Below are 230,686 nucleotides of genomic sequence, written 5' to 3' on the forward strand. Positions count from 1 at the left end.
TCGCCGGCTATGCCGAACGGCTTGGCCAGCCGGTTGAGGAGACCGATTTTCCGATGCGGATGATCGGCCGGCGGATGACCGAAATTCACAATAGCAATTGGCATGAAGATCCGGTGCAGCGAAAACGCGTACCCCATCATCCGGCATTTATGAATCCGGCCGATATGGAGGCGCTTGGCTTCAGCGAAGACCAACCCATGCAAGTGGAATCCGCCAGGGCCTTTATCAGTTGCGTGGCCAAAGCGGATAAAACGGTCAAGCCGGGCTGTGTTTCGCTTCCCCATAGCTGGGGGACCAATCCGGATGAGGAAGAAGATCCGCTCGGCGCGGGTGGCAATACCGGCCGCCTGTCTTTTAACGACCGCGACTATGACAAGCGCACCGGCATTCCCTTGATGAGCAGCATTCCGATCCGCGTGCGGGCCAAACAGGACAAGCTGGAAGCCGCTGAATGACCCATGAGGCGCAAGCCAATAACAGGAGAATGATATGACCAAGGCCCTTTTCGATCTAACCGGAGAAGTGGCTGTCATTACAGGCGCCGGCAGAGGCATTGGCGAAGGCATGGCAAAAACATTGGCCGATGCCGGGTGCAATGTCGTCTGCGCGGCGCGCAGCGTTGATGAAATCCAGTCGGTCGCGGATGAGATTAACGCCAGCAATATTGGTGGCCGCGCAATCGCTCAAGTCACGGATGTAACCAGCCGCGAAGATATGGAGGCGCTGGCCAAACGCGCGGTTGATAGCTTTGGGCGGCTCGATATTTGGGTCAATAATGCCGGCGGCTCGCTTGTCTCAGCGCCGCTGACCGAATTGGATGAAGCCGAATGGGACAAGACCATGGCCGTCAACCTAACCTCTGTCTTTCACGGGGTGCGGGCCGCCTGCAAATATTTTGGCGCAGGCAGCCGGATCGTCAACACCAGTTCAATGGCCGGCCAAGACCCGTTTCCCGGCAGCGGCCACTATAGCGCCGCCAAAGCGGGCGTGCTCATGCTGACCAAAACGCTGGCCCACGAACTGGGCCCCAAAACCCGCGTCAATGCCATCCTGCCCGGCTTTGTCCCAACCGAAACGGTGAAAAAAGCACTGAGCATGACGGACGAGGATTTTATCGGCTTTGAAGACACGCTGGGCCTTCCGGCCGGTCGTTTGGGCACGCCGCAAGATATTGGCGCGCTCACGCTCTATCTCTGCGCGCCGGCATCGGAATGGGTCACCGGCCAATGTATAAGAATTGCCGGAACCCCCTAAACCCCAGCCAAAAAATTGTTGCTTATAGTGGACATTTCGAAAAGCTCCGGTGCGCGCGGCCACAGAAATATATCCGGGTGACCGTGAAATCGCGAAAGCGGACCCAAGCTGTCCAGGTTAGTCGCTGCCAATATCAAACAGGTATACCGAACCCGATTCATTGCCTTTATCGTCATCACGAGTGGCGGCTATCAGTGCCGTGTCGTCGGACATTGCAACGCTCCAACCGAATAAATCCCCCTTCGCACCATCGGCAGCCATTAGCGTAGTCTGATGGTTCCAGATGCTACCGGAGCGTGCGAACACATAGGCACTACCAGAATTATCGCCCCGGTCGTCCTGATGCATAGCGCCTATTAATGCCATGTCATCGATAAGCGCCACGCTGCGTCCAAATCTGTCATCCGTGTCGCCATCCGGAGCAGTCAGTTTCGCCTGTTGCCGCCATACCGTCCCCTCCCGGGCGAATATATAAGCTGAACCGGCATCCACGCCCATTAGTTCATCGTCATCTCGGCGGGCCGAAATCAGGGCTGTATCGCCGGATAGAGCCACCCGAACACCGAATATATCAGTTTCTGCGCCATCTTCAGCCGTAAGTTTGGCTTGTTGAATCCAGCCTTCTTTAGACCGCGTGAACACATAGGCAGCACCAGCATTCATAGCTCTTTCATCATTCAAATCGGCACCAACCAAGATGGTGTCGTTTGAAAGCGCAACGCTAATTCCAAACAGGTCGCCTTCTGCGCCGTCGGCCGCGGTAAGTTTGGCCCGTTGTCTCCATGACTTCCCGGTGCGGGTGAAGACGTAGACCGAACCCGAGCCATCGCCCTTGTCGTCGTCATGCGGTGCTCCGATCACGATCGTATCACCTTGAATTGCTATGCTCTGACCGAAGGCGTCTCCCTCAGCGGCATCGGACGCGGTAAGTTTGGCTTGTTGTCTCCAAATTACTCCGGAGCGGGTGAACACATAGGTAGCACCAGAATTATCGCCGTTCTCATCATGACCAATTGCTCCGGCTACAGCAGTTTTTCCGGAAAGCGCAACATTACCGCCAAGCGTATCATTCGCTGTACCATCACTGGCGGTGAGCTTGGCTTGCTGTCGCCAGATACGTCCGCAACGCACGAAAATATATGCAGAACCCGCATCAACACCCTTAGTTTCATCATCAGTTTTATATGATCCAACAATTGCAATATCGCCAGAGATCGCGACGCTGAAACCAAAAAAGTCCTCTTGAGCACCATCGTCAGCAACAATCTTTTGTTGCTCAACGGGTGTAGACGCATCTGTCGGAGCAAGTATCAACAAAAGCATGCTCGCTGAGGAAACCATGCCACGATATATATAAGGGTGCAGGTTTAGGCTGGTCACCATATTAATCCCCTCGATCGCTGAACTATCTTATCGATAAGTGAAAAAATTTCTTACTTTTCAGCTGCGATAACCGTCCTGTATTTTAGGTAAGGTTGCAGAAAATGCTTGTTGTAATTGATCGATCAAATACCAACGATCCTCGATGAACGACATTAACTGGGAGATTATCAATACTTCCGACAGTCCCGAGCAGAATGTCCGCTTTTGCGCCCTTAGCGGATACCGGTGTTTACCCTTCAAATCAATTGCACAGTGTTCCGCCTTCGTTTGTTAGAAGTTGAAAATTCTTATGCCTTGGTTCGGCCAAAACTAGGGTAGTAGACGCTGGCAATTTTGATGCAGCAGAGCAGGATTAACCGATCACTTCGTCAAGCATATCGGCTAGCGCGAGGACCAGCTTGTCTGAATGATAATAGAATAAAAGCTCGCCTGCATCCGGGATCAGATCAAGTTTCATATTGGGTTTGCCGTCAATTGTCGCGATGAGTTTTTCGACCGGAATGGCGGCATCGGCCGTGCCATGGAGAAAGCGGGTTGGGGTTTCGCATTGCATGAAATCATCATACCATAATGCGGCAATCATCCGCATATCGTTGGTCAATGCTTTATGCTTTTGTGCAGTGAGCATAGCCGCGGCGGTTCGAATAAGCGCAACACACTCTGGATCATTAGCAGCTTTTTTATCCGCTTCACAGGCACTGTACATGGTTTGCCAAATATGCTCGGGTCCTTTTACGCGCATCATCCGATAGGTGACCATGACCGCCAGTTCGGTCAGCGTAGGCGATGTCCGCGCGAAGCGATTAGCAATCCGCCGCGCGGGGGAAAAATGATCAAAGCTCTCATCAGCTGAAAACGGGATATAGGTAGACGAACCGATTATGCCTTTGATCCGTGAATCGGGATTTTGGACGGCCCGGAATAACGGTATCGCGCCAACCGCGAGGCCGACAGCAACCCATTGATCGATGTGCAGATGTTGCGCGAGCGCGATGATCGCATCGGCGGCGCCCTGAGAGGCATCTTTGCGCGGGGAAGGATCGCTGTCGCCAAAGCTGGGCCGGCTGATGCAGTAAAGCTTGATGTTGCGTTCATGCAATAAGGCAACCCCATCGGGATGCAGCAGATAGCCGGTGGCCATGCCATGCGACAGGATCGCCGGGCGGCCATCAGGCGCCCCCATCCAGCTATAGGCAATATCCCGTCCGTAGCTGTCCTGAAAAATTTTCTGATTCCCCAGCGGGTCCTGCCATTTCCCGCTGTCGAGATTATCTCGGCGGGCGAGATGCGCACTGACCAGACCGAGCAAGCGAATTAAGTCGACCTGATTGGCGGTTTGGGTTTTGGCAAAAATTGTTCGCAATTGGGTTCTTATCGTGTGCACCGATGTCGACCGGATTTCAGCAATTTCATCCGTTCCGCACACATCAAGCAGTAGCCGGCACACATCGGTTTCTGCTTCGGTAAGATCGAATGACTGCATTAATAGAGCAGAGAGATTTTCGGTCCAGCCAAAGTCCAGCTCCCGAATGGCAAGCAGTCCGGGATGCTGTTCTTCATCGAGAATAAAGGCCTCCGCGAGACTGATCCGACCATCGTCGGACACCGTGCGCACAATGCTATGCAGATGATTACCGCGCTTGATCGTGCTGCGTCGAACCTGGTCCAGATTATCGTGAGACAAGGGATCAAGCCAATGCATTGATGTCGGAGCGCCGCGCCGGACGCCCCACTTGTCAAAAGCCAGGTCATTGAGCGCGACCACCAGATTATTGGGGCTCAATATCAAGGCAGCGCCGGCAACAGAGGACACGGCATCTTCAACCAGATCTTTGGGATCGGTATCCTCCAACGCGATTTTTTTGATCATGGCCGAAAGCGAACCGAGGTGGCGGTTGATCAGAAAATCATCGACCCGGTTTCCGCCATGTTGATCAATCCATTCGAGGCGCTCCGTCCAAACATCTATAAACTTATCATAAGCCGTGGCATCAGCGATGAAACGATAGCTCGTTTCGAGCAATTTCAGTTCTTCTTCACCCAGTTCAGATTCTTGCGCCATGCCGGTATATTATCTACCTCCTGAAATGGTGCATACTCCATATGGTGTATGACGAACAGTTTTTGTCCAGCAATATCTATTGCCGCAGACCAATCGGGCGCGTCGTGTAACTATAGGATTTGCGATGAAGACTAAAAAATCAGGGAAACCAAGCTGGTCGATCATGCTGGCGTTGATAACAATGCTGTGGGCAACCGTCCCTGTCTCCAGCGGCCCATTACAATTTGTTGCTGCGGCTCAAACGGACAAAGCCGCTCTTGCGGGACCGGGAGTGAGACGGGTCCAAAGAAATTTTGAAAAGCGCACAGCTGACGCGATCAAAAGCTGTCGCTTGGCGGCACAAAGGATATTGGTAAAAGAACTCGACGACGAAGCCGCGCTCCTGCTTAAGCAACGCTCTTTATTGCTCGACCGCATGATAAAGCTGAAAGATAAAGATGCCATAGCTGCAGCCAAGCAGCGCAATAATGATCTTGAAGATGCGTTTCACATCACCGCAAATTACAAGCTCCGATTGTTTCGCGCTTGTTCGCCGTTCAGCATCAGCAACGAAATCATCTCGCTCAAAAAACAGTGTAAGATGAAACGAGCAGACATATTGCTTGCCAAATTAAAGCGTTTGGTGGGGGAATATAACAAAGAATTGGAGGCAATTAAGGCCGCTGGTACAAGAAGCACAATGTCGCGCGCAAAAGCGGAAGTTCAATTGCAGCGCACAACCGAAGCCTATAATCGCGCGCAGACATTCAAAACGCCGGAATGCAAAGATCAAAAGAATAAGGGCGATTCGGACACCGGCGGAGAAACGGTCGAACTGGGTGACATTAGCGGGCCAGCATCAGAGCCCAACTTGTCGTCCTCCGATCAAGCCGCATTAGCCGAACGCAACCGATTGGAAGAGAAGTCGGCTTGGCTCTTGGGGGACTGGAAATATAAAGCCTGGAGAGGCGGAACAACCGATGCCGTGTTGCGCTTCACACTGGACAATGGCGGCACCATATCTGGCACCTTGGTATCGACGACGCCAGAAATGGCGCAAAAAGGATATCAGGTTGGCATGACATTGTTGCGCGGATTGCGGGACACCAGTGATCAGCTCAACCAACCCGCAGCCATTTGGAGCCACAGGGCTGATGTCGCCGAGATATTTTCTCCGCGAGACCCGAGCAGAAAGACGGGGCAAATTTATGGCCAAGCCCAATGGGTCAAGGGCGGCGTGATTTTTCTGGAGAAAAAAACATCCGAATTGGGTGGTTCCACTGGCTTTGGTAACCGATTGAACTTCCATCGCGGAAAATTGTTGCGGCCGGATTTAACGTCTTTGGAAAATGTAATCCAGCAGATGACACAGCGGGTTAACCGGCTCGATGAAAGGGCCGTGTTGGATGCGCGGCTAGAGGCATTGCCAGAAATTGTCGCGCAATTGCGCCGCGCCGGCCAAGATAGTCAGGAAGCTCAAGATGTCGCCAATATCTTGCAAATGATGCTAAATCGCGAAGAGTTTAGAGACAATTTTCGATTAAATGATGTTTTTGCGACGCTGGAAACATCAGACGATCCTGGTGATCAGCGCAGCGCACTGCAAACATTAGCCAGTTATGTGATTGCCCAGGGCACTCATCTGGCGCAGCCGGTTGCGGGCAATGACTATGATGAAAATATTGCGGCTAACATGTTTCTAATCGGACGCTATGGTTCAGCATTGCTCGATGACATTCGCAATCCGGCAGGCGCCTATACCAATAGTAATATCTCGCGATCAACGGCGGCACTCGCCACATTACAAGGCATAGCGTCTCTCGCGCGAAACCCAAAAGGCCGGAACGGTCGGGCGTTGATGGATGGATTGCGTAACCTGACCACAATACCTGCGGCTCGGGCCGGACTGACCCCGGCTCTCGGCATTCCTGCCGAATCCGCGGCTGCGGTACTGCAAAATACGGTCAAGGGCTTTACGCATACGACAGATGCGTTGAAAGAATTGCCTAAGGCGTTTCGCGGTGATCGATCAGCAATTGCCAGAGCAATGGGCCATGCCAGACAGGTTCAGCGGGTCATTTCTTCTCGTGGCTATGGTGAAGCGATCAAAGGCGCTATTACCAATCGCTTGATAAATCGCATTCCCTTTGTCCGAACCATGGTAAACTGGTTTAACTAGTTTCGATATCGCCGCTTCGCGAAAAGGGAAATGTGCGATCATCGCAAATGCGCACAGCCATTTTCAGGATTAAATCGGTCTCGCCAAGCGCAAAATTTTTTTATATCTGGTCCTATGGGCCAGATTACGTCGCTATATGTCTATAAAGTCATCGGGCAAGCCAGTGCTGGTGTTGCCACACGCGATTTGGTTGAATCTTTGGGTTTGGCGCCTGACGGCCCCATTGATCCGACCCAGATGGTCTCTTCTGCCGACTATTATCAGTTTTTCGCGGCCCTGGCGGAACGCGATCCGAGCGGCCTTGCATTGCCTTTGCGCATCGGGGCGGCGATGCGCAGTGACGAATATGGTGCCTTTGGACTGGCCTGGAAAGCCGCACCTGATCTGCGCGGCTCCTATGTCAGATCCACGCGCTATGGGCGCGTATTGGGCAATGCGGAAACCTATTCGCTCGAACAATGTCCAGATGGCTGGTTCTACAATCTTGAAAAAGCAGGAGATGGCAGTCTTGGTATGTTGCTGTCCAATGAGGCTAGCCTGTCAGCCGTTGTCGCGATTAGCCAAGAAGTTAGCACAGCGAAATTTGTCCCCGAGGCCGTGTTTTTCAAACATGCCCCCAGAGGTGACATAGCGGTTTACGCCGATCATTTTGGTTGCCCAGTGCATTTTGAGTCGAACCGCAATGCCTTGCTCGTCAGCGAAGAAACTCTGGCCGTGTCCAACAGGCTAGGCGATGAAACAATAGCAACATTTTTTGATCGCCATTTGGAAAAGGAACTGGCGGAGCTTGCCGACGCCAATAGTTTGGAAAAGCGCGTCCGGCTCACTGTGGCGCAATTGCTCAGCGAAGGCGTGCCGACGCTTTCAGTCATCGCGTCAAAATTGGGGATGAGCTCGCGAACGCTGCAACGACGGCTATCCGATCAAGGGCATTCCTTTCAGAATTTGGTTGATCTCGCGCGTCAGGAACTCGCGCAGCAATTGCTGCGCGATACAAAATATAGTCTCGCAGAGATTGCATTTCTGACCGGCTTTGCGGAACAGAGCGGTTTCACACGGGCCTTCAAGCGTTGGGCTGGACAGACGCCGCGTTCCTATCGCATCGGATCCGCGATCAGTTGATTTTGGCGCGAACTGTCAAAAGACTGGCATTATCGGACAAGAATAGGCCCCAGCTGCCGTTTATGAATTGACTTGCACAAACCAGTTGAGGAGCAAGTTCATGAATGTCCTGCGCGATAAGAAAAGCGTCACCCTTATTCTGGGGGGTACAGGAAAAACCGGCAAACGCATTGCAGAACGCCTGATTCAAAAAGGCCATGCTGTTCGCATAGGCTCAAGATCAGCCCTGCCATCTTTTGATTGGGACAATGAAAAAACCTGGGATGCCTGCCTGAACGGCGTGACGGCTGTATATATAAGCTACACCCCTGATCTTGCTATCCCGGGCGCAGCCGATGCCATCCAGGCCTTTGTCGACAAAGCGAAAGGCGAAGCTGTTGAGCGGGTGGTTCTCTTGTCCGGCCGCGGTGAAGAAGAGGCGCAAGCCTGTGAGCGTATCGTCGCCGGATCCGGCCTGGAATGGACTGTTGTTCGAGCAAGCTGGTTCAATCAGAATTTCTCAGAAGGCGCCTTTATTGACATGGTGTTGAACGGCACCATCACTTTACCAGCCGGAGACATGCTGGAGCCTTTTGTCGATGCCGATGATATCGCCGATGTCGCGGTTGCGGCGCTGATCGAAGACGGCCATGCGGGCGAAATCTATGAAGTCACGGGCCCGAGACTCCTGGCCTTCGATGATATCGCACATGCTCTTTCCAAAGCGCTCGGCAGGCAAATTAGCTATGTCGATATCCCGCATGAGACTTTTGTCGACAGCATCCGTAAATCTGGTGCGCCTGATGATGTTGTCTGGATGCTCGACTATCTTTTTGCAACGGTATTGGATGGCCGCAATGCCCATCTTTCAGACGGCGTAGAACGCGCTCTGGGCCGCCCGGCAAAAGACTTTACGAATTATGCCCGCGATGCTGCGGCGACGAATTGTTGGGAGTTGGTATGATGGCCTCTCTTTTTACCTCCATTTTTATTGGCGTTGCTGGTGGATTACTGATCATGGTCGGTACCGGCCTGTTGTTTCAACCGCACGAATTTTCAGCCGCCCATGGGATCATCCTTGCGGACAATCCCAGCCAGCTTTCAGAAGTCCGCGCACCCGGCGCTTTTCTGATGATCAGCGCCTTATTCCTGCTTTTCAGTGTCGGCCGAACCCGGTTCTTACAGCCAGCAGTGGCGTTGATTATAGCCATTTATGGATCTTATGGTTTCGCTCGGTTGTTTAGCTTGATGCACGATGGCCTGCCATCCCAAGCGTTGGTCCAAGCGATGGCCTTGGAATTGGCCGTCGCCTTTCTCGGCGCGATCTTATGGCTGCGATTGCGGTTTACTCAATCCCAATAATCCCGCGCTGCATTGCGCAAAACCTCACCAAAAGGAATTTCTTATGTCTCATCTATGGTCTGTCTATATCTGCCTTGCGCTGGGTCTCTGGTGCGCTTTTGAAGGCGGTGTGTTCAAGGCATTTTCCGAATTTATCATGAAAGGCTTGCAGCGCGCTGCCCCAGCTAGCGCCATTGAAGCGATGCAGCAAATCAACAAGACAGTGATCCGCACTGAATTTGTGGCGGCCCTGTTTGCGATCACAGCCTTCTCACTGGCCTTTGCCCTTTATGGTTTGATCGCGCTGGATGGCGTGGTCCGCCTGATCCTCATCGCCGCGGCCTTGCTATATCTTTGCGGCGTGTTCCTGATGACGCTGTTTGGCAATGTTCCGATGAACAACCGGCTAGCCGCGCTGGACCATAGATCAGCCGATGCACAGGCTTATTGGGAGGTTTATGGAAAAAAATGGACCCGCCTCAATCATTTCCGGACCGGCGGATCCTTTTTGGCGGCCGGATTATATTTGGTCGCAGCCCTCAGTTTGATGGTCGGCAAATCTGTCTGACAATCCCCAATATAGGAGCAGATTATGAAACAATATTTTCTCATTGCCCTCGGCACCATCCTCGCAATTGTCGGTTGGACCATATTGGTTTTTCTGAACAGCAGTGAAGGATGGCTGCAGGAACCTCTCACCACCTCCCGGTCATCGGATGCCTTTATGACCGCTGCTGAAAAAATCATCGATGAACAAGCGCGTGGCAATATTGCCATGATAATGGTCGAAAAAGGCAAGGTTGTGGAGAGCCACTATCGATCATCCGGCGCACCGGTTGATCAGGACAGTGTTTTTCAAGTCGCGTCACTAAGTAAATGGCTCACTGCTTGGGGTGTCATGGTCCTCGTCGACGATGGCTTGATCGACATTGATGCGCCGGTTGAGCAATATCTCACACGGTGGCAACTTCCCAATAGCGAATTTGATCATTCCGGCGTGACCATTGGCAGATTGCTCAGTCATACGGGCGGTCTTGATGACGGTCTGGGCTATAACGGGTTCGACACTGCTAGTGCCGTGCAAACACTGGAAGCGTCGCTGACGCGCGCCAAGGATGCTTCACCCGGCAAGAACGGGATTGTGAAGGTTGGCCAAGAGCCGGGCGAAGAATGGAATTATTCTGGCGGCGGATATACGCTGTTGCAACTGGTGATTGAGGAAGTCTCGGGCCTTGCCTTTGCCGACCATATGAAAAAACGGGTTTTCGAGCCGCTCGGCATGACACGCACGACCTTTGATCATGGCGAGGCAATGGCAATGGGCTTGGCCGAAAATTTCACACCCGATGGCCACACCGAACCGTTTCGCTGGTATAGCGCTCTGGGCGCCACCTCGCTTTTTACCTCGGCGGCCGACATGGCGCGATTTGTAGAGAGCCAGGGTCCCAGCGCGGTTCAATCCCTATTGTCCGACGAGACACGGCACAAAATGGCCACGGCTCATGCATCATCGCTCGGCGCAGATGTCTGGGGATTGGGTGTGATGCTATATGCCCCGAACAACCAAGGCGGCTTTATCATCGGCCATGACGGGAATAATGAACCCGCAATCAACAGCGCCGTCCGACTTGATCCCGCCACCGGCAATGGCATCATTATTCTAGAGACCGGCAACGCCCTGCTCGCAACAGAAATTGCAGGCCATTGGATATTCTGGAAAACCGGCAATATCGATAATCTGGCCTTCGCGATGAAGGTGGATAATATGGTCCAGTGGATATTAATCGGCAGCATCCTGATCTTGATCTTCGGAATCGGCGCCGGGTGGCGAACGCGGCGCAGTCGGCAAGCCCGAGCCGATTGATCATGAGGCGAGCAATCTATCGATATAGACTGCGCGGCAGAAAAATAATCCGTCATACTTCATATGGCGTATGACGGTTTTTTGCATGTAGCTATTGTCTGTGCATGACCAAAACCGGACTCGGACCGTTTCTTTCCGGATCCACCAAGAGGCTTTGGCTTCAACAGGAGAATTAATGTGAAAACGGAAAATTTTGTGAAGAATAATATTAGGTTGTTCGGGTCCGCAATCGCCCTGGCTCTGGCCAGCGTTTCGATGCCAGCTGCCGCTGCCACGCTGATCGGTGATACGGTCACAATCGAACTAGGCAAAAACGGTGGAAGCTTCGGAGTCCAGAATGTAGTTGTCGGTGCTGGCGAAGAGGGGCAATATTTTGGCAACCAGTTTTTCGATTTCGGTGCAAACAGCTTTGCGTTCCGGTCGACCGGCACCTTTACCAGTTACAGCGGTGGTCCCGGCGGTTCGATCATTTTGGCTTTGTCCAGTTTGGATTTGGGCACGCCGATAACCAGCGTCGACTTCACGACCTCTTTGACCGGTGTTTCCACCGCGTTTACATCAGATTCCGTATCGTTTTTCTTCACCGATCAAGCCTTACCGGCAGAGACCTATTTAACGGCCACCTTCAACACAGCGGCTGTCCCGGAACCTGCGACCTGGGCCATGATGCTCATCGGCTTTGGCCTGATCGGCGGTGCCATACGTCGCCGTAAAGCGGTGCACCATATGCCGCAACTCACTCCAACCGGACCTATTTCCAACGGGGTATGAGGCATCGCCGAACGGCTCAGCGAAGGAAGCGCTATACAGAGCTACTTGGGTAAAATTGAAATTTGATCGCCGGGCAGATCAGTAAAAGCGCCGCCATCGCCGTCGGCCTTGAACTTAACCAATATCTCGACAGTCTGATCACATATTTCGATAGGCCATATTTCGGCCCAATGCCCGGCATAACGGACACCAAATATGTCGGGACCCAATCCATCGGTCTCAGATTTTATCCGGGTAACGCCCAGTTTGAACTTGTCTTTGGCATCGCAACCAATGCCTTTGCGCTGGAGAGCGCCGGTTGCGGCCAACAGGGCTAACGGAAGCGTGTCGCTAATCAGGGAGTCGTGCGCATAAGATTTGCCGCGATTGACCCGGATGGTTTTCAAGCTGTTATCGTTATTTTGCATCACCATGTAGCGGACCGGCACAGTATCGCATCCGGGCAAACGAGCGGTCACCGTCCAAGCGTTGCGCATTTGTTGGCGCAGCACGGCTCGGAAGACGAATCGATTGGCGGTTGCCGGATGAACCCTATCGAGGGTAACCGCAGACTCAGCGCAAGCCTTGCTCGCCGGATAAATCTGTTTTGCCGTGCTATGAACTGCTTCCTGAAGCTCCTCATTGCTCAACACAGGTGCAGCGTTGTTCCATTGATTTAGCTTTTCAAGAACCAGCTGATGTTGGGTCATGCCGGGACTGGCATAACCCGTCAGCAACAGAGCCAAAACGAGATACTTCTTCTTCAAGGCGAACATCCTTCTTTGGGATTATCGGTCATTGCTGCTCATCAATATCCAACGGATAAGCGCGAATACAAAAAAAGATGGTAAGGAATAAGCTGACAATTGTTTCGAACATCTGATGTTAATCCTAAGGCACATCTCTTCCTTTCGCAATTTTGTCGTTAACGGATCAATTGTTTTCACATTGCCGATGACCGCTTTTCCAACCAAAGTGGTGATGTCCGCTTTATCCCGAAAGCGGACGCTAGTTTCAAAGTGCTATCGAACAGCTTTTGTAGTGAATGCGGATAAGAGGTGGGCTTCAATATCGCGCATCATGGCGAACAGAACTATCCCCCGCTGCGTTGTCACCACACGCCCAAAGGTCCAAATCGTCATTGGCCACGTGATAAGTCGCAAAGGCAATAAAATACGACCTATCATCAAATGAAAATGACTTCGGTTGTCCCTTGACAAATATTCCGGCTGGAAGACCATCCCAGTCAGCTTCTTGAACCTTGATGTCGATCAATTCTCGCACTTCCTCGCTGTCACGCATGCTATAACGATACTCTCTTCGCATCGTTGCGATTTCGTTCAGGCAAGGGTCATCCGACAACCGCTTTTCGATGTCCAAGACTAGCGCAACATCAGGTCCATCTGAGGTTTCGAGGGTTACCTGATAGTTAGGCTCCTGTGAGCACCCAGAAACAAGAATGCTGCAAAGTAAAGCTATAAGGCGGTTTCGCATAGCTCACTAGGCTAGTCTGCTAGAGCAATGCTTGCAAGCGGGTCGGATCGGATCGTTAGCTATAGTTTTCCTAATGTCCGCTTTTGCGCCCGAAGCGGACACTCTCTTCTCGCCTCTTTAGCTCTTTTTTTCGCGATTCAGATTCTCATACAAAACCTGCAAAATATCCCCCCCCCCCCCCCCGCGGCATACTCCATTTGGTGTATGACAGCGTGTTTCTTGTCACATTATGTAAATTCCCTGAGGAAAACTGGTTTTGCTTTGACGGGGAAATTGAATATGAAACAGATACAAGCGCAGTTGCCGGAACCGGCACTGAAGCGGATCAAGCCGTCTTCACTTGTTGTTAAATTTGGGAAGAAGATACGCAGACATGTGGACCGCGTGTTGGCCAAAAACTCCAAAGTCGGAAATTTACCGGTTTTCGAAAGTTCGGCTTTTTCATTTACAAAATTGCTCGAGGACAATGCAGATATAATTGCGCAGGAGGCCCGCGCCGTTCTTGCTCAGCATGATGGCGTTCACCCTATTCATGAAGTATCGCCCGATCACAGCCGTATTGCGCATGACAAAAAGTGGAAATCGTTATTTTTAATTGGTTACGGCTATCGGTTTAATCATAATTGTGCACGCTGCCCGGAGACGACAAAGATATTGGAAAAGATTCCAGGTTTGAACTCTGGCTTTTTCTCCATAATGGAGGCCGGCGCTGATATTCCCAGTCATTGCGGTGTGACAAAAGCCTTACTTACTTGCCATCTTGGATTGGTGATCCCCGATAATTTTTATTCTTGCGGTATAAAAATTTGCGACAAAGTTTGTCATTGGCAACAGGGAAAGACATTAGTCTTTGACGATACATTTCGGCATGAAGCTTGGAACCGGGCAAGCGGTGACCGGGTTGTTCTGCTCCTGCAATTTGATCGTCCGATGACCCTGCTGGGACGGCTTGTGGGCGGTTTGTTTTTGTCAGGCATCCGCGGCAGTAGTTTTGTGCAGGACGGCAGGCGTAATGTTGTAGAGAGAGATAAAGCCCTCGGATTGAAAGCATCGTCAAGTCCATTCTATCCGCTTTAAAATATCACCAAGGCTGACTTTTACAGTCCATCTAACGCAAGATAAGCGTCATTGGATTCTTGATGTGAAATATGGCTTGAGCAAGCATTGTAAAAACGGCCGCTTTTGCGCTCGCAGCAAACAGGGATGAGGCACAAAAAGGGCCCCGGAATCGATCCGAGGCCCGTTTTCAATTCGCTATTGTTTTGCTTATCCGACCACGATCATCGCAAGGGATCGCGCAATCAGAGCTGGCGTTTCAATGCCATCTATTTCCACCGTGACGTCATAAGTCATCAGCCAGCGGCCGGGTTGTTTTTCGACCGCATCCACCAGCACATGGCGCGCGCGGACTTTCGAGCCGGCGCGGACGGGGTTGAGGAACCGAACCTTATCATAGCCATAGTTAATCCCCATCACCGTGCCTTCCAGACCTAGTGTGCAGCCATAAGACATGGCCGGCATCAAGGAGAGCGTCAGCAAGCCATGCGCAATCGTTCCACCAAATGGCGTTGCCTTGGCTTTTTCCTCATCAATATGAATGAATTGATGGTCTTCGGTGCAGTCAGCAAATTTGTTGATCCGGTCCTGACTGGCTTCAAACCAATCCGACACGCCCACTTCTTTGCCTTTCCAGCTATCCAGTTCGCTTGCATTAATTACCGGCATAATATCTCTCCTCTAATCTCTTTTCGTTTCCTGTTGCAGCGGTCGATCGACCCCATTTGAAAATCGACACCGACGTCTCAACATGCCTGACTTGCAGGCTTAACCCTTCATCACTTCCTGCATACGGCGGAAAAATTTGCCGCCCTGTCCGCCGCCATTGGCATATTCCTGCATGCCGGTTTCATCGAGAATTTGATCGATATTGGCGGCGATGGCTTCTGCGCTGCGCTCTGCTTCGGGCAACCAAATGCCTTCGGTCTCGAGAATTTTTGCAGCAGCATAGCCACCGGCACCAGCGGTCAATATCGTCTTCGAAGGGGCGCCATCGCTGCACAGATAAACCACAGCCGGTGTAACCGCTTCCGGTACCAGCGCTTTCAACGCTTCTTCCGGCATGATATCTTCAGTCATCCGCGTCGCGGCCACCGGGGAAATACAATTGGTATGAATGCCCTTGCCCGCGCCTTCTTGGTGCAGAGTGTTCATAAAACCAACCAGGGCGAGTTTCGCCGCACCATAATTGGCTTGACCAAAATTGCCGTACAGACCGGTCGAAGACGTGGTCATAACGATCCGGCCAAATTGGCGTTCGCGCATGTGATCCCACACCGCCTTGGTGCAATTGGCGCTGCCCATAAGATGGACATCCATGACAAAATCAAAATCTTCCATGGTCATTTTGTGAAAACTCTTGTCCCGCAAAACGCCCGCATTGTTGACCAATATATCGACATGGCCCCATTTTTCGATCGCCTCTGCGACCATTTTTTCGACGGCCGGCATGTCCGTAACGCTGCAACCGGCAGCCATGGCTTCGCCACCTTCGGCTTCAATTTCAGCAACCACGCCTTCGGCGACAGTGGCCGATCCGCCTGTACCATCGCGCGCGCCGCCAAAATCATTGACGACCACTTTGACGCCGCGCCGGGCCAATTCCATTGCATGCTGTTTACCAAGACCAGCACCGGCGCCGGTGACAATCGCTACGCGATCATTAAATTCTACTGTGCTCATGGGATTTTCGCCTCTCGCTTGTTCATGAAGAATATGTTGCGCTGTGGGATGCGCAATCCTCTTCATCGAGTCAAGCAATGGCTCTGTTCACATTGGTGAAGAAACCGCGCCTATTTCTTGCGCCCCTTGCCTGCCGTAGCGGAACGCGTGGTCAGCCGTTTTTTCGGTTTTTTCGCAGCTGCCTTTTTCGCCTTGGATTTTTTCGCTGTAGCCGCTGTCGCTTTTTTCGCAGCAGCCAGCAGCGCCTTGAAGCTTTTTTCGGCCATCGCCACATAGGCGGCAGGGTCAGGCAGCATTTCGCGATCGGCAGTAATCGTCAGCATGACTTCGCCGTGATAGCTGGTCACAATATGAAAGACCCCCATGCCATCAGTCGGCAGCCCCATGCCGAAGCTGCGCTTGAGTTCCGCGCCGGAGAAAAACATCGACACGGGCGGACCAGGCACATTGGTGACCACCGTGTTCATTTGCGGTGCCACGGTTTGGCCTAGGCCCATGCGAGCAGCCAATTTAGTTGCCGCAGCGGTCAGACCGGCCGGCATGGCTCCGCTTAACTCCATCAGCGTCCGCGCGCCGACAGCTTCGACCATTTCCTTGGATCGCGCGGTTTCCTTTGCGACAAATTCCAGCCGCTTGGCGGTATCAGCAATATGCGTGCCGAGCCCGACCGTCATCATCGAAACCTGATTACCGCCCGCCGCTTCACCATTGTCATCGCGAACGGAAATGGGCGCACCGGCTTTAAGCGTATGGTCGGGCAATTCCCCTTTGCTGTCGAGATAAGCGCGCATCGTCCCGCCGACGACGGTCAACATCACATCATTTACCGTCACACCGGGGAAAGCGCTCCGAATGGCTTTAATATCCGACAGCGGAAATATTTTTCCGTCAAAGACCCGGTGCGGGGTCAACCGATTGCCAAAGCGGGTTTTGGGAATACCGGTTGCGGCGTCCCTTTGCTGTTTGTTTTCCTTTGCGAAATCAAACATGCGCTTGGGCACGGGGAGCAATTTACCCAGCGATTGCAGCCCGCGGACCGGATTGGCAATATTGTTGACCTGCGCGCGCATCAAGAGACCCAGATCATTCGGCTTGTTCTCTGGCTTCCATTGGCGATCCCATTGCCGTGGTTTCATTTTCGCATCCAAATCATGCAAAGCCAAAGTCATCTGCAGACCAGATTGTCCATCCATCGCGGCATGATGAAATTTGTGCAAAACAGCAAAACTGCCTTTGGGAATGCCTTCGACATTATCGAGACCCTCAATGACCGTAAACTCCCATAGCGGGCGGTTCATATCAAGCGGGCGCGCATAGATGCGCGCCGCCTGGATGCACAATTGGCGCCAATCTCCTGGCTGCGGCAATGCGATATGGCGGACATGATATTCGAGATCGAAATTTTCATCCTCGATCCAATAGGGATGATCGAGGTCAAGCGGCACCCGAACCAATTTCTGGCGGAAGATCCGCGCGCCATCCAAGCGGCCTTCAATATAGTGCAAAATATCTTTAAAGCCTACTTTACCGCCCGGCGCTGTCGACGGATCATAGATAAGCAATTGGCCGATATGCATCGGCGTGTTGCGTGTCTCGGTATAGGCAAACATCGCGTCGAGCGCGCCCAATTGTTCCATGATCGTCCCCTCATGATTCTTGTTGCCACAACCATAAGTCAGATTGGTTAAAGAAGCGAATCGGATAGACCGTCTGGTTAAATCACCAATAGCTTAATTGCTGAGCGAAGCCTCGCTGCGGAACAGGCGCGTTAGCTTGTCGAGCATGTTACCAGCGAGCGAACGACCGGCAGCCGAGATTTCCACGCGCCCCGGTGTCAGTTGCAAGGCCGCACCGTCCCGATAGGTCTTTTTGGAGGCCACTAATCGGACCCGATATAAAGCCGCGCGGGGACGCAAAATATTTTCATCCTTGTCAGCAGCGATAGGACCACCATGGACCGAGGCCAGAATAGGCTGGTCGATGCGTTCAACGGCATTGGTCGATTTCTCGACCAATTTTGCAGCGCGCGAGGCCTGCACCGGATCATCAGGGACAAAACGCCCGCGCGCATCTTTGGTGATCCGCCAGATATCATCTTCGCTGACATAGGCTTGAATATCATAATCGTCCGATGTCACCACATAAGCAATGGCCTCTGCACCGCCCAGCCAGCGCCCTTCGTGCATGTCAGGCGATAAATCAGTAACAATCCCAGCCAAAGGCGCGCGCAGAATAAGCCGTTCGCTGCGCAGTTCGAGACCGCTCAACTGGTCCTGTTCTTGTTTCAATTCCCGTTGCAAGACCATGCGGTTGGACAAGTCTATGTCATCGGCGGCGCCGCGACCAAATTGCAATTGGAGATTGGCGATACGCACTTTAGCGGCCGCTGTGGCTTGTTCTAACTCAGGGGCAGATAGCTGAACAAGCGGTGCGCCCGCCGCAACCCGTTCACCATTTTTAACGAAAATCTTGTCTATTTTTCCGGGGTCTCCGGCAATGATCGGAGAGGCACCAATAGGCGTCAGGACTGCCGGCGCGCTGATGTTCCGGTCCAGTGGTAAGAAACATAAAAACAAGGCTATGCCGGAACCGATAAGCAGCAATCTTGTCCGGGATGTCGCCAATATTCGATCCTTCATGCTGGCCCAGATTTTCAGTTCCGCGACAACCGGCCGGGCAATGAACACGGCAATTTCGACAAAGAATAAAATCACGCCAAGCAATTTGAAGAATAATGTATAAACCAGCAACGCGATGCCGATAAACAAGAACAGACGATATAGCCACGTCATCCACGCATAAACAATCATGCCACGCCGCAAGCGATCGGGAACCTGTTCCGGTGCGGGATCCACGAGCCCGAACAGCAAGCCGCGCAATCGCCAGCGCCCCAGGGCAAAGGCCCGGGGCTGCAAATTGGGTACTCCCAGCCAGTCGGACAAGACATAATAGCCATCAAAACGCATGAATGGATTGAGATTAATCGCGAGGCTCATCACCCAGCTGGTTGTGGCCAAAATAAAGGCAACGCTGCGCAACATGCCATCGGGCAGCAGCACCCACGCCATGGTTGCCAAGCCCGCGATCATCAATTCTACGGTGACGCCAGCACAGTCGATCATCAATCTTTGCTTGCGCGAAGTTAGCCGCCATGCCCCTGATGTGTCGGTATAGAGCACCGGCATCATCACCAGAAAGCTAACCCCCATGCTGGGAATACGGCAGCCAAATCGCGTCGCCGTATAGGCGTGCCCCAGTTCATGAAGAATCTTGATGACAAACAAACCAAGACCATAAGCGGCTAGCCCTTGCCAACTGAAGAAATAGAGGAACGAGGCCAGAAAGCTATCCCATTGGCGCGACACCAAGAAGAGACCGGTCAGCGCCAATAGGCCAAAAAAGATCAACGCCGGATAGGACCATAAGGGCGCCACTTTGTCGATCGTTCGCTCGAGAAAGGCGGCCGGCTTGACGATCGGGATGCGGATGAAAAGATAATTGTCCAACATCCATTTCCACCAAGCCTTTTTGGCCATTTTGCGCTGTTCTGAAAAACTCGCCACGCTATCGCCCATCGGCGTCACCGTGAGGCTGTTGGATAGTGAAAATTCAACCACTTGGCCAAAAGCATCATTGATCTGGTCTTCATCCAGTCCCTCGTTCACGAGATCCTCATTCACCTTGGCAAGATCGCCCGATGCCCAGCGCGACAGGATCCGATATTCAATTTTTCCCAGTTGGAAAAACAAATGACGGACCGGATCAAACAAGGTCCAGCTCGGGGCACCGGTGACCAACGCGGCGCCTGGTTCAATGCGCAGCTCTTGGCGCAAGGGCGGCAACAAGGGCCGGTCGGATTCGGCAGAGGCTTCGGCTGTCATAGGCCGATGGTTTGCCTGAAGCTCGCAATCGGGCGTTTGAGCAATGAATAAAGGAGCGGCACCCACTCGCCATATAATTTCGCCGTCCCGCGCGAACCAATACGCGGGTTACCGGATACCGGTTTGGCGGTGACCGCAAATGCTAAGATGCCTTCAGCCGTCTGGCGGGCCTGATAGCTGGCATGTTCCACTTTGCCCTCAATCGCCCAAAGGGGCTGTGCATCTAACCAGACTTTCACCCGGGAACCGCTATCCAGCGCCATTTGCTCGGCCGCGGGCAAATCTATGCGCAAGGCAATTTGCCCTGGATCAGCGACCTGCAAAATGGGATCACCGACATTTACCGCGCGCCCTTCCCAATCCCGGCGATCACTATAAATGGCCATGCCGGCACGTGGCGCCTTGATCTGCGACAGTCCCATAACATCATTGGCGAAATCATAATCCGCCTGCGCCAATTCATATTCCGCGCGCAAAGTTGCAATTTCCCGGGTTTCGTCCTCTTCGCCAAAGGCCGAGCTAGTGGAACGATCCACCCGGGCTTTCGCGACCGCCAATTTTTCCTGCGCCAATTTTAGTTCATTGGACAGCTTCACATCATCAAAGGAAACCAGCAACGCCCCCTCTTCAACTGCTGCATTAGGCGCCACATGAATTCGGTCAATCACACCGGAAAACGGGGCCGCAACCATGAATGGGCGAGCCGCAACCACTTCAACCGGGGCCAAGGCCGTCATTCGCACGGGAAAGAGCGCGATCACCAGACAGGCCACGGCGACGCCAATTTTCTCTTTGCGGCCAAATCGCCCCAGTCGCCGGACCGGTTGATCCCCAGTCAACGCCCGCCAGCTATGGGCGATGGTTTCCGACAAGCGCGTCAGACGAAAATTTTCACTTTCGCGAAACAGCGTTTCCCGCATGACGAGCAGGCCGCCAAATATTTTACCCTCTCCGTCCAGCAAAGGCTGCCAGCGACATTGGCGATAGGGATATTCATCCACAGCCAAATCATCACTCATCGCATCTATGGTAAAATCATGCGGGCGATCCAACCCTTGGTCATCAGCCAATTTGGCGATAATTTTTTCCATGGCCTGAATCAGCGGAGCATTGCGGTCGACAGAAGCAATGCTGGATGCGCAAACAATGTGAAAATCGTCTCCTAGACGGGGTTGGCGAGCGATAAACATTTGCTCATAAGGCAATATCCGGCGCATTTCATTGGCGACATGATAGTGCAGTTCCGCCACCCCCGGTTGGCGCCGCAGCTCGGCTTCAAATTGTAACAGGCTCGCCAACATATTGGCATCACCCGATAGCGGTGCTCCCCCGGCTGCCACCGGTAAAATCGCTATGGGCGCAGGATCAGAATCAGGAGGGCTGGCGGCCATCGGCTTTTACCGCTTTTGCTTTGGGCGATACGGCTTTTTCCTCTTTATCCGCCACCGTAGTGGCCACGGGTTGCGCCGAGGGTTTTTCGAATATTCCGGTGCCGCTCATACCCGGCAAAACCAAACTTTCGGTCTTGTCGACATTGCCGGTCACGCGAATGGTCTTGCTCACCGGGTCCACCGAAGCCCCCAGACGGGTTATCTTTCCAGTGACATCTGCACCGGTCTCATCAATGGTGAAGGTGAAATCCACACCGGGGCGCAGCCAGGTCAGCCAGTTACTGGGAACAATAAGCTCCACCTCGAGATCGCCGCCGCTCTGTATGGTCAGCAAGGGTTGACCGCTAGCCGCAATTTCACCGCGCCCGGCAATTTCTTCCACAACCGTCCCGGAAAATGGCGCATAGACAGCGCAATCGGTTAAATTGGCTTTGATCGCGCTGGCTTCGGCATTGGCTTTGCCGAGATTGGCCTTGGCCACCGCTACTTCATTTTTGCCAATGGCTTCATATTGGTCGAGTTCGACATTGGTTTTATACGTGACATTATAAGCATTGGCCGCCGCCTGCGCGGCTTTTAATTCTGCCCGAATGGCGGAACAATCAAATTTTGCCAATAATGCCCCTCTGCGAAAACTTTGGCCTTTGCCAAAAGGCATGGACGTAATCCGCGCGGTCATCCGCGAGGCAATGGTCGATTCCTGCTTGGGTTTAATCACCCCGCGAATATCCGGTTCCGGTTCCGGTTCCGGTTTTTTCGCCGGCTTCGCTGCGGCGCCTTCAGCCGCGGCTTCGGTTGCACTGAGCGCCGCTTCATTGTCAGACCAATTGGGACCATCTCCGCTATTGGCAAGCGCGATGCCAATAATGGCAGCCAGCGCAATACCACCGCCCCATAACCAGGGCGTCACTGCCTTTTTTTCCGTTTCCGGAGTGTTGTCCCCGGCTTCTTCATCCATTGATCAGGCTTCCTATCATCCCGTTATTTATCGAGCTTCATCGCCGCTTCACGCTCTTGCCAAAGCGTCGTCAATGCGCTGGACAAGGTGCTTACATCTTCTCGGCCGGTCAAGTCTGGCGCGAAATCATCAATGCCCATGGACGCAAATAAATTGGCGTAAGCATTTTGTGCCTCGGCATAGGCTATATCATATTTTACTTCCGCAACGAGCGTATTCATTTCCTCGCGCAGCAAGGTTTGCTGACTCATCGCACCGGCTTTGTGGCCCGCCCTGATTTGATAGAGGATTTTATCCTGCACCCGGTGTTGATGCTCAGCGGTTTGCAATTCTTGCTGCAGATGACCAAAGCGCGCCCGCGAGACGTGAACTTGGGTCATAACAGCCATTGTCAGCGCCAATTCGCGCTGCCGGAGCAAATCATCCTGCGCCCGGACCGCTTTTTTCTTGGGGCCCAATTTGAACAGGTTGAGCACATTCCAGCTCGCCCGCGCACCATATTGGAACCAATTATTGTTGAACAAAAAGTCATTGGAATCGACATTCACGCCCAATATACCGCGAAAACTGGGCAAAGCGGACAAGAGCGCTGCGTCAAGTTCCTTGCTGTTGATCCGCTGACGATAGCTGACTTCCCGCAATTCAGCGCGGTTTTTCAGCGCGGTCATCATCATGTCTTCGCCCGAATATTGTACCGCCGGCAGGGTCTGGGTGCGATCCGGCAATACCAGTGAAAATTTCGTCCCCGGACGCAGATTCATCAGCGCAGCCAATTGGGCTTTCGCGACCACCAACTCGCGCTGCAGCTTCCGAATCTCGGCCTGTATCTGAACCAGCTCACGTTGATAGGTCAAAGCCGTAAGGGGCGCGGACAGACGACGCTCCGCCAAGCGCTCGCTATTGCTAAGCGTTGTGCTGACATTGCCTTCCAATTGCTTGAGCTTGGTCAGCAGCCGCTCTGCGCTCACGGCGCGCCAATAAGAGGTGCGGACATCTTCAATAATCCGATTGGCCACTTTGCGCCGGCGCTCCTGGGAAATGAGAAATTCATCCGCCTTTTGCTGCGAACGTACATAGGATAGGCCAAAGTCGAGCACGTCCCAGCTTAACGACAAATCGCCGGTAAAAATATCCCGTTCCGCCGATGTTGAGGGCTCCAGCGATTGCCGCCGGGTGATGAGAGACAGTGAACTGGCACCGGAAAAATTATTCCGTCCGGCATAGCCTGCATTGGCAACCAGTTGCGGCAACATGTCATAGCGCGAGAGGTTCAACTCTCTGTTCTTCAGCGCTTCTTCCATCAGCTCGACTTTATAATCGAGATTATATTTCAACGCCCGCGCCATGGCTTCATACAGGTTGATCGGTGCTGTGACCGGTTCCTGATCGGCATCCACCGCGACAATATTTTCCCGCGCTGTGCTATCAATTTGCGATGGCGTGAGCGGTTTGGGATTAACCGCACAGCCACCCAATAGAGCGAGAACCGAACATCCGAGAGCTAGTTTCTTCACCATAGTCTTTCCCTTAATCATGCCTTAAACGCAGCAAGGAGCTGCGCAGTTTCATCTGCAGCACTGGCATCTGCCATTGCCATGGTGCTTCCCAAGGGAGCGGCACCGCTTGTGTTCTGAGACAGCGAAAGCTGCTCATCAATTTGAATTTCACCGGTCGCACCTTGAACAACAACCGGGATTTCCGTGACTTGACCATCCGCACGAATAGCCCGAACGATCAGTCTGATGGTTTCTGCATCGACCGGCCGTTCAATAATTGCGAGACCGCGCGCATCCATCCGGATCCAGCTTGGTAACGGGCTACCATCGCGGGTCCGCAATTGATATTCGATCATCCGGGGATCGCTATCTTTGCCAATATCCCGGATTTCCATATAAACCACACGATCCCGCACAACCGACTCGATCATCACTTGCTCGCTGCCGGTTGACAATTGCCGGACCGAAAAGCCGGTGAGCCCCTCAACCAGGAAGTCGCCGAAACGCGGATCAAACAAGCGGTCAGCTCCGAAACGCAAATCACGCACCGCATCGATATGGTGGACGAGATCATCAATCGGATTGCCATCGACATCAAAGGCACCCAAGCCACCCAGCGAACGCAAGCCGTTCACAGCTGTCAATAATGGACGATCTCCACCCAGATCCGGCGTGTTGTTGAGCGAACGGAAGCTGTTCGCCATATCGTCGATAATCAGTGGGGTGGTGATAAATGCATTGACCGGGTCAACGCGCGTGCTTGGCGGATCACTATCGGGGAATCCAAGACCTGTATTACCGATCAGATCGTTCACATTGGCATTGGCCTGGGTGACGATAACCGTGGCAATGGATTCAACAAAGCCGCCATTGCCGTCGCTGACAATATAGGTGATTGTTGCAACGCCTTGAAATTCCGCCGGAGCAAAATGCGATATCGTCCCATCCGGGTTGATGACCACAGTACCAACGTCGACCTTAGCGGTGAAAACGCTGAGCGGGTCTCCTTCCGGATCGGTAGCATTGGCCAGCACATCAATAATGGTTTCCGCACCGCCAATACCAAAGACTTGCTCATCCCCATCGACGGGCACTTCATTGGTATTACGCACCATGACCGTAACTGTCGCAGTCGACGTCCCACCATTGCCATCGCTAATCGTATAGGTGATCGTATCGGTTCCGAAAAAGTCGAGATTCGGGGTATAGGTAATGGTGCCGTCCGGGTTGATCACCACCGTGCCATTTTGCGCATTGGCCGCCGTCACCGTGAGCGGATCGCCATCGAGATCCACGTCATTGGCAAGCACCGGAATAACCACCGGCACTTCTTCATCGGTGCTGGTTATATCATTGGCAGCAACCGGTGGATCATTGACCGGACTAACCGTGACCGTAATGGTCGCTGTAGTGAACCCGCCATTGCCATCGCTGACTTGATAAGTAATCACATCAGTCCCGTTGAAATTCGGATCCGGTGTGTAGGTGATGGTGCCATCGGGGTTGATGACCACCGTGCCATTGGGCGAAGAAGCGCTGGTAATGACGAGCGGATCACCATCGGCATCCGAAGCATTGTCTAGCGGTGACAGCGTAACCGGAGTGTCTTCCGGCGTCGCCGCGACATCGGGCGGAACCACAGGGGCATCATTGACCGGCGTCACATCAACCATGACAGTCGCGGTTGTCGTGCCTCCCTGGCCATCTGAGACCGTATAGGTGATTGTCGTCGGACCATTAAAATCAGGATCAGGCGTGAAGGTCACCGTGCCATCGGGGTTGATCACCACTGTGCCATTGGGCGAGCTTGCATCGGTGACCGTCAATGGATCGCCATCGGCATCGCTGTCATTGCCCAGAACCGGAATCGTCACGGGAGCATCTTCCGGCGTGGTAATCATATCGTCCAAAGCCACCGGCACATCATTGACCGGATTGACCGTGATCGTTGCGGTTGTCGTAGCAAAACCGCCATTGCCGTCTGATACCGTATAGGTAATGATATCCGTGCCGTTAAAGTCCGGATCGGGCGTATAAGTCAATGTGCCGTCGGGATTAATCACAACCGTACCATTGGGCGCTGTTGCTGCCGTCACCGTGAGCGGATCGCCATCGACATCACTATCATTGTCGAGCACCGAAACCGTAACCGGCGTATCTTCATCCGTCTGGTCGACATCGGGCGTCGCCACAGGGGCATCATTGACCGGATCCACCGTCAAAGTCACGGTTGCCGTGGACGTACCGCCATTGCCATCACTAATCGTGTAGGTCACTGTGGTCGTGCCATTAAAGTCCGGATCGGGCGTGAAGGTCACTGTGCCGTCTGGATTGATTGTCACTTGGCCATCGGGTGAGGTGGCCCCGGTGACGGTCAACGGATCGCCGTCGACATCCGTATCATTGCTGAGCACGTTCAGTGTGATCGGTGTATCTTCATCTGTCGTCGCAACATCATCATTGGCCACCGGCGGATCATTGACCGGGTTAACCGTTACGGTGACGATGGCTGTCGCAGTGCCGCCTTGGCCGTCACTAATCGTATACGCAATCGTATCCGTACCGTTAAAATCCGGATCTGGTGTGTAGGTAACCGTACCATCTGGGTTGATCACCACCGTGCCATTGGGCGCCGTTGCCGCCGTCACTGTCAGCGGATCACCATCCACATCACTGTCATTTGCCAGTACCGGAATAGTCACCGGTGTTTCTTCATCCGTTACCGTCGCATCATCGACCGCTACTGGCGGATCATTGACCGCTCCGACGGTTACGGTCACAGTGGCTGTCGATGTGCCGCCTTGGCCGTCGCTAATGGTATAGGTAATCGTATCAATGCCATTGAAATCCGGGTCGGGCGTATAGTCAATTGTACCATCCGGCAAAATGACCACGCTTCCATTGGCTGCGCTGGCGGTCGATATGGTCAGACTGTCGCCATCCGGATCGCTATCATTTGCCAATACTGGAATATTGACCGGCAAATCTTCCGAAGTAGAGGCGCTGTCATTGACCGCTATCGGGGCCGGATTGGTAATAGTCCAGGTAAAGGTCTGATCAACAGTGCCGCCATTGCCATCATCGGCGGTGATCGTGACCATATAAATCCCGACACCGGTCTGACTGGCATCACTCGCGATCGTGCCGGTAATCAGACCATTGGCATCAATGGACAGACCTGCTGGCAGACCGTTGGCGGTAAAGGTCAAAGGATCACCATCAATATCGGAGAAATTGGCGGCGACCGAAACCGAAACCGTCGTATTGTCGACATTGGCGCGCGGCGCAATTGGATTGGCGATCGGCGCATCGTTGGCTGCAGCGACATTAATTTCCACGGTAGCCGTGGACGTGCCGCCATTGCCGTCGCTAATGGTATAGGTAATTGTATCCGGGCCGTTATAGTCCGGATCTGGAACATAGTTGAGCGTGCCATCGGGATTGATTGTGACGTCACCATGGCCTGCAGTGGCCAAGGTCACGGTCAACATATCGCCATCCGGATCCGTGTCGTTGGTCAAGACATCAATATCCAGCGGTGTATCTTCGGTCACCGCAATCGGTCCGTCATCATTGGCCACGGGCGGTGGGTTGGTTACCGTCCAGCTAAAGATACTCGATACCGTACCGCCATTGCCATCATCGGCAGTGACTGTAACCGAATAGATGCCATCGCCTGCTGGTCCCCCTTGCGAAGCCGAAGGATCAATCGTGCCGGTAATATTACCATTGGCATCAATGGACAGTCCTGGCGGCAGACCAGTTGCGCTAAACATAAGCGTATCGCCGTCTAGGTCATCAAAATTACCGCTGACATCCAACGCGATCAGATCAGCATCTTCATTGCCCAGTGAGGGCAGAGGGATGGCTGTAGGGTCGTCATTTTCAGCGCCAACAGTCACCGTGACCGTGGACGTTGCGGTGCCGCCTTGCCCATCGCTAATCGTATAGGTGATCGTATCCGTGCCATTGAAATTTGGATCGGGCGTATAAGTCAACGTCCCATCGGCATTGATCACAACATTGCCATTGGGAGCAGAGGCATTTGTGACGGTCAGATCATCGCCATCGGGATCATTGTCATTGGCCAGCACATTGATCGGCGTCGATGGCGTGTCTTCAGTGGTCGCCGCCATGTCAGAAGCGGCGGAAGGACCAGGGTTGGCAATCGTCCAAATGAAGCTTTGGGTAGTGGCCAATCCTTGATCATCTGTCGCGGTTATTTCCACTTGATAGACACCGCCATTAACCTGGCTGGCATCGGGATCAATCACACCGCTGATGACACCGGTCATCATATCGATAGTCAAACCAGCCGGTAAATTGGCTGCGCTAAAGGTCAATGGGTCACCTTCCGGATCGCTATAGAGCGCTCCGAAATCCTCGCTGATCATATCCCCGTCGAGACTATCGCGGTTGGGCAATAATGTTCCCACCGGCGCATCGTTCACCGGATCGATGACAATGGTCGCCACCGCCGTGGCAAACTCGCCATTGGCATCCTGAATTGTATAGGTCACGGTGGCCGTGCCATTGAAATCCGGGTCCGGTGTGAAATCAATTGTACCATCCGGGAGGATAGTGGCAGTCCCATTAGTGGCTACTGCCGCTGTGATCACAATTGGCGTTGTCGGATCAGCGTCGGGATCGACATCATTGGCCAGAACATCAAGATTGATCAGCGTATCTTCGGTTCCAACGAAATTATCGTTGACAGCCCTTGGCGGTTCATTGGTGATCGTCCAGGTGAAAACTGTGCTCACCATCAGGCCGGCCGCATCTGTTGCGGTCACCGTGACCGTATATTCCCCATTGGGGACATCGGAAGACGCGGTGGCCCCGGTTGTTCCGGTCACCAGACCGGTCGCAGGATCAAAGGTAAGTCCGGTTGGCAATCCTGTTACATTGAAGGTCAGGCTTGCATCATCAACATCACTAAATGCCGGGCCTAACGGGACGTTGATCATCTCGTTATTGGAATCAAACAGATCCGGCAAACCAACTGTCACCGGTGCATCATTATCTGCGGTCACGGTGACTTCAACAGAAGCTGTTGCCGTGCCGCCATTGCCATCGCTAATCGTATAGACAATCGTATCGATGCCATTGAAATTCGCATCAGGCTGATAGGTCAAGCTGCCATCGGCTTCGATTACAACCGTACCATTGGCGCTATTTGCCGAAATGACCGTCAAGCTATCGCCATCAGGATCATTATCATTCGTCAGCACCACGATGTTGACCGGCGTATCTTCCGGCGTTGTCGCTGTATCGTTATTGGCCACTGGCGGCGGGTTGTTGACCGTCCATGTAAAGACAGAATCCACCGTCCCGCCATTGCCGTCATCCGCCGTAATCGTCACTGTGTAGCTGCCGCCATTAACCTGGCTGGCCTGATTATCAATCGTACCAGTAATCAGACCATTGGCGTCAATGGTCAATCCGGCTGGCAAGCCGCTCGCCGTGAAGGTGAGCGTATCGCCATCCAGATCTTCAAAGCTTCCGCTAACATCGACCGACACCATGTCGGCATCCGCATTGGTCTGGTTGTTTAGCGGTGGATCAGCGGTCGGCGCATCATTGACCGGTACAACCGTGACTTCAACCGTTGCGGTCGCGGTACCACCATTCCCATCACTAATCTGATAAGTAATGATGTCGGTGCCATTGAAATTGGCATCTGGTGTGTAAACCAAAGTGCCATCCGGATTAATGACCACCGTGCCATTGGGCGCCGTTGCACTGGTGACGGTCAACATATCGCCATCGGGATCGCTGTCATTGGCCAGCACCGCTATCGGCGCGCTCGGTGTATCTTCGTTGGTTGTCGCGGCATCATTGACCGCCGTGGGCACAGGATTGGTGACGACCCAGGTAAAGGTTCCATCTACAGTGCCACCATTGCCGTCATCAGCAGTAATCGTGACCATATAAACGCCGCCATTAACCTGACTGGCATCCGAATCTATCGTTCCGGTGATCATCCCATTGGCATCAATCGAGAGGCCCGCGGGCAGACCCGTAGCGGTGAAGGTCAGTATATCACCGTCCAGATCGCTAAACTTGTCGCTGACATCAACTGCGATCACATCCGCATCTTCATTGGCGAGATCGGAAATGGGAATATCAACTTCCGGCGCATCATTGACCGGGGCGACGGTAACCTCGACAGTCGCTGTCGACGTGCCGCCATTGCCGTCGCTAATCGTATAGGTGATCGTATCCGTACCGTTAAAATCCTGATTGGGCGTATAGGTCACCGTGCCATCGGCATTAATGACCACCATGCCATTGGGCGCCGAGGCCGAAATTACGGTGAGGTCATCGCCATCCTGATCTGTGTCATTGGCGAGAACCGGAATGGTGACCGGCGTATCTTCATCGGTCATCGCCACATCATCGGTGGCAACCGGCGGCGGGTTGGTAATCGTATAGGTAAAGCTGCTGGATACCGTTCCGCCATTGCCGTCATCAACCGTAACGGTGACAGTATAGACGCCGCCATTAACTTGGCTGGCCTGATTATCAATCGTGCCGGTGATAAGCCCACTATCGGGATCAATGGATAGTCCGGCCGGCAGTCCCGTCGCGGAAAAGCTCAGCATATCGCCGTCAATATCGCTGAAATTACCCGCTGTGGGTATTGAAGGATTGGTGCCGTCCACGCCCGTCACATTGGGCAAGGGACTATCGACCACTGGGGCATCGTTGACCGGCGTAACCGTGACGGTCACCATCGCAGTAGATGTGCCGCCATTGCCATCGCTAATCGTGTAGGTGATCGTGTCGGTGCCGTTAAAATCGGTGTTGGGCGTATAGGTCACCGTCCCATCAGGATTGATCGTTACCAAGCCATTGGCGGCAGTGGCTGAGGTCACCGAAAGCGCATCGCCGTCGGGATCGTTATCATTGGCCAATACCGGGATAATCACCGGCATATCTTCATCGGTGGTAGCGACATCATCGCTTGCAATCGGAGCAGGGTTATTGACTTCCCAGACGAAAGTCTGGCTGACCGTACCGCCATTGCCATCATCGGCTGTTACCGTGACGGAATAAATTCCATCCCCTGCCGGGCCACCTTGTGAAGCATCGGGATCGATGGTCCCGGTGATATTGCCAGCAGCATCTATCATCAAACCAGGCGGCAGACCGGTTGCCGTAAAGCTCAGCATATCGCCATCAATATCGGTAAAGCTGCTCGCAACCGACAATGCGATAACATCCGCGTCATTGTCGATTTGCGGCGCTATAGGCGTTGCCACCGGCGCATCATTGACCGCATTGACGGTCACTTCAACCGTTGTGGTGGAGAAGCCACCTTGGCCATCGCTGATCGTATAGGTGATCGTGTCGACGCCATTAAAATCCGGGTCAGGCAGATAGGTGACGGTGCCGTCCGCATTGATCGTAACCGTGCCATTGGGGGCGTCAGCGGCGGTTACCGTCAGCGGATCGCCATCAACATCCGTATCATTGGTCAAAACCGCAATATCAACCGGCGTGTCTTCATCGGTGGTCGCGCTGTCCATATTGGCCACCGGCGGATCATTGACCGCATCGACAGTCACCGCAACGGTAGCGGTTGAGGTTCCGCCATTGCCGTCACTAATCGTATACGTAATTGTCGTGGGTCCGTTGAAATCCGGATTGGGCGTGAAGGTAATTGTCCCATCCGGATTAATCACCACTGTCCCATCAGGCGAAGTGGCTGCGGTGACCGTGAGCGGATCGCCGTCAATATCCGTGTCATTGCCGAGCACACCAATGGTTACGGGCGTGTCTTCGTTGGTCGTGGCCACATCATCGACCGCAACGGGAGGATCATTGACGGCATTCACGGTCACGTCCACCGCTGCTGTAGAACTGCCACCATTGCCATCGCTGATCACATAAGTGATGGTATCGACACCATTGAAATCGGGATCTGGCGTATAGGTCAATGTGCCATCCGGGGCGATGGTCACTGTACCGTTCAGCGCGGTTGCCATTGTGACTATCAATGGATCTCCATCAGGATCGCTATCATTGGCCAGGACATTAATATCAACCGGCGTGTCTTCGTTGGTCACCGCACTGTCATTGACTGCAGTGGGTGCCGGATTGGTCACCGTCCAGGTAAAAGTCTGACTGGTGGTCAGGCCATCGGGATCGGTCCCGGTTACGGTCACCGAATAGATGCCGCCATTAGGCTGGCTCGCATCACGATCAATGGTTCCGCTGATAATCCCGCTATTGGGGTCAATGCTCAATCCGGCTGGCAAGCCGGTGGCATCAAAGGTCAAGACATCGCCATCAACATCACTGAAGAAGCCGCTGGTATCGACCGATACGGATTGATTATCCTCATTGATAACATCAGGGATCGGCAAGGAATCAGGTCCATCATTCACGGCCACCACATCGACGGTCAATGTGGCAGTGGCAATACCGCCCTGGCCATCAGAAATAGTGTAGCTGACCACCGCTTGTCCGTTGAAATCTTCAGCTGGTGTGAAGGTCAAAGTCCCGTCGGGATTGACCACAACCATGCCATCAGGTGTGCTGGCTGCCGTAATCGTCAGCGGATCTCCATCGGGATCGCTGTCATTGGTCAGAACGGCAACCGTGACCGGCGTGTCTTCCGGTGTCGTTGCCACATCATTGACCGCAATGGGGGGAATATTTTGAATCGAGTAGACAAAAGTTGTCGACACTGATTCACCCGATGGATCGGTCGCTGTGATCGTGACCACAAACGGGCCATTGACCGAACTGTCTGAATCCAGCGTTCCGGTGATCAACCCCGTGTCAGGATCAATTGTCAATGTCGGCGGCAAACCGGATGCCGAGAAGGTCAGGTCATCGCCATCCACATCTTCAAAGCCTTGCGCCGTGGGAATAGATACATCCGCGCCATCTTCGCCATTTTGATTGGCGAGACCAACAGTGGTTGGCCCGTCATTGACCGGAGTGACCGTCACCGTCACCGTAGCGGTTGAAAACCCACCTTCGCCATCGCTGATCGTGTAGACAATTGTGTCTTCGCCATTGAAATTGGCATTGGGTGTATATGCCAGCGTGCCGTCGGCATTAATTGTCACCATACCATTGCCGGCATCCGCTGCTGTTACAGTCAGCGGATCACCATCGCTATCAACATCATTGTCGAGGACAGGAATATTCACCGCCGTATCTTCGTCGGTGGTTACGCTGTCATTGCTGGCCACTGGAGCAGGATTGGTTACCGTCCATGTAAAGTCTGAGGATATTGTCCCACCGCGGCCGTCATCTGCGGTTACAGTAATCATATACACGCCGCCATTAACTTGGCTCGCGCTGCGATCAATTGTTCCGGAAATAACGCCGGTTGCCGGATCAATCGTCAAGCCTGCTGGCAAGCCGGTGGCGGAAAAAGATAGTCCGTCACCATCTGGATCACTGAAGGCGCCAGCAACTGGCAAGCTGATGACCTGGCTATCAAGATTGGTTTGATCCCCAATGCTGCCATTGGTTGTCGGCGTGTCGTTGACATCGGCAACCACCACCGTGATTTCCGCGGTAGACGTTCCCCCTTCTCCATCAGAAATTTCATAGGTGATGATGTCTGTGCCGTTAAAGTCAGGATTGGGCGTATAAGTGACTGTGCCGTCGGGATTGATTACGACCATACCATTGGCCGCGCTGGCCGCAGTGATCGTCAAATCATCACCATCTGGGTCGCTGTCATTGGCCAAAGGCGCTATGATAACAGGCGTATCTTCATCCGTAGTGGCACTGTCATCAACCGCGTCCGGACCAGGATTGGTGATGTTGAAAGTAATCGTTTCAGTCGTTGTTCCGCCATTCCCATCGGAAACGGTGATCGTTGCTGTATAGACACCGCCATTGGTTTGGCTCGCGCTGTTGTCAATCGTGCCGGAAATAACCCCGCTATCCGGATCAATAGACAGACCAGGCGGCAAATCTGCGGCAGCAAAAGTGAGCGTATCCCCGTCCACATCACTGAAATTACCGGCGATGGGAACCGAAATTACGGCACCGTCCTGCGTGTCTTGCGGCGGCAAGGCCGTGCTCACCGGCGCATCATTTTCGGCCGTTACGGTAACGGTAATTGTGGCCGTAGCGGTGCCGCCTTCGCCGTCACTAATCGTATATGTAATCGTCGCTGTGCCATTGAAATTGGCTGGCGGTACATAGTTGACCTGATTGCCAACCACTGTTGCTTGTCCAACAGACGCGGCGGCGGCAATGAGCGTCAACGGATCACCGTCCGGATCGCTATCATTGGGCAAAACATCAATCAGAACCGGTGTATCTTCGGCGGTTGACGCGGTGTCATCGACTGCAATCGGCGCCGGATTGGTCACGGTCCAGCTAAAGCTCTGGGTTGCTTGTAATCCACCGGAATCCGTCGCGGTGACGGTTACCGAATAGACGCCATTGGCCCCACCCTGGCTAGCCGACCGGTCAATTGTACCGGTAATCTCGCCGCTATTGGCATCTATGCTCAGTCCAGCGGGCAAGCCCGTCACACTATAGGTTAAAGTCGGATCATCGCTGTCGGTAAAGCCGCCCGCTGTCGCTACGCTAATTCCGCTATCGGAATCCACATTGGTCTGTGGCGGCAAAGACCCCATAGGCGTCGGAGCATCGTTAACCGCAGCAACAGTCACTTCAACCATTGCCGTGGATGTTCCGCCCTCTCCATCACTCATCGTATAAGTGATAGTGTCGGTACCGTTAAACCCAGCATTGGGTGTATATGTGACGCTGCCATCGGGATTGATCACGACTGTTCCGTTCGCCGCACTGGCCGCGGTGACGCTGAGATCATCGCCATCGGGATCACTGTCATTGGCCAATATGTTGACGGTCACCGCTGTGTCTTCATCGGTCGAAGCGGTATCATCAACCGCTGTCGGGCCTGGGTTGGTCACGGTCCAAGTAAAGGTCTGGGTGGCTGGTGTCGATTGAAAGTCGGTTGCTGATATGGTGACCATATACACGCCGCCCATGCCGCCTTGGCTGGCGCTATTGTCAATCGTACCGGTAATTTCCCCGGTATTGGCATTAATCGACAGTCCCGGCGGTAATCCGGTTGCGCTATAATTGGTCGTCGGCCCATCGACATCAATAAAGCCACCGGCCGTTGCAACGCTGACCCCGCTATCCGCATCGATATTGGTCTGTGGCGGCAAAGAGCCGAAAGGCTCCGGCGCGTCGTTGGTCGCCCCAACGGTCATCCGGAAAACGGCCGTGTCAGTTCCACCTTCTCCGTCGCTGATCATATAGGTGATAACGTCATCACCGCTAAAATCGGCATTGGGTGTGTAGGTCAACGTGCCATCGGCATTGATCACCACTGCGCCATTGGGGGCACTGGCCGAAACCACCGTGAGATCATCACCGTCTGGATCCTGATCATTGGCCAGAACATCAACCGTTATCGGCGTGTCTTCATTGGTAAAGCCGCCGTCATCATTGGCTTGCGGAGCCGGGTTGGTAATCGTCCAAGCAAAATTCTGTGTGGCCGAAGCGCCATCCGGGTCAGTCGCCGTCACCACAATATTATAGACGCCGCCCGTACCGCCTTGGCTAGCGCTATTGTCAATCGTGCCGGTTATCGCTCCGGTATTGGCGTCGATAGAAAGTCCTGGCGGCAATCCCGTTGCCGAATAGCTCAACTCTCCAAACCCATTGTCCGGGTCGTTAAAGCCTTGCGATGTCCCAACAAAAATTCCTTGCGCGGCATCAACATTGGTTTGCGGTGGCAGATTACCGACAGGAACGGGCGGATCATTGACCGCTGCCACGGTCACGTCAAATGTTGCGGTAGACGTCCCGCCCCGCCCATCACTGATCGTATAGGTGACGGTGTCCGTGCCTGAAAACCCGTTATTGGGCGTATAGCTCAGCAATCCCGTAGGCCCGATAGTCACCGTGCCATTATTGGCGTTGGCCGCGGTAACGGTGAGCGCATCTCCATCACCATCAAAATCATTCGCCAAGACATTGATTCCAGAGATCGCGGTATTTTCATCGGTTGTCTGCGTCGCATCATCGACGGCCGTCGGCGGGTCATTAATCTCAACGACACTGATCGTCGATGTCGCAACATTGGAACTCAAAGCGGCGTTAGCGAAACTGATGGTGATGTTCCGATCGGTCTCGGAAGGCCGCTCGGTGGTATTTTCAAATGTAATCGCCCGCAGCGCATTTTCATAATCCGCTGCACTGGCCCCGCCGGTTAGCGACACACCGGCATCAGTGCGCGTATAGCTTATCCCACCGGCCAGATTACCGGACGCCGCAGCGCTACCATTCACCAGCAAACGGTCACCGGCCTGCGCATTGGTCAATGTAATTGTAGCCGTTTCAACCGTACCATTCGGGTTGGTGATGGCAACATCACTGTCCACAATGCCAACGCTGGCAGCATTTTCGACATAAGTACCCGCATAAGCAGAACCACCAGCCGTGCTGTCATTCCCATCCAAGTCCAGTCGCGGAATGGAAACTGTCGTCCCGCCCGCGCCCAAATTAAAATCGAGATCGCCATCATGGCCAAAACCTGCAGCCGTAAATCCGGAGGCCGGATCCAGATTATAAGTGATGGTAAAACTGCTGGTATCTAGCCAATTGAAGCGCGCAGCAGAAGAGGCGTCTCCAAATTCATTTTGCGTACCCGACGCTGTCACCTCTCCCGGAATACTAATGTCAAAATCAATATCCGAGGATCCAGCATTTTCAAAAGAGGATAATGTGTCTGTATCGACCGTTACAAATTCACGGCTTCGCGGCTGACCCGCGGTTCCATCAATATCTGCTACGGTGAAAGAGACATCAATATTCACCGGCGCCCCGCTCGCGGCAAAAAATACATCCCAACGAATTTCGGTAGTGGCCACGCCTGGGGCACCCCGTTCCCGCAAAAGAAGCCTCGGATCATCACCCGATGTGCTGAACCGAATATCATCGCCTGCAGTCAGAGAAACAACCGTAGCCCGCAAGCTAATTTGCTGGCCATTAACGGTCCCGACATTTGTCCAGGTAGCGGTTGCCCCTTCGCCAACTCGCGTATTGCTGTTTACCGCAACGCCCGCGCCATTGACGACATTAGGGTTTCCCGATTGCACCGAGATGGCCGTCGAAGCCAACAAGCCATCCCAATTGCGGGCAACAAGAGAGGCGGCGTCAACTTGGCCCAATCGACTTTCTAGCGTCCAGTCCCCGCCGCGCAAAATGCTGCCCGTATCATCGATAGAGGCCGCAATATCTGCACCGGTTACCGCCGCCAAGGCGTTCATCAATTGTTGCCCGGCTTCATCCGCCCCCACGTCGCAACCATAGATTAAAATATCGCCGTTGGGGGCCAGTTTGGCTCCGATAGAAGCCAGCGATGCCGCCAAGGCACCAGATACCGACGCACTATCAATTCGCGTAGTGCCCAGCCAGAACACGCCATTATCCCCATGGCTGACAAGATGGATCGCCCCAATATTATCCGCGCCGGCCAAGGCGGCCATGATTTGATCAATGCCGTCGCTATTGCCGTCGATCAGGACGATAATTCCTTTGCCCGCCCATGTGTCGGCCAGCTCTTGATAATTTTCGACATTGGTATCGATGAAAATATAATCCTGGCCAGACGCGGCCGCATCTTGGACAAGCAGAAGATCTTCCGGCGCAAAGGACGGTTGGTCTGGCAGAACCGGCGCGGTGACAAACCGGGAGTCATTATCATCGATAATGAAATAATCCCGAAAGCCATCCGGCTCCATGTCGGGGACACGCAAGCTCTGGGCGATATTGTCTGCGGAAATATCCGCTTGAGAACCGCTGACCAGCGCGGGGTCGTCGACATCATCGAGAAAGTCTTGACCCGCTATTGCCTCTTTCAAGACACCCGTTTCATTTACAGTAATCGTGTCAGATATATTTATATCCGCATCATGCGATGCACTGGGTACGAGCACCGGATCTGTTACGATATTATCAGTTAGAGGGGCGCTGTCATCCGCGGCGTTTAAGCTGGCCGGGACAGCGGCAAAGGCCAGATCCCGAACGGGGTTCATTTGGTCCAGATCGTCAGTGGAGCCGGCTGCGTGCAGATCTTCTCCGATCACACTTTGCGCTAATGCACTGGGATCTTGTTCATGCGCAAGAGCAATGGGGGACAGGCGCACCGATTCTACCCCAGAATCCTGATCTGCCGGCACAAACCGGGTCGGTGGGGCTAGGCCAATATTGGGCACGGATTGCGCGTTAAACTGACTATTTTCAGCGCCAAATCCTAGGCCATCGATGGCGCTATTGGCAAAAGCGTCGGAAGACAATACCGTCGCTGCGGCGGTGACCACAGCCGCGCCATCAAACATCATGCGCGGCTCAAGTGCGATTAAATGACTTTGTGGAATCCGGGTGTGCTTGACCATCTAACTCTCCGAATGGACACTGTGTTTTTTATCTCGTGATTGTGCCGTAACGCCCTAAAACAAAACAAATAGTCAACGCCCCAGACCGATTTGTTAGGAAATATGGTTAACAGAGTTGTGCAACCCTCTACAACCCCCAAAAATCTAGGAAATTTGAGAATATTGTAAATTCTCCTCTCCATTGGTCCGAAATTATGCACACCGAGCCCTCATGGATTAAAAATTTTTCAATTCCGTAAAAAGCTGAATAGATCGCACCGTCGATTGGCTTCATTTATCGAAAGAGATGTTCTTGCAATAATGATTTTCCTATATTTACTTCAGTCACACGAACGGGGAAAGTTCGGACAATCCCGTTGTGCCACCCGATGGAATTTGGTTGCAGATTTAAACCAACATCATAATATAGAGGCATGAGCCAGCCCCATAAACAAACCTGTCCGGTCGCGGCGTCACTCAATATAATGGGGGATAGCTGGACATTGTTGATCGTTCGGGAGGCCTTTAATGGGGCGACCCGATTTACCGAATTTCAGTCTCAAACCGGCATTGCCAAAAACCTTCTGGCCAGTCGGCTGACCACAATGATTAACGCAGGCTTGTTGGAAAAACAGGATATCGGTACCCATGGAGCAAGGCATGCCTATCAGCTCACGGAAAAAGGCCGCGCGCTGGCGCCGATCATGGTTGCCTTAAGTCAATGGGGCAATGAATGGGTCTATGGCAAAGGCAAGGAACCCGTAAATTTTGTCGATCGCCTCAGCGACGAACCAATCGCCCCACTCGCCCCAACACGAGCCGATGGCAAACCACTCGCGTGGAAAAATGTCATGATGACAGTAGGCCCCGGGGCAAATGATGCCATGCGCAAACAGTTTGAGCAAATTGCGCAAAAAACGTCACCAGATAATCCGTAAGATTCTTGATTAATTCGGATTATTCTATCCTGCAGCGATGTAGAGATAAGTGTATCTGGTGCCCAGAAGAGGACTCGAACCTCCACATCCTTGCGAATACTAGCACCTGAAGCTAGCGCGTCTACCAATTCCGCCATCTGGGCTCGCTGACTCTCTGTCAGCATAGGAGCGGGCGCTTAGCGCTTTGGGGTTGATATTGTCAATGACTCATCTGGTGATAGGCAAGAAGCCGCGTGCAAATCAATGCGCCGGTCGCATAATGTCCGCCAAACATGCAAATAATCGATATTCGGATATTGCACCCTGCAGTCTTGTCATGCAAAAGCGCGCCTAGGACATGGCCTTTAATGAGCCGGATGAAGTGGATAATATTATGGCGCTCGATGGACAATTAATTTGCATTTTTGGCGGTGGCGGTTTTCTTGGCCGCTATATCGCACAGCAGCTTTTGTCTCGTGGTGCGCGGGTGCGCATTGCCGAACGCGATCCTAAAAATGCCATGCATATCAAACCATTGGGTAATTTGGGGCAAACACAATTTGCCAGCGCTGATGTTACCAATGCCGATAGTGTTGCCCACGCCGTTCAGGGCTGTACAGCGGTGATCAACTTGGTTGGCTTGCTTAAAGGTGATTTTGATGTTGTCCATGTCGAAGGCGCGCGGAATGTAGCGAAAGCGGCAGCCGCGGCGAAATGCCAGGCGCTCGTACAAATGTCCGCCATTGGCGCCGATCCGCAATCACCTTCGCATTATGGGCGCACCAAGGGAGAAGCTGAAGATGCGGTACGCGCCGCCTTTCCGCGCGCGATTATCATGCGGCCCTCGATCATATTTGGACGCGAGGATCAGTTTATCAATCGCTTTGCTGCGATGATACAGATGTTGCCGATTATACCGGTTATTGGAGCTGAAACCAAATTTCAGCCCGTTTTCGTGGGAGATGTCGCGCAAGCCGTGGCTATAGCCCTCGATGATCCAGATGCCTTTGCAAGCGAGACTTTCTCACTGGGCGGCCCAGAAGTGATCACCATGGAAGAGTTAAATCGCCGCATAGCTGAATTGACCAAGCGCGAGCGCGGCTTTGTACCGGTTCCTGATTTTGCGGCCAAGATTTTGGCCACATGTACCGGCTTCTTGCCGGGTGCGCCGATCACCTTGGATCAGTTTAAGATGCTGCAAAAAGACAATATAGTGACAGAGGGCCAAGCTGGACTGGATCGCTTTGGAATCAAACCGACACCGCTTGCCAGCGTAGCCCGTGGCTGGATGGATAAATACCGCGTCCAGGGGCGTTTTGGGGCGCGTGCAAAAGCCGGCTAAGTATTGATTGTTTAAAACCAGATCAACAATGCTGCGCCCATGGCAACCCGATAGACAACAAAGATCATCATCGATGCCTTGCGTAGAAACTGCATCAAAAAGGTCATGGTTGCAAAGGCGGCGATGAAGGTCAGCGCGCCGGTAATCAGGGCTTCTTTCAGCAGATCATTGCTCGCGTCCATCAAATCTGGAACGATTAAAATGCCCGCGCCAGCAACCGCTGGGATTGACAATAGAAACGAAAAGCGTGCGGATTCAACCCGGCTATAGCCCAAAAAGCGCGCGGCCGTCATGGTCACGCCAGACCGACTGGTTCCTGGAATAAGCGCTAGGGCCTGCGCGAGGCCTACGATAATCCCGTCTTTCAAACTCATATCTTCAAAGGATTTCACCTGTTGCCCCACGCGATCGGCAATCCCCAATAAGAGGCCGTAAATGATCAGGTTAATTCCGACCAAAGTGGTACTGCGAAACCCTTCCAGATAGCCGCCGGTTTTGAGGAATAGGCCGACTATGACCGCCGGGATGGTGCCAATGATAATCCACCAGAATAACCGGCGTTCCGCGTCCGCTCGGCCGAGCCCAATTGTTGCAAAGCCACCTTTCGCCAAAGACAGCACATCTTTGAAAAAATAGGTGATTATCGCGAGTAGGGAACCAACATGCACAGCAATATCAATCATTGGCCCCTGATCCGCATAGCCGGTAAAGACCGGAAGCAAGATCAAATGGCCCGAGGAAGAAATGGGCAAGAATTCGGTAACACCTTGCACGATAGCGAGGAGAAGCATTTGCATGAATGTCATGATGGAGCCCGAAGAAAGTGAAGACGCTCTGCTTATAGAAGCGCCTTTCCGATTTGTCGTTGATGAATTTAGGTCCGATATGATACTTTATTGCCCGCATCACCCTTCGTTTTAACGAGAAACCGTCCTTTTTCACCCTTATAGGTCAGTATCATTGTCCTATAAGGGTGATTTTTGCGTGACTCTTGGCGTTGATTGGCCTATCGCGCCCTCAACATCTGCCGCAGCAGACCGGGTGATCCCCATAAAAACACAAGAAACGAGTGACCGCCATGCCAAAAGGCACAAAAAAACTGGATATGTTGAAATTTGTCGATACCGGGCAAACTTACCCTGACAAACGGGAACCGACCTTGCGGGCGGAAGATTTTCAAGAAATAGCGGATCGCTATGCGCCGGAAAAGGCAGCTGAACAGGCCGCGCGTTGCTCACAATGCGGTGTGCCTTATTGTTCGACTCATTGTCCTTTGCACAACCATATTCCAGACTGGTTGCGTCTCACGGCCGAAGGGCGTGTGCGCGAAGCCTATGAAATGTCCAATCTGACCTCCACCATGCCAGAGATTTGCGGCCGAATCTGTCCGCAGGATCGTCTATGTGAAGGCAATTGTGTGATTGAATTTTCCGGTCATGGAGCCGTAACCATCGGATCTGTAGAAAAATACATCACCGATACCGCTTGGGAAGAAGGATGGGTTGAACCTTTGGTCGCAGGCAAATCACGGGGCCAATCTGTCGGTATTATCGGCGCTGGGCCGGCGGGGTTGACGGCTGGCGAATATCTGCGCGTTGCTGGCTATGATGTCCATATCTATGACCGTCATGATCGGGCGGGCGGCTTGCTTACTTATGGCATTCCTGGCTTCAAGCTGGAAAAAAATATCATCATGCGGCGCATAGAGCGGCTCAAAGATGGTGGCATTCATTTCCATGAAAATTTTGAAGTCGGCAAAGACGCGACATTGGAAGAGCTTCGCGGCAAACATGATGCCATTCTTATCGCTACCGGCGTGTACAAAGCCCGCGAGATAAAAATGCCCGGCGTCGGCGCCCCTGGCGTCGAAGAAGCTCTGGATTTTCTCACTGCTTCCAATCGCAAAAGTTTTGGCGATAGCGTCCCCGATTTTGACAATGGCCGCTTTGATGCGGCAGGCAAAAATGTTGTCGTAATCGGCGGAGGTGATACCGCTATGGACTGTGTCCGGACCTCGATCCGTCAGGGGGCCAAGTCGGTAAAATGCCTTTATCGCCGCGATCGCGCGAATATGCCCGGCTCTCAAAATGAAGTGAAAAATGCTGAAGAAGAGGGCGTTGAATTTGTCTGGCTGTCCGCGCCCAAAGCGGTCGAAGGCACCGACCATGTGCGTGCCGTCAAAGCCACTAAAATGCGTCTCGGCGCCCCCGATGCCAGCGGCCGGCGTGCACCGGAAGAGCAACCGAATAGTGAGTTTACGCTGGACGCCGATCTTGTGATCAAAGCCCTGGGCTTTGATGCCGAAGAACTGCCCAGCCTGTTTGACTGTCCCGATCTCAGCGTAACGCGCTGGGGAACAGTGAGAGTCGATCACAAATCAATGATGACCAATTTGGATGGTGTGTTTGCCGCTGGTGATATTGTCCGCGGTGCCAGCCTTGTGGTATGGGGAATACGCGACGGCCGCGATGTGACCGAGCATATGCATAAATTTTTGCGCGACAAAGCTCGAGCAGAAAAACAGGCCGCGTAAACGCCCTTTATTTTGAACCCTATTTCGGAGTTTTACATGAAAAAATTCATCGCTATGACTGTGAGTTCAATCGCTCTCACCATCAGCATGCCCGCCGCTGCCCAAGAAATAGGCCAAGATTCGGGCCAAGATGGGGATGCCGCTACACAGACCAGCGCACCCGAAATCGCCACCATTGATCCCGCGCGGCTCTCGGCTGCCCAAAACACCGTCAACTATTTGTTCCCGCTCGGCACTTATGAGCGGATGATGAGGGGCACTATGGACCAAATGATGGATCAGATGATGATGGGCATGGGTAATATGCGCATGGGCGATCTGGCTGGAGCGGGTGGTGTTGCACGGGAAGATGTGCCCGGCGAATTCGGCGACAAAACACTGGCTGAATTGGCCACGGAAATGGACCCGCATTACGAAGAGCGGACGAAAATTTCGACCAAAGTCATCATGGATGAAATGGTCAATATGATGATTACAATGGAGCCTGCAGTTCGCTCGGCCCTGACCAATATTTACGCGCGCAAGTTCACTGTGGGCCAACTCGATGAGATGAACAGTTTTTTTGCAACCGATACCGGCAGTGCATTTGCACGCGACTATATGATGGTCTTTGTCGATCCGGAAATGATGCAATCAATGATGAGCATGGTGCCGGAAATGATGCAGGCCATGCCGGCAATCATGAAAAAGGTTGAAGATGCCACCGCCCATTTGCCTGCCGTGAAAATATCAGATGAGAGTTTGATTGATTCTGTTGAGGAGGATGTGAACAGCGCTGAAAATGGAGATGGCGCGATTGACTTCGAAGACCCGGATAACTGGTCAGCAGAAGATCGGGCCCTGGTCAATAAACTGAGCACCGAATCCGATACGGCCTTTGAAAAATATTATGACGCGCTCGAAAAAGCGCAATCCAACGCCAAAGCCAAAGTGGTGAAAACGCAATAGGCTCTGCCTGCGCAACAAACCATTTTTTGAACATCGAAATGAACATATCATGACCCATTATCCAACGCCCGAACATCAACGACTTGCCGAAAGCGGCATGTACCGGCCTGAATTTGAATCCGACGCATGCGGCGTTGGATTGGTCGCAGCCACGGATGGGAAGCCTTCGCGCCGGGTTGTTGCTTCGGCAATTGACGCGCTGAAAGCGGTTTGGCACCGCGGCGCTGTCGATGCGGACGGGATGACCGGTGATGGTGCGGGCCTGCATGTTGATTTACCCGCGCGCTTTTTTGATGATGCCATTGCCGATAGCGGGCATAAGGTTCTCCCCAACCGGCTCGCGGTTGGAATGATTTTTCTTCCGCGCACCGATTTGAGCGCTCAGGAAACATGCCGGACCATTGTCGAGGCGGAAATTATCGAAGCAGGCTATAAAATTTATGGCTGGCGGCAGGTGCCCGTCAATGTTTCGGTCATTGGCGTTAAAGCGCAAAATACCCGTCCGGAAATTGAGCAAATCATGATCTCCGGGCCACTGCCAGATCGTCAAAGCGCCGAAGAATTTGAAAAAAATCTCTATCTCATCCGTCGCCGGATCGAGAAAAAAGTCATTGCTGCACAGATTCAAGATTTCTACATTTGTAGCCTATCTTGCCGTTCGATCATTTATAAAGGCTTGTTTCTCGCTGAATCGCTTTCGGTCTTTTATCCGGACCTAACCGATGAACGGTTTGAAAGCCGCATCGCGATTTTTCATCAACGCTATTCAACCAATACATTTCCGCAATGGTGGTTGGCACAGCCGTTTCGCACGCTCGCGCATAATGGGGAAGTCAACACGATCCGCGGCAATAAAAACTGGATGAAGAGCCATGAAATTAAAATGGCCAGCCTCGCTTTTGGTGATCATTCAGAAGATATCAAACCGGTAATCCCAGCCGGAGCATCAGACACGGCCGCATTGGATGCGGTTTTTGAAACGATTTGCCGATCTGGCCGCGATGCCCCGACCGCCAAATTAATGCTGGTGCCGGAAGCCTGGCAACATCAAGCAGATATCGATCCCGCGCATAAGGCGATGTACGAATATATGGCCAGCGTGATGGAGCCTTGGGATGGTCCTGCGGCTCTCGCCATGACCGATGGACGCTGGGCTGTGGCCGGTGTGGACCGCAATGCATTGCGGCCATTGCGCTATAGCATAACGTCAGACAATCTCCTGATCATTGGGTCGGAAACCGGCATGGTGGTTGTTCCCGAAAGCCAGATAATCGAAAAAGGGCGCCTCGGGCCGGGACAAATGATTGCGGTCGATCTGCAGGATGGTCTGGTTTTCACAGACAAAGAAATCAAAGACAAAATCGCTGGCGAAGAACCCTATCCCCAGCGAGTCAAAGGCTTCCAAACGATGGAAGATCTGCCCCCTGCTCCAGCAGATGCGGGTATGAATTTCTCCAAGGAAGAATTGATCCGCCGGCAAACGGCTGCCGGACACACATTGGAAGATATGGAGGTCATCCTCGCGCCGATGGTCGAAGATGCCAAAGAAGCCATTGGTTCCATGGGCGATGATACGCCGCTTGCAGTGATCAGTCTCAAACCGCGCCAGGTCAGTCATTTCTTCCGGCAGAATTTCAGTCAGGTGACCAATCCACCGATCGACAGTTTGCGCGAACGCCATGTCATGAGCTTGCGCACGCGGTTTTCAAATCTGGCCAATATTCTGGAAAAAGACAGCCAGAATGAAAATGTTCTGGTGCTCGACAGCCCTGTTTTGAGCTGTGGTGCTTGGGAGCGTTTAAAAGCCAGCTTCGGCGACGCTGTAGCCGAAATTGATTGCACCATGTCCAATACGGGCGGTGCTATAGAATTGCGCGATGCGATTGCCCGTATCCGGGATGAAGCCGAACAAGCTGTCCGCCAAGGCAAGACCGAAATATTCCTGACCGACGAGAATATTGATGAAGACCATATGTGCATTTCCATGGTCATCGCCACGGCGGCCGTGCACACCCATTTGGTCCGTAAAGGCTTGCGCGCTTATGCTTCGGTCAATGTTCGGGCCGCGGAATGTTTGGACACCCATTGCTATGCGGTTTTGATCGGCGTTGGGGCGACGACGGTCAACGCCTATCTGTCAGAAGCCGCCATTTCCGATCGCCATAAACGCGGTCTGTTTGATGGCCTGACCCTGGAAGAATGCATTGCGCGCCACAAGATCGCCGTCGATGAAGGTCTTCTCAAAATCATGTCCAAAATGGGCATCGCGGTTATTTCGAGCTATCGCGGCGGCTATAATTTTGAAGCCGTCGGCCTGTCTCGTGCTTTGTGCAACGATCTTTTCCCGGGCATGCCCACCAAAATTTCAGGCGAAGGCTATGCCTCCTTGTTCATCAACGCGCAGGAAAAACATGAAGCGGCTTTTGAGCCTGCAATAGTACGACTTCCTGTGGGCGGCTTTTACAAGCAGCGTGATGGCGGAGAGGCCCATGCCTATAGCGCGCATCTCATGCACTTGCTGCAAAGCGCTGTCGCCCATGACAGCTATTCCTCTTACCTGCAATTTTCACAAGGGGTGCGGGAATTGGAGCCCGTCTATTTACGCGATTTGATGGAATTTAACTATGCGCCGGAACCGATTCCCATTGATGAAGTGGAAGCCATAACCGAAATTCGCAAACGCTTTAACACGCCCGGCATGTCCTTGGGTGCGTTGAGTCCGGAAGCCCATGAAACGCTTGCGATCGCGATGAATCGCATTGGCGCAAAATCCGTATCTGGAGAAGGTGGAGAAGAAAAACGCCGCTACACGCCTTTTGAAAATGGCGACAATGCTTCCAGCCCGATCAAGCAAGTAGCCTCGGGCCGCTTTGGGGTTACTGCGGAATATCTCGGCGCTTGCGAAGAAGTGGAAATCAAAGTCGCACAAGGGGCAAAGCCTGGAGAAGGCGGACAATTGCCAGGGTTTAAAGTCACCGAGTTTATTGCCAAGTTGCGGCACTCGACACCGGGTGTCACCTTGATCAGCCCGCCGCCGCATCACGATATTTATTCGATCGAGGATTTGGCGCAGCTAATTTATGATCTCAAGCAAATTAATCCGCGCGCCAGAGTCTGTGTCAAGCTGGTGTCTGCCGCAGGCATTGGAACCATAGCCGCTGGCGTGGCCAAGGCGCATGCCGATGTTATTTTAATTTCGGGCAATACCGGCGGCACCGGCGCGTCGCCGCAAACATCGATTAAATTTGCCGGCACGCCATGGGAAATGGGACTGACAGAAGCCAATCAGGTGCTGACACTCAACAATTTGCGCCACCGCGTTAAACTGCGCACTGATGGCGGTTTGAAAACGGGTCGCGATATTGTCATTGCAGCGATATTGGGTGCAGAAGAATTTGGTCTGGGCACATTAAGCCTGGTCGCCATGGGTTGTATCATGGTGCGGCAATGCCACAGCAATACCTGTCCGGTCGGCGTCTGTGTGCAAGACGAGAAACTGCGCGAGAAATTTACCGGTACACCAGAAAAGGTGATCAATTTGATGACCTATATGGCCGAAGAGGTGCGCGAGATTCTAGCGCGGCTTGGATATCGTTCGCTCGATGAAATAATCGGGCGCACGGAATTGTTGCGCCAAGTCAGCCGCGGTGCAGAGCACCTCGATGATCTCGACTTAAATCCGATCTTGGCCAAGGTCGACGCACCAGATACAGAGCGCACGTTCAATCTCGACACCCATCGCAACGAAGTCCCCGACAGCCTCGATGCGCAGATGATTGCTGATGCCAAACCGGTGTTTGAACGGCGCGAAAAAATGCAGCTGACTTATACTGTTCGGAACACACACCGCGCGGTCGGGACTCGTTTTTCAGCGGAAGTTACAGCAAAATATGGCATGAAGGCCTTGAATGACAATCATGTTCATGTCCGTCTGCGTGGTTCCGCCGGCCAGTCGCTTGGCGCATTTTTATGCCAGGGCATAACGCTGGAAGTCTTTGGTGATGCCAATGACTATGTCGGCAAAGGCCTTTCGGGCGGAAAAATCATCGTACGGCCCATGGTCAGTTCGCCGCTCGATAGCAAGTATAACACGATTATTGGCAATACTGTGCTCTACGGCGCAACGGCGGGAGCGCTTTATGCGGCTGGACAGGCCGGGGAACGTTTTGGCGTGCGCAATTCCGGCGCGGATGTTGTGGTCGAAGGCTGCGGTGCCAATGGCTGTGAATATATGACCGGAGGCAATGCCGTAATCTTGGGCGCAGTCGGCAATAATTTTGGTGCTGGCATGACCGGCGGCATGGCATTCATCCTCGATCTCGATCGCGATTTTGAACAACATGCCAATCCCGAAAGCATTATCTGGCAGAGGTTGGAAAGTGACTATTGGGAAGAACATCTCAAGGCGCTAATCGAAGCGCATCACCAAAGCACAGACAGCAGTTGGTCCGAGACAATTCTGCGCGATTGGGATCGCTGGCGGACACGGTTCTGGCAAGTCTGTCCAAAAGAAATGGTAGATCGGCTGGATCATCCGTTATCGGACAGCGAGGCTATTGAGGCGGCGGAATAACATTTCTCTGATCAAGCGAAGGAAGCGCAAGGCACTAGTCTTCGCCGCTGGCATCGCCCTGCTCGGAGCCTTATTTTATATATATAGCCCGCTACCATTTTTCACAGATCCAAAGCCCGGAGACAAGATCAAGGCTTCTATTATCTCAATCCATAACGGTCATTCTATTGTTCGGTACAACGATATGAAAAAGCTCTCTATCCGCTTGCCGAACCAGGAAATAGCCTCAGCCTTTGGACTTCAAAAACACCTGTCAAACTGTTCTCCTGGGGATAGGGTATCGGTTCAAAAACTTGATTTGAAAAGCGAGGCTAATTCTTTCTATCATATTGTTTCAAAATCTTGCGTGCAGCCAGATTGGTAGGATCAGCACATTTTGTTCTTGTTATGTACTCATCTTTAACTATGCTCGACCAAATCGCGTAGCACCCTTTGATTCGCCATCATGAGGAACCCAGATAATGCACAAAATCACTCCCAATTATCTCGAAATGAAGGCAACCAACTTGGGTGCCAGCAAAGATTTTTATGAAAAAGCCTTTGGCTTTGCTTTTACCGACTATGGTCCGGCCTATGCTGCCGTTGAAGGCGGGCCGGTACAAATTGGACTGGCCGCAGGAACAGAGCCACCAGCCCCCATGCCAACCTTTGAAACAGACGATTTGGAAACCGCTTTGGCGCAAGTCAAAGCGGCCAATGGTGAGATTGTTCAGGATATTTTCGCTTATCCTGGTGGCAAGCGGTTTGAATGTCTCGATCCTTCAGGAAATCGACTGGCCATCTACAAACCGGACTAAATACCCCACATTCTCCTTGCGATACAATTGTTTACACTGAAATACGGCCTTTCCGTCTGGGGTTCAGCTTTGACTCAGTTCGATGCGTCTAGACAGGGGCTAACAACAATCAACTCGGAGGTTCTTATGCGACATTTTCTTGCTCTTCCCCTTTTGGCGGTATCCTTGAGCCTTGCGATGCCCGCAGCCGCGCAGGACCGTGCCCCCGATTCCGAAGTGATTGAAAAGCTCAATGATCCGGTTTTTCAAGAAGGCATGGTTTCCGTCATGTCCGGCTTCATGACCGCGATGATGGACTTGCCGATTGGCCAATTTGCCGCGGCGATGGAAAAGGCCGTACCCAAAAATAGCGACGGCCGCGAACCATTTTCTCGCATCCGGCCCGACGATACACTGGGTGATCTGGCAGCCCGAGACAATCCAAATTTTAATACAGAAATGGAAGATAAGATGCGTGAGGGCACAGCGATCATGGGTATCATGGCCAGTGAATTTGGAGCCTTATTGCCCCAACTCAAGGCCATGGGCGAACGCATGAAGCGCCGTATGGATGATCTTGAATAGACAGAAATGTTCATAGGTTTGATCGCCGCAAAGCCTCTAATTACAACAAGAGGCATCAAGCCCCTTCCCCCGGGGCACAAACCCGATTAACAGCAATGCTATGTGGCAATTATTCCAATTTCCTCTTTGTCCTTTTTCCCGCAAAGTCCGGCTCCTCATGGGCGAAAAATCCGTGGGCTATGAGCTGGTGCGCGAATCACCCTGGGCACAGCGCGACCAATTTCTTGATATGAATCCGGCCGGCCGGACACCGGTTATGCGGCATGACCAGCGCGATATTCTACTGGTCGATAGCATGGCCATCTGTGAATATATTGAAGAGACGGTTGAAAAAGCACCGATGATCAATGGCACCGCTACAAATCGAGCAGAAATTCGCCGGCTGGTCGCCTGGTTTGATGAGCAATTTTATGGCGATGTCACAGCGCCTTTGCTCTATGAAAGAATGCACAAACGGATCGTGCATCGCCAGCCGCCTGATGCCAAATTGCTCCGCGAAGCCATGCGCCGCGCCAATGTCCATCTCGACTATATTGATTATCTGATCGATCATCGCAGCTGGCTCGCTGGCGCTACCATGAGCCTCGCAGATCTGGCCGCGGCAGCGCAAATTTCAGTTGCGGATTATCTCGGCGGCATTGACTGGACGGGTCATGATCAAACCAAAGCCTGGTATGCCATGTTCAAGTCGCGGCCTTCCTTCCGGCCGCTTTTATCTGAACGCATGGAAGTAATCACCCCTCCCGATCACTACGAAAAAGTCGATTTCTAGCCGCCTATTCGGCTTTGTCAGGCAAAGTATAGATCATCTGAACCCGGTCCATATTCGGTGCAAAACCGTCTTTTTCCACGGCGATTGTGGCAAATCCAAATTTGGCAAAAAACGGCGCCACCAAATATGTTGTGAACAATTCGGCTTCCTTGAATTGACCCGATTGAACAATGGCTTCGAGGCGATATTCGGTCAGCATGCGTCCCAAGCCGGAACCATGTCGGACATTGTCGACCATCCCCCATGTGAAGCGCGCCTGCCCGCGATCTTCTGTAACATAACCACCGCAACCACAAATGGTGCCAGCGGTTTCGATGACAAAATAGTCACCTGATGGTTGATCAAGAAAGTCGGCAAAACCCGCGCGCTCTGTCGGATCGAAAAACCGCGGCACATTGCTGTCAAACAGCTGCAAACATGCCGGTTTGTCCGCAACGGCATAGCGCCGAAAATTGGCGCTCATCGTTTAACCACGGTCATCAGATAGTTGAGCGCTAGATCATCTGACAAAGCAAACCCGCGCGCTGGACTATAGGCTAAGCCGGTAATATCGATCACCTGCAAGCCCGCTTGTTCGAGCAGGGTTTGCAATTCATCGGGTGTCAAAAATTGCTCATGATGGTGAGTCCCTTTTGGAATCTGTCCCATCATCTCAGCCAGCTCGACCAACATTAATTTGGATTTAGCGGTTCTGTTCGGAGTTGAAAGGATCATCAATCCATCATCGGCCAATGCCCGCGCCAACCCCTGGACAAAGGCTTTCGGGTCATCGACATGTTCAATGACTTCCAGCGAGGTCACCAGGTCAAAATTGATCTGGTCCAATAACTCGACCGCGACATTTTGATAGTCTATTTTGAGTTTCTGCGGTTTTGCATGGGCTTGCGCCGCTGCAATATTTTCCGGGGCGGCATCCAGACCGGTCACCGCAGCGCCCATACGCGCCAGAGGTTCGCAAACCAAACCAGCACCACAGCCCACATCCAACGCGCGCTTGCCCTTTAAGGGTTTCAAATGGGCCGCATCCGATCCGAAATGCAGATTAATCGCGTCTCTGATATAACCGAGCCGCACCGGGTTGAGCCGGTGTAGCATCGCTGAAGATCCGTTCGGATCCCACCATTCCGCCGCTAAAGCGCCAAAATGTGCCGCTTCCTCAGGATTGATCGTGCTTTTGATCGCGGCTGCAACCGGTTGCGATTCTTCTGTCTTGCTGATGCTTGCCTTTGTCATAACGCGTCTTTATCACAGCGCGAGCGTCTCGTTCAGACCCTTTTTCAACAGAAAGACAGATAACAGGCATCATGGCACGGATAGTGATGAAATTTGGCGGTACGTCGATGGCGGGCATTGAACGCATCCGCCGGGTTGCGCAAATTGTCAAACAGCAGGCCGATGCCGGACATGAAGTCGCGGTCATTGTGTCTGCTATGGCTGGCGATACCGATCGGCTAGTGAATTTTTGCCGCGAAGCGAGCTCTCTATACGATGCGGCAGAATATGATGTCGTGGTAGCATCAGGAGAGCAGGTCACATCAGGGCTGCTCGCTATCGCGCTGCAATCCTTAGGTGCCAAAGCGCGCAGCTGGCTGGGCTGGCAAATGCCCATTCGGACTATTGAAGCGCATAGCAAAGCACGCATTGAAACCATCGATGCCGATGATCTAACGCAATCCATGCAAAGCGGTGAAATTGCAATTATTCCAGGCTTTCAAGGCATAAGCAGAGACGGCCGGATCACGACATTGGGGCGCGGCGGATCGGATACCAGCGCCGTTGCCATTGCCGCTGCGGTTAAAGCAGATCGCTGCGATATCTACACGGATGTCGACGGCGTCTATACGACCGATCCGCGCATTGTGACGCGGGCACGCAAATTGAAAACCGTGACATTTGAAGAAATGCTCGAGCTGGCCAGCGTGGGTGCCAAAGTTTTACAGACCCGTTCGGTTGGTCTTGCGATGAAAGAAAATGTGCGCATTCAAGTCTTGTCTTCTTTTACCGAAGACGGTGCGCCCAGTGCTGATGATCTGCCTGGAACGATGATTGTCAGTGAAAGTGAAATGGAGAGAGACGATATGGAGCGTCAGCTTATAACCGGCATTGCCCATGACAAAAATGAATCCAAAATCACCTTGACCCGGGTGCCCGATAAACCCGGCGCCGTGGCTCATATCTTTGAGCCGCTGGCCGAAGCGGCGATTAATGTTGATATGATCATTCAGAATGTCGGCCGCGAAAAAGGCGAAACCGATGTCACCTTCACCGCGCCGACCAGTGATCTCGACCGGACCATGCAGGTGCTCGAAAAAGCACAGGAAGATATTGGCTATAACCGTCTGATCTCGGATACGAATGTCGCGAAAATTTCAGTGGTTGGCGTGGGCATGAAAAGCCATGCCGGTGTCGCATCAACCATGTTCAAATCTCTCGCCGATCGCGGCGTGAACATTCAGGCCATCACGACGTCAGAAATCAAGGTCAGCGTGTTGATCGAAGAAGACTATACCGAACTCGCCTTGCGGGTATTGCACACCGCTTATGGGCTGGATGCAGAGGACGCGGCTTAACTTATGATGCAAGCAAAACTTTCCACGCTGATGCAGCGCGGCACCGACCTGTTGGGCAGCGAAACCGCGATTATGTGCGGCGCGATGAGCTGGGTCTCAGAACGCAATTTGGTCAGCGCCATTTCGAATGCGGGCGGCTTTGGTGTGATTGCCTGCGGTGCGATGACTCCGGATTTGCTGGATACGGAAATTGCCGAAACCAAGAAACGCACCAGCAAACCCTTTGGCGTCAATTTGATCACCATGCATCCTGACCTGATGAAGCTGATCGCAGTGTGCGGCAATCATGGCGTCAGCCATGTAGTGCTCGCTGGCGGTCTCCCGCCCAAAGGCAGCTTGGAAGCGATCAAGGATATCGGCGCGAAAGTCATCTGCTTCGCCCCGGCCATGGCACTGGCCAAGAAGTTTATCCGCTCTGGCGTTGACGCCATTGTTATCGAAGGCATGGAAGCGGGCGGGCATATCGGTCCGGTCTCAACTTCCGTCTTGGCACAGGAAATCTTGCCGCAAATTGCCGACCAATTGCCGGTCTTTGTCGCAGGCGGGATTGGCACGGGTGATATGATTGGCGCTTATTTGGAAATGGGCGCCAGCGGTGTTCAGCTCGGCACGCGCTTTGTATGTGCGCATGAATCCATTGCTCATCCCGATTTCAAAAAAGCCTTTATGCGCGGCAACGCCCGCGATGCCGTCACCAGTGTCCAGGTCGACCCGCGCTTACCGGTCATTCCTGTGCGCGCACTGAAAAATAAAGGCACAGAAGAATTTACCCGCAAACAGATTGAAGTGGCCAAGCTGCTCGATGCGGGAGAGATTGAAATGGGCGAGGCGCAATTGCAGATCGAACATTTCTGGGCCGGGGCCCTCCGCAAAGCGGTAATTGATGGAGATGTCGAAAATGGCAGCGTCATGGCCGGGCAATCGGTCGGCATGGTCAAAGCCGAAGAGAGCGTTGCGGAGATTATCAAGACGTTGATCGACGAAGCCGAAACGGCTTTGTCCCGATAAACCCTGTACAGACGGACCATTTGCGAAAAATTGCAAACCTATCTGTCTTGCCTTCATAACACAGCTGCGGCATAGTGGTGAGATGACCGATGCCCCAACTGCCGCTCCCTTGCCTACAGATAGTCCCGCCTATGATCCGATCGCTGCTATGGCTGATGATCGCGCGCGCTCCTATAACCAGGGCTTGACGCCGCTGCACCCTCCGCAAAAATCACTAATCCGGTTCATGGCTTCGCTGTTTATTGGTCTCGCCCTTTTGGCGGCAATCGGCGCAGAAATTGCGATAGCCGATAATCTGCCTATGTTTCGGGGGGCTGTTATCGGGCCTGTGATCATTCTCGCCTTATTCGTCTTGGTGATGCTGCCCGACCGGATCTATCGGCGCTGGGGCTATGATATGGCGGCGGAACAATTGCGAATATTGCGCGGCTTTATGTGGAGGACGGACACGATTGTTCCGTTTAACCGCATTCAACATATTGATGTTGCACAAGGCCCGTTTCAGCGCTTTTTTGATTTGTCGACATTGATTGTGCACACCGCCGGGACTCATAATAGCATTGTCACCTTGCCGGGATTGCGCACAGAAGATGCAGAGAATATGCGCGACACGATCAAGGACCATATTCGCCAAGATATGATATGACGCCGGCGCCTTCTCTCGCCATGAACGGCCAACACGAAGCCGTGGACAGCCCTGATTTTCAGCGCTTGCATCCGCTCAGCATCGTCTTGAAATCGGCCGCAGCAATCGGTCAAAACCTGATTGCCATGGGCGTGCTCTATTTCAGTATATTCGATCAAAATATCCTCTACACCAGCCTCGCGGCTTTGGGATTATTGGTGCTTATCGTCGGCGTGACGGCATTAATCTGGTCGCGCTTCACTTACCAAATCCAGGCCAAAGAAATCCGCATCAAAAGCGGTTTGATTAGCCGAAATAATCGCTCAATCCCCTTTGATCGCATTCAAGATGTGAGTCTGGAACAAAAGCTTGTGAGCCGCTTATTGGGATTGGCCACAGTGAAGCTGGAAACCGGCGCATCGGCGGGTGAAGATGGGAAATTGGACGCCTTGGCTTTGCGCGATGCCCAGGCCTTGCGCGACCGCGTGCGCGATTATAAGTCCGGCAAAACCGCCGAGAATAGCAATGCAGAAGAGACTGTGGGGGAACGCCCAGAGACAGCGGAACGCACGCCGATATTTGCGATGGATAACCGTCGCATATTCATTGCCGGCTTGTTTAATTTTTCCTTTGTCTTGCTGGCCATTCTCGCCGCCATTGCGCAAAATCTCGATTTTCTATTGCCGGATGATTTTTTCAATCCCTGGTATTGGGCTGAACAATTATCCGAACAGCAAGTGGTCAACGGGCTCAGCCTCGCTGCACAAATTGCCGGTGCGGTCGGCGCGCTTATCTCGCTTATTGCGGTTGGTATCGGCAGCGGCATTATCCGCACGTTCATCCGGGAATATGGCTTTCGTCTAGACCGCGTCGACACCGGTCAGCCAGGATTTCGGCGGCGACGCGGATTATTCACCTTGACCGATATGGTTATGCCCATTCACCGAGTGCAAGCCGCGCTGCTGAGGACAGGTCCCGTGCGCCAGCATTTCGGATGGTATCATTTGAAGTTTCAATCGCTCGCAAGCGATGGCAGCGGCGAAAGCGATCACAGCGCTGCGCCTTGTGCGCAATTGGAAGAAATCGCACCGATTCTATCTGAATCCGGCATTGCCAATATCTCCGCTGAACTGGAATTTCACGCCGTCAATCCTGCGCTGTGGTGGCGCGGCGCCATCATTGTCACTCTGGGTTTGGCCGCGATTGCGCTTGGCAATGGCCTGTTCGTCCATTCCGGGCTGTTCGGATTGATCTTTCTGACTGTGCCGATCAGCTTTTATCTTTATCTCAATTGGCGCTATCATCGATATGCCTTGTCAGACACCCAGCTGTTTGTGCGTAGCGGATGGTGGCGGCGAAAGCTCACAATATTGCCGCTACGGAAGGTCCAAACAGTTGATATTGGGCAATCTCCGCTCGACCATCCGCTGGATCTGGCGACGGTCACCATCGGCGTGGCTGGCGGTTCAATTTTGGGGCCGCTTACAATTAATGCCATCCCGATCGCTACCGCCAAGACGTTGCGCCAAAATCTCATCGCCGCCGTCCACACAATTGTACAGCGCAAGGTGATTGGCGCTTGACAGCAGGCCCTGAATATCCACGATAGTATCAATAGATATTTTCAGGGAGTTCAGGATGAAGAAGGCATATTGGAAAACATTGGCATCGCTCACGGCCCTTAGCTTGAGCTTGCCAGCACTCGGCCAAAATTCTGCCCCGCCAGAAATCGCGCAACCCGCCGAGCAAAAATCGCAGGCGCTGCATGAGATTATTGATGCGTTCTGGGCCTATAATTTGGGGCAATATCCCGAATTTGCTTCGTCGCTAGGTGTCGCGGATCCCGATGGACGGGTTACGGATCGCAGCTTGAAGGCGGCCGACAAACGCGTTGAAAAAGCCAAAGGCTGGTTAGCACAATTGGATCAGATCGACCAAGCAAGCCTATCCGAAGATGACAAGACCAATTTTGGTATCTTACGGCGCAGCTTAGCGGAACAGGTTGAAGCCAGTACCTACGGCCAACGCACAATCAATTTTACCAACCGCAGCGGTTGGCATCAGAATTTTGCGAGCATGCAAAATAACCTGCCTTTCCGCAACGCAGCGGATTATCAAACCTATATCAACCGGTTAAAAAAATATGACAATGTCCACCGGCAATCCATCGCTGTGGCCAATCAGGCGCTACAAGGTGGCTATGTCCAACCCTGCGTTTCGATGGTTGGCTACGAAACCAGCATTTCCGGTTTGATCAAAGAAGACCCCAAAGAATCTCGTTTTTTTGAACCTTTTAAGCGGCCCAAGCCAGATGGCATCGCACAACCGACTTTTGACCGGCTGACCGCAGATGCTGCAACCACTATAAATGACATCATCACCCCGGCGCTGCGCGAGCATCTCAATTGGTACACCCAAAGCTATGGACCCAATTGTGCCAAAGAACCGGGTGTTTCAGCCCAGCCCGGCGGGGATAAATATTACGATTTCCGGGTCAGACAGATGACCACTACGGAGAAATCCGCCGATGAAATTCATAAAATTGGATTGTCGGAAGTCGCCCGTATTCGAGCCGAGATGGTGGACGTGTCCAAGCAGGCGGGCTTTGAATCACGGGAAGCGTTTATCGCTGACTTGCGGACCAACCCGAAATATTACGCGAAGACGCCAGAAGAATTGATGGAAAAAGTCGCGCGCGTGACCAAGATTATCGATGGAAAAATGCCGTCCATTATCGGCAAGCTAGCGCGCTTGCCTTATGGCTTGAAGGAGATTCCGGCGGAAACCGCAGAAGGCACCACCACCGCCTATTATAATCCAGGATCACCGGATGTGGGCATTGCCGGCTTTTACTATGTCAATACATCCAAACTTGACCAGCGCCCATTCTGGGAAATCCCAGCGCTCAGCGTTCATGAAGCGGTGCCGGGCCATCATATGCAAATAGCCTTGCAGCAAGAATTGGACATGCCGGACTTTCGTAAATATGGGGCTTTTTTCACCGCTTTTGTTGAAGGCTGGGGTCTATATTCAGAACGGCTCGGGATTGAAATGGGGCTTTATGATACGCCCGCCAAAGATATGGGCCGACTATCCTATGAAATGTGGCGCGCCACACGGTTGGTCGTCGATACCGGTATTCATTCCAAAGGGTGGAGCAAACAACGTGCGATTGATTTTATGACCGATAATACCGCGCTCAGTCCGGCCAATATCGAAGCCGAAGTCAACCGCTACATCAGCTGGCCGGGACAGGCTTTGGCTTATAAAATGGGGGAATTGAAAATTCGCGAATTGCGGCGCAGGGCAACCGAAACATTGGGTTCCAAATTTGATTTGCGCGAATTTCACGACGTTGTGCTCGGACAAGGCGCCGTACCGCTCGACATATTAGAAGCCCAGGTTCAGCGCTGGATAGACGGGAAATCATCGACCGCGAGCCGAACCAATCGGTAACAAAATATAGACCGGAGTCATAGCGCTGATCGTGCCATGCTCGGATCATATCTGAGCGATATGGCTTACCTTATGCGATATTACGTTGCTTATTCGTCTTGAGCTGGAGCGGGCGGCGGAGCTTCTTCGGCAACCGGAGGCCGCGTCAAATCATTGCTGGCGCGCTCGGCCTGCAAGGCTGCAGCATCTTGCGCTTCCAATCGCGCGCGCGCTTCCGCAGCACCCGCTTCGCGTGCTTCACGCTGGGCTTCAATCTCGCGCAAACGTTCTTCCACCGCTTCCGCTTCACCATCAATCCGAGCGAGACGCTTTTGCCGCTCTTCTTCGATCAACTTGCCCCAATTGACCGTGTCATCCTGGCCTTTTTCGGCATAGGCTTGTTGCAACAAACGTTGGGTACAGCCGGTAAACCCGCCAGCACCATCAGCTGAACAGCTCTGGGTGCCGCCTTTGCCGACATATTCATAAGACCGCACGCGTTCAGACCAAGCTTCATTTTTCGCATCATTGGGATTGGCCCGCAATGTTTCGGGAATACGATAGCGTTCCGATTCATCTTTGCGGGCGCACACCACAATTTCACCATCCGAGCTTTGCGGACATGGGTCATCCCCATAGATGACCAACTGATTGACTCGGTCGCCCGCCGCATCTTGAGCCAGTGCGGGGGCAGAAATCAGGCCACCTGCCAAGAACAGGGATGCGGATAGAATAGCGGTTTTTTTCATGATGTTCCTATATTATCGCCTGAATGAACCGATGCTGAAGCGGTGCATCCGATGATCGCTTCTACTTAAATGCGTTTAGACAGTCCAATGGCAAGCTTGCACCCCAGTCGTATCGCCCCACTCAAAACGGGATAGCCTGGCGTATCCTCCGCTCCTGATTCGATCGCCGTTTGCTTGTGTTCCAGCTCTTCTTCCCGAAATTGCGCGATTTTTTCCGACAATTCCGGATCATTTTCGCTTTCAAGCTGTTCTAGCTGCTCTTGATAATGCAGGTCGATCTCGGTCTCGACCGCGGCGGTGCAGGCCATGGCCGCGCGCGGCCCCATCATGGCCGTCCCAGCGCCCAGCGCATAGCCCGCCGCTTTCCAAAACGGTTGCAATATGGTCGGTCGGACATGGCGATCGACGATCATCTGGTCAAAAGCATCCAGATGACGCTGTTCCTGTTCGGCCATATGGTGGATCGCGCCGCTATCGGGTGCATCGTCACCCATGACCGCCAATTGGCCTTTGTAAATTTGTGCGGCGCCATATTCACCCGCTTGATTGACGCGGATCATGGAGGCGATATCCGCTTTTGCTTTGCCCAGTTGTTCAGCCATGGCGTGCTTCCTTCCAGCCCTTTGCGATCAGCCCCAAGATGAGCATCGCGCCGCCAACCGACAAGAGAAAATTAAAACCGGCCAGAGAAATACCCATTAGCGACCAAGGCGCAACGTCGCATCGGACCAGCGGCGCATTCATGATCGATTCGAGCATATCACCGCCAGCAGGCACCGTTGATGCACAGGCCGTAATACCGTCCCACCAACCATATTCAACACCAGCGTGAAACCCGCCAATCAGGCCACTGATCAGGATTGCAAGTGCCGCGTCGATCACAATAAATTTGGCTATTTTATGCTTGCGCAAAGCCAATGCACCCAGCGCCAATATAATCGCCGCAAGATGCGGCCATCGTTGCCACATACACATTTCACAAGGATAAAGACCAAAAACATATTCGCTGATCAATGCACCGCCAAGCAATGCAATCGGGAGGATCAACGCCAGCCAAGAGGCAGCTCGGGAAAAGGCCATATCCCCTATCCTAGTTTTTAGCGATGGTCGGTTTTGCCGATTTCTTCGCTGCTGCCTTGTTCATCGCGACTTTCAATCCTTCAGGACCGAGGCGGCCGATGGTTTGCAATGCATAATGCAATTGAAAATCTTCAATGCCTTCTTCTTTTAGCTCTTCCGCTGTTGCAGTAAACCGCGGATCATCCTTGGCATCTTCTTCCAACACATCATCTTCCAGCTTCACCTCATTGATAAGATGTCTGCGCAAATCAGACTCGCGGAAACGCGGCCGTGTTTTATAATCGGGGTCGGACAGTTGCGGAACCATGATATCGGGCTCAATGCCCCCTTCCTGCACCGATTTGCCCGATGGCGTATAATAGCGAGCCGTCGTTAGCCGCAGCGCAGAAGTATTGGATAGCGGAAGCAAGGTTTGCACCGATCCTTTCCCAAAGCTGCGCTCGCCCATCACCAAACCGCGATGATGGTCCTGTAACGCGCCAGCAACAATTTCAGATGCCGATGCTGAACCCGCGTCAATCAAGACGATGACCGGCAGGCCATTGGCAGAATCACCAGTTTTCGCAAAATAGCGTTCAATATCGGATTTCCCCCGGCCGCGTTGCGAAACAATTTCTCCGCGCGACAGGAAGACATCCGAAACATTCACCGCTTCATCGAGCAGTCCGCCGGGATTGGACCGCATATCGAGAACATAGCCCAAAGGCTTTCTACCCAAGGCTTTATCAATCCCGCTAATCGCGGCTTTCACATCCGCGCCCGTGTCATTGGAAAAGCTGTTGATGCTGATCACGCCAATTTTGTCTTTCACTTCCCAAGTCACCGGCTTCAAATCAATGATGGCGCGTTTCATCGAAACATCAAAAGGCTTGTCCCGGCCCGGCCGCACTATCGTCAAGCTAATCGGCGATCCTGGCTTGCCGCGCATTTCTTCTACCGCTTCGTCGAGGGAACCGCCGTAGATCAAAGATCCATCAATATGGGTAATATAGTCGCCCGCCTTCACCCCGGCTTTATCGGCTGGCGTGTCTTTAAAGGGCGCAATTACTTTCACCGCACCGTCTTCAAGGGTGACTGAAAGACCCAATCCGCCATAATTGCCGTCGGTCTGGGTCCGTAAATTTTCAAAATCACGCGCATCCAAAAAGCTGCTATGCGGGTCAAGGCTGCCCAACATGCCATTAATCGCTCCCTTGATCAGATCTGTATCATCCACTTGATCAACATAGTCGGTGCGCACCCGGTCAAACACGCTCATAAACTGCTCCATCTCGCGATAGGTACTAGCATCGACGGCAGAAATGGCCGATGTGGTGGCGGGGAGCAGAGCGACGGTCAAAACCAGAGCGGTTGCTTGCAGAAACGGCTTTTTCATAACGGGCTTCCTGTGAGTCTCTTCAATATCTGAATATAGGCGCGCATTAGCGATAATGCCAAGCACCTTAACCAACTATGACAGCCAAATGAAAAAAGTTTGAAATCCTGCGCTTTTATCGGTCGTAACGGTCCGGATCTGCTGTCTCAGCTCAGCCAATCAACGCCGCGATATCGATCGGACGGCCATTGCGGCGCAATTCCACGGTAACATTAGGATCATCATTGCCAGACCGGCCGACAGGAGCGCCTTGAACAACCCGGTCGCCAACTTCTTTGCTGGTGGTCGCCATATTGGTGATCAAACTGGTCCAATTGGCGTCATGTTCAATGATCAATATATTGCCATAGCCGCGATATTCGCCGGAAAAGGCGATGCGGCCCGCAGCAGGCGCGACAATTTGCGCGCCCGGCGCCACCGCCAATGTCAATCCCCGCGACCGATACCCGCTGTCCGATACTTCTCCCAGTCCGGTAACAATATCGCCAATAACCGGCAATCTATAGGCATTGGCAACATCGGTTTTCTGGACGGTGCCAGCGGCCGCACCATCGCCATTTTGATTGGGTCGTAATAACGGTCCATCAAGCTGCGCTAACGATGCGCGCACGGTCCCGCTCTCTCGAATCTGATCCATCAAATCAAGTATATCGCGGGCCTCTTCGCCCAGCGCCAGCGCGCGATCTTGCTCCAAGCCGGCATCATCGGAAAATTGCTGCGCTTCAACCCGTTCATTGGCCTCCAGCCCAGCCAATTGCTTGCGCCGCAGAGCCAATCGCTTTTGGCTCTTGTTAAGCGAGGCAATGGCTCTGGCTGCTTGAATCCGCAATTTTTCGCCTTGCGCCACTTCGTTGCGCAAACTGGCTGTGCGCTGCTCAATTTCGGGCACGACCGTGGCCATTATGGACCGGATATAAATAAGCTCATCCAAGGACCGCGGCTCAACCAGTGTCAGTGCCGTTGGCTTGCGCGTCATCATCTGCAACGCCGCGGTTAAGCGCACCACTGGACCTTGTTTTTCGGCCAGCCGTGCACGCTGCCGCTGCTGCAGCTGCTCCACAATAGCGATGCGCGAACGGGCCGCTCGGATATCAGCCTCGGCCGCTTGAATACGGGCCGCCAGGGCTGCAGCTTCGCTGGCAATCCGGTCCGCTTCGTCAGTTGCCGCGTCAGCTTGTCGGCGCAAAGCGCTACTGCGTTGCCGCGCTTTGTCAGATTGTTCCCGAGCCGACAGCAAGGCGCGCTGCTCTTCGGCCAGTGACGGTGCGCGGGTTTGCGCGGGAAGCGTGGCTGCGCAAAACGCTGCCACAAAAGCCAGACCAAGGGTGAAGACAAACCAACGCACTTGCTTATCCTTCCCGATGATAAGGGTGATTGGCGATAATCGCCGTGGCTCTGAACAATTGTTCGGCGAGCATCGCCCGCGCCATTAAATGCGGCCAAGTGGCCTTGCCAAAGGAGAAAAAATGATCGGCACTGCCGCGTTCTTCGGCAGAAAGCCCATCGGCTGCCCCGATCAAGAAACGGGTTTCGCGTATACCATTGTCCCGCCAGCCGTTCAGCCTTGTGGCGAAAGCTTTGCTGGTCCAGTTTTCACCGGTTTCATCCAGGGCGATAATTTTCGTTTGGTCCGACAATTTCGGGGTTTTTCCGCCTTGTTCGGGCAATTCACTCAATTGTACGTCCCATTTTATCCGTTGGACATAGCGCTCAACCAATTGCTGTTCCGGGCCCCGGCCTATTTTGCCCCGTGCAACGATATGAAGCCTCATACTGGTCGCGCCCCGTAATGTTACGCTTCTGCTGCCGCGGCTTCATCCTCTTCGCCAACCGCCCACATACGTTCGAGATTGTAGAAGCTGCGCACTTCGGGACGGAACAGGTGAATGATGACATCGCCGGCATCGATCAGCACCCAATCGGCATTGGCCAATCCTTCTATGCGCGCTTCGCCGCCCGCTTGTTTAACCCGTTCCGCAAGCTTTTGCGCCATCGACGCGACCTGGCGCGTCGAACGGCCTTCGGCAATGACCATATGATCGGCAATATTGCTTTTGCCCTCAAGAGGGATGGTGACAATATCCTGGGCCTGATCATCGTCGAGCGACTGCATCACCAAGGCATAGAGCGCATCTGATTCGGCTTTTCCTTCTTTGGAAGTCGCTGATTTCAGTGTTCTGCTTTTCGATTTCGTCAATTCAAATCCAATCAATCTGTTTGGCAAAGCAATTTACGGGTCACGGCGTCACGGACGCAGCGATTCGCATATTGTTTGTGCCAATGGGGCTGAGCCATCCGGATCGCGGTGGCCGAGCGAGGGTCGGGACGATAGCGCAAAAATGTCAGCGCTGGCGTACTCCAATTAGTCCAGTTCATCCGCTGGCTCGCGGGTCGGACGGAACGCCGGAGCCACGCCATTGCGGGGGCCGCAATAGCATCATCGTTATAGCTGGGCCGAGCAATAACTGCAATCGGCAATAATCGGGCAATTTTCCGCCAGTCTTTCCAGCGATGAAATTGCGCGAGATTGTCAGCGCCCATGATCCAGATAAATTGTCTTTTCGGGTAGCGACGAATGAGCGCGCGCAGCGTGTCATAAGTATAGCGGGTGCCCAATGTCTGCTCGATTGCTGTGGGCCGAATGGCGCTGCGCCGCGCCATTTTCCGCGCTGATGCCAGACGGGCGTGAAGCGGCGCCATGTCCTTGGCCCCTTCTTTTAGCGGATTACCCGGCGACACCAGCCACCACAGTTCATCCAGTGCCAATTCCTCCATCGCAAACAAACTGATCGAGCGATGCGCGCCATGCGCGGGGTTAAATGAACCACCCAAAAGGCCCGTGGTTTTCATGAGAGGCTGGCCCAAGATTTCCACGTACCGAAACTATAGAAAAAACCGTAAATCAGCACGATCAACGAACTCCAGATAGCGAAAGCGTTGATTTTATCGGGTGTGACAAAAAACATCGGCACCAGCACAAGGCCGCGCAGCAAATAAACTGCGCTAATTGCGAATAATCCGGTCCGCAAGAGCGGTGGCCGCCACAGCAACCCTGCGCCGGCAAACGCAAACCAAGCCCAAATTGCCAGAATGGCGGCAATGGCAAGAGTGATTATCACCGGATAAGCCGATCCTTTCTCCGCCATTTGTGCCATGGCCTCACCGGCTCCGAAAAACCGATACCAATCCGGTCCACCCACGATGATCGCGATATGCATAGCGCTGGCAAGCAGACTCAATATGCCGCCGATAACCAGCATTTTCTGACCCATGTCCAAAGCCGCAAACATCAAGGACGGATCTGCCCGGTTCCGCGCACCACCCATTTATAGGTTGTCAATCCTTCCAACGCGACCGGGCCGCGCGCGTGCAGACGGCCTGTAGAAATTCCGATCTCCGCACCCAGACCAAATTCGCCGCCATCGGCAAACTGACTGGAGGCATTCCACATGACTATGGCGCTATCAGCGCGCTGGATGAATTGATTGGCCACCGCCTCGTCTTCTGTCACCACAACATCCGTATGATGCGATCCATGGTCTGCAATATGGGCCAATGCATCCTCGACGCCGCCGACCATCCGAGCCGCCACGATCGGAGCCAGATATTCGGTGTCCCAATCTTCCGCTTCGGCCGATACCGTGCGCGGATCAAGTTCCATAATCGCATCGTCTCCGCGCACTTCACAGCCGGCCTCGAGAAGCGCCCTTAATAGTGGCCCCGGCGCGGGATAATCCTGATCAATCAGCAATGTTTCCATCGCTCCGCACACGCCCGTGCGGCGCATTTTTGCGTTAACCGCAATTGCGATAGCTTTGTCCTGATCAGCCGAACGGCCAATATAGGTATGGCAAATCCCATCAAGATGCGCGAGCACGGGAACCCGCGCTTCATCCTGCACGCGGGCTACCAGGGATTTTCCGCCGCGCGGGATGATAATGTCGATCAGGCCCGCTGCTTTCAGCATTGCGCCAACCGCTTCCCGGTCCGTGGTTTGGATCATTTGAAGAGCATCTTCTGGCAAGCCAGCAGAAATGATGCCAGCGGTCATGGCAGCATGAATAGCCCGATTGCTTTCAACCGCCTCTGACCCCCCGCGCAATATAACCGCATTGCCAGATCGCAATCCCAGAGCCGCTGCGTCGGCTGTGACATTTGGACGGCTTTCATAGATGATCCCGATCACGCCAAGCGGCACCCGAATCCGCTCCATAACCAGGCCATTAGCCTGATTGCTCCGGTCAATAATTTGCCCGACGGGATCCGCCAATTGGGCAACTTGTTCCACCGCTGACGCTATGGCGTCAAGTCGCTGTTCGTCGATCATCAAACGGTCCAGCATGGCTTCACTCAGGCCCTTGTCTCGTCCTTGATCCATATCGCGAAAATTGGCCGCTAATATATCAGATTGACCGTCGCGCAATGCGGTCGCCGCAGCCGACAAAGCGGCGCTTTTTTGCGCATCCGATGCGCAGGACATGACCGCAAAAGCAGCGCGGGCCCGCTCACCCATTGCGGTCATTGCTTGAATATGATCAGTCATTTGGGCGTGCTAGCATGGCTGATAGTTTCATATAAACGAAAATCGGACCTCATCTGACGCCAGTCTCGTTTTTTAGAGACCGGAGGTTTTGTGCAGACGACTCGAAAATCACGACTACCGTCGGTTAATTTTACATTAATTTTGCAATTCACCGCATAGTTGGTTCGACTCGTCACGAGTCTTGCCGGGAGGATTCGCCGGACACCTACCCCTCTGCTACCGGCGTATCGGGGATTAGTAAGAGTAATTGGGTCATGCATCATAACAACACCAAGCCGGGGCTAATGGCTCGATTGGATCGTCTGTTTACAGATCGCGAATTTTTCATGCGTGCAAACGGGCAGGTTCGTTTCCTGACCATTTCTGGCACCTTGCAAAAGCGGGTCGCTATCGGTCTTGGCTCGGTCATCGGTCTTTGGCTGCTGATCACCTTGGCCATGACCGTCAATCAATTCACTGTTTCCAGCGAACGGTTGGCATTGGCTGAGAAAGAGGCCGCCGTAAATAGCAGCGAAAGCCGAATCGACGAATATAAAAGGTCGATTGATGGCGTCGCGCAAGATTTGATCCAGCGCCAAAATGCCATGGAGCAAATCACCGAACAATTTATCGGTGAAGAAACTGATGGTGAAGCACAAAGTCTTTCCGAGACTGAGAAAAAATTATCTGAAAACACCAAGAAAATTAGCGCGGCCTTTCCGGAAGCAGCGGCATTGGCCCGGTTTGAAGCCCGGCAGATTGCTTTTGCGCAGCGGTTGACGCGGGCCGCCCAGAAACGCAGCGCCCAGGCAGAAGCCGCCATTCGCGAATTTGGGCTCAATCCCGCAACATTAACCGCCACCGACAATCAATCGGTTGGGGGGCCCTATATTCCGTTTTTTGGTGACGAAAAGAAAGCGCTGCACCCGACTTTGGAGCGACTCAACAATGCGTTGCTGCGGATGGATCAACTGGAACGTACTTTATTGACCATCCCGTCTGCGATGCCCGCTGACATTAACATGATGTCGAGCGGCTATGGCTATCGCCGAGACCCGTTTACCGGCGGCGGCGCCATGCATAGCGGGATAGATTTTAAGGGCCCGCACGGTCAGCCAATTCTATCGGCCGCTGCTGGGGAAATTACCCATGCCGGATGGAAATCCGGCTATGGCAAAACCGTCGAAATCGCGCATGGCAATGGGCTGATGACCCGCTATGCGCATCTTTCAAAAATTCACGTGACCACTGGTCAAAAAGTGAAACAAGGCTTACAAGTGGGGGCAATGGGAAGTACCGGTCGGTCCACCGGCACGCATCTTCATTTTGAAGTGCGGCTGAATGGCAAAGCGGTCAATCCTCGACCATTTCTGGAGGCGAATACAGATGTTCTCAAAGTCCAAGCCGTCGCAAGACAGCGAACCAATGCACCAGCGAAGCGCACCAAAAAGTCAGGCTCCAGCCGTGGCTAGAAGCAACGCCAGCAACGGATCAAGTTTCTCGATCATCGGTGACGGCATTACCATTACCGGTAATATTGATGCCAAAGTAGATCTTCACATTGATGGCGAAGTGATCGGTGATATTCGCTGCCTGTCGCTTGTCCAAGGGCCGTCTAGCAAAATTCAAGGCGCGATTATCGCCCAAAATGCAAGCCTGTCGGGCGCGGTTGAAGGTTCTATTGAAGCCGGTGATTTGGTCATCAGCTCTAGTGCCCGCATCGGCGGTGACGTCTCCTATGAGAATGTCACGATTGAACAAGGCGGTCATGTCGATGGCAAGTTCAAGCATAAGAGCGCCAAATCGCCTAATATCGCCAAGACTACCGTCGATATGGCAAAAAAATCACCGCCGCTGGAACTAACGCCTGACGACAAGGCGGCCTAACCAAAAAATAGGTTGATGCGGCCTTTCCCTGTCAATTGCGCGGCGATTGGCGGCGATAGCTAAGCGCTTCGGCGACGTGAATTCGGCCCACTTGATCCGCTTGCGCCATATCGGCAATCGTCCGAGACAGACGCATTACCCGGGTATAGGCGCGCGCCGATAGCCGCAGCTTTTCGGTTGCCTGAGTCAATAGGCGTCGTCCGGCTTCGTCGGGCCCGGCAAATTTTTCCAGCGCGTCTCCATCAATCTCGGCATTGGTCCGCACCGCCATATTTATATAGCGCTCGCTTTGCACCAAACGCGTGCGCGCCACCCGAGCAGCAACCTGCTGCGATGGCTCCGCTGATGCCGGCATGGTCAAATCGGCGGCCGAAAGCGCACCCACTTCAATATGAATATCAATGCGGTCCAATAATGGTCCGGAAATTTTGGCTTGATAGTCCGCAGCACATTTGGGCGCGCGCGAACAAGCCAAGGTCGCATCACCAATATGCCCGCAGCGGCAAGGGTTCATCGCCGCGACCATTTGAACCCGGGCCGGAAAGGTCACATGGGCATTGGCGCGCGCTACGCTGATTTCACCGGTTTCCAGTGGCTGCCTCAGCGAATCAAGGACTGGGCGCTGAAATTCCGGCAATTCATCGAGAAACAAAACCCCCAGATGCGCTAAGCTGACTTCTCCGGGACGCACTTTTAGCCCGCCGCCAACCAAAGCCGCCATTGAAGCGCTGTGGTGGGGATGCCGAAACGGCCGGGTGCGACTCATTTGACCGCCTTCGAGAATTCCCGCCACGCTGGCGACCATGGACACTTCCAATGCCTCTGCTGGAGATAATGGCGGTAATATCCCGCGCAGACAGGCAGCGAGCAGAGATTTGCCGGACCCGGGCGGGCCATTCATCAATAGATTATGCCCGCCCGCAGCGGCAATTTCGAGCGCCCGTTTGGCCACTTCCTGGCCTTTTACGTCTTTCATATCCGGGCCCTGCTCGGGTTCTGCCGCGATCCCAGGGACCGGCGGCGATAGAACGGACTGGCCCTTAAAATGGTTGAGCAAAGCGAGCAAGTCGCGCGGCGCCAGAATTTCAATTTTGCCCGCCCAGGCGGCCTCGGCCCCTTGTTCTGCCGGGCAAATTAAACCCCGATCTTGTGCAGACGCATGCAGCGCTGCAAGCAACACGCCGGGTGTTGCCGCCAATCGCCCATCCAGCGACAATTCACCAACCACCAGGAAGCTCGCGAGCGTTTCCGCATCAATCATACCCATCGCTCCCAATAGAGCCAAAGCTATCGGCAGGTCATAATGCGACCCTTCTTTGGGCAAATCGGCGGGGGAGAGGTTAATTGTAATCCGTTTGGGCGGAAGAGAGAGACCCAAGGCAGCAATAGCCGCGCGGACCCGTTCTCGGCTTTCTGCAACAGCCTTGTCCGGCAGACCGACAATATTAAAGGCTGGAACACCCGCTGCGACCTGACATTGCACCTCCACCGCGCGCGCTTCCAATCCCAGATAGGCCGCGGTGGATACCAATGCTACCATGTCGCACCGCCTTGTTCCGAGCAATATTGGCTTTTTGACAATCTGCTCGCCAATAGTCGAGCGCTTCGCGCGCTGTTGACCGGAACCGTCAAAATTCACACTTCTTGCCGCTTATCCGAGCCTTTTCTTGGTTAATTTCCTGCAAACCAACCGTTTCCATAGTTTAGCAAGCGCTGTCTGGCAGAAGCGCTGCATGGACATGGTGATGAAACAAAAGACAAACGGTGCAGAACAGACCGCAGTCGCAGAAAGACAGCATTTTGGCCTGAGCTTGTGGGTCACGGTATTTGCAGCTTTTGCACTTTTACTGTCACCTGCGCAGCAAGCCAAAGCCGCGGATAGCAGCTATGTCGTCACCGAAATTGTTGAAACGTTCGAATATGATATTGTCGAACCGGAATATGGTGTTGAAACGCCATCGCAATGGTCGGCAGCACCTGCTCAAGCGGTCTATGGCCCGTTTCGCGTCATTTCCGCTGACACGGTGGAAATGTCGGGGACGGTCGATAGTTACAGCCCGGCTCAATTTCAGAAAATGCTCCAACATTTCCCCAAGATTAAACGGATAAACATGATCGATTGCGATGGTTCGATTGACGAAGAAGCCAATCTCAATCTGGCCCGTCAAATCCGGCGTGCGGGCATTAGCACCCATGTTCCGGCACGCGGTTCCATCCGTTCCGGGGCGGTCGAACTGTTCCTAGCGGGAGTACGCCATACCGCCGACAAAGGGGCCGAATTTGTCGTCCATAGCTGGATGGATGAAGATGGCCGAGAAGCCAATGACTATCCGCCCCATGATCCCGTCCATGCCGAATATCTCAACTATTATACGGAAATGGGCATACCCGCTGACAAGGCCCGGGCTTTTTATAGGCTGACCAACAGCGTGCCTTTTGCAGAACAATTGAAATTGTCTCGCAACGACCTCGCGCGCTTTCAACTGCTGCACTAGCAGCCGGTTCGGCCGCTCGCTGTGGCCGCATAGACTTTTTCTTTGCCATTCATCTCATATCCATAAGAAAACGGGATAATCGACCAGCAGCCTGATTTCTTCGACAGTGTGGCTTGCGAGCCGCGCTGCGATCTCCCACATTATGGGTATGAAAATAACAATGGACGATAAACTGAGTAAAAAGCGATGGCGTTATACGTCCGGTGCGCGATTCGCACTGACTGTGCTCGGCTTTGCGCTGATGCTATTATCCCCGATTGTAGGGGCTATTCCGGGCCCTGGCTTTATCATCATGTTCCCGATTGGACTAGCGCTGGTCCTGCAAAATTCCCGCTGGGCCAAGAAACGATATGTCGATTTCAAACGCCGTTTTCCGCAATATGGGCAATGGACGGATTGGGCTATGCGTCGCAAACGCCACAAAGACTTGCCAGACGATTTTGAATTGCCGCTTGTTGGCAAGGTGAAAATCAAGTCGGAAAGTTGATTTTTTACCGGAACGGGCGGGCTAATGCTTGACTTTCTGCGGCTGCCCACTTATCCGCAGCGTCAACACAGAGGCCGCAGCTTATGGCGGCCTTTTTTATCGAAATTTTAGACGTAGGACAAATGCGATGAAGCGCACATTTCAACCGAGCCGCCTGGTCCGTAAACGGCGCCATGGTTTCCGCGCCCGCAAAGCGACTGTAGGAGGCCGTAAAGTGCTGGCAGCCCGCCGTTCCCGTGGCCGCAAGAAGCTCTCTGCCTGAACCGGATAAATTCCCGCAGCCCAAAAGTGGCGAACGGGTTGGTGAACGGGTTTCTGGAGATTGTCTATCTGCCATAGACGTCCCTCCCCCTATATTTGCAAGTGCACGGCAATCGATTGCGGTGATTCGCAATCGACCTGATTTTCTTGCCGCGAATCGCGGTAAAAGATTTGTCGCATCCAGTTTCGTTCTGCTCGCGTATAAACGCCCCCCGGCCCATAGCGTTGACCCGCAAATGATGCGCTATGGCATTACCGTGACCAAGAAAATTGGCAATGCTGTGGCCCGCAATCGGATGAAACGTCGCTTTCGCGCGCTGTTGATGGACATATTGCCGCAACATGGCATCGCCGGTGTGGATCATATTTTGATCGGCCGCAAAAAAAATGATGAACAGGATTTCGCAGCAATGAAAACAGATGTTACGAAAGCCCTCAACCATCTCGCAAACAAGGTCTAAAACCCATGTTCAAGGCGATTTTCATCTTCTTTATACGGTGCTGGCAATGGGGGCCATCTCGCATTCTGCCACCCACATGTCGATTCAGCCCAACTTGTTCCGCTTACGCGATTCAAGCCATCACCAAACACGGTGCAATTAAGGGTAGCTGGCTGGGCATGAAACGGCTATTGCGCTGTCATCCATGGGGTGGCTCGGGTTACGACCCGGTTCCCTGACCCCATGCACCACTGTCGCACAGCGGTGTAAAATCAACCTTTAAGCCAGAATTTAGGAATTAGTGTGGACGACAAGCGCAACATCATCATGGCGGTATTGCTGACTGGAATTATTCTGTTCGGATGGCCGGTATTGATGGAGACATTTTTCCCGGACATGGTGAATAAAAACGAAGCTGTCGAACAGTCCAGCGAAGCTGGTGCGAATCCGGCATCGACTGCCAATGGCTCTGCCCCTGCCGTCTCCACCACCACCGGTTCGGCAGCGATTGGCGCCGATGCTGCGGCTGGTATCATCCGCAAATTGCCTGTCGTTCTAGCGGAAAGCCCGCGCGTCAAAATTGAAACGCCCCGCCTAATGGGTTCGATCAACCTGCAAGGGGCACGGATTGATGATCTCACGCTGACTGATCACACAACCGCATTGGACAAAGACAGTCCGCCGGTTCGGTTATTCTCACCATCCGGCACGGAAAATGCTTATTTTAGTCGCTTTGGTTGGGCAGGTGACAATATTGCCGTACCCGATGACACAACCCTCTGGCGTGCCGACAAACCTCGTCTGACGCCGCAGACTCCTATCACATTAAGCTGGTCCAATACGACCGGACAAACCTATGCCATCACCTTGTCAGTGGATGAAAATTACCTGATCACTGCGGAACAGACCGTTACCAATCGAGGTGAAAATGCCATCGCTCTCAACCCTTTTGGAATCATCAGCCGGGTGCGCGATCTCGACAATGTTCCGCCCGGAGAAGCGGATAGCTGGACTATTCATATTGGCCCGATGGGCGTGTTTGACGGCATTGCCAATTTCGACACTGATTATGAAGATGTCGATGAAGCCGGCGCCAATGGGATTGCCGCCAATGCTTCTGATGGCTGGGTGGGCTTCACCGATAAATATTGGCTCGGTGCGCTTATTCCTGTGAGCAAAGCAAAAGTCGAAGCCAAGTTTCGTGCGGGCAAAGGCGATGTGTATCAAGCGCAAATTGCTCGAGAAAATGCGCAAGTCATCGGTCCGGACAAAATGCTCAAGACCACTACACGGCTATTTGCCGGCGCGAAGGAAACGGCTCTTCTCGATACGTATAAAGACCAATATAATATCACGCTGCTCGACCGAGCGGTCGATTGGGGATGGTTCTATTGGTTCGAGAAGCCGCTTTTCTATCTGCTCGATTGGTTGTTCAAATTTTCAGGCAATTTCGGCGTTGCGATCATCTTGATGACCTTTGTGGTTCGCGGGATCATGTTCCCCATCGCCCAGAAACAATTTGCGTCCATGGCACAAATGCGGGCCGTGCAACCCAAGATGAAGAAAATTCAGGAAAAGTTTAAGGACGACAAACAAAAGCAACAGCAAGAAATCATGAAGCTGTACAAGGATGAGAAGGTCAATCCACTGGCTGGTTGCCTCCCGATCTTTTTGCAAATTCCGATTTTCTTTGCGCTGTATAAAGTCCTCATGCTTTCGATTGAAATGCGGCATCAGCCCTTTGCGCTGTGGATCAAGGATCTGTCCGCACCCGATCCGATGACTCCGGTCAATCTATTCGGTTTAATCCCATTTGATCCGCCAAGCTTCCTGGCGGTTGGCATATTGCCGATTTTGATGGGCATCACGATGCACTATCAATTTAAACTCAACCCACAGCAAATGGACCCGATGCAACAGCAAATCTTCGGTCTGATGCCTTGGATCTTAGTCTTTATCATGGCGCCTTTTGCAGCCGGGTTGCAGCTCTATTGGACGGTTTCAAATATATTGACCATTGCCCAACAGAAATGGCTATATTCGCGCCATCCCCAGTTGAAGGAACAAATGGCCAAGGATGCCGAAGAAAAAGCCAAAAAGGCAGAGGAAGAAAAGGCCGCCAAATCAAATTAGAAAAATCTCGCACTCTGGGTTCGTCATGCTGGATCCGGGTCGGCATGATGAGTGTTAATTTATGAAACCTTTGCATCCTAAAATTTTCTCGGGGCCCATTTCCTTTTTGAAATCGGCGCCCCAATTGCAGTTTCTGCCCGACCCGGTTGCGCCCGAAATTGCCTTTGCCGGCCGCTCCAATGTCGGCAAATCTTCGCTGATTAATGCTTTGACAGGACGCAATGGACTTGCGCGCACGTCCAATACGCCCGGCCGCACGCAAGAGCTTAATTTTTTCGATATTGGCGATACGCAAAACGGGCCGCCGCTCTTTCGCATATGCGACATGCCCGGCTATGGCTTTGCCAAAGCCCCCCCGAAAGTGGTCCAGAAATGGCGCTATCTGATCAATGATTATCTGCGCGGGCGGCAAGTGCTCAAGCGCACTTTTGTGCTGATCGATTCGCGCCACGGTATTAAAAATACCGATGAAGATGTACTGGAAATGCTAGACAAGGCGGCTGTCAGCTATCGCATTGTCATGACCAAGGCCGACAAAGTGAAAACCGCCGCCCTGGAGGCGACCAAGGAAGAGGTTATCGCAGCAGCCAAAAAACATCCCGCCGCTCACCCCGATTTGATCATCACCTCGTCCGAGAAAAAACAGGGGATTGATGAACTGCGCCGAGCGGTGCTGGAGGCGGTAGAAATTTAGACAGGTTTCTTGCTTTTTGGAACCGATCCGACAAAACTGGATTCTGTTACAGACTGGCGCTATCTCGATACCCATCCGGATCGCTCCGACAAGACCCTCAAATGAAGGCGGAACATGAAACTGATTATCGGAAATAAGGCTTATTCCAGCTGGTCTATGCGCGGATGGCTGGCTTGCAAACAATCCGGCCTCTCCTTTGAAGAACTGACCGTTCCGCTCTTCGGAGAAGATTGGGACGACGTGCGGCAAACGGAGAATTTTGCGCCGTCCGGGGGTAAAGTCCCGATATTATGGGATGGCGACAGCGTCATTTGGGACAGCCTGGCGATTATTGACTGGCTGGCAGACAAAACCCATCGCGACCGATTCTGGCCAAAAGATGAAACCGCGCGCGGCATGGCACGCTCCATGGCGGCGGAAATGCACAGCGGGTTCATGGCGATCCGCAAGCAATGTCCGATGAACACTCGCAAGCGATATGAAGGGCTCGAGTTCACGCCCGAAGTACGCCAGGATGCCGCCCGTATCATGCAACTTTGGGCGCAAGCGCGCGCTCGTTTTGGCCGCGGTGGTCCGTTTTTGTTTGGGACTTTTGGCGCAGTGGATATCATGTATGCGCCGATCATTTCCCGCTTCCAAACTTACGGTATCCAGGTCCCCGGTTTTGCCGAAGCCTATATGGAAACAATGACCGAACATGATTGGATCGGACAATGGATGGAAGCGGCAGCGGAAGAACCTTGGGTCATCGAACGGCTTGAACAGCCTTTTGGCGAATGACCGCTATGACCAAAAAATCTGCGCTAGACCTCGCGCGCGATCTGATCGCTTGCCCCAGCATCACACCGGCTACCGGCTCCGTTTTTGACAGCATGGAAGCCATGCTCAAACCTTTGGGCTTTGAAGTGTCGCGATTCATTGCCGGCGACCGACCCGAAGAGACGGATCTCGGCGGCGCGGTTGAAAATCTTTTCGCAATACGCACCGGCACCAAAGGATCTAAGCATTTTGCTTTTGCTGGACATTTGGATGTCGTTCCTCCAGGTGACGGTTGGACCAGTGATCCGTTTGTTCCCGAAGTGAGAGGCGATTTGCTCCATGGCCGCGGCGCGGTCGATATGAAAGGCAGTATCGCCGCCTTTGTCAGCGCGCTGCACGATCTGCCTGCAGATCTCGGCACAATCAGCCTGATCATCACCGGCGACGAAGAAGGCCCCGCGCGTTTTGGCACGGTTGCCTTGATGGATTGGATGGCAGAACGCGGTATCACTCCGGATCTTTGCTTGGTCGGCGAACCCACGTCGGTGCATAAGCTCGGCGATATGATGAAGATCGGCCGGCGCGGATCAGTCAATATGTGGATCACCGTAGATGGCACGCAAGGCCATGTCGCCTATCCCCATCTGGCGGACAATCCGATCACCAAATTGGCCAAAATTATGAGTGAAATTGACGCAATCACGCTCGATAATGGAACCGAATGGTTTCAGCCGAGCAATATTGAGTTTACCGATCTCAATGTGGGCAATCCGGCACATAACGTCATTCCCGCCAAAGCCGAGGCCCGCTTGTCGATCCGCTTTAATGATCAGCATAGCGGCGAAAGCTTGAGTTTGCTGATCGATGAGATTGTGAACCGTCATGGCGGGACTTTAAACCCGATAATCTCTGGAGAACCCTTTCTCACGCCGCCGGGCGATTTTTCACAGCTTATTGCCGATGCCATTAGCGAAGTGACGGGTGAGCAACCAGAATTGTCGACCACAGGCGGAACATCAGACGCTCGCTTCCTTTCTAAAATTGTTCCCGTCGTGGAATTTGGTCTGTGCAATGCGACGATGCACAAGCTGGACGAAGCGGTGGCCGTAGAAGATCTGGATCAATTGGCAAAAATCTATACGCTCATCGTGCAGCGCGCGCTGCGTTAAACTTCTTAACCGGTAGGCCGGGTGACTATCGCCGGCGGCGCAAAATTATATAGAGCGCGCCTGCCCCGCCATGACGCGGATGTGCGCGGCGGACAGCCGCTATGGCCGGCGCATGGCGCGATGCGGCGAGCCAATCTGCAATAGCAGCGCGAATGGCACCACGGCCGCCTTGTTCCCGGCGTTGTTGTTCGCTGCGCTCTTTGCCCGCAATCAACAAAATGGCGCGATGGCCAGCGGCAATGCTCAATTCCAGAGCGCTGTCCAGTCGGCCATGCGCCGAAGACAAAGTATATCCATGCAGATCAATGGTTACATCAGGATAGATCACGCCTTTTTGTAGCCTGCGATCCCAATGGCCATCCAATCCGGTTTTTTCCGGTATTGGATTCTGATCTCGGAGTGGAATCGCCTTGCTGGCGCCGCCGAAACTTTCTGCGGTAATCGGACCGCGGACATCGCGTAGTTTTTTGGCCACTGGCAAGGCCTTGATGCGGCTGACTCGCGCTTGATCAAGCGGCTCTACCGTTTCGATGACTTTTTGCCACAGCGCCTTTTCGCCGGCGGTAAGGGGCCGGTCCGCCATCGCGCTTAATTGCCCTGCCAGTTTTGCCGCAATTTCGCGACACTGCCTTTGGGCAAAAAGAGCAGCGCCTGTCCGCGTGATGCCATGCCTCCAGCAATTTGGGCCGCTTCTTCGCCCGCGCCCCAAAAGGTATCAAAGCGATTAGACCCTTTAATCGCGCCGCCAGTATCCTGAGCGATCCACAGACCATCGGCAATATTATGCGCCATGTCCAAAAATACCGGCGCGCCCAAGGGGACAAATTTCCGGTCCGCTGCAACGGATGTCCGTCCGACAACCGGATGCCCCATTGCGCCGAGCGGCCCGGGACCGGTTAACTCACGAAAAAAGATGTAGCTTTTATTTTCCCGCATAATCTTGCGGCCTTCTTCCGGATTGGCGCGCAACCATTCCACAATGCCCTGCATATTGGTTTTGCCATCTGCCAGCAGTCCGCGTTCGCGCATCACACGCCCAATACCTGTATAGTCACGACCATTTTGCCCATTATATCCGATGCGCATGACGGTGCCATCCGGCAAGGCAACGCGGCCCGACCCTTGGATCTGCAGGAAGAAAAACTCTATATAGTCCGAAGCCCAGCCAATTTCGAGCCCTTGGCTTTCCAATGCACCATCATCAATTTGGGCGCGCTCTTCAAAGGGAACCAACTTATTGCCATCCACTTTGCCGCGAATACGCTTGTCCTTCAAGGCATCGGAAAATTGACCAAGATCAACATCGAGCAAATTGGGTGGGCGCTTATAGATCGGAACCTGACTGGCTGCGGTGCGCACCCGGGATCCTTGAATCTGTGGTTCAAAATATCCGGTTGCGAACGCCCGGCCATCGCCGACTTGGACCGCTTCAAAATAGCGTACAAAAAAGGACCGGGCATCATTTTCGGGCCAGGCTTTTGATGCTTTACAGGCGGGACGCCAATCTTCGCCTTCCGTCAATCCGCTATTGTCGGTTCTACGCACCAACGATCCGCAGCTTGTGCGAAAAGATTTGAGTCCTGCCATGGCCTTTTCAGGGCGGATATTGAGCGAGGCGATCGCCGGACCATATCCGACCCCTGCGCCGGTTGCACGAGATTGGTCGTTTGAAACAGGTGTAATATTTTCAGCCGGAACAGCTTCCAGCGGGCCCGTTATATTGGGGATCGACGTGCTTCCAGAAGCGTCAGTTTGCGCTGGGGATGCGCTATCGCCTTGCACCCATTCACCCTCTTCAGGCGAAGCCCCTTGCGCAGCACCTTCCGGAATAAGCGTCAAAGAACAGGCGCTCAAAAGCGTCAATGCGCCAAAAATACTTCCCAATTTCATGATTGTAATGCTTTGCCCCACGAAGGCCTTACGCTTCATCAGTCTCGTCTAATATCCAATTGGGATCCGCGCTGGAGAGATCGCGCATAAAGGTCCACACATCATGTGTCTCCACGGCATCGGTAAGCGAGCCGCCGATTAAAGCACCCTTTTTATCTTTCACAACCGCAACAATATCAGCGTCAAACCGCACGGTGATCCGCGCCACCGGACGATCATATTCAGCATCGCAAATCCGCGCCTCATCTATTCCCACGAGACTATTTTCGAGCAATTCGCCATTTTCTTCGCGCGCATCGATCGCGGCGGTAAAGCTGTCATACACGTCATCGTCGCATAATTGTTTAAGCTGTTCCCGGTCGCCCGACCAAAAGGCTTCCAAAATCATGCCATAGGCAGCTTTTGCGCCCTCTACGAACCGGCCAGCATCAAAATTGCGGTCTGCTTGGATAATGTCGCGCATGCCCGATTCGGCAGCGGCGTCATAAATCATGGTTGGACGCGGTGCCGGCGGCGGGGAAGCAGGGCTAATATCGGGAACAGGTCCATCCCGACTATCATCCAAGGCGGCCCGGTCCTGTGGCCGCTTATCCAAGCCATTCTCTACGTTTCGGGGCGTATGCTCCTGCTCATGGCCGGTGCGTTTTCCCAAAACGGAATAGAGGCGGAGGCCCAAAAAGGCGGCCACCATAGCTAAAACAACAATCTCGATAGTCACGATATCTCCAATATCTCAATAGTCTCTACATAGGCAGGAATTGCGCCATTTTCAAATGGCTTTACACTCTTTTCTGCCGCAGCGGTGACAATAAGAACCAATTGCATACCATTATATATCAATTTAGCCGGTTGTTTGTGAATGGGCGCTTACAAGATTTTAGCCCTTTACCCTAACTCTATTGTGATCCACCGGCACTATTTCGGGCATTGCCCTGTTCCCCAAGCCCTGCTAGGCGCGCGGGCTGAAGGGGGCATTTACATTTCCCCGTTTCAAATATTCAATTGCCCGAAAGGATGAGCCTTATGGCTGAAGAAAATGGTAATGTTACAACGCCGGACGCAGCGGCCAATGGCGCAGACAATCAACCACAAATTGGTGTAATTTCTCAATATATCAAAGATCTGTCTGTTGAAAATCCGAATGCTCCTGACGTCTATCAGTGGGAAACGCAGCCCCAAATTGACGTACAATTCAACATAGGTTCCAAACCTGTGTCCGATGAAGTGCACGAAGTGGAGTTGAAGATTGATGTTGTCGCTAAAGCCGACCAAGGCATCGCATTCCAGGTCGAGCTTCTTTATGCCGGACTTTTCGGCCTGCGGAACGTTACTGACGAACAAGCCCATCCGTTTTTATTCGCTGAAGCTCCGCGTCTCTTGTTTCCGTTCACACGCGCCATTATTTCAGACGCCGTGCGGGATGCCGGATTCCAGCCGCTGATGCTCGAGCCAATCGATTTCACGGCGCTGTACATGCAGCAACGCGAGCAACAAGCCGCCATGCAAACCGGAGAACAACCGGTTGGCAACGCTTAATCTGGTCATGATTTCTCCCTTCGACTTGCTCCGTCAGAGTATGCCGAAGGGAAATTTATGCGCCTGGACGGTTTTCCCGACATGCAGCCCTGAAGGCATTATGTCCTGCCGCTCTAGCTTCCGATGAATCTGCTCAAATCTACCGGAACAATTGCCGGGCTGACGATGGTCAGCCGTATTTTCGGTTTCATGCGCGATATTATCCTGGCCCGTGTTCTGGGCGCAGGCGCCGCTGCCGATGCGTGGCAGCTTGCTTTCCAATTGCCGAATATTTTTCGCCGCCTCTTTGCAGAAGGAGCTTTTTCTGCAGCCTTTGTGCCTTTGTTCAATCGCAAAATGGAAGAAGATGAACAACGATCGGCGGCACAGAATTTCGCGATTGACGTTTTATCGGTCTTTGTTCCGATCCTGCTATTTTTCTCCGCAATATTCATGCTCGCAATGCCGGCTATTATTTGGTTTATCGACGATTTTGGCGAAGGGGGGCGGACGACAGATTTTACCATCAGCCTCGCGCGCATCACCTTTCCCTATCTTGGTCTGATAAGCGTGACGACTTTATTTGCCGCAATCCTCAATTCGGTAAGTCGTTTTGCCGCCGCAGCAGCAGCCCCAATCATGCTCAATATCTGTATGATCAGCGCCTTGCTGATCACCATGGTGATAACCAGTGGTGGTGCTGTGCCGACCACTGAAAACTATGGGTTTATGCTCGGCGTGAAACTGGAATCGGTTCCCCATTTGGCCGCTTATCTCTTAGCATTCAGCGTCGCCCTGGCCGGGTTTTTGCAAATGGTCTGGCTCTATTATTGGGCCCGGAAAGCGGGCTTTTCCTTCGCCATTCACCGGCCGCGTATCACGCCTGACATCAAGGAATTGGGGATACTCATCTTACCCGCGATTTTTGGCGCGGGCATTTATCAGATCAGCCGGTTTATCGATTTATTCTTTTTGGGCCGTTTGCCGGAAGGCAGTTTTGTTTATCTGGCCATGGCTGATCGGCTGAACCAATTGCCATTGGGGATTATTGGCATTGCCTTGGGCACGGCTATCTTGCCCGCTTTGTCCCGGTTCATTGCCAAAAATGATCAAGGCGGCGCACAACGCCTGCAAAGCAATGCGATTGAATTGGCGATGCTGCTCACCATTCCTGCTGCCATTGCACTGTTTTTTGCCGCCGGACCACTGGTCACATCTTTTTATGTCGGTGGCAATTTTGCTGCGAGCGATGGCGCAACTACCGCCAATGTCGTGGCCGCATTGGTCGTCGGTCTACCCGCTTATGTGCTGGTCAAAGTGTTGATACCAGGCTTTTTTGCCCGCAAGGACACCCGCACTCCGGTCTATACAGCGGCGATTTCCTTGGGCGTGAACATCGCGCTCAATCTCTTGCTCATACCGCTCTATGGCATTGTCGGTTTGGCCTTTGCCGGCGCTGTAGCCGCGTGGACAAATTGCCTCATGCTTTATGCGATGCTCCATCGTCGTGGGCATTTTCATCTCAAATTGGCGCTGCTATGGCGCATTGGTCGGATCACCCTGTCGGCTGCGGGCATGGCGGTTGTGCTAATCTATGCCGCGCCGATTGGCGACACGCTCTATGGGGGCACCGTATGGCAAAGGATCGGATCCATTACCGCTTTGGTGAGCGTTGGCGGTCTGGTCTATGCCGTGTTAGCATGGGTAACCGGCGCCGTTGATCGCGACAAAATCACTATGCTGACGAAGAAAAAAGCAGCCGAACAGGCTGGACAAGAAGGATAATCGATCATGCGGACAGTTTCGGGCATCCAGCCGACGGGTAATTTGCACCTTGGCAATTATTTGGGTGCGATTAAAAATTGGGTCAAACTGCAAGACCGTAGTGAATGTCTGTTTTTTCTGGCAGATCTGCATGCGATTACGGTTCCTAATGATCCGACGGAGCTAACCGCGAACTGCCGGGATATGACCGCAGCTCTGATTGCCGCAGGCGTGGACACGCAAAAGTCGATTTTGTTCAATCAGGCCCGCGTTCCCGGCCACGCCGAATTGGCGTGGCTGCTCATCTGCAACACACCCATGGGTTGGTTGGATCGCATGACTCAGTTCAAGGAAAAATCAGGCAAGCATAAACAACGCAGTTCCTTGGGCCTATATGGCTATCCGGTCCTGCAGGCTGCTGACGTGCTCATCTATCAGGCCACCCACGTGCCGGTGGGTGAAGACCAGAAACAACATCTCGAATTGGCCCGCGATATTGCAACCAAATTTAACAATGACACAAATGAAGACGTGTTCACATTGCCAGAACCTTATATTGGTGAAACCGCGGCACGGATCATGTCGCTGCGCGATGGTGCCGCCAAAATGTCGAAATCCGATCCATCCGATCTCAGCCGGATCAACATGACAGATGATAATGATATGATCGCCAAAAAGATTAAAAAGGCCCGAACCGATGCCGAACCCATTCCCGATCTGATGGCCGGACTGGAAGGGCGAGCGGAAGCAAAAAATCTCGTGGGCATTTACGCAGCGCTCGCTGACTGCACACCGCAATCTGTAGTGGATGAATTTGCCGGACAAGGATTTGGAGCATTTAAGCCGGCTTTGGCCGAGCTTGCCGTGGCCAAGCTGTCCCCCATTCGCGATCGCTATCAGCAATTGCGCGCAGACGAAAATGGGATCGATGCCATTCTCAAAGATGGTGCCGAGCGGGCGCAGGCTTTGGCGCAACCGACCGTAGACAAGGCTTATGCCGCATTGGGACTTTTGCGCGGCTGAACAAAAGCTATTCTATCAAGATAAAATTATGCCAGTATAGGGATAGCCCAGGGCAATGATTCGACGAGGAGAACCAAGATGGCCACCGCATTACAAGACAGTGGAAGCGCAATGAATGTGGATGCAGGATTTAATATTCCGGATCCCACCACCATTGACCGGCTCGAAGGGAAAGTATCCGATGCCGAATGGAAATTGCGTTGCGATCTAGCAGCGACATACCGGCTATGTGCGATGCACGCATGGACCGATCTGGTCTTTACTCATATTTCCGCGCGCTTGCCTGATGAAGATGGCGAAGAGCGGTTTTTGATAAACCCCTATGGCGTCATGTTTGATGAAATGACCGCAAGTGCGCTGGTGAAAATCGACCTTGAAGGGAATATCAAGCAAGACACGCCCTATTTTATCAATCCAGCCGGCTTTACCATTCACAGCGCTGTTCACAGTGCTCGCGAAGATGCAGGTTGTGTCATCCATGTCCACACACCTTATGGTATTGCGGTGTCCGTCCAAAAAGAAGGCCTGCGCCGCTATACTCAATTTTCTATGCAGGTCCGGAATGATCTGGCTTATCATGATTATGAAGGCATTGCCCTGGATCTCGAGGAACGCGAACGGTTGATCAATGATGTCGGTGAGAAAAATCTGCTGATATTGCGGAACCATGGCACGCTCACAATCGGGCAAAATTGCGCCTTGGCTTTCTTGCGCATGTATTTTCTTGAAAATGCTTGTAAAACCCAAATTCTCGCACAGGCTGTTGGCGGGGCTGAACATCTTCATGAAGAGCCCGAAGAAATGGGTGCCCGTGTCCATCAACAAACCGCTCCTGCCTTCATGCCGGGCTTGGGAGACAATCTGGTCTGGCCGGGCTTGATGCGAAAATTAAACCGTACCAATCCCGGTTTTGATCATTAATCCGCGCAGTTTGTAAAATAGCACCAAGAGCGGATCGGACATTGTGTTGCGGGTCTTGCGCAGCGGAGCAATTTCGTTAAACCACTGCCATGGATATTATATCAATTCGCGGCGGTAAAACGCTGTCTGGCCCCATTCCCATTTCCGGTGCAAAAAATAGCGCGCTGACTTTGTTGCCATGCGCCCTGCTCACCGAAGAACCGGTCACCTTGCGCAATCTTCCGCGCTTGGCGGATGTCGATAGTTTTGGACATTTGCTCAATCAACTCGGCGTTTCCACAACCATTGAAGGGGCTCGGCCGGAAGATTTTGGCCGTGTCATGACGCTCAAAGCCGGAAAGATTACATCGACCGAAGCGCCTTATGATATTGTCCGCAAAATGCGTGCATCAATATTGGTGCTAGGACCATTATTGGCGCGGGCCGGGGAATGCCGGGTCTCTCTTCCTGGCGGCTGTGCCATTGGCAACCGGCCGATTGATTTGCATCTCAAAGCGATCGAAGCCTTGGGTGCGATTATCGAAACAACCAGCGGCTATGTCACTGCAAGACAACCAGATGGCGGCTTGCCAGGAGGGGAATTTACCTTCCCTGTCGTGTCTGTCGGCGCCACCGAAAATGCCCTTATGGCAGCGGTGCTTGCCAATGGGGAAAGCCGATTGAAAAATGCCGCCCGGGAACCCGAAATTATCGATCTTTGCAACATGCTGGTAGCGATGGGCGCTGAAATTGAAGGCATTGGTTCTTCAGACCTGACTATCCATGGCGTCGCGCGCCTGCACGGTTGTACCTATCGCGTCATGGCCGATCGCATTGAGGCGGGTAGCTATGCCTGTGCTGTGGGTATAGCCGGTGGAGAAGTGGATTTGGTGGGGGCCAAAGCGGACGAGATGGAAGCGACATTGGCCGCATTGGCAGAAGCTGGGCTGTCAATTGATCCCCATCGCAAGGGTATCAAGGTTGCAGCCAACGGGACGTTACGGCCGCTGACGCTGGAAACTGCACCCTATCCGGGCCTGGCAACCGATATGCAGGCACAACTGATGGCAATGCTGTGCATGGCTGATGGTGCCAGCGTGCTTACCGAAACCATATTTGAAAATCGCTATATGCACGTGCCCGAACTCAACCGCATGGGCGCCGATATTGAAACCAAGGGCAGAACCGCGGTGGTCCGCGGTGTCGAAAAAATGACCGGGGCGCCAGTTATGGCCACCGACCTGCGCGCATCGATGAGTCTGGTGATTGCTGCCTTGGCCGCCGAAGGAGAAACGCAGCTTCAGCGCATCTACCATCTCGATCGGGGCTATGAACGGCTGGAAGAAAAACTGGCAGCCGTCGGCGCTGATATCGAACGGATTAGCGGCGATTAAAACCCCTTTCCTAGCACTTATGGCAGCTTGCATATCCAGCGCTTTTACCGTGTAATCTCTCCCATAAAGAGGAGAGGATGAGTCCATGTTTTCAGGACCAATAGAAGACCGGCTGGCAATCCGGGAATTGCATGATGCCTATTGTGATGCCGTGTTGCGGACCGACCCCGAGGATTGGGGCGCGTTGTGGACCGAAGATGCGATATGGTCCCTCATGGGGACGGAAGTCACCGGACGGGATAATATTGTAAATCTCTGGAACGGGGCGATGAGCCAATTTGATGCGGTGAGCTTTCTTGGCATTCCCGGCAGCTTGGAAATTCATGGCGACACCGCATCAGGGCGCTATCAAACGCATGAAATTCTCGTTGAAAACGGGCAGCCGCGTATTGCTGGGGGCCGCTATGACGATGAATTTGTGAAAATTGACGGCCAATGGCTTTACAAAAAACGTATCTTCAATGTCGTCGCTCAACTGGGCGGACAAAAGCTTTAGAGGAATAGAAATTCATGGCCAAAATATTGATCGCTGCCCATATTGATGTGGATCCGGCAACCCGCGAAGAATGTCTGAAAAAGGCGCAACCCTATATTGATGGCGCGCTCTCCCAAGAAGGATGTCTGTGCTATAGCTGGTGCGCCGATATGAGCAATCCGGCACGGATTGAAGTCTTTGAAGAATGGACCGACGAAGCCGCGCTCGCGCAGCATTTCAAAGATGTTCATTATGCCAGCATGCTGGAACATATTGGCAGCTTTGGTCTGACCAACGCCGTAAGCGCCAAATATCGCGTTGATGCAGAAGGCCCGGTTTACAATGCAGAGGGCGTCCCGACGCCGGCTTTTGATTAATCTCAAACAGGAATAATGCCATGAACGAAGCGGTTTCCAAATCTCTGTTTCAACCCGATATATTGGTTGACCCTTTTGAATTTTATGAAGAACAGCGCGCCAAAAGTCCGGTTTTTCTGGACGAAGCCAGCGGAGCCTATGTCGTACTCGACTATGATTTAATTTCCGAGGCGGTCGGCAGGCTAGATGATTTTTCCAATAATTTTAACGCTCAATTGTCCGGTGGCACATCTGCTGAAGAGCTCGCCAATGACAAAGAACTGGTTGCCATTCAAGAGCAAGGTTGGCCGCAGGTTAACACGCTATTGACCGCGGATCAGCCCGTACACACCCGATTTCGCAAGCTTGTTAATCTCGCCTTTTCCATGCCGAAAGTGAACAAGCTGGAAGACAGTATTCGCGATATGTCGACCGAACTGATCGATAAATTTATCGACAAGGGCGAATGTGAATTCATGGCAGAATATGCCATCCCCATGCCCGTTCGGACCATTGCCGTGCAGCTTGGATTGGATGTGGCGGATGCCGATACGATTAAACGCTGGACCAACGCATTTGTTGATCGCCTCTCCGGGATGATGACTCGAGAGCGGCAATTGGAAACCGAACGGGAAGTGGTCGAATATCAGCATGCGTTGAAAGCCAATATGGATGCCCGGCGCCAAGAAGCGAAAAATGATATTTTATCCGATCTGGTCAATGCTCAAGTCGATGGAGAACGGCCTCTCGATGACGCCGAATCGCTTTCTATCGTTCAGCAACTGATGGTCGCGGGCAATGAAACCACCACCGCCGCGCTAGGAGAAGGGCTGAAACTTTTCGCAAGCAATCCGGACCAATATAAAAAGATTCAGGACGATCCTTCGTTGATTCCCAATGCCGTGGAAGAAGTGTTGCGGATGTCGAGCGGCTCTTCCGGTATCTGGCGGGTCATGCACCGCGATGCAGAATTGGGCGGTGTGATGCTTCCAAAGGGGGCAATGGTGATGATGCGTTATCATGCGGCCAATCGCGATCCCAAACAATTTGAAAACCCCAATTCCTTTCAAGTCGATCGGAAGAATGCGCGCACGCATTTGGCCTTTGGCAAAGGCATTCACATGTGTGTCGGCAATATGTTGTCACGCAAGGAGATGACGGTCTCTTTTCAGGAATTTGCCAAGCGTGTGGATAATATTCAGATCGCATCAGGCGCCGAACTTAACTATCCGCCCAATATGATGTTGCGCGGTCTGGCCAATCTACCACTGACTTTTGACAAACGCTGATAATCAAAAAGGGCTGACTATGGGAATGATGGATGGAAAAGTGGCGCTGATTTCAGGCGGCGCTGAAGGTATCGGCGGAACAGCCGGACAGCGTTTTGTGGAAGAAGGCGGTTCCGTCATGCTGGCGGATATTCAACTGGAAAAGGCACAGGCCCACGCCAGCGCCTTGGGCGATCGGGCGGCAGCGGTTGGACTGGACGTTCGGGACCTCGACCAATGGGAGGCGGCTATCGCGGCCACCAAAGCTAAATTCGGCAAAATGACCACTTTGTTCAACGTTGCGGGCATTTCCGAGCCTGGATCTGTTGACGAGGTTGATCTGGACAGCTGGAACCGCACCATTGATATAAATCTCCACGGGACTTTTAACGGCTGCCGGCTGGGTCTTCCGGCGATTATTGAAAGCGGAGAAGATGGCAGTATTGTCAATATCGGTTCGATGCTGGCGATGCGCCCAGGGGCGCAATTTGCCGCTTATTGTGCGAGCAAGGCAGCTGTTACATCACTGAGCAAATCTCTCGCCCTGCATTGCGCCGCCGAGAAATATCCGGTGCGCGTAAATACCGTGCACCCGGGCGCAATTGATACACCGATGTATCAACGCTATCTTGCGGCCTATCCCGGACCGCATGATGAGGCTGTGGAAGTCTTTAATCGCAATCATCCGATTAACCGAGTGGGTCTCGCCACCGAAGTGGCCGATGCGATGCTCTGGCTAGCCAGCGACGCCAGCAGCTTTACGACGGCCAATGATATCACGGTGGATGGCGGCGGAAGCTATCGTGAATAGGGGCTGCTGACCAAGCAAAAGGGGCGGCCAAGGCCACCCCTTCCTCCGTCAGATATGTGAAATGCGAAAATCTGACGTATAAGCTATTCTGTTTGGGATTTACCGCCCGTTGCTCGCGACAATATCCACCACAGTTCCGCCACCGGAGCGCTTGTTCAGCGTAATCACATAGGCGCCATCATCTGACGTCCGGGTTCCACCCAGAACATGCTCGCTGCCGCGCAGCAAATATTCTGCACTATATCCGCCGCGTTTGGCTTGCGTGTAATAATAGTCGACAACATTTTTCATGGCGCTGGTGGTTGAAAAACTGACCACGCGAATATCGCAAAGCCCACCTTCAACGCCGGCGGCTTCCTTGACATTGGCTTGGGGATAGACTGGAAATTCAGGTGGCATGCGGTTGGCCCAACCCATGTCATAGGTTAGCTTTTGATCGCATGTTCCTTTGCCTCGCCGTGCGCTTTGCGCTTCGGCTTTGGCGCCAAGGGTAACCCCTTCAGAACCGCCGCAACTGGTACATTCGTCATCAGACGTCATGTTGCGCGGCTTGGGTGCACTAAGCATTTTGCCTTCAAACTGGGCGTTGGCCGCTGCTTTGCCGCCAGCCGGTGGAACTTTGCCATTAATAGCCCCATTGGCGCCCCGAATGGCATTTCCATTGGCTTGATCCGTGAGATTGGGATCGACCAATATTTGATCTTCCAATGCATCATTCATTGCCGGGTCAGCGGTAAGATTATCATCCAATTCCGCCAATTCGGCTTCATTGCCCTCGTTGCTGCCACAAGCAGCCAAGGTTAGCGGCAATGCACAGGCCGACGCTGCCAGCAAGAAAGAACGAGTAAGTTTTGTCATGCAAAATGCTCCTGAATATGCAGCACCGATTGCACCAAAAAGCGTTAATTTTCTGTTAGGAAACGTAGTTAAACCGCCAATCTTCTGTTAACCACTTGTGCCATTTTGGGATTCTGGGCTAGCCTGCACAGGCGATGGTCAGCCAAATCCGTCCGCCCCTTCCAACTCTCCGAACCGAATGAGCCGGGAGGTCAATACCGCGGCTTGCCGATTGACCACGGCTTTTTGATATTCCGGATCGGTGACCATTTCCATAAACGCGCCGCTATGCGGGTATCGGGCGATGAATGAACTATCCCATTGCTTGTCATCAGGGCCAATCACCATGGCTTCCATTTGTCCACGCCAAATAATCGTTCCGCCAACACGCGTGAAAATGGGCCCACTGGTTTTGCCATATTCCTCATAGGCACGGGCGCCGGTCCACCCCTTGCCAGCATTGGGATGGTCATCCGGATATTGCGCGTCTGAATGAAACCGCAATAAGTTCAGCATGTTGATAGGAACGTCACGCGGCAACGCCTTAAACGCATCGAAACTCTCCCGTGTTGGATCCAGATATCGGTCTTCAGCCATTTGTCATTCTCCCTAGGCAGCCGTTTATGCAAACTGCTTTCTATTTTCTAACCATTGTTCGCGCGATTGCCCCCAATCGTCAACCCGGGCATCCTGATAAGGAGCGGGCAATTGGGTTGGGCCGCGATTGGTTGAGCCGACCCGCTTTGCCAATTTGATCGATGCCAGATTTTGCGGATCAATCGTATGGCAAATATCGGTCCATCCCAAAATATCGACGGCATAGTTCATCGATGCCACGGCGGCTTCCAAGGCATAGCCTTGCCCCGCGTAAGCGGGCGCGACGCCCCATCCCACCTCCGTCCCTGGCCACCCATCTGGGTACCAGGGACCGACACGGCCGATCCATTGGTTATTCTCTTTGAGCAGGAGCGAGAACATCGCATAGCCGCGAACCCGCCAGGCCCCGATCAACGCGCAAAGATCACGCCAACTTTCAGACCGGCTCTTCACTCCGCCCAAATATGTCATGGTCGCTTCATCCGCTTGAAACTGGACCCAAGACTCAAAATCATCGCCCTGCGGCGGACGCATGATTAAACGCTCTGTTTCTAAGATTATGTCATCAATAGCCATCGCCTTGCTCCTCCAGCCAATTGTCTTATCACGACCCTAATCACATAGAAACACTTGCAATTTAGGTGGTTTATGTATATAATACAGTTATGGCTAATATCATTTCTATACTCATTGGCGGTATCGCCCTTATTCTCGCTTTTGTTGGTCTCGTCCCCTTATTGGGTTGGACCAATTGGCTGATTTTACCCATTGCTGGTGTCGGTGCTCTGTTCGGCCTGATTTCATCCCGCAGCAGTGGTATGTATTTTTGCTTGATCGTTATGTGTATTTGCGCATTCCGTCTTTGGATTGGCGGCGGGATCATTTAAACGCAGTATCTGCCAGCAAAACTTATCAGGCAAAACAGCTTTGGTATCAACGGGCAAAACTAATTTATATTGCCAGCCTAAACGCTGAAGCCTAGGCGCGATCCTATGGCAGACGAGAATTCGACTAGTCGATTGGGGCTTTTCCAAGCAATATTGGCTTGCACCTTTTGGGGTGTCATGCCGATCTATTTCAAGCTGCTGGAAAGCGTGGCTCCGATGGAGGTTGTCGCGCATCGTATCTTATGGTCTGTGCCCTTGCTTTTGATCCTGCTTTACTTTCGCAAAAATCTGAAGGGATTACGGGATGCATGGGCGGACCCCAAAACCCGCTCTGCATTATTTGCCACATCCCTGCTAATCGCGGCCAATTGGCTGGTTTATGTCTGGGCGGTCCAAAGCAACCACATTCTGGCCGCCAGTCTGGGCTATTTTATCAGCCCCTTGCTCAGTGTCTTCCTGGCGAGCGTCTTCCTAAAAGAAAAATTGAGCCGCAATCAATGGATAGCGGTTGCCATTGCCGCGCTTGGCGTCTCAATATTGGCCATCGAAGCATGGCAGACATTGTGGATTAGCTTGGCGCTGGCGGGCTCTTGGGGTTTTTATGGACTGGTGCGTAAAATTGCCGTGGTCGGACCAGTGGTCGGCCTGACCTTGGAAACCAGCTTCTTATTTGTGCCCTTTGCGCTCTTCCTCGCATGGGTTAGTTTTGGCACAACAGCGCCCACGACCACGACCCATTTTGGAGACAATTGGTCGATCACCCTGCTCTTGCTCGGCGGTGCAATTGTGACGGCCACACCGTTGACCTTATTCGCCGCTGCGGTAAAGAAAATGAAATTGAGCACCATCGGCCTGTTTCAATATCTCGCCCCGACTTTGCAATTTTTGATCGGCGTATTTTTGTATCGCGAGCCACTATCCACATCGCATATTATCTGTTTCTTGCTGATCTGGACCAGTCTGGCCTTATTTTCTGCCGACGCTATTTTTAGCAATGCGGTGAAAAAAACCCGCACAACTTAATCCGTCGATGCGGCGATTTGCCAAGCCAATGTCTGCCCAGCGTGAAACGGAATAATAGTCGCCCCACCGGCTTCCAGAGTCTCGGGAATAAGCGTGTCGGATCGGCGCAAGGTAACCGTGCCTTCATTCAACGGCAGGCCATAGAAATTGGGGCCATGGACCGATGCAAAGCCTTCGAGCTTGTCGAGCGCTTCTTCTTCCTCAAAAACGGCGGCATAGCTTTCCAGTGCAAAAGGTGCATTGAATATTCCTGCACAGCCGCAGGCCGACTCCTTCGCATATTGTTCATGGGGAGCGCTGTCCGTGCCTAAGAAAAACTTAGGTGAACCTGATGTTGCAGCCGTTCGTAGCGCTTGGCGGTGCTGCTCGCGCTTAGCGACTGGCAAACAATAAGCGTGCGGACGAATCCCTCCTTCAAACATCGCATTGCGATTAATATGCAGATGCTGCGGCGTAATAGTGGCGCCAATATTCGGCCCGGTTGATTGGACAAAATCAACCGCATCAGCAGTTGTGATATGCTCAAACACCACTTTCAGGTCGGGTAATTTTTCGACAATATTGGACAAGATTCGCTCGATAAACACCGCTTCACGATCAAATATATCAATATCCGCATCGGTCACCTCCCCGTGGATTAGCAAAGGCATCCCGATATCTTGCATGCGCTCCAGAACCTGAAGGATATTGGCAATATCGGTCACGCCATGCGCGCTATTTGTCGTGGCATTGGCCGGATATAATTTGGCTGCTGTGAATATTTTTTCTTGGAAACCTTCCGCGATATTTTGTGCATCCGAACTGTCGGTCAGATAACAAGTCATCAACGGCTCAAAGTCTGGATAGCCGGCGGCGGCTTGTCTGATCCGTTCGCGATAGGCTGCGGCTGCGGCCATGTCGGTCACTGGTGGAGAAAGGTTGGGCATCACAATAGCCCGGTTAAATTGTCGCGCCGTATAGCTCGCTACAGAGTGCAACATGTCGCCATCGCGCAAATGGACATGCCAATCATCCGGCTGTCTAATCGTGATTTCATTGACGGGCTGATTCATGTTTTGGGCTTTCTTTTAACGCTCAGCGTCCCTACCTAATCTGCATGACCGAAACCAGACTTATTCAGCGTGCCATAATTCGTATATCTCCATCGGACTCTGCGGAAGATTGCCGAGAATTTCTGCAGGGTTTGGTTACCCAGGACATGCAGGCGGTGCAATCCGACGGGGCTCAATGGGCTGCGCTGTTAACCGCGCAAGGCAAAGTCCTGTTTGATTTTTTCTTGTGGGCCGATGGGCAGGACATACTCGTCGATTGTGAAAAGGCATATGCCGAAACGCTAGTAAAACGCTTAAAACTCTATCGCCTCCGCCGCAAAATCGCGATTGAAATTGATGAAACTCAAGCGGTGCATTGGTCCTTGACGGCTGCGGACCAGCCAGCAGACCCCCGTCTCTCACAATTGGGTCAAAGATGGCTATCTGATAACCAAACCGCTGCGAGCGCCGATCTTGCCTATAAAACCCACCGCTTGTCATTCGGCGTGACCGAAGGCCAAGAAGAACTGGGCAGCGACAAAACGCTATGGCTGGAATGCAATGCGGCCGAATTAAACGGCGTTAGCTTTACCAAGGGCTGCTATGTCGGACAGGAAAATACCGCACGGATGAACTATCGGCAAAAAGTCAATCGCCGGATAGTTGTTGTCCCGCTCGATCAAGCCGATGAAAAAAGACAGCGCGTCGCCTATCCTGATCTTGGATTATCTGTCGAACATCGCCGGGTCAATGATATCACCGGCTTTCCCGTGCCAGATTGGCTCAAGACCGCCTTGGCAGACAAAGCCGATTAAATCAGGCGGTGTCGCCTTCTTCCGGTGTTTCTGAATCAACCGATTTGGCTTTTACCGTCCGGCGTTTCCGGGCTGGCTTTTTCTCGACGTCAACCGCCGCGTCATCGTCTGATTGAATCGAAATAGCTGGCGGCAGTGCGCTAGCATCCAGACCATTGGCTTCGCCATTGGCCTCGGCCGGTTCCGCTGGCGCTTTGCGCGGTCGGCGCGCCCGGACGGGTTTTTTCTCGGCCACCGTCTCAGCATCCGCACCATCGCCGGCACCTGCATCATTTTGATCGGTATTGGCTGGCCGGCGATCACGCTGTTGTCGCCCGCGTCCGCTGCGCTCTTGACGGTCAGCATCGTCTTGATCCCCGCCCTCGTTCATCGTGTCGTTGCGCTCACTATTTTGATTGCGCTGCTGTTCTTCACGGGCCAGTCGCTGCTCTTCCCGGCGCGCCTGACTATCCGCGTTGACGCGAAAATAATGGTCTGCGAATTGATGATAATATTCCGCGTTGACGCGGTCCCCATTAACTTGGGCATCTTGCGCCATTTTCTTGTATTTATCCAGCATCTGAGCGGCGTTTCCACGCGCCCGGTTATCAATCCGGTTGTCCCGGTCGATACCACCGCCTCCGCGGTTATTCTGGTTGCGATTATTATTATTCCGGCCACGGCGACGGCCGCCGGCCTGACGATTATTCATCAAAGTCTGAGTGTCCTTATACCGTTAATAAACTCGGTCTTTCCTGTTATGTATCACCCACAAAAGGTGATTCCCGCGCTGCAGATCCTTATCTGCGGCAACCCAAAAAAGATAAATAATCGCCGGACATCAGCAATATTATCAATATGGGGGTAGGCCAGCGATTTTAGGGGAATTGCCAGAAATCCTCTGGGCCTGAAACATCCTTAGCCGCTTCATAAAGCAAATCCAAGCGAATTTTGCATGCATGCTGCTCAACGCAGGATCAATACCCGGTCATTGCCACCTAAATCTTTTTTGGATTCGACGGAATATCCATGAGATTCAGCCAATTTCGCGACTTTTTCTGCCTGATCAAAGCCAATTTCCAGCAACACAACGCCATTATCCGCCAATAAATCTCCCAGCGCCGGAATGATTTTTTGATAATCATCTAGACCTTCTTCTCCCGCGAACAAAGCGCCATGAGGCTCATAATCTGCGACTTCGCGCGACAGGGAAAGCTGAGTCGAAACATAAGGAGGATTGGCCAGAATCAGCTGAAATGGCCCGTCAATGGATTGAGCCCATTCTGGCTCGTTCCAATCGTGCAATAGAAATGCAATGCGGTCAGTCAATAAGAGACGGTCCGCATTGTTATGCGCCACCGCCAGCGCTGGTGGACTGACATCCACGCCAACCCCTGTGGCGGTCGGAAATTCGGACAATGCGGCGAGCAATAATGCTCCGCTGCCGGTCCCGAGATCAAGAATGCGCTGCGGCGCAGCGCGCGTTCCTATTTCCACCGCCAGTTCAATCAATATTTCGCTATCTGGTCGCGGTATCAAAACATCCGGTGAAACCAGAAAGTTCAGGCTCCAAAATTCTCGTTCCCCGACAATATGGGCAATCGGTTCATGGGCTTTGCGGCGTGCGACCAAGGCTGCAAAACCGTCCACCGTTTCAATATCGGGAAGTCTGAGCAACAATTGCGGTCGGCTAATCCCCAGCGCATGGCTCAACAGCAGTTCTGCATCCAAACGCGGCGTCTCGCTGACAATTTTCAATTCTTGCGCTGCGTCTCGTAAGATGGCCGCAACATCAGCCATCCAAATTGGCAAGCCGGCTGGCTTCGTCTTCCGCGATTAGAGCGTCGATCATCTCTCCCAGGGCGCCGCCTTCGACAATTTCAGGAAGCTTGTGCAATGTCAGGTTGATGCGATGATCGGTCACGCGGCCTTGCGGATAATTATAGGTGCGAATGCGCTCAGAGCGGTCGCCAGAACCGACCATCGACTTGCGCGCTTCCGCCTCTTCGCTCTGCACGGCGTCGCGTTCCTGCTCATAAAGCCGGGCGGCGAGCACTTTCATCGCCTGCGCTTTATTCTTATGCTGCGACTTGCCATCCTGACATTGCACCACCAGACCCGTGGGCAAATGCGTGATCCGAATGGCGCTATCGGTCTTGTTGACATGCTGTCCGCCCGCACCGCTCGCGCGATAGGTGTCGATGCGCAAATCTTCAGTGCGAATGGCAATATCAACTTCTTCCGGTTCCGGCAGAATTGCAACCGTGGCCGCTGATGTGTGAATGCGTCCGCCGCTTTCGGTTTCGGGGACACGCTGGACCCGGTGCACTCCGGATTCAAACTTCAATTTGGCAAACACGCCTTTGCCGTTAATATTAGCGACCACTTCCTTGAATCCGCCAACTTCCGACGCATTGGCGGAGATCAGCTCAACCTTCCAGCCTTGCTCATCGGCAAAACGGCTATACATGCGGTAAAGGTCTCCCGCGAAAAGCGCCGCTTCATCACCGCCCGTGCCCGCCCGAATTTCAAGCATAGCTGGACGATCATCGGCGCTATCCCGTGGCAATAATTTCAGCGCAAGCGCATGCTCCGCCTTTTCCAAGGCCTTCTTGACGCCATCGACTTCATCGGCCGCCATTGCCTTCATTTCAGCATCATCACCGGCCAGCATTTCCTCAAGCCCAACCTGCTCGTCGCGCAGGCTCTGGACCTCGGCAGCGGCTTTGGCTACCGGTTCTATCTCGGCATATTCCTTGGAGACCTCGACAAATTTATCGCCGTCAAGATTGCCCGACGCCATCATGGCCTGCAATTCAGCAAAACGCGCTTCTATCTGGGCAATGCGTTGGGGCGTGATTGTGGTCAATCTTCGTCTCCCAATTGCGCCACTTGCTGTTCCAATTCATCAAGATCGGCTCCAAAACTGTCCAGATCAGCTGAGAATCTTATGTCCCACATTTTTTCGATCGCCGCCGCCATGTCCATTTCCAGCTGCTCTCCGCTAGCAAGGATTTTGAACTGGACAGTGCCCGTTGCAAGCTCGTCTTCGCCAATGATGATCACCGCGGCAGCCCCCATTTGATTGGCTCTGGCCATGCGCTTTTTAAACTTGCCACTGCGCAATATCTCTGCCGAAAATTTCGCATGGCGTATTTGCTGGGCCGCAGACAATGCAGCCTTGATCGCAGAATCGCCCTGAGGCAAAATCGCGACTTCAATCGCCTGCTCCGGCGCCTCTTCGAGCAACATCCCCAGCCGCTCAATTCCCGCCGCCCAGCCGACTGCCGGTGTGGCAGATCCGCCCAGCGATTCAATCAATCCGTCATAGCGGCCACCAGCCAATACCGTGCCCTGCGCGCCCAACTGGTCGGTGACAAATTCAAACGCAGTGTGGCGATAATAATCGAGACCGCGCACCAAACGGCTGTTGCGCGTCCAAGCCACATTGCAAGCATCGAGACCTTCTGTCACTTCGGCAAAAAATTCCTGCGCCTCGCTGGAAAGATAGGCATCAATATCAGGCGCACTGTCGGCTATCGGCCGGTCCTGCTTTTCTTTGCTGTCGAGTATCCGCAGCGGATTGCGGCTAAGCCGATCTTGACTATCCGGTGACAAGTCGGCCCTGTGGGCTTGAAAATGATCAACCAGCGCATCGCGCCATGCATCGCGGCTTTCGGCATCGCCCAATGTATTGAGCTGCAGGGTCACGCCCTCGGCTATACCCAATTCACTCAGCAGCTGATCGGCAAAGCAGAGCAATTCCACATCGGCCGCGGCTTCACCCGCTCCGATAATTTCAGCATCCAGCTGGTGAAACTGACGATAGCGCCCTTTTTGTGGCCGTTCATAGCGGAACAGCGGGCCATGAGCCGATAGTTTCATGGGCGCATGCTGCTGCCAGCCATTGGTTAGAAAGGCGCGCGATATGCCGGCGGTAAATTCCGGTCGCAAGGTCAAGCTATCGCCGCCGCGATCTTCAAAACTATACATTTCCTTGGAGACAACATCAGTGGTCTCGCCAAGGGACCGGGCAAATACAGCAGTCGGCTCAAAAACCGGCATTTGTACGCCCTTAAAGCCATAAAGCCGGCGCAAATTTTCAAACGTTTCCACAACATGTTGGAAGCGCTCCTGTGCATCGCCAAATATGTCTTGCGTGCCTCGCACGGCCTGTGGTGTTTGTGTCTTTGCCATTTTATACCTTTTGTCTGAAAGGCGCTTTAGCGACAGTTCCGGTAAAGCGGAATAGCTTTTTCTGCTCATATATACTGGACCTTACCGGAAAAACGCGGCATTCGGTCCGTTATATTTCTGCAGGGGACTCTCGAATATGCGTATCACTGTCTTATCCGGCCTTGTTGCGGCGGCAGGTTTCCTTCTGTGGCAAGCCGCCCCTGGCCATGCGCAGGTCATGCCGGATAATTTGAGCAAACCGCAATATAGTGCGCCGAAAAATAGCATTCCTGAACCGGTTGACCAACCTTATCCCGGCACCATGGAGCTGGTTGTCGACGCGCGTGACAACAAACAAGGCATATTCAAAATTACCCAGAGCATACCGGTGGTCAAACCCGGTCGGATGACACTGCTCTATCCTGAATGGCTACCCGGCAATCATGCGCCGCGAGGAGAAATTGAAAAACTTTCGGGATTGCAAATTTTTGCCGGCGATAAAAAGCTGCAATGGGTCCGCGACGATGTCGACGTCTATGCCTTTCATATCGATGTTCCAGAGGGCATTGATGAAATTGTTGCCGCCTTTGAATTTGTCTCGGCCACCACCAGCACACAAGGTCGGATTGTGATGGCGCCCGCGATGCTCAATTTGCGCTGGCATCAAGTCTCTCTCTATCCAGCAGGCTATTATGTGCGGCAAATTCCAGTGCAAGCAACGGCCATCTATCCCAATGGCTGGCAAGCCGCGACCAGCTTGCGCGCCACCAAACGCGAAGGCAGCAGCTTTTTTTACAAGACCGTTGACTATGACACATTGGTCGACAGTCCGGTTTTTGCTGGGAAATTTTTCCAGACCTATCGGCTCAGCCGCCGCGCTCATTTGAACATCGTCGCGGACGATGCCAAATATCTGAAACCAACCAAATCCCAAATCGCAAAACATAGCAAATTGGTGCGCGAAGCCGAGGCACTGTTTGGGAGCCATCCTTATGATCGCTATGATTTTTTGCTCGCTCTCACCGAGGAAATGGGCGGCATCGGGCTCGAACATCATCGCTCTTCGGAAAATGGTGTGAACCGCGAATATTTTACCGAATGGGACAAGGGCCCAGGACGCCGCAACTTATTGCCGCATGAAATTGTCCATAGCTGGAATGGAAAATATCGCCGCCCAGTAGGAATGTGGACTCCTGATTTTCGGCAGCCGATGCGCGACAATTTATTATGGGTCTATGAAGGACAGACACAATTTTGGGGTTATGTGCTGGGCGCCCGATCCGGGCTGTACACCAAACAGGATACGCTGGACGCGATTGCCGCTATCGCGGCGGGCATGGACCAGCGCGTGGGCCGGCAATGGCGCCCGCTCATCGATACCACCCATGATCCCATCGTCGCCGCTCGCCGTCCCAAGCCTTGGAGCAGCTGGCAAAGGCAGGAAGATTATTATAATGAAGGCTTGCTAATTTGGCTCGAGGCCGATGGCATTATCCGCCGGGAATCAGGCGGCAAAAAATCGCTCGAAAATTTTGCGCGCCGCTTTTTCAAAGGCAAAAATGGCGATTATGGTGTGATCACCTATGATCGGGCCGCCGTTATCAGCGCTTTAAACGCTGTGCAGCCCTATGACTGGGTCAACTTTATTGCAGAACGGGTGGATCAGACCTCACAGGAAGCCCCCAAAAACGGGCTAGCTCTGGGGGGATATAAGCTGGTCTATAATGCGACGCGCAGCGAATTTATCAGCGCCAATGACAAACGCCGCCAACATATGGACCTCAGCCATAGCATTGGCATGGTGATGAGTGACAAAGGCATCGTCAAATCGGTTGTCTGGGGCGGCCCTGCTTTTCAAGCCGGGCTCAAATCCGGCCTGACCGTAACAGCTGTCAATGGCAAAGCTTATACCCCGGACACAATGACCCAGGCGATTGAAGAAAATCGCGGAAAAACAAAAAAAATAGAAATTTTTGCGAAAAATGATGACCAATATAGCAATTTTATGGTCGATTATTCAGGTGGGCTTCGCTATCCGCACCTTGAAAAAATCATAGCAGATGAAACTGCTGGAGAGGATGACCAGACAGAAGGGGGCATTGACCGGCTGTTAAAGCCAAAAACCAAATGACAGGACCATCTTTACATGGACATCAGCAAAATTTCGATCGGCGACAATCCGCCTGAAAGCCTCAACGTGATAATCGAGGTGCCGGTTGGCGGCGAACCGGTTAAATATGAATTTGACAAGGATTCCGGAGCCTTATTCGTTGATCGGATCCTTCACACTCCGATGCGCTACCCCGCCAATTATGGCTTTATTCCCCATACATTGTCTCCCGATGGCGATCCTTTGGACGCGTTGGTTGTCGCGCGTTCGCCCTTCATGCCCGGATGTGTCGTGCGCTGCCGGCCGATTGCCGTGCTCAATCTTGAAGATGAGCATGGCGGTGATGAAAAGCTGCTCTGCGTGCCGATTGACGCCACTTTTCCTTATTATCGCTCGATTGGCGAAGGCGGCGATCTTCCCGAAATTGTGATGCAGCAGATTGAGCATTTCTTTACCCATTACAAAGACTTGGAGCCAGAAAAATGGGTGCGTGTGGGCAAATGGGGCGACGCCGAGGAAGCCCGCAAAGTGGTTCTGGAAGCCATTGCATTGGCTGCAAAAAGCGCATGATCTGCCAGCGCCGTATCGCCGGATTCCTGCTTGTGCTGTGCCTCGCGGCCTGCACAACACCGGAGACGCGGATACGCAATGGCTTGATCAGCGCTGGCCTGTCCAAACCGGTTTCCAGCTGTATGGCGGAGCGGATGATTGACCGCTTGTCCTTGATTCAGATCAACAAGCTCAACGGCCTTGCCAAATTGAGAAAGCAGGAACCCGGCGATATTAGTGTGAACGAATTTGTCAAACGCACCAAGGCGCTACAGGACCCAGAAATATTGGCTGTCGTGGGATCATCCGGTTTAATCTGCGCGGTAAAATGACCGCGGCGGATCAAATCATCGCTTATCGTAAAGCCGTTGCCGAAGATGCCGAAGCCCTGCCGGCAATTGAACGGTCCGCCGGATCGGCCTTTTTATCCGTGCCGGGACTGGAATGGGTTGCGCAAGATGATGTGCTCTCGGCAGAGCAACAATTGCATTGGATAAAGCAGCAAATGGTCTGGGTCGCCGAAGTTCCCGACGGCCAATTGATCGGATTTCTGACCGCCGAACAATTTGATGAAGAATATCACATCTGGGAATTGGCCGTGCATCAGGATTATCAAAAGCGTGGAATCGGCAGGGCCTTGATCGCTGCATTGATCGAACAAGCGCGACATCAGGCGAGCGCGGCGATTACCCTGACTACATTTCGCCAGCTTCCATTTAACGAACAATTTTATGTGCAATTGGGATTTCAAACTCTGCCAGACAATCAGCTGTCCGCGCGGCTTTTATCCATCTTTGATCTCGAAAAAGCCAATGGCTTGCCGCTGGATCGGCGCTGCGCGATGCAATTGTCTTTATGATGGCTGGCTTTTCCGAGATATTATCGTAAATCGGGGTAGAAATCACCACCTGACTGTGCTTTAGCCCTTCGCGAGACTCGCTAACTGAACCGATAAGAAAGGCGCTGCCCGTCCCATGAACATCCATGAATATCAGGCCAAAGAACAACTCGCAAAATATGGCATCGGCATTCCCGCTGGTCATGCAGCGCTCACCGTCGACGAAGCCGTCGCAGCGGCCGAAAAACTGCCTGGACCGCTTTATGTTGTCAAAGCCCAGATCCACGCTGGTGGCCGCGGAAAAGGCAAGTTTAAAGAATTGGGTGCGGATGCGAGCGGCGGTGTCAGACTGTCAAAATCAATCGATGCTGTGCGAGACAATGCGACAGAAATGCTAGGCAACACATTGGTTACCATCCAAACGGGTGACGAAGGCAAGCAGGTTAATCGTCTCTATGTAACTGATGGCGTAGACATTGCCGAAGAATATTATCTTTCGATGCTGGTAGACCGGGCCACCGGGCGCATTGCCATGATCGTGTCCACCGAAGGCGGTATGGACATTGAAGATGTCGCGCATAACACGCCTGAAAAAATCAAAACCATCACTATTGATCCCGCACAGGGCTTTATGCCGCATCATGGCCGCGCCATGGCTTTTGCCTTGGGTCTTTCTGGTGACCTCAACAAGCAAGCCCAAAAGCTCGGAAAGCAGCTCTATACCGCCTTTACCGATATGGACTGCGAAATGCTGGAAATTAATCCGCTCGTGGAAACCAAAGACGCCCAGCTGCTGGTGCTCGATACAAAAATGAGCTTTGATGGCAATGCCTTGATGCGCCACCCCAATTTGATGGAACTGCGCGATGTCACCGAAGAAGATCCCGCAGAAGTCGAAGCGTCCAAATATGACCTCGCCTATATCAAACTTGACGGCAATATTGGCTGCATGGTCAATGGCGCTGGCCTTGCGATGGCAACCATGGATATTATCAAGCTCAATGGAGCATTTCCTGCCAATTTCCTCGATGTCGGCGGCGGAGCAACGACCGAGAAGGTCACCGCTGCGTTCAAGATTATTCTGGCCGATCCTGCCGTAGAAGGTATTTTGGTCAATATTTTCGGCGGCATCATGAAATGCGATATTATCGCGGAAGGCATTGTCACCGCTGCAAAGGAAGTGGACTTGTCCGTACCTCTGGTGGTGCGTCTGGAAGGAACGAATGTTGCTAAGGGTAAGGAAATTCTTGCCAATAGCGGTCTGCCGATTGTTTCTGCCGATGATCTGGGCGATGCCGCGAAGAAAATTGTTGCCCAAGTGAAAAATGCGTCCTGACGCGCCTGATTAGGCACAAAGGACAGCTTGGCGTCCACTGCCAGATCAGCAATGGTGCGGCGCAACATCGATATTTGACGTTTACGTGAACGTAAGCTAAGGCGTTCGCAGAATTTTAAAGAAGGAAACAGCAATGAAAATCCTGGTGCCCGTAAAACGGGTGATAGATTATAACGTGAAACCGCGGGTCAAATCCGACGGTAGCGGCGTCGATCTCGCCAATGTAAAAATGTCGATGAACCCTTTTGACGAAATTTCCGTCGAAGAGGCCATCCGCCTGAAAGAGGCCGGTAAAGCAGAAGAAATCGTGGCTGTTTCCGTGGGCCCGCAAAAGGCGCAAGAAACTTTGCGCACGGCGCTCGCCATGGGCGCGGATCGCGCGATACTGGTGATGACGGACGAAGAAGTCGAGCCATTGGGCGTTGCGAAAATTCTCGCGAAAATCGTAGAAGAAGAAGCTCCGCAACTGGTCATTACCGGCAAGCAAGCCATTGATGACGATTCGAACCAAACCGGCCAAATGCTCGCCGCATTGCTCGGTTGGGGACAAGGCACATTTGCAAATACGGTGTCGCTGGATGGCGATAGCGTCGAAGTGAAGCGTGAGATTGACGGCGGCCTGCAAACGGTCAAACTGAACTTGCCAGCCGTGGTCACCACCGATCTGCGTCTGAACGAGCCACGTTATGCATCGCTGCCGAACATCATGAAGGCGAAGAAAAAGCCCCTCGATGAAAAAACGCCCGCCGATTACGGCGTCGATATTTCTCCCCGCCTCACCACCACCAATGTCTCCGAGCCGCCTGTCCGTCAGGCCGGTGAAAAGGTTGAAGATGTGGATGCGCTGGTCGCCAAACTTAAAGCTGTAGGAGCCATCTGATGAAGACTCTTGTACTCGTAGAACATGACAATACGGACATGAAAGACGCGACGCTGGCGGTTGTAACTGCCGCGTCCCAACTGGGCGAAGTCCATGCCCTTGTTGCTGGCTCTGGCTGCGCCAGTGTTGGTGAGCAAGCCGCTAAAGTTGCCGGTGTCAGCACGGTGCATGTCGCTGATGACGCCGCGCTCGCTAATCAGCTTGCCGAAAATGTCGCACCCCTAGTTGCAAGCTTGATGGAAAGCCATGATGCATTTCTCGCACCGGCTACCACAACCGGCAAAAACATCGCTCCGCGGGTTGCCGCTCTGCTCGACGTGATGCAGATTTCCGACATACTTTCGGTCGAGAGCGAAGACACGTTCACGCGGCCAATTTACGCGGGTAACGCGATCGCTACCGTCAAATCGTCCGATGCCAAGAAAGTCATCACCGTACGCGGTACGGCGTTTGACAAGGCGGCCGCTGAAGGTGGCTCTGCATCAATCGAAGGCGTCACCGGCGCCGGCGAATCCGGCCTGTCCAGCTTCGTCAGCGAAGAAATCGCCAAGTCCGAACGTCCGGAACTGACCAGCGCGAAGATCATCGTATCCGGTGGCCGCGCTCTGGGCTCTTCCGAGAAATTCGAAGAAGTGATCACGCCGCTCGCCGACAAACTCGGCGCTGGCATTGGCGCTTCACGCGCCGCGGTCGATGCAGGCTATGTCCCCAATGATTATCAGGTCGGTCAAACCGGCAAGATTGTGGCTCCCGAAGTCTATATCGCCATCGGCATTTCCGGCGCGATCCAGCATCTTGCAGGTATGAAAGATTCCAAAACAATCGTCGCGATCAACAAAGACGAAGACGCGCCGATTTTCCAGATTGCCGATATCGGCCTGGTTGCGGATCTGTTTAACGCGGTGCCGGAATTGACTGAGAAGGTTTAAACGAAAACCAGCCGCCTCGGCATGCATGTTGAATTTGTTTCAGCATCAATCGAACGATAGCCGCGAACCGAGAATTAGATCCCGCACCAAGTTCGGGATGACAAGATATAGAAATCCCGGCGTGATTGCGTCGGGATTTCCTGTTACCAAGCTATTATGTTTCGCATTTTTCTCATATTTCTGTTGCTCGCATCCGTCTCCGTCCCTGCGAAAGTTCATGCGGAAGTTTATGCAACACATTCTCCATGGAATATCAATTATGGGAAAAGTTCTTGCGACTTAAAACGCATCTTCAAAAGTAATACTGACGAATTACAGCTCCAGATTTCACAATCGTTCCAACTCAGCGGTGCCAGCTTGTTTTTGCTAACGAAACCGCGCGACAAAGAAGGCTCTTGGGAAGAAAAGATCGAATTTTCGATCGATGAAACATCAAAAAAACTGACGAAAAAGGCGTTTATTCAAAGGATCCGCAAAGAAGACCTGTTGGCTTGGCAAGTCTATGGATTTGATATGAACTTCCTACAAAATTTACCTGACGCGGTCACTTTGCGGATGAAGACCAAAAAATACCCCGAAATTGCCCTCAGGCTTAACGGAATGAAGTCTGTTTATAAGGCTCTCGAGCAATGTCAGAGAAATCTCTATGCGAGCTTTGGCGTTGATTATAGTGAATTGGAAAAGCTTTCGAAACAGCCATATCCTGAAAACAATCCTGGTGGATGGGCTAGGGCTTTTGACTACCCGAGCTACTCGCTTCGAAGAGGTCATCAAGGAACAGTGGGATTCGTGCTTGTCGTCGATTCACAAGGCCGTACCACAGACTGTATCGTTAAAAAATCAAGTGGCTACGCATCGCTTGATGAGCAGACGTGCATAATGGTAAAGAAACGGAGCCGATTTACGCCAGCACTCGATCAGGCTGGAAAACCAACCAACAGTATGTGGGCCTCAAGAGTCCGCTGGCAAATTCCGAAATAGTCCCCTGGCCCCGGCTATGGCTATGGCTATGGCTATCTCATTGCGCGGACAATCTGTAGCTCAAACTCACCGTCTTTTTTTTGCAACCTCGCGTTGATATGACGCTTTCATGACAGTAAAATATAGATCCAAAACCAAACTCGGAAAACGGGAAGTGCTGGCTCGAGCGCTGATTGAAGGATGCCCTCTCGATCAGCTGGCCGCGCGCTTTGTCGCAGCTGGGTATAATGAGAAAGCCGCCGCCTATGAGGCCGGACGCGCTATGCAAGATCCGCTTTTTGCGGCGGGTAAGAAACTGAGCAACCAAGTGCGCAAACGCGACTGGATCTTGGATATTTACCGCAAGTTGCAGGAATCCCACAACGGGAAACAAGCGAATATTCCGGTCGTGGACAAAATCGACCCTGACCGATTTTTCAGTGACTATTATCATCGCAGCCAGCCGGTTAAATTAACCGGATTGATTGACCATTGGCCCGCAATGGGAAAATGGTCACTCGATTTTTTGGCCGGAAAAATGGGCAACACGATGATCGAGTTGCAAGGCCAACGGCTGTCGCGACAAGATTATGAAATTGCCAGCAATGAATTGAAGCGCAATGTCACCTTTGCGGATTTCGTCGCCGCATTGCGCCGCACCGACACCAGCAATGATTTTTACATGACCGCCAATAATGACACGGTGAACAAAAAAGCGCTCGCGCCATTGTGGGATGATGTCGGGGATATAAGTCTCTTGAAACCAACCAAAGCGCTGGATGGGTTTTTCTGGATGGGACCGAAAGGGACGATCACACCTTTTCATCACGACCTGACCAACAACCTGCTGCTACAAATAACTGGCCGGAAACGGGTCACCATGGTTGCGCCTTATGAGAGCGCTCATATGCGCAATCACAAACATTGCTTCAGCACTTGGCAATCTCCCGAACAAATCACAGCCCAAGGCGATCAAGGACCAAATTTATGGCAATGTGAGATTGGCCCCGGCGAGGCTTTGTTCCTGCCGGTTGGTTGGTGGCATTATGTCGAAGCGCTGGAGATGACCATTGGCATGTCATTCATCAATTTCCGCGCGGACAATGATTTTTACACAGATTATCCAAGTGAAGTAGATTTTTGATCGGTGGCTGCGCCGATTAAACCGTAAAGCTCTCTCCGCAGCCGCAATCGCCTTTGCTATTGGGATTGTTGAACACAAAGCCAGCAGTGAAATCATCTTCCTGCCAGTCCATGGTCGAACCAATCAGATAGAGTACGCTGGGCCCATCAACATAGAACACGCCGCCGGGGGTCACGATCTTCTCGTCAAACTTCACTTCCTCGGTCACATAATCAACCGAATAGGCGAGACCTGAACAGCCGCGCCGCGGGGTAGACAATTTCACGCCAATGACATCCTCTGGAGCCTTAGCCATCAAGTCAGCAATGCGTTGCTCCGCTGCGGGCGTCAAAATAATCGCTGCAGGAATTTCTCGGGTTTTGGTTTTTACATCGGTCATATCTAAAGCCTTTTCTGCCAAAACAATGCCTTGCCCATTTCCGGGTCGAGCACATAATCCCCATAGCCAAGCGATGCATAAAGCGCTTTGGCCGGAATATTGCCTTCTAACACCTCCAAAGTAACTTTGCAGGCACCCTTTTCTTGGGCGATTGTCTCAATCTCTGCAAACAGAGCGCGTCCGACGCCGCTGCCGCGAAAATCTTTTGCCACCACTATATCATGAATATTAAGCAATGGCTTGCCGCCAAAGGAGGAAAATGTTGTCATAAGATTGGCGAGACCCGCAGGTTGACCGTCGACATAAGCCAGCAAAGAAGAGGCTGCCGGTGTCGCCGCCAATCCGGGCACCAGATTTTCCTGCACCTCCGACGACAGGTCTTCACCGCCGCCCATCGGATCCATTGCATAGGCGCGCAGCATCTTAACAATATCAGCCGCGTGGTCCGCATTGCCATAATCTGCGCGAATAACAGTTGCAGCCGGAGCTTTAGAGAGCGTTGCCGTGCCAGTCATAACATCCCCAGTTCCAGCTTCGCTTCGTCGCTCATCTTTTGCGGGTCCCATGGCGGATCCCAGACGAGATTCACTTCACTATGGCCGACGCCGGGCACGCTACCGACTTGCAATTCGATTTCACCGGGCATGGATTCGGCCACCGGGCAATGCGGCGTGGTCAAAGTCATCGTGACAATGGCGTGATTTTCCGGTGTGATTTCGACGCCATAAATTAGTCCCAGATCATAGATATTCACTGGAATCTCAGGGTCATAAATCGACTTCAAGGTATCGACCACCGCTTCATAGAGATCGCCGCCCGCTTCACCAGCGGATGCTTCGCTTGGCTGTTGCGCGAGAAAGCCTTCCAGATAATCGCGCTTGCGATTGAGCTTGCTCGCATCGCTTTCCGCTTCATGGGGAGAGGGTGCAGTGACCGGAGCGGGTTTTTCATCAACCGCATCCTCGACTTTTGCCAATGGCGGCTTTTCCACGCTGTCGACTTCCTCGACCACTATTTTGCGTTCTTCACTCATGGCTCATTCCTACCCGAAAATTTTTCTAACCCGTTCAATGCCCGTCACCAATGCCGCGACATCGTCTGCATTGCTGTAAATACCGAAGCTGGCGCGAGCGGTTGCTGGCACTTTAAGATAATCCATAAGCGGCTGCGCACAATGATGGCCCGCCCGAATGGCAACACCGCCTTCATCCAATATAGTGGCGACATCATGCGGATGCACATCACCGACTGCAAAACTCAATATGCCCATGCTCTTATCGGGACCGAATACCCGCACACTGTTAATCCCAGACAAAGCTTCGCGGGCCATTGCCAAAGTGGCATTTTCATGATCGGAAATCCTGTCCAATCCGATAGATTGGACATATTGTATAGCGGCATCAAGACCTACCACACCGGCAATATGCGGGGTCCCCGCTTCAAACCGTCCAGGTGGCGGGGCATAGGTCGTGCCGTCAAAACTAACCCGGTCAATCATCGATCCTCCGCCCTTCCATGGGGGCATGGCGTCAAGAATCGCATAAGGCGCCCACAGCGCACCGATGCCGGTCGGGCCATAGATTTTATGGCCGGAAAAAACATAGAAATCACAGCCCAGTTCTTGCACATTGACTGGAACGCGCGGCGCTGCCTGACAGCCATCTAGCAATAATTTTGCACCGTGAAAATGCGCCAATTCAGCGGCGCGTTTAGCGTCAAGCAATGATCCCAGCACATTGGAAACATGAGCAAGCGCCACCAGCTTGTGACGCTCTGTCAAATGGGCTTCGATCCAATCGAGATCAATTTGCCCATCCGCGGTCAACGGCGCAACATCAATATGCGCGCCGACACGCTCGGCGAGCATCTGCCAGGGGACGATATTGCTGTGATGTTCAAGCTGCGACAGCATGATGCGATCATCCTTGCCGATATTGGCAGGGCCCCAACTTTCCGCAACCAGATTGATACTGTCGGTTGCACCGCTCGTGAAAATTACTTCTTTTTCACTCGCAGCACCGAGAAAATTCGCGACCCGTTTGCGCGCCGCTTCATAAGCCAATGTCATATTGGCCGACCGCTCATAGACGCCCCGATGGACCGTGGCATAGTCCGGGCCATAAGCGCGCGTGATCGCATCAAGCACCGGTTGCGCCTTTTGAGCGGTGGCTGCAGTATCAAGATAATGCCATGCATCTCCAGATGCGGTTTCCAATGCAGGAAATTCGCTGCGGAAATTACGCGCTATGGTTGCGGGAGCATTCACGACAATCGCTCCAATGCAGCCAGAGCTTTCTCTTCGATTTTCGCGCGGGCAGCATCATCATCCAAGCTTATAAAAGCATCGGCGATAAACGCTTGCAGCATGAGCTGCTGTGCACGCTCGGGCGACAATCCGCGCGAGGCCATATAGAAAAGCGCCTGCTTGTCCAGTTCGCCAACCGTTGCGCCATGCGCACATTTCACATCATCGGCAAAAATTTCGAGCTCCGGCTTGGCATTGGCGGTTGCCGTCCGATCGAGCAACATGGCTTTGACCGATTGGGCCGCGTCCGTCTTTTGCGCGTCGCGGGCAACATTAATCTTGCCGAGGAAACTGCCGGTGGCTTTGGCCGCAAGTACCGAGCGCACGACCTGATTGGATGTGGCATTCGGCTCGGCGTGAATCGTCTCCGTCACAATTTCCAGCGTCTGCGTGCCATTGCCTAATATCGCGCCGCCCAATTCAAAATGGGCGCCTTTGCCAAGCGTCACCTTGACCTGAATGCGGCCATAATCAGCCGCGGTGGCGAGCAAGTGCAAAGCAAAACTGGCATGGTCGCCAATGACAATGTCGAGATCGACAAATCCGGTACCATCAATCATCGGTAATTCTGTAATTTGGCGAGAGGCGGTTTCACCGGCAGCAACAATCAGGCGCTCTGGCCCGTCCAGCTTAGACCAGACCGCTTCGACCGCTTTCAGATCAGCATAGCGCCACGCTTCATCGCGCTTGGTCGGGAGAGGAGCTAGGGCCGTCATTTGCGAGACCTTTTCAACTCACGGCGCAATTTTGCCAGCAATTTGGGCTTCTCGGCATCGACACATGATCGAATGGCTTGGTCACCGACGGCGCCATCGCGAACACAGCGGACGGTGGTTTTGCACAATCTTTTGTCCAGATTGATGTTGCCTGATGACTTGTCGAGCGCGCATGTATAACGGCCCTTTTTGTCCTTGCCGACCATCGCTGAAATGCTGTTCAGGCGCCGGCCAATAACAACGATTTCATTGTCAATTGGCGTCGCCACCGGTTGCACCGCGATTAAAAGAGCAGCCATCACTATCATGCCGCCACCGCCTCGTAACCTTCTTCTTCCAATTGCAACGCCAGTTCCGGGCCGCCGGTTTTAACAATCCGGCCATTAGCGAGCACGTGGACAAAATCCGGCTTCACTTCATCAAGCAACCGTTGATAATGGGTGATTAGCAACACCGCTTTATCGGGTTGACGCATGATCGCATTAATGCCGGATCCGACAATTCTCAGCGCATCAATATCCAGCCCGCTATCGGTCTCGTCCAATATGGCCAGCTTGGGATTGATAATGCCCATCTGTACCATTTCGTTGCGCTTCTTTTCACCGCCGGAAAAACCGACATTGACGGCGCGTTTCAACATATCCATGTCCATCTTCAGCAGTGCTGATTTTTCCTTGGCCAGCTTGATAAATTCTGCCCCGGACAGCGGCTCTTCGCCGCGCGACTTGCGCTGGCTGTTGAGGCTTTCGCGCAGGAATTGCAGGTTGCTCACACCGGGAATTTCGACTGGATATTGAAAGCCGAGGAAAATACCCGCGGCAGCCCGCTCATGCGGATCGAGCTCGAGCAGATCGTCACCGTCAAAGTTCACACTTCCTGATGTGATTTCATAGCCGGGCCGTCCACCCAGCGCATAGGATAGCGTCGACTTGCCCGCGCCATTGGGCCCCATGATCGCGTGGATTTCACCCGCATTAAGTTCGAGCGAAAGCCCCTTGAGGATTTCCGTATCGCCAACCGAGGCGTGGAGATTTTCAATTTTTAGCATCTTTTTCTTTTCAATCAGTCTGTTTGATGGGTGTTTCTGAGACAATCACCAGTGGAGGCGCAGTGATCGGCTAAATAGCCAACTGGGAAAGATGCTAGAATAACTTGCATCACCCCACACTCCCCTCAAGCGAAATCGCCAACAGCTTCTGCGCTTCAACAGCAAATTCCATCGGCAATTGTTTGAGCACATCTTTGGCAAAACCATTGACGATCAGCGACACCGCTTCTTCCTCGTCCAGCCCGCGTTGCTGGGCGTAGAACATTTGGTCATCGGAAATTTTTGACGTCGTGGCTTCATGTTCAATCTGTGCCGTTGGGTTTTTCACTTCAATATAGGGCACCGTATGCGCGCCGCAGGTGTCGCCGAGCAACAGCGAGTCACATTGGGTGAAATTGCGGACATTTTCCGCATTGGCTCCGACGCGGACCAGCCCGCGATAGGTATTGTCCGATTTACCCGCACTGATCCCTTTCGAGATGATTGTCGAGCGGCTGTTCTTGCCATTATGTATCATCTTGGTGCCGGTGTCGGCCTGCTGATAATTATTGGTCAGCGCAACCGAATAAAATTCACCCACGCTATTCTCACCATTCAGCACACAGCTTGGATATTTCCAGGTTACCGCGCTGCCCGTTTCAACCTGAGTCCAGGAGATTTTACTGTTCTTGCCCTGACACAGACCGCGCTTGGTCACGAAATTATAGATTCCGCCCTTGCCGTCTTCATCGCCAGGATACCAGTTTTGAACCGTACTATATTTAATCTCCGCATCGTCCATTGCGACCAGCTCAACCACCGCGGCGTGCAGTTGGTTTTCATCGCGCATCGGTGCGGTACAGCCTTCGAGATAGGACACATAGCTGCCTTCATCAGCAACGATCAAAGTGCGCTCAAACTGACCGGTATTTTCCGCATTGATCCGGAAATAGGTGCTCAGCTCCATCGGACAGCGCACGCCCTTGGGAATATAGACAAATGTACCATCGGAAAAGACGGCACAATTAAGCGTTGCGAAATAATTATCCTTCATCGGCACGACCTTGCCGAGATATTTGCGGACCAGATCGGGATATTCCTTGATCGCTTCGGAAATGGATCGGAAAATCACACCCGCTTCTTCCAGTTCCTCCCGGAAAGTGGTCGCCACCGATACGCTGTCAAACACGGCATCCACAGCAACTTTGCGCGCGCCCTCAACGCCGGCGAGGACTTTTTGCTCTTCAATCGGAATGCCGAGCTTTTCATAAACCCGCAAAATTTCCGGATCAACTTCATCCAGACTATTCAGCTTGGGCTTTGCCTTAGGCTCGGCATAATAATAAGCATCCTGATAATCGATCATTGGAATATCGAGCTTGGCCCAGTCCGGGCTTTCCATGGTTTCCCACATGCGGAAAGCCTTTAACCGCCAGTCCAGCATCCACTGCGGTTCGCCTTTTTTGTCGGATATGAACCGCACCGTGTCTTCATTCAGGCCTTTGGGCGCGAAATCCTGCTCGATATCGGAGGACCAACCAAATTCATAGCTGCTCGCATTGTCGACAGCGGCTTGCGCTTCGGCATTCATCGCCGCGCGCTCCTCTTGCTCTTCCAATTCGGTTTTCACGGATTCGCTCATAATGCCTGTTCCATAGTTTTCATCCCGTGCGGAGCCGGGCCTTCGGCCAAGCTTGCCAGATTCACTTCGTCCAATGCTTTTCGGATCGTTTGATTGACCACGCCCCAATGTGGTTTGACCGTGCAGCTATCTTCCAATGCGCAATCATGATTGCCTTCAATGGTGCAGCTGGTAATCGCCAAAGGCCCTTCCACTGCTTCCACAATATCAGCCAGGCTGATCGATGCTGGCGGCCGCGCTAAACGAATGCCTCCACCCACGCCGCGAGTTGATTCAATCAAGCCCGCAGCCGACAATCGGCTGACCAATTTCTGCGTGGTGGGAAGCGGAACACCGGTTTCTTGCGCCAAAGTTGAGGCGTTCAGCTTGCCATCAGCCAGCAAAGCAGCACCGCAGTGTCGCGATGCCGCAGACATTAAAACAACCGCATAGTCAGCCAGGCTGGAAAGCCGCATAAAATCTCTCAAAATTGGGTGATTCTTTAAATAAGACCTATTTAGTCTTATTTATGGGCAATTGCAACTGTCCGTGGTGGTTACGTCTCAGAAATAAGCGGTGGTATATGGCCTTTTAGCAGCCCGCGCTTGTCAATCAGCTTTGCGGTTTCCCCTTCAGCCACGCGCAATTTGGTCGGCGTTGTGCCAGCGAAAAACTTAATCTCGCGAATCATATGGGATTGATCGTAAAATGCATCTTCCAGCGCCAATAATTCTTCTTCATTCTGCTCGGCATAGGCGCGCGCTGCGCGCAAAGCGCGATATTTCCGCGCGAGATATTTGGGCGCCATGCCATAAAGTTTATTGACTGTGCGCAACACCTGACGAGAGCTTTGATCTGATCGCTCCATCAACGCACTAACCGGCGGCGATGCTTCAGAAGACAGCCAATCATCGACCATTTTGGTGAATTCTTGCACTTCCGGTTTCACGCGGTGGCGCAAGTCTCGAAAAATTCTATTGGCCCAGGCCGTCATCCCATCAACATCCTCACAGCCGCGCAAAAGAGTGAGGCTTTTATCAATTTCCTTGGTGAAAATTTTATGCGCGGGCACCGCTTTATCGGCAAAATCGGCGGCCGATTTTTTCGTCAAAGCTGCCCAGCCAGCTGGCAGGAGACCAACACCGAACATGCGAAACGGGCCTTTTACTTCAAAATGCATGGAGCCAGTGGAGGGACCAACCAGCATCGCATCTTTTGCCGGATAGCTTTTGCCATCGGCAAAACCAAGGTCCGCTGTTCCGTCTAGTAAAAACCGCAATTGAGCAATAGCCGCCCGTTCATTATCGGCAAATTTGGCATGTTCGACTTCAAACAGATAATAGACCGAGACCAGGTCTCGGACATCTTCAGCCGGTGCGAAATATCTTAAACTTACCAAAACCAACCCCTTTTTCCGGCTCTGGGGGCGAACCGGAATATCCTTGGTTGCACGGTTATACGCAAAAAAATAGGAAAAAAAACTGGCCTGGCCAAAAATTTGACCAGGCCAAAAGGAAAAGAAAACCTATCCGCAGACATTCTGCGGTCAGTATTCTTTGGGTCGCGCGCCCTTAATGCACTAGGATTCCGTCTTTGATATTGGACAAAATAGACAAATTTTGAGCAATCTTTGACAGTTGCGGACATTGGGTTGGCAGGGTTTAGACGCTATTGCGTGTCTGCAATCCACTGGTCCACCCGCTCTTCCATGATATACAAGGGCACTGGGCCGCTGCGCAAAATAATGTCATGAAAATCACCCATGGTGAATTTATCACCCAGGCGCTTTTGCGCGCGCGCACGCAATTCCATGATTTTCAATTTCCCGATCATGTAAGCCGTCGCTTGGCCCGGATAAACAATATAACGCTCTATCGCTTTGCGAATGTCACTGTCCGGATTGGGGGTATTTTCGGTTAGATAGGCAATCGCCTTTTCCCGGCTCCACCGCTTGTCATGGATACCCGTATCGACGACCAAACGACAAGCGCGCCACAATTCCATGCCGAGACGGCCAAAATCAGAATAAGGATCGGTGTAAAAACCCATGTCCTTGCCCAGTTCCTCGGTATAGAGACCCCAGCCTTCTGAATAGGCGGTCACCCCGCCAAATTTCCGGAATGCAGGCAAATCACCCAATTCGGTCTGTATGGCCAGTTGTAAATGATGCCCTGGCAAGGCTTCATGATAAGCCAAGGCCTCAAGCTCTGTTTTGGACATGCCTTTCAAATCGTAGAGATTGACATAATAGGTTCCCGGCCGCGATCCATCGGGTGCTGGCCGCTGATAAAAGGCCTTGCCCGCTGATTTTTCCCGAAACGCCTCAACCGGTTTGATAACAAATGGCGCTTTCGGCAAAGTGTTGAAAAATTTTGGCAGTTCTTTTTCCATCGCCGCCAATTTGCTGTTGGCTTCGGCGAGATAATCGGCGCGGCTGGTGTGAAAATATTGATCGCCTGTTCGCAAATGTTTGAAAAAATCCTGGAGGCTGCCTTCAAATCCGACTTTTGCCATGATCTTGCGCATTTCGCCGTGAATACGGGCGACATTTTCAAGGCCGATATCGTGAATTTCATCCGCGCTTAAATCGGTGGTCGTGTAATTTTTCAAGCGCTCTGCATAATAAGCCGCGCCATCTTTGAACCGCCAAACCCCGTCGCCATCCACGGCCATATTCTGCTGGCGAGTCATTTCAGCCACAAGCTTGCGATAGGCGGGGGCAAGACTGTCCCTAAGAGCGGCGCGTCCGCGTGCGATCAGATCGGTCTTTTCTGCATCCGGTATGGAAAGCCGGTTCACCTTCTTTTTGAGATCGGCAAAAATGGGGGAATCCGCACCCTGTTCAAACGGCGCTCCGCTAATGACATTTTTGGCATCATTAATCACATAGGGAAAGACCCAATCGGGGACCATAATTCCGTCATTGGCCCGCTCTGCTGATTGGGCGACCAACGCTTCAAAATACGGTCCGGCGGCATTTAACCGGCTAACATAGGCTTCGGCATCGGCCTTTTTGCCGACGCGATGAATATTGATCATAAAGGCAGGCAGCTGGCTTTGTGCGCCATTCATCTGATCAAAAATATAGCCATTGCGCCGGAACGGGAAGGCATTGCGTGCGCCTTCTGCGCGGACCTGAAAGAGCCGATAGCTTAATTGTCCCGCGGCATCGAGCTGGCTCTGTTCAAATTCGGCTTCCATAACGGTCAGCGCTTCTTGACCGCGTTCATATTGTGCAATTGCCGCCGCATCACTGGGGTCATCCAATTTGCCATAATCGCCATCATTGATACCGCGAAACGACTTAGCCAAGGGAGAATTGGCCACTTCTATCTGATCATAATTATCGAAAAAGGCCGCCAAACGGGTGTTTATATTGCTTTGGGATTCCACCGCTTCTGCGGGCGAAGGTGAGGGCGCGGCATTGGAACTGGCGCTGGCAATATCACTGTCGACCGACGAACAGGCTGCAAGCAAAGCCGTAGATGCGAGGAGGAGATATTTATGCATTGCGATTCCTTTATGTTACCCTGTTGATATCAGGTCACTTTCCTGGCGTAAATAAGCTGCGTAATTTTATTACAAGATTGTGCAACCTATCTATTTTGACGTCCGTCAATCAAACCATCCACAAGCGACGGATCGGCAAGGGTTGAAATATCACCCAGGTTGCCAAAATCATTTTCCGCAATTTTGCGCAGAATTCGGCGCATGATTTTACCAGACCGGGTTTTCGGTAATCCCGGCGTAAAATGGAGGTGATCCGGTGTGGCAATCGGACCGATTTCGGTCCGGACATGCGCGCGCAATTGACTATGCAATTCAGCAGAGGAGTCCACACCCGCGTTGAGCGTGACATAGCAATAAATGCCTTGTCCTTTGATATCATGCGGATATCCAACCACCGCGGCTTCAGCCACTAAGGGATGGGAAACCAAGGCACTTTCGACTTCGGCCGTACCCATACGGTGGCCGGAAACATTGATCACATCATCAACCCGGCCGGTAATCCAATAATAGGTATCTTCATCCCGGCGACAACCATCGCCGGTGAAATATTTACCGGGATAGGTGCTGAAATAAGTTTGCACAAAACGGTCGTGATCCCCGTAGACCGTGCGCGCCTGACCGGGCCAGCTCGCAGTGATGCACAAATTTCCATCGGTAGCGCCATCCAGCACATCTCCCGCACCATCGACTAGCTCGGGCTGGATGCCGAAAAAGGGTTTGCCGGCGCTGCCCGGCTTCATGCCATGCGCTCCGGGCAATGTGGTTATCATCACTCCGCCTGTTTCGGTTTGCCACCACGTATCAACGACCGGCGATTTTCCATCCCCTACGACGTTATAATACCAGCGCCATGCTTCTGGATTTATCGGCTCACCCACAGTTCCCAGCAACCGAATGGAACTGCGGTCATGGGCGCGGACTGGATCATCGCCCTCGCGCATCAATGCCCGAATGGCCGTTGGCGCGGTATAGAAAATATTGACTCCATGCTTCGCCACCACTTCCCAAAACCGGCCATGGTCCGGGTGATTGGGCACGCCTTCGAACATAATCTGTGTCGCGCCGTTTAACAGCGGGCCATAAACAATATAGCTATGGCCCGTTACCCAGCCAATATCCGCCGAGCACCAAAATATTTCCCCTGGCTTATAATCAAACACATAGTGGAAGGTGGTCGCGGTCCAAACCGCGTACCCACCCGTTGTGTGCAAAACGCCTTTTGGTTTCCCGGTGGAGCCGGACGTATAGAGGATGAATAATGGGTCTTCTGCCTGCATCGGTTCGCAAGGACAGTTTTTCGGCACATCGGCAGAGATTTCATGAAACCAATGGTCCCGCCCCGGCTTCATCTCCACGTCACTATCCGTATGATTGATAACCAAAACAGCGTCGACATGAGCGCCTTGTTTTTCGAGCGCGATATCGACATTGGCTTTCAAGGGCACCGGTTTACCGCCGCGCAAGCCGCCATCGGCACAGACCAGAAAACGGCTGTCACAATCTTCTATCCGGCCAGCCAAAGCCTCGGGAGAAAAGCCGCCAAAGACGACGGAATGAATGGCGCCGATCCGGGCACAAGCCAACATGGCAATAGCGCCTTCCAAAATCATGGGCATGTAAATGGTGACACGGTCGCCTTTTTGCACACCCATTTTTTTGAGCGCACCCGCCATTTTTATGACCTCGGCGAGGAGACCGGCATAGGTTAAGCGCTGGCCTTCATTATTGGGGTCATCCGGTTCGAAAATCAAAGCGGTTTCTTCTCCCCGCCCGGCCGCAACATGCCGGTCCACCGCATTGTGGCAGATATTCAATATGCCATCTTCAAACCATCGGATCGCGACCGGATCAAAAGACCAGTTAGACATGGTTTTTGGCGCTCGGACCCAATCGATCCTTTGGCTTTGTTCGGCCCAAAATGCATCAGGATTTGACAGGCTTTGCGCGTAGAGACGGTCATAATCCGCAGCGCTGCAATGGCTATTGCTTGTGGCGCGGCCATCGGGGTGAATCATATCGCTCATGTTTACGCTCCTGCACAATCAGTGTTGCTGTCACTAGCAAAGGCTTTGCAAGGCATGAAAGCTATTTTTGACTATCCGAACAGATGATAGCCGATTGACCATCAGTCATGCTAAGCATCCCATTGAACGCCCATTGGATCAAGGAATGCACATGGCCAGCTTAGCGCCCTCGCCCTCTACTCAAGGCCCATTTGATATACGACCGTTGACGCCGGCCATTGGCGCAGAATTATCCGCGATTAATCTGGCAGAAAATTTGACTGACGATGAGATCAGCGCCATCCGCCAAGCGCTGCTCGACCATAAGGTGATATTTTTTCGCGACCAACATCTGGACCGGTCGCAATTGCTCAATTTTGCTCAAAGATTTGGTCCGCTGGAAATTCATCCGGCCACTCCCAAGGATCAACCGCATCCTGAAATATTACGCATTGCTCATGGGCCGCAAAGCAAAGGCCAGGAAAATATGTGGCATAGCGATGTCACATGGCGACCCGAGCCTTCTTTGGGATCCGTGCTCAGTGCGGTGGAGATTCCGCCGGTTGGCGGCGATACGTTGTTTGCCAATATGAACCTGGCTTATGAACGGCTTCCTGCGGCCTTGCAGGACATTGTAAACGGGTTGACCGCTGTGCATGATATTGCCCGTGTCTTTGCCCGGCGCTTGAACAAACGCCCGGAAGAACTTCATGATCAATATCCACCGCAAGAACATCCCGTTGTGCGCACCCATCCGGAAACCGGACTGCGCAGCCTTTATGTCAACAGCGCCTTTACCAGCCATATTGTCGGCATGGCCGAGGCTGAAAGCAAAGCCCTATTGAAAAAGCTTTATGCCACCGCGTCCAATCCGGAAATCCAATGTCGTTTCCGTTGGACGGTTGGCGCAATAGCCTTTTGGGACAATCGCGCATCCCAACATTTTGCCGCCTCCGATTATTTCCCAGAGCGGCGGATCATGGAACGGGCGACAATTGCCGGGGATCGGCCATATTTTTCACCTGATGCGTGAATGATGCAGTCAAGTATGCGCGGCCCGGCCGGTCTTGACGTTACGGATTCCGCCTATCCGAACCGCAGACTATCAATCGCTTGCGCATTGGTCTGATCAGCGATAGTTTTCCGCCCTTCAGGATGGGGAACATATGATGCGCAAAGCACTTTTACTCGCAGGCTGTTCAGCAGCTTTAACGCTTTCAGCCTGTGGCGACAGCGGTTCCAGTGGTTCCGGTAAAGCCGTCACCAATAGCGAATATCCTGAACAAGTTTATTGGGGCGACACCCATCTTCACACCGACAATAGTATTGATGCCTTTGGATTTGGTACCAGGCTCGATACGGAAGCGGCTTTGCGCTTTGCCAAAGGCGAAGAAGTCACCGCCAGCAAAGGCGCAAAAGCCAAATTATCCCGGCCACTCGACTTTCTCGTCATTGCCGATCACAGCGATGCATTGGGCGCAACCAAGGCTCTATATGAAGCACCGCGCATTGCCTTGTTGGGCAATGAATTCCTGCTCCGCTGGTATGATATGATGCACGAAAGCGATGATGGTTCGCTGGCGGTAACGGCGGAGCTGATTGACGGAGCCGCGAGCGGCACTTTGCCAGAAGGCTTATTCGATCCGGAAGAATCAGCAGAACGCATTCAGTCCTTGTGGACCGAACATGGCGAAACCCTGGATGAATATAACGAACCGGGAAAATTTACTGCGTTTCACGGCTTTGAATATACGCCTATGCCCGGCGGCGACAATCTCCACCGGGTTGTTATGTTCCGCGATGGCGGCGACAAAACCAGCACAATGTTGCCATTTGCGAGCTTTGATGCCGGTGATCCCGAGCAATTGTGGGATTATATGGGCGCATATGAGAAAAACACCGGCGGCAAGGTGTTGGCTATCCCGCATAACAGCAATGTTTCCAACGGCCGCATGTTCGCGATGAACAAGCTGGATGGCAGTCCCATTGACGCCGCCTATATTAAGACACGGGCGCTGCGCGAACCAATTGTTGAAGTCACCCAAATTAAAGGCGATAGCGAAAGTCATCCATTCTTGTCTCCCAATGATGAATTTGCCAGTTTTGGAGATGCCGGTTGGGACCAATGCAACCTGAGTTGCGGCAAAAATATGCCCCCCGAAAGCTATGCTGGAAGCTACGCGCGGGAGGCCTTGAAGCGGGGATTGGAATTTACGCTCAAACTGGGTGCCAATCCGTTTAAATTTGGCCTGATCGGATCAACCGACAGCCACACATCCCTGGCGACAGCGGATGAGAATAATTTCTTCGGCAAGCATAGCGGCAACGAATTTAACAATAAGGATCGCGCGCTCGCGCCCCAGAATCTCGGCACCCGCAGAGGCCGATTTGGATGGCATTATCTATCAAGTGGCTATGCTGCGGTCTGGGCGACCAGCAATACGCGCGAAGCCATTTTTGACGCCATGATGCGCCGCGAAGTCTATGCCACAACCGGACCGCGCATGCAGGTACGGTTTTTCGGCGGCTTTGACTTTTCTGAAGATGATATCAAAAATCTGGTGCGGGCCGGCTATGATAAAGGCGTGCCAATGGGTGGCGATTTAACCGGCACGGACGGCAAAGCACCTAGCTTCCTTGTCTCCGCCTTGATGGATCCGGAAAGCGCTAATCTCGATCGGGTTCAGATTGTCAAAGGCTGGATCGACAATAGCGGGAATAGTCAGGAAAAAATCTACAATATCAGCTGGAGCAGTCCGGACAGCCGGAAAATGGGCGGCGATGGCACGCTGCCTTCGGTTGGCAACAGCGTGAACTTGGCCGATGCCAGCTGGGAAAATAATATCGGCGCGCCAGAATTGACCACCTGGTGGCAGGATCCGGATTTCCAAGCCAACCAAAATGCCTTTTATTATGTCCGCGTGCTCGAAATTCCGACCCCGACTTGGCCGGTCTATGACGCCTTGAAGTTCGGATTGACCTTGCCAGACGACGTCATCAAAATCCAGCAAGAGCGGGCCTATTCGTCGCCAATTTGGTATACACCCACAGCGGCGAAAAGCTGACCTCCATGCAAAGGGCTCTTGCGCTTTGGTTGCAAGCTAAGAGGCGATGATGAAATTGCTCAAAGAACCGCTGGTACATTTTCTGATCGGGGCCTTGCTGATTTTTGGCTTTTTCTGGGCTACCGGATCCAATCGCGATCCGGCCGATTATGACATTGCGATTGGCAAGACCGATATAGAACGGCTCGAAACCGCATGGATTCAAAATTTTCGAAGGCTGCCAACAGACGCCGAACTGGCCAGCCTGATCGATCAGGAAATCAAAGAGGAAATCTACTATCGGGAAGCGTTGCGGCTCGGGCTGGATCGAGACGATCCGGTTGTGCGGCGGCGGCTTTTTACCAAAATGCGCTTTCTTGATAATCGCGAAATTTCCAATGCAGAACCATCCGATACTGTGTTGCAAAAGTGGCTCGATAACCATGCCGAAAAATATAGCCAATCAGCGCGATACAGTTTCGAGCAAATCTATCTCGGACAAGATCCTGATTTTGGCAAACAATCAGCAACGACCATTTTGGAAAAGCTCAAAAAATCGCCCGAATCCGGAGAAAAATGGCGTCAACCTCTGTCCCTGGCTCGCGCAGTGCGCAAAGCCGAAAATGCTGCGATTGAACGGCAATTTGGAGAAATTTTCTCGGCCCAGCTCAACGCTGTACCGATGGACCAATGGCACGGTCCTATCCAATCCGGTTTTGGGCTGCATTTTGTGAAAATCTCGGAGAAATTACCCGGCGCTGCTCCCGCTCTGGAAGACGTTCGGCAGACCGTATTAAACGATTGGCGAGCGGCACAAAAAGCAGCGCAAGAAGAAGACGCTTTTCAAGCCTATCGCAAAGATTATTCGGTCACCATCGCTGGCCGCGAATGACCATCATGCGCCTATTCTGGAAAATTTGCATGGCCTGCGCTGTCCTGCTTTCGACGCCGGCGGCTCATGCCGATGAATTGCGCCCCGCATATCTCGAAATGGATCAACTTTCTCAAAGCGAATGGACGATCCGATGGAAAGCCTCTGCGCAGTCGCGCTTAGGCCGTAAAGGCGAAGCACAGATTCCCCAGATATGCGAAAATATTGGCGAAGCAAATCGCCGCTTTATTGACACCAATATTGTGACTGATCAAAAATTGCGCTGTGATGGTCCGATCGCGGGTCAGACAATTGGCCTGAGCGGCTTGGCCTTGTCGACGACCGATGCCTTGGTTCGCATCAAACCGCTGGACGGTGAAATCCAGACATTGCGCCTCACGCCTGACGCACCCTCGGCAAAAATTGCCAAAGGCGATGCGATCACCAACGTAGCATGGACCTATGGCCTGCTCGGGATCGAACATATTTTATTGGGCTTTGATCATCTTCTATTTGTGGTTGCACTGGTGCTGTTACTCAAAAGCGGCTGGCTGGTGACCCAAACTGTGACCGCATTTACACTCGCCCATAGCCTCACACTGATCGGAACAACCCTGGGGTATTTCTCGCTCCCATCCCAACCGGTCGAAGCGATTATCGCCTTGTCGATAGTCTTTCTCGCTATGGAAATCATCAAAGCGCAGCGCCATAATCCAGACGATGGGCTCAGATTGTCGGAACGCTATCCTTGGATTGTCGCCTTTCTTTTTGGCTTGCTGCATGGTTTTGGGTTTGCCGGAGCGCTTGCCGAAATCGGCCTGCCGCAACAGGCCATTCCGATGGCTTTGCTCACCTTCAATCTCGGCGTTGAAATCGGGCAATTGGCCATAGTCGCCGCCGCTTTCTTGATATTGGCGCTGATCCGTAAGGCTCGCCAGCAGTGGCTTCAACCAACCAAATTGGCCGCTTCTTATGGCGTTGGCATTATTGCCACCTACTGGTTTATTGAGCGCATGATTGCTTAACGGCTCAGTTTTCCCGTTCGCTCAATTGAACCACCCGCAATTCCAAAGCTTTCAACTCGGTCAATACCGACAATAAATTCATCCGTTCGAACAGCCAGTTTTTCGAAAAACCCACCATCATGAACAGGACGATAACGGCCGCAGACCATAAGATGGTTTCGCGAAGTTCGACGGCATGAAATGCTTGCCATCCGGAATAAACCGTCGCGATAAACATCAAAAAGGTCGTGAAGGTGATCAGATAAGACCAAAATCGCATCGGCCCTTGCAGCGTCGCGCCCAATTGCTCGAACAATCCTCGTCCATTTTCCAGATCAGACAAAAAGGCTTTATCTTCCGCACTGAGACTTTCGTCCCATTCACTCTTAAACATGCTCATGTTTTTCTCCTTCAGTGTGATTGTCTAAAGCCGTCTGCAATTGACGGCGGGCATAAAATAGTCGGGATTTTGTTGTGCCAACGGCGGTCGAGGTGACTTTTGCTATTTCCCGCATTGTCAGTCCTTCCTGAAAATACAGGATAGCAGCCACCCGGTGATCAGTGCCCAATTGCGCGAAAGCTTGATCCAGCGACACCTTGTCTTCGCCGCGCGGTTGGATCACAGCCTCATCTTCACCCCACTCCATATTCTGACTACGATGACGAATATTATGGCGAATGCGATCGGTGCATTTATTGTGCAGAATCCGATAGGCCCAGGCCGGGAAACGCGCTGGATCTTTGAGTCCAAACCATCCTCTGCAAATACCGCTCCAGGCTTCCTGCACGGCTGATTCGGCTTGATCCCGGTCGCGCAACAGGCGATAAGCTGTCCGCAGCAGCCGTGGGTACCAGCGCGCCGCCAACCGTTCACCGGCCCGCCTGTCGCCTGCCTGCAAACGGCGTAACAACAAGGCGTCAAAAACTCTATCTGTATCACTATAGCGCATGTACAACCTAAATGACCTTTACCCCGATAGTCGCGGAAAAGGTCAAAAAGGTTCATTTGCAGGTGTTTTTAATCGCCTGACGCGCGGCGCGCTCTGTCCAATCAGCCCGCGGGTGGCCGATGGGCATCGTCAGACCAATCCTGTCGGACCGCCCATTGTTCGAGTGTTTCAAACTCTACTTCTGGCAAACGCTGCTGCATAAAATCCGTACAAACCTCAAAGGGTTTGGTTTCGGACTTGTTGTTAAATTCGTAAAACGCGGCAATCCCGGCCGACATTGTCGCCCGATTTTCTTCCGGCACATCATCGCCAAAGGCGTTGACCAGCAAATCACCAAATTCCGTCGGGGTACACGGGTCATATTTGATTTCGCGGCCAAAAACTTTCGACAAAATTTCTGCAACCTGGGGCGGTTTAATACGCTGCGGCCCACCAATGTTCATCCATGATCCCTCAAAATCAGGGCGCTCCATGGCTGCCACCATACATTTGCCGACATCATCAAGGCTGATCCAATTGGCTTCAAGATGCGCTTCATGGGGATAAACATAACGGCTTTCGTTGACGATAAACGGCCGCGCCCAATTGGTCAGCAAATTGTCCATGAACAAAACCGATCCGAAAATAGTCGCTGGCACGCCAGAACGAAATATCGAATTTACCGCAATGGTATTATTGCCATAGGTAAAGGGTTCGCCCGGCCGTTCCGGGATCCAGCTGGATGTATTCCAGATAAACCGCTTACCTCCTGCCTGTTGTACCGCCGCTGCTACACGTCCGGTCAATGTGGCACGGTCTTCGCGGGCTTGCAGCGGATGCGTGTAAAAGACCGCATCCGAGCCTTCAAAAGCAGGCACCCAGGTTTCCTCATCATAAAGGTCAAATATTCGGGCTTCGTCCGCAATGTTGCTGCCGCCCAGATCCGGGGTTTCACTGCGCGAAAGCGCGCGAACCCGGTGGCCGGTCGCGCCCAATTGTCGAATCTGCGCCAAACCTTGACGCCCGGTTGCTCCAACGACGGATACCAATGCCATTTCGAATCCTCCTTTATGATTTGCGGAGGAAGCTAATCGCATGGGCAGCTTCGCCCAATGCTCCATTTTATCAGGCCATTATTGTTAGGGCGTAGAGATGATCCCTGCGGCCATTGCGCAATGGCTAAGCCTTGAGCTGCGCTTGCCAGCGCTGCATGCCGGTAATCCAGCGTTCCGGATCGCTGCCTTTTTGTTTGATATAATCGGCAACCTGAGGATGCGGCAGAATCAGAAAGCGCTCTTCCTCAATCGCTTCCAAAGTGATTTGCGCTACAGCTTGCGCCGACAACATGCCGTCTTTGGCCACTGTCGATGTGTCAATATCTGCCGTCATTGCGGTGGCGACACCTTGCGGACAGAGCACAGATACTTTCAAACCATCGTCCCCATGGGTGATGGCCAGCCATTCAGCAAAGCTGACCGCGGCATGTTTGGTCACCGAATAGGGCGCGGACCCGATTTGCGCGAGCAGGCCCGCTGCAGAAGCGGTGCTCAATATATAACCGCCGCCACGTGCCAGCATTTTTGGAACCAAGATACGTGCCGCGCGAATATGGGCGAGGACATTAATATCCCAAATCGACTGCCAGGCCTCATCCGCAACCTCGACGCCGCCTTCCATAATGATCCCGGCATTGGAAACAAACAGGTCAATCGGGCCAATATCCGATTCCACCATTTCAATCAGCGCGGCAATATCCGCTTCCTTGGCGACATCGGTCTGAATGGCCGTTCCGCCGATAGCCTCTGCAACCGTTTGAGCGCCTGGTAGATCACGATCAGAGCATATGACATGCCGAGCACCCGCGCCGGCAAAACAATCCGCCATCGCCGCTCCTATGCCGCTGGCTGCGCCGGTAACCACAATGATTTTGTCTCTTATATTCATAAATTTTCTTTCCTGCCCATGGCACTTTTCGATTGGGATTGCATCCTCTGTTCAGAGTGGATTGCTCGGCCCTAAACGCGGCGGCAAACTAGCCGTTTTGCGACGGAGCAAAATTATAGTCTCCGCCTTTTTCGAGACCGCGCTGATAAGCGGGGCGCGCTTGGAGCCATTCGACAAATTTCGCCAGCTTCGGATAAGCTTCGGCGCCGCCTTGTGCCATGGCAACTTCGGCTGGAAAGCTCAGCATAAAATCCGCAGCGCTGAGGCTGTCTCCGACAAAATGTCCAGAGGGATGCAGTTGACTCTCCATGAAGGAAAAATGGCTGGCTAGCTGTTCGTTGATACGCGGCATTAATGGAGCGCCAGCGTCTTCCAATCTGCCAACATAGAGGTTGAGCAATATCGGGGTCATCGCCGACCCTTCCGCAAAATGGAGCCATTCAAGATGCTGGATATAATCGTCCGTATCGCGCGGTGGAACAAATTGATCGCCGCCATGATGAGCGCATATATATTCGACATTCGCACCGGACTCGATGATCATCCGGCCATTATCCTCGATCATCGGCGCTTTGCCCAGAGGATGCAGGCTAGTCAGACTGGGCGGTGCCAAATTGGTCTCGGCATCGCGCTGATGGTGCCGGATTTCATAGGGTCGGCCAATTTCTTCGAGCAGCCATAAAATCCTTTGAGATCGGCTATTGTTGAGGTGATGGACAATCAATGACATTGTGGCTCTCCGGAAATTTTGGTTTAAGATGCTTGCAACACCGGTTATCATTCCCTGCATAGAGCGCGCATGATTTTATCATAGATATTATTTCACCCTTTCCCATTTTAACCAGCCGAGAGCCGCTTCGAATATGACCATCACGAAAACCTATATTTCTGCTGATCAATTGCTGTCTGATAGCTTCCGCTTGGGCATGCAAATTTTCAACAGCGATTTTGCGCCAACCCATATTGTCGGTATCTGGAGAGGCGGCGCACCGGTTGGTATTGCTGTCCAGGAAATATTGGAATTTCACGGCGTCTCGACGGATCATATCGCCATCCGGACCTCCTCCTATAGCGGTATAGATAAACAGGAACGATCCGTTCGAGTCTTTGCCTTGGGCTATCTGATCGATACTCTGAATCCAGATGACAATTTGTTGATTGTCGACGATGTTTTTGACAGCGGCCGCAGCATCGAAGCCTTTTTGAAAGAATTGAGCGAGCGGTGCCGGCACAATATGCCCAAAGATGTTCGGGTGGCGACGATTTACAGCAAACCCTCGCGCAACAAAACTGATTTGCATCCCGATTTTTTCATCCATGAAACCGAGGACTGGTTGATTTTTCCGCATGAACTGGACGGGCTGAGCAAAGCAGAAATATGCGATAACAAAGCGGACGCTGCGATTATTTTCGGAGAAGAAACCGTTTCCCCACCCCAGATAGTGAAGAACAAGCTATGAGTTTTACCTCCCCAGACCAGCGCCAAGCCTTTATTGCCGGCATTCCCAAAGCAGAATTGCATTTGCATATTGAAGGCTCGCTCGAGCCAGAAATGATGTTTGCTTTGGCGCAGCGCAATCAATTGGAAATCCCCTTTGCATCCGCCGATGCAGTGCGCGAAGCCTATGCGTTTTCAAATTTGCAGGATTTTCTCGACATTTACTACCAAGGCATGAATGTTCTACGCACCGAACAGGATTTTTATGATCTCACATATGCCTATTTCCAGCGCATTGCCGAAGACCATGCCATACACGCGGAAATATTTTTTGATCCACAAGGCCACACCGAACGCGGCATTGCCTTTTCAACCGCGATTTCTGGCATATTGCGCGCGATGGAGGATGCGCAATCAACATTGGGCATTAGCAGCCAGTTGATCATGTGTTTTCTGCGCCATCTGTCTGAAGACGATGCGTTTGCCACATTGGAACAAGCCCGGCCCTATCTCGATCACATTGCCGGCGTGGGATTGGACTCTTCCGAATTGGGTCACCCGCCATCGAAATTTACCAATGTCTTTGCCGCCGCGCGAAAATTGGGTTTGAAGGTCGTTGCTCATGCCGGGGAAGAAGGACCGCCAGATTATATTTGGGAAGCGCTGGACCTACTCAAAATCGATCGAATGGATCATGGCAACCGGTCGCTGGAAGATACAAAGCTGATCAAAAGACTGCAGGATAATCAGCTGGCCTTGACGGTTTGTCCCTTGTCGAATCTGGCCTTGTGCGTGATTGATAGGCTGGACGCGCATCCCTTGAAGAAAATGCTCGATCTCGGTCTGCGTGTCACGATGAATTCCGATGATCCGTCTTATTTTGGCGGCTATTTAAATGACAATTATGAAGCCACAGCTGCGGCCCTCAATTTGAGCAAAGATGATATTATCACCCTTGCTAAGAACAGCTTTCGCGGGTCGTTTTTAAAGCCGGATGAAATTACCGATGCGCTGCAGAAAATTGACCGCTATGTCGCGGAATTTGAACATTGATCCAATGTATGGCGGCGGTTGGTTAGCTATATTTACTTTTTGCTGTTACCACACCAGGCAAGGGTTAGGGCTGACAAGGAAATGGCGGTATGAGCCAGCAACTTAGCGACGCAAAGCGTACCGATCCGGTTCTGGTAACCGGTGCAGCCGGTTTTATCGGCCATGCCGTTTCCAGCCAATTGATCGCAAGGGGCGAAACCGTCATCGGCGTGGACAATCTCAACGATTATTATGATCCCAAATTAAAAGCCGCGCGTTTGGAAAATTTGCAGACACTGTCCGGATTTGACTTTTACCCTATGGATATTGCCGATGCCCCTGCGGTGGCGGCTTTGGTGCAGGATCATGGGGTAAAGCGGATAGTGCATCTCGCGGCGCAGGCGGGGGTGCGCTACAGCATTGACAATCCATTTGCCTATCAAAAATCAAATTTGGAAGGCCATTTAAGCCTCTTGGAGGCCAGCCGCCACGCAACCGATTTTGAACATCTTGTCTATGCATCTTCAAGCTCGGTTTATGGCGACAAGCCGATGGGCGGAAAGGGATTTGTCGAGGAGGAACCAGCAGTGGCGCCCGTCTCTCTCTATGCAGCGACTAAACGATCCTGCGAATTGATGAGCCATTCCTATGCCAAGCTTTATGGATTTCCGCAGACCGGATTGCGCTTTTTTACCGTCTATGGCCCATGGGGCCGTCCGGACATGGCCTATTTTGGATTTACCCGGAAGATTCTCGCGGGTGAAGCGATTGAAGTATATGGTGAAGGGAAAATGGCCCGGGATTTCACTTATATTGACGATATCGTCGATGGCATCCTCGGCGCCCTCGATAATCCGCCGGAATCGGGTGATCACCACGTTCTCAATATTGGAGATAGCAGGCCCGTCGGCTTGATGGAAATGATCGAGACGCTGGAAAAAGCTTTGGGTGTGGAAGCGAAAAAAATCATGCGCCCGATGCAACCCGGGGATGTCACGGCAACCTATGCCGATATATCCAAATTGCACGCGTTAACGGGCTATGAACCCAAGATCATGCTGGAAGATGGATTGATGCGGTTCGTGCAATGGTACCGTGAATTTTATGATGCTGCGCAGCCCGCAGGTTGATCGCGTTTAATATTCCCGCCGATGAGAGCCGCGCATGACCTGTTCGGCGACCAAATGCAGCTGCTCATTCACCGTTTGATCCGTACATAGTCCGTCTTTAAATATGCCGCCCGAAGCGTTAATCCCGACGCCCAAAGGTGTCGGCCAGCCGCGCAATGCATGCACAATAGAACGCATCGCGGCCAATGTGGATCCAGTGGCCTGCCAACCATAAGCGGTGACGATCAATCCCACCGGTAATCCATCCAGATAAACACGCGCATCGCCCGAGGTTTCCTCAATATAATCCACGGCATTTTTCACCAAACCCGAAATCGTCCCATGATAGCCGGGGCTAGCGATAATGATACCGTCTGCTCGGCGGACCGCTGCAACCAAAGCTTTGCCCGTATCGTTCAAGCCGGCCGGGTCTGACAGATAATGCGGCAGGGCGCATAAGCGCGACGAGCCAAATAATTCGGTCTCGGCGCCGGCATCAGACGCAGTTTTCAAGGCAATGGCTAGGGCTTGCTCTGTCGAGGAATAGGGATTGGTGGTGCCACCGAGGCCCAGAATGAAGGGTTTGTCATCATTTTTCGCCATGGCTACTCTTAACAAGCCTTTTCAACAGATTGCAACGACCAAGAGTCTTTGGCGGACATGACAAAAAGAACAGGTTGCCGGGCATGGAGTCACGTGTTTTAATTGACCAGTTAAACCAGAATCGGTATCGGCTGTCTCAGACAGTTGATCACCAAACACGAATCAATGAAGGATTTCTTCCATGCGTAAATTTACCGAAGAACAGCATATGTTCCGCGATGCCTATCGTCGTTTTCTCGCCGATGATGTCGCCCCGCGTATGGATGAATTTCGCGAAGCGGGAATAGTGGACCGCGACATATTCAAAAAGGCTGGTGATCAAGGCTTTCTGATGGTTTGGCCGGATGAAAAATATGGCGGAATGGGCGATAATGACTTTCGCTATGAACAAATTATCATTGAAGAGACCACCCGGGCGGGCTGCGCGGAATGGTATAACACGCTGCACAGCCGTCTGGTTGGACCCTATTTCAAGAATATCGGAAACGAGGAACAGCGCGAACGCTTCCTGCCCAAATGCGTCAGCGGCGAAACCATCCTTGCCGTCGCCATGACCGAGCCTGGCGCCGGCAGTGACTTGTCCGGCATGAAGACGACCGCCACAGATAATGGCGATCATTGGGTGCTGAACGGGTCCAAGACATATATCTCCAACGGCATCAACGCTGACGTCGTAATCGTTGCAGCTAAAATAGCTGGCGTTGACGACAAGCATGCGATGGTGTTGCTGATTGTCGAACGCGGCATGGAAGGTTTTGAACGCGGCCAGAATCTAGAAAAAATTGGTCTGCATGCTCAAGATACGGCCGAGCTTTTCTTTAACAATGTCAAAATTCCAAAAGAGAACCAGCTCGGAACACCGGGCAAAGGCTTTATCCATCTGATGGAAGGCTTGGCCGAAGAACGTCTGATCGCGATGGTCGGCTATGCCGCCTCGGCCCGCCGCGCGTTTGATGTGACGCGTGATTTCGTGATGGAACGCGATGTCTTCGGGAAAAAACTCAGCGACATGCAAAACACCCAGTTTAAAATGGCCGAAATGGACGCCAAAATTGACATGCTGCAAACATATGTCGATCATTGTGTCGAAGTGCACAACCAAGGCGGTCTCAACGCCAATATCGCCGCAAAAGGCAAGATGCTGGGCAGTGAAATTGAATGGGAAATGGCAGACCTTGGTCTCCAATTACATGGCGGCGCTGGCTATATGAAAGAATATGAAATCAGCCGCATCTTCACCGATGCGCGGATGAGCCGCATCTATGCCGGTAGCAGTGAAATCATGCGCTATATTGTTGGCCGCGATGTCTTCAGTCAGAAATATCAAAGCATTTTGGAATAAGCTTCTCGCTTGAATAGCCAAACCGTCTGACTAGACTGTGATCAGCAGCGATAAAGCTCAGGCGAGTCGCTCCAGTTTTTAATTTACGTTTACGTAAACTGCTTGACTGTGCTGCAGCGCAACATTAACTATGCACTTAATAGTTCAGACTTAATCAAAATAAGGAATATCGCATGACCGAAGCCTATATTTACGACGCTGTGCGCAGCCCCCGTGGCAAAGGCCGCAGTGATGGCAGCTTGCATGAAATTACCGCTCTCGATTTGGCATCCCAAGTCTTGGCGTCGGTCAATGACCGCAACGAGCTGGATGGACATGAAGTCGAGGATATTGCTTATGGTTGCGTGTCTCCGGTCGGAGAACAAGGCGCTGTGATCAGTCGCATGGCCGCACTGAAAGCGGGCTATGCAGATACCACGTCAGCCATTCAGGTGAACCGGTTCTGCGGATCCGGTCTCGAAGCGGTAAATATCGCTGCTGGTAAAATCAAATCCGGTGAAGCCGATCTCGCTGTCGGGGGCGGCGTCGAATCCATGTCGCGCGTGCCCATGGGCAGTGATGGATTAGGCGGCATGGCTGACCCCAGCCTGGTCTTTCAGGAATATTTTGTTCCCCAAGGTATTTCCGCGGATCTGATCGCGACCAAATATGGCTATAGCCGCGATGATGTTGATGCCTATGCCATGGAAAGTCAGAAGCGAGCCGCAAAAAGCTGGGAAGAAAATCGGTTTGAAAAATCCATTTTGCCGATCAAAGATGTGATTGGCGAAACCGTGCTTGATCATGATGAGCTGATGCGCCCGGAAACCGATATGCAATCTTTGGGCTCGCTCAACCCGGCCTTTCAAATGATGGGCGAACAAATGCCCGGCTTTAACGATGTCGCCATATTAAAACATCCTGATGTCGAGAAAATGAATCATGTCCACCATGCTGGTAACAGTTCTGGCATTGTCGACGGTTCCGCAGCGGTGCTGCTTGGCAATGAAGAAGCGGGAACCAAATATGGCTTGAAACCACGCGCGCGTATTGTTTCCATGGCTTCGATCGGATCCGAACCGACTATCATGTTGACCGGCCCTGAATTTGCCGCGCAAAAAGCGCTCAAGCGCGCCGGTATGGACGCCAGCGACATTGATGTTTGGGAATTGAACGAAGCCTTTGCTGCCGTTGTTCTGCGTTTCATGGAAGCGATGAATGTTGATCATAATGATATTAATGTAAACGGCGGCGCCATTGCCATGGGCCATCCTTTGGGCGCCACTGGCGCAATGATCCTGGGTACCGTGCTCGATGAGCTGGAACGGTCCAACAAACAAACCGCTTTGTCGACGCTGTGCATCGGCGGCGGCATGGGCATTGCCACCATTATCGAGCGAGTGAACTGATCGGCAGATCGCCTTTCCCACCCACTCCCATACCCTATTTAGCAGGATATAATTCATGACTTACGAAACACTCACCGTCGATATTGACAGCGACGGTATTGCCCTTGTCACCATCGATCTGCCTGGCCAGTCGATGAACGTCTGGAACGAAGGCTTGATGGCCGATTTTCCAAAATTTGTGGAAGAACTGATTACCAATGACGCGATTAAAGGCGCTGTCATCACTTCCGGCAAGAAATCCGGATTTCTAGCCGGCGCGGATCTGAATATGCTCGGATCGTCCAAGGCGACGTCGATGAAAGAAGCCTTTGATCAAGCCTGGGGCCTGAACGGCATTCTTCGGAAAATGGAAACCGGCGGCAACACCGCCAAAGATTTGCTGAAAGGCAAAGCCCACGCCAAACCGGTTGCTTGCGCCTTAAACGGTCTGGCGCTTGGCGGCGGTCTCGAACTGGCCTTGGCCTGCCATTATCGGGTTTGTGCCGATAATCCAAAATTGCAATTGGGTCTGCCTGAAGTGCAAGTTGGCCTATTGCCCGGCGGCGGCGGCACACAGCGCCTGCCGCGTCTCGCGGGATTGCAAGCCGCTGGCATGGCTATCATGATGGGTCAGCCGATGAACCCGCAAGCAGCACTAGCGCAAAAAATTGTCGACGAAGTCGTTCCCGCGGAAGATGTCGTCGCAAAAGCCAAAGCCTGGGTCAAAGCCAATCCGAAAGCCTCGGCTCCTTGGGATAAAAAAGGCTGGAAATTCCCTGGTGGTGCCGGTTCAATGGATCCGCGCGCCGTACCGCTTTATCTCGGTTCGTCGGCAATGGCGCTCAAACAAAGCAAAGGCAATTATGAAGCGGTCAAGGCAATCCTGTCTTGTCTCTATGAAGGTTCGATGTTGCCCATCGACACCGCGCTAAAAGTGGAAAGCAAATATTTCACCAAATTGCTTTCGGGGCCACAAGCCAAGAATATGATCCGAACCTTGTTCGTGAACAAGCAAGCGGCCGACAAAGGCGCGATGCGGCCCGAAGGCGTTCCGGCGACCGACCTAAAAACTGTCGGCGTTCTGGGTGCCGGGCTTATGGGGTCAGGTATCACCCATGTCACGGCCAAAGGCGGAATGAATGTGATTGTCCTCGACCGCAATATGGAGGAAGCCCAAAAAGCGATCGCCTATAGTCAGAAGATTGTCGACAAAGGCGTGAAGCGCGGCAAGATGACTCAGGAAAAAGCGGACGCATTCATGGCGCGGATTACGCCAACCGATAATTATGACGATTTGAAAGATGTCGACTTGATTATCGAAGCGGTGTTTGAGCGCCCCGATGTCAAAGCGGACGTGATCAAGAAAACCGAAGCGGTTATTGGCAAAGATGTGGTCTTCGCATCCAATACATCCACCTTGCCGATTACCGGTCTCGCAAAAAATAGCGAACGGCCAGATCAATTTATCGGCATGCATTTTTTCTCGCCGGTAGAAAAAATGCCGTTGCTGGAAATCATTCCTGGTGAGGAAACCGGTGACAAGGCTCTGGCGGTTGCGCTCGACTATAATGCTCGCATCCGCAAGACACCAATTGTCGTCAAAGATGTGCGCGGATTTTACACCAACCGCGTCTTCCCGCCTTATGCCAATGAGGCGACGATGATGGTGGCCGAAGGGGTTAATCCCGCCTTGATTGAAAATGCGGCCATTTCCATGGGCATGCCCATTGGACCGCTTGCCATTGTTGATGAAACCACCTTGCAACTGGGCTATGATATCATGACGTCAACCCAGGAAGAAATGGGTGATGCCTATGTACCAAGCGGGACTGAGGAGCTCATGGAATTGATGGTCAAGAAAATTGACCGTCGGGGACGGCGCTTTGGTGGCGGCTTTTATGAATATGCCGATGATGGCTCGAAAAAGCTCTGGCCCGGTTTGAAAGAACATTTCCCGCTCGCTGAAAACCAGCCGACGGTTGAAGAAGTCAAACAACGCTTGATGTATATTCAGCTTATTGCGACCGCTCAATGTTTTGACGAAGGCGTGGTGTCAGATCCGCAATCAGCCGATCTGGGTGCGATTTTCGGTTGGGGCTTCGCCCCTTGGACTGGCGGTCCGATGAGTCATATCGACACAATCGGCGTCGACAATTTTGTCCGGACCGCTGACATGTTGGCTCAAAAATATGGCGAGCGTTTCAAGCCTCCAATGAGTTTCCGCGCAAAAGCTGATGCTGGCGAAAGCTTTTACAAAGCCGCTTGATCAGCATAATATTTAAGAGAAAAGAGCTCCTTCGGGGGCTCTTTTTTTTGCCTAGCGCGGCTGATTGGCGGCGAGCCGGTCCAATTTTGCCGAAAGGTTTTTCAATTCCTTTGCCATAGCATCCAAAGCCAATTGATCGGGCTCTGGAACGGCATCGGCCGCGCCATAATGAGCGCGAAACAAAGCGATCATTTGATCGACAACAGGACCGGTTTGCCTGCAATCACGATCGGGCTCGATGGTCATTTCTATTGATCGCGCGCTATATTCCAAAGTGCCATAAAATACATCGCGGGCTTGCCACAACACGGCATCCGGCCGAATTTCACCGCGATCCAGGCCGCGGCGAAACAGATTGTCGAACACCGCAACATAATGGCGCAGATGGTCGCGCGATACGCTGACTTCACTATTGTTGCGGCGCAGCGCAAAGGTCAGATTGATAAAGTCGTTATTTTCAATCACGGTTTGCAAATGATATTGTGCCAACGCCTGCAATCGGTCAAAAAATCCTTCGGCCTTTGTCGCTTGCATCACTGCTTGCGCTTCTAGTGTCAGGCCGTCCCAGAATTGCTGCAATACCGCCAGCATTAATTCCGCTTTGGACTCATAATAGCTGTAAATTGTTCCCTCGCCGATACTGGCTCGCCGCGCAATTTCTGACACCCGGGCACCATCAAATCCATGTTCTACAAAGACCGCGCGGGCCGCGTCCAAAATGACGCGCTCTTTGCGCTCCAATTTTGCCCGCTGGGTTTCCAAATGAACCGGCTTGCTTGCCAATAGAAGATCCTTGATTGAACTTGACTCGATAATACCGAATGCTATTCAAATAACCATAGGAGACTCAATGTGTCAAATGACAAGCGCATTCTTATTGGTGGGGCTAGTGGATTTTGGGGCGAGTCAGACATGGCGGTGCCGCAATTTTTACAGGCCGGGCAAAATGGTCAGCGCCTGGACTATATTGTTTTTGACTATTTGGCCGAAATAACCATGTCGATTCTGGCACGGGCGCGGAGCAAAAATCCCGACCTTGGCTATGCAACTGATTTTGTTTCAGGTGTGGTAAAACCGCATATTCATGCCCTTGCTGAGCAAGGCATAAAGCTTATTTCCAATGCCGGTGGTACCAATCCCATGGCTTGTGCTGCCGCCGTTCGGGCGGCGATTGCCGAGGCTGGTCTGGATCTCAGCGTTGCCGTGGTTACCGGGGACGACCTGACCGACCGCGCGGCGGAATTTGCTGAGCATCGGGAAATGTTTTCGCACGAAGCCTTTCCAGATCCGCAAGCCATTGCCAGCATCAATGCCTATCTTGGTGCCTTTCCGATTGCCGCTGCTTTGGATCAGGGTGCCGATATTGTGATTACCGGTCGGTGCGTGGACAGCGCGGTGACATTGGCGGCTTGCATTCATGAATTTGGTTGGCAGCCCGATGATTGGAATCAACTGGCTGGCGGAAGTCTTGCAGGCCATATTCTGGAATGCGGCCCGCAAGCCACAGGCGGGAATTTTACCGATTGGGAAGCCATTGCCGACAATATGGACAATGCCGGCTATCCAATTGCAGAAATTGCTGCAGATGGCAGCTTTATAGCGGCAAAGCCCAAAAATACGGGCGGCTTGGTCAATATCGGTACCATTGGCGAGCAGATGCTCTATGAAATTGGCGATCCGCAGGCCTATATCTTGCCCGATGTTATATGCGATTTTAGCCAAGTCAATTTACAGCAAATAGATCGTGACCGCGTTGCGGTTTCTGGTGTGATCGGCCTACCCGCTCCCGATCATTACAAAACCTGCGCTACATATGCAGACGGCTGGAAATTGGTCGCGCCTTTTTTCTTCATCGGCATGGATGCCAAGCGCAAGGCTGACAGTTTTGCTGCCAATGCGCTCAAGCGCACTCGGGCCAAATTGCGGGCCTCCAATGCGGGTGATTTTGATGATGTGCTGATTGAGACGCTTGGCGATGACAACCATTTTGGGGATTTTGGCACAGCGCCAAACACGCGGGAAGTGGTGCTGAAAATCGGGGTCAAGCATCGCGATCCAAAAGCCGCCATGCTACTGCTCAAAGAAGCGACCGGCATGGGCCTCGCCACGCCGCCGGGACTGGCACTGTTCGCCGGCGGACGGCCCAAACCCACTCCGGTGGTCCGGCTGTTTTCAATGCTGATAGCCAAATCGCAGGTTTCTGTAACATTGGCTGTGGGAGAAGATTCGCAAGATTTTGGCATCGCCTCCGGCGTCCCGTTTGACGCGGCATCAATTGTCCGGGCGGAGCCTCCGAGCCTGCCCGATTGCGGTGAAGCGATGTGCGAGGTCCCGCTGATCACACTGGCCTGGGGCCGCTCGGGAGACAAAGGCGACAAATCCAATATCGGCATTTTGCCGCGGGATAAAATATTCGCGCCTTGGATCTGGTCTGCTCTGAACGAAGATATTGTCCGGCGCCGATTCGCGCATTTTATGCAAGACCCGGATAGCCCCGGCAGTGTTGAGCGCTTCTTTATGCCCGGCACTGGGGCCATAAATTTTTTATTGCACGACATACTTGGCGGCGGCGGGGTTGCATCGATGCGGAACGATCCGCAAGGTAAAAGCTATGCCCAGATATTACTTGCGACCCCAGTTTCCGTTCCGCAATCTCTCTTATCCACTCCGTCTAAGGCGCTTTGACAATGCCCCAGTTTAAATCAAAAATATCAACCAGTTCCGAAAGCTATTTGCAAAACCGCGAAGATATGCTGGCGCTCATCGATCAATTGCGCGTGTTGGAAAAGCGCGCCGTTGATGCGTCAGAAAAGCGGCGCCCCACATTTGAAAAGCGCGGCCAGCTAACGCCGCATGAACGACTGACCCGGTTGCTTGATCCCGGCATGCCGTTTTTGCGTCTTTACAATATGGCCAATTATCTGGTCGAAGATGATAATCCCGAAACCAGCATTCCCGGTGGCAGTGTGATTTTGGGAATTGGTTTTGTCAAAGGCGTGCGCTGTATGATCTGGGTCGATGATAGCGGTATCCGCGCCGGTGCTGCAACGACCGGAGGTTGGGATGCTTCCAAAGGCGCTCAAAAAATGGCGCAGCAATTGAAATTGCCGTTCATACATTTGGTCGAGAGCGCTGGCGCCAATTTGATGGAATATAAAGTCGAGCTATGGGCCCATGGCGGGATGCTGTTTCGCAATCTCGCTTGGCTAAGTGCAGCTGGCATACCCACAATGGTTGTTTTGCACGGCCCTTCAACCGCTGGCGGTGCCTATATGCCGGGCATGTCTGATTATGTGATCGGCGTGCGGGATAATGGCATGGCAGCGCTGGGCGGCGCGGCCTTGGTCCATGCGGCGACAGGCGAAGTTGCCGATGACCGCGAGCTGGGCGGCACGGAAATGCATGCCGCGACAACCGGCACGGTAGAATATCTGGCCGATGATGATGCCCATGGCATTGCCATTGCGCGCGATACAATGGGCCGGATTGACTGGAACAAAAATACCGCGCCTGTCCGGCAAAATGATTATCTCGAGCCGCTTTATAACATTGATGAAATTGCCGGTGTGGTCCCCACCGACTATACGATTCCCTATGATGTCCGGGAAGTGGCTGCGCGGATTGTTGATGGTTCGGATTTCGAGGAATTTAAAAGCCGCTATGGCCCGGGAACCGTTTGTATGCAGGCCAGTATCATGGGCCATGCCGTTGGCCTGATTGGCAATAATGGTCCGTTTGATCCGGAAGCCGCTGCCAAGGCTACGCATTTTTTCCAGCTGTGTGATCAATCGGAACTGCCGATCATTTTCTTAAACAACACCACCGGCTATATTGTCGGCACGGAATCGGAACATAAGGGCATGATCAAGCTCGGGTCGAAAATGATCCAGGCCGTCTCCAATGTGCGTGTTCCGAAATTGTCCCTCTATATTGGGGCCAGCTTTGGCGCCGGCAATTACGGCATGAGCGGTGTTGCTTTTGAACCAGACTTTCTGTTCAGTTGGCCCAATGCAAAAACAGGTGTGATGGCGGGCGCTTCGGCGGCCAATACCATGAGCCATGTCGCAAAGGTCCAAGCCCAACGCAAAGGCATCGAACCCGATGAGGCGGCAATCGCTAAACAAAACCAACGCATCCGGGATATTTTCGAGGCTCAGGAAAGCGCCTTTTTCACATCGGGCCGTGTGCTCGACAATGGCGTGATCGACCCCCGCGATACGCGCAAAGTCCTCGGCTTTGCGCTCGAGACAATTTTTGAATCGCAAAATCGTCAACTGCATCCTAACGCTTTCGGAGTAGCGCGCATATGACTGTGCTTCCAGACACCCAAACGCTTGCGCTTGACATACAGCAGGGCTGGCTCACCATCTGGTTTGATCAACCCGAGAATCGCAATGCATTAAGTGACGCCTTGGTGGCAGAATTGGCTGCTGTTTTAAAAGGCGTTCGTGATGATCGCTCGATCCGAGGTATCACTTTGCGAGGCCGTGGCGGTGTCTTTTGTGCCGGTGCGGATCTCAAAAATTTCAAAGAAAATTTTCAAGCCAGCGGCGACCGTGAAGCGACCATCACGATGTCCATGGGGGCCGCTGAAATTTTTGACCTCGTCAATAGCGCCCCGCAAGTGGTGCTTGTGCTGATCGAAGGCGCGGCCATGGCCGGTGGATTTGGCTTGTCCTGCTGCGCCGATGTGGTGATCTGCGAATCCAGCGCGCGCTTTGCTATGACGGAAACCGCAATCGGTGTCAGTCCGGCACAAATATCACCTTTTGTCATTCAGAAACTGGGCTATGCCACTGGCCGGCGTCTGATGTTAACAGCAGCGCGTTTTGATGGAACGCAAGCGCATGCCTTGGGTTTTGCCGACTTTATCGCCGACGATGTGCCGGGTCTCGAAGCGATTGAAATGCAATTGCGCAAACAGGTTCTGGGCACTGCGCCCGGTGCGGTGGCGGCCACCAAAGCGCTGCTTGGTCAAATTTCCGGACAACCCCGGTCAGAAGTCATCCGGCTTGCAGCAGAGAATTTCGCGGACCGCATGGTCAGCGATGAAGCCAAAGAAGGGGTCGCTTCTTTCTTTGAAAAACGGAAACCCTCTTGGGTTGTGAAGCCGGAATAAGGAAATAGAGATGACTCAAATATCCACCCTCCTTGTTGCCAATCGTGGAGAAATTGCCTGTCGCATCATGCGCACCGCGCAAGCCCAGGGCATTAAAACCATTGCCGTTTATTCTGATGCCGATACCAATGCGCCACATGTGGCCATGGCCGATGATGCGGTGCGGATCGGACCGGCACCGGTGAATGAATCCTATCTTTTGATCGATAAAATCATCGCGGCCGCACAAGCGAGCGGGGCTGATGCCATTCATCCCGGCTATGGCTTTTTGTCTGAGAATGCCGCTTTTTCTCAGGCCTGTGCGAAAGCCAATATCATCTTTGTCGGTCCACCGGAAAAAGCCATTGATGTGATGGGCGATAAGGCGCGGTCCAAACGCGCGATGATCGATGCGGGTGTGCCTTGTGTGCCTGGCTATCAAGATGAGGACCAAGCCGATGCGACCTTGATCGCACAAGCCAAAAATATCGGCGTGCCGCTCATGGTCAAGGCCGCGGCGGGCGGCGGCGGACGGGGCATGCGTCTGGTCCACGATCAAGCCGATGTTGGCAATGCGATCAAGCTTGCCCGATCAGAAGCGGAAAATGCTTTTGGCAATGGTGAGCTAATTTTGGAAAAAGCCATTATCAAGCCGCGTCATGTCGAGATTCAGGTTTTTGCCGATAGCCATGGCCATATCATCCATCTGGGCGAACGAGATTGCTCCGTACAACGCCGACACCAAAAGGTTATCGAAGAGGCGCCCTGCCCGATCATGACAGAAGAGCTGCGCGCCGAAATGGGCACCGCCGCCATTGAGGCCGCGCGTGCGGTAGATTATCGCGGGGCTGGTACGGTGGAATTTTTGCTCGATCAATCGGGCAGCTTTTATTTTTTGGAAATGAATACCCGGCTGCAAGTAGAGCATCCAGTCACGGAAGAAATTACCGGCCTCGACCTGGTCGCCTTGCAGCTTAAAGTTGCACAAGGCGAAGCTCTGGGCATCGCGCAAGACGATATCACGCTTACCGGACATGCCATGGAGGTGCGGCTTTATGCCGAAGATCCGGCCGATGATTTTCTACCCAGTACCGGCCATATTGACTTATGGCACCCGGCACCAGAAACGCGGATTGACAGCGGGATCACAACCGGGGGAGACGTATCGCCATTTTACGACAGTATGGTGGCCAAAATTGTCACCCATGGCGCAACCCGCCAAGATGCGCGCAGAAAAATGGTCAAGGCGCTAACCCAAACAGCCTTGTTTGGACCAAAAACCAATCGCGACTTTCTAGTCGATGCGCTGGGTCAACCTGCCTTTATCGAAGGCCAGGCAACAACCGCATTCATTGCTGAAAATTATGGCGAGGGCGGCGTTAATCTCGGGCCCCACAGCTTTGATGCCTTTGCCATTGCGGCGGTTTTGCAACATAAATTGCGCCAACAGGCTGCGCATAAATTGGCGTTGAATGTTAATCGGGAAATGCTCGATTGGTCGAGTAGCGCGGATCTGACAACGGTTACCCAATATGGGCAATTGGCGGATGCCACCGATAGTGATGGCGTTTTGCATGTTCATGTCCGCGCGCCTCATCGCTATCATGTTGCCGGCGCGAGTCAGGAGGCTGATATCCAGCTCCTCGCCATTTCTTCTTGCGCGGCAACGGTGAAAGTGAATGACCAAACGGTAAAAACCCTCTTCCACGCCCGCGATCGACAATTGCATTTGGCCCTGCCAACGCGATCATTGACGGTTACCGACCTGACGGGCTTGAGCGCGATGGAAGATGCCGGAGGTGGTGGCACTGTCGTCGCACCGATGCACGGCCTATTACTTGAGATACTCGTCGAACAAGGCAGCGCTGTGGCAAAGGGCGACAAATTGGCCGTACTCGAGGCAATGAAAATGCAACATGAAATTCTGGCAGAAATAGACGGGACGGTTGAAACCGTCGCGGCCACGGCCGGCCAACAAATTGCCGCCGATGATCTGATCATGGAAATTGCGGCGGTTGAAACCGAAGCAGAGGATGACGCGACATGAAAAACCCAATTTGCGATATGCTCGGCATCGAATTTCCGTTGGTTGCCTTCAGCCATTGCCGCGATGTTGTCGCAGCGGTTTCCAAAGCGGGCGGCATGGGCGTATTTGGCGGAGTGAACTGCACCCCGGAAACCTTAGAAGAGGAATTGAGCTGGATTGATGCGCATGTCGACGGCAAGCCTTATGGCCTCGATATCATCGTTCCCAATAAGGTCGAAGGCAAAGGGCAACATATAGACGTCGACACCACCCTTGCAATGGTTCCGGAAACCCACAAACAATTTTCCAAAGACATATTATCCCGCCATGGCGTCGATGCAGGCGATCTCGAAGAGATGCGCCGCGAACATGCGGTGGGCGCTGAAAATTTGCGCGGCGGCAATGCCGGGGCGTTGCTTGAAGTGGCGTTTCAGCATCCGATAAAACTCATCGCCAATGCTCTAGGCATACCGCCTCAGGTTATGTCGGATATGGGCCGGCAACATGGTGTGCCGGTCGCGGCGCTGATTGGAACCAAAGAACATGCGATGAGCCAAGTCGCCGCCGGCGTCGATATTCTGATCGCAGTGGGCGGAGAAGCCGGCGGGCATACCGGTGATGTTGCCACAATGGTTCTCATTCCCGAAGTTTGCAATGCGCTGCGGGATATGGGTGATGACACGCCTGTTCTGGCCGCAGGAGGAATCGCAACGGGCGCACAAATGGCCGCCGCCATGGCGATGGGCGCAAGCGGTGCCTGGTGCGGCTCCGTTTGGTTGACCACAGCGGAGGCGGAAACCAATCCGGTGGTCAAAGAGAAAATGCTTCAAGCCTCGTCACGCGATACTGTGCGTGCGCGATCACGCACCGGCAAACCATCTCGGCAATTGCGGTCTCCCTGGACCGATGCCTGGGAGGCACAAGACGCCCCCAGCGCGCTGCCCATGCCGCTGCAGTCACTGGTCGCGGAGCCTCCCTTGCGGACGATTGACAAATTGAGCCAAGGCGACAATCCCGGGGCCAAAGACCTCGCCACTTATTGGGTCGGACAAGGCGTCGGCTTGATGAATCAACCCATGTCTACCGCTCAGGTTGTGCAAGAGTTTAAACAAGATTTTATCACCGCCTATGAAAGGCTTGCCGCCAATTTAGAGTGAGAACATCAAGGGGGGAGACGATATGGCAGAGACGACAGCACTACAGCCACTAGCCGGTATCAAAGTCGTTGAATTTTCAACAATGATCACGGCGTCCCTCGCAACCATGATGTTTGCCCAGCAAGGGGCTGATGTGATCAAGGTGGAGCCGCCTGGCATCGGTGATCCCATGCGTTGGCTCGGCAGTCGCAAGGACAGCATCTCCGGCCTCTTCCATAATTGCAATCGCGCCAAACGCTCGATCACGCTTGATCTGAAAAGCGAAGAAGGCGTCGCTGCTGCCCGTAAACTCTGTCTCGATGCGGATATTGTCATTCACAATTATCGTCCCGGAGTCATGCAACGACTGGGTCTCGACAGCCGCAATCTGCGCGCTGAAAAACCGGCGCTTATATACTGTTCGATTACCGGCTTTGGTCGCGATGGACCCATGGCTGACCGCCCGGCTTATGATCATGTCATGCAGGCTATGGCCGGATTTATGGGCACACAAGGGCATCCGGATGGCTTTGCCTATGTCAAAACATTATTATGCGACAAGCTTACTGCCTATACCGCAGCCCAGGCGATTACCGCGGCCTTATTTGCGCGCGAACGGACCGGCGAAGGCCAGCATATCGATCTTTCAATGCTTGCCAGTTGTCTGGCCTTTTTGTGGCCGGACGGCGGCATGCACCTCACCTTGCAAGATGACAATGCCATCCATGCTGCGCCTTTTGCCGACTATTATCAGATGCCGCTGCGCACCACCGATGGTGCAATTGCCTATGCCGCGATGAGCGATGCCCATTGGCAAGTGGTCTTTGAGATGGTTGGCCGGGAAGATTTAAAATCGGAAGAAAAATATCAAGGCTTGGAAAATCGCAGCATGCATATGGCGGAATTAGCGCAAATTGTTTCTAGCGCACCGCCGCTTCGCAATAGCGAAGCAATGCTCGCCGGGCTAACCAAAGGTGATGTTCCTGCAGCGCCTTGCTTGACATTGGCCGAGGCGAAAAATCATGCTCAGATTTTGGCGATCGAAGCCTTTGAGGAACAGGATCACCCCCAGCTTGGAACCATTCACTCGGTGGCATCACCCCTTCATATTAATGGCCAGAAACTGCCGAGCACCAAACCCAGTCCCGCGCTGGGAGAACATACCGAACAAATCATGCAAGCTTTGGAAATGAAGGACTAGACATTTATGATGCAGCAGGCACAGGATTTTCTCGACGAAAGCGAAGCCATTTATGCGCTAGTCCAATCTCTATCTGCGGAACAGATGGAACAGGAAACAGCGTTTAAAGGCTGGACGATCAACGCGATATTGCGGCATCTGCATATCTGGAACATGGCGGCTTATTGGTCGCTCAATGCCCCGGAAAAATTTCATGCATTCTTCAAACAGGCGATGGCGGGCATGAAAGGTCAGACATCGATGCGCTTTTTTGAAGCCGAATATATCGACAATTTATCGGGCCAAGAGCTTGTGAAAATCTGGCGTGAATTTTATCAGAAAATGGCGCCTGAATTTGGCGCTGCGGATCCGAGTATGCGCGTGGAATGGGCCGGACCGTCGATGAGCGTTCGATCCTCGATAACTGCGCGGCTGATGGAAAACTGGTCCCATGCCCAAGCCATTTATGACATTTTGGGGATTGCCAGAGTGAATGCGGACCGGATTCGCAATATCGTGATGATCGGCCTCAACACCTATGGTTGGACGTTCAAAGTCAACGGCAAAGAAGCGCCGCAGCCGGTGCCTTATCTCAAGCTCACCGCCCCATCGGGCGAAATCTGGACCTATGGCGATAAGAATGAGGAGGAAAGGATTGAAGGCTTCGCCGAAGAATTTTGCCAGGTCGTCACGCAAACGCGCAATATAGCGGATACGGATCTGCAAGTGACGGGTCCCAATGCAACCCAATGGATGGCGATAGCGCAATGCTTTGCGGGCGGCGCGGAACAACCGCCCGCGCCAGGCACACGATCTATGAACAACGCCGCATAAAATCTATTGCATGGATCTTTTGTCATTCCCCTTTTTCCGGCTATGGTCAGAAAAAAGGAGAGAATCGCATGAGCTGGCATATGGCCGATATTTGGGAAAACATCGCCCAAGCAATTCCTGATAAACCCGCCATTGTGGAAGGAAGCAAACGCTATAGCTGGGCGGAATATGAACAGCGCGCCGCCAAGCTTGCTCAATTATTCACCGACCATGGCCTCGAACCCGGTGCGAAAATAGCGATCTACGCCTATAATTGCGCGGAATATATGGAAGCGCAATTTGCCGCCTTCAAAGCGCGCATTTGTCCGGTCAATGTCAATTATCGCTATCTGGAAGCCGAGCTCACTCATGTCATCAATAATAGTGACAGCGAAGCCCTGGTCTATCATGCGCAATTTGCCCCCCGTGTCGCCGCCATTCGCGGCCAGTTGCAGCATGTCCGGCTCTTCCTCGAAATTGATGATGGGTCGGGAGAACATCTCGAGGGTGCCGTCGATTTTGAAAGCGCCTTACAAGCCGCTTCGCCAATGCCGATAATCCCGCGCTCCAATGATGACCTATATATGCTTTATACAGGCGGGACGACAGGCATGCCCAAGGGCGTGATGTATGATCACAAAACTTTTGCCAGTGCGCTTTTCACCAAAGGTTTTGAAATGCGCGAGATGGAATTGCCGCAAGGCGCAGACGGATTTGGCCCATTGGCCCAAGCCCTACATGCGGCAGGTGCCAATGGGCGTTCAATTCCGGCTTGCCCCATAATGCACGGTACTGGCATGTGGATTGGCGCGATGATTCCCCATGCGCTGGGAAGCTGTGTGGTTCTGTTCAACAATAAACATTTCGATCCCGAGGCGCTTTGGTCGCTGACAGAACGCGAAAAGGTCACGGATATTACCATTGTCGGCGATGTCTTTGCAAAACCAATGCTTGCCGCATTGGATAATTCCAAAGCCGCAGGCAAACCGTATGATCTGTCTTCCCTGCAACTCATGGGCTCTTCCGGTGTGATGTGGTCAGCCGAAGTGAAAAAAGGTTTGCTCGACCATATTGAAATGACAATTATCGATAGCATGGGCTCCACCGAAGGCAGCATGGGCGCTTCGGTCACCACACGGGAAAATACCGCAATCGACAAAACCGCCAGTTTTGAAATGGCGGAAACCACGAAAATTCTCACCGAAGAGGGTGAAGAAGTCAAAGCCGGGTCGGGTGAAATTGGTATGATCTGCAACGGCGGGATGGTGCCGCTGGGCTATTATAAAGATGAAGCGAAAAGCGCCGCAACCTTCAAGACTTTCCACGGCGTCCGCTATTCTATACCAGGCGATTTTGCGACCGTAGAAGCGGATGGCACGGTAACATTGCTGGGCCGGGGATCCGTATGTATCAATAGTGGCGGCGAGAAGATTTTCCCCGAAGAAGTCGAAGAAGCACTGAAAACCCATGATAGTATTTATGACTGTCTGGTTGTTGGTGTTCCCGATGACCGGTTTGGCGAGAAAGTGACCGCGGTTTTATCTTTGGCCGAAGGCCATGGCCTCGACGAAACAGTCCTTTATGATCACGTCCGCGGGAAATTGGCAGATTATAAAACGCCGCGCGCGTTTTTGGTCGTCGAAGACGTGCCGCGGGCGGCCAATGGGAAACCAGGATATAAAGATGCGAAAAATATCGCCTTGAAAATGCTGGATCCCGTCACTGCTTAATCGGTCCAACCCAGTTCCCGCTTATAACGGGGAATGAAAAGCGTCTTACCTTTGATTGCGCGAGTCAAAAACGGACCCGTGACACCAATGGGCAAGGCGCTCGCGCCTTTATCAGGCCCCAGCGGCAATAATATCATCGGCTTGGACCAAGGTTTATAGGGTTTCATATTTACGATCGGTCGGCCGCGCAAATCCGCCTTCAGCGCCTTGACCAACCAATTTACCTGCCGCGTCAATGCAATGATTGTCATCATATCGCCGGTTGCCGCAATATCGCCGACAACAAACAGATCGGGATTGGCCGTCGGACGCAGCCAATTGTCTACCATCACGCGGCCTTGCGGGTTGAATTCAACCGTTTCGAGCGGTTGCAGTAAATCGGTTACTGGCTTTGCCCCAACCACAGGAATCACCAAATCCGCTGCAATGGGAAAACCATCCGCCAGCTTGATCTGGCCTTTGGTCGGCACAAAGGGTTGATCGGTTTTTTTCAATTTTTCAATCCGCTCGCCCAAGCGCAGCTTGACGCCCAATTCTCCCAATTGGCGAGCCATTATTCGTCCCAATTTTACAGGAAAGGCGGGCAATAAACGGGCATCGGCGGACAATAGAGTCACTTGCTTTTCTGGCCGCGCAAAAGCCAATTCGCCAGCCAGTTCACAGCCCACGGCTCCGGCGCCGACAATGGCAATAGATTGCGCTTTATCAATTTGTGCCATCACCTTTTTGGCCTGGCTAACAAAGGCGGCACTATCATCATTTTGCATCTTGAATGGCAGCGCATAATTGGACCCAGTCGCGACAATCACCTTGTCCCCAGAAATTGTTGTACCATTTTCCAAAATTGTCATGGTGCCATCTATCGCAACCGCTCGGCCGCGACATAGCTTTCCCTTTTGCAACAATCCGTCATAGGGCATGACGATCTCATCTAATAATTCGGGTCGCGCCAAAGCCCGGATCATCGCGACATTATGCACCCATTTGTCCCGCGGTTCGATCAGAGTAATATCCGCATGGGCTTCGAGCTGCTTGGCGAGCATGATACCTGCATAACCGCCGCCTATAATTGTTATTTTTTTGGCCATAACCGATTCATAAGACGCTTTGCGCGTCCGGGACAAGACTAATCGCGGTTCGCCATTGACGGGACCCGGTTTATATCGCCATGTCCTTCTAATGATTGTTCAATTGATCCATAATCCAGCATCCGGAACGCATCATGAATTGCGCTTGGATGTACTGGCCCAGGCCTTTCAAGCTTGCGGGGCAAAAGTGGTTAAGGGCCATACGACCAAAGAAGGCAGAGTCGATATCGCGCCCAATGCAGATCTCATCTGTGTTTCGGGCGGAGACGGTACCTTGCGCTTGGTCATCGCCGCGATGCAAGCCAAAGAAATTGGCCGGCCAATCTGTATTTTTCCGGCCGGGACGGTCAATTTAGTGGCGCGGGAAATTGGCTATTCTTCCGCGCCCGAAACTTTTGCCAGCGAAGTTATGCAAGGCTATCTGGCCGGGGAAACGGCGCGGTTAAAAGAACCGGTTGTCGCCAGCAATTATGGACCCTTTGTTGCTTGCCTCAGTGCGGGGCCGGACGGCTTGGCCGTTGCCAATCATTCTCCCGCGTTGAAACAGAAAATTGGTCGCAGCGCTTATGGCCTGTCTTTTGTGCAATTATTTTTCCAGTGGATCCGGCCTTCTTTTACCATCGCTATTTCACACATGAATGAGGCGCGGCAGGATCATCGTTGCGAAGCCTTTTATATTGCAAAAGGCCGCTATTTTGCCGGACCTTGGCGATTGACGCCGGAAGCCGGACTTGGGCGTGATTATTTTCATGTGATCCTGTTAAAAACAGCCACGCGGTGGAATTTTATCCGCTTCATGCTGTCGATAGCGCGCGGCAAAAATCCTGAAAACCTGTCCTTTGTTGAAAGCTATCAGGCGCGCTCAATCACCATAAATTCCACGGCGGGGGAAGATAATATCCTTTATTTTCAAGAGGATGGAGATAGTATGCCGGCAATGCCTACCACCGTCAAGATGACAGATTATGTTGCGGAATATTGCTTGCCTTTTAGCGAAGACAGCGCCGCTTAATCGCTTAGGCCGCGCGGCAATGACCGGCAATGAGATCGACCATGATGGGCAATTTGCTCGGCGGCAAATCATGGCCCATACCATCAATTAATTCCAGCCGGGCATTGTTGACATTGGCCGCAATATCTTCCCCGCAAGGATGCGGAATCAAGGGATCAGAAGTGCCATGGATTACCAAAGTCGGTACCGATATCACTTTGGTTTTGGGCCGCAAATTTCCGGTTTCGATAATCGCTGCCATTTGTCTTTGGCGGCCTGCGGGATAAAAGCTGCGTTGCAGCGCGATTTTCATCAGCGCTTTGCGCTCATCTTCCCGTGCTCGTCCTTCTTCTGAGGCGATGATCGAAGAAAAGGCCATGCCAACCGTCAGCGCTTCCTCCAAACTTGTCGCTTTGGCGCGCGCTGATTGAATCAGACCTTTGCGCACTTTCGGCGTTGCGCCCGGAAGGCCGGGTGCATTGGTCGAAGACATGATCGGAACAAAGGACAAGACGCGCTCTGCATAATCGGCTGCAATGAGCTGGCCAATCATGCCCCCCATGGACGCACCAACAATATGCGCTTTGTCTATTTCCAAGGCATCCAGCACGCCAATCGCATCATGGGCCATATCACTGAGATTATAGGGCGCCAAATTCTGGCTCGGGAAAAACCGTTTCGTGAAAATCTGCCGCAGCGGGCCGGGAGCCGCAACCCCTTCGCATTTATAAGACAGCCCGACATCACGATTATCAAAGCTGACCACGCGAAAGCCCGCCGCGACCAATCCATTGATGAAATCCATCGGCCAGGCAACCAGCTGTGTGCCATATCCCATGATTAGCAATATGGCGGGATCGGTGGAATTTCCATGATCTTCCACTTCAATATTAATCCCATTAGCCGTCACTTGCATCTGCTGATCCTGATTCCCATTGGGCTGAAAATATCGCAATGGCTTACCATAAGCGGCAGCGCATACAAGCGGGATTGCGCCATAAAAGCTTAAGGTTCGCGCGATCCTGCGGGCGCGCCAGTTGGCACATCAGCCAGTTTGGCGAGGATCGCATCGGACTGCGCCACCACCGCGCCCAGTTTCGCGACCTGATTGTCATCATCAACCACCGCCCGGATATTCAATGCCGGAGCCATCCCAATAGCCTGTGCCGACAGCTCCTGAATTTTCAGATTATAGGCACCATAAGGCACCCCTTCGAACAGGAAGAAGCCGTCAAACTCACTTTGCGTTTGATGGGTAACCCGTCCTTCAACATCCAATAGTTCCAGGCCAACCCCAGCAAGCACGCCGCCGCCTTTGCGCAGCAATGTCCCTTCCACTTCCCCGGCGCTGACCAACGGCAGTTCCACGGTCGCTGCAACACCGGGCCGCGGCGTTATAACAACGCCCGGAAGTGCTGGCTGCACATAGGGATCCGGTAAACTACCGCTATCAATCCCGATAAGCACTGGCCGGAAAGGTTCCAGATTGTCGATAATGGATTTGCCGGATGCGTCAGTCGGCGTGAGCGCTGTGGATTGCCCAGCGGTAAGCTCAACATTTTCAACCAATTGTTCATCCGGCTGTCTTTTGCCATCGCGATTTTCGTCCCGATAGACAATCGCCAAGGCCTGACCGCTATTCGCAAGCTTATTATTGGAAAAACGGAATTTCCCATTGCGCGGATCCGGGCCAAAGCTGAACGCCACGTTCAAACCGGCGGCAACCGATCCATCCGTAGCCGCCTCTGCGCTGGCTGTAAGCGAAAATTTGTCAAACCGGCGAATAATCCCAATCGCAGCGCGGCCCCGATCCAACCCGACATCATAGCCAAGCTCTGCCCGCCAATCCGCCCGGTCGCCAGCGCGCCATTCGCCAGTAAAATTAACCCTTTCGAAACGTTTTTCCGGAGCAAGCCTATAGGTTGCCTCCCCGCGCAAGCGCACACCGGCCACCCGGCCATTGGCAAGCAAGCGCGCTTCAATCCGGTCCGCCGCATTGCTTATATTGCTTAGCTGTCGTTCCCAATTCACTTCGCCGGTGAGCGAGAATCGACGCAGATTCAATGAGGCACGACCCGTCACATCCAGTGCAGAACGGCCATCCGTGCGGGTTTCATATTGGGCGTCAATATGAAAAGGCACAATCTTGCTGCCCAGCTTGAAATTATGGTCCACGGACAATCGATGTCGTCCGTTCACCTTTTGTTCGATACGATCTGATCGAAATCCGCCTCTTGCCCATATGGTTTCAGCGGTGATGAAGCTGTTTCCGAGCTCACCAAGCAGTTGACCGCGAAACGCTAAACCGCTTTCGAGGTCTGATGAGGCGGTCAGTTCCACAAGCGCCGGGCCGACAGCGCGCCGTACCGATCCCTCGACAAAATTATGGCGCTTTCCATCAATTTGGAGGCTAAACAACGAGGCCGCGACCGACGTTTTGGCATTGAGTCCGCGTTCGACGCCAAAGCCCCCTCGCCAACCGGCTTGCTGAAGATTTTCCAGCGCGTTGAAATTGATCAAATCTTTGCCAGCTTCTTGACCGCCCGCCCAATAATAGGTTTTGCGCGGCGGAATGGAATCGACACCAACCGGTACCGACTTATGGTCTCGTCTGATCTGGCCCTGCGGCCCATAGAGCACCACTTCAAACCGGTTCTGGCCATAAAGCAGCGGTATATCGATAAACTCATAGCGCCCATCGGATCGATTTTCAGCAAAAGCCAATAATTGGCCATTGCGATAAAGTTCCGCATCCCATCCGGCTGGCAATTCACCGCGAAAACTGGTGCGATCGAAATTATCCGGGCGATCCACAGGGCGATTGGTAATAATCGCACCGCGTCCAGCCGTGCTTTGCGAGACCAGCGGTGTCGAAAAAGTGGACACATCGCCAATAGCCACATGAGTTGCCTGAAGCGGGCCGAGAAGTTCACCCTTAGGGTCCGTCCGATAGGCTCGCAGCCTCAGACTTTCCGGCACGCCATTATCATCCGATGACAATCGTGCATCAAATGAGGCTTTGCCGACTTCACCGGATGCAAAAAGCTCATAGCGCACATCCATATCCTGACCTGACCGCTTGTCGCGCAAGCCGCCGGCTGACACCACAACATCAACCGATGGCGTTCGCCAGAATTTATAAGGTTCGGTTGATTGCGGCAGGCTGGAAAGATCAAAATTTCGGCGCGGCCGTATCTTAGCGGCCCGTTCCTTGCGCTCCAAGGCCTTTTGAAATGGCAATTTCCGTTCCGTTTCAATCACCAATAGCGCATTAGACAGGTCCGGGCGCAGCTCGATATCAAACCAGCGAGACAAAGCTTTGACATCAATACACCAGCCTTCAGGGGTGTCGTAAATATCACCAGGTGACAGCTTTTTCTGGCTGTTCATGCGCCGTACGCTGTTATTATCGCGTTCAATGGTCAAGGTTTCGCGCTCCGAAAACACCCAACCAGTTGCGCGGCGCGACTTTTTATCTAACCTAATTGGTAAATCCAATGCGATAATGACATCGGCAAAATCAGTACAGACACCCTTGTCCGTCTGATAGCCTCTTATCCCGTCACCCAGGCGATATTTGCCTGATCGCAGATCAAAGAGCAACGCATCATCATCGGTTGCGGTCCAGCCGCTCTCGCTCGCCGTGTTTTGGGCTTGCGCAGCACTCGCCATAAACGGCGAAACCGCCGAGATCATGGTGATCCCCGCGGCTACGGCCAGCGCCTTAATGCGCTGGCGGAATATGCTAAGTTGCTTTTTCATTACAAATATAGTGAAGGCTTACCGTATTGAAGTCGGCCTAATATATTGTTTTATATACTCTATCTAAGAACCAGATCAGTTTTGGTGATCAATCCTCCGCCGACATTGCGGGGTTCATAATATTCTATGGATAGCGGACCTTTCAGCTGTGCGGCCACTTCAGGCGGCACTGGCAGCGTGACTTTCCGGCTCGCAATTTCTGGATAGACCGCAATACCGCGAACCAATAATAAGGGCTCATCAACCCCGGGTTTGACAACTCGGATTTCTCCATAGGTGGATCGTTCGCCGGTACGGCTTAAATCAAAGGCGAAAGCCTGGCCTTCTTCACCCTGCTCCATACGGGCATTGGCTATGGCGGCTGTGGCGGTCAACTTTCCTTGGCGAATTATCACCGGAATGGTTACTCCGTAAATCGGCGTCAAAGCGATTGAAAAGCCTTGGCTTTGCTCAGGCGCCGCGGTTACAGACCGTGCCTTTGGAACTGCGCGGAAAAGCAAATGGACCCGATATTCCCCATCTGCCAGATTTTTCGGAGCACGAACGCCCAATCGTATCGCTTGCGGTTGGTTTGGCGGTAAGGTGACCCGGCGGGGTGCATAACGGATCATGTCTTTGGCCGCTTGCTCCAGTTCACTGGCATCTTCCGGACTGACACCCGTCAACCGGCCTTCTGCTGTCATGCGGCGCAATTCCAATGAAATCCGGTAAGTCGCGGTCTCTGACCCGATATTATTCAAAATCACTTCGGTGCCTCGCTGACCATCGAGAACGATACGCGTCGGCGCCACCAACAGGTCTCCAGCAGCATGTGCTGGCAAAGCTGGCAGCGCCATAGCGGATGCAAGCACTCCCAAACCAACATAAAATTTACTCAGTTGCTTCAGACCCTTGATTGTCATTTTTTTCTCCGGTTTTCGATTCTGGCCATTTGAATAAGGCGGTTTTCCGCGCTTATCCCCACGCAAAAACTATAACAAAAGAGGGTTACTAAAGCGCTAATCGCACCCAGATCATCCCCGGAATTTCTAGCTTATGGGCAGCAAACACGAAAAACCCGCCCGCACCTGAGTGCGGACGGGAATTTTACTCAACTAATTGGCTAGCCCTTTAACCAGGCTAGGCTCCAATCAAGGATATTCAACGGTGACCGTGAAGGTACCGGAATAAGAACCGTCAACCTGAGCAGCGTTAACAGCCAAGCTGCCGCCGACAGAGAAAGATCCGTCACCGGATGCATCCAACGCGGTCAAAGCGGTTGAAGACAATGTTGCAGTCATCGCTGCACCAGGGCCGGTCAGGCTTACAGTTGAAGGAACGGTCAGTGTTACTGCTTCAGAAGCAGAACCGGTTACGCTGAAATCAGCTGCGTCGGTTGTGCCTGAGCAGATCAGATCACATGTACCGCGAACACCGTCATTACCAACAACAACGTTGCCAGCGGTTCCGTCGGTAACGATCGTACCGAAATCAAGATCGGTGCCGGCATCTTTAGATACAGTCAGCTCTTCAAGGATGTTGGCGCGTGCTTCTGCAGTTGCCGTTGCGGCATGCGCAGCATTTGCACCCATTACAGTTGCAACAAGAGCGGAAGAAGCCAAAGCGGCTTTAACAAATTTAGACATATTTTCTGGTCCCTATATTATACTACTATATTGAAAGGGCGCCTACGGTGCATCATAACCAAACCCACTGGTCGGATGTCGCTACACGCCAACATTCGATAATGCTTATCCCCCAGAAAAGATAAGGCTTTGCTGCCAGCATTGGTTAAGAATTTCTATACGGACTAATTGTATGATAAATAACGTTTTTTTACGGCCAGTTTACAAAATGAAACAGAAAGAATCTAACCGATAGCGGCCGAAATCCCGTTTAAGTTAGCTAAAATTAAATATGTTCACCGGTCAATCGCTGACAAATCAGATCCAATTGATCGAGATTATTATAGTCAATTGTCATTGAACCGGCTCCCGTTTGACCTTTGGATTGAATCGCAACTTTTAATCCCAGTAAATCACCCAAATGGCTTTCCACCGCCCGAATATCCGCATCATTTTCACCGGCACTGGATAGAGAGGCTTTGGTTTTGCGTTTCGGGCCGCCGAGCATTTTGCGCACCAGCTTTTCCGTATCCCGCACAGAAAGACCTTGCTTGACAACTTGTTGCGCCAAATCTTCGCTATGGGGAGCATTAATCAGCGCCCGCGCATGGCCCATGGACAATTTTTCATCACCCACCAGTTCCCGAACGGATTCAGGCAATTCGAGCAATCGCATCAAATTGGCGATATGGCTTCGAGATTTCCCCACCAATTCTGCGAGCTTCGCTTGGCTATGCCCGAAATCATCCTTTAATTTCACATAGGCTTCTGCTTCTTCGACCGCATTTAGATCCCGGCGCTGGACATTTTCAACAATTGCAATTTCAAGCGTTTCGGCATCATTGAGACTGCGAACAATTGCTGGAACCTGATGCAAACGAGCGCGCTGCGCCGCCCGCCACCGCCGTTCGCCCGCGACAATCTGGAAATTCTTGCCATGCGGCCGCACCACGATGGGCTGAATAACCCCGCGCAGCTTCATGCTATCGGCCAATTCATCCAAAGCGGCATTATCAAATTGTTGCCGCGGCTGATCTGGATTGGGGCGGATGTCGGAAATAGCAATAGAGCGCAAGCCATCAACCCGAGCCTCACCTTCTGCGCCACCTCCAGAAACATCAGCTGATTGGATGAGCGGCTCCTCGCGCTGAATTTCACCAAAAAGAGAATTGAGCCCTCGGCCGAGTCCCGTGGCTTTCTTAATCGCCGCTTTTTTGGGCAAAGGTGTTTCCTCTTCTTTCGCCATCATGCTGCAACCTTGCGTTCCGGCAATCGCGAAATTAACTCCCGCGCCAAATTGATATAGGCTTCGGACCCGCTGCAACGATGGTCATAAATTAGCGCTGGCAAACCATGACTCGGCGCCTCGGAAAGCCGGACATTTCTAGGAATGACTGTGTCAAAGACGACATTCCCCAAACAAGCACGCACATCATCCGACACTTGTTCGGTCAATTTGTTACGACGATCATACATGGTGAGCACCACGCCCATAACCGAAAGTTCACGGTTAAACCGCGCTCGAATACGTTCAACTGTTTGTAATAATTGACTTAATCCCTCTAAAGCGAAAAATTCACATTGTAGGGGAACAAGCAAGGATTCGACCGCAACCATTGCATTCAGCGTCAACAGACCGAGAGATGGCGGGCAATCAATGAGGCAAATATCCCATTGCCCATCGTCACCAGCATCCAACGCCTTTTTAAGGCGATGGGTGCGTTCTTCAAACTCAACAAGCTCAACTTCAGCGCCCGAAAGATCCACAACCGCTGGAACAATGTCCAATCCTGGAACCCGGCTCTTGATAACACAATCGGATAAAGGCGTATCCGAAACCAGCAGATCATAGCTGCTTTGTGTGCGGTCTACCTGATTGAGCCCCAATCCGGTTGATGCATTGCCTTGTGGATCAAGATCAATCAGCAAAACCTTCCAACCACTCGCAGCCAAGGCTGTTGCCATATTAATAGCCGTGGTTGTCTTGCCAACGCCGCCTTTTTGATTTGCTATCGCTATCCGGACCATTTTACGCAGAACCCTTCGCTAAGCTGTTATAAAATAATGTCTTCAGTCCAATCCAACCAAAATTCCCGCATCCGGATCGGTCAAACTTTGTTCCACGTGGAACATTTTTTGCCGTTTTGGCGATAGACCCTTTAACTCCTTTACCGCATTTTTGCCTTTAGGTAAGAGCCAAACTGTCTTTTCTGTGGAAAACCGGTGCGAAAGTGATAGCAATTTTTGCAACGGAGCAAAGGCCCGCGCACTAATAACATCCACTGGATGAGTTGAAACCTGTTCCAGACGAGCGCCCCAAATCTTCGCCTTGTTGGCGATCCCTAGTTTGGAGACGGCGCTTTCCAAAAATGCAATGCGCCGGTTTCGAGACTCCACCATCTCCACATGATAGTCGCTCAAGATCGCGATAATCATCCCGGGAAAGCCGGCGCCAGTGCCTAGGTCTAGCCAGATTTTGCCGGAACCCTTTGCTGGTGCATGGCTGAGCAGTTGCGCGCTATCGACGACATGGCGCGCCCAGATATGATCAGCGCTGGCCTTGGATATCAGATTTTGATGCTGCATTTCCTCAGAAAGATAAGCGAGAAAAGCGTCCAGCTGATCCCATGTTTCACGTGAAACATCGCAATAATTTTGGAGCCATATCCGGGCTTCGTCTTCCGTCATATCCCCGTCACGCAGCCATGGACTTGGCTTCTCGCCGGCGCGCATGGACCAATATCGCAGCTAAGGCAGCTGGCGTAATTCCCCGCACACGAGACGCTGCTGCCAATGTTTGCGGGCGTGCCGCATTAAGCCGCTCAACCATTTCATTGGATAAACCGGCGATAGCCGCATAATTGAGATCATCTCCCAATTTGATCAATTCATTGGCCCGCAAATCTTTCAATTCCGATTCTTGCCGTTGGAGATAAGGCGCATAGCGCGCATCTTCTTCTACTTCTTCTAAGAGATGAGTCTCCATCTTATCCAGCGACAAGCCCAAGCCCGCGAGAGAAGGCAGCGAAATATTCGGGAAACGTAACCAATCAAAAAGCGATTGTTTCGTTCCATCTCTACGGACATCGAGACCCTGTTGAATTAAATCTTCGCAGCTATGGACAGCCTCTAATTGCGACAATAGTCGCGCGCGCTGTGTTTCCCGGTTCACAAACCATGCCCGCCTTGTTTTACCTAGGCATCCTAATCTCTCGGCAATGGGGCTTAACCGCGTGGTTGCATTGTCGGCCCGCAATCGCAATCGATATTCCGCGCGCGCGGTGAGCATTCTATAAGGTTCGGTGACCCCTTGCAGGACCAAATCATCTATCATCACCGCCATATAGCTGGTCCCGCGATCCAATTCGGGAAAGGCTTTGTCCTGAATTGCGCAGGCCGCGCCTATGCCGGCAACGAGCCCTTGTGCAGCCGCTTCTTCATATCCGGTGGTGCCATTAATCTGTCCCGCACAATACAGACCTTCCAGATCTCTGACTTTCAGCGATCTGTCGAGAGCTCGCGGATCAATATGGTCATATTCCACAGCATAGCCCGGTACGATTATTTCGGCTTCAGACAAGCCTTGCATTGTCCGCACAAAGGCAAGCTGCACGTCGGCGGGCAGTGATGTGCTGATACCATTGGGGTAGACAAGCTGTGTATCCAGCCCTTCCGGCTCCAAAAAGACCTGGTGGGAATCGCGATCGGCAAAGCGGTGAATCTTATCTTCAATGGAAGGGCAATAGCGCGGTCCTTGCGCATCTATAGCGCCGCTAAATAAAGGCGATCGGTCGAGATTATCCCGAATAATGTCATGTGTCGCCGGCGTTGTTCTGCTCACGGCGCAAAATATCTGGGGTATTTCTCGCCGGGATGACATCGGCGACATGGTCCAATCATCGCTATCTGAAGGCTGTTCTGGCAAAGCCGACCAATTGATGGTGCGCCCGTCAATCCGCGGCGGCGTGCCTGTTTTCAATCGCGCAATGGGCAAGGCCGCATCGCGTATTTGTTGGCCCAGAGAAACCGCGCTGGCTTCGCCGGTTCGGCCTCCCGCTACAGTCTCTTCGCCGCGAAATAATTTGCCGTTTAAAAAGGTCCCGGTCGCCAAAATGACGGCGGCGGCTCTAATCTCGACATTGTCTGCCAGTCTTATCCCGCGGACGGTTTGATCGTCCAAGATTAGCGACGCCACTTCGCCTTCAACTATGGTGAGAGATTCTTGGGCGTCGAGCATCTGGTGAATCGCAGCTTTATAGAGCTTGCGATCCGCTTGCACCCGAGGCCCTTGCACCGCTGCGCCTTTGGAAAGATTCAGCATTCGATAATGGATTGCCGCAGCATCCGCAGCCCGCCCAATTAGACCGTCAAAAGCATCAACTTCTCGCACCAAATGGCCTTTTCCCAATCCTCCAATGGCTGGATTGCAGGACATGGCACCAATGCCGTCTTTGGTGAAACTCACCAAAGCGGTGTTCACACCCATGCGCGCGGCGACCGCGGCTGCTTCGCAACCGGCATGCCCGCCTCCGACAACAATAAGATCAAATTCCTGATTCATGCTGCGCCCATAGCCGAAGCGGTGTTTCAGGTCAAAAACATCGCGATGCAATAAATCTGTTCCACGTGGAACAACCTTATTTTCCAATGCAAAATTTGCCGAACAAGCCGTCTAACATATCTTCTGTGCTGGCACGGCCCGTCAAACCATCCAGAGCCACCCGGGCAAGGCGTAATTGCTCCGCTATGATCAGATAATCGGCTTGCCCGGCAATTTGCTGCAAACTGTCATAAGCTATATGTAAATGATCAGCTTGGCGCTGATTGACGCTCATCTCGTCGGCGCTCGGAATAATTGCTTTTGCCCGTTCCATCAACAAAGCCACCAACTCGTCCATACCGGCGCCAGAAACCGGAGACACGGTCAGTATACCGAGGGATTTCGCTTGATATTCCGGATGGTCCTTACGCGACGCCAATTCAATCAGCTTATGCCCAGAAGGCCCCTCGCCTTCTGGGCCCAGCCATAAAATAATATCGGCTGTTTCCAATTGCTGATGTGCGCGGTCGATCCCAATCCGCTCTATCTCTTCTGCATCTTCCGTTCTAATGCCGGCCGTATCGACAAACAAAAAGGCAATGCCGCCGAGCGCAACTGGCACTTCAATAACATCCCGGGTCGTTCCAGCGATTGCCGAAACAATCGCCGCCTCTCGATCGACCAGAGCATTGAGCAAGGTTGATTTGCCACTATTGGGCGGTCCCCCCAAAACAACCCGAACGCCATCGCGTAATTTTTCGGCCCGCGGCCGCTGAACTATTTCGTCAATATCAGCGCAAAGCGCAGCAACGGACGATTGCAACCCTTCCCAATGCGCTGGAGATACATCATCTTCATCGGAAAAATCCAATTCTGCTTCCACCGTTGCGGACAGTTGCAATATTTTATTCTGCCAATTTTCCACTTGCCGGGACAAGATACCGCCAGCCCTTTGCACTGCAGAGCGGCGTTGCAATTCTGTTTCCGCAAAGAGCAGATCTGACAAACCCTCCGCTTCTGCAAGATCCATCCGCCCATGAGCAAAAGCTCTACGCGTAAATTCGCCTGGTTCAGCGGAACGCAGCCCATTTATTTGCAACAGACATTCCTGAATCGCGCGAACAACGGCCCGGCCGCCATGACTGTGTATTTCGACCAGATCTTCTCCGGTGGCAGTGTGCGGTCCGGGAAACCATAGAATCAAGGCAGAATCCAAGAGATCACCGCTATCCGGATCGCTTAATTTTGCCAGACTCGCGCGGCGCGGCGACGGCAAATATCCTGCCAGTTGCTTTAACGCCTGAGAGGCTTGCGGACCGCTTATCCGGATAACAGCAATCGCAGCCGGTGGTTGCCCACTCGACAACGCAAAGATGGTATCACTGCTGGACACTAGTATCTATCTGATTTTTAGTCTTTTTTCTTGGATGAGGAGCTTTTTCCATTGCTACCGCTCATCGCCCCGCCGAGAAAAGAGGAAAACATTTTGATACCCGCTTCACCCATCGGAGCGATAATTTTTGTGAAATTTTGCAATTGTTCAACAGAACTCGCCCCTTGCAGAAATTTGGACAATTCCTTCACATAGGTTTCATTTAATTTGCCTACATCTGGCAAGCCCATCATCCGGCGGGCTTCTTCGGGTGTACAATCCAATTCTACGGTGACTTTCATTATTGCTTCCTCTTTTGCCTATCGTTGAAGCGAAGTTCCCCTCTCACCGCAACAATTGATCTTCCGCCTTGCCTGAACAGGATATGGGGATAATGTGCACCATTAATCAAGTCATGATGCAAAGGAGTTTTCAAAATGGGTGTGTTGGAACTGGTTAAAACAGGCAGCGGCGCAGAAGAATTTCCCTGTTATGTAGCCGAACCGAGCGGAGAACCGCAGGCAGCGATCATTGTCATTCAGGAAATTTTTGGCGTGAACCCGGGGATTAAAGCCAAATGTGATCAATGGGCAGCAGCCGGCTATCTCGCCATCGCACCTGATCTGTTCTGGAGAATTCACGACAATACGGATCTTGATGCCGATATCCCGGATCAATTTCAGATCGCACTCGATTTAATGGGCAAATTTGATCAGGACCAAGGGATAAAAGATATCGAAGCGGCAGTCCACTATGCCCGAAGCCGTATCAATGGCGGAAAAGTCGGCAGTGTCGGCTATTGTTTAGGCGGCCGATTGGCGTTCATGACCGCGGCGCGGACGGATATAAACGCGTCCGTTGGCTATTATGGTGTGGGCATAGACGGCTTGTTGGATGAAAAAAACGCAATAACAAAGAATGTTATGCTGCATATTCCCACTGCCGATGGTTTTGTTCCCGCTGATGCGCAAGCCGCCATGCATGCAGGCCTTGATGACCATCCCAAAGTGACTTTGCATGATTATGACGGCCTGGATCATGGTTTTGCTGCTGAATTTGGCGTACGCCGCGATGAAGCAGCCGCCAATTTGGCTGACCGACGGACCACTGAGTTTTTCAAGGAGCATTTGGCATGAGCACCCGGAACAATCTGAAAGTTTGGCACGCCCGGATGGTTGATAAAAGCGAATCCGCGCTCAGCGCGCAACTCGCTGACGATGCTGTCTTCCACTCCCCTGTCGTACATACACCGCAAGCAGGCAAACCCATTGTTATGGCTTATTTGCTAGCGGCTGATAATGTTCTGGGCAATGATAGCTTTCGCTATGTGCGCGAGATTGTCGATGATCAAGCCAATATGGCGATGCTGGAATTTGAGCTCGAACTGGATGACATTAAGGTCAATGGCGTTGATATTATTGCGTGGAATGATGACGGCCTGATTCAGGATTTTAAAGTCATGGTTCGCCCGCTGAAGGCAATTAACAAAGTCTGGGATGAAATGGGCAAAATGCTGGAAAAGATGAAGGGGTAACTCAGCGCGGACATTGGGCGCGCCTTTTCTTAGCAGATCCGTAAGCGCGTCGTTTCCATAGAGAGCGTTTTTACCGCTCAGAACCTTAGAAAAATGTAATTAAGCCAATGGTTTGTGAGTCGCCGAACCAACCTGTGTAAATCATCTTACCAGCAACATAGACGATGACCGCCAGCCCAAGATAAGCAATCCATTTATAGCGTTCGATATATTTTGCGATCACATTAGCCGCGAGACCCATTAGTGCAACCGACAAGAGCAAACCGACGATTAATATGCCGGGATGATCGCGGGCTGCGCCAGCAACGCCTAGGACATTGTCGAGGCTCATTGAAACATCTGCGGCTGTCACCGCCCAAACAGCGCCCCAGAAGCTTTTTTGCGGCTTAACCCCGCTATGTTCGTCACCTTCAATTTCCGGTGAACCGGCTGACTCCCCTTCATGGAAAATCTCACGGTAGAAATTCCAAGCGACCCACAGCAGGAGCAAACCACCGGCCAAAACCAAGCCAACAATTTGTAACAACTGAACAACGATCAGCGCGAAAACAATCCGCAGCAACAATGCAGCGCCAATTCCAATTAAAATCACCTTGCGGCGTTGATCCGGCGGTAAACCGCCCGCCAGCGCTCCGACGACAATCGCGTTATCGGCCGCAAAAACGAGATCAATCAATATCACCTGACCGAAGGCCGCTAAGGCCTGTGGTGTTCCGATATTGGAAAAATCATGCACAATTGCTGCCCACATTTCGGACAAGGATCCAAGACCAGCGGGCGCAGCGGCGGATAAAAAGGAAAGAATATCAATCATGAAAAAATCGAAGGTCCAAAATAGCTTACGGTCGGCATAGGGTCATAAAAGTCATGAAGCAAGGCACGCCATTCTTGATATTCAGGGGATTTGCGAAACCCGTCTCGATGGGATTCAATATTGTCCCATTTGACCAGCAATAGAAAATGATCTGGCCGATCTCCGGCAGGCCGCACTGCAATTGATTGAAAACCCGGTTGCACAGCGATAAGCGGTTTTGCCTTATTCATGGCTGCGACAAACTGGTCGGATTGACCGGTTTTAACTTGCAACAAAGCATGTTCAATTATCATCACGGTGCCCCGGACAATTTACTGATTCATGCTATCGAAGAAATCGTCATTCGCTTTGCTATCTTTCATCTTGTCGAGCAAGAATTCCATCGCGTCGATTGTGCCCATTTGCATCAAGATACGGCGCAGCACCCACATTTTCTTGAGCTTGTCATCTTCGACCAGCAATTCTTCCTTACGGGTACCGGATTTGCCAACATCCAGCGCCGGGAAGATCCGCTTGTCGGCAACTTTACGGTCCAGCACAATTTCTGAGTTGCCGGTGCCTTTAAACTCTTCAAAGATAACCTCATCCATCCGGCTACCTGTGTCGATCAGCGCTGTTGCAATGATGGAAAGCGAGCCGCCTTCTTCAATGTTACGCGCAGCACCAAAAAAGCGTTTCGGTCGTTGTAAAGCATTGGCGTCAACACCGCCGGTCAAAACCTTACCGGAGCTTGGCACAACGGTATTATACGCGCGGCCAAGACGCGTGATAGAGTCTAGTAGGATGACCACATCATGTTTATGTTCGACGAGCCGTTTGGCTTTTTCAATAACCATTTCAGCTACTTGTACATGGCGAGTGGCGGGTTCATCAAAGGTCGAACTAATCACTTCGCCCTTAACCGAGCGTTGCATGTCTGTGACTTCTTCAGGCCGTTCATCGATAAGCAGCACGAGCAGATACACTTCAGGATGATTATCGGTAATAGCTTTGGCGATATTTTGCAGCAACACGGTTTTACCTGTCCGTGGCGGAGCTACGATCAAAGCGCGCTGGCCCTTGCCTTGCGGTGAAATAATATCAATGACGCGAGCAGACTTGTCTTTAACCGTAGGATCAAGACTATCCAATGTCAGTTTTGAATCCGGATAAAGCGGGGTGAGATTATCAAAATTCACCCGGTGACGGACCGCATCCGGTTCATCAAAATTGATTGCAGTAAGTTTGGTCAGCGCAAAATAGCGTTCGCCATCACGCGGCGCGCGAATTTCGCCTTCCACCGTATCACCGGTGCGCAGGCCGAATTTACGAACCTGGTTTGGCGAGACATAAATATCATCAGGCCCCGCCAGATAATTGGCTTCTGGCGAACGCAAAAAGCCAAAACCATCGGGCAGCACTTCAATCGTGCCAAGACCCATGATCAGTTCGTCTTGATCAGCCAGTTCTTTGAGAATGGCGAACATCAAATCTTGTTTGCGCAAGGTTGATGCGCCTTCGACACCCAATTTTTCGGCCATTGAGACCAGATCAGCAGGTGATTTTTCTTTTAATTCTTTTAAATGCATGGAGTTTTATCCAAAAATATCAGGAAGTTATTTTGTTTTTGCATGTGTGCAGCATATCGGCTGTCAAATTTTCACATGGAATGTCGCCCGGACGGGCTTTGAGCGTCAATTACGCCTTTGCCGTGATGCTGTCAACAAGAGCTGAATGGGAACAGGCAATGCAAATTTAAAACGGTTTCACAATCACCAAAATCACAATGATCGCTGCGGTAATGCCGGGCACTTCATTCACCAGTCGCAGCTTTTTATCGGACAAATTCCGTTCACCCCGCGCCAGCTTTTTGGTATAGCCCATCATCCAGCCGTGATAGCCGGACAACAATAACACCACGAGCAATTTGGCGTGAAACCAACCCTGGCTAAATGCGTCAATCTCATAAGCAAGAAACAATCCGACGGCCCAGACAATGATCAACGATGGGTTGAGGATTATCTTGCGCAATTTTCCTTCGCGCTCAATCCATTTGCCATCTTCTTCCGAACCCACAGCAGATTCTTGATGATAGACAAAGAAACGCGGCATCATGAACAGGCCAGCCATCCAGAAGATAACAAAGATGAGATGCGCGGATTTTAACCAGAGATAGAGCATAGAGATTATTTCATTCATTGCCGGACAAGTGTAAGCAGCTTTTCGACATGTTCAATGGGTGTATCGGGTAAAATTCCGTGACCCAGGTTAAAAATATGCGGCCGATCTTCAAAGACTTGCAGGATGTGACGCACTGAATTTTCCAGCGCTTCTCCGCCAGCAATCAAGGCTAAGGGATCAAGATTGCCTTGCAACGGAATATCCGCCGGCAAATTGTCATGCGCCCAAAATGGGTCAACCGTTTCATCAAGGCCAATCGCATCCGCTCCGGTTTCTCTCGCATAAGCAACCAATTTTGCACCGGCGCCTTTGGGAAATCCGATTATCGGCAGATCCGGATGGACCGCTTTTATTCGTGCGATAATTTCAGCATTGGGTGCAATCACCCATTTTTCAAATTGCGCGGGAGAAAGCGTTCCGGCCCAGCTGTCAAACAATTGAATCGCATCAACCCCGGCGTCTATCTGACCGAGCAAATAGGTGACGCTATGATCAATAATCGCGCGGATTAACTCTGCAAAAGCGGCTTCATCCTGATAAGCATAACGCCGAGTCACGGCCTGATCCTTACTGCCCTGCCCGTGGGTCATATAGGTCGCAACCGTCCAGGGGCTTCCAGCAAAGCCCATGAAAGTGGTTTTGTCCTCTAGCTGTGAAGCCACATTGCGCACTGTGGCATAAATAGCCTCAAAACGGGCCGGAGCCGACTCAAGAGAGGTTAAAGCTGCATCGACCAACCTTGGTGCCAGCCGGGGTCCTTCTCCCGCCTCAAACCAAAGATCCTGTCCCATGGCATGGGGTACAATCAAAATGTCAGAAAATAATATCGCACCGTCAAAACCAAAGCGCCGGATTGGTTGAATAGTGACTTCAGCTGCACATTCCGGATCATAGCAAAGCTCTAAAAAACCACCTTTTTGAGACCGTAACTCGCGATATTCTGGCAGATATCGGCCAGCCTGGCGCATCAGCCAAACGGGAGTCTGGGTTTGTTTCTTGCCGCGCAGAGTGTTGAGCAATAATTTTGGGGATTCGATAACGTCAGGCATAAGATAAGGGTCACTCAATATAATAATATAGTATATTTAAAGAATCTTGTTGGTGATAATAGCGCGTGGATAGGTGGGTTAAATGGCGTCTACCGTGTTTACAAACAGATTGACAGATGGCCGTTAACGAAAAATTTACCGATTCCCAAATTTCTTCCCCATAATCCACAATCTGTGGATGAAAACCATCAAACTGAATCCATTGTGGATAGAAATGCGGATGATGGGGATGGATTTATCAAAGCGGAAAATCCCGAATTCATCCCTTGCTTTATCCACAATGAAATCACAGGGTTGCGGCCATGAATAGACTGCATCTTCATATGTTATCAGACTCGACCGGCGAGACACTTGAAAATATCGCCAAAGCCGCCCTAGCGCAATTTGATGGTGTTGAAATCATCAAACATTTTTGGCCGATGGTCCGGTCCGAGACTCATTTGAACCGAATATTAGTTGAAGTGGCGTCTAATCCGGGTTTGGTCATATTTACCCTCGTGAACAGTGATATCAGAGCCCGCCTGGAACGCGAATGCCGCCATTTGGGACTGCCGGTTGTGCCAGCGCTTGATACGGTTACTGATGCGCTGTCTAATATGCTTGGGCAAGAAGCCAAGGCCCGGCCGGGCCGCCAGCATATATTAGACGCTGCTTATTTTGAACGGGTGGAAGCGATCCAGTTCACCATTGCGCATGATGATGGTATTGGTTGGGAAAATTGGGAAGAAGCCGATATTGTTCTGGCTGGGGTGTCCCGGACTTCCAAGACTCCGACATCCATTTATCTTGCCAATCGCGGATATAAAACGGCCAATATTCCGATCGTACCAGAATCTCCGCCACCCGATGCGCTCTATCATTTGAAAAACCCGTTGGTTGTCGGTTTGGTGGCGGGCGCAAGCCGATTGGTACAAGTCCGCAGAAACCGACTTTTGTCGCTCAATCAGGCGCCGGAAACAGATTATGTCGACGAAGAAAAAGTAAAGGCCGAAACCCAATATGCGCGGCGCATGTTTGCCGATAATGCTTGGCCCACAATTGATGTGACTCGGCGCTCAATTGAAGAATCTGCGGCCGCCATTATCGCTTTCTATAATGAGCGCCATATTGAACAAAAAGAGAAGACACCATCGGATGACCAATGACATGCCGGAACCCATGCTCATTTTGGCCTCGAACAGCAAAGCCCGAAAAAACATGCTACAAGCAGCCGGCGTAGTGGTTGAACCCTTGGCGCCCAATGTCGACGAAGAGGCGTTGCGGGACGGTTTGAAAGCGGATGGCGTAACCGCTCGAAATCTGGCCGATGCCTTGGCTGAAGCAAAAGCGGTGCGGCTGTCGCGCCGGATTGGACCGGCCTTGGTTCTGGGCGGTGATCAGATTCTTGCAATGGAAGATGGTTCAACCTTGGATAAGCCGAAATCCCGGGAAGAGGCCAAATCCCATTTGCAGCGCCTTTCGGGCCAGAAGCATAAATTGTTTAGCGCGGCGGTTATCGCCGATCAAGGATCACCGGTGTGGCGGCATATTGATATCGCCACTTTAACGATGCGCCGCTTGAGTGACGCCTTTATCGACCAATATGTTGAGGAAGAGTGGGACAAGATTCAACATTGTGTAGGATGCTATGAAATTGAAGCGCGCGGTGCTCAGCTTTTTGCCGACATTAAAGGGAGTCAGTTTACAATCATGGGTTTACCATTGCTGCCATTGCTCGATTATCTGCGGATCAGAGGAATTATGACGTCATGAAGTCCGTTCCTTATGCCGAAGTGATTGGCGACCCAATCGCGCATAGCAAATCGCCGCTTATTCATCAGTTTTGGTTGGAAAAATTGGGAATAGATGCAGATTATCAGATGTTTCACGTGAAACCGGATCAATTGCAATCCTATATTGCAGAGCGGAAAAAAGATCCTCTGTGGCGCGGTTGCAATGTTACGCTTCCCCACAAATTGGCGGTTATGGATCATGTTTCCGATCCCGGTGATGTCAAAGGGTCAATTGGCGCAATGAATACTATTGCCCGTGACGAACGCGGACATTTATTTGGTACCAATACAGATGCCGGCGGGTTTTTCGCGCCGCTGGCCGATATTCCTCTGGCTGGCGAAGAGATTATAGTTGTCGGTGCTGGCGGTGCTGCCCAAGCGGTTCTTTTTGCGCTGTCGCGAATTGATGTGGGTGCGGTGACCATGATCAACCGTAATGTTCTAAAAGCCTCTGCTTTGCTTGCCCGATTTGGATTAAAGGGCCAGGCTTTGGGTTATGAGGCGGCTTTGCCGCCAGCGAAACTGCTGGTAAATGCCAGTCCGCTGGGGATGGCAGGACAAGAAGATCTAATCCTCGATCTCGATAATCTGCCGGCAGACACTATTGTTTACGATCTGGTCTATGTGCCGCTCAAGACAAAATTGCTCAAAGCCGCAAAAGCACGGGGGCTGGAGACAATTGATGGGATGACCATGCTAATCGGTCAAGCCGCTGTCGCGTTCGAAATTTTTTTCGGACAAGCGCCGCCGCTGGAATATGATGACGAACTCCGAAAGCGGCTTCAGGCATGACCGGTCCATTGATTATCGGGCTCACGGGTTCCATCGGAATGGGCAAATCCACTGTCGCTGAGATGTTTGCCAGCGAAGGCATTCCGGTCTTTGACGCTGATGCTGCAGTGCATCTCTTGCAAGGACCTGGCGGAGCGCTTGTCGAGAAAATCGAAGCGCTGTTTCCTGGTACAACCAGCGAAAATGGAGTTGATCGACAAAAACTCGGCCCGGCTGTGTTGGGCAATCCAGATGCATTGAGACAATTAGAGGCGCTTATTCATCCGGCGGTCGGAGAAATGCGTTTGCAATTTCTAAAAGAGCAGGAAAAGGCGCAAATTGTGCTTTTCGATATACCCCTGTTATTTGAAAAAACCGGTGCTGCCGGTGTCGACCAGATTGTCGTCGTTTCGGCTCAGGCCCAAGACCAACGGGACCGAGTTTTGGCTCGCCCCGGCATGACTGCCGAAAAGTTCGAAACCATAAAAGCGCTGCAAATGCCCGATGCAGAAAAGCGCAAACGGGCTGATTTTGTGATCAATACATCCCAGTCTATCGATGAAACACGTCAAGAGGTGCAAAATACTATTGAAAAATTGAAAGCTTCCCTTGCGTAACCGGAAATTGAGTCCGATATTGGGGTTATGCGAGAGATAATTTTCGACACAGAAACCACCGGCTTTGACCCTGAAACTGGCGACCGGATGGTTGAAATTGGCTGTATTGAAATGATCGACCGGATTGAAACCGGAAATAGCTTCCATTGCTATTATAATCCGCAACGTCCCATGCCCAAAGCCGCCGAAGAAGTGCATGGCCTGTCCGATATATTTCTATCCGACAAAAAATTATTTGCCGATGGCGCGGATGAATTGCTGGAATTTCTCGGAGACGCCAATTTGGTAGCGCATAACGCGCAATTTGATTTCAATTTTTTAAATGCGGAATTGCGCTTATGCGGCAAGACACTGATTTCCCAATTTCGCATGGTGGACACTTTAGCAATTGCGAAAGTCAAACATCCGGGCGCAAAACTTTCTTTGGATGCTTTGTGTAGCCGCTACGGGATTGATCGCAGCCACCGCGTCAAGCACGGGGCTTTGCTCGATGCAGAATTGCTGACTCAACTCTATATTGAGCTGACGGGCGGCCGCCAAATTGGCCTTGGTTTGGCCGACGAAAAGAAACCGGCCGTAGAGGAAAAACGCCAAGCCTCTGGAAAAGAAGCCGCTTTGCGTCGGTCATTTGTTGCGCCGCGGCCGCATAGCGCCTCGGCTGACGAGCTTGCGCGTCATGCGGAATTTATGGAAGGTATAGAAGATCCGGTCTGGGCCAAGATCTGAAAAATACGACCGCACTGCTGGGAATGATTAAAATATCGCGTAACCATGATGGAGAAAAAATATGGAAATTCGGGTTTCAGGACATCAAGTGGATACCGGCGATGCGCTTCAAGGTCATGTCGATGATCGCATGAATGCGATAGCGGACAAATATTTTCCGAAGGCGATTTCGACTCATGCGACCTTTGGCAAGGCCCCGCATAATCATTTTCAGTGCGATATTGTGTCGCATATCATGACCGGTTTGATGTTGAAATCAGAAGCACAGGCCGGGGATGCCCATCAGGCCTTTGAACAAGCGGCTGACAAGATAGAAAAACAGCTTCGCCGCTATATGCGCCGATTGAACGATCACCATGTGCAGGCGCAATATGCTGCAAAACAGGAAGAAGCGGCTTATCGGGTGTTCGATTCGGCAGATGAGGAAGAAGAAGTCGAAGTCGCGTCCGATTCGCCTCCGATTATTGCCGAAACCAGCACAGATATCCCGGAAGCCAGTGTTTCCAATGCGGTGATGATGATGGATTTGCGTAATACCAGCGCCCTATTGTTCAAAAATGCTGGAACTGGATCGCATAATATGGTTTACCGCCGCTCGGACGGGACTATCGGCTGGGTTGAACCCCAAAAATAGCGTTCCGTTCATATATTGAGTCCCCCGCTCCGTCTGTAATATTGACGACTATAAATTTGTGATCAATCGCATCGCGTGCCGGCCTTCGGTCTGCAATGATGTTTTGCGTAGTTAAAATTCAGGCCGGGAGCCTGAGAGGTAGAAATGGAATATTTGTCAGTTCACATTGATCCAGCCGCCATCGAGGCGAGCGCTGATCTTCTTTCAAAGCCGCAAATTTTTGAATTGCTCGCCAAAAAAGCTGCGCAATCTTATGATTTGGATGAGCATGTGGTGCGCGAGCGGCTTCACGACCGCGAATCCCTCGGTTCAACGGGTTTTGGCGGATCAGTTGCCATTCCGCATGCCCGAATCAAGCAATTGAACCAATGTGTAGGATTGTTCGTTCGTCTGGCTCAGCCGATTGGCTTTGACGCGCATGACGGACAAGATGTCGATATGGTCTTTGGACTGTTGTCGCCCGAACATGGCAGCGCTGATCATTTGAAAGCATTGGCTGAAATCTCCCGCTTTTTGCGTGACGATTCGGTCATTTCCAAATTGCGCGGTGCCGCATCTGAAGATGCTTTATATGTGTTGTTGACGGGGCAGCAGGATCAACAAGCGGCTTGATAATGGCTGAACAGACGCCCCCCGACCAACAATCCGATGGGTCGCTCGAACATTTTCATGCTCTTGAGCGCTTGTATAAACAGGCGCCGATTAATCAGCTGTTCGAATCTGATCTGGAAATAACAGAACGCGGCTTGGCCCGGATCACTTTTGCTGTGGATGAACGCCATTATCATGCGGCTGGGGCTGTGCATGGCACGAGCTATTTTAAAATGCTCGATGATGCCGCCTTTTATGCAGCCAATAGTCTCGTGTCGGACCGGTTTTTGCTAACAACAGCCTTTAACGTGCTGTTCACGCGGCCTCTGAAATCCAGTACGGTGACGGCAGAAGGGCGCTGGGTTAGCGGAAAAAGAAGAGTCTTTGTTGCTGATTCCCGCCTGATTGATGCAGAAGGCGAAGAAATAGCCCGGGGAACCGGAACGTTCATGCGATCCCATATTCCTTTGTCCTCATTGCCTGGATATATTCAGGACGAGCACCCCTCTAAATCATGACCTCACCGCGCCTGTCCGCTGAAATGATGGTGCAGTCATTGATGCGGAAAGTGAATCAGCAAGGCGGCTTTGCGACAGTTTTGCGCAAGGGTGACCGAATCTCCGGTGCCATACTGATTATTTGCCTCGAAAGGGGGAAAGATCCGCGCGTTCTAGAGAAAATGCCGAGTTTGGATGGCCCCTCCAATTGGCAGAGAATATGGCCACAAGATACTGATAATAAAGAAGATTTAGAAAATTATTTGGGCCGCCGAAGCAGTTTTGACCCGGACTTGTGGTTAATTGAACTGGACATCGCGGATGGGGAACGGCTCGTCGCTGAAATGACTTGAATTCGTTGACTTTGTTGCACTGCACCCTATTTCGCGAGCAACTTTGAAGCAAAGGTTGTTCCGAGGGATTGCCCAAATGGGCGCGGAATAAACATGCAGACGGAGGGAACAGGGATAGGCCGTTGGTTGGTTTTTAGGCTTATTTATATGGATTTGGTTCCAAACTGAACTCACCGCATAAAATAACAGGTTTATGAGCAAAATATTTAAAACTGCGAGCGTGCTCTCGCTCGCATTTTCAACGGCTGCAGCTCTTGCTGTCACCGATGCGTCCTTTGCCCTAGAAGCAAATGACGAAACGCCAGAAGCGGAAATTATTGTTGATCCGCAAATGCTGAAATCAAATGAACAAGCCGCGCCCGTAGTTTTCGGAGAAAAGCAGGAAGTTGTTGCTGCAATTCCCGCCGACGTCATTGAAGCGGATCGGCTGGCTAATGAGCAACAGACGGCCGCTGAAAATGTAGATTTTACCGACAGTGGCGCGCGCTCTTTGCGGGAGCTGGTGAGCCAGCAATCGGTCAGCGGATCGCTCAGCAAAGAAATGCACTGTTTGGCAGGTACCGTCTATTTTGAATCCAAGGGTGAATCTCTGGCTGGCCAATTGGCCGTTGCCCGTGTGGTAATGGCACGCGCCGATTCTTCGCGCTTCCCCAACAGCATTTGCGGCGTCGTTTATCAGCGCAAACAATTTTCTTTCATTCGGGGCGGCAAAATGCCTCGGATTGATAAAGGGCATCGCCATTGGCGCAATGCTGTGGCTATTGCAAAAATCGCTATGAATGACGGCTGGAAAAGCCCAGTGGAAGGCGCTCTGTTTTTCCATGCGCGCTATGTTTCCCCCGGCTGGCGGCTAAAACGGATGGCGACGATCGATAATCATATTTTTTATCGCTAAACCTTTTCTGATATCTTTTATAAAGGCTCCCAATTGGGGGCCTTTATTATGCCTGAAGCCGATCGGACAAATGTCCCTTAATGATAAGTGTTTTCTTTGTTCCGCTTATGTTCTAATTTGACGGCATGATAGAACAAAGCGATTCGCCCCCTTCCTCGATGCATCAAAGCATTGCATCTGATTCTCATGCGCGTGGTGAGGAGCAGCTATTGCCATTATCTGGCGCTGCGGCCGTGTCTCGCGGCATTGCCCGGCTCTTTTCACGCCATGATATCATGGTTTTGTCGGAAGTGAGTTTACCCAATAAGCGGCGGGCGGATCTTATGGGGATCGATGCCAAAGGGCAGATTGTAATTGTCGAAATCAAAGTTGCCCGAAGTGACTTGCTCGGAGATAACAAATGGACCGAATATTTGGACTATTGTGACCGCTTTTATTGGGGTTTGCCAACCGAATTTGACGCCTCCCCATTGGATCGTCCCGATTTTCTGCCCGATCGCGCCGGCCTTATCATTGCGGATGCTTATGATGCAGAAATGGTCCGCCCGGCTGCAACCCATGCATTGGCTCCGGCACGCAGAAAAGCGGAAACAATGCGCTTGGCGCGCCGGGCTATGCAGCGCTTATCGGCGGCCAACGGCTGGACCGATCCAGCAGTGCAGGAATTTTACTGATACGAGCGGCGGCCTTAACCTTGTGGTCCGAAAAAACGACCCGTGGACTTTGTTTTTTCCTCACCATCATTTTTTTCAATTTCGGCCAAAATCGACGCCGCCCGCCGATCGCGTGTGGCATAGTCACGGGCAGACAAGCCGGCCAGTGTATCGGTTAAATCGGCATCGGCACCGTTTTTCAACAAGAGCCGCACCATTTCCGAATCGCGCAATTGCACGGCCCGGATTAAAGCGGTTTCGCCGCGATTATTGGCCAGATTAACATCGGCTTTCTTGGCGAGTAAAATTCTCGCGCCTTCCACAAATCTCAGGCGCGTAGCGAGCATTAGCGGAGCCGTCCCGCTTTTGTCGCGCAAATTGGGGTTGGCCCCTTTTTGCAAGAGAAATGTTGTCCATGTCGCATCACGGCGGGCGACGACGATATGCAAAGCGGTTTCACCCGAGGTAACATCTCGGGTGTTGACGATGACCGTCCCGGGTTGGTTGAGAAATTTTGTGGCTTCCGTACCGTCGCGATCTTTAACGGCTTGGAGAAAATTATAGCTGGCAGAAAATTGGGCATGAACGGCCCCGGGAAGGGCGAGCGAAAAGATCAGGCAGATCGTCCACAGTAGACGCGACACAGTCCCGTTCGCGCTTTTCGTCACAATATTCTTGTTGCCCCAAATCATCTATTGCCGCCCTAACTTTATTTGAGGATATATTCTGTTCTGCCGATCAAAACTCTCAAAAATCGGTTGAATATTATCCTGTAGCAGACCATGTCTGGCCGCATGATGAACAAATTACTATTGGTTTTCTTCGGGACGCTTTTACTCTCGCTTTTGTCTGGCTGCAACCTTGCTTCTCCCGTCGAAGAAAGCGCAGAACCGCCATTGGCTGGCGCCAAAATTGGCGGGACATTCACATTGACCAATCAAGATGGCGGCAAAACCTCTGATTCAGATTTTACCGGCCAGTATCGAATCATCTATTTTGGTTTCACCTATTGCCCGGATGTTTGTCCGGTCGATTTGGCCAATTTGATGAATGGTCTAACCTTGGCAGAAAAAGCAAAACCGGAATTGGCAGAAAAGATTCAACCGCTGTTTATCTCACTCGATCCGGAGCGCGATGGACCGGAACAGCTAAAGCAATATGTCGATAATTTTCATCCACGCCTCATCGGCCTGACCGGAAGCCTGGATGACATTACGGCGGTTGCCAAAAAATATTTGATCATATTCAACAAGCGTGAAAGTCCGGGATTTAGTGAATATCTCATCGATCATAGCCGGCAAGGCTACTTATTCGGTCCGGACGGAGAGCCGATCGCATTGCTTCCTTTTGATGGAACGGCTCAACAGGTTGCCGATGAAATCATGCGATGGACGACATAGACCGGAATAGTCCCTTTTGGGAGCAACCCCTGGAAACGCTCGATCGCGGCCAGTGGGAGGCGCTGTGTGACGGCTGCGGCAAATGCTGTTTGCTCAAGGCTGAAGACGAAGATGATGGCGAAATTTACATGACCAATATCGCCTGCAAGCTGCTGGATATTAACAGCGCCCAATGCAGCGACTATCGCCGCCGCCGCTATTTTGTACCGGATTGCGTCAGGCTCACGCGGAGCAAATTGGAACAATTTTCTTGGCTTCCCGATAGCTGTGCCTATAAAATGCGGGCGCGCAATTTGCCATTACCCGATTGGCATTATCTGGTCTCGGGGAATCGAGATACGATCCACGACACCGGCAATTCCATTCGCGGCAAGGTTATTACGGAGGTAGACGCTGGCCCTATTGAACAGCATATTCTCGACACACCGCTCTGACCAGAAAACGGACTCGCAAGCGCCATTGGAAATTGAGCTGGGAGATCGTTTCTATCCGCTGCGCATTCGCAAATTGGCACAAGCCCGGTCGATCGCGGTCTCCGCGGATATTGTCAAAGGGGAAGTCTGTCTGACGATGCCGCGCTATGCGCCGACCGCCCAGGCGCTGCGTTTTGCCCAATCCAAATCGCAATGGTTGGCGGCGCGCTTTGCTGAAGCCTTGCCGCCCATTCCTATAGTTCCTGGCGCAAAGCTGGCGTTTAAAGGGGAGCCTCATCGGGTCCATTGGTCTCCTGATTTCAGACGACAACCCGAACGCCGTGATCTTGAAATATGCGTTGGAGGACCAGAAGATCGCGTTGCCAGTCGCGTCTTAAGCTGGATGAAAGATCAGGCGCGCGAGGTCTATGCTGATGATCTGGCTTATTATTGTGCCCGGGCTGATCAGCCGCTTCCCACGCTTTCCATTGGTGATGCGAGACGCCGTTGGGGCAGTTGTTCGGGCCGCAAATCGATCCGGCTAAACTGGCGGTTGATCATGGCGCCGCCGATGGTGCGGCGATCCGTTGTCGCCCATGAAGTGGCTCATCTTGAACATATGAATCACAGTCCGGATTTTTATGGCTATTTGGACGATATTTTCGATGGTGATCGGCATAAAGCCGACGATTGGCTCAAGCAACATGGTGCGGCTCTGCATCTGGTGGGTGCAAGCCCCCGCTAAATTCCATCTTTGCTTTGGGTTTAGTCTTCTTCCGGTTTGGGCAAAATTGAAACCGGCGCTTGCGGCTCATCTTCGGATGGGGCCTCATCGCTGGGGGCAGGTGCAGGCTGGGCTTCCTCCTCATTGCGTCCCAGGACTGAATCAATCCAGTCTTGATCCAATTGCGGTGGCCCATCTGCGGCCTGACCGCCTTCAAGATCATATTCCAAGCCTTGTCCGGTTTCAATCGGCATGCCATTTTCATCCACATAAATGCCATCTTCCGGAGCGCCGTATAATTCTTCTTCATCCGGCTCTAATTGCCAATCCGGCAAGATAAGTTCGGTATCAAATTTTTCGACTTTGCGTTTTGCGACGGCCACTTTCATAAAGGCCGCAAAAGCTGCTGCAGGCGCACGGCCACCTTGCAGGCCGCGGACCGGTTTGGCATCGTCCCTGCCCATCCAGACTCCGGTTGTTAATCCGCTTGAAAAGCCCAGAAACCAACCGTCCTTATTGCTGCTGGTGGTTCCGGTTTTGCCGGCCACGGGTCGGCCAATTTGAGCCGCACGGCCGGTACCGGCATTAACGGCGGTTTGCATCAGATCGGTAATTCCCGCTGACACCCAAGGATCCACCAGCACGCGGCTGCCATCAAATTTGCTTTGATACAGAACATCACCCTTCATGGTCGAGACTTTGGTGATCGCATAGGGGGTGATCGCAATGCCATTGGCGCTGATCGAAGCAAAGGCACGGGTCATATCCAGCAACCGCACATCTGATGTTCCCAGCACCATTGACGGATTGGTGTCAATCGGTGTGGTGACGCCAAAGCGGCGGGCCATATTGGCAATGGTCGATGTACCAATATCGTTGCCAATCGCGGCTGCAACAGTATTTTTCGAATAGGCAAAAGCGCTGCGGACACTGATATCTCCGGCATAGCGCCCGCCGCTATTGCGCGGTGTCCAATTGCCAATTTGAATCGGTTGGTCGGTAACGATATCATTCGGCGTATAACCGGCTTCCAGGGCCGCCATATAGACAAAGACTTTCCAAGCTGATCCGGGTTGGCGCACGGCCTGGGTGGCGCGATTATAGTTAGAGGTAACATAATCGGTTCCTCCGACCATCGCGCGGACTGCGCCATCGCGGTCAATCGCAACCAATGCGCCTTGGGCTCCGGCAGGGGCGCCGGTTTGGATGGCCGTTGTTGCGGTGCGCTGCATATCGAGATCAAGTGTGGTCCACACTTCAATAGGCTCTACGGTCTCATCGATGAGCAGGTCCAATTGTGGCAAAGCCCAGTCGGTAAAATAGCGGACACTATTTTGACGGGGTTCCGGCGCCAGTTTGACAGATTTTGGTTTGGTTTCCGCCGCTTGTGCAGCGCTAATGGCTCCGGCGTCCTGCATCACACGCAAAACCACGGTTGCGCGGTCAATGGCGGCTTGTGCGTCTGCTGTGGGTGAATAGCGCGATGGTGCTTTGACCAATCCGGCGATAATCGCGGCTTCCGCAAGATCGAGATCGGTTGCGCTATGAGCAAAAAACCGCCGAGAGGCCGCATCAATGCCATAGGCACCGCCACCATAATAGACTTTGTTGAGATAGAGCTCGAGTATCTGTTCTTTGGAAAATTTCCTTTCCATGGCCAGAGCAATTAAAATCTCTCGGCCTTTTCGTCCAAATGTCCGGCTGTTGTTCAAAAAGATATTGCGCGCCAGTTGCTGGGTGATGGTCGATCCACCTTGAGCCCAGCGTCCACGCTCAAAGCGGACTTTCAAGGATCGGGCAATGCCAATTGGGTCGACGCCCAGATGGCTTTCATAGCGGCGATCTTCGACCGCCACCATTGCATCGATCATAACTTGGGGAATATCCTCATAGTCGAGCCATTGGCCATAGCTTGGGCCCATGGAAAATAATTCGCGACCATTGGTATCGAGCACGCGGATCATTTGCCCATTGGGTGATGATTTTAAATCTTCATAGCCGGGCAAAGACGACCGGATAACCGTGACCGCTACGATCAGCGCAATAAACCCGAGCAAACTGACAAACAGGCCAGTTTTGACAAGTCGAAAAAACCATTTGCGCAATGGTCCCGGTTTTTTACTGCGTTTTTTGCCCCGCGCCATATTCTTCCATTCACCCCACGCTTATCATTCGCGTTTTAGCGTATTACCGTCTTACTGCAGGCTGAACGATGGCCGAACGGAACATTCAATCGTCATTGGGCTCAAATTCCAGAGCAGCACTGTTCATACAATAGCGCAGCCCATTTTCTGCCGGCCCATCCGGGAAAACATGCCCCAAATGGCCATTACAACTGCTGCAGCGCACTTCTATGCGCCGCATACCGTGACTGAGGTCCTCTATTTCTGTGACGACAGCGGGATCGGATGGTTCGGTGAAACTGGGCCAGCCACAACCGCTGTCAAATTTCTTCGTCGCATCAAATAATTTCGTTCCGCAACCCGCGCAAAAAAATTCACCGTTTCGCTTTTCCGCGTTGAGCGCACCGGTAAAGGCCCGTTCTGTTCCGGCTTCTCGCAGGATATGATATTGTTCGGGCGTCAGTTTCTCGCGCCATTCTGCAGCGCTAAGGGTTATTTTTTCCATCCATAGAAACTGGGGGGAAAAGCCAAGAAGGTCAAGCGTTAGCCAGCCATGTTTACAAACTATAATGCGCTGCGGCGAAAATGGCTCCCCGACACTATGCACTGGGGTTTACCCAATCGAAAACAGCATGGAATAGCAAAACCCGAACAAACGGGGTCTAAAGGGCGCGTTAAAAGCCCGGCAATTGCAGAAATTAAGCATTTTTTTAGCCCTTAGGCCTAGATATGAACTGTTGTGATATCTGATTTGAAATTCAAAATAGCGGTTTCAACCCTATTCTTGTTCGGGGGCGTACTCGTTTTCCCAAGCAGCAACGTGGCCGCGCAATGCCGATTATGCGCCGATAGTCCGGAAACGGCGTCTGCAGCGGCACGGTCAGGAGAAGCGGAACTGCCGCTGCGCATCGAAATTACCGCCAATCTTGATTTTTCGCGATTGGCATTGCTCAACAGAGCGGGCGGTGAAGTCGATCTTGATCCGCAATCCCGTCAACGCAGAATTAGCGGTGGAATTACCGATTTAGGAGGCTTGTCGCTGCATGGCGAAGGCCGATTAACCGGAGAGCCTGGGCGGATTGTCCGAGTTAACTTGCCGGAACGGATTACGCTAAGCGCACCCAATGGATCGACCGCCAATCTGGTAAAATTGGACACGGACTTGCCCGCCCAACCGCGCCTGGATAGCGACGGACGTTTGACATTTTCCTTTGGAGGAAAGTTGCGGGTGAACGGCAATGCGAGTGGCCAATTTCGCGGACGGATCGCGATTACAGCAGACTATGAATAACCCGTTCAGCGCAACCGCGCTGCTTTACGGGCAATAGTCAATAATTCCTGCTCCACCAAGACCTGTTCCGGTTGACCACTGGATTTCAAAGCAATTTCCAACGTCAATATCCGTTCAATCAGCCGCGCAATATGGGCGGACGACCAAATATGTAATTGCCGAGCATAATGATCCCGGTCTTTCCAGAAAACCGACGGATGATTGACCAATTTGCCAATATTGGACCCTTGATCGACTTTGCTCCGTAATTCTGCAAGCTTTCCAAGATGCCGCAGCATTAAGCGGACCAAGCCGACTTCGCTAAACCCTGTCGGACGCAGCGCGGCCAATTCCTGTGACAATTTTTGCGTATCGCCGCCAATAGCCGCGTTGATCAACAATCCGAGATCTTCTTCATCATTTTCAGCGCCAAGCAGGGACAAAAGCTCGGCTTCGGCGGTTTGGGGATTGTCCGGATTGCTATCCAGATAAAGGGCAATTTTTTCGACTTCGAGCCTCGCCAAAACCAGATCATTGCTGGTCAAGGCTGCAAGCGCTGCCGCCATATCCCGCGATAATAAGACGCCCTGTTCCCGCGCCATGTGAGATATGGCAGCCACAGCATCACCCTGAGTGGTTTCGTAACAAGTCGCGATTAAGGCATCCGGAGCGGCGGCAATTTTTTTCGCCAGCGCGGTTTTGTCGGCCATACCCGCGGCCACCACAAAGACCGGATCCCCTTTGGTTTCTGACTCGAGCAAATTTTCAATTGCCGCAGCCGCTCGGACGGATTCGCCGCTGTTAAGTCGAAGCATGATATATCTTTTGTCGCCGAACAAGGATGCAGATGTTGCTTCATCGTTCAACCGCGCGGGGCTTTCTGTAATATCTGCCAGAGACATTTCCACCCGTTCTGATGCGGACGCGAGCGGTGTTGCCAGTTCATTCGCCAAGGCCTGGCATCGCGTGACATTGGGTCCGCACAATAGCGCCAGTCGAAAAGCATCTGGCGTGCTGTGAAAGCGGTTTACAATGTCTTTGTCTTTGACTTTCACATTTTTGCTTTCGCTAACCGCCTTTAATTCGCAGCGCTATTTGTTTGTTCTCGCGCAAAAAGCGACAGTCTTTTTACGATTTGATCCGCGACGCGGGTGGAGAGATTTTCCAGCGCGGTCTCTTCGGCGGCGACCGTTGCATATTCAGAAGAAACCACATCGATACCCGCATCAGAACCCGCCGTTGCATCCAGCACCACTTTACTGTCCGCTACCCGCACCAATTGATAGCGCGCCCGCAAAGTGCGGCGTTCGCGGGTAATTCGGTCATTGCTGCGGACGCCAAAACCGGCAATTTTGTCATCCAATTCAACAACCAGACGGTATCGCGATTCGCTTCGGTCAAAAGTGGATAGCTGGTCATTCAGCGCATTGCGCATCAGCCAGCCGGCTTTGCCTTCTATCGGTTCAACCGTCACATTGCCTAATGCGGTGGCGACAGCACCATTGGATCCGCCGGAATAAAGCGGCTGCAATCCGCATGAGGAGAGTAACAGGCTCGCCGCGACCACCATCGCCGATTTGCGCTTATATTTCATATAACGATATTTACCAATCGGTCGGGCACAACGATCACCTTTTTAATTTCCGCCCCATCTATTGTACGCTGCACTTTCTCGGAGCCCAGCGCAAGCGTCTCTAAAGTGGACTTGTCGCTGCCTTTGGCAACGGAAAGCGTATCGCGCAATTTTCCGCGCACCTGAATGGCAATGGTCACTTCATCTTCCACCAAAAGTGTTTCATCAAATTCCGGCCAGGATGCATTGGCGATTAAATCAGTTTCGCCAAATAAGGCCCAAGCTTCTTCGGCGATATGCGGCACCATGGGAGCAACAATAGAAGCCAAGGTGCGAATGGCATTATGCCGGTCGGACGATGGTTTGGCTTTCTCGATCATATTGATCAGTTCAAATATCTTCGCCACGGCCTTGTTGAACGACAGTGATTCAATATCTTCCGCCACACCAGCAATGGTTTGATGCAATTTGCGGCGTAGTGCTTTGTCTTCACCGCCTTGCGCAGCGGCGGTGGATTCTGTTTCATCCGCGAGCGACACAAATAGACGCCAAAGCCGCTGAACAAATCGCCAACTGCCTTCAATTCCCGCCTCTGACCAAGGCAAGTCGCGCTCGGGCGGGCTATCGGACAGCATGAAAAAGCGCACCGCGTCTGCCCCATATTGTTCGATAATGGGATCAGGGTCGACCACGTTTTTCTTGGACTTGGACATTTTTTCAATCCGTCCAACGGCAATCGGTGCCCCGCCCGATGCTTTAAACACGCCGCCTTCGCGATGTTCGACTTCATCGGGGCTGTAATAGACGATTTGATCCGCGCCGGTTTCGGTATTTTCAACCGTTTCAAAATAGGTTTCGTGGGTGACCATGCCTTGGGTAAACAAGCTTTCAAACGGCTCGGTAAAATCAAGCCGCCCCAGTGAAGCCAGCGCATGGGTCCAGAATCGGGCATATAGCAAATGCAAAATGGCATGTTCAATGCCGCCAATATATTGAGAGACCGGCATCCATTTTTGCACGGTTTCGGCGTCAAAAGGCAGATTGTCCGGCTGGCTGGCAAAGCGCAGGAAATACCAGCTGGAATTGGTAAAAGTGTCCAATGTATCGGTCTCGCGCTGCGCCGGTTTGCCGCATTTTGGGCAATCAACATGTTTCCATGTTGCGTGGCGTTCGAGAGGATTGCCGGGAATGTCAAAATTGACGTCATCTGGCAAGGTGACCGGCAATTGATCTTTGGGCACCGGAACCGCCCCGCAATCGTCGCAATGGATGATCGGAATCGGGGTTCCCCAATAGCGTTGGCGCGAAACGCCCCAGTCGCGCAGGCGCCAGGTTGTCTGCGCCTTACCCCATTTCTCGGCTTCGGCTTGATCTATAACCGTCTGCTGCGCTGTGAGGATATCGAGGCCGTCGAGCATTCGGCTGTTTACCAATTGACCCGGACCGGTATAGGCCTCCGTCCCGATAGCCGTGTCTTCTTCTCCTGCCGCGGCGACAACACGGGTGACCGGAAGCGCATATTTACGGGCAAAATCAAGATCGCGCTGATCATGGGCGGGAACACCAAAAACCGCTCCGGTGCCATAGTCCATCAGCACGAAATTGGCGACAAAGACCGGTAAGTGCCACGATGAGTCCAGCGGATGGGTAACGGTAAGGCCTGTATCAAAGCCTCTTTTCTCCATCGTCTCCAATTCGGCCGCTGTGGTTCCGCTTTTTTTGCAGTCTTCACAAAAGGCAGCAAGAGCATCATTTTTCTGCGCCAGCTGTTGAGCCAAGGGATGGTCAGCGGACAAAGCAACAAAGCTTGCGCCAAATATCGTATCGGGGCGGGTTGAAAAAACTTCTACGGTTTCAATCGCGCCTTGTTTTTCTGCCAGCGAAAAGTGAAATTGCAGACCTTGAGATTTGCCGATCCAATTTTCTTGCATGGTACGGACTTTTTCCGGCCATCCCTTAAGCTCATCAAGGCCATCCAGCAGAGCATCAGCAAAATCGGTAATTTTCAAAAACCATTGGCTGAGTTTGCGTTTTTCCACCGCTGCGCCGGAGCGCCAACCTTTGCCGTCAATCACTTGTTCATTGGCAAGAACAGTCATGTCAACCGGATCCCAATTGACCGCAGATTCTTTGCGATAAACCAGTCCGCCTTCGAACATATCAATGAATAAAGCCTGCTCGTGACCATAATAATCAGGCTCGCAAGTCGCGATTTCGCGGCTCCAATCTAGCGCAAAACCCAATCGCTTAATCTGGTCTCGCATGCCCGCAATATTGGCCCGGGTCCATTCGCCGGGATGGACTTTCTTTTCCATCGCGGCATTTTCTGCCGGCATCCCAAATGCATCCCAACCCATTGGGTGGAGCACTTCATAGCCTTGCATCCGCCGAAACCGGGCGAGAACATCGCCCATTGTATAGTTGCGGACATGACCCATGTGAATCCGCCCCGAGGGATAGGGGAACATTTCCAGCACATAGCTGCGCGGTTTTGCAGAATCATTATTCGCTTCAAAAACGCCGTCTTCAGACCAGCGGGTTTGCCAGCGTTTGTCCGCCGATAAAGGGTTGAAACGCTGGTCGGTCATGATCGTCCTATTTGATTTTGCCGGGGCTGATGCGGCCTGTTTTGAAATGCGTCGGTCAGCCCGCTCAATTGGTCAGGGCGCTCAATTGGTCAGGGCGCCGCGGCGAAGGTCCCGTGCCTTAGTCAGAATAATCTGTTCCAGTTTTTGCGTGGTCGCCGCTTTAACCGGTGCATCAACCCAGGTGCCGCCGTTACGCACTTGACGAGAGGCGGCCACACGCAGGGCATCGGCTCGTAAATCCTGGTCAAGAATCGAGATATTGAGTTTCATCCGCTCGGATGGATTTTGTGGATTCACATACCAATCAGTCAAGATCACGCCGCCATTGCTGTCGGTTTGCGTCAAAGGCATGAAAGACAGGCTGTCCAATGTCGCCCGCCACAAATAGCTGTTTACGCCAATGGTTGTAATTTGTGATGCCGCGAGATCCGCTTGCGGTTTGTCGCCGCTGGCACAAGCAGAAAGGCCAGTGACCATTGCCACGGCCGAGAGACCTATCACCAAAGGACGCATTTTTGCGGTGGTTAAAGAAATGCGGGACATGAATTTACTCCTCAAAGGCAGATAGAAATGGCTATTCGGAATTGCGCCAGCTGCCGGAAAATCTCGTTTCAACGCTCTCTATAATTGCTTTGCCGCAAGGGGCAAGCCAAAGCGCAATATTTTGCTCTTGCTTGGTCTTTCGTGAATAGCAGTTGAATAGCAGTCTTACGCGATCAAACCGGTTCACGGCGAGTCGCGCGATCATCTGTCGTTCAGCTTTTATCGGGTAGAGAAAAGCCAATATAAATGGAAACCGTAACCGATCTGCAACAGAAACAGTGCAGATCAAGAAAATCAGACAAAATCAGCAAGTTGACTCGTCTCTGGCCGAAAAATTTGATATAGCCACAGCATAACAAGGGAAAAATACCGTCGTCATGAAGAAAAATGGCAATCTTTTGGGTTGGTTAGCAGCGGGACTCGCTGCGTCCGGTCTTGCCATATCTCCAGCATTGGCACGGGTATTATCCGAACAGAGCAATGCCGTATCGTTGCGGGCGCTGAATACAATCGGTTCTTTTACAACTGCTGGGGCTGATCCAGAGCTGGCGGCGAGCTTCAAGCGCAGCACGCTGCGGAGCAAGACTCAATTTAAATTCACACCTGCGGGTGGCACGACAAGTGGTGATCGCGCACTTACCGTTGTGGTTCGCCAAGACGCCTCGACCAAAGCCATTTCTATTCGCGAGAATATTGTTGCTGCGGCGCCGGGCAATGCGGTTCTTACGCCAGCAAAAATCACGCAAACATCCTTTAGCCTAGGCACAGCCAAAGGCTTGAACAGCTTTGCTATCCCAGTGAAGAAACTGGGCGACAATCTTCCCGACCTTTCAGAAATCGGCATCGGACTGGATTCCGAGGATAAAGATTCGGACAAAGCCGGTAAGAAGAGCCGGTTTAACCCGCGCGTCTCTTTGGATGCAAAAACACCGCTTGGTGCCGCTCCGGGCGCTTTGAGAGCGAGCGAAAAAGATTATTCGCTTGATCTGGGCGGCAGCTATTCCGTGACTCGCAATCTTGATGTGACCGCCGGTGTTCGCTTGAAGAATGAACGCGATCGGATGGCACCGCTGACGGATTCGCGTCAGGATAGCCAGGCAGTTTATGTCGGAACCCAATTCCGTTTCTAATTGCGGCTTTTCACAATTAAATTTTTAGACCGTCAGGCCATCAATGGCGGCCCAGCCCTGCGCTCCGAGATCGGACATGTGGCCAAATTTCCTGTTGTCGACACCGCCCAACAAAAGGACCGGTTTTTGCGCCATTGCAATCAGCCGGCGCAATTGCGCACGATGCAATGGTTTCTCGCCCGGATGGGAGCGGGTTCCAAATGCGGGGGATAGAAACAGCAAATCTGCGCCTATCTGATGGGCTTGCCGTATTTCACGGGCATTATGGACAGGGGCGCTGTGCAGCAATCCTATGGTCTGCGACCTTTTCCATTGCCGGCCATGGACGCCATCTGCACCCCATTGGCGGGCGAGCGCGGCAGAATCGGCTAACAGCAATATATGATCCGCGCGCGCAGCCAGCGCTTTTATTGTTTGAAACCGTTGCCTTCTGGCGTTGCTGGGCAGATGATAATGGCGAAAAACAATACCGCACCCGCGCGGCAACGCAGCGATAGTCTGTTCCAACCGGTGATCATTGCGCGCATCTGTGAACAACCAGACAGACGGATAGAAATCGGAAAAGCAGGGCTGGTACATATGGATCACCTGCCATATAGGCGCGCAATAGCCAATTGAGAATTTATGAGTGATATGAGCGAAACCACCGAGCGACTGCGCGCTGTCGATGCGACAATTGCCAAAGCGGCCGAGCGCGCGAAACGGGTAGCGGCGGATGTCGAGCTGATCGCAATTTCCAAGACGCGAACAGCAGATGAAATTCGTCCGTTGCTCGATTCCGGTCATCGGTTATTCGGAGAAAACCGGGTTCAAGAAGCCGCGAGCAAATGGCCAGTGCTGCGGGCAAGCTATGACAAGCTGGCTGTCCATCTTGTCGGGCAGCTGCAATCCAATAAAGCCGAGGATGCGGTACAGCTTTTTGATGCCATCCACTCGCTTGACCGGATTTCATTGGTCAAGACTTTGGCTAAGGCGATGGACAAGCATGATCGCTATATTCCTTGCTATCTTCAGGTCAATATTGGCGAAGAGGAACAGAAAGGCGGTTGCACTATTGGCGATTTGCCAGCTCTTTTGGAATCGGCCCAGTCGGCGCATATTCCTGTTGTCGGACTGATGTGTGTCCCGCCTTCGCAGCGCGAGCCAGCACCCTATTTCGCTCTTTTGGCCAAATTGGCTAAAGATCATGGCTTGACGGGGCTGAGCATGGGTATGTCGGGAGATTTTGAAACCGCTATTCAGCTGGGCGCAACCCATGTTCGTGTGGGCACGGCCTTATTCGGACCGCGAGACTAGCTTTCGCTTTGCATATCGCCGTTTTTGTCCCCGGTTTTTTCCGCGCCTTTGGCCATTCGGCCGGCTTTGCGTTCTTCTGGTGAATCTGGCGCCACAAAACTGAGCACCACATCACCATTTTCAATGACCGGCTTGGCGTCCGTGGCAAAAAACAACAAACGGCGGTCTTCTTTCAACACCGCAAGCGGTTCTTCATTTTCTTCCAGGTTTTTGCGATATTCATCTGCTGAAAAAATTTCGGTAATATTGGTCTTGCTGAATCGCCAGCCATCCCGTTCCCGGTCCAACAAGCTGTTAAAATCGGCTCCGGATTCGAACAAAATGCGACCATGACCAATTTTGCTCTTGGCCTTGCCGCCGCGATCATTGGACAGGCGGCTAATCTGGTCAAAGCCCATTTCCGGGCCCAGATCTGCGGTGATCAATTGGTTCTGGCTATCATTATCCGTGGCCACAATCATATGTTGAAACTCGCCCAGCTCGATATGATCATTATGGGCTTCATCCAATATATCGCCCAAATGCACGTCCAACTCTTCGTGGCGCGCGCGGCGCAAGGCAAATTGACTGGTGTCGGCGATTAAGACTTTGATATTGAGGGATTTGAGGATTTTTCCCAAGGCGACCGACCATCGGGTAGCGCCGACGATCAAAATACCCTCGCCTTTTCCTTCGTTAATACCCAGCCGTTCTGCCACCCAAGCAGCCGAAAAGCCATGCGCAAAAATTGTCGCGATGACGACCGCGAAGCTCAACGGAACCAACGCCTCCGCTCCGGGCAGACCATAGTCGACAAGGCGAATGGCAAAAAGACCGGTAATTGCCACAGCGACAATACCGCGCGGGGCGATCCAGGCGATGAATAATCGCTCGCGCCAAGGCAAGGAACTGAACAGCAACGCCACCAACACAGAAATTGGCCGGACCACGAACAGCAGCAATATCAGGAAGATGACAAATTGCGGTCGGAATTGTTGAACCGTTTCCATATCCAGCGTGGCGGACAAAATTATGAACACGCCGGATATCAGCAAAACGGCGAGATCTTCTTTGAATCGGTGCAAGGCCTGGCTTGAATATATATGCCGATTGGCCAAAACCACGCCCATGACGGTCACGGTGATCAACCCGGTTTCGTGCATGATCAAATCGGCAACGACAAAACCGCCAATAACGGTGATCAGCAAAAAGGGCGCTTTGAGATATTCGGGAACATGGCCCCGCGGAAAGAGCCAGGTAATGGCATAGCCCAAAGCGGCGCCAATGAGACCGGCAAGAAAACTAGCTGCCAATACATCCATGCTGATCGCGGCGATATTCGCATTTGGCCCTTCATAGGTGATATAAGCATAAATGCCGACGGCCAAAAGCGCGCCAATCGGGTCATTTACAATGCCTTCCCATTTCAACACATTGCGGACTCGCGAAGGCACCCGCAATGTCCGTAACATCGGTCCAATCACTGTGGGTCCGGTAACGATCATGATTCCGCCAAGCAAGGCGGATATTTCCCAGGACAGTCCGGCTCCATAATGGGCCGCAGCCGTTCCCAATATCCACGCGATCGGACCGGATATGAAAATCATCATGAACACCGCCCCGCCAGCCTGACGCAGCTCGCGGAAATTGAGGCTCAATCCGCCTTCGAACAAAATCACCGCGACCGCCAATTTGATAATCGGCTCTTGCAGCGCGCCAAAATCGCGTTCGGGATCGATAATGCCCAGAACTGGGCCAGCGATAATCCCGACAATGAGCATTAAGGCAATGGCCGGCCGGCCGGTTCGCCAGGCGACCCATTGTGCGCCAATGCCGAGCAAACCGATCAGCGCAATTTTCACCATGAGCGAATCAACAATAATCATTTGTAATCTATGCCGTTTTTGGATTGATTATGCAAAATATCATACCGATCAAGCTTAACCGGTGCTAAGCAAATTCATCGATTGCGGCCTCCACCACTGTATAGATGCGGCTTAGCTGCGCATCGGTGATACAATAAGGGGGCATGATGTAAACCGTGTTTCCGAGCGGGCGCAGCAAGACATTTTCTTCGGCAAAAAACCGCAATAACTCAGGCCCGAGCGTGGACATATAATGGCCATGGCTATCGGCTATTTCAAAAACGAGTATCGTACCGCATTGGCGGACATTGGTTGTCGAGTCATAGCGTTGCAGCTGCTCTGCAAATTGCGCATGACGTTGAACAATATGATCAATCCGCTTTTGAACCGGCTGGTTTCGCCAAATTTCGAGATTTGCATTGGCGGCGGCGCAGGCAATAGGGTTGGCCGTGAAGCTGCTGGAATGGAAAAACATTTTTGACCGATCTGGAGAATAATGCGCGTCAAAAATTGGGGTTGTCGCGGCGGTCACTGCCAGGGGAACAACACCGCCTGTCAGGCCTTTGGCCATACACAAGATATCGGGTTCAATGCCGGCTTGTTCACACGCGAAAATAGTCCCGGTTCGCCCCCAACCTGTCATGACTTCATCGGCGATGAACAAGACGTCATGGGCGCTACAGATGTTGCGCATCTCGGCCAATATTGTCGGGGCATAGGTGAGCATTCCTCCTGCACCGAGGACCAACGGCTCAACAATGAATGCTGCGGGCCGATTATCGGGATCACGACAAGCAGCGGTCAAGGCATCCAGTGTTGCTTGAACGGCATCGGGTTTGGGAAAGGGGACAGCGCTCACATCAAATAATAGCGGCCCATAAGCCTGATTGAAAACACCGCGCGCGCCGACCGACATCGCTCCAATGGTATCGCCATGATAGCTGTGATCCATCACCAAGATATGGTGCCGCTGTTCACCGCGATTGTGCCAATAGCCCAGCGCCATTTTCAGCGCGACCTCAACTGCCGTTGAACCGCTGTCAGAAAAGAAAATATGATCGAGTGATTTTGGCAAAAATTCGGCAAGGCCATCAGCCAGAATTTGGGCTGGTTCATGGGTCCAGCCAGCAAAAATTATCTGGTCGAGCTGTGCGCTTTGTTGCTGTATCGCCGCGACAATTTGCGGATGGCAATGGCCATGGGTCTGAACCCACCAACTGGAAATGCCATCGATTATTTCCCGGCCATCCTGCGTGTATAAAATGGCGTCTTGCGCGCGCGTGATTTTGGGAATGGTCTGTCCCAGACCATGTTGCGTAAAAGGGTGCCAGATTTTTGTCATGCTGCTATGAAATCATCCCGTTTAAAATGGCGGCTAAAAGCTTTGGACAGATTGTCAGCGGTTAAATCGCTAAGCATCGGCAAGCGTCCAAGATTTTTCACGCGGCCGATACGGCAAATGGTATTTTGACTGTCGATCACTTCATCACCGATAAAGGCAATCCCCCATATGGGAACTTTCCGATGGTTGAGGGCTTCAATCGTCAAAAGGCTATGATTAATCGTTCCCAAACGCGTGGAAGCGACCAGAATGACGGGCTGGTTCCACTGGGCAAAAAGATCAGCGTAAAGCAGCTGGTCATTTAACGGGACCAAGGCGCCTCCTGCGCCTTCAATCACCAAAGGCCCTGGGACATCCGGAATCGACAATTGATCAGCAGACAAACAAACCCCCTCTTGTGCCGCAGCAAAATGTGGGGATGCGGGAATTTTTAGCCGATATTTTTCGGGCCATATTTTGGAGCCATGATGGGCGCCCAGTCGCGCTACGATTTCACTGTCGGTTTCTTCGTCCAACCCGGCTTGAACCGGCTTCCAATAATAAGCGTCCAAGGCCGCGGTCAGGGCGGCTGAAAAAATCGTTTTTCCTATATCCGTATCCGTTCCGGTTATCACAAATCGGGGATTCATATGGTCTGTTCTTCCTTTCGGATCATGGTCAATAATTGGGCCAATGCGGCTATCTCATCGCGGGACACGTTCAAGGTCAGTGAAATACGCAGTCTTGCTGTACCCGCGGGCACGGTTGGTGGCCGAATGGCCCGCACGTCAAAATCTTGGCTCTGCAGCCGTTCTGCCAATGTCACAGCCTTGCGATCATTGCCTATGAGGATCGGGAGGATCTGGCTTTTGGATTCCAGTCCATCGCGCAGTTCAGAAAATTGCTGCTCAGCAAAGGCAATATGCCCATGAAGCTGTCGCGGCAGGTCGGAATTTTCTGCGATATGTACAATGGCCTTGCGCACCAGATGCGCGGTCAGGGGGCTGGGCGCGGTAGAAAAGATAAAGGCCCGCGCCCGATTGATAAAGAAATCCCGCAAGACGGCGGCCATAGTGATTAAGCCGCCTTCCACGCCAAGCGCCTTGCCGCAGGTTCGCAAAATAATCATATTATCCCGTTGACCCAATTGCGCAGACAGGCCTTTGCCGTCCGCACCGAATATGCCCACGGCATGGGCTTCGTCGATGATCAATATGGCGTCATGGCGATCGGCCAAAGCCGCAAGTTCGGCCAGCGGTGCCTGATCACCGTCCATGCTGTACAGGCTTTCCACCGCGATCCAAATCGTGCCGGTCCCGCCATTTTGTCGATAGCTGGTGATTCGATTGGTGAGGCTTTCCAGATCGTTGTGTTCAAACGGTTGGCAGATGGCGCGGCCCAATTTCATGCCGTCATGAGTGCTGGCATGCACCCAGGCGTCATAAACAACCAGATCGTTTCTTTGCGGCAATGTTGAAAATAGGGCGAGATTGGCAGAATAGCCGCTGCTGAAAAACAGTGCCGCTTGCGCGCCATAATGTTCCGCCGCAAAAGTCTCGAGATGCTCATGCTCATCATGATTGCCTCCCAGGAGACGGGAACCACCAGATCCGTGCGGGATCCCGTTTTGAATTGCAGCATGGGAGATGGTCTTGAGATATTCGCTGCGCGCTAAACCGAGATAATCATTGGAAGAAAAATCGCGGCCACGGGGTCGCATGAGTTTGCGCTTGCGACCGGCTTGGTCGAGTATCGCCAATTGTTCATGAAAGGGTTCGAATCGCCGCATCGCGGCGCTGGTAGCAGCCCGTTATTGGCTTTGGCCAGACCGAAAATCCGCTCAAGATAAAGGCAATTCCGGTTGATCAATTTTCGGGCCATTTGCAGCGGCAAATCCGAGGTCGAAACGCAGCAGTTTTTTCTGTACGGCGATGAGCGCATCGGCCGGCCCAGCAACAGCCTGTTCAATCGCTGGATGATCTGCGGCCAAGCCGCCTGTGAGGGCACCGAATGCCGGCATGATTAAATGGTCTTGCGCCTTGACGAAGCACCGCCGCGAGACATGGCGGCCGTGGACCGACACGCGCAATTTGGGGTGAAAATGACCAGAAATTTCGGGCAAATCTGTATCGCGCGTGGCTTCGTGGCGCAATATAATACCCTGCCCTTGCCACTCTTCCATCACTTCTCCGCCCCATAAACCAGAAACGTCGCGGTCGTGATTGCCGCTAATCCAAATCCACTGGATATTTTGTGTCAGCTTGGCGAGCAAAGTTGCGGCTTCATTTTCAAGTCGCGCTTCTCCTTGATCATCATGATAATTATCGCCGAGGCAAAAAATTTTTCGGGCGCCGGTGTCGGTTATTAATTGGGCCAGATTGTCCAATGTGGCCCGGCTATCATAAGGCGGAAGCATTTGGCCCTGACGTGCGAAAAAACTCGCTTTTTCAAGATGTAAATCCGCTACCAACAAGGCCTGTTCGCGCGGCCAATAAAGTGCGGTTTTTCCGACAATTTGAAAAAGATGATGAGCGAACGAAAGGGGAACCATGGCCATGCTATGCGATGAACTTGTGGACCATGCAAGCGGGAAGGGTTGGAAATTCATACCCGAGCCGCCTATAGGCGCGGCATGACCGAAATAGCGCATCCGTTTAAAGTGGCCGCACTTTATCATTTCGCCGTCGTGGATGATCCGGCGGTGCTGAAACCGATACTCTTGCAAGCCTGTGAAGATCATGGGCTTAAAGGCACGATCCTATTGGCGGCTGAAGGGATTAACGGCACCATTGCTGGCACAGCAAAAGCAATAGATGCTCTTGTCGAATTCCTGCGGGATATGCCGCAATTTTCAGGTCTGGAAGTGAAATATTCAACCGCTGATCATATACCCTTTTTGCGTATGAAAGTCCGGCTGAAAAAGGAAATTGTCACCATGGGTGTGGAGGGCATTGATGCCGCTCGCGCCAAGGGTGATTATGTCGATCCGGCAGACTGGAACGCCATGGTGTCGGATCCTGACACCATCGTTATCGACACGCGCAATGCTTATGAGGTGGCCATTGGAAGCTTTGAAGGGGCGATTAATCCAGACACGGAAACATTTCGCGACTTTCCTGCTTGGTTTGATGATTTTGCCGAACAGCTCAAATCCAGCGCTGAACCCTCGCCCAAAATTGCGATGTTTTGTACTGGCGGTATTCGCTGCGAGAAAGCTACGGCTTATGTAAAGGCGCAGGGCTTTGACAATGTGCATCATCTTAAGGGCGGTATTTTGAAATATCTGGAACATGTCCCAGAGCAGAATAGCCGCTGGCAAGGCGACTGCTTTTTGTTCGATCAGCGTGTTGCGGTTGGCCATGGCTTGAAGCAGAGTGATTATGATCAATGTCACGCCTGCCGAATGCCGCTCAATCCAGCGGAACGGGAATCACCGCAATATATTCCCGGGGAAGCCTGTCCCCATTGTTATGACAGCCGCAGCGATGAACAGCGCGCGCGCTATCGCGAGCGCCAGCGGCAAGTGGAAAAGGCGGCAAAGGAAGGCCGTCAGCATTTGGGGACTCCATGACTAAGCGCCCGATACTTTATAGTTTTCGGCGATGCCCTTATGCGATGCGCGCGCGCATGGCCTTGCTGAGCAGTCAAACACCGGTGCGTTTGCGCGAGGTCGTTCTGCGAGATAAGCCAGCGGAAATGATCACTGCTTCTCCCAAAGCAACCGTTCCGGTTTTGGTGCCAGAAAACGGCCCGGTAATTGATGAAAGTCTCGCGATCATGCAATGGGCCTTGCAGCGCAATGATCCCGCGCAGTGGACGAAAAACGTGACGGCCGGAGCTGATTTAATTGCCGAAGCCGACAGTGATTTTAAGAATCATCTCGACCGGTATAAATATCCTACCCGCTACGAAAATGTTGATCCCCTGGCTCATCGTACTGCTGGCGCTGCCTTTCTGGACAAGCTCGACAAGCGATTGGCTGTGACGGCAAATTTACTGGATGACCGCCCGCGTCTGGTGGATTTTGCAATATTCCCCTTTTTGCGGCAATTCGCCAATGTTGATCGCCTCTGGTTTGATGCATTGCCCTTACCGGCCCTGCAAAATTGGCTCGCAGGTCATTTGGAGTCGGATGTATTTTTGACGGCCATGGTGAAGTTCCCGCAATGGAAAACGGGTGACGTCGAACCGATTTTTGCCGGCGATAATCTGTCCGTTTAAGGACCGGCGTCTTTCATTAAGACCGGATGCGGGTGCTCTTGGGCTGTTCAAAACGCCGCTGGGTATTTTTCGGGAGCAGGAAATGGATTTTGCGCTTCTTGAAATCGATTGCGACCGAATCAAATTTTCGCAACACATCCATGCCCAGCAGGAGGGCGGGTTTTTTGGCCATACCCAAGCGTTCAAATGGTGGCGCATCGGCAAAAGCCAGGGGAAGATTGTCAAATTGCGCCCGGCCGATCCGAAAATCACGCGCCCGGCCAAATTCAATACCTAATGTGTCACCCGTCACGGCGATCAAACTATTTTCCTGCCCGAGCTCCTTGCTCCGCCGGATCAGCCGCTTTTTCAAAACAAGATTGGCAATTGAAACCTGTGCGCCTGTATCGACAATCACATTGACTTTCACACCGGAAATTGTGGCTTCGGTGAAAATAAGCTGCCCAGATTTCCGGCGGGCGGTGACGATAATCTCGCGGCGGGATGAAATATTCCGCGGCTCTGCTGTATCTTCAATGGCGATTTGATTCTTAACGAAATCAAATAGGATCCGCTGATCTTGCAATCCATCGAGACCCAAAATCCCGTCTGCGCCGATATGCCGGGCCAATAAAACCGGCGCGATAAGACTATCATAGCTTTTTGAACCCAGGGTCAGTTCTGGCACATAGACCATATCGACAATAGAACGCCCGGCCATGCTCATCAATTCTGCCGGTTCCTCGGCATCCAAGGCCAATCTGTTGGCAATTTTGCGAGACAATACTGTGCGTTCCGCACCGGTATCGATGACAAAGGAAAACGGACCGCGGCCTTCAATGCTGACCGGCACGGTCATTCGCTGAGCGCGATCGGATTCAATTGCGACAATTTCTCCATCCGCCTTTTTCGCACCTTCCGGTTCAATCGATTGGCCCATGGGAAGCGGAAAGGCGATTGCCAGCGACGGCGCCAGAAGAGCAGATATGATGTTCATGGAAAAGAGGGACATCTTGTTCTCCGTTTTTTGGCCTTGTCAGTCTTCAGATTCGCTTATGATGCGCCTTTGGGCAGCAGAAAATAGATTTTGCGATTAGCGAAATCGATCGCCATCCGGTCAAATTTCCGCAGGGCGTCCATGCCGAGAAACAAGGCCGGCTTATTGCCCAGATTCAAGGCTTCAAAAGGTGCAATATCGGCAAAAGCAATCGGGATGACCCCAAAGCGGGCTCGTCCGATATGCAATTCGCTGGCCACGCCATAATCCGCGGCAATAGAGCGGCCGGTAACATCGATGAGATTGATTTTTTGGAGAGCGGACGCCTTCATCCGCAAGCGTCGCTGCAAAGCTTTATTGCCGATCGACAATTCTCCGCCCGTATCGATAATGACGCTGACCTTAATACCGGAAATTTCGGCATTGGTGAAAATCAACTGACCTGATCGCCGTCGTGCGGTGACCACGATTTCCCGGCGGGAGCGGGCTTTGCGCTTTTTCGCCGTGTCTTCGACTGAAATGCTGCTGTCTATAAAATCAAATAGGATCCGTTGTCCTTGCAAGCTGTCGAGGCCCAGCACGCCATCGGCTCCGATGTTATTGGACCGAAAAGTGGGCGCTATAATGCCGCCATAGCTGCGTTGGCCAAGTTGCAGTTCAGGGACATAGACGGTTTGCACGACCGTGGTGCCAGCCAAGGCAATAATATTGACTTCTTCTTCCAGTTCCAATGTCAGTTGGCCGGCAATTTCCTTCGATAATATGGTGCGCTGCGCGGCCGTGTCGATAATGAAATCAAATGGCCCACTGCCTTCAATATTGACCGGCACGGTCATCCGCGCTTTCCGATCTTCGGCAATAGCAATTTGTTCGGCATCCGGCTGAATAAACTGATCGGGCAGGCGATCCGCCAAAATGGCTTCCGGTTCAATTATTTCCGGAACCGCAGCCGTCGATTCCGTTAAGGGAGCCGTCGGCTGGGCAGCTTGGGCTGCACCAAGCAATGCGAGAGCGGCGCTGATAGGGGAAATAATAGTCATCAGACCCAGATACCCGAATTTTCCGGCGCCGACAAATATCTAAAACTTATGACGCGGGTTCATCCCCTCGCATGGCTTCTTCGATCAGGCTTTCTGCTTCGATCAAAAGCGCGTCATCGGTTGCGCCCTGGGCGACATGTTCACGGCCGATCATCACCAATATGGGCACGGCCAATGGGCTGACGCGATCCAGCGTGACATGCACCATTGAACCGGCGGCGCGGTCTAACAAGTCGCCGAGACGGGCAATATCGGTCATCCGCGCCCGGGCGTCGGACCAAGCCGCCTGCATCAACAGATGATCCGGTTCATATTTGCGCAAAACATCAAAGATGAGATCGGTTGAAAATGTGACCTGCTTTCCGGTCTTGCGTTTTCCGGGATGTTGCCGGTCGACCAACCCGCTAATCACAGCGACTTCGCGAAAGGCCCGTTTGAGCAAATAGGATCCTTCAATCCAGTCGAAAAATTCATCTTCCAATATGTCGGCGCTAAACAAGCTATGGGGATCGGTAATCGGTTCAATCCCCCAACAGGCCAAGGCATAGTCATTGGCGACAAATCCAATCGGCTTCAATCCGCGGCTCTCCATGCGCCGGGTGAGCAGCATGCCAAGGGATTGATGCGCGTTCCAGCCTTCAAAGCTATAGACGGCCATATAGTGCAGCCCTTGATGGGGAAAAGTCTCGACCAGCAATTCGCCGGGCTCCGGCAAGCGCGAACGATGGTCCTGCATTTCCAACCATTCGCGGACATCATCGGGAAAGCGCGCCCATCCGGCGCGATCGGTTAAAAAGCCGCGGACCCGATCGGACAAATGGCTGGTGAGAGGCAAGCGCAATCCCATATAGCTGGGGATCATCGCCGCTTTTTTGGTCGCTCGGACGATGACGTCAGCCGTGTCTAATTTGACCAATTCAAGGCTCATTCCGGCAAAGAAAAACGTATCACCCGGACTCAACATGGCCGCGAAATTTTCTTCGACCTTGCCAAGATTGCGGCCATTTTTAAACCGAACGGTCATCATCGCGGCATCCACGATAATCCCGGCATTTAGCCGATGTTGAACAGCAAAGCGCGGATGGACCAAATGCCAGACACCGTTGGCATCGCGTCGTAATCGTTTGAATTTGTCATAGGCGTTGAGCGCGTAGCCACCATTGCGGGTGAAACCCAAAACACGATCAAACATGGCTTTATCCAACCCGCTATAGGGCAAGGATGATCGCAATTCATCGAGCAGCTCGTCTTCTTGAAAAGGGGCTGCACATGCGCATGTCATCACATGTTGCGCCAGCACATCCAGGCCACCCGGTCGAAATGGTTCGCCATCGCGCTGGCCTTCATGAACGGCATCGAGCGCCGCTTGCGCTTCCAAATATTCAAAGCGATTGCCAGGGACCAATAGTGCTTTGGAGGACACATCAAGCCGGTGATTGGCGCGGCCGATACGCTGCAGCAATCGGGAACTGCCTTTGGGCGCGCCCATTTGTATAACACAGTCTATATCGCCCCAATCCACGCCAAGATCGAGAGACGCGGTGCATACCAAAGCTCGCATCTTGCCGTTTGCCATGGCATTTTCAATCTTGCGTCGGGCTTCTTTGGAAAGACTTCCATGGTGGACGCCAATGGGCAAAACATCGTCATTAATATCCCATAATTTCTGGAAGATAAATTCAACCAGAAACCGTGTGTTGGTAAAAATCAAAGTCATTTTATTGGCTTTAATTTGGTCCATAACTTGCCCGATGGCATAGACGCCGGCATGACCCGCCCAGGGTATGCGCACTTTATGGCCTTCCGGTGTCTCCGGTATCATAATCGCAACATCGGCTGCCGCGCCTTCGTCACCAACAATATGCGCGACCGTATCAATGTCGCCATATGGGGCCAGCCATGCGCGATATTCATCGGGGTCGGCAACGGTTGCGGACAAAGCGACCCGGCGCATATCGGGGGCCAGTTTTTGTAATCTTGCCATGGACAAAGAGAGGAGGTCGCCGCGTTTACCCGATGCAAATGCATGAACCTCATCAATAATCACCTGTTTTAAATTGGCGAACAAAGCGAAACTATCTTCTTGGCTCAGCAATAAATTGAGTGATTCCGGAGTGGTGAGCAAAATTTGCGGCGGTTTAACCCTTTGCCGCGCCTTGCGATTGGCGGGTGTGTCCCCGCTGCGCGTTTCGACGGTGATGGCCAGCTTCATTTCGGCAATCGGCGTGAGCAAATTGCGTTGAACATCGACGGCCAATGCTTTGAGCGGCGAAATATAAAGCGTATGCAAGCCATCAAAATTGGGTGTGTCGATCAGGCTGCTGAGCGTTGGCAGAAACCCAGCCAGTGTTTTTCCTGCACCGGTGGGTGCGGTGAGCAGCGCATGTTGCCCTGCTTCTGCTGCGGCCAGCATTTCTGATTGGTGTTGCCGTACGGACCAGCCGCGGGCTGCGAACCAGTGGTCTAAAGGCGAAGGCAGTTCGGGCTGATTCACCGCTTTCCTTTAGGCTATTTTTTCAGTTCCGCCATTAATCCAAATAATTGGGTCACATCTGGCGGTGTTCGGTCATCGGAATATTCTCGGTAAAGAGTTGAAATATTGACGGCAATGCGTTCGCTGTCGCCCCAGGCCGAAAAATCGCCAAGCCGGATATCATGCGCGGCGTCGCGGACAGACAGACCGGCATCATATCGTTTGCGGGCCTCCGCATCGATATAATGCAAATAGTCCTGTACGCGTTTTACTCCGGCAATATCCGTGATCGGACCATGGCCAGGAACAATCGTATCCGGTTTTAAGTCGATGATATGATCACAGGCGGCTATCCAATTCGCGACTGGCCCTGCCCACATGATTGGCGTGCCTTCGATAAATAAAATATCGCCGGTAAATACAGTTTTGTCGTCGGGAATATGGACCAAAATATCACCGGCTGTATGGGCCGGCCCAACCTCTATCAAATCGACCTGCTTGTCTCCTACGGAAACACGATATTCCCCGCTAAATGTTTTGGTGGGGTGTTTCTCGGCGACATCGGTAAAGTCAAAGCTGCCAAAAATATCGACCAGATATTGGCCCGTTGGCCCCATATTTTTGGCCTCTGCCATAATCGCCGCGAGCGCGGGTGCAGGCAATTCATCCATTTCCTTGGCGCTGGCATCGGAAGCAATGACTTCTGCATGACGGCATAATCCATTGCCATGACAATGATCACCATTGGCGTGGGTGTTCACAATTGTCCCAATATCATCTGCTCCAACCCCAGCCGCATCAGCCATGGTCGCTAGCATGTCCCGCGTCAGACTGGCATCAAACAAGGTATCGACCAATAAGGATTGGTCGCCATCGGTAATCAATCCTGCATTGGACCATCCCCAACCGCCATCGGGCTGCAGATAGGCAAATATGCCATTGCCGGTTTCATAAAGGCCCTTCTGGAAAGGAATATGGGTCATAAGCGCTCGCAATGATTATGGTCGGACATAGTCTGGCAGCTTTCGTCCATTTTAGAAAGGGGGGAGCCGGTTGGCGGCGATTGCCGCTTGTTGCGGCAGTCTGTTTGTTGCAGGTTGATTGTATCACCGGCAAATTTGTTTTACTTATGCTATTGAAAATATGATGGAATCAGAACGCTCCCAATTTGGAATAGAACGGCTTTTTGTTGTGGCCTTGCTGGTGATTATCTCACTGGCCTTTGCGCTGCTGGTCGAGCCTTTTTTTGGGGCAATTGTCTGGGCGGTGGTCGTGGCGGTCTTGTTTCAGCCGGTCTATCGCAAAATATCCGGCTGGCTGTTCCCGCGGGTTAATCTCGCTGCCTTTCTCACCGTCATATTGGTGATATTACTGGTCATTGTTCCGGCGATATTATTGGGCATGGCTTTGATGCAAGAAGCAACCAGCGCCTATGCTAGTATCCAGGCCGGTGAATTTGATTTTGGCGGTGCGTTTTTGGCCTTTCAAAATAGCTTGCCTGTTTGGGCCAAAAATCAATTGGCGGCCCTTGGCTATGGTGATCTGGAAACCGTGCGGCCGCAAATAGAAGAGGCGGTTGGCAGCAGCCTGGAATTTTTAATCGCCCAGGCTTTCAATGTTGGTCAGGGTGCCTTTCGGTTCATGCTGGCACTGGGCGTGATGCTGTATCTCACCTTTTTCTTGTTGCGCGATGGACGGATGCTGGCTGGCCAGATCGAACATGTCGTCCCTTTGTCCGAGAGCAAAAGTCGGATTTTGATCGACAAATTTTTCATTGTCATTCTGGCAACCATCAAAGGCAGTTTCGTGGTGGCGTTGCTCCAAGGGACATTGGGCGGCTTTATTTTCTGGATGCTGGATATTCGTGGCGCTCTGTTATGGGCAGTCTCAATGGCAATATTTTCGCTTATTCCTGCTATTGGCACCGGCTTTATCTGGGTTCCGGTTGCGGTATATCTCATCGTGACGGGATCCATCTGGCAAGGGGTGGTGCTTATATTGGCCGGCATATTCCTGATCAGCATGATTGATAATCTTGTCCGACCGATCTTAGTCGGCCGGGATACGCGCATGCCCGATTATGTTGTTTTAATATCGACTTTGGGCGGATTGCAGCTTTTTGGATTTAACGGGATTGTGATCGGGCCTTTGCTGGCGGCTTTGTTCATTGCTGTTTGGCGGATATTCGCCGAAATGAACAAGGCAGAGCGTGAACGGCAGGCGCAGATTAGTCCCGCAGGTGATAAGTCAGCGCCATAGCGATACAATGTTCAACGGCCGCTGTCGGGACCTGTTTATATGTATCAAAGACTATGGCCCGCGATCCTTCAAAGGTCAGAATATCACCATAAAGCTCTTTATAGCGGGTAACCAGATCGGTCTGGCAATGCACATAAAGCGCATATTGATCGTCCGATTTCTTGTACCGGTTGATGCGCAGTGTTGTTCCGGCCTTGGTGGTTGATGGAAGAAAAGCCGGCTCCCCCCATTTCAAGGTTTCTTCCAAAGGCCCAATGGCCGGATTGGCTTGTGCGGTGGTCAATATCATGGCTCGTAAGGCGGTTAGCCGCTCGGCCAGCGGCCCGGGGAGGGACGCAAAAACCGCTAGGGTTTGTGGCGGGATCGGCGCTGTCATGAAAGTCCTCTTAAATCTTGCGCACCCCGCTTACCGCAAAACCGGCAATTTGACCAATAGGCGCGCTGGCCGGCGGCCGGTTTGACATGTGTGTATTATATGAATAATACAGCATATTGTAAAAGCAGCAATGCTTAAAAAGTGGGGACGGTCGATGGAAAAACGCGAAGCGCAAAAAATGCAATGGTGGGCGCGCAGCGCCGGTTTGGCTTTGTTGGCGACGATCATCTTGGGCATGCTAAACGCGTTTTTCGTCGCGGATGGTATTGATATAAATTTATCCGCTAATGTGGTGGCGACAGCGGAAAATATGATGGAAGCGGGAGACCGCTTGCGCGCTAAGGCGTATATTTCCGCTGCGCTGTTCGCCATTGGCTTGCTGGTGCCATTGGGCTTTTTCCTATTGCTTCGCGAAACGGGACTGCTCGTCGCCGCGTGGAGTTTGGCAATAAGTTTGAGCGCGGCACTATTGTCACTATTGGGCGCCGTCTTTGCTCTAAATGCTGCGGAAATAGCAACCGACCCAGCCTATCAACAATTGGCCAATCCCGCTCAACGTTTGCTGATGAGCGGATTGCAGGCCACGGCAGATTATACATCTTTCCATCTTAGCCTGATCTTGTCATCAACCGGCATGGCGGGGTTTTTCGCCTTATTCTACCGGTCCCGCTTGATGCCGAAAATCATCGCTGGCTGGGGCTTATTTGCGTCCTTGTTCGTCGCTATTACAATTGTCGCCCGCGATTTTATCGCTATTTTGGGACATCCATCGATCACCGCAGCCTTCATGCTGTCCAATCTCGTGGCTTTGCTGGCGACCGGTATTTATCTGTCCGTTAAAGGGGCCGCGCAAGATAACTAATGCCCAACCGTTTCGCCCCGTTCCAAGCCTGATAAAGCCAGTTGCTCATCAATTTGCGCCATCAGACGGTCTAGGCCCGCTTCTGATTTGGCTTCCGCGCGTGCGACGAGAACATCCTGGGTGTTCGAAGCGCGTAACAGCCACCAGCCATCTTGGGTATTCACGCGCGCGCCATCGGTATTGTTGACGTCCGCTCCGCTCGCCGCGAGCCTTTCCAAAATCTCGTCAATCACAGCAAATTTTCGGATTTCGTCAACCTGAAATCGCATTTCCGGCGTGTTGATCATCTCAACCATATCACTGCGCAACTGGGTAATGGACTTACCGATATTGGTGGCCGCCTGAATGAGCCGAATGGCGGCATAAGGCGCATCATCAAAACCATAATAATCATGTTTGAAAAACACATGACCACTCATCTCTCCCGCCAAAGGAGAAGAGACTTCCTTCATTTTTGATTTAATTAGACTATGGCCGGTTTTCCACATGAGTGGTTGGCCGCCCAAAGCGGCGATCCGATCATAGAGCGCCTGTGAAGCTTTCACATCGGCAATAATTGTTGCACCCGGCTCAGACTGCAACACATCCTCAGCATAGATTTGCAAAAGCTGATCGCCCCAGATTACGCGGCCCTCGCCATCAATGGCGCCAATACGGTCGCCATCACCGTCAAAGGCCACACCGAAATCCAGACCCTTTTCGGCAACTATTGCTTTCAAATCGGCGAGATTTTTTTCCTCTGTGGGATCGGGATGATGGTTCGGAAAATTGCCGTCCACCTCAGTGTAAAGCAGATGATGTTCCCCCGACAGATTAGCGGTCAGTTTCTCAATCACCGGGCCGGCGGCACCATTGCCCGCATCCCAGGCAATTTTCATCGCCTTGCCGGTGAAATTTTTGGTCAAACGGGCTACATATTCATCGAGAATGTCAATCCGTTCGATCGTTCCAACTGTTTCGCCTTCGGCTTTCTCCCAGTCGCCATCAGCAGCCATTTTACCCAATTGCTGGATATCTTCTCCAAAAAAAGGACGGCCCTGAAAGACCATTTTAAATCCGTTATAATTGGCTGGATTGTGACTGCCGGTAATTTCAATACCGCCTTGCACTTGATCCAGCACGCATTCGGCATAGTAAAGCATAGGGGTTGGCCCCATACCGATGGAAATCGCGTTTATACCCGCGTCGTTCAATCCTTCAATCAATGCGTCTTCAAGCATGGGTGAACTGGTGCGGCCATCATATCCAGTGGCAACAGCGCGGCCCCCTGCCCGAGCGATGAGCGTACCAAAGCCGCGGCCAATGGCATAGGCATCATCATTGCTGAGTGTTTCACCGACAATTCCGCGAATATCATATTCACGCAGGCTGGTCGGATGAAATTCATGGGATATGCGAGCAGTCATAGGAGATTTTCCTTGTCCATGGGGGTCTGCAAAATTTTATGGCGCTAACCATAGAAGTTTGAGGATTAAAATCTAGTATTCTATTGCGATCCTAACGGTTCAAATGGGTCGTTTATCGCGGGCTATTGGCGGTTATATTTTCAAGCAATATATCGCGCGCGCGGTTAATTTGCCGCGCCAGATCCTCATCGCCACCGCGATCTGGGTGATGCTCGGTCAAACTGGCTCGCCAGGCTTTGTTTATCGCGGCATGATCGGCGTCGGCAGTGACACCGAGCAATGCGCGGGCGCGATCCAATTCAAAATCACCGGCCTTTCGGACGATATTGGCTTGCTTGGGTTTCCGTCCAAAAATTTTGGTGCCGCTCCAGAACATGGCTCCGGCGATCAACCCGCCGCCCATGAACCAATTGCCACCGCGGCATAGATTGACCCCAACCAAGGCAACGGCAACCGCCAACCAATCATTGGCGTCCATATTTTTGGCTCGACCGGACAGGAATAAGGCGGCAATAACGGCACTGCTGAAGATCAGCATAAATGTCATCTCAGGCGACCAACACTGGTTTACCGAATAGGGGACGATTCCCTTTGGGTTGGGGCAGAGAAAGATGCTTGATCAATTCGCGCAATTCCTGACGAGCAGCAATATGACTGGTTGCAAGGCGTCCCAGATGATCTTTGTCGAGCATGGTTAGACCGGTCGGAAAAAGTTCACGATAAATAACCCGTTCACTCAAGCCAGGAATGACCCGAAAGCCAACCCGTTGCGACAATTCGGTCAAAGCGGAAATAACCCTTTGCATATTATGCGCTTCGACATGTTGTGTGCGGTTGCGCAGCACAACCCAGTCAATCGTTGTCCCGTCCGCTTTGGCTCTCGCTTTCCGGGCTTCCCATATGAGTTCGGCATAAAAGCTAAGCTTGCGAACCTTATAGGTTTCTGGGTCGACTTGACCGATCAAATCAAAGTCAACGAAACTGTCATTAATCGGCGTGACGAGTGTATTGGCTCGGGTTGCAACAAAACGGGCAAATTTATCATCTCGCCCCGGCGTATCGAACAACAGATAGTCGACGCCATGCCCCATGCGTTCAACCAATTGTTCCAGTCTGGCAAGATTGTCATGTTCAAAAACTTCAAAATAGGGCTGCGGCACATCAATTTGCAACCGATCCATGGTCGCTTTGCGATTTTCAAGATACCGGTAGAGTGTGCGTTGGCGTGGGTCGAGATCAATGGCGGCGACTTTATGACCTTGATAAGCCAGCGCGACGGCAACATGCACAGCTGTTGTGCTTTTGCCAGTACCGCCTTTCTCATTGGCAAAGACTATATGATGCGCTTTGCTATCGGTCACCTATTGCCTTACCCCTTGTCCATTCTTGGCCGCGACGATAACGCGACTCTCATAACAAATTCTTGTCAGGGAAATTTTGGATGTTCGCATGCCCCTTGCCGAGTGCTAAACCAAACAGCAGTTGAATAAAAGCATCAGCGACAAAAAGTTACGAATGCATGGGATGCAGCCAATCTGACATTGCTATTTTTGAATCAGCCTTTCTATATGGCGATCATTCGGCCAATGGTTTGAGTATAAGCGTTTGGCTATTAAAAATGTGGTTGGAATGATATGCAAATCGTAGAGCAGCTTGCACCGCTGCGAGAAACTTTGGAAGACATTCGCGAACGCAAGCCAAGGCTGGGCCTTGTCCCAACCATGGGGGCTTTGCATGCAGGCCATATGCATCTGGTCGAGACGGCGCTCGAGCAATGTGACGCTGTGGTCGTATCTATTTTTGTAAACCCTACCCAATTTGGCGAAGGCGAAGATCTGGATTCTTATCCGCGTCAGGAAGCGCAAGATCGGGCGTTGCTCAATGCGGCGGGTGTGGACCTGTTGTGGTCTCCCCCCGTTGCGGCGGTTTATCCTGATGGCTTCGCTACCAATATTAGTGTCGGCGGTGTCAGTACCGGCTTGTGTGGCGGCGCACGACCGGGTCATTTTGACGGCGTGGCTACCGTTGTTGCGAAGCTGTTCAATCAAATTCGGCCGGATGCCGCTTTTTTCGGTGAAAAAGACTATCAGCAACTGGCGGTTATTCGGCGCATGGCCCGCGATCTTGATTTCACGCATGATATTGTCGGCGTCCCAACGGTGCGAGATAAGGATGGCTTGGCTTTGTCTTCCCGCAATGCTTTTTTGACAGCCGAACAGCGGGTTCAAGCGGCAGCTCTGCCGACAATCATGCAAGATGTTGCCGAGGCCATTAAAATTGGCGGTGATGTTGCGACTATATTGCGCGACGCCAAGGCAAATTTACGCGCTTCCGGTTTTCATAATGTCGATTATCTGGAGTTGAGAGACGCCGAAACACTTGAAATTATGACTATTTTTGACAAATCCGCCCGATTATTGGCCGCAGCCCATATTGGCAGTACTCGATTGATTGATAATATCGCTGTGTCTTAGGCCCTGCGCGGGATGCATTAACCTTGCAAAATTGTGTAAAATGTAGGTTTTTTGACGTTTTTGATGCCCTACCGGCAATTTTCTGCCGGTCTTGTTAACCAATCTTTTAAGAAATTGCTGTGAAAGTCCCCTCGTCGCCAAATGTGGCGCGATAGGAACAGGGACTTGAAGACTATGGGCAACAGCATGAAAAGCGCAGCCTTTCTAATAGAAAGCCGGCTCGCAGAAGCCGCGCAGGGTAGCAGTAATGCTTATTTTGATCTCGGTGTCATCTATTCAACCGGCTCAGAAGGTGTGGATGTTGATCTGATCGAAGCGCATAAATGGTTTAACCTGGCATCTTTGTTAGGCCATGATGAAAGCAAAGTGTGCCGCGCTGAAATTTCACTGGAGATGACCGCTCGTGAAATTGCAGAAGCACAACGTGAAGCCCGCAGTTGGCTCCAAGAAACATCACGCCGCGCCGCTTAAGCGTTAGTTGGATTTCTTAAACGGCCCCATTTCGGCCAGAAATTCAATATCAGCTGCGACGGCGCGCCGTTCGCGATCGAGATAATCAGCAATAGCTGATCGAAATCCTGGATCGACAATATAATGGGCAGACCAGGTGGCGACTGGTTGATAACCCCGCGCCAGCTTATGGCTGCCTTGCGCCCCCGCTTCGACATATTTCAGGCCGCGCGCAATCGCCGCATCGATGGCCTGATAATAGCAAATTTCAAAATGCAGAAACGGGATATCTCGGCTGCATCCCCAATATCGACCGTAAAGGGTCTCGGCGCCAATCACGTTGAGTGCACCGGCAATGGGAATGCCGTCTTGCAGCGCGAGAATCAGTAATAGTTTTTCACCCATTTTGTCATGCAACAAGTCGAAAGCGGCTCGCGTCAGATAAGGTGTTCCCCATTTTCGAGCCCCGGTATCTTGATAAAATTCCCAAAAATAGTCCCAATATTCGGCGCTAATTTGAGCGCCCAACACGTGGATAATCTCCACGGCTTCCTGCGCTTTGCGCCGTTCTTTCTTAATCGCTTTGCGCTTGCGCGAGGATAATGCCGCGAGAAAGTCATCAAATTGTGCATAGTTTTGATTCTGCCAATGAAACTGGCTGTCGCTGCGGATCAACCATCCCGCTTCTCGGAACAGATCCAGCTGATTTTCAGCAACAAATGTAGCATGGACAGATGATATGCCATTATTGGCAGCGAGCTGTTCTGCGGCCCGCAACAAAGGAATGGCCAAATCATCATCCTGCAATAATAGCCGCGGACCGGGTACCGGAGAAAACGGCGCAGCAATTTGGATCTTGGGATAATATTGCCCCCCTGCATTTTCAAAAGCATGGGCCCATTGCTGATCGAAAATATATTCCCCTTGGCTGTGAGACTTTAAATAGCTGGGCAAACAGCCGGCAATTTTTCCAGTTTCATCTTCAATGATGATGGGAAGCGATTTCCATCCAGTGCCTGGTCCGACACTGCCTGATTCTTCCATTGCGGATAAAAACTCATGGGATATGAACGGATTAATTGCGCCACCGCACTGGTTCCATTGATCTCCAGGCAGGCCTGCAATATCATCCGCGACCCGCGCGATGATGCCGGTTGGACCGTCGGTTGGAGGAGAAGGGGAATCAGCCATGCTGGTGAACGGTATCAGGTTCGCGGCATCTCATAAACCGGTTCATCGGCAAAGCGGCCAGCAATTTTCTCTTGTTCTGCCGTGCGCACCGTCCAGGTTACCACTGGCAAGCCTCGTTTGTGGTTGGAGGCTGCAAAAGACGAAGGAAGATCACGAATGTCATAAGCAAGAAAATCGGGTTTGGCTGCCCACAGGCATTGATGGCGTGTGATACGGCCTTTGAGGTTTTTTTGTCCTTCTTCGGTCACCACCAATCCACGGACAATATGAGGCGCATTTTTGCGAAACCAAGCCGAAACCAGGGGATTGAAAGACATGATCGCAGCTTTTCCCGTATAGCCTTCCAATGCCCGGCGAACCGACAGACAAAGCGGACCGACACGGCTATTGTCTGATTTAATTTCGATCAAAATCGGGACCCGCCCGGCTATTTGAGTTAATATAGCCCGCAATCGCGGGATTTTTCCATGACCGGCATTCAAGTCAATTTGATCGATATCCTCTGCGCGCAAATTTGCAATTTTCCCGGATCTGTCGGTTAATCTATCCAGTTCGAAATCATGAAATACAAAAGCCGTGCCGTCTTCAGCTGCCTGGACATCGCATTCTATGCCATGGCCCAATTTGATAGCGGCGTCGAAAGCGGCCGGGCTATTTTCTAGCGGGCCGCCATCTTTCTGGGTTCCATGGAGGCCGCGATGGGCATAGGGTTGGCCTTTAAGAAAGGCGACCCGTGCGGTGTCTGGGGCCGGAGCGATCAGCGCGTCAAGCTGGCTTGAGAGCGACAATCGCATCCACCTCGACTGCAACACCCAAGGGCAATGATGCCACGCCGACCGCAGAACGGGCATGTTTTCCGGCGGCACCGAAAATGACTTCGATCATATCTGAACAGCCATTGGCGACTTTCGGGTGATCGTTATAGTCGGCTGTGCTGTTGACGAAGACACCCAGTTTCACAATTCGGTCCACTTGGTCCAATGATCCGGTCGCCAATTTAATCTGTGCCGCGATCATCAAGGCACACGCCTTGGCGGCTTCTTGTCCCTCTTCGAGCGTCATATTTTCGCCCAGTCTGCCGCGGATCAGTTTACCATCGCTCATCGAGACCTGGCCGCTAATATGCAGCATGCCATTTGCCTCTACGGCTGGAACATAAGATGCGACGGGCGCAGCGGCTTGAGGCAGGATTATGTCCTTTGCGTTCAAGGCCTTTTCAATATTATGTGTCATAAGCAGAACCAATCATGTCTTGGCAAACTGGTCAAGGTCTTCTGACGGCAAATCCCGCATAGGCGCCGCTTCCCCTTTTGCAAATTTGTCTTGGATCCAATCTATGGCCTGTGGCCATTGGTCAATCCGTTCATGTGCTGCCGGATTGGTTTGAATATGTTTCGCCAAAATTGGTTCTCCCACCATATGGAGGCGCCAGACATCGGGGGCATGTTTGGCCACGCTGCTATGTTGATGTCCGAGATCATCGACAAAGACGGCCACGCTGGGATTATATTCCGCAACAATATTGGCCAGAGGCTCTCCTTTTCCGCCTTGGTTGCAATAGACTGGAAAATCTATTCCAACCGCACGCAATTGTGCCGCCCGGGCGTCGCGCCGATCATCGAGCAAGTTGGTGAGAATGACGACATTAGCAGCTTCGGATATCTTATTAATCGCTTCAACAGCGCCATTAATCGCGCCTTGTCGGTGCATTTCGCCGTTGAAAAACTCTTTCAACATCGGCCAAACATCTTCCCGTGCAACTAAGCTTCCGTCATGTTTGTGGCGCAGGGCGTCGACAAAATCTCCAGATTCCAAATCAAAATGAATATGCTTTTCAGCGTCAAGCCACTCGCGAAAGGGCACAACCATGTGGAGGAGCACTTCGTCGCAATCACTTATTAAAAGCGGCTTTTGGTTCATCCATTCTCTCCAGGTTGATTTAAATATTGAGCGGCGGCTGCCAGTTTTTCAGGCGCAGTTTCGATGGCATCGGCGCAAGCGATTAAATCTGGTTCATGATTGGCAAGGAAACCTAATAAGGATGCTAGCAGGGCTGGGTCTTCTAAGCCTGAGCGCAGCGTTCTGGGATCCAATCCGGTTAATGCCAATAATCTTTGCGCGCGATCTTCATCTTGCAACACCCACCCCAAGGCCCGAAGGGCCAAGATTTCAGATTCCGCTGCGAGATTGCTATTTGTTTCCATTTCGGCTTTCGCCTAAAGGGTTAGGGAGCCGTTTGGAAGGGGCAAGTCAGATAGTGGCAAAAAGAGTTTTAGTGGTTGAGGATAATGAGCTGAACCTGAAACTGTTCTGCGATTTGTTGCGTGCGCATGGTTTTGTCGTTGAGCCCGTCAAAGATGGCCGCGAAGTCCTAGAAAAGGCGCGCAGTTTCGTTCCAAATTTGGTGATTATGGATATCCAGCTACCCCATATCAGCGGACTGGAACTGATTGAACAAATCAAAAAAGATGTCCAATTGAAGATCATCCCGATCATGGCTGTGACCGCTTATGCCGGCAAAGGGGATGAAGATCGCATTTTAAGCGCCGGCGCGGAAGCCTATGTTTCCAAGCCGATTTCCGTGGCGAAATTTGTCGAATCGGTGCAAAATGTGCTGCACCGCTAGTTCCGTTTTGAAGCTTTAAATCAGAACGCGGAAGCGCTTATTTAATTTTTGCTTCTTTGAACTCAACATGTTTACGCACAACCGGATCATATTTCCGTTGCACCATTTTCTCGGTCAAGTTCCGCGGATTTTTACGGGTTACGTAGAAAAAGCCGGTATCCGCCGTGCTGACGAGTTTGATTTTTACATTGGCTGGTTTCGCCATGGCGCATTCCTTAAAAAGCAATTTTCTGAAAAAGCGGCTTGCCCAAAAAAACCGGCGCAAGTTGCTATAATTGAGCGCGCTAATGCTGAAAGCAGCGGCGATTGTCAAGAAAAAGCCGCGTTCCGATCACCGTCAGCGCGCCGACGTTTCATTTACGCCGTTTTAACCCTATTTTTGCATGGTGCTGCGTGAAATTGAGGCAGTCTTATGGATCACGATGAAAATTTGCTTGTTCAAGCGGAAATGCTGGCTTTGCTGGAAGGCATGCCCGCCAGTCTGATGGAAAAACATCCGATACAGTTTCTTATGCATCTCGATCAGGTGCGACAAAAAGCATCTCAACATAAGCTGATTGCGCTGCATGACTTGAGTTGTGCTTGTGAATCTGCGCTGCAACAAGCCATTCAAAATGGCACCGGCGTGATGGTGGCGGATTCTTATCTGGGAGCCATGAACGAAGCCCTTAAATGTGGACCGCTCACCCCCGCCATGGCGGAAGCCTTGATGGCAAATGTTGCTTTGCGACTGGGTGGACAACCGTAACGGCCCTATTTGTGGATGCATTTCTTACGTCTTTATTCGCGCTGTTATTGGCAGAAATAGGAGATCGTCCGCAAATATTATGTGCGGCCCTAGCCATCCGCTATGGTCGCGTTGCACCGATTATTGGAGCGCTTGGACTGGCAACCCTGCTTAACTGCGTAATTTCAGCGCTCGGCGGCTCGGCGGTCAATCAGTGGATTAGCGAGGAGCCATTGCGATTATTCTATGCGCTTTCCCTCTTTTTGGCGGGGATCGGTATGGTGGCTTGGCGTCGTCCTGTGGATCTGCTCGAAAAATGGACATTGGGGCCGTTTTGGACATCTTTTTTTGGGCTGTTCATTTTGCAATTTGGCGACAAAGGGCAATTTATTATCGCGGCGACGGCCGCGCGAACCGATGCCTGGTATTTTGCGGCCGCAGGCGGGTGGATCGGTATCATGTTGGCCTGTGTCCCCGCGATCGTTTTCCAGGAAAAAATCGCTGAAATATTGCCCTTTAGACTGATACGCCGAGGTGCGGGATTGGTTTTTTTATTGATTGGCGCAATATTGGCGCTCAGCGCTTGGGGCCTTTTATAAAATTATCAAAGCGATCAAAAAACTCCATAAGATCGATCAATTCGATTATTCAGACCTATGATTTGCGTTGGCGACCGTGCCATATACTCTCTATTTCAGAGTCATATCTAGACGAACAGATGGAGACAGTTATGACCACAGGTGACAATGCAAGAAAAGCTTTAGCCGCTTCGCTCAACATCGTGCTGGCGAATAGCTATGCCCTATATTTCAAAACGAAGAATTTTCACTGGCATGTATCAGGTCCGCATTTTCGCGATTACCATCTCATGTTTGATGAACAAGCGACGCAGATTTTGATGACAACCGATGCCATTGCGGAGCGGGTACGCAAAAAGGGGCAACGCACTTTAACATCTATTGCCGACATATCTGCCAAGCAGACCATAGCGGATAATGACGCAGCCAAAGTCACTGCGGCTGATATGCTCCAAGAGCTGAGAAATGACAATCTGGCTCTGGTTGCGAATTTGCGCGCGGCGAAAGAATTAGCGGGCCAGGCCGGGGATAATGCCACCGATGGGATTATCGACGACTGGACGGATCAAGCTGAACAACGCGCATGGTTTTTGGCAGAATCGGCCGAAGCTGCATAAAAAGGCGCAGCCGGCTGATTTTATCAACGGCGGTCAAAAAAATAGCGGGCAGTGGCCCGCTATTTTGACTATCGCAAAGCTATAATTTGATTATTTGGATATAAGATTAACAGCAGCGGTTTTGCCGCGCCGATCAATTTCCAGTTCAAACTCCAGTTTATCGCCTTCTTCCAAACCACTCATCCCAGCGCGTTCAACCGCTGAAATATGGACAAAAGCATCGGGTTGGCCGTCATCGCGCTGGATAAAGCCAAAGCCTTTCATGCTATTGAAAAATTTGACGGTGCCGGTAGCTTTTTCTCCGGTCAATTCGCGTTGCGGGGGGCCGCCGCGATCATCGCGCGATGGCGATTCAGCCACTTCGATCAAATCACCTTCAATTTGAATATCCGATGCCGAGACTTTGCCGCCACGGTCAACCAGAGAAAAGCGCAGGCCTTGCCCTTCGGCTAAACCTTTGAGGCCAGCGCGTTCGACTTGACTGATATGGACAAAAACATCATCGCCGCCTGCGTCTTGGACAATGAATCCAAATCCTTTTTGGGCATTGAAGAATTTTACCTTGCCGGTGCTTTCTCCAACAACTTGATCAGGCATGCCGCCGCCTGAACCGCCGCGATTGCCACCACTATAGCCTGTATCTGGCCGTGTATATCTTTCTATCGGAGGGGCGCTATCGCCTTGATATCCATCAAAATTTTCATCGCCAAAGCTGTCGCGCTTGTCCCGGCCTCTGCCACGCCGGTTTCTGTCAAAACCCATTCTTGAATCGTCTTTCACTTCGTCCGATAAATCAAATCCAATGTCGAAGCGGACGATAGCCCGAGCATTTTCTTGCGCGAATCCCTATATCGCACGGCGTAAGCATATAGAAAAACCAGACCTTATGCGAATAAAAATCCGCATAAGGTTAATTTCACTGGAATCACACCTGTCGTCAAATGGGTTGCTTAAAAAAGCCAGGTCTTAGGATCAGCAATTGGTTCTTGTTTCTGGGCCTTCAGCAACGCCAAAACAGAACGCACCAAAACCCAGGCTGCCAAAGCGATAAGCAATGGGATTCCGATGAGAATGAACGACAAGACTATCCCGATTACACTACCGATCAAACCGATGACAAAAGTCATGATGTGAAATTGCAAATGGCTTTCTTCCCAAGTGCCAGCGACTTCATCCTTCCAAATAAAAGCGAGAATGACACCTACCACGCCAGTAATCCCGATCAAAAAGCTGGCAATATAGAGCAATGATACGATCGTGGCTTTGTTCATATCAAATCCCCCAGTCGCAGGTTGTGGTGTTTGATCCGACATTATTTTTCCCCTTTTGAAGCTGCAAAAATTCTGTTTGAAAACAATCTTATTCTTGCTGTTTAACCGATGCTGCGGCACATACTATAGCAAGGAATGAATTTTTGGGAATATTTTCGAAGCCGAGGGCGCGGAGCAGAACATAATGGCCGTATTTTTTCACGAAGAAGATTTGCCTGAAGGCCTATTGGCGGATGGTCCGGTTGCGGTGGACACTGAAACAATGGGGCTGCAAACATTACGAGATCGCTTGTGCCTGCTGCAAATTTCAGATGGCAATGGCGATGAACATCTGGTTCGTTTTGCTCCGGATAGCGATTTTGCTGCACCCAATTTAACGCAAATATTGGGGGATCCAAAGCGGATCAAACTTTATCATTTTGCTCGCTTCGATCTTGCGGCCATTGACCATTATATGGGGGTGATGGCCGAACCTGTATTTTGTACAAAAATCGCATCGCGCCTGATCCGCACTTATACGGACCGGCACGGATTGAAAGAATTGGTGCGCGAGCTATTGGGTCAGGATATTTCCAAGCAGCAACAATCAAGCGACTGGGGTGGCCCGGTACTAAGTGATGCCCAGCGCGACTATGCCGCATCGGATGTCCGTTTTCTGCACCGTTTGAAAGAGGAATTGGAAACCAGACTGGAACGCGAAGGCCGTACAGCCATGGCTCAGGCCTGTTTTGATTTTCTCCCGCATCGCGCGCGCTTGGACATTGCCGGTTGGCCAGAAACGGATATTTTTGCGCATGCCTGATGGGAACGGGCTGACCGGGTCAGGGCCCTTGCGCGCGAGAAATTCAGCAATGATACATTCTGATGGGTGCTTAGCATTCACAATTCAATGACCAAATTTACCGATCATATAAAAAGCAAAAGGCAGCAATTTGCTTCACCCGGCGGCACGCACGACCGCAATATCCGGTTGTTGCGCGTCATATTGCCGCTGGGCGTTGGCGCATTGGGCGCTGTGCTTGCATTGGCCCCCTTTACAACGAGTGGAGAGCTTAGTTTCGTGCTCGACAAGGATAGTGTGGACGTCGCGAAAGAGCGGATGCGGGTCACTGAAGCGATGTACCGCGGCGAGGATAGCCAAGGACGGCCCTTTTCCATCAAAGCCGGATCCGCTGTGCAGAAAAGTTCCCGCGAAGCGGTGGTGGAATTAAAAGATTTGTCTGCACGGATATTGCTGGGTGACGGCCCTGCGCAAATAAGGGCTCGCGAAGGGCGTTATGATATGGACCGTGAAGATGTCACCGTGCCTGGACCAGTGCAGCTGGAAAGCGCGGGCGGATATCGACTGACAACCAACAACGTCACAGTTGATTTGAAAAACCGGACATTGAACAGCGATGCGCCAGTGGAAGGGCGCACCAATATCGGAACGTTTCGTGCCGATAATCTCCGCGCCAATATGAACGAACGGACGGTCACATTGGATGGCAATGCGAAGTTGCGTATCGTCCAAAAGGGACTAAGAGGGCGGTAAATGATAAAACAGTCTTTCCTTTTCGCTTCCGCAGGCGTCATGCTTGCTTCCACAGCAATGCTGTCTTTTGCCGGCCCTGCGCCCGCGCAAGTTTTCGGGGGGCATAATAGCAATGCGCCGGTTAACTTCGATGCAGGCCGCATAGAAGTGCAAGACCGGGCCGATCGGGTGGTCCTGTCCGGGGCCGTTCGCGTTGAACAAGCGGGACTAGTCCTAAATTCTTCGCGTATGACGGTAGCCTATCGCAATAGCGGCGGCATTGAAGTCGACCGGATTGATGCGTCTGGCGGGGTTACGATCCGTAAAGGGGCCGATACAGCCAGCGGCAATGTCGCTATTTATGATTTGAACCGGCGGCTGATTACCTTGGTTGGCGGAGTGACCTTGACGCAAGGGACCAATAAATTGTCAGGTGGACGCGTAATTATCGATCTGGCTTCGGGCCGGTCGACAATTGATGGCCGGGCCGCGGGCGGATCGGCACCAGCGACCCAGGGTTCAAATGGCCGGGTCTCAGGGACGTTCACGGTACCGCAGCGCGGCGAATAAATTTCGATTTTTCGATTGCAATATTAACAATTATTGACACTGCGCTGGCCGTGCACGGTTCTATTAAGCGATAAAACAATGCGCTTAAGCGCCAAAAAGAACCATTTTCGATCAATCATGCATAAAGCTTGCCAATTTTGAGTAAATTGGGCCATGTTGTTAACCATTATCTAATCTAATCGGGTTCAAACAGGATCTGAACCAAAGGACAACAATGAATCAAGCGACCACTATAGACGCATCATCACCGGCTAATGCCGGCTCGGCTATGGCCAGCGATGCGATGGAACATGGCCTCGCGGTGGTTTCGATCGCCAAAAGCTATGACAAACGATCGGTTTTGTCCGATGTCTCGCTATCCGTGGGACGAGGCGAAGTGGTTGGGCTCTTAGGACCCAATGGTGCTGGCAAGACCACCTGCTTTTATTCGGTCATGGGGCTTGTAAGCCCCGATGCAGGCCGGATCATGTTGGACGGTGAAGATATCACGCCCTTGCCGATGTACCGCCGGGCGATATTGGGACTGGGTTATCTGCCACAGGAGACATCGATTTTCCGTGGTATGACGGTGGAACAAAATATACTTGCTGTTTTGGAAATGGTGGAAAATGACAAAGCGGTGCGCGCTGAAAAGCTGGACCGATTGCTTGATGAATTCGGATTGACTGGTTTGCGGGCATCACCTGCTATGGCATTGTCAGGCGGAGAAAGGCGGCGCTGTGAAATTGCGCGGGCCTTGGCCGCGGACCCATCAATCATATTATTGGACGAACCGTTTGCGGGTATTGATCCGATTTCCATCTCGGATATTCGTGATCTCGTGGTGCAATTGAAAAACCGCGGCATAGGGGTGTTGATTACTGATCATAACGTTCGGGAGACGCTCGATATTGTTGACCGCGCCTGCATCATTTACGATGGTCAGGTTCTGTTCGCCGGCAGTCCGGAAGCCTTGGTCAAAGACGAAAATGTGCGCCGGCTCTATCTCGGTGAAGGTTTTGCCTTGTGAACCATTCGCCCACATTTTTTGGCCATAGAGTCAGTGCCATCGAAATCGTGGGGCGGCTTGCTTAATGGCATTGGGGCCCCGTCTTGATCTGAGGCAAAGCCAATCGCTGGTGATGACGCCGCAATTGCAGCAGGCGATCAAACTTCTGGCCTTGTCCAATCTCGAGCTTGAAACCTATATTGCCGAAGAAATTGAGAAAAATCCGCTGCTCGATACCGGTGAGCAGAGCACAGAATTTCAAGATGGCGGTGATCCGGGGGCGGAAGCGCCGCCCGAACCAGGCACGCAAGGCAGTGATGAAATATTGTCTTCTGGTCCTGCGGAAGCGGAATCCACTCTCGATATGGCCAGCGCTGACGATCAATTTTCCAATAATAGCTTGAGTGAAAGCGACGGCGCTTTGGATGGCGGGCTTGGGCTAAATGGCGCGGCCAGTTCGGGAAGCGCTGCTGGCGGCGGCGAGGCGCCAGATTTTGAAAATATGTTGGTGGCGGAAACAACCCTTGCGGATCATTTGATGGAACAAGCAGGCGCGATATTGTCCGGCACAGACTTATTCATTGCACAGCATCTGATCGATCAAATTGACGAATGCGGATATTTGCAGGCCGACCTTCTGGAATTTGCGCATCGGCTGGGGGTTCAGCTTGATGATGTGAAACATATATTGACGGAAGTGCAAAGCCTTGATCCTGTCGGGGTTGGCGCGCGTGATCTGGCCGAATGTCTAGCATTACAGGCCAAGGAAGCCGATCGCTATGATCCGGCCATGGCCCGGTTGATCGATAATCTGGATCTGCTTGCCAAAGGCGCTTTGCCTCAACTCAAGCGCATGTGCGGCGTGGATGACGAAGATCTGATGGACATGATCTCGGAAATTCGGGCCTATGACCCAAAGCCCGGCTGCAAAATAGGCGGCGGTGATGTGCAAGCGGTGGTACCGGATATTTTCATCGCCGAACGGGGAGGCAAATGGATAATCGAAGTCAATAGCGCCACCTTGCCAAAAGTATTGGTCAATCGAACCTATTTTACAGAATTGAAAGACGGCGCTCAGGACAAGGCATCGAAAGAATGGTTGAATGATTGCCTCGCGGATGCCAGCTGGCTGGTCAAAGCACTAGATCAGCGGCAACGGACAATTGTCAAAGTCGCCACGGAAATTGTCAAACAACAAGAAAATTTCTTTCGTGAAGGGGTGGAACATCTGCGCCCGCTGACATTGAAAAATGTCGCCGACAAGATCGAAATGCATGAATCAACCGTCAGCCGTGTGACATCCAATAAATATCTGTCTTGTTCGCGCGGTACCTTTGAGCTGAAATATTTCTTCACCAGCGGTATCCAATCGTCCACAGGGGGCGAAGCCGCCAGTGCGGAGGCGGTGAAAAGTCATATCAAGGCGTTGATCGATAACGAGGATCCCAAGAAAATCCTGTCGGATGACAAACTGGTCGCTTTGCTGAAAGACAAAGGCTTTGACATTGCCCGGCGCACCGTCGCCAAATATCGCGAAGCGCTTGGCCTGGGCAGTTCCGTACAGCGCCGCCGGCAAAAGGCGCTGGAAGGCAAGGCGGCCTAGGCTGCCGTTAAAGTCTTGCGTAAAACCACGAATTCCAATTGCTCATTCTTGGGCAGTCCAAAACGCGGATCATCCAAAGGAAAGGGACGCTTTTCTCCGGTCAAGTTATAGCCGCGCCGCTGATAATAGGCGATCAGATCATCGCGTTGGCGGATGACGGTCATTTCAATCATCTGGGCTTGCCAATGGCGAGAGACAAAATCTTCAGCTTCGCGCAGCAATATTTTACCCAGTCCGCCGGCTTGGCGATCGGGGTCAACCGTCAGCAAACCGAGATAAGCCAAGCCATTGTCGACGCGGTTTAACTGAACACAGCCGATCATCTGGTCTGCAATTTTGGCGATAAGAATGACGCTATCGGTTTGGCCAACTATTGCTTGTAGCGCTTCGCGATCGGTTCTTTGGCCGCCAAGCAAATCCGCTTCATGTGTCCACCCGCGCTTTGCGCTTTCGCCGCGATAGGCACTTTCCACTAGCTTGTGCAAGGCAAGGACGTCTGCGGCATGCGCGCGGGTTATGACCGGTTCAGGGGTGTTCAATAGGGCCCCCGTCGGCGAGCCGAACCGCCTCGGCTTCAATCAGATCTGGACCGGAAAGCAGACCCGTTACGATTACGCGTTTTTCTACAGCATCAATTGGTGTGCGGATCATTTCGAGCCGATAATTATGGCCATTATCGGCCTGCAGAACAAAGCCGCTGTCATCGCGAACCAGCAAGCCGCTAAACTGGGTGTCGAGGCGGGGCGGGATTTCAGTCATCGGCGATCAAGCGCTAGCGAGCAGCGTTTCGCTGATATCCCATAAGCGTTCGGCCGCGTCTTCATCAGCGATATGCGGCGCGCAATGCAAATAGGTTGGACTGTCCTCGCCGGCCAGCTGGGCGACATCGCAATCCTCACAATAGAGTCCATGTTTGTCGTCGAGCAGCGGAGATGTCGCCGCCCACAAGCTTGTTGTACAGCCTTGCGCTGGCGTCTTGAATATGGCCGCGACATTTTTGTTCAGCTCGCCATTTTCGTCGATCCAACCCAATTCCATCTGCTCCTCTTTCGGTAAATGGCGCTGCAATGGCGTCAAGATACCGCCCGGATGGACCGAAAAAGCGCGACCATCAAAGCCGGCCATGCGGCGGCTCAAGCCATTGGCAAACATCGCATTGGCGCTTTTCGCCTGCGCATAGGCCACCCATTTAAGGTAGGAGCCATTTTCAAACTGGATATCATCCCATAAGATAGTGCTGCGCCGATGGGCGATGGACGATAATGCGACGACCCGGGGACTATCGGCTTTTTCGAGCAAAGGCATCAGGCCTTTGGTGAGCGCAAAATGCCCCATATGGTTGACGCCAAATTGGCTTTCCCAGCCCGGGCCAACCCGCGCTAGCGGACAGGCCATGATGCCAGCATTGTTGATTAGCAAATCAACCTGATCAAGACTTTCTGCCATGGCCTCGGCAAAGCGGCGGACCGTGGAAAGGTCTCCCAGATCCATAGTGGCAGAGTAGACTTTGCCTTCCACACCTGCAAGATTTTCCGCGGCCTTGGCTTCATCGCGCACCGGGACAATCACGGTCGCTCCCTTGGCCGCCAGCGCTTTTGTCGTTTCCAGACCAATGCCGGAATAGCCGCCAGTGACAATGGCGGTCTTGCCGGTCAAATCAATCGCAGCGAGCAATTCATGGGGCTCAGATTTAGGGGGAAATCCGGAACCAAGCGGTTGCTGGTCTGCTGCTGCCATGTCAACGATCCTCTATTCGGGTTTATGGCCCACTATTTCCGAAACCGGCATATATTCATAGCCCAAATCTTCGGCCACGGCCTGATAAGTGACCTGTCCATTCCACACGTTCAATCCTTCTGCAAGATGGACATCATCCCGCAATGCGGCTTCCCAGCCCTTATTGGCAATGGCCAGCGTGTGGGGCAGGGTGACATTGTTGAGCGCATAGGTGGATGTTCGCGACACCGCGCCAGGCATATTGGCGACACAATAATGGACGACATCATCGACCACATAAGTTGGATCCTGATGGGTGGTTGGTTTGGACGTTTCAAAACAGCCCCCTTGGTCAATCGCCACATCGGCCAATACCGAACCCGGCCGCATGGTCGACAGCATCTCGCGGGTCACTAATTTCGGGGCTTCGGCACCCGGGATTAGCACCGCACCGATTACCAGATCAGCTTCAGCGACACATTCTGCCAGATTGGCTTTGTTCGAAAAGCGTGTTTTTGCGCGGGCTTCAAAATAATGACCCAGGCTTTCCAGCACCTCGGGATTGCGATCCAATATGGTGACATCAGCGCCCAGCCCGGCGGCCATTTGCGCGGCGTTAAAGCCGACCACGCCGCCGCCAATAACCGTCACTTTTCCTGGAGAAACGCCGGGTACGCCGCCCAGCAAAATTCCGCGCCCGCCATGGGCTTTTTCCAGCGCGGTGGCGCCCGCTTGAATTGACATCCGGCCAGCGACCTGACTCATGGGTTTCAAGAGTGGTAGACCGCCCGAACCAGTGACGGTTTCATAAGCAATGCAGGTCGCCTTTGACTGAACAAGGTCAGCGGTTTGTTCTGGGTCAGGAGCAAGGTGGAGATAGGTGAACAAAATCTGCCCTTCGCGCAGCATTGCACGTTCAGCGGGCTGAGGTTCCTTCACTTTCACCACCATGTCGCATTGTTCAAAAACATCGGAAGCGCTGGCAGTAATTGTGGCGCCAGCAGCTTCATATTCGGCATCGTCCGCGCCAATGCCGAGACCGGCTCCGGTCTCAACCAATATGTCATGGCCATGGGCGGATAATTCCCGCACCGATTCCGGGGTCAGGCCAACCCGATATTCATGATTTTTGACTTCTTTGGGTGTTCCAACGCGCATGATCGAGTCTCCTAAATATGTTCAGCCGATAATAACGGAAATGGCGCAAGAATAATTTCGAAATAGTTGTTTTAAAATGCGAAATGTGAAAATATAATTCGAATTTACCACAAAATATTCGGAAAAAATTCAATGGATCGACTCGATATCGCATTGTTGGAATATATGCAGCAGGATAGCCAGCTTCCCTTAACAAGCCTGTCCGAAAAAGTCGGACTGTCGCCATCTGCCTGCCATCGTCGGATCAAGATGCTGGAAAAAGATGGCGCGATTAAACGCTATGTTGCGGAATTGGATAACCGCAAAATCGGATTGCAACTGGATGTCTTCATCGAGATTCGCTTGACGGCACAAACCGAAATATCCTTTTCGACCTTTGAAAATGCGGTTCATCAGATTGATGAAATATTGGAATGCCATCTTATGTCTGGCGAAGCCGATTACCGTCTGCGGGTCGCGGCGCGGGATGTTGCCGACTATGATGATATTCATCGCAATTGTTTGGCGCGCCTGCCCGGCGTTGCTGCCATGCACAGCGCTTTTGCAATCCGTGCGATCAAGCAATGGTCGGGCTATCCGGTGGCGCGTTTACTCGGTTAAAGCGGCTTCATACGACGAATTGGCACCGGAACTGTGCAAATATTGCCATAGCCGCCATGGGCTTCAATATATTGCAGCAACGAAGGACTATAGCTGGCAAGATATTCATAGCGCGGCTGCTTGGCCACTGGCAATTCACTGGCCAGCCGAATTGATGTGACCCTTATATGCTCGGACTTGTCGGCATAGAATCCCCCGGCTGCGGTTCCCAGCGGCAGATTGGTAACATGCTCCAGACCATCGATGACGCGTCCGACCATCCCGAAAGTCGTATCCAGACTGCGCGCCGCTTCACCGGTGATGATCGAGATTTCCGCACCGCTGCCGGCATCGGGCGGATCATAATGCGCAGGCGACAGTGCGCCGCGGCAGGTTAGTGGAAAGGCCTTGCCACCCTTGGTCCCCACTGGCCAGCCAGCGGCAAAGCCCACTTTCATGCCATAGCTTTCATAAATCATCTTCATCAGCGGCCGGATTTCGGTGCCCTGATATTCATTGCTATAGGAGACAGCGGCATTCAATGCGGCTTGATCTGTATCGCGCTTGGCCCCCAGCGCCGAATTATAATAGTCGCTCTCCGGCACGGTTTCGAGATTGTTCGGCAGCTTCTTGTTGTCGGGGTTCCCACCAAATTGGGTGACGAAATTTTTGGAGACACGATAGATTTTTGTTCCATCCCACCAGCGCTGACTGGCAAATTTACGGACATTGCGAACATGGGCGCCGGACAATTTGGCTGGGATGAGTTGGATCACTGTCTGGCGAGGATTTCCATCGGTATCATCGGGCAAGGTGAAGATCATCAGATCATTGACCGGAATAGGAAGCCAGTGATCAGCGGGCGCGGCGTTGAGAATCTCTTCCGGTGTGGGTTCAGGCTGGACGGCTTCCTCCTGCGCCTGGGCAGTCCCGGCCATCAGCATCGATCCGGCTAGCAGCGTCACCATGAATGCTGTCCTGCAAAATGGGGGCATATCAACAGGTTCCTTTTTCAAAGTTCACACAATTCACATGGTCATCATTTTGAGGCGACGCGCCTGGTCCGGCGTAGCTATCCAGCGGAGTCTTTGCAGCAGAGAAGACAGAGATTGGCATAGCGAGAATTTATCGTCTTCACTCTCTGTAGGAAAGGCAAAACTCAATCCGCCTTCACCCGCCGTACTGGCACCGGAATATTGCAGATATCCGCGCCGCCAGCCGGTTTGATAAAAAACGGGTCGCGGCGATTGGCGCGGGCATCGGCATATTGCCCGAAGGCCTTGCTTCCTGTGTCGAGATATTCAAATTGCGGCTGCAGCGATTCTTGCAGTTCATTGCCCAAGCGGATGGACTGGATCGACACGCGTTTCTTGGGATCGGCATAAAAGCCCAGCTGCCCCTTGCCGCGCGGCAGGCTGGAGAGATGCTCGATGCCTTCTATAATCCGTCCGACCACCGCGATATTGCGATCGAGATGGCGCGGCGCGTGGCCGATCACGGTATAGAGTTCGGCGCCGGTGCCGGTGTCGGGAGAGAGGTTGCGACCGACGCCGACCATGCCGTAGCAGTGGACGGGCCAAAATTTGGGTACTCTTGTTTCGGCATTCAGCTCAGCTGCAAGTGGCCAACCATTTACAATTGTTGCCAAATCTGAGTAACGGTCTGACACTTGGGTCCTTAACTTATCTAGAAAACCGTCTTCATATTGCTCAGAGGGAAGGCTTAACTGGTCCCGGTCAATTCGCGCTATAATCATTGCGTTAATAATCAAAGAACTGTGTTTATCCGACAGTCTGTCGGAGTTTAGCGGAAAATCTGGAAAGCCCGGTAGCTTTGATGTCACATACTCGCTCTCCGGCACCTCAACCAAACCTTCTGGTAAAGCCTTCTGCTCCGTCTCCCCTGATTCCGGATTGTCGTATCCCGCATCCCCCCATTGCACGACATAATTGTCCTGCACTCGGTTGATGCTGGTGCCGTCCCAGAATTTGGCTGCGGCGAGCTTGCGGATATTGCCGATCCAGCCTTGCGAGAAAGGCGGCGGCATCAGCTGGATGACCACGCGGCGCGCTTCACCTTTGGCATTGGGCGCCAGATCCATGATCAGCAGGTCGCTGGCGGATATGGCTTTCCAGTCGCTCGCCGGGGCGGCATCGACTATCGCATTAGGGCTGGGAAACGCCTGTTTTGGAGGTTCTTGCGCCATAAGAGGCGTGGCGGCGCATAGGCTGGCCAATGAGGCAATATGGAAAAATTTTGTCATGATCCAACCTTAACCCCAACCAAGCCCTTGCGAAAGAGCGTTTTGCGCCCTAGGGAGGCGGCGCTGTCAGAGTTTCGAACCACTTATGATTCTGATGAGCAATGCGGAGTCGTGGCAGAGTGGTCGATCGCGCACGCTTGGAAAGCGTGTATAGGGTTAAACCTATCGAGGGTTCGAATCCCTCCGACTCCGCCAGCTAACCCCAAAATTACAGTGTTTTCTAGATCATTTCGAAAATCCGACACAACTCTGCCTTCAATTCTGGCCCTCTAGGTTTTTGCGCTATCTCCTTCGCCTATCGGGATATTTCCCCAACGCCTTTTCGATGGTTTTCTCGATTGCCCGATTCACAGGTATCAATTCTTTGGAGGTTAAGTGATGCAGCTACCTGCCTCCAACATAGCAAGGTTGTTCTAACGTCCGGTTTATCCCGAAAGCGGGCACTGGGTTTTTGAGAATTTTCCAGCTGTACCAAGCAAGTTAATAGATTTTGTGATGGTTAATTATCATTAGGGAAACTTGACATTGATTAGATGCAGAGTAAACTTTTTCGAGGTCGCAAAAAAAGCACTACTTTGACAAGAGGTGTTGCTACTTATTTGGGGATATTTTGTAATGAAGTCATTTTGCAAGGTAGCATTAGCTGCCTCAGGTCTAGCTATGACAGCCAGCCCGGCGGCCGCTACGGTTTTTCTCTTTTCAGCTGAGTTAGATTCGGGACCTAATACGGGTTCGCTTACGGGATCTGTAGATTTATCATTTGTATCTTTTGGTGGCAGTGGATCAGGATCTGCTTCTGCCGTGAACATTTTCACTACGCCAGCTGGAATTACACTGCCCGAAGGGTCTGAAGCAGTGAACTGGACCAACCAATTGGAGAATAGTTTTACGGTCACCGGCGGGGCTGTGACAAGTTTTGCCTTTTTTGCATTAACTGGCGCGGGTGGCTCGGCCGCGACTGAACTATGTCTCAATGATGGTGCTGCCAGTTTTGACGCGTTGAACAGAGCCTGCCCTGCTGGCTTGAATTTTATCGGAACGGGCGGCGCAACCGAATTTGGTTTCAACTTCGACGGTTCGGATGGAATTTCATTTACCGCCATAGCTCCTAGCGTTCCAGAACCCGCGACTTGGGCGTTCATGATCTTTGGCTTTGGTACCATTGGCGGAGCAATGCGCCGTCAGCGTAAAGTGAATGTGAAAGTCAGCTACGCTTAAGCCAATCAACAAGTTTACCCCAAAGCCCTGTCCGAGTAATCTGGCGGGGCTTTTTGTTTATGTCGCCAACGTCCGCATTCGGGATAAAGCAGCCACAACGCTAGTGTCCGCTTTCGGGATTCAACGGACTATCAGTCACCTAAGAACAACAGCCATCGGCCGGTTTGACCACTCTCAGCCAGCATGCCGCACAATTTTGTTATCTCGGGGCTGGGATTGTTGACATTTTCAGCGATCAACTTGCGCAGCAGAACAGCATGGTCATTGCTAAGCCTGGTGTCCGCATATGGATCGATGTAGATCCCTGTTCTTGATTTTAACGATTCAATAGCTGGCTCGATGATTTGCCAATCTTTGTATGGAAATGTGATATCGGATTCATCAGCCCGCTTATCTGTCCAATTATATTGAATTCCCACAATCAGTTCCCTTCAATAACCAGACATAACCCTTGGGGGAAGAATTTGAAACGTCTGCTTTCGGGCGATTTTTGCCGGTAGCATTCATGAACGTCAAAGTCCGCTTCCCACTCCATAACCGGGCAACAGGAAGCAGGTTCGCGCACCCTGGTAGAGGACTGGCCGTTAGGTTGATCTTGGTGCCAAAACCGGTCTGACAGACAACGACCCAATTGCGGTCATTCGATCTGACGGTGGTCAATGGCAGAAAACCGCCAGTACAAAAAAAGCTTATTCCAACTCGCGCGATGTCTCGAATTTCTTGCAGGAATAGACGACTCGTGTGTCATGGCGCTGCAGGTTCTCGTCGCTCATCAATGCTTCCTTTGCCCAGGTTTCATACCATTCCAGCGATGGGCCTTGCACGATCAAGACATAGTCTGTCGTTCCTGAGACATGGTACACTTGCTTAACCATCGGATCTTCGTGCATCTTTTGATCGAAGTCAGCATAGGCTTTGGGTGTATCCAACGCGAAGGTGACATCGATAATCACCGTAACGCCATGACTATCTCTGGCGAGAAGCGACACGTCGCGAGCGATGATTCCTTGCTCGCGCAAAAGCTTGAGCCTGCGCCGAATCGCAGAATTCGACAATCCGACTTCGGAACCGATTTCAGCGTGGGTCAATTGATTGTCACGTTGAACCACGTTCAAGATGGCATGGTCGAACTTATCCAGGCGCATGGCGTTTTTCTTCAATTTGTTTAATTAAGTGACGAATTTAGTACCTTCGACAGCAAAATTAGCCAACATTAATCTTGAACGACATGATACTTGCGTCTTTGAGAGGATTTCAAACGCCATAAAAACATGTTTCCCAGCAGCCATGTTTTACTTTCATTGAGCGCAAGTGGAGGAGAAATGCTCACCTTATATTCGCAACACCACAAGCCATTCGATTGGCGGTGACTGTGATTGTCGGTTTTCCCCCACACAAGTCGTTAATCTGGTGAAGTTGACTAAAGCAGGCAAAAATCAATCGGCACCATTACTTTCAGAAAGATATTCGATGATCAAAAGACGAAGTGTACTAAAGAACGCAGGCGCGCTTGCAGCTTTGACCGGAATGACACCTGCAATGCTGGCGGAGGTCGCCGTCCCAGTACGAAGCTGGATACCCAATGATATGATGATCTCAAGGCTTGAAGATCTCTTCAAGAAACGGAATGTAGCTGGGGCCTCCTTTGCAATTCTCGAGGAAGGCGAAGTGGCATGGGCCAAATCCTTTGGCTTTAGCAATACCGCCACTCAAGATCCGATCACAGACAAGACTCTCTTCCAGGTCGCGTCGCTATCGAAGCCTATCTTCGCTTATGTCGTGATGAACATGATTGAGCAGGGCCGCCTCCAGCTGGATGACCGACTTTCCGATTATGTTAGACCAATCGGCTATTCGGGTACACCGTGGTCCCAGGCCATAACTGTGCGCCATACGTTAACCCACACGACGGGCCTGCCAAACTGGCGGGAGCGCAAAGAAGGCGTTCCTCTCGAACCGGTTTTCGAACCAGGAACCGGCTACAGTTATTCGGGCGAGGCCTATTCCTGGTTGCAGGAGGTGGTTGAGGCGATAGAAAATGCTAGTCTACACGAAGCCGCATCACGCTATCTCTTCGCTCCCGCTGGGTTGGAAGATATGGCCTTTCTATGGTTGCCGGATCGTGACCGTCGAGAGGTATTCGGCCACTCTCTCGATGCAAGCGGACAGAATATGCCCGATGCTTTGCAATTCAGTAGGGAGTATGGATCTCTGGTCCTTAAGATCGCAAGCCGATGGGGCCGTGAGCTTTCGTCTCTTCGTCAGGCCGATATCCGCGCGATTAATGAAGTGATTGAATGGCCCGAAGGTTCAACCCTAGCGGACAAACCCGAATGGCTATGGCAGTTGCCTGACTACGCGCTAGCTAACGCTCCCTCCAGCGCTCGTGCGACGGCCAGTGATTATGCACGCTTCCTTGCGCTCATGTTACCTGATCGAAACCAACCAGCGGGCCTTATCAGCAATGAGGCGCGAAAATTTATGCTAACGCCTCAGTCGGAGCGCCCCGACCAACCGAATATGCCGTCAGGTATTGGTTGGGGCCTAGAGCGCTTTCAGGGCAAACTCTACTATCAACACTGGGGGCGAAACGGCGCAAGCTACACTGCTCTTTCGCTTGCTGATCCAGAGACGAAACGAGGCATCGTGGCGATGGCTAACAGCGAGACCGGCGGCACCTTCATTGACGAAGCTGCAGCAATGCTCACTGGAACGCCCTTCCAAACATTTGTTTAGAAGATGCGGAGAATAGGATGGGTGGATATCGGCGCTTGCTGCAAGCCTAGAAGTCAGAGATTCGCCACAAGGATAGCGTCGGCTTTTTCAATTTCTCATACTTCAAACCGAAATTCCGCTTTCACCGCCAGTTTCGGACATTCTGAAAAGTGTAGGCAAACATCCGCTTTCGGGATATAGCGGTCATCGCCGACAACAAAGTTGCCATTCCGCTAACGACCCAGTTGTAGTCATGAGCGCCAAGCGGTTCTAACGGCTGCTATGGGCGCAAAAGCGGACATTAGCTCGCGCAAATCGAGAAGCTATCGCGTATTCCAATTGGGATCGAAAAGAGAGGCATTGGGGCATCGCAACTTCGGCTATTCGCATAGATTGGCCCTTTGCATCTATTGGCTGTCTCCGACCAATATGAAAGGTGCCCAGGCATATGGATGGGCGAAATGATCATCGCTGTTGTCCAGACTGGTGTCGGCCCGCAATTCTAAAATCGCTTGCCTTAGTGCATTTGCGCGGGATTCCGCTTCACCGATTTGTTCTAGCTCAATCGCCCGGACAGTGATGCGCGCTGCCACATCATCACGAACAGGCCAGTGTGAAACGAGCATGTTTTTTGTTCCGGCATAGAAGAACGCCTGCGCTAATCCCGACAACCCCGGCGCTCCTTCTCTACCGTCGGAAGCTGCAGTATTGCATGCCGACAAGACAACCCATTCTGCATTTATTCGCAACCGAGTCACTTCGGAGGCCGTTAACAACCCATCATCGCCGGGCAATACGGTTTGAGGGGGCGTCATCACCAGCGCCGGTTCGGTCAAAAAATCAAGCTCGCCTGCGAGCAGGCCGTGTGTTGCCAAAACCACTATTTCTGCATCGAGATCAGCTTCGCGGAAAGCTGGTTCTGTAGCCTTGTCTGCCAGATAAAGCGTTCCTTCATCTGGGCCAAGCAACGTGGAGAGCATTTTCAGTTCTTCCGCGGTTCCCGGCAGCCGAATGAGTTTTCTAACCTTGTCTATTTTTACAAGGTTGTTTGCGCCGTTCTTGTCAACGCCAAAAACCGCTCCAGCTTCTAGGCTAGCTGCATTATTACCTTCCGATTGAATTGAACGACTGACCATCGGTCCATCAAGCAAGGGATCACCAAAACCGATGAATTTTTTTCTGCCAGACGTTCTGGAAACCGTTTGACGCGTGCGCGATTGGAAAAGTGATTGTAGGGATGGTAAGGTCGCAAGTGCGAAGTCATCGATCATCCATTGTGTATGACGAAGAGTGGAGGCATTGGAGTCGTCTCCATTTGACGGCAGTTTGCTGACCAATATTGCAAAGGGCAAACTCGAGAGCGAGCCGCCCGCGATTGTGAAAATCTGCGAAATACCCTCCAGCTCCTGTGAGAATGGAGCAACCAACTCACGATAGACTTCATGTGCAAGCTTACGATCATAGGACAAATATCCTCGCCCTTCGTCATCCCAACGCTCCTGGATTTCATCTGGCACTTTGATTGCCGATCCGGCATCGAACAGCAACCGCTGCACAGCTGCATCAATGCGGTCGCGCGACCAATTGCTGCGATGCCAGTTTACACCGGTTGCGGTGATCAACATGACGTGAGTCCCGAACTCTCCCGGCTGCAGAAGAAGCGCCGCTTCATTGGGTCGAAGAAGTCCCGTTGAAGTGGTTATACCAACCGGTTCTGGTCTTAACAGCTCAAAAAAGTCCGGAGCTTCGTTCTTCAACTGATCATCGATAGTGCTCATCCGGGCTGCCAGTTCCTGCTGCAGCTGACTTTTTTTAACCAGAGAAGTGGTTGATTTTGAAGGTCCGCCAGATAGTAATTGAATTCGCTCCAGTTCAGCCGTTTCCCAGCCGCGCGATAGCAGTTCACGCTGATCAACAAGTTCACCCAATCGCGGAGAACGTGCTGCCGCCGTCCTGCGAGCCACGGCTCCCCCGAAAGCTCTGCTGACAGGTGACTGCAAAGCTCTCTGCAACGCAGGGAACGCTTTGTTGTTCACGCTCAATGAGTCACGTTTTTCCGCTATCCAGAGGCTATCGAGATAAAGGGTTTGCACCTCGCTTTCACTTGCTAGGTTGCGTTCGCGGTGGAGGGTACTACCGACCCTAAAGCCCAATGCGTTGCGACGATTATTCGCGTGCGCAGCGGCCTTCTCGGCAATATTAAGGGCTGTCTTATCCTGAAGACGGAGCAATGTCCGCCATAGTTTTTGGAACGCACGTCGTGTGACCGGGTGATCTTCGCCGTAGATCTTTTCATATATCTCGACAGCCAGCTTCTGGTCTTCACGCGCCTCACTAAAACGCTGTTCTGCCGTCGCCAGATCAGCCCGGTTGAGTAAGGCCACCGCAATCTCATAAACTGAAGGTTGTTCGCTAGTTTTAACAAGGTGCATTTGTTCGGCGATCAAAGGAGCTGCTTCTTCAGTACGCCCCGCTTTCAAAAGGGCGACAGCAAGATTGCCTATTCCCGCTATGTGCCGCGAATGGCCTGTTTCGAAGTGAGCCTTGTTTTTCTCAACAACTTCAGCATGCAAAGGAATAGCTTTTTCCAACTTGCCATTGGTACCCAACATGAATGCGTAGTTGTTGATACTGTTGATCAGGCCAATTTCGTTCGATGCAAAACTCATTCTCGCAGCGGCAAGAGTTTGTCGAAGTACTGCTTCCGCCTCGTCGCTTCGGTTTAGATCGGCCAGCGCAAGGGCATAGCGTTCCCGCACAGCAATCGTATCGCGATGATCAACTCCTTTGGCTTTTTGAATCCGGTCTGCCAGATCGCTAAGCAGCCTTGCGCTGGTCAGCGTGTCGCCTGATAGTTCTGTAGCATAGGCCAGTGAATCAAGTTTCGCTATTGTTTGAGCGCCGTCTGTGCCCGCAGTCCGGCAGCTTGAAAAAACTGCGGCGGCTATATGATTCCGCGCTGCTTCATAGTGGAAATTTTCAAGCAGCAATTCTCCGTGGAAACCAGCGGCTTCTTCAAACTGTTCGCTAGGAACCCCAAAGGTTGTTTGAGAGTCTTTCACGACTTCCAGGGAAGCCTCGATTGCTACATCGGGATCAGCGACGACCCAAGCTTGCTCACGGGCATTCAAAAGCACCCGATAGTCTTCCATCAAAAGCTGATGGTCCTCTGCCCGCAATTGGCTCGCAGGACGCCGAGGGGCAAAGGCGGTAACATCGGCACCATTGTTACGAAATGGAAAGCTGGCGCATTGTGGATCAACTGGAAATGTTGCGAATTCCGCTTCTGCCAGAATTGTTGCAGGATCGCGTCCGAATAGCTCTCCTATCGGCGTATTTCTTAAATCGATATCCGGCGCTTGACCCATAGCCGGCATAGGCAGTGCGGCTATGGTTACCGCAAGTAAACAGCGTGCAAATCTATTCGTGAAAGCAAGTTTCATTGATCCAAGTTTCCCAACACTTTAACACTTAGGATCGTAAAGTTGGCGGAATGTAATTCAAGCGTAATTTGTCGATACGATCTGATCCAGCTGCCCAATTTAGAGCACTATGCTGTAATGTCGGCTTTCGGGATGACGCGGGGGCCATCGGAACGGCGGAATTTGGGACGCATTCCTGAATGACCGCTCATATCATTTCCGGATCGTCAGCAACTGAGCCGTCACCAGACTGTCTGGTTCTGGCTGCTTTTGGCAGAAAAGCAGACGTTTGAATAGCATTTTCGCTTTCGGTAAATATCCTGTGAGTGTGATCCTCCGAATCTCGGCAAAACGCCAATTATC

Annotated in this window: 222 protein-coding genes and 2 tRNA genes (1 of these 224 running past the window's edge); 112 read left to right on the top strand and 112 right to left on the bottom strand. The window is 52.3% G+C overall.

Annotated elements, in window-relative coordinates:
• Positions 1–455: the 3' end of a molybdopterin-dependent oxidoreductase gene (locus ABJU74_RS07340; RefSeq protein WP_348383696.1), read on the top strand. The gene continues 1,762 nt to the left of window position 1, outside the view; 455 of the gene's 2,217 nt are visible here — the last part of the coding sequence; its start codon lies beyond the left edge, outside the window; its stop codon occupies positions 453–455.
• 34 nt (positions 456–489) lie between these two features.
• Positions 490–1,254: an SDR family oxidoreductase gene (locus ABJU74_RS07345; RefSeq protein ID WP_348383695.1), complete on the top strand. Its 765-nt coding sequence runs from the start codon at positions 490–492 to the stop codon at positions 1,252–1,254.
• 117 nt (positions 1,255–1,371) lie between these two features.
• Here the strand turns inward: ABJU74_RS07345 and ABJU74_RS07350 are convergent, their stop codons facing one another.
• Positions 1,372–2,637: an FG-GAP repeat protein gene (locus tag ABJU74_RS07350; protein WP_348383694.1), complete on the bottom strand. Its 1,266-nt coding sequence runs from the start codon at positions 2,635–2,637 to the stop codon at positions 1,372–1,374.
• Between the two features lie 352 nt (positions 2,638–2,989).
• Entirely contained in the window at positions 2,990–4,699 is a 1,710-nt protein-coding gene (locus ABJU74_RS07355) for a hypothetical protein (RefSeq protein ID WP_348383693.1), read from the bottom strand.
• Positions 4,700–4,823: 124 nt separating this feature from the next.
• Between ABJU74_RS07355 and ABJU74_RS07360 the strand changes: the two genes are divergently transcribed.
• The 7 genes from ABJU74_RS07360 to ABJU74_RS07390 all read left to right on the top strand — a co-directional run bounded on the left by ABJU74_RS07360 (position 4,824) and on the right by ABJU74_RS07390 (position 11,934).
• The gene (locus tag ABJU74_RS07360; protein ID WP_348383692.1) at positions 4,824–6,857 is read left to right on the top strand and encodes a hypothetical protein; all 2,034 of its coding nucleotides are present in this window, start codon (positions 4,824–4,826) and stop codon (positions 6,855–6,857) included.
• A 114-nt stretch (positions 6,858–6,971) separates the two neighbouring features.
• Positions 6,972–7,979 (top strand): AraC family transcriptional regulator ligand-binding domain-containing protein, encoded by a 1,008-nt coding sequence (locus ABJU74_RS07365; RefSeq protein ID WP_348383691.1) that lies wholly within the window; start codon positions 6,972–6,974, stop codon positions 7,977–7,979.
• 100 nt (positions 7,980–8,079) lie between these two features.
• Positions 8,080–8,922, top strand: a complete 843-nt coding sequence (locus ABJU74_RS07370; RefSeq protein ID WP_348383690.1) for an NAD(P)H-binding protein — start codon at positions 8,080–8,082, stop codon at positions 8,920–8,922.
• Positions 8,919–9,320, top strand: a complete 402-nt coding sequence (locus tag ABJU74_RS07375) for a DUF4345 domain-containing protein (protein ID WP_348383689.1) — start codon at positions 8,919–8,921, stop codon at positions 9,318–9,320. The genes ABJU74_RS07370 and ABJU74_RS07375 overlap by 4 nt, the downstream gene beginning before the upstream one ends.
• Positions 9,321–9,363: 43 nt before the next feature.
• Positions 9,364–9,867: an anthrone oxygenase family protein gene (locus tag ABJU74_RS07380; RefSeq protein ID WP_348383688.1), complete on the top strand. Its 504-nt coding sequence runs from the start codon at positions 9,364–9,366 to the stop codon at positions 9,865–9,867.
• A 24-nt stretch (positions 9,868–9,891) separates the two neighbouring features.
• The gene (locus tag ABJU74_RS07385; protein WP_348383687.1) at positions 9,892–11,163 is read left to right on the top strand and encodes a serine hydrolase domain-containing protein; all 1,272 of its coding nucleotides are present in this window, start codon (positions 9,892–9,894) and stop codon (positions 11,161–11,163) included.
• Between the two features lie 177 nt (positions 11,164–11,340).
• Positions 11,341–11,934, top strand: a complete 594-nt coding sequence (locus ABJU74_RS07390; protein WP_348383686.1) for a PEPxxWA-CTERM sorting domain-containing protein — start codon at positions 11,341–11,343, stop codon at positions 11,932–11,934.
• Between the two features lie 41 nt (positions 11,935–11,975).
• Here the strand turns inward: ABJU74_RS07390 and ABJU74_RS07395 are convergent, their stop codons facing one another.
• Positions 11,976–12,680, bottom strand: coding sequence for a hypothetical protein (locus ABJU74_RS07395; protein WP_348383685.1), 705 nt, complete (start codon positions 12,678–12,680; stop codon positions 11,976–11,978).
• A 298-nt stretch (positions 12,681–12,978) separates the two neighbouring features.
• Positions 12,979–13,293 carry a hypothetical protein gene (locus ABJU74_RS07400; protein WP_348383684.1) on the bottom strand — a complete coding sequence of 105 codons (315 nt, stop codon included), beginning with the start codon at positions 13,291–13,293 and terminating at the stop codon, positions 12,979–12,981.
• A gap of 393 nt (positions 13,294–13,686) precedes the next feature.
• Between ABJU74_RS07400 and ABJU74_RS07405 the strand changes: the two genes are divergently transcribed.
• Positions 13,687–14,484, top strand: a complete 798-nt coding sequence (locus tag ABJU74_RS07405; protein ID WP_348422841.1) for an aspartyl/asparaginyl beta-hydroxylase domain-containing protein — start codon at positions 13,687–13,689, stop codon at positions 14,482–14,484.
• 189 nt (positions 14,485–14,673) lie between these two features.
• On the opposite strand, the gene ABJU74_RS07410 is transcribed toward ABJU74_RS07405, so the two are convergent.
• From ABJU74_RS07410 to ABJU74_RS07445, 8 genes are all read right to left on the bottom strand, one after another.
• Positions 14,674–15,132 carry a MaoC family dehydratase gene (locus ABJU74_RS07410; RefSeq protein WP_348383682.1) on the bottom strand — a complete coding sequence of 153 codons (459 nt, stop codon included), beginning with the start codon at positions 15,130–15,132 and terminating at the stop codon, positions 14,674–14,676.
• 99 nt (positions 15,133–15,231) lie between these two features.
• Entirely contained in the window at positions 15,232–16,146 is a 915-nt protein-coding gene (locus ABJU74_RS07415) for an SDR family NAD(P)-dependent oxidoreductase (RefSeq protein WP_348383681.1), read from the bottom strand.
• A gap of 110 nt (positions 16,147–16,256) precedes the next feature.
• A complete protein-coding gene (locus tag ABJU74_RS07420) occupies positions 16,257–17,783 on the bottom strand; it encodes a wax ester/triacylglycerol synthase family O-acyltransferase (protein WP_348383680.1) in 1,527 nt (508 codons plus the stop codon).
• A gap of 93 nt (positions 17,784–17,876) precedes the next feature.
• On the bottom strand, positions 17,877–20,027 hold the full coding sequence (locus tag ABJU74_RS07425; protein WP_348383679.1) for a hypothetical protein: 2,151 nt from the start codon (positions 20,025–20,027) through the stop codon (positions 17,877–17,879).
• Positions 20,024–21,418 carry an HlyD family efflux transporter periplasmic adaptor subunit gene (locus ABJU74_RS07430; RefSeq protein WP_348383678.1) on the bottom strand — a complete coding sequence of 465 codons (1,395 nt, stop codon included), beginning with the start codon at positions 21,416–21,418 and terminating at the stop codon, positions 20,024–20,026. The genes ABJU74_RS07425 and ABJU74_RS07430 overlap by 4 nt, the downstream gene beginning before the upstream one ends.
• Entirely contained in the window at positions 21,399–22,376 is a 978-nt protein-coding gene (locus ABJU74_RS07435; RefSeq protein ID WP_348383677.1) for an efflux RND transporter periplasmic adaptor subunit, read from the bottom strand. Before ABJU74_RS07435 ends, ABJU74_RS07430 begins: the two co-directional genes overlap by 20 nt.
• Before the next feature lie 23 nt (positions 22,377–22,399).
• A complete protein-coding gene (locus ABJU74_RS07440) occupies positions 22,400–23,893 on the bottom strand; it encodes a TolC family protein (protein WP_348383676.1) in 1,494 nt (497 codons plus the stop codon).
• A gap of 14 nt (positions 23,894–23,907) precedes the next feature.
• Positions 23,908–38,289: an Ig-like domain-containing protein gene (locus ABJU74_RS07445; protein WP_348383675.1), complete on the bottom strand. Its 14,382-nt coding sequence runs from the start codon at positions 38,287–38,289 to the stop codon at positions 23,908–23,910.
• Between the two features lie 413 nt (positions 38,290–38,702).
• On the opposite strand from ABJU74_RS07445, the gene ABJU74_RS07450 reads away from it, so the two are divergent.
• A complete protein-coding gene (locus ABJU74_RS07450) occupies positions 38,703–39,206 on the top strand; it encodes a helix-turn-helix domain-containing protein (protein WP_348383674.1) in 504 nt (167 codons plus the stop codon).
• 56 nt (positions 39,207–39,262) lie between these two features.
• Here the strand turns inward: ABJU74_RS07450 and ABJU74_RS07455 are convergent.
• A tRNA-Leu gene (locus tag ABJU74_RS07455) sits at positions 39,263–39,349 on the bottom strand.
• A 194-nt stretch (positions 39,350–39,543) separates the two neighbouring features.
• Here ABJU74_RS07455 and ABJU74_RS07460 point away from each other — a divergent pair.
• Positions 39,544–40,527 (top strand): complex I NDUFA9 subunit family protein, encoded by a 984-nt coding sequence (locus tag ABJU74_RS07460; protein ID WP_348383673.1) that lies wholly within the window; start codon positions 39,544–39,546, stop codon positions 40,525–40,527.
• 11 nt (positions 40,528–40,538) lie between these two features.
• Here ABJU74_RS07460 and ABJU74_RS07465 read toward each other — a convergent pair whose 3' ends face one another.
• Positions 40,539–41,333, bottom strand: a complete 795-nt coding sequence (locus ABJU74_RS07465) for an undecaprenyl-diphosphate phosphatase (protein ID WP_348383672.1) — start codon at positions 41,331–41,333, stop codon at positions 40,539–40,541.
• Positions 41,334–41,605: 272 nt separating this feature from the next.
• On the opposite strand from ABJU74_RS07465, the gene ABJU74_RS07470 reads away from it, so the two are divergent.
• From ABJU74_RS07470 to ABJU74_RS07495, 6 genes are all read left to right on the top strand, one after another.
• Positions 41,606–43,060, top strand: coding sequence for an NAD(P)-dependent oxidoreductase (locus ABJU74_RS07470; RefSeq protein ID WP_348383671.1), 1,455 nt, complete (start codon positions 41,606–41,608; stop codon positions 43,058–43,060).
• A 36-nt stretch (positions 43,061–43,096) separates the two neighbouring features.
• Complete coding sequence (locus tag ABJU74_RS07475; protein WP_348383670.1) at positions 43,097–44,008, top strand: DUF2059 domain-containing protein; 912 nt, start codon at positions 43,097–43,099, stop codon at positions 44,006–44,008.
• Positions 44,009–44,057: 49 nt separating this feature from the next.
• Positions 44,058–48,581 carry a glutamate synthase large subunit gene (gene gltB / locus ABJU74_RS07480; protein ID WP_348383669.1) on the top strand — a complete coding sequence of 1,508 codons (4,524 nt, stop codon included), beginning with the start codon at positions 44,058–44,060 and terminating at the stop codon, positions 48,579–48,581.
• A gap of 461 nt (positions 48,582–49,042) precedes the next feature.
• Entirely contained in the window at positions 49,043–49,378 is a 336-nt protein-coding gene (locus tag ABJU74_RS07485; RefSeq protein ID WP_348383668.1) for a VOC family protein, read from the top strand.
• A gap of 126 nt (positions 49,379–49,504) precedes the next feature.
• A complete protein-coding gene (locus ABJU74_RS07490) occupies positions 49,505–49,942 on the top strand; it encodes a hypothetical protein (RefSeq protein ID WP_348383667.1) in 438 nt (145 codons plus the stop codon).
• A gap of 100 nt (positions 49,943–50,042) precedes the next feature.
• Positions 50,043–50,714 carry a glutathione S-transferase family protein gene (locus tag ABJU74_RS07495; protein WP_348383666.1) on the top strand — a complete coding sequence of 224 codons (672 nt, stop codon included), beginning with the start codon at positions 50,043–50,045 and terminating at the stop codon, positions 50,712–50,714.
• Between the two features lie 4 nt (positions 50,715–50,718).
• Here the strand turns inward: ABJU74_RS07495 and ABJU74_RS07500 are convergent, their stop codons facing one another.
• Both ABJU74_RS07500 and ubiG read right to left on the bottom strand, forming a co-directional pair.
• Positions 50,719–51,177 carry a GNAT family N-acetyltransferase gene (locus ABJU74_RS07500; protein WP_348383665.1) on the bottom strand — a complete coding sequence of 153 codons (459 nt, stop codon included), beginning with the start codon at positions 51,175–51,177 and terminating at the stop codon, positions 50,719–50,721.
• On the bottom strand, positions 51,174–51,947 hold the full coding sequence (gene ubiG, locus ABJU74_RS07505; protein WP_348383664.1) for a bifunctional 2-polyprenyl-6-hydroxyphenol methylase/3-demethylubiquinol 3-O-methyltransferase UbiG: 774 nt from the start codon (positions 51,945–51,947) through the stop codon (positions 51,174–51,176). Before ubiG ends, ABJU74_RS07500 begins: the two co-directional genes overlap by 4 nt.
• Before the next feature lie 71 nt (positions 51,948–52,018).
• Between ubiG and ABJU74_RS07510 the strand changes: the two genes are divergently transcribed.
• The 5 genes from ABJU74_RS07510 to ABJU74_RS07530 all read left to right on the top strand — a co-directional run bounded on the left by ABJU74_RS07510 (position 52,019) and on the right by ABJU74_RS07530 (position 58,373).
• Positions 52,019–53,284, top strand: a complete 1,266-nt coding sequence (locus ABJU74_RS07510) for an aspartate kinase (RefSeq protein ID WP_348383663.1) — start codon at positions 52,019–52,021, stop codon at positions 53,282–53,284.
• A 3-nt stretch (positions 53,285–53,287) separates the two neighbouring features.
• Positions 53,288–54,292 (top strand): nitronate monooxygenase, encoded by a 1,005-nt coding sequence (locus ABJU74_RS07515; protein WP_348383662.1) that lies wholly within the window; start codon positions 53,288–53,290, stop codon positions 54,290–54,292.
• Positions 54,293–54,374: 82 nt separating this feature from the next.
• On the top strand, positions 54,375–54,938 hold the full coding sequence (locus ABJU74_RS07520) for a PH domain-containing protein (protein WP_348383661.1): 564 nt from the start codon (positions 54,375–54,377) through the stop codon (positions 54,936–54,938).
• The gene (locus ABJU74_RS07525) at positions 54,935–56,500 is read left to right on the top strand and encodes a PH domain-containing protein (protein WP_348383660.1); all 1,566 of its coding nucleotides are present in this window, start codon (positions 54,935–54,937) and stop codon (positions 56,498–56,500) included. The genes ABJU74_RS07520 and ABJU74_RS07525 overlap by 4 nt, the downstream gene beginning before the upstream one ends.
• A gap of 55 nt (positions 56,501–56,555) precedes the next feature.
• The gene (locus ABJU74_RS07530; RefSeq protein WP_348383659.1) at positions 56,556–58,373 is read left to right on the top strand and encodes a DUF885 domain-containing protein; all 1,818 of its coding nucleotides are present in this window, start codon (positions 56,556–56,558) and stop codon (positions 58,371–58,373) included.
• An 89-nt stretch (positions 58,374–58,462) separates the two neighbouring features.
• On the opposite strand, the gene ABJU74_RS07535 is transcribed toward ABJU74_RS07530, so the two are convergent.
• The 10 genes from ABJU74_RS07535 to ABJU74_RS07580 all read right to left on the bottom strand — a co-directional run bounded on the left by ABJU74_RS07535 (position 58,463) and on the right by ABJU74_RS07580 (position 66,099).
• Positions 58,463–59,101, bottom strand: a complete 639-nt coding sequence (locus ABJU74_RS07535) for a hypothetical protein (RefSeq protein WP_348383658.1) — start codon at positions 59,099–59,101, stop codon at positions 58,463–58,465.
• A 65-nt stretch (positions 59,102–59,166) separates the two neighbouring features.
• Complete coding sequence (locus ABJU74_RS07540; protein ID WP_348383657.1) at positions 59,167–59,703, bottom strand: demethoxyubiquinone hydroxylase family protein; 537 nt, start codon at positions 59,701–59,703, stop codon at positions 59,167–59,169.
• Positions 59,696–60,181 carry a disulfide bond formation protein B gene (locus tag ABJU74_RS07545; RefSeq protein WP_348383656.1) on the bottom strand — a complete coding sequence of 162 codons (486 nt, stop codon included), beginning with the start codon at positions 60,179–60,181 and terminating at the stop codon, positions 59,696–59,698. The genes ABJU74_RS07540 and ABJU74_RS07545 overlap by 8 nt, the downstream gene beginning before the upstream one ends.
• 10 nt (positions 60,182–60,191) lie before the next feature.
• Positions 60,192–61,556 (bottom strand): S41 family peptidase, encoded by a 1,365-nt coding sequence (locus tag ABJU74_RS07550; RefSeq protein WP_348383655.1) that lies wholly within the window; start codon positions 61,554–61,556, stop codon positions 60,192–60,194.
• Positions 61,557–61,707: 151 nt separating this feature from the next.
• Positions 61,708–62,901, bottom strand: a complete 1,194-nt coding sequence (locus ABJU74_RS07555; RefSeq protein WP_348383654.1) for a peptidoglycan DD-metalloendopeptidase family protein — start codon at positions 62,899–62,901, stop codon at positions 61,708–61,710.
• A gap of 4 nt (positions 62,902–62,905) precedes the next feature.
• Positions 62,906–63,328: a 23S rRNA (pseudouridine(1915)-N(3))-methyltransferase RlmH gene (locus ABJU74_RS07560; RefSeq protein ID WP_348383653.1), complete on the bottom strand. Its 423-nt coding sequence runs from the start codon at positions 63,326–63,328 to the stop codon at positions 62,906–62,908.
• A 20-nt stretch (positions 63,329–63,348) separates the two neighbouring features.
• The gene (gene rsfS, locus ABJU74_RS07565; RefSeq protein WP_348384025.1) at positions 63,349–63,669 is read right to left on the bottom strand and encodes a ribosome silencing factor; all 321 of its coding nucleotides are present in this window, start codon (positions 63,667–63,669) and stop codon (positions 63,349–63,351) included.
• A gap of 95 nt (positions 63,670–63,764) precedes the next feature.
• Positions 63,765–64,406 carry a nicotinate-nucleotide adenylyltransferase gene (locus ABJU74_RS07570; protein WP_348383652.1) on the bottom strand — a complete coding sequence of 214 codons (642 nt, stop codon included), beginning with the start codon at positions 64,404–64,406 and terminating at the stop codon, positions 63,765–63,767.
• Positions 64,403–64,882, bottom strand: a complete 480-nt coding sequence (locus ABJU74_RS07575; RefSeq protein WP_348422687.1) for a hypothetical protein — start codon at positions 64,880–64,882, stop codon at positions 64,403–64,405. The genes ABJU74_RS07570 and ABJU74_RS07575 overlap by 4 nt, the downstream gene beginning before the upstream one ends.
• Positions 64,846–66,099: a glutamate-5-semialdehyde dehydrogenase gene (locus ABJU74_RS07580; protein ID WP_348383650.1), complete on the bottom strand. Its 1,254-nt coding sequence runs from the start codon at positions 66,097–66,099 to the stop codon at positions 64,846–64,848. The genes ABJU74_RS07575 and ABJU74_RS07580 overlap by 37 nt, the downstream gene beginning before the upstream one ends.
• A 254-nt stretch (positions 66,100–66,353) precedes the next feature.
• Here ABJU74_RS07580 and ABJU74_RS07585 point away from each other — a divergent pair, with 254 nt between their 5' ends.
• Both ABJU74_RS07585 and ABJU74_RS07590 read left to right on the top strand, forming a co-directional pair.
• Positions 66,354–67,550, top strand: a complete 1,197-nt coding sequence (locus ABJU74_RS07585) for a M23 family metallopeptidase (protein ID WP_348383649.1) — start codon at positions 66,354–66,356, stop codon at positions 67,548–67,550.
• On the top strand, positions 67,543–67,965 hold the full coding sequence (locus ABJU74_RS07590; RefSeq protein ID WP_348383648.1) for a polymer-forming cytoskeletal protein: 423 nt from the start codon (positions 67,543–67,545) through the stop codon (positions 67,963–67,965). The genes ABJU74_RS07585 and ABJU74_RS07590 overlap by 8 nt, the downstream gene beginning before the upstream one ends.
• A 31-nt stretch (positions 67,966–67,996) precedes the next feature.
• On the opposite strand, the gene ABJU74_RS07595 is transcribed toward ABJU74_RS07590, so the two are convergent.
• Positions 67,997–69,505, bottom strand: coding sequence for a YifB family Mg chelatase-like AAA ATPase (locus ABJU74_RS07595; protein ID WP_348384024.1), 1,509 nt, complete (start codon positions 69,503–69,505; stop codon positions 67,997–67,999).
• Positions 69,506–69,710: 205 nt separating this feature from the next.
• Here ABJU74_RS07595 and ABJU74_RS07600 point away from each other — a divergent pair, with 205 nt between their 5' ends.
• The 9 genes from ABJU74_RS07600 to dapE all read left to right on the top strand — a co-directional run bounded on the left by ABJU74_RS07600 (position 69,711) and on the right by dapE (position 76,403).
• A complete protein-coding gene (locus ABJU74_RS07600; protein ID WP_348383647.1) occupies positions 69,711–70,460 on the top strand; it encodes an alpha/beta hydrolase in 750 nt (249 codons plus the stop codon).
• 160 nt (positions 70,461–70,620) lie between these two features.
• Positions 70,621–70,947: a hypothetical protein gene (locus ABJU74_RS07605; RefSeq protein WP_348383646.1), complete on the top strand. Its 327-nt coding sequence runs from the start codon at positions 70,621–70,623 to the stop codon at positions 70,945–70,947.
• Positions 70,948–71,074: 127 nt separating this feature from the next.
• Positions 71,075–71,209: a 50S ribosomal protein L34 gene (gene rpmH / locus ABJU74_RS07610; protein ID WP_082788408.1), complete on the top strand. Its 135-nt coding sequence runs from the start codon at positions 71,075–71,077 to the stop codon at positions 71,207–71,209.
• On the top strand, positions 71,184–71,669 hold the full coding sequence (rnpA, locus tag ABJU74_RS07615) for a ribonuclease P protein component (RefSeq protein WP_348383645.1): 486 nt from the start codon (positions 71,184–71,186) through the stop codon (positions 71,667–71,669). Before rpmH ends, rnpA begins: the two co-directional genes overlap by 26 nt.
• Positions 71,670–71,674: 5 nt before the next feature.
• Positions 71,675–71,887: a membrane protein insertion efficiency factor YidD gene (gene yidD, locus ABJU74_RS07620; protein ID WP_348383644.1), complete on the top strand. Its 213-nt coding sequence runs from the start codon at positions 71,675–71,677 to the stop codon at positions 71,885–71,887.
• A gap of 64 nt (positions 71,888–71,951) precedes the next feature.
• Positions 71,952–73,781, top strand: a complete 1,830-nt coding sequence (gene yidC / locus ABJU74_RS07625) for a membrane protein insertase YidC (protein WP_348383643.1) — start codon at positions 71,952–71,954, stop codon at positions 73,779–73,781.
• Between the two features lie 61 nt (positions 73,782–73,842).
• Entirely contained in the window at positions 73,843–74,475 is a 633-nt protein-coding gene (gene yihA / locus ABJU74_RS07630; RefSeq protein ID WP_348383642.1) for a ribosome biogenesis GTP-binding protein YihA/YsxC, read from the top strand.
• 114 nt (positions 74,476–74,589) lie between these two features.
• On the top strand, positions 74,590–75,255 hold the full coding sequence (locus ABJU74_RS07635) for a glutathione S-transferase family protein (RefSeq protein WP_348383641.1): 666 nt from the start codon (positions 74,590–74,592) through the stop codon (positions 75,253–75,255).
• 5 nt (positions 75,256–75,260) lie between these two features.
• Positions 75,261–76,403 carry a succinyl-diaminopimelate desuccinylase gene (gene dapE, locus ABJU74_RS07640; RefSeq protein WP_348383640.1) on the top strand — a complete coding sequence of 381 codons (1,143 nt, stop codon included), beginning with the start codon at positions 75,261–75,263 and terminating at the stop codon, positions 76,401–76,403.
• A gap of 25 nt (positions 76,404–76,428) precedes the next feature.
• Here dapE and ABJU74_RS07645 read toward each other — a convergent pair whose 3' ends face one another.
• Genes ABJU74_RS07645 through ABJU74_RS07655 form a run of 3 tightly spaced genes read right to left on the bottom strand, consistent with a single transcriptional unit; the run spans position 76,429 to position 79,011 of the window.
• On the bottom strand, positions 76,429–76,986 hold the full coding sequence (locus tag ABJU74_RS07645; RefSeq protein ID WP_348383639.1) for a Smr/MutS family protein: 558 nt from the start codon (positions 76,984–76,986) through the stop codon (positions 76,429–76,431).
• Between the two features lie 5 nt (positions 76,987–76,991).
• Positions 76,992–78,332, bottom strand: a complete 1,341-nt coding sequence (locus tag ABJU74_RS07650; RefSeq protein WP_348383638.1) for a murein transglycosylase A — start codon at positions 78,330–78,332, stop codon at positions 76,992–76,994.
• Positions 78,322–79,011: a Tim44/TimA family putative adaptor protein gene (locus tag ABJU74_RS07655; protein WP_348383637.1), complete on the bottom strand. Its 690-nt coding sequence runs from the start codon at positions 79,009–79,011 to the stop codon at positions 78,322–78,324. Before ABJU74_RS07655 ends, ABJU74_RS07650 begins: the two co-directional genes overlap by 11 nt.
• Positions 79,012–79,316: 305 nt before the next feature.
• Between ABJU74_RS07655 and secB the strand changes: the two genes are divergently transcribed.
• The 9 genes from secB (at position 79,317) to ABJU74_RS07700 (ending at position 87,799) form a co-directional block, all read left to right on the top strand.
• Entirely contained in the window at positions 79,317–79,829 is a 513-nt protein-coding gene (gene secB / locus ABJU74_RS07660; RefSeq protein WP_348383636.1) for a protein-export chaperone SecB, read from the top strand.
• A gap of 123 nt (positions 79,830–79,952) precedes the next feature.
• A complete protein-coding gene (gene murJ / locus ABJU74_RS07665; protein ID WP_348383635.1) occupies positions 79,953–81,593 on the top strand; it encodes a murein biosynthesis integral membrane protein MurJ in 1,641 nt (546 codons plus the stop codon).
• Between the two features lie 6 nt (positions 81,594–81,599).
• On the top strand, positions 81,600–82,595 hold the full coding sequence (gene trpS, locus ABJU74_RS07670; protein WP_348383634.1) for a tryptophan--tRNA ligase: 996 nt from the start codon (positions 81,600–81,602) through the stop codon (positions 82,593–82,595).
• A gap of 78 nt (positions 82,596–82,673) precedes the next feature.
• Positions 82,674–83,516 (top strand): class II aldolase/adducin family protein, encoded by an 843-nt coding sequence (locus tag ABJU74_RS07675; protein ID WP_348383633.1) that lies wholly within the window; start codon positions 82,674–82,676, stop codon positions 83,514–83,516.
• 89 nt (positions 83,517–83,605) lie between these two features.
• Positions 83,606–84,889: a UDP-N-acetylglucosamine 1-carboxyvinyltransferase gene (gene murA / locus ABJU74_RS07680; RefSeq protein WP_348383632.1), complete on the top strand. Its 1,284-nt coding sequence runs from the start codon at positions 83,606–83,608 to the stop codon at positions 84,887–84,889.
• 85 nt (positions 84,890–84,974) lie between these two features.
• Positions 84,975–85,385 (top strand): nuclear transport factor 2 family protein, encoded by a 411-nt coding sequence (locus tag ABJU74_RS07685; protein ID WP_348383631.1) that lies wholly within the window; start codon positions 84,975–84,977, stop codon positions 85,383–85,385.
• A gap of 14 nt (positions 85,386–85,399) precedes the next feature.
• A complete protein-coding gene (locus tag ABJU74_RS07690) occupies positions 85,400–85,741 on the top strand; it encodes an antibiotic biosynthesis monooxygenase (RefSeq protein WP_348383630.1) in 342 nt (113 codons plus the stop codon).
• A 20-nt stretch (positions 85,742–85,761) separates the two neighbouring features.
• Positions 85,762–87,009 (top strand): cytochrome P450, encoded by a 1,248-nt coding sequence (locus ABJU74_RS07695; RefSeq protein ID WP_348383629.1) that lies wholly within the window; start codon positions 85,762–85,764, stop codon positions 87,007–87,009.
• A gap of 19 nt (positions 87,010–87,028) precedes the next feature.
• Entirely contained in the window at positions 87,029–87,799 is a 771-nt protein-coding gene (locus ABJU74_RS07700; RefSeq protein ID WP_348383628.1) for an SDR family oxidoreductase, read from the top strand.
• 99 nt (positions 87,800–87,898) lie between these two features.
• On the opposite strand, the gene ABJU74_RS07705 is transcribed toward ABJU74_RS07700, so the two are convergent.
• The 3 genes from ABJU74_RS07705 to ABJU74_RS07715 all read right to left on the bottom strand — a co-directional run bounded on the left by ABJU74_RS07705 (position 87,899) and on the right by ABJU74_RS07715 (position 89,809).
• The gene (locus tag ABJU74_RS07705) at positions 87,899–88,657 is read right to left on the bottom strand and encodes a hypothetical protein (protein WP_348383627.1); all 759 of its coding nucleotides are present in this window, start codon (positions 88,655–88,657) and stop codon (positions 87,899–87,901) included.
• 138 nt (positions 88,658–88,795) lie between these two features.
• On the bottom strand, positions 88,796–89,233 hold the full coding sequence (locus ABJU74_RS07710; protein WP_348383626.1) for a DUF1330 domain-containing protein: 438 nt from the start codon (positions 89,231–89,233) through the stop codon (positions 88,796–88,798).
• A 24-nt stretch (positions 89,234–89,257) separates the two neighbouring features.
• Complete coding sequence (locus ABJU74_RS07715; RefSeq protein ID WP_348383625.1) at positions 89,258–89,809, bottom strand: GNAT family N-acetyltransferase; 552 nt, start codon at positions 89,807–89,809, stop codon at positions 89,258–89,260.
• A gap of 89 nt (positions 89,810–89,898) precedes the next feature.
• On the opposite strand from ABJU74_RS07715, the gene ABJU74_RS07720 reads away from it, so the two are divergent.
• Both ABJU74_RS07720 and rarD read left to right on the top strand, forming a co-directional pair.
• On the top strand, positions 89,899–90,120 hold the full coding sequence (locus tag ABJU74_RS07720; RefSeq protein WP_348383624.1) for a hypothetical protein: 222 nt from the start codon (positions 89,899–89,901) through the stop codon (positions 90,118–90,120).
• A 105-nt stretch (positions 90,121–90,225) separates the two neighbouring features.
• Positions 90,226–91,143 (top strand): EamA family transporter RarD, encoded by a 918-nt coding sequence (gene rarD / locus ABJU74_RS07725; RefSeq protein ID WP_348383623.1) that lies wholly within the window; start codon positions 90,226–90,228, stop codon positions 91,141–91,143.
• On the opposite strand, the gene pyrC is transcribed toward rarD, so the two are convergent.
• The gene (gene pyrC, locus ABJU74_RS07730) at positions 91,140–92,195 is read right to left on the bottom strand and encodes a dihydroorotase (protein ID WP_348383622.1); all 1,056 of its coding nucleotides are present in this window, start codon (positions 92,193–92,195) and stop codon (positions 91,140–91,142) included. The two genes, rarD and pyrC, sit on opposite strands and share 4 nt — an antisense overlap.
• 44 nt (positions 92,196–92,239) lie before the next feature.
• On the opposite strand from pyrC, the gene ABJU74_RS07735 reads away from it, so the two are divergent.
• Entirely contained in the window at positions 92,240–92,989 is a 750-nt protein-coding gene (locus ABJU74_RS07735) for a folate-binding protein (RefSeq protein WP_348383621.1), read from the top strand.
• A 1-nt stretch (position 92,990) separates the two neighbouring features.
• On the opposite strand, the gene ABJU74_RS07740 is transcribed toward ABJU74_RS07735, so the two are convergent.
• From ABJU74_RS07740 to hisS, 4 genes are all read right to left on the bottom strand, one after another.
• Entirely contained in the window at positions 92,991–93,680 is a 690-nt protein-coding gene (locus ABJU74_RS07740) for a DUF4167 domain-containing protein (RefSeq protein ID WP_348384023.1), read from the bottom strand.
• A 254-nt stretch (positions 93,681–93,934) separates the two neighbouring features.
• Positions 93,935–94,768, bottom strand: a complete 834-nt coding sequence (gene prmC, locus ABJU74_RS07745) for a peptide chain release factor N(5)-glutamine methyltransferase (protein ID WP_348383620.1) — start codon at positions 94,766–94,768, stop codon at positions 93,935–93,937.
• The gene (prfA, locus tag ABJU74_RS07750; RefSeq protein ID WP_348383619.1) at positions 94,761–95,837 is read right to left on the bottom strand and encodes a peptide chain release factor 1; all 1,077 of its coding nucleotides are present in this window, start codon (positions 95,835–95,837) and stop codon (positions 94,761–94,763) included. Before prfA ends, prmC begins: the two co-directional genes overlap by 8 nt.
• Positions 95,834–97,165, bottom strand: a complete 1,332-nt coding sequence (hisS, locus tag ABJU74_RS07755; RefSeq protein WP_348383618.1) for a histidine--tRNA ligase — start codon at positions 97,163–97,165, stop codon at positions 95,834–95,836. Before hisS ends, prfA begins: the two co-directional genes overlap by 4 nt.
• A 136-nt stretch (positions 97,166–97,301) precedes the next feature.
• Between hisS and ABJU74_RS07760 the strand changes: the two genes are divergently transcribed.
• The 9 genes from ABJU74_RS07760 to ABJU74_RS07800 all read left to right on the top strand — a co-directional run bounded on the left by ABJU74_RS07760 (position 97,302) and on the right by ABJU74_RS07800 (position 105,890).
• Complete coding sequence (locus tag ABJU74_RS07760) at positions 97,302–99,275, top strand: peptidase M61 (protein WP_348383617.1); 1,974 nt, start codon at positions 97,302–97,304, stop codon at positions 99,273–99,275.
• Between the two features lie 15 nt (positions 99,276–99,290).
• Entirely contained in the window at positions 99,291–99,824 is a 534-nt protein-coding gene (gene ppa / locus ABJU74_RS07765) for an inorganic diphosphatase (RefSeq protein ID WP_348383616.1), read from the top strand.
• Positions 99,821–100,135 (top strand): hypothetical protein, encoded by a 315-nt coding sequence (locus tag ABJU74_RS07770; RefSeq protein ID WP_348383615.1) that lies wholly within the window; start codon positions 99,821–99,823, stop codon positions 100,133–100,135. The genes ppa and ABJU74_RS07770 overlap by 4 nt, the downstream gene beginning before the upstream one ends.
• Entirely contained in the window at positions 100,132–100,662 is a 531-nt protein-coding gene (locus ABJU74_RS07775; RefSeq protein WP_348383614.1) for a GNAT family N-acetyltransferase, read from the top strand. The genes ABJU74_RS07770 and ABJU74_RS07775 overlap by 4 nt, the downstream gene beginning before the upstream one ends.
• Before the next feature lie 115 nt (positions 100,663–100,777).
• Positions 100,778–101,977, top strand: coding sequence for an ADP-forming succinate--CoA ligase subunit beta (sucC, locus tag ABJU74_RS07780; RefSeq protein ID WP_348383613.1), 1,200 nt, complete (start codon positions 100,778–100,780; stop codon positions 101,975–101,977).
• Positions 101,978–102,110: 133 nt separating this feature from the next.
• The gene (locus ABJU74_RS07785; RefSeq protein WP_348383612.1) at positions 102,111–102,857 is read left to right on the top strand and encodes an electron transfer flavoprotein subunit beta/FixA family protein; all 747 of its coding nucleotides are present in this window, start codon (positions 102,111–102,113) and stop codon (positions 102,855–102,857) included.
• On the top strand, positions 102,857–103,786 hold the full coding sequence (locus ABJU74_RS07790) for an electron transfer flavoprotein subunit alpha/FixB family protein (protein WP_348383611.1): 930 nt from the start codon (positions 102,857–102,859) through the stop codon (positions 103,784–103,786). Before ABJU74_RS07785 ends, ABJU74_RS07790 begins: the two co-directional genes overlap by 1 nt.
• Before the next feature lie 156 nt (positions 103,787–103,942).
• A complete protein-coding gene (locus ABJU74_RS07795; RefSeq protein WP_348383610.1) occupies positions 103,943–104,767 on the top strand; it encodes an energy transducer TonB in 825 nt (274 codons plus the stop codon).
• 109 nt (positions 104,768–104,876) lie between these two features.
• On the top strand, positions 104,877–105,890 hold the full coding sequence (locus ABJU74_RS07800) for a cupin-like domain-containing protein (protein ID WP_348383609.1): 1,014 nt from the start codon (positions 104,877–104,879) through the stop codon (positions 105,888–105,890).
• A 16-nt stretch (positions 105,891–105,906) separates the two neighbouring features.
• Here ABJU74_RS07800 and ABJU74_RS07805 read toward each other — a convergent pair whose 3' ends face one another.
• The 12 genes from ABJU74_RS07805 to acs all read right to left on the bottom strand — a co-directional run bounded on the left by ABJU74_RS07805 (position 105,907) and on the right by acs (position 117,472).
• Complete coding sequence (locus tag ABJU74_RS07805) at positions 105,907–106,269, bottom strand: iron-sulfur cluster assembly accessory protein (RefSeq protein ID WP_348383608.1); 363 nt, start codon at positions 106,267–106,269, stop codon at positions 105,907–105,909.
• A 2-nt stretch (positions 106,270–106,271) separates the two neighbouring features.
• Positions 106,272–106,784, bottom strand: coding sequence for a GNAT family N-acetyltransferase (locus ABJU74_RS07810; protein WP_348383607.1), 513 nt, complete (start codon positions 106,782–106,784; stop codon positions 106,272–106,274).
• Positions 106,781–107,302 carry an SUF system Fe-S cluster assembly protein gene (locus ABJU74_RS07815; RefSeq protein ID WP_348383606.1) on the bottom strand — a complete coding sequence of 174 codons (522 nt, stop codon included), beginning with the start codon at positions 107,300–107,302 and terminating at the stop codon, positions 106,781–106,783. Before ABJU74_RS07815 ends, ABJU74_RS07810 begins: the two co-directional genes overlap by 4 nt.
• A gap of 9 nt (positions 107,303–107,311) precedes the next feature.
• Complete coding sequence (locus ABJU74_RS07820; RefSeq protein ID WP_348384022.1) at positions 107,312–108,517, bottom strand: SufS family cysteine desulfurase; 1,206 nt, start codon at positions 108,515–108,517, stop codon at positions 107,312–107,314.
• 14 nt (positions 108,518–108,531) lie between these two features.
• Positions 108,532–109,290, bottom strand: coding sequence for a SufD family Fe-S cluster assembly protein (locus tag ABJU74_RS07825; protein ID WP_348383605.1), 759 nt, complete (start codon positions 109,288–109,290; stop codon positions 108,532–108,534).
• The gene (locus ABJU74_RS07830; RefSeq protein ID WP_348383604.1) at positions 109,287–109,598 is read right to left on the bottom strand and encodes a hypothetical protein; all 312 of its coding nucleotides are present in this window, start codon (positions 109,596–109,598) and stop codon (positions 109,287–109,289) included. The genes ABJU74_RS07825 and ABJU74_RS07830 overlap by 4 nt, the downstream gene beginning before the upstream one ends.
• Entirely contained in the window at positions 109,595–110,338 is a 744-nt protein-coding gene (gene sufC / locus ABJU74_RS07835) for a Fe-S cluster assembly ATPase SufC (RefSeq protein WP_348383603.1), read from the bottom strand. The genes ABJU74_RS07830 and sufC overlap by 4 nt, the downstream gene beginning before the upstream one ends.
• Positions 110,339–110,447: 109 nt before the next feature.
• On the bottom strand, positions 110,448–111,908 hold the full coding sequence (gene sufB / locus ABJU74_RS07840) for a Fe-S cluster assembly protein SufB (RefSeq protein WP_348384021.1): 1,461 nt from the start codon (positions 111,906–111,908) through the stop codon (positions 110,448–110,450).
• A gap of 47 nt (positions 111,909–111,955) precedes the next feature.
• Entirely contained in the window at positions 111,956–112,414 is a 459-nt protein-coding gene (locus tag ABJU74_RS07845; protein ID WP_348383602.1) for an SUF system Fe-S cluster assembly regulator, read from the bottom strand.
• Positions 112,415–112,494: 80 nt separating this feature from the next.
• Positions 112,495–113,337: a DUF6597 domain-containing transcriptional factor gene (locus tag ABJU74_RS07850; protein WP_348383601.1), complete on the bottom strand. Its 843-nt coding sequence runs from the start codon at positions 113,335–113,337 to the stop codon at positions 112,495–112,497.
• A gap of 269 nt (positions 113,338–113,606) precedes the next feature.
• The gene (locus ABJU74_RS07855) at positions 113,607–115,448 is read right to left on the bottom strand and encodes a DUF885 domain-containing protein (RefSeq protein ID WP_348383600.1); all 1,842 of its coding nucleotides are present in this window, start codon (positions 115,446–115,448) and stop codon (positions 113,607–113,609) included.
• An 86-nt stretch (positions 115,449–115,534) separates the two neighbouring features.
• Positions 115,535–117,472, bottom strand: a complete 1,938-nt coding sequence (gene acs, locus ABJU74_RS07860) for an acetate--CoA ligase (RefSeq protein WP_348383599.1) — start codon at positions 117,470–117,472, stop codon at positions 115,535–115,537.
• 67 nt (positions 117,473–117,539) lie between these two features.
• Here acs and ABJU74_RS07865 point away from each other — a divergent pair, with 67 nt between their 5' ends.
• From ABJU74_RS07865 to ABJU74_RS07880, 4 genes are all read left to right on the top strand, one after another.
• Entirely contained in the window at positions 117,540–118,484 is a 945-nt protein-coding gene (locus ABJU74_RS07865; RefSeq protein ID WP_348383598.1) for a TauD/TfdA family dioxygenase, read from the top strand.
• Between the two features lie 133 nt (positions 118,485–118,617).
• Positions 118,618–120,516 carry a DUF3604 domain-containing protein gene (locus ABJU74_RS07870; RefSeq protein ID WP_348383597.1) on the top strand — a complete coding sequence of 633 codons (1,899 nt, stop codon included), beginning with the start codon at positions 118,618–118,620 and terminating at the stop codon, positions 120,514–120,516.
• Between the two features lie 46 nt (positions 120,517–120,562).
• Positions 120,563–121,387, top strand: coding sequence for a peptidylprolyl isomerase (locus ABJU74_RS07875; protein ID WP_348383596.1), 825 nt, complete (start codon positions 120,563–120,565; stop codon positions 121,385–121,387).
• 29 nt (positions 121,388–121,416) lie between these two features.
• Complete coding sequence (locus ABJU74_RS07880) at positions 121,417–122,391, top strand: HupE/UreJ family protein (RefSeq protein WP_348383595.1); 975 nt, start codon at positions 121,417–121,419, stop codon at positions 122,389–122,391.
• Positions 122,392–122,395: 4 nt separating this feature from the next.
• Here ABJU74_RS07880 and ABJU74_RS07885 read toward each other — a convergent pair whose 3' ends face one another.
• From ABJU74_RS07885 to ABJU74_RS07905, 5 genes are all read right to left on the bottom strand, one after another.
• The gene (locus ABJU74_RS07885; RefSeq protein WP_348383594.1) at positions 122,396–122,770 is read right to left on the bottom strand and encodes a DUF6768 family protein; all 375 of its coding nucleotides are present in this window, start codon (positions 122,768–122,770) and stop codon (positions 122,396–122,398) included.
• Positions 122,757–123,320 carry an RNA polymerase sigma factor gene (locus ABJU74_RS07890; protein ID WP_348383593.1) on the bottom strand — a complete coding sequence of 188 codons (564 nt, stop codon included), beginning with the start codon at positions 123,318–123,320 and terminating at the stop codon, positions 122,757–122,759. Before ABJU74_RS07890 ends, ABJU74_RS07885 begins: the two co-directional genes overlap by 14 nt.
• Before the next feature lie 101 nt (positions 123,321–123,421).
• Positions 123,422–124,354 carry an NmrA family NAD(P)-binding protein gene (locus ABJU74_RS07895; protein WP_348383592.1) on the bottom strand — a complete coding sequence of 311 codons (933 nt, stop codon included), beginning with the start codon at positions 124,352–124,354 and terminating at the stop codon, positions 123,422–123,424.
• Between the two features lie 124 nt (positions 124,355–124,478).
• Positions 124,479–125,243: an SDR family oxidoreductase gene (locus ABJU74_RS07900; RefSeq protein WP_348383591.1), complete on the bottom strand. Its 765-nt coding sequence runs from the start codon at positions 125,241–125,243 to the stop codon at positions 124,479–124,481.
• 88 nt (positions 125,244–125,331) lie between these two features.
• Positions 125,332–125,973, bottom strand: a complete 642-nt coding sequence (locus ABJU74_RS07905; protein WP_348383590.1) for a glutathione S-transferase — start codon at positions 125,971–125,973, stop codon at positions 125,332–125,334.
• Positions 125,974–126,106: 133 nt separating this feature from the next.
• On the opposite strand from ABJU74_RS07905, the gene ABJU74_RS07910 reads away from it, so the two are divergent.
• From ABJU74_RS07910 to ABJU74_RS07920, 3 genes are all read left to right on the top strand, one after another.
• Entirely contained in the window at positions 126,107–126,703 is a 597-nt protein-coding gene (locus ABJU74_RS07910; RefSeq protein ID WP_348383589.1) for a phosphoribosyltransferase family protein, read from the top strand.
• The gene (locus ABJU74_RS07915) at positions 126,700–127,734 is read left to right on the top strand and encodes an adenosine deaminase (RefSeq protein WP_348383588.1); all 1,035 of its coding nucleotides are present in this window, start codon (positions 126,700–126,702) and stop codon (positions 127,732–127,734) included. The genes ABJU74_RS07910 and ABJU74_RS07915 overlap by 4 nt, the downstream gene beginning before the upstream one ends.
• An 89-nt stretch (positions 127,735–127,823) precedes the next feature.
• Positions 127,824–128,843 carry an NAD-dependent epimerase/dehydratase family protein gene (locus ABJU74_RS07920; protein WP_348383587.1) on the top strand — a complete coding sequence of 340 codons (1,020 nt, stop codon included), beginning with the start codon at positions 127,824–127,826 and terminating at the stop codon, positions 128,841–128,843.
• 6 nt (positions 128,844–128,849) lie between these two features.
• On the opposite strand, the gene ABJU74_RS07925 is transcribed toward ABJU74_RS07920, so the two are convergent.
• Positions 128,850–129,425, bottom strand: coding sequence for an NADPH-dependent FMN reductase (locus ABJU74_RS07925; protein WP_348383586.1), 576 nt, complete (start codon positions 129,423–129,425; stop codon positions 128,850–128,852).
• A 181-nt stretch (positions 129,426–129,606) separates the two neighbouring features.
• Between ABJU74_RS07925 and ABJU74_RS07930 the strand changes: the two genes are divergently transcribed.
• The 3 genes from ABJU74_RS07930 (at position 129,607) to ABJU74_RS07940 (ending at position 134,400) form a co-directional block, all read left to right on the top strand.
• Complete coding sequence (locus ABJU74_RS07930; RefSeq protein ID WP_348383585.1) at positions 129,607–130,767, top strand: acyl-CoA dehydrogenase family protein; 1,161 nt, start codon at positions 129,607–129,609, stop codon at positions 130,765–130,767.
• A 173-nt stretch (positions 130,768–130,940) separates the two neighbouring features.
• Complete coding sequence (locus tag ABJU74_RS07935; RefSeq protein WP_348383584.1) at positions 130,941–132,155, top strand: acetyl-CoA C-acetyltransferase; 1,215 nt, start codon at positions 130,941–130,943, stop codon at positions 132,153–132,155.
• A gap of 55 nt (positions 132,156–132,210) precedes the next feature.
• Positions 132,211–134,400 carry a 3-hydroxyacyl-CoA dehydrogenase NAD-binding domain-containing protein gene (locus ABJU74_RS07940; RefSeq protein ID WP_348383583.1) on the top strand — a complete coding sequence of 730 codons (2,190 nt, stop codon included), beginning with the start codon at positions 132,211–132,213 and terminating at the stop codon, positions 134,398–134,400.
• 51 nt (positions 134,401–134,451) lie between these two features.
• Here the strand turns inward: ABJU74_RS07940 and ABJU74_RS07945 are convergent, their stop codons facing one another.
• Positions 134,452–135,183: a TetR/AcrR family transcriptional regulator gene (locus ABJU74_RS07945; protein ID WP_348383582.1), complete on the bottom strand. Its 732-nt coding sequence runs from the start codon at positions 135,181–135,183 to the stop codon at positions 134,452–134,454.
• Between the two features lie 69 nt (positions 135,184–135,252).
• Between ABJU74_RS07945 and ABJU74_RS07950 the strand changes: the two genes are divergently transcribed.
• From ABJU74_RS07950 to ABJU74_RS07985, 8 genes are all read left to right on the top strand, one after another.
• The gene (locus tag ABJU74_RS07950; protein ID WP_348383581.1) at positions 135,253–137,085 is read left to right on the top strand and encodes an acyclic terpene utilization AtuA family protein; all 1,833 of its coding nucleotides are present in this window, start codon (positions 135,253–135,255) and stop codon (positions 137,083–137,085) included.
• A 2-nt stretch (positions 137,086–137,087) separates the two neighbouring features.
• On the top strand, positions 137,088–138,710 hold the full coding sequence (locus tag ABJU74_RS07955) for a carboxyl transferase domain-containing protein (RefSeq protein ID WP_348383580.1): 1,623 nt from the start codon (positions 137,088–137,090) through the stop codon (positions 138,708–138,710).
• On the top strand, positions 138,707–139,519 hold the full coding sequence (locus ABJU74_RS07960; RefSeq protein WP_348383579.1) for an enoyl-CoA hydratase-related protein: 813 nt from the start codon (positions 138,707–138,709) through the stop codon (positions 139,517–139,519). Before ABJU74_RS07955 ends, ABJU74_RS07960 begins: the two co-directional genes overlap by 4 nt.
• Before the next feature lie 10 nt (positions 139,520–139,529).
• Positions 139,530–141,545, top strand: a complete 2,016-nt coding sequence (locus ABJU74_RS07965; protein WP_348383578.1) for an acetyl-CoA carboxylase biotin carboxylase subunit — start codon at positions 139,530–139,532, stop codon at positions 141,543–141,545.
• Positions 141,542–142,681 (top strand): nitronate monooxygenase, encoded by a 1,140-nt coding sequence (locus ABJU74_RS07970; RefSeq protein WP_348383577.1) that lies wholly within the window; start codon positions 141,542–141,544, stop codon positions 142,679–142,681. Before ABJU74_RS07965 ends, ABJU74_RS07970 begins: the two co-directional genes overlap by 4 nt.
• A 22-nt stretch (positions 142,682–142,703) precedes the next feature.
• Positions 142,704–143,861 (top strand): CoA transferase, encoded by a 1,158-nt coding sequence (locus tag ABJU74_RS07975; protein WP_348383576.1) that lies wholly within the window; start codon positions 142,704–142,706, stop codon positions 143,859–143,861.
• Between the two features lie 6 nt (positions 143,862–143,867).
• Positions 143,868–144,674: a TIGR03084 family metal-binding protein gene (locus ABJU74_RS07980; protein WP_348383575.1), complete on the top strand. Its 807-nt coding sequence runs from the start codon at positions 143,868–143,870 to the stop codon at positions 144,672–144,674.
• A gap of 68 nt (positions 144,675–144,742) precedes the next feature.
• On the top strand, positions 144,743–146,383 hold the full coding sequence (locus ABJU74_RS07985) for an acyl-CoA synthetase (protein WP_348383574.1): 1,641 nt from the start codon (positions 144,743–144,745) through the stop codon (positions 146,381–146,383).
• Here the strand turns inward: ABJU74_RS07985 and ABJU74_RS07990 are convergent.
• Positions 146,380–147,471 (bottom strand): FAD-dependent oxidoreductase, encoded by a 1,092-nt coding sequence (locus ABJU74_RS07990; RefSeq protein ID WP_348383573.1) that lies wholly within the window; start codon positions 147,469–147,471, stop codon positions 146,380–146,382. The two genes, ABJU74_RS07985 and ABJU74_RS07990, sit on opposite strands and share 4 nt — an antisense overlap.
• A 103-nt stretch (positions 147,472–147,574) precedes the next feature.
• On the opposite strand from ABJU74_RS07990, the gene ABJU74_RS07995 reads away from it, so the two are divergent.
• Positions 147,575–148,483: a diacylglycerol kinase family protein gene (locus tag ABJU74_RS07995; protein WP_348422682.1), complete on the top strand. Its 909-nt coding sequence runs from the start codon at positions 147,575–147,577 to the stop codon at positions 148,481–148,483.
• Between the two features lie 4 nt (positions 148,484–148,487).
• Here ABJU74_RS07995 and ABJU74_RS08000 read toward each other — a convergent pair whose 3' ends face one another.
• From ABJU74_RS08000 to ABJU74_RS08045, 10 genes are all read right to left on the bottom strand, one after another.
• Positions 148,488–149,378 (bottom strand): alpha/beta hydrolase, encoded by an 891-nt coding sequence (locus ABJU74_RS08000; protein WP_348383571.1) that lies wholly within the window; start codon positions 149,376–149,378, stop codon positions 148,488–148,490.
• A gap of 89 nt (positions 149,379–149,467) precedes the next feature.
• Positions 149,468–152,224: a carboxypeptidase regulatory-like domain-containing protein gene (locus tag ABJU74_RS08005; protein WP_348383570.1), complete on the bottom strand. Its 2,757-nt coding sequence runs from the start codon at positions 152,222–152,224 to the stop codon at positions 149,468–149,470.
• Positions 152,225–152,283: 59 nt separating this feature from the next.
• Positions 152,284–153,126, bottom strand: a complete 843-nt coding sequence (locus tag ABJU74_RS08010; RefSeq protein WP_348383569.1) for a molecular chaperone — start codon at positions 153,124–153,126, stop codon at positions 152,284–152,286.
• 228 nt (positions 153,127–153,354) lie between these two features.
• Complete coding sequence (locus ABJU74_RS08015; protein ID WP_348383568.1) at positions 153,355–153,849, bottom strand: DUF4402 domain-containing protein; 495 nt, start codon at positions 153,847–153,849, stop codon at positions 153,355–153,357.
• 265 nt (positions 153,850–154,114) lie between these two features.
• The gene (locus ABJU74_RS08020; protein ID WP_348384020.1) at positions 154,115–155,074 is read right to left on the bottom strand and encodes a ParB/RepB/Spo0J family partition protein; all 960 of its coding nucleotides are present in this window, start codon (positions 155,072–155,074) and stop codon (positions 154,115–154,117) included.
• Complete coding sequence (locus ABJU74_RS08025; RefSeq protein WP_348383567.1) at positions 155,074–155,856, bottom strand: ParA family protein; 783 nt, start codon at positions 155,854–155,856, stop codon at positions 155,074–155,076. Before ABJU74_RS08025 ends, ABJU74_RS08020 begins: the two co-directional genes overlap by 1 nt.
• A gap of 42 nt (positions 155,857–155,898) precedes the next feature.
• Positions 155,899–156,516, bottom strand: coding sequence for a 16S rRNA (guanine(527)-N(7))-methyltransferase RsmG (rsmG, locus tag ABJU74_RS08030; RefSeq protein WP_348383566.1), 618 nt, complete (start codon positions 156,514–156,516; stop codon positions 155,899–155,901).
• A 7-nt stretch (positions 156,517–156,523) separates the two neighbouring features.
• Entirely contained in the window at positions 156,524–158,389 is a 1,866-nt protein-coding gene (gene mnmG, locus ABJU74_RS08035) for a tRNA uridine-5-carboxymethylaminomethyl(34) synthesis enzyme MnmG (RefSeq protein WP_348383565.1), read from the bottom strand.
• A 76-nt stretch (positions 158,390–158,465) separates the two neighbouring features.
• Positions 158,466–159,761 (bottom strand): tRNA uridine-5-carboxymethylaminomethyl(34) synthesis GTPase MnmE, encoded by a 1,296-nt coding sequence (gene mnmE, locus ABJU74_RS08040; RefSeq protein WP_348383564.1) that lies wholly within the window; start codon positions 159,759–159,761, stop codon positions 158,466–158,468.
• A gap of 17 nt (positions 159,762–159,778) precedes the next feature.
• Entirely contained in the window at positions 159,779–160,042 is a 264-nt protein-coding gene (locus tag ABJU74_RS08045) for a DUF6489 family protein (protein ID WP_348383563.1), read from the bottom strand.
• A 135-nt stretch (positions 160,043–160,177) separates the two neighbouring features.
• Between ABJU74_RS08045 and ABJU74_RS08050 the strand changes: the two genes are divergently transcribed.
• Positions 160,178–160,876, top strand: coding sequence for a dienelactone hydrolase family protein (locus ABJU74_RS08050; RefSeq protein WP_348383562.1), 699 nt, complete (start codon positions 160,178–160,180; stop codon positions 160,874–160,876).
• Between the two features lie 35 nt (positions 160,877–160,911).
• The gene (locus ABJU74_RS08055) at positions 160,912–161,274 is read left to right on the top strand and encodes a nuclear transport factor 2 family protein (protein ID WP_348384019.1); all 363 of its coding nucleotides are present in this window, start codon (positions 160,912–160,914) and stop codon (positions 161,272–161,274) included.
• 85 nt (positions 161,275–161,359) lie between these two features.
• On the opposite strand, the gene ABJU74_RS08060 is transcribed toward ABJU74_RS08055, so the two are convergent.
• The 5 genes from ABJU74_RS08060 to hemE all read right to left on the bottom strand — a co-directional run bounded on the left by ABJU74_RS08060 (position 161,360) and on the right by hemE (position 165,297).
• Complete coding sequence (locus ABJU74_RS08060) at positions 161,360–162,088, bottom strand: TerC family protein (RefSeq protein ID WP_348383561.1); 729 nt, start codon at positions 162,086–162,088, stop codon at positions 161,360–161,362.
• On the bottom strand, positions 162,085–162,381 hold the full coding sequence (locus ABJU74_RS08065; protein WP_348383560.1) for an antibiotic biosynthesis monooxygenase: 297 nt from the start codon (positions 162,379–162,381) through the stop codon (positions 162,085–162,087). The genes ABJU74_RS08060 and ABJU74_RS08065 overlap by 4 nt, the downstream gene beginning before the upstream one ends.
• Before the next feature lie 18 nt (positions 162,382–162,399).
• Positions 162,400–163,656, bottom strand: coding sequence for a transcription termination factor Rho (gene rho, locus ABJU74_RS08070; RefSeq protein WP_348383559.1), 1,257 nt, complete (start codon positions 163,654–163,656; stop codon positions 162,400–162,402).
• 166 nt (positions 163,657–163,822) lie between these two features.
• Positions 163,823–164,266, bottom strand: coding sequence for a CopD family protein (locus ABJU74_RS08075; protein WP_348383558.1), 444 nt, complete (start codon positions 164,264–164,266; stop codon positions 163,823–163,825).
• Positions 164,263–165,297 (bottom strand): uroporphyrinogen decarboxylase, encoded by a 1,035-nt coding sequence (hemE, locus tag ABJU74_RS08080; protein WP_348383557.1) that lies wholly within the window; start codon positions 165,295–165,297, stop codon positions 164,263–164,265. Before hemE ends, ABJU74_RS08075 begins: the two co-directional genes overlap by 4 nt.
• A gap of 302 nt (positions 165,298–165,599) precedes the next feature.
• On the opposite strand from hemE, the gene ABJU74_RS08085 reads away from it, so the two are divergent.
• The 11 genes from ABJU74_RS08085 (at position 165,600) to ABJU74_RS08135 (ending at position 172,827) form a co-directional block, all read left to right on the top strand.
• Positions 165,600–166,442, top strand: a complete 843-nt coding sequence (locus ABJU74_RS08085) for a pyruvate, water dikinase regulatory protein (RefSeq protein WP_348383556.1) — start codon at positions 165,600–165,602, stop codon at positions 166,440–166,442.
• Between the two features lie 13 nt (positions 166,443–166,455).
• A complete protein-coding gene (locus tag ABJU74_RS08090; RefSeq protein WP_348384018.1) occupies positions 166,456–167,049 on the top strand; it encodes a nucleoside triphosphate pyrophosphatase in 594 nt (197 codons plus the stop codon).
• Positions 167,046–167,861, top strand: coding sequence for a shikimate dehydrogenase (gene aroE / locus ABJU74_RS08095; protein ID WP_348383555.1), 816 nt, complete (start codon positions 167,046–167,048; stop codon positions 167,859–167,861). Before ABJU74_RS08090 ends, aroE begins: the two co-directional genes overlap by 4 nt.
• The gene (coaE, locus tag ABJU74_RS08100; protein ID WP_348383554.1) at positions 167,858–168,457 is read left to right on the top strand and encodes a dephospho-CoA kinase; all 600 of its coding nucleotides are present in this window, start codon (positions 167,858–167,860) and stop codon (positions 168,455–168,457) included. The genes aroE and coaE overlap by 4 nt, the downstream gene beginning before the upstream one ends.
• Before the next feature lie 27 nt (positions 168,458–168,484).
• Complete coding sequence (dnaQ, locus tag ABJU74_RS08105) at positions 168,485–169,183, top strand: DNA polymerase III subunit epsilon (RefSeq protein ID WP_348383553.1); 699 nt, start codon at positions 168,485–168,487, stop codon at positions 169,181–169,183.
• A gap of 61 nt (positions 169,184–169,244) precedes the next feature.
• The gene (gene raiA, locus ABJU74_RS08110) at positions 169,245–169,817 is read left to right on the top strand and encodes a ribosome-associated translation inhibitor RaiA (protein ID WP_348383552.1); all 573 of its coding nucleotides are present in this window, start codon (positions 169,245–169,247) and stop codon (positions 169,815–169,817) included.
• A 144-nt stretch (positions 169,818–169,961) separates the two neighbouring features.
• Positions 169,962–170,429, top strand: a complete 468-nt coding sequence (locus ABJU74_RS08115) for a PTS sugar transporter subunit IIA (RefSeq protein WP_348383551.1) — start codon at positions 169,962–169,964, stop codon at positions 170,427–170,429.
• Positions 170,430–170,431: 2 nt separating this feature from the next.
• Positions 170,432–170,926, top strand: coding sequence for a PaaI family thioesterase (locus tag ABJU74_RS08120; protein WP_348383550.1), 495 nt, complete (start codon positions 170,432–170,434; stop codon positions 170,924–170,926).
• Positions 170,923–171,258, top strand: coding sequence for a DUF1491 family protein (locus tag ABJU74_RS08125; RefSeq protein ID WP_348383549.1), 336 nt, complete (start codon positions 170,923–170,925; stop codon positions 171,256–171,258). Before ABJU74_RS08120 ends, ABJU74_RS08125 begins: the two co-directional genes overlap by 4 nt.
• A 193-nt stretch (positions 171,259–171,451) precedes the next feature.
• Complete coding sequence (locus ABJU74_RS08130; RefSeq protein WP_348383548.1) at positions 171,452–172,153, top strand: cell wall hydrolase; 702 nt, start codon at positions 171,452–171,454, stop codon at positions 172,151–172,153.
• A gap of 209 nt (positions 172,154–172,362) precedes the next feature.
• Positions 172,363–172,827 (top strand): MmcB family DNA repair protein, encoded by a 465-nt coding sequence (locus tag ABJU74_RS08135; RefSeq protein ID WP_348383547.1) that lies wholly within the window; start codon positions 172,363–172,365, stop codon positions 172,825–172,827.
• Positions 172,828–172,841: 14 nt separating this feature from the next.
• Here the strand turns inward: ABJU74_RS08135 and ABJU74_RS08140 are convergent, their stop codons facing one another.
• A complete protein-coding gene (locus ABJU74_RS08140) occupies positions 172,842–173,498 on the bottom strand; it encodes an ankyrin repeat domain-containing protein (protein ID WP_348383546.1) in 657 nt (218 codons plus the stop codon).
• 90 nt (positions 173,499–173,588) lie between these two features.
• Between ABJU74_RS08140 and ABJU74_RS08145 the strand changes: the two genes are divergently transcribed.
• From ABJU74_RS08145 to ABJU74_RS08155, 3 genes are read left to right on the top strand one after another with little or no spacing between them, the layout of a single operon-like run.
• Complete coding sequence (locus ABJU74_RS08145; RefSeq protein ID WP_348422679.1) at positions 173,589–174,206, top strand: SCO family protein; 618 nt, start codon at positions 173,589–173,591, stop codon at positions 174,204–174,206.
• Positions 174,194–174,640, top strand: coding sequence for a YcgN family cysteine cluster protein (locus ABJU74_RS08150; protein ID WP_348383544.1), 447 nt, complete (start codon positions 174,194–174,196; stop codon positions 174,638–174,640). Before ABJU74_RS08145 ends, ABJU74_RS08150 begins: the two co-directional genes overlap by 13 nt.
• A 25-nt stretch (positions 174,641–174,665) precedes the next feature.
• On the top strand, positions 174,666–175,364 hold the full coding sequence (locus tag ABJU74_RS08155; RefSeq protein WP_348383543.1) for a SprT family zinc-dependent metalloprotease: 699 nt from the start codon (positions 174,666–174,668) through the stop codon (positions 175,362–175,364).
• Between the two features lie 20 nt (positions 175,365–175,384).
• Here ABJU74_RS08155 and ABJU74_RS08160 read toward each other — a convergent pair whose 3' ends face one another.
• Complete coding sequence (locus tag ABJU74_RS08160; protein WP_348383542.1) at positions 175,385–177,487, bottom strand: PBP1A family penicillin-binding protein; 2,103 nt, start codon at positions 177,485–177,487, stop codon at positions 175,385–175,387.
• Positions 177,488–177,572: 85 nt separating this feature from the next.
• On the bottom strand, positions 177,573–177,971 hold the full coding sequence (msrB, locus tag ABJU74_RS08165) for a peptide-methionine (R)-S-oxide reductase MsrB (RefSeq protein WP_348383541.1): 399 nt from the start codon (positions 177,969–177,971) through the stop codon (positions 177,573–177,575).
• 246 nt (positions 177,972–178,217) lie between these two features.
• On the opposite strand from msrB, the gene ABJU74_RS08170 reads away from it, so the two are divergent.
• The gene (locus tag ABJU74_RS08170; RefSeq protein WP_348383540.1) at positions 178,218–178,757 is read left to right on the top strand and encodes a DUF4402 domain-containing protein; all 540 of its coding nucleotides are present in this window, start codon (positions 178,218–178,220) and stop codon (positions 178,755–178,757) included.
• Between the two features lie 5 nt (positions 178,758–178,762).
• Here the strand turns inward: ABJU74_RS08170 and holA are convergent, their stop codons facing one another.
• The 4 genes from holA to ABJU74_RS08190 all read right to left on the bottom strand — a co-directional run bounded on the left by holA (position 178,763) and on the right by ABJU74_RS08190 (position 183,410).
• On the bottom strand, positions 178,763–179,791 hold the full coding sequence (holA, locus tag ABJU74_RS08175) for a DNA polymerase III subunit delta (protein ID WP_348383539.1): 1,029 nt from the start codon (positions 179,789–179,791) through the stop codon (positions 178,763–178,765).
• A gap of 23 nt (positions 179,792–179,814) precedes the next feature.
• Positions 179,815–180,330 (bottom strand): LPS assembly lipoprotein LptE, encoded by a 516-nt coding sequence (gene lptE, locus ABJU74_RS08180; protein WP_348383538.1) that lies wholly within the window; start codon positions 180,328–180,330, stop codon positions 179,815–179,817.
• Complete coding sequence (gene leuS, locus ABJU74_RS08185; protein ID WP_348383537.1) at positions 180,327–182,897, bottom strand: leucine--tRNA ligase; 2,571 nt, start codon at positions 182,895–182,897, stop codon at positions 180,327–180,329. The genes lptE and leuS overlap by 4 nt, the downstream gene beginning before the upstream one ends.
• Before the next feature lie 81 nt (positions 182,898–182,978).
• The gene (locus ABJU74_RS08190) at positions 182,979–183,410 is read right to left on the bottom strand and encodes a DUF3576 domain-containing protein (RefSeq protein ID WP_348384017.1); all 432 of its coding nucleotides are present in this window, start codon (positions 183,408–183,410) and stop codon (positions 182,979–182,981) included.
• 407 nt (positions 183,411–183,817) lie between these two features.
• On the opposite strand from ABJU74_RS08190, the gene ABJU74_RS08195 reads away from it, so the two are divergent.
• Entirely contained in the window at positions 183,818–184,570 is a 753-nt protein-coding gene (locus ABJU74_RS08195; RefSeq protein WP_348383536.1) for a hypothetical protein, read from the top strand.
• A 24-nt stretch (positions 184,571–184,594) separates the two neighbouring features.
• Here ABJU74_RS08195 and ABJU74_RS08200 read toward each other — a convergent pair whose 3' ends face one another.
• Complete coding sequence (locus ABJU74_RS08200) at positions 184,595–185,149, bottom strand: thiamine phosphate synthase (RefSeq protein WP_348383535.1); 555 nt, start codon at positions 185,147–185,149, stop codon at positions 184,595–184,597.
• 45 nt (positions 185,150–185,194) lie between these two features.
• Between ABJU74_RS08200 and ABJU74_RS08205 the strand changes: the two genes are divergently transcribed.
• Entirely contained in the window at positions 185,195–185,866 is a 672-nt protein-coding gene (locus ABJU74_RS08205) for a YggS family pyridoxal phosphate-dependent enzyme (RefSeq protein WP_348383534.1), read from the top strand.
• Here the strand turns inward: ABJU74_RS08205 and ABJU74_RS08210 are convergent.
• From ABJU74_RS08210 to pdeM, 5 genes are all read right to left on the bottom strand, one after another.
• Positions 185,863–187,731 carry a sodium:proton antiporter gene (locus tag ABJU74_RS08210; protein ID WP_348383533.1) on the bottom strand — a complete coding sequence of 623 codons (1,869 nt, stop codon included), beginning with the start codon at positions 187,729–187,731 and terminating at the stop codon, positions 185,863–185,865. The genes ABJU74_RS08205 and ABJU74_RS08210 overlap by 4 nt on opposite strands.
• 64 nt (positions 187,732–187,795) lie before the next feature.
• Positions 187,796–189,052: an adenosylmethionine--8-amino-7-oxononanoate transaminase gene (locus tag ABJU74_RS08215; protein ID WP_348383532.1), complete on the bottom strand. Its 1,257-nt coding sequence runs from the start codon at positions 189,050–189,052 to the stop codon at positions 187,796–187,798.
• Positions 189,049–189,681 (bottom strand): dethiobiotin synthase, encoded by a 633-nt coding sequence (bioD, locus tag ABJU74_RS08220; RefSeq protein WP_348383531.1) that lies wholly within the window; start codon positions 189,679–189,681, stop codon positions 189,049–189,051. The genes ABJU74_RS08215 and bioD overlap by 4 nt, the downstream gene beginning before the upstream one ends.
• Complete coding sequence (locus ABJU74_RS08225; protein ID WP_348383530.1) at positions 189,678–190,820, bottom strand: 8-amino-7-oxononanoate synthase; 1,143 nt, start codon at positions 190,818–190,820, stop codon at positions 189,678–189,680. The genes bioD and ABJU74_RS08225 overlap by 4 nt, the downstream gene beginning before the upstream one ends.
• Positions 190,821–190,871: 51 nt before the next feature.
• Positions 190,872–191,582: a ligase-associated DNA damage response endonuclease PdeM gene (gene pdeM, locus ABJU74_RS08230; RefSeq protein ID WP_348384016.1), complete on the bottom strand. Its 711-nt coding sequence runs from the start codon at positions 191,580–191,582 to the stop codon at positions 190,872–190,874.
• 81 nt (positions 191,583–191,663) lie between these two features.
• Here pdeM and ABJU74_RS08235 point away from each other — a divergent pair, with 81 nt between their 5' ends.
• Both ABJU74_RS08235 and ABJU74_RS08240 read left to right on the top strand, forming a co-directional pair.
• Complete coding sequence (locus ABJU74_RS08235; RefSeq protein WP_348383529.1) at positions 191,664–192,602, top strand: rhodanese-related sulfurtransferase; 939 nt, start codon at positions 191,664–191,666, stop codon at positions 192,600–192,602.
• Positions 192,599–193,252, top strand: coding sequence for a glutathione S-transferase (locus ABJU74_RS08240; RefSeq protein WP_348383528.1), 654 nt, complete (start codon positions 192,599–192,601; stop codon positions 193,250–193,252). Before ABJU74_RS08235 ends, ABJU74_RS08240 begins: the two co-directional genes overlap by 4 nt.
• 16 nt (positions 193,253–193,268) lie before the next feature.
• Here the strand turns inward: ABJU74_RS08240 and ABJU74_RS08245 are convergent, their stop codons facing one another.
• The 4 genes from ABJU74_RS08245 to ABJU74_RS08260 are packed head-to-tail and all read right to left on the bottom strand — an operon-like array spanning position 193,269 to position 198,724.
• The gene (locus ABJU74_RS08245; RefSeq protein ID WP_348383527.1) at positions 193,269–194,243 is read right to left on the bottom strand and encodes an aspartyl protease family protein; all 975 of its coding nucleotides are present in this window, start codon (positions 194,241–194,243) and stop codon (positions 193,269–193,271) included.
• A gap of 41 nt (positions 194,244–194,284) precedes the next feature.
• A complete protein-coding gene (locus tag ABJU74_RS08250; protein WP_348383526.1) occupies positions 194,285–195,268 on the bottom strand; it encodes an aspartyl protease family protein in 984 nt (327 codons plus the stop codon).
• A 46-nt stretch (positions 195,269–195,314) separates the two neighbouring features.
• Entirely contained in the window at positions 195,315–197,762 is a 2,448-nt protein-coding gene (locus ABJU74_RS08255; RefSeq protein ID WP_348383525.1) for a ligase-associated DNA damage response DEXH box helicase, read from the bottom strand.
• Between the two features lie 14 nt (positions 197,763–197,776).
• Positions 197,777–198,724: an MBL fold metallo-hydrolase gene (locus ABJU74_RS08260; protein WP_348383524.1), complete on the bottom strand. Its 948-nt coding sequence runs from the start codon at positions 198,722–198,724 to the stop codon at positions 197,777–197,779.
• Positions 198,725–198,884: 160 nt separating this feature from the next.
• Between ABJU74_RS08260 and ABJU74_RS08265 the strand changes: the two genes are divergently transcribed.
• A complete protein-coding gene (locus ABJU74_RS08265; RefSeq protein WP_348383523.1) occupies positions 198,885–200,000 on the top strand; it encodes an AI-2E family transporter in 1,116 nt (371 codons plus the stop codon).
• Here the strand turns inward: ABJU74_RS08265 and ABJU74_RS08270 are convergent.
• Positions 199,969–200,376, bottom strand: a complete 408-nt coding sequence (locus ABJU74_RS08270) for a DUF1801 domain-containing protein (RefSeq protein ID WP_348383522.1) — start codon at positions 200,374–200,376, stop codon at positions 199,969–199,971. The genes ABJU74_RS08265 and ABJU74_RS08270 overlap by 32 nt on opposite strands.
• A 130-nt stretch (positions 200,377–200,506) precedes the next feature.
• Between ABJU74_RS08270 and ABJU74_RS08275 the strand changes: the two genes are divergently transcribed.
• Positions 200,507–201,238, top strand: a complete 732-nt coding sequence (locus ABJU74_RS08275; protein ID WP_348422676.1) for a DUF4386 domain-containing protein — start codon at positions 200,507–200,509, stop codon at positions 201,236–201,238.
• On the opposite strand, the gene ABJU74_RS08280 is transcribed toward ABJU74_RS08275, so the two are convergent.
• From ABJU74_RS08280 to ABJU74_RS08290, 3 genes are all read right to left on the bottom strand, one after another.
• A complete protein-coding gene (locus ABJU74_RS08280) occupies positions 201,235–202,632 on the bottom strand; it encodes a phosphomannomutase/phosphoglucomutase (protein WP_348384015.1) in 1,398 nt (465 codons plus the stop codon). The two genes, ABJU74_RS08275 and ABJU74_RS08280, sit on opposite strands and share 4 nt — an antisense overlap.
• A gap of 124 nt (positions 202,633–202,756) precedes the next feature.
• A complete protein-coding gene (locus ABJU74_RS08285) occupies positions 202,757–203,182 on the bottom strand; it encodes a J domain-containing protein (protein WP_348422675.1) in 426 nt (141 codons plus the stop codon).
• A 10-nt stretch (positions 203,183–203,192) separates the two neighbouring features.
• Positions 203,193–204,005, bottom strand: coding sequence for a division plane positioning ATPase MipZ (locus ABJU74_RS08290; RefSeq protein WP_348383519.1), 813 nt, complete (start codon positions 204,003–204,005; stop codon positions 203,193–203,195).
• 273 nt (positions 204,006–204,278) lie between these two features.
• Here ABJU74_RS08290 and panC point away from each other — a divergent pair, with 273 nt between their 5' ends.
• Positions 204,279–205,118: a pantoate--beta-alanine ligase gene (gene panC / locus ABJU74_RS08295; RefSeq protein WP_348383518.1), complete on the top strand. Its 840-nt coding sequence runs from the start codon at positions 204,279–204,281 to the stop codon at positions 205,116–205,118.
• Positions 205,119–205,292: 174 nt separating this feature from the next.
• Complete coding sequence (locus ABJU74_RS08300) at positions 205,293–205,589, top strand: SEL1-like repeat protein (RefSeq protein ID WP_348384014.1); 297 nt, start codon at positions 205,293–205,295, stop codon at positions 205,587–205,589.
• 3 nt (positions 205,590–205,592) lie between these two features.
• On the opposite strand, the gene ABJU74_RS08305 is transcribed toward ABJU74_RS08300, so the two are convergent.
• From ABJU74_RS08305 to ABJU74_RS08325, 5 genes are read right to left on the bottom strand one after another with little or no spacing between them, the layout of a single operon-like run.
• Entirely contained in the window at positions 205,593–206,759 is a 1,167-nt protein-coding gene (locus tag ABJU74_RS08305) for a GNAT family N-acetyltransferase (RefSeq protein WP_348383517.1), read from the bottom strand.
• Between the two features lie 14 nt (positions 206,760–206,773).
• Positions 206,774–207,553 (bottom strand): glycerophosphodiester phosphodiesterase family protein, encoded by a 780-nt coding sequence (locus tag ABJU74_RS08310; RefSeq protein WP_348383516.1) that lies wholly within the window; start codon positions 207,551–207,553, stop codon positions 206,774–206,776.
• The gene (locus ABJU74_RS08315) at positions 207,525–207,992 is read right to left on the bottom strand and encodes a RidA family protein (RefSeq protein ID WP_348383515.1); all 468 of its coding nucleotides are present in this window, start codon (positions 207,990–207,992) and stop codon (positions 207,525–207,527) included. The genes ABJU74_RS08310 and ABJU74_RS08315 overlap by 29 nt, the downstream gene beginning before the upstream one ends.
• Before the next feature lie 12 nt (positions 207,993–208,004).
• Complete coding sequence (locus ABJU74_RS08320) at positions 208,005–208,679, bottom strand: HAD family hydrolase (RefSeq protein WP_348383514.1); 675 nt, start codon at positions 208,677–208,679, stop codon at positions 208,005–208,007.
• Positions 208,676–208,963, bottom strand: coding sequence for a DUF3572 domain-containing protein (locus tag ABJU74_RS08325; protein WP_348383513.1), 288 nt, complete (start codon positions 208,961–208,963; stop codon positions 208,676–208,678). Before ABJU74_RS08325 ends, ABJU74_RS08320 begins: the two co-directional genes overlap by 4 nt.
• Before the next feature lie 53 nt (positions 208,964–209,016).
• Here ABJU74_RS08325 and ABJU74_RS08330 point away from each other — a divergent pair, with 53 nt between their 5' ends.
• Complete coding sequence (locus ABJU74_RS08330; RefSeq protein ID WP_348383512.1) at positions 209,017–209,385, top strand: response regulator; 369 nt, start codon at positions 209,017–209,019, stop codon at positions 209,383–209,385.
• A 37-nt stretch (positions 209,386–209,422) separates the two neighbouring features.
• Here ABJU74_RS08330 and rpmG read toward each other — a convergent pair whose 3' ends face one another.
• Positions 209,423–209,590 carry a 50S ribosomal protein L33 gene (gene rpmG / locus ABJU74_RS08335; protein WP_066741431.1) on the bottom strand — a complete coding sequence of 56 codons (168 nt, stop codon included), beginning with the start codon at positions 209,588–209,590 and terminating at the stop codon, positions 209,423–209,425.
• A 207-nt stretch (positions 209,591–209,797) separates the two neighbouring features.
• Between rpmG and ABJU74_RS08340 the strand changes: the two genes are divergently transcribed.
• From ABJU74_RS08340 to ABJU74_RS08350, 3 genes are all read left to right on the top strand, one after another.
• On the top strand, positions 209,798–210,133 hold the full coding sequence (locus ABJU74_RS08340) for a hypothetical protein (protein WP_348383511.1): 336 nt from the start codon (positions 209,798–209,800) through the stop codon (positions 210,131–210,133).
• 11 nt (positions 210,134–210,144) lie between these two features.
• Positions 210,145–210,711, top strand: coding sequence for a TMEM165/GDT1 family protein (locus tag ABJU74_RS08345; protein ID WP_348383510.1), 567 nt, complete (start codon positions 210,145–210,147; stop codon positions 210,709–210,711).
• A gap of 131 nt (positions 210,712–210,842) precedes the next feature.
• Positions 210,843–211,307 (top strand): DNA starvation/stationary phase protection protein, encoded by a 465-nt coding sequence (locus ABJU74_RS08350; protein ID WP_348383509.1) that lies wholly within the window; start codon positions 210,843–210,845, stop codon positions 211,305–211,307.
• A 90-nt stretch (positions 211,308–211,397) separates the two neighbouring features.
• On the opposite strand, the gene ABJU74_RS08355 is transcribed toward ABJU74_RS08350, so the two are convergent.
• Together ABJU74_RS08355 and ABJU74_RS08360 are read right to left on the bottom strand one after the other, a co-directional pair.
• Entirely contained in the window at positions 211,398–212,069 is a 672-nt protein-coding gene (locus ABJU74_RS08355) for a cold-shock protein (RefSeq protein WP_348383508.1), read from the bottom strand.
• A 188-nt stretch (positions 212,070–212,257) separates the two neighbouring features.
• A complete protein-coding gene (locus ABJU74_RS08360) occupies positions 212,258–212,620 on the bottom strand; it encodes a DUF4870 domain-containing protein (protein WP_348383507.1) in 363 nt (120 codons plus the stop codon).
• 142 nt (positions 212,621–212,762) lie between these two features.
• On the opposite strand from ABJU74_RS08360, the gene ABJU74_RS08365 reads away from it, so the two are divergent.
• The 5 genes from ABJU74_RS08365 (at position 212,763) to rpoN (ending at position 217,252) form a co-directional block, all read left to right on the top strand.
• Positions 212,763–213,380 (top strand): ribonuclease D, encoded by a 618-nt coding sequence (locus ABJU74_RS08365; protein ID WP_348383506.1) that lies wholly within the window; start codon positions 212,763–212,765, stop codon positions 213,378–213,380.
• Positions 213,381–213,467: 87 nt separating this feature from the next.
• A complete protein-coding gene (lptC, locus tag ABJU74_RS08370; RefSeq protein WP_348383505.1) occupies positions 213,468–214,112 on the top strand; it encodes an LPS export ABC transporter periplasmic protein LptC in 645 nt (214 codons plus the stop codon).
• Entirely contained in the window at positions 214,113–214,661 is a 549-nt protein-coding gene (locus tag ABJU74_RS08375) for an LptA/OstA family protein (protein WP_348383504.1), read from the top strand.
• A 268-nt stretch (positions 214,662–214,929) separates the two neighbouring features.
• Positions 214,930–215,670, top strand: coding sequence for an LPS export ABC transporter ATP-binding protein (gene lptB / locus ABJU74_RS08380; RefSeq protein WP_348384013.1), 741 nt, complete (start codon positions 214,930–214,932; stop codon positions 215,668–215,670).
• A gap of 64 nt (positions 215,671–215,734) precedes the next feature.
• Positions 215,735–217,252 carry an RNA polymerase factor sigma-54 gene (rpoN, locus tag ABJU74_RS08385; protein ID WP_348383503.1) on the top strand — a complete coding sequence of 506 codons (1,518 nt, stop codon included), beginning with the start codon at positions 215,735–215,737 and terminating at the stop codon, positions 217,250–217,252.
• Here the strand turns inward: rpoN and ABJU74_RS08390 are convergent.
• Genes ABJU74_RS08390 through ald form a run of 4 tightly spaced genes read right to left on the bottom strand, consistent with a single transcriptional unit; the run spans position 217,249 to position 220,126 of the window.
• Positions 217,249–217,791 (bottom strand): GNAT family N-acetyltransferase, encoded by a 543-nt coding sequence (locus ABJU74_RS08390; protein WP_348383502.1) that lies wholly within the window; start codon positions 217,789–217,791, stop codon positions 217,249–217,251. The two genes, rpoN and ABJU74_RS08390, sit on opposite strands and share 4 nt — an antisense overlap.
• Positions 217,778–218,011, bottom strand: coding sequence for a DUF5818 domain-containing protein (locus ABJU74_RS08395; protein WP_348383501.1), 234 nt, complete (start codon positions 218,009–218,011; stop codon positions 217,778–217,780). The genes ABJU74_RS08390 and ABJU74_RS08395 overlap by 14 nt, the downstream gene beginning before the upstream one ends.
• A 6-nt stretch (positions 218,012–218,017) precedes the next feature.
• Positions 218,018–218,989, bottom strand: a complete 972-nt coding sequence (locus tag ABJU74_RS08400; protein WP_348383500.1) for an oxidoreductase — start codon at positions 218,987–218,989, stop codon at positions 218,018–218,020.
• Between the two features lie 12 nt (positions 218,990–219,001).
• Positions 219,002–220,126, bottom strand: coding sequence for an alanine dehydrogenase (ald, locus tag ABJU74_RS08405; RefSeq protein ID WP_348383499.1), 1,125 nt, complete (start codon positions 220,124–220,126; stop codon positions 219,002–219,004).
• Between the two features lie 132 nt (positions 220,127–220,258).
• On the opposite strand from ald, the gene ABJU74_RS08410 reads away from it, so the two are divergent.
• A complete protein-coding gene (locus ABJU74_RS08410; RefSeq protein WP_348383498.1) occupies positions 220,259–220,726 on the top strand; it encodes an Lrp/AsnC family transcriptional regulator in 468 nt (155 codons plus the stop codon).
• On the opposite strand, the gene ABJU74_RS08415 is transcribed toward ABJU74_RS08410, so the two are convergent.
• Positions 220,723–221,673 (bottom strand): peptidylprolyl isomerase, encoded by a 951-nt coding sequence (locus tag ABJU74_RS08415; RefSeq protein WP_348383497.1) that lies wholly within the window; start codon positions 221,671–221,673, stop codon positions 220,723–220,725. The two genes, ABJU74_RS08410 and ABJU74_RS08415, sit on opposite strands and share 4 nt — an antisense overlap.
• Positions 221,674–221,864: 191 nt before the next feature.
• Positions 221,865–222,968 (bottom strand): peptidylprolyl isomerase, encoded by a 1,104-nt coding sequence (locus tag ABJU74_RS08420; RefSeq protein WP_348383496.1) that lies wholly within the window; start codon positions 222,966–222,968, stop codon positions 221,865–221,867.
• A 105-nt stretch (positions 222,969–223,073) separates the two neighbouring features.
• Between ABJU74_RS08420 and ABJU74_RS08425 the strand changes: the two genes are divergently transcribed.
• Positions 223,074–223,163, top strand: a tRNA-Ser gene (locus ABJU74_RS08425).
• A 314-nt stretch (positions 223,164–223,477) separates the two neighbouring features.
• Here the strand turns inward: ABJU74_RS08425 and ABJU74_RS08430 are convergent.
• Positions 223,478–223,777 (bottom strand): hypothetical protein, encoded by a 300-nt coding sequence (locus tag ABJU74_RS08430; RefSeq protein ID WP_348383495.1) that lies wholly within the window; start codon positions 223,775–223,777, stop codon positions 223,478–223,480.
• Here ABJU74_RS08430 and ABJU74_RS08435 point away from each other — a divergent pair.
• Positions 223,770–224,186 carry a PEPxxWA-CTERM sorting domain-containing protein gene (locus ABJU74_RS08435; RefSeq protein ID WP_348383494.1) on the top strand — a complete coding sequence of 139 codons (417 nt, stop codon included), beginning with the start codon at positions 223,770–223,772 and terminating at the stop codon, positions 224,184–224,186. The two genes, ABJU74_RS08430 and ABJU74_RS08435, sit on opposite strands and share 8 nt — an antisense overlap.
• A gap of 131 nt (positions 224,187–224,317) precedes the next feature.
• Here the strand turns inward: ABJU74_RS08435 and ABJU74_RS08440 are convergent, their stop codons facing one another.
• Entirely contained in the window at positions 224,318–224,605 is a 288-nt protein-coding gene (locus ABJU74_RS08440; protein WP_348383493.1) for a hypothetical protein, read from the bottom strand.
• A 270-nt stretch (positions 224,606–224,875) separates the two neighbouring features.
• Positions 224,876–225,331, bottom strand: a complete 456-nt coding sequence (locus ABJU74_RS08445) for an Lrp/AsnC family transcriptional regulator (protein WP_348383492.1) — start codon at positions 225,329–225,331, stop codon at positions 224,876–224,878.
• 271 nt (positions 225,332–225,602) lie between these two features.
• Between ABJU74_RS08445 and ABJU74_RS08450 the strand changes: the two genes are divergently transcribed.
• Positions 225,603–226,922 carry a serine hydrolase domain-containing protein gene (locus ABJU74_RS08450; RefSeq protein WP_348383491.1) on the top strand — a complete coding sequence of 440 codons (1,320 nt, stop codon included), beginning with the start codon at positions 225,603–225,605 and terminating at the stop codon, positions 226,920–226,922.
• Between the two features lie 386 nt (positions 226,923–227,308).
• Here the strand turns inward: ABJU74_RS08450 and ABJU74_RS08455 are convergent, their stop codons facing one another.
• Entirely contained in the window at positions 227,309–230,053 is a 2,745-nt protein-coding gene (locus ABJU74_RS08455; protein WP_348384012.1) for a CHAT domain-containing tetratricopeptide repeat protein, read from the bottom strand.
• Between the last annotated feature and the right edge of the window lie 633 nt (positions 230,054–230,686).

The sequence above is a fragment of the Parasphingorhabdus sp. genome (assembly GCF_039982415.1).
Lineage (GTDB): Bacteria > Pseudomonadota > Alphaproteobacteria > Sphingomonadales > Sphingomonadaceae > Parasphingorhabdus.

Bases quoted from the DNA above. Each gene is read 5' to 3' on its own strand.
- ABJU74_RS07600 (WP_348383647.1), top strand. From the start codon at position 69,711: ATGAAACAAAAGACAAACGGTGCAGAACAGACCGCAGTCGCAGAAAGA.
- rpoN (WP_348383503.1), top strand. From the start codon at position 215,735: ATGGCATTGGGGCCCCGTCTTGATCTGAGGCAAAGCCAATCGCTGGTG.
- rsfS (WP_348384025.1), bottom strand. From the start codon at position 63,669: ATGCAGTCGCTCGACGATGATCAGGCCCAGGATATTGTCACCATCCCT.
- rho (WP_348383559.1), bottom strand. From the start codon at position 163,656: ATGCATTTAAAAGAATTAAAAGAAAAATCACCTGCTGATCTGGTCTCA.
- ABJU74_RS07965 (WP_348383578.1), top strand. From the start codon at position 139,530: ATGACTCAAATATCCACCCTCCTTGTTGCCAATCGTGGAGAAATTGCC.
- ABJU74_RS07435 (WP_348383677.1), bottom strand. From the start codon at position 22,376: ATGGATGAAGAAGCCGGGGACAACACTCCGGAAACGGAAAAAAAGGCA.
- murJ (WP_348383635.1), top strand. From the start codon at position 79,953: ATGAATCTGCTCAAATCTACCGGAACAATTGCCGGGCTGACGATGGTC.
- ABJU74_RS08300 (WP_348384014.1), top strand. From the start codon at position 205,293: ATGGGCAACAGCATGAAAAGCGCAGCCTTTCTAATAGAAAGCCGGCTC.
- sucC (WP_348383613.1), top strand. From the start codon at position 100,778: ATGAACATCCATGAATATCAGGCCAAAGAACAACTCGCAAAATATGGC.
- ABJU74_RS07410 (WP_348383682.1), bottom strand. From the start codon at position 15,132: ATGCCGGTAATTAATGCAAGCGAACTGGATAGCTGGAAAGGCAAAGAA.
- murA (WP_348383632.1), top strand. From the start codon at position 83,606: ATGGATATTATATCAATTCGCGGCGGTAAAACGCTGTCTGGCCCCATT.
- ABJU74_RS08265 (WP_348383523.1), top strand. From the start codon at position 198,885: ATGATGGAATCAGAACGCTCCCAATTTGGAATAGAACGGCTTTTTGTT.
- ABJU74_RS07735 (WP_348383621.1), top strand. From the start codon at position 92,240: ATGACCGAAACCAGACTTATTCAGCGTGCCATAATTCGTATATCTCCA.
- sufB (WP_348384021.1), bottom strand. From the start codon at position 111,908: ATGAATGCCGAAGCGCAAGCCGCTGTCGACAATGCGAGCAGCTATGAA.
- ABJU74_RS08245 (WP_348383527.1), bottom strand. From the start codon at position 194,243: ATGTCCCTCTTTTCCATGAACATCATATCTGCTCTTCTGGCGCCGTCG.
- ABJU74_RS07955 (WP_348383580.1), top strand. From the start codon at position 137,088: ATGCCCCAGTTTAAATCAAAAATATCAACCAGTTCCGAAAGCTATTTG.
- ABJU74_RS08215 (WP_348383532.1), bottom strand. From the start codon at position 189,052: ATGACAAAAATCTGGCACCCTTTTACGCAACATGGTCTGGGACAGACC.
- ABJU74_RS08130 (WP_348383548.1), top strand. From the start codon at position 171,452: ATGAGCAAAATATTTAAAACTGCGAGCGTGCTCTCGCTCGCATTTTCA.
- ABJU74_RS07580 (WP_348383650.1), bottom strand. From the start codon at position 66,099: ATGACTGATCATATTCAAGCAATGACCGCAATGGGTGAGCGGGCCCGC.
- ABJU74_RS07520 (WP_348383661.1), top strand. From the start codon at position 54,375: ATGACCGATGCCCCAACTGCCGCTCCCTTGCCTACAGATAGTCCCGCC.
- ABJU74_RS08195 (WP_348383536.1), top strand. From the start codon at position 183,818: ATGAAGAAAAATGGCAATCTTTTGGGTTGGTTAGCAGCGGGACTCGCT.
- ABJU74_RS07675 (WP_348383633.1), top strand. From the start codon at position 82,674: ATGGCCACCGCATTACAAGACAGTGGAAGCGCAATGAATGTGGATGCA.
- ABJU74_RS07855 (WP_348383600.1), bottom strand. From the start codon at position 115,448: ATGCATAAATATCTCCTCCTCGCATCTACGGCTTTGCTTGCAGCCTGT.
- ABJU74_RS07960 (WP_348383579.1), top strand. From the start codon at position 138,707: ATGACTGTGCTTCCAGACACCCAAACGCTTGCGCTTGACATACAGCAG.
- ABJU74_RS08055 (WP_348384019.1), top strand. From the start codon at position 160,912: ATGGTTGATAAAAGCGAATCCGCGCTCAGCGCGCAACTCGCTGACGAT.
- ABJU74_RS07420 (WP_348383680.1), bottom strand. From the start codon at position 17,783: ATGGAACAATTGGGCGCGCTCGACGCGATGTTTGCCTATACCGAGACA.
- prmC (WP_348383620.1), bottom strand. From the start codon at position 94,768: ATGGCTGATGTTGCGGCCATCTTACGAGACGCAGCGCAAGAATTGAAA.
- ABJU74_RS07430 (WP_348383678.1), bottom strand. From the start codon at position 21,418: ATGGCCGCCAGCCCTCCTGATTCTGATCCTGCGCCCATAGCGATTTTA.
- ABJU74_RS08260 (WP_348383524.1), bottom strand. From the start codon at position 198,724: ATGACCCATATTCCTTTCCAGAAGGGCCTTTATGAAACCGGCAATGGC.
- ABJU74_RS07425 (WP_348383679.1), bottom strand. From the start codon at position 20,027: ATGACAGCCGAAGCCTCTGCCGAATCCGACCGGCCCTTGTTGCCGCCC.
- ABJU74_RS07595 (WP_348384024.1), bottom strand. From the start codon at position 69,505: ATGGTAGCATTGGTATCCACCGCGGCCTATCTGGGATTGGAAGCGCGC.
- ABJU74_RS08120 (WP_348383550.1), top strand. From the start codon at position 170,432: ATGGCTGAACAGACGCCCCCCGACCAACAATCCGATGGGTCGCTCGAA.
- ABJU74_RS07515 (WP_348383662.1), top strand. From the start codon at position 53,288: ATGATGCAAGCAAAACTTTCCACGCTGATGCAGCGCGGCACCGACCTG.
- ABJU74_RS07900 (WP_348383591.1), bottom strand. From the start codon at position 125,243: ATGAATATAAGAGACAAAATCATTGTGGTTACCGGCGCAGCCAGCGGC.
- dapE (WP_348383640.1), top strand. From the start codon at position 75,261: ATGACCAAAAAATCTGCGCTAGACCTCGCGCGCGATCTGATCGCTTGC.
- ABJU74_RS08340 (WP_348383511.1), top strand. From the start codon at position 209,798: ATGGATCACGATGAAAATTTGCTTGTTCAAGCGGAAATGCTGGCTTTG.
- rarD (WP_348383623.1), top strand. From the start codon at position 90,226: ATGGCAGACGAGAATTCGACTAGTCGATTGGGGCTTTTCCAAGCAATA.
- msrB (WP_348383541.1), bottom strand. From the start codon at position 177,971: ATGGAAAAAATAACCCTTAGCGCTGCAGAATGGCGCGAGAAACTGACG.
- ABJU74_RS08210 (WP_348383533.1), bottom strand. From the start codon at position 187,731: ATGATTATTGTTGATTCGCTCATGGTGAAAATTGCGCTGATCGGTTTG.
- ABJU74_RS08400 (WP_348383500.1), bottom strand. From the start codon at position 218,989: ATGGCAGCAGCAGACCAGCAACCGCTTGGTTCCGGATTTCCCCCTAAA.
- ABJU74_RS08325 (WP_348383513.1), bottom strand. From the start codon at position 208,963: ATGGAAACAAATAGCAATCTCGCAGCGGAATCTGAAATCTTGGCCCTT.
- pyrC (WP_348383622.1), bottom strand. From the start codon at position 92,195: ATGAATCAGCCCGTCAATGAAATCACGATTAGACAGCCGGATGATTGG.
- ABJU74_RS07990 (WP_348383573.1), bottom strand. From the start codon at position 147,471: ATGGCCAAAAAAATAACAATTATAGGCGGCGGTTATGCAGGTATCATG.
- ABJU74_RS07365 (WP_348383691.1), top strand. From the start codon at position 6,972: ATGGGCCAGATTACGTCGCTATATGTCTATAAAGTCATCGGGCAAGCC.
- ABJU74_RS08285 (WP_348422675.1), bottom strand. From the start codon at position 203,182: ATGCTGATCTTCAGCAGTGCCGTTATTGCCGCCTTATTCCTGTCCGGT.
- ABJU74_RS08075 (WP_348383558.1), bottom strand. From the start codon at position 164,266: ATGAATGAAATAATCTCTATGCTCTATCTCTGGTTAAAATCCGCGCAT.
- ABJU74_RS08205 (WP_348383534.1), top strand. From the start codon at position 185,195: ATGAGTGATATGAGCGAAACCACCGAGCGACTGCGCGCTGTCGATGCG.
- ABJU74_RS07695 (WP_348383629.1), top strand. From the start codon at position 85,762: ATGAACGAAGCGGTTTCCAAATCTCTGTTTCAACCCGATATATTGGTT.
- ABJU74_RS07635 (WP_348383641.1), top strand. From the start codon at position 74,590: ATGAAACTGATTATCGGAAATAAGGCTTATTCCAGCTGGTCTATGCGC.
- ABJU74_RS07585 (WP_348383649.1), top strand. From the start codon at position 66,354: ATGCATCATAACAACACCAAGCCGGGGCTAATGGCTCGATTGGATCGT.
- rsmG (WP_348383566.1), bottom strand. From the start codon at position 156,516: ATGACGGAAGACGAAGCCCGGATATGGCTCCAAAATTATTGCGATGTT.
- ABJU74_RS07880 (WP_348383595.1), top strand. From the start codon at position 121,417: ATGGCCTGCGCTGTCCTGCTTTCGACGCCGGCGGCTCATGCCGATGAA.
- ABJU74_RS07355 (WP_348383693.1), bottom strand. From the start codon at position 4,699: ATGGCGCAAGAATCTGAACTGGGTGAAGAAGAACTGAAATTGCTCGAA.
- hisS (WP_348383618.1), bottom strand. From the start codon at position 97,165: ATGGCAAAGACACAAACACCACAGGCCGTGCGAGGCACGCAAGACATA.
- ABJU74_RS08320 (WP_348383514.1), bottom strand. From the start codon at position 208,679: ATGAACCAAAAGCCGCTTTTAATAAGTGATTGCGACGAAGTGCTCCTC.
- ABJU74_RS07845 (WP_348383602.1), bottom strand. From the start codon at position 112,414: ATGCGGCTTTCCAGCCTGGCTGACTATGCGGTTGTTTTAATGTCTGCG.
- ABJU74_RS08350 (WP_348383509.1), top strand. From the start codon at position 210,843: ATGACCACAGGTGACAATGCAAGAAAAGCTTTAGCCGCTTCGCTCAAC.
- ABJU74_RS08355 (WP_348383508.1), bottom strand. From the start codon at position 212,069: ATGGGTTTTGACAGAAACCGGCGTGGCAGAGGCCGGGACAAGCGCGAC.
- yidD (WP_348383644.1), top strand. From the start codon at position 71,675: ATGTTCAAGGCGATTTTCATCTTCTTTATACGGTGCTGGCAATGGGGG.
- ABJU74_RS08140 (WP_348383546.1), bottom strand. From the start codon at position 173,498: ATGATTTGGGGCAACAAGAATATTGTGACGAAAAGCGCGAACGGGACT.
- ABJU74_RS07810 (WP_348383607.1), bottom strand. From the start codon at position 106,784: ATGACTGGCACGGCAACGCTCTCTAAAGCTCCGGCTGCAACTGTTATT.
- lptC (WP_348383505.1), top strand. From the start codon at position 213,468: ATGACCAAATTTACCGATCATATAAAAAGCAAAAGGCAGCAATTTGCT.
- ABJU74_RS07495 (WP_348383666.1), top strand. From the start codon at position 50,043: ATGTGGCAATTATTCCAATTTCCTCTTTGTCCTTTTTCCCGCAAAGTC.
- ald (WP_348383499.1), bottom strand. From the start codon at position 220,126: ATGCGCGTTGGAACACCCAAAGAAGTCAAAAATCATGAATATCGGGTT.
- ABJU74_RS07710 (WP_348383626.1), bottom strand. From the start codon at position 89,233: ATGGCTGAAGACCGATATCTGGATCCAACACGGGAGAGTTTCGATGCG.
- ABJU74_RS08315 (WP_348383515.1), bottom strand. From the start codon at position 207,992: ATGACACATAATATTGAAAAGGCCTTGAACGCAAAGGACATAATCCTG.
- ABJU74_RS07790 (WP_348383611.1), top strand. From the start codon at position 102,857: ATGAAGACTCTTGTACTCGTAGAACATGACAATACGGACATGAAAGAC.
- ABJU74_RS07895 (WP_348383592.1), bottom strand. From the start codon at position 124,354: ATGGCATTGGTATCCGTCGTTGGAGCAACCGGGCGTCAAGGTTTGGCG.
- ABJU74_RS08310 (WP_348383516.1), bottom strand. From the start codon at position 207,553: ATGCGATTGTCGCTCTCAAGCCAGCTTGACGCGCTGATCGCTCCGGCC.
- ABJU74_RS07645 (WP_348383639.1), bottom strand. From the start codon at position 76,986: ATGGCGGACCGGCCCCTTACCGCCGGCGAAAAGGCGCTGTGGCAAAAA.
- ABJU74_RS07375 (WP_348383689.1), top strand. From the start codon at position 8,919: ATGATGGCCTCTCTTTTTACCTCCATTTTTATTGGCGTTGCTGGTGGA.
- ABJU74_RS07775 (WP_348383614.1), top strand. From the start codon at position 100,132: ATGACCGCGGCGGATCAAATCATCGCTTATCGTAAAGCCGTTGCCGAA.
- leuS (WP_348383537.1), bottom strand. From the start codon at position 182,897: ATGACCGACCAGCGTTTCAACCCTTTATCGGCGGACAAACGCTGGCAA.
- ABJU74_RS08395 (WP_348383501.1), bottom strand. From the start codon at position 218,011: ATGACTGAAATCCCGCCCCGCCTCGACACCCAGTTTAGCGGCTTGCTG.
- ABJU74_RS08000 (WP_348383571.1), bottom strand. From the start codon at position 149,378: ATGCAAGTGACGGCTAATGGGATTAATATTGAAGTGGAAGATCATGGA.
- ABJU74_RS08085 (WP_348383556.1), top strand. From the start codon at position 165,600: ATGAATAGACTGCATCTTCATATGTTATCAGACTCGACCGGCGAGACA.
- ABJU74_RS08305 (WP_348383517.1), bottom strand. From the start codon at position 206,759: ATGGCTGATTCCCCTTCTCCTCCAACCGACGGTCCAACCGGCATCATC.
- ABJU74_RS07690 (WP_348383630.1), top strand. From the start codon at position 85,400: ATGGCCAAAATATTGATCGCTGCCCATATTGATGTGGATCCGGCAACC.
- ABJU74_RS08200 (WP_348383535.1), bottom strand. From the start codon at position 185,149: ATGTACCAGCCCTGCTTTTCCGATTTCTATCCGTCTGTCTGGTTGTTC.
- hemE (WP_348383557.1), bottom strand. From the start codon at position 165,297: ATGCCTGACGTTATCGAATCCCCAAAATTATTGCTCAACACTCTGCGC.
- rpmH (WP_082788408.1), top strand. From the start codon at position 71,075: ATGAAGCGCACATTTCAACCGAGCCGCCTGGTCCGTAAACGGCGCCAT.
- ABJU74_RS07350 (WP_348383694.1), bottom strand. From the start codon at position 2,637: ATGGTGACCAGCCTAAACCTGCACCCTTATATATATCGTGGCATGGTT.
- ABJU74_RS07405 (WP_348422841.1), top strand. From the start codon at position 13,687: ATGAAACAGATACAAGCGCAGTTGCCGGAACCGGCACTGAAGCGGATC.
- ABJU74_RS08365 (WP_348383506.1), top strand. From the start codon at position 212,763: ATGGCCGTATTTTTTCACGAAGAAGATTTGCCTGAAGGCCTATTGGCG.
- ABJU74_RS07975 (WP_348383576.1), top strand. From the start codon at position 142,704: ATGGCAGAGACGACAGCACTACAGCCACTAGCCGGTATCAAAGTCGTT.
- raiA (WP_348383552.1), top strand. From the start codon at position 169,245: ATGGAAATTCGGGTTTCAGGACATCAAGTGGATACCGGCGATGCGCTT.
- lptB (WP_348384013.1), top strand. From the start codon at position 214,930: ATGGCCAGCGATGCGATGGAACATGGCCTCGCGGTGGTTTCGATCGCC.
- trpS (WP_348383634.1), top strand. From the start codon at position 81,600: ATGCGGACAGTTTCGGGCATCCAGCCGACGGGTAATTTGCACCTTGGC.
- ABJU74_RS07985 (WP_348383574.1), top strand. From the start codon at position 144,743: ATGAGCTGGCATATGGCCGATATTTGGGAAAACATCGCCCAAGCAATT.
- ABJU74_RS08240 (WP_348383528.1), top strand. From the start codon at position 192,599: ATGACTAAGCGCCCGATACTTTATAGTTTTCGGCGATGCCCTTATGCG.
- ABJU74_RS07830 (WP_348383604.1), bottom strand. From the start codon at position 109,598: ATGATAGTGATGGCTGCTCTTTTAATCGCGGTGCAACCGGTGGCGACG.
- ABJU74_RS07870 (WP_348383597.1), top strand. From the start codon at position 118,618: ATGATGCGCAAAGCACTTTTACTCGCAGGCTGTTCAGCAGCTTTAACG.
- ABJU74_RS08115 (WP_348383551.1), top strand. From the start codon at position 169,962: ATGGAATATTTGTCAGTTCACATTGATCCAGCCGCCATCGAGGCGAGC.
- ABJU74_RS07570 (WP_348383652.1), bottom strand. From the start codon at position 64,406: ATGAAAACCACGGGCCTTTTGGGTGGTTCATTTAACCCCGCGCATGGC.
- ABJU74_RS07360 (WP_348383692.1), top strand. From the start codon at position 4,824: ATGAAGACTAAAAAATCAGGGAAACCAAGCTGGTCGATCATGCTGGCG.
- bioD (WP_348383531.1), bottom strand. From the start codon at position 189,681: ATGAATCCCCGATTTGTGATAACCGGAACGGATACGGATATAGGAAAA.
- ABJU74_RS08005 (WP_348383570.1), bottom strand. From the start codon at position 152,224: ATGAAAAAGCAACTTAGCATATTCCGCCAGCGCATTAAGGCGCTGGCC.
- ABJU74_RS08225 (WP_348383530.1), bottom strand. From the start codon at position 190,820: ATGCGGCGATTCGAACCCTTTCATGAACAATTGGCGATACTCGACCAA.
- acs (WP_348383599.1), bottom strand. From the start codon at position 117,472: ATGAGCGATATGATTCACCCCGATGGCCGCGCCACAAGCAATAGCCAT.
- ABJU74_RS07345 (WP_348383695.1), top strand. From the start codon at position 490: ATGACCAAGGCCCTTTTCGATCTAACCGGAGAAGTGGCTGTCATTACA.
- panC (WP_348383518.1), top strand. From the start codon at position 204,279: ATGCAAATCGTAGAGCAGCTTGCACCGCTGCGAGAAACTTTGGAAGAC.
- ABJU74_RS07470 (WP_348383671.1), top strand. From the start codon at position 41,606: ATGCCAAAAGGCACAAAAAAACTGGATATGTTGAAATTTGTCGATACC.
- ABJU74_RS07475 (WP_348383670.1), top strand. From the start codon at position 43,097: ATGAAAAAATTCATCGCTATGACTGTGAGTTCAATCGCTCTCACCATC.
- ABJU74_RS07380 (WP_348383688.1), top strand. From the start codon at position 9,364: ATGTCTCATCTATGGTCTGTCTATATCTGCCTTGCGCTGGGTCTCTGG.
- ABJU74_RS08020 (WP_348384020.1), bottom strand. From the start codon at position 155,074: ATGGCGAAAGAAGAGGAAACACCTTTGCCCAAAAAAGCGGCGATTAAG.
- ABJU74_RS07940 (WP_348383583.1), top strand. From the start codon at position 132,211: ATGACTTACGAAACACTCACCGTCGATATTGACAGCGACGGTATTGCC.
- ABJU74_RS07685 (WP_348383631.1), top strand. From the start codon at position 84,975: ATGTTTTCAGGACCAATAGAAGACCGGCTGGCAATCCGGGAATTGCAT.
- ABJU74_RS07530 (WP_348383659.1), top strand. From the start codon at position 56,556: ATGAAGAAGGCATATTGGAAAACATTGGCATCGCTCACGGCCCTTAGC.
- ABJU74_RS07440 (WP_348383676.1), bottom strand. From the start codon at position 23,893: ATGGTGAAGAAACTAGCTCTCGGATGTTCGGTTCTCGCTCTATTGGGT.
- yihA (WP_348383642.1), top strand. From the start codon at position 73,843: ATGAAACCTTTGCATCCTAAAATTTTCTCGGGGCCCATTTCCTTTTTG.
- ABJU74_RS07770 (WP_348383615.1), top strand. From the start codon at position 99,821: ATGATCTGCCAGCGCCGTATCGCCGGATTCCTGCTTGTGCTGTGCCTC.
- ABJU74_RS07550 (WP_348383655.1), bottom strand. From the start codon at position 61,556: ATGAAAAAGCCGTTTCTGCAAGCAACCGCTCTGGTTTTGACCGTCGCT.
- ABJU74_RS07915 (WP_348383588.1), top strand. From the start codon at position 126,700: ATGAGTTTTACCTCCCCAGACCAGCGCCAAGCCTTTATTGCCGGCATT.
- ABJU74_RS07800 (WP_348383609.1), top strand. From the start codon at position 104,877: ATGACAGTAAAATATAGATCCAAAACCAAACTCGGAAAACGGGAAGTG.
- ABJU74_RS07795 (WP_348383610.1), top strand. From the start codon at position 103,943: ATGTTTCGCATTTTTCTCATATTTCTGTTGCTCGCATCCGTCTCCGTC.
- ABJU74_RS07535 (WP_348383658.1), bottom strand. From the start codon at position 59,101: ATGAAAAAAACCGCTATTCTATCCGCATCCCTGTTCTTGGCAGGTGGC.
- ABJU74_RS07980 (WP_348383575.1), top strand. From the start codon at position 143,868: ATGATGCAGCAGGCACAGGATTTTCTCGACGAAAGCGAAGCCATTTAT.
- ABJU74_RS07905 (WP_348383590.1), bottom strand. From the start codon at position 125,973: ATGTCATTGATTGTCCATCACCTCAACAATAGCCGATCTCAAAGGATT.
- ABJU74_RS07465 (WP_348383672.1), bottom strand. From the start codon at position 41,333: ATGACATTCATGCAAATGCTTCTCCTCGCTATCGTGCAAGGTGTTACC.
- ABJU74_RS07885 (WP_348383594.1), bottom strand. From the start codon at position 122,770: ATGAGCATGTTTAAGAGTGAATGGGACGAAAGTCTCAGTGCGGAAGAT.
- ABJU74_RS07875 (WP_348383596.1), top strand. From the start codon at position 120,563: ATGATGAAATTGCTCAAAGAACCGCTGGTACATTTTCTGATCGGGGCC.
- ppa (WP_348383616.1), top strand. From the start codon at position 99,291: ATGGACATCAGCAAAATTTCGATCGGCGACAATCCGCCTGAAAGCCTC.
- ABJU74_RS07925 (WP_348383586.1), bottom strand. From the start codon at position 129,425: ATGGCGAAAAATGATGACAAACCCTTCATTCTGGGCCTCGGTGGCACC.
- ABJU74_RS07910 (WP_348383589.1), top strand. From the start codon at position 126,107: ATGACCATCACGAAAACCTATATTTCTGCTGATCAATTGCTGTCTGAT.
- ABJU74_RS07700 (WP_348383628.1), top strand. From the start codon at position 87,029: ATGGGAATGATGGATGGAAAAGTGGCGCTGATTTCAGGCGGCGCTGAA.
- ABJU74_RS07445 (WP_348383675.1), bottom strand. From the start codon at position 38,289: ATGGTCAAGCACACCCGGATTCCACAAAGTCATTTAATCGCACTTGAG.
- ABJU74_RS08275 (WP_348422676.1), top strand. From the start codon at position 200,507: ATGCTTAAAAAGTGGGGACGGTCGATGGAAAAACGCGAAGCGCAAAAA.
- ABJU74_RS07490 (WP_348383667.1), top strand. From the start codon at position 49,505: ATGCGACATTTTCTTGCTCTTCCCCTTTTGGCGGTATCCTTGAGCCTT.
- ABJU74_RS08360 (WP_348383507.1), bottom strand. From the start codon at position 212,620: ATGTCGGATCAAACACCACAACCTGCGACTGGGGGATTTGATATGAAC.
- ABJU74_RS07545 (WP_348383656.1), bottom strand. From the start codon at position 60,181: ATGGCCTTTTCCCGAGCTGCCTCTTGGCTGGCGTTGATCCTCCCGATT.
- ABJU74_RS07605 (WP_348383646.1), top strand. From the start codon at position 70,621: ATGGACGATAAACTGAGTAAAAAGCGATGGCGTTATACGTCCGGTGCG.
- ABJU74_RS08250 (WP_348383526.1), bottom strand. From the start codon at position 195,268: ATGACTATTATTTCCCCTATCAGCGCCGCTCTCGCATTGCTTGGTGCA.
- ABJU74_RS08410 (WP_348383498.1), top strand. From the start codon at position 220,259: ATGGATCGACTCGATATCGCATTGTTGGAATATATGCAGCAGGATAGC.
- ABJU74_RS07805 (WP_348383608.1), bottom strand. From the start codon at position 106,269: ATGACCGATGTAAAAACCAAAACCCGAGAAATTCCTGCAGCGATTATT.
- sufC (WP_348383603.1), bottom strand. From the start codon at position 110,338: ATGCTAAAAATTGAAAATCTCCACGCCTCGGTTGGCGATACGGAAATC.
- ABJU74_RS07920 (WP_348383587.1), top strand. From the start codon at position 127,824: ATGAGCCAGCAACTTAGCGACGCAAAGCGTACCGATCCGGTTCTGGTA.
- ABJU74_RS07935 (WP_348383584.1), top strand. From the start codon at position 130,941: ATGACCGAAGCCTATATTTACGACGCTGTGCGCAGCCCCCGTGGCAAA.
- ABJU74_RS07715 (WP_348383625.1), bottom strand. From the start codon at position 89,809: ATGGCTATTGATGACATAATCTTAGAAACAGAGCGTTTAATCATGCGT.
- ABJU74_RS08050 (WP_348383562.1), top strand. From the start codon at position 160,178: ATGGGTGTGTTGGAACTGGTTAAAACAGGCAGCGGCGCAGAAGAATTT.
- ABJU74_RS07575 (WP_348422687.1), bottom strand. From the start codon at position 64,882: ATGGGTGGTGCGCGGAACCGGGCAGATCCGTCCTTGATGTTTGCGGCT.
- rpmG (WP_066741431.1), bottom strand. From the start codon at position 209,590: ATGGCGAAACCAGCCAATGTAAAAATCAAACTCGTCAGCACGGCGGAT.
- ABJU74_RS07485 (WP_348383668.1), top strand. From the start codon at position 49,043: ATGCACAAAATCACTCCCAATTATCTCGAAATGAAGGCAACCAACTTG.
- ABJU74_RS08015 (WP_348383568.1), bottom strand. From the start codon at position 153,849: ATGTCTAAATTTGTTAAAGCCGCTTTGGCTTCTTCCGCTCTTGTTGCA.
- ABJU74_RS08445 (WP_348383492.1), bottom strand. From the start codon at position 225,331: ATGCGCCTGGATAAGTTCGACCATGCCATCTTGAACGTGGTTCAACGT.
- ABJU74_RS07815 (WP_348383606.1), bottom strand. From the start codon at position 107,302: ATGAGTGAAGAACGCAAAATAGTGGTCGAGGAAGTCGACAGCGTGGAA.
- ABJU74_RS07540 (WP_348383657.1), bottom strand. From the start codon at position 59,703: ATGGCTGAACAACTGGGCAAAGCAAAAGCGGATATCGCCTCCATGATC.
- ABJU74_RS08010 (WP_348383569.1), bottom strand. From the start codon at position 153,126: ATGACAATCAAGGGTCTGAAGCAACTGAGTAAATTTTATGTTGGTTTG.
- ABJU74_RS07740 (WP_348384023.1), bottom strand. From the start codon at position 93,680: ATGAATAATCGTCAGGCCGGCGGCCGTCGCCGTGGCCGGAATAATAAT.
- mnmG (WP_348383565.1), bottom strand. From the start codon at position 158,389: ATGAATCAGGAATTTGATCTTATTGTTGTCGGAGGCGGGCATGCCGGT.
- ABJU74_RS08025 (WP_348383567.1), bottom strand. From the start codon at position 155,856: ATGGTCCGGATAGCGATAGCAAATCAAAAAGGCGGCGTTGGCAAGACA.
- coaE (WP_348383554.1), top strand. From the start codon at position 167,858: ATGACCGGTCCATTGATTATCGGGCTCACGGGTTCCATCGGAATGGGC.
- ABJU74_RS08150 (WP_348383544.1), top strand. From the start codon at position 174,194: ATGGACGACATAGACCGGAATAGTCCCTTTTGGGAGCAACCCCTGGAA.
- ABJU74_RS07705 (WP_348383627.1), bottom strand. From the start codon at position 88,657: ATGACAAAACTTACTCGTTCTTTCTTGCTGGCAGCGTCGGCCTGTGCA.
- ABJU74_RS07760 (WP_348383617.1), top strand. From the start codon at position 97,302: ATGCGTATCACTGTCTTATCCGGCCTTGTTGCGGCGGCAGGTTTCCTT.
- ABJU74_RS07970 (WP_348383577.1), top strand. From the start codon at position 141,542: ATGAAAAACCCAATTTGCGATATGCTCGGCATCGAATTTCCGTTGGTT.
- lptE (WP_348383538.1), bottom strand. From the start codon at position 180,330: ATGAAATATAAGCGCAAATCGGCGATGGTGGTCGCGGCGAGCCTGTTA.
- ABJU74_RS07930 (WP_348383585.1), top strand. From the start codon at position 129,607: ATGCGTAAATTTACCGAAGAACAGCATATGTTCCGCGATGCCTATCGT.
- ABJU74_RS07415 (WP_348383681.1), bottom strand. From the start codon at position 16,146: ATGAGCACAGTAGAATTTAATGATCGCGTAGCGATTGTCACCGGCGCC.
- secB (WP_348383636.1), top strand. From the start codon at position 79,317: ATGGCTGAAGAAAATGGTAATGTTACAACGCCGGACGCAGCGGCCAAT.
- dnaQ (WP_348383553.1), top strand. From the start codon at position 168,485: ATGCGAGAGATAATTTTCGACACAGAAACCACCGGCTTTGACCCTGAA.
- ABJU74_RS08090 (WP_348384018.1), top strand. From the start codon at position 166,456: ATGCTCATTTTGGCCTCGAACAGCAAAGCCCGAAAAAACATGCTACAA.
- ABJU74_RS07785 (WP_348383612.1), top strand. From the start codon at position 102,111: ATGAAAATCCTGGTGCCCGTAAAACGGGTGATAGATTATAACGTGAAA.
- gltB (WP_348383669.1), top strand. From the start codon at position 44,058: ATGACCCATTATCCAACGCCCGAACATCAACGACTTGCCGAAAGCGGC.
- ABJU74_RS07525 (WP_348383660.1), top strand. From the start codon at position 54,935: ATGACGCCGGCGCCTTCTCTCGCCATGAACGGCCAACACGAAGCCGTG.
- ABJU74_RS07890 (WP_348383593.1), bottom strand. From the start codon at position 123,320: ATGCGCTATAGTGATACAGATAGAGTTTTTGACGCCTTGTTGTTACGC.
- ABJU74_RS07825 (WP_348383605.1), bottom strand. From the start codon at position 109,290: ATGACGGCCCTAGCTCCTCTCCCGACCAAGCGCGATGAAGCGTGGCGC.
- ABJU74_RS08235 (WP_348383529.1), top strand. From the start codon at position 191,664: ATGACCGAAATAGCGCATCCGTTTAAAGTGGCCGCACTTTATCATTTC.
- pdeM (WP_348384016.1), bottom strand. From the start codon at position 191,582: ATGGTTCCCCTTTCGTTCGCTCATCATCTTTTTCAAATTGTCGGAAAA.
- ABJU74_RS08430 (WP_348383495.1), bottom strand. From the start codon at position 223,777: ATGTTCACGGCAGAAGCAGATCCTGATCCACTGCCACCAAAAGATACA.
- ABJU74_RS07385 (WP_348383687.1), top strand. From the start codon at position 9,892: ATGAAACAATATTTTCTCATTGCCCTCGGCACCATCCTCGCAATTGTC.
- ABJU74_RS08415 (WP_348383497.1), bottom strand. From the start codon at position 221,673: ATGGTGACGCTGCTAGCCGGATCGATGCTGATGGCCGGGACTGCCCAG.
- ABJU74_RS08065 (WP_348383560.1), bottom strand. From the start codon at position 162,381: ATGATAATTGAACATGCTTTGTTGCAAGTTAAAACCGGTCAATCCGAC.
- ABJU74_RS08455 (WP_348384012.1), bottom strand. From the start codon at position 230,053: ATGGAAGACTATCGGGTGCTTTTGAATGCCCGTGAGCAAGCTTGGGTC.
- ABJU74_RS07450 (WP_348383674.1), top strand. From the start codon at position 38,703: ATGAGCCAGCCCCATAAACAAACCTGTCCGGTCGCGGCGTCACTCAAT.
- ABJU74_RS08045 (WP_348383563.1), bottom strand. From the start codon at position 160,042: ATGAAAGTCACCGTAGAATTGGATTGTACACCCGAAGAAGCCCGCCGG.
- ABJU74_RS08270 (WP_348383522.1), bottom strand. From the start codon at position 200,376: ATGACAGCGCCGATCCCGCCACAAACCCTAGCGGTTTTTGCGTCCCTC.
- ABJU74_RS08375 (WP_348383504.1), top strand. From the start codon at position 214,113: ATGATAAAACAGTCTTTCCTTTTCGCTTCCGCAGGCGTCATGCTTGCT.
- ABJU74_RS07460 (WP_348383673.1), top strand. From the start codon at position 39,544: ATGGCCTTTAATGAGCCGGATGAAGTGGATAATATTATGGCGCTCGAT.
- ABJU74_RS07500 (WP_348383665.1), bottom strand. From the start codon at position 51,177: ATGAGCGCCAATTTTCGGCGCTATGCCGTTGCGGACAAACCGGCATGT.
- ABJU74_RS08060 (WP_348383561.1), bottom strand. From the start codon at position 162,088: ATGATTGATATTCTTTCCTTTTTATCCGCCGCTGCGCCCGCTGGTCTT.
- ABJU74_RS08160 (WP_348383542.1), bottom strand. From the start codon at position 177,487: ATGGCGCGGGGCAAAAAACGCAGTAAAAAACCGGGACCATTGCGCAAA.
- ABJU74_RS07510 (WP_348383663.1), top strand. From the start codon at position 52,019: ATGGCACGGATAGTGATGAAATTTGGCGGTACGTCGATGGCGGGCATT.
- ABJU74_RS08125 (WP_348383549.1), top strand. From the start codon at position 170,923: ATGACCTCACCGCGCCTGTCCGCTGAAATGATGGTGCAGTCATTGATG.
- ABJU74_RS08145 (WP_348422679.1), top strand. From the start codon at position 173,589: ATGTCTGGCCGCATGATGAACAAATTACTATTGGTTTTCTTCGGGACG.
- aroE (WP_348383555.1), top strand. From the start codon at position 167,046: ATGAAGTCCGTTCCTTATGCCGAAGTGATTGGCGACCCAATCGCGCAT.
- ABJU74_RS08420 (WP_348383496.1), bottom strand. From the start codon at position 222,968: ATGACAAAATTTTTCCATATTGCCTCATTGGCCAGCCTATGCGCCGCC.
- ABJU74_RS07650 (WP_348383638.1), bottom strand. From the start codon at position 78,332: ATGAAGCGTAAGGCCTTCGTGGGGCAAAGCATTACAATCATGAAATTG.
- ABJU74_RS07720 (WP_348383624.1), top strand. From the start codon at position 89,899: ATGGCTAATATCATTTCTATACTCATTGGCGGTATCGCCCTTATTCTC.
- ABJU74_RS07560 (WP_348383653.1), bottom strand. From the start codon at position 63,328: ATGAGGCTTCATATCGTTGCACGGGGCAAAATAGGCCGGGGCCCGGAA.
- ABJU74_RS08190 (WP_348384017.1), bottom strand. From the start codon at position 183,410: ATGCGTCCTTTGGTGATAGGTCTCTCGGCCGTGGCAATGGTCACTGGC.
- ABJU74_RS07370 (WP_348383690.1), top strand. From the start codon at position 8,080: ATGAATGTCCTGCGCGATAAGAAAAGCGTCACCCTTATTCTGGGGGGT.
- ubiG (WP_348383664.1), bottom strand. From the start codon at position 51,947: ATGACAAAGGCAAGCATCAGCAAGACAGAAGAATCGCAACCGGTTGCA.